Origin of the sequence: Synechococcus sp. UW106 (assembly GCF_900474015.1) — a bacterium.
Taxonomy (GTDB): Bacteria; Cyanobacteriota; Cyanobacteriia; order PCC-6307; family Cyanobiaceae; genus Parasynechococcus.
Genome location: NZ_UCNV01000009.1, coordinates 111,141 through 339,549, shown reverse-complemented (window position 1 = coordinate 339,549; position 228,409 = coordinate 111,141). Strand labels below are relative to the sequence as shown.

The following is a 228,409-nucleotide window of genomic DNA, read 5'->3' as shown; positions in this document are numbered from 1 at the left end:
GCGTTCCTACTCCGAACGTGTCGGCTGTTGACCTCACCTTTGGAACATCGAAGGGAGCTTCCGTTGAGCAAGTAAAAGCCGTGATGAAGGAGGCTTCTGAGAACGGCATGAAGGGGATCATCAAGTACAGCGACTTGCCCCTGGTCTCCACCGACTACGCCGGCACCAACGAGTCCACCATTTTCGATGCCGACCTCACCTATGCCATGGGTGACAAGGCTGTGAAGATCCTGGCCTGGTACGACAACGAGTGGGGCTACAGCCAGCGTGTTGTTGACCTCGCCGAGGTGGTGGCCAAGAACTGGAAGTGATCGGCATCTGACCGCTCATCTCTCTTGCAATCCCTCCAGCAATGGGGGGATTTTTGTTCAGGTGCCTCCGCTTAGGGCAGGTCGTTCAGGGCTGGCTGAAGTGATCAAATCCGCCTTCGTCCACTCGCTCATGGTTGTGGGCCCAGCGGATGATGCCCGCTTCTTCATTGATCTGGCCGAAGCGTCGGCTGTTGGGGATGCATTGCTCCCAGACGTCGGCCCAGGCCTCGGGAAGGCTCAGCACCAGCTCAAAATCCTCCCCTCCGGAGAGGCACCAATCCGTCCATGGAGGCCCCTCAGGCCAGCCTTCGGCCATGGGCAGCCGGTCGTTCCACAGGACTGCCCCACAGCCGCTGCTGCAGCAGAGTCCTGCGACGGCTGACAGAAGTCCATCGCTGCTGTCGGTGCCCCCGGCCCGCCAGGGCAGATGCTCCGGTTTGCAGGCCAGCAGCTGGTGGACGTCGTCCAGCCGAGGTGCCGGTCGCCGGTGTCTTGCGATCGCTGTGTCCTGCAAGGTCGCTGTCAGAGCGATGTCACGGACGCTGGGGTCGTTTTGCAGCAGGGCGAGACCCAGCCGGCTCAGACCATGGGGACCACTGCTGACGAGCACATCACCGGGGCGGGCGGCGTTGCGATGCAGACGCAGTGGTCCGAGACGGCCCAGGGCTGTGATGGAGAGCAGCCTTTGCTCCCCCCTAGAGCAGTCACCGCCCAGCAGGATGCCGCCGTACTGCCCCAATGCGGCACTGATGCCCTCGTACACCCCGTCCACCCAGTCCCAGCGGGTGCGACCTGGGGCAACAAGAGCCACCGTGATTCCCTCGACTTCGACGGCACCACTTGCTGCCAGGTCGGACAGATTGGCGGCAACGGCCCGCCAACCAACGTCCATTGCGCTCGTGGTCGCATCGCTGAAATGGATGCCGTCCACAAGAACGTCGGTGTTGATCAACAGGGGCCTGGCGTCGGAGGCCAGGGCCGCCGTGTCGTCACTGAGCTGATCGGGCGGAGCGAAGCGTGCCAGCCGCCTGAGCAGCTCCGCCTCACTCAGCTCCGCCAGGGTTGGGCTCATGCGTGGGCTTTGAGCTGCTCCGCTCCCTCGATCACCTTCACGGAAGTGATCGTGTCATCGGTGCCCAATTCCTCGAGAACATCGAATCCATCCACCACATAGCCAAAGGCTGCATTGCGGCCATCCACGAGGTTCAGACCAGCAGGGGTGAGCTCCGCCTCGTAGAGAAACATGAAGAACTGCGAGGATCCGTCGTCGAGGGCCTGGTCTGAATGGGCCCAGCCAAGGGTGCCCAGGGTTGCGAACGGGAGGGTCGGCGTCGCCTTGAACAGGCCCACGTCCTCAAAGGTTTCGTTGTAGATCGTGTCGTCTTCACCGGGCACCCGGATCTCCAGGGGCACATGCCGTTCCTGCTTTGTCTTCGGATCTACGTAGCCGATCTCCGGCCCTTCCGGATCACCACTCTGGAGCACGTAGAAATCCTCGGCCCGGATGAAGGGCAGTCCGTCGTAGAAGCCCTTGAGGGCGAGATCGACGAAAGCACCTGCCGTGAGAGGGGCGTTGAAGCCATCCACCACAGTGGTCAGCTCGCCTTGGGTGGTGCTCACGCTGAGGGTGGCCCTCCCTTGCAGCCGCGGCAGGGCATCGAATTCTGCGGGGATGTCCCGTTCAAACCCGTCGGGCACGAGCAATGCCTCTACATCACCGATGAAGCGCAGCGTTTGACGTCGATCGGCGATGAAGCCCGGTTTATCGCTCGCTTTGACCTTCTCTTTGAGGTTTTCCAGACCCTGATCCACACTCTGAAAAAGTGTTTCGGCTTTGCCGCGCTTGGCGTCCGGGATCGCGCTCAGGATGGTGTCGCGACGGGTGTTGAGCAGCGCTTCACTGCGGGACACCGTCTTGCCGAGGGCCGACCAGCGTTTGGCCCGCAGATCGTCACTGGTGAGTTCCAGTCGATGCTGCAGTTCGCGAATGTCGTCCTGATCGAACGGAAGCGCGTCCCGGAGAATTGCGGCAGGGTCTTTCACGGCATTGCCCTGGGGCAATGAGGCCCAGCAGGCAGGGGCAGCAATGCTGATCAGAGCGAAGCTGATCAGGGCAGCAAGGACGGCGTTCAAACGCTGATGGACCAAGGGGGAACCCCAGTGCTGACGCGACTTTGGCACAGCCGTATAGTCCGATGAACCGTTCGGTGGGAATGATCTCCAGTAACGACTTCCGCACCGGCACCACGATTGAGATCGATGGGGCCGTCTGGCGCGTGGTCGAGTTCTTGCACGTCAAGCCCGGTAAGGGATCTGCCTTTGTGCGCACCAAGCTCAAGGCGGTGAAGTCCGGCAACGTGGTGGAGAAAACCTTCCGCGCTGGGGAAATGCTTCCCCAGGCAATGTTGGAGAAATCGTCTCTTCAGCACACCTATATGGAAGGTGAGGACTACGTCTTCATGGACATGGCCACCTATGAGGAGACCCGCCTCAGTGCCAATCAGATCGGGGAAAGCCGCAAATATCTCAAGGAGGGCATGGAGGTGAACGTGGTGTCCTGGAACGACACCCCCCTCGAGGTTGAACTCCCCAACTCCGTTGTCCTTGAGATCAAAGAAACTGATCCTGGGGTCAAAGGCGATACCGCCACAGGTGGCACCAAGCCCGCCATCCTTGAGACGGGTGCTCAAGTGATGGTTCCGCTCTTTCTTTCTGTGGGAGAAAAGATCAAAGTGGACACCCGCAACGACAGTTACCTCGGCCGCGAAAACGGATGACCATGCAGCTGGATCACGAACAACTGCACCGCCTGCTGGAGGCGCTCGGCGAGAGCGATATCCAGGAATTCCGGTTGGAGGGCGATGATTTCCGTCTGGAAATTCGTCGCAACCTGCCAGCCCAAACCGTGATGGCACCAGTGATGCCCGCTCCCGTCGCGGCAGCGGCGCCCGTTGCTGCCTCAGCAGAGCCTGCGTCCGCGCCGCCTGCGTCCACCGCAACTCGGAGTGACCTGCTCGAGGTGACGGCCCCAATGGTGGGCACCTTCTACCGAGCGCCCGCACCAGGAGAGCCTCCCTTCGTCGAAGTGGGAACTCGCATCAACGTCGGTCAGGCCGTTTGCATCCTTGAAGCGATGAAGCTGATGAACGAGCTGGAGTCGGAGGTCGGCGGTGAAGTTGTCGAGATCCTGGTCGACAACGGCACCCCTGTTGAATTCGGGCAGGTCCTGATGAGGGTCAAGCCGGTCTGAGTTCAGCTCAGATCCCAGGCGGCCCTGATCGCTGCGATTGTGCTGTCAGGGCTCGCGACTCCTTCGGCTGCGATGTCGAAGGCGGTGCCATGGTCCGGAGAGGTGCGCAGGAAGGGCAGTTCCAAGGTGGTATTCACCGCTGCATCGAAAGCCAGCAGTTTCACTGGAATGAGTCCCTGGTCGTGATACAGAGCCAGGATCCCGTCAGGTCCAGGTTGGTTCGGGTTTTGCCAGGCGTGAGCTGCACTGATCCAGCAGGTGTCAGGAGGCACGGGACCCTCTAGGTGCACCTGAGGATGCTCGGCTCGCCATTGATCCAGCAGTGGCGTTAGCCAGTCGGCTTCTTCGTGGCCCAGCTGACCTGCTTCGCCGGCATGGGGATTCAGCCCGGCAATGCGCAGATGTGGTGTGGTTGTGAAGCGTCGACAGAAGCCATGCAGCACATTCAGTTTGTGGTGAACAAGGTCTGGTGTCAGCGCCTGAGGAATTTGGCTGAGGGGGATGTGGGTGGTGGCTAGCAACGTGTTCAGGCGCCAGCCGCTGTTCGGTGAGACGGCGGTGAACAGCATCGAGGAGCGTTGGCATCCCGCCAGCTCCGCCAAGCGTTCGGTTTGCCCGGGATAGCGATGGCCGGCCGCGTGCCAGAGGTGCTTGGCGATGGGGGCGGTGACCAGGGCGCGGGACCCCCGCGCCTGAAGCAGTTCAACGGCACGGGTGAGCCAATGAAATCCAGTATCGGCTCCGCTGGTGGTGGGTTGTCCGGGATGGACGATGTCCACCAAAGGTTGGTCGTCGATCCTGAGCGTTGCGGGGTCGGCGAGGGGTCGGCTCGATTGCTGTATCAATCGCGCATGGGTTTGGATCAGACTGCGTCTGCAACCGACCAATAGTGGTTGGAGCTCTTGGGGGACCTCAGGTGACGCGAGGGCCTTGAGCACCACTTCCATGCCGATCCCAGCGGGATCGCCGAGAGCGATCACCAGCTCGTGCCTAGGGTTTCTCGAATCGTGCGGGCCCATCGCTGTGCTGCGTTTGCTGCTGCTTGGGTGTTTGTTGGTGGGATTGGCCTCCGGCCTGCGCAATGGCTGGGTCGAACTTCACCTGTCCCGTTTCCTTGAGGATGTCGGGTTTCCCATGCGCGAGCAGGGCAAGGGCTTCGATTTCAACCGTTGGTTGATTGAGGGGGAGAACGCAGGACAGACGGATTGAGTTTGTCCTGGTTCAGGCAATCCTGCAGCCCAACGCGGTAGTTCGGATGCAACAACGGATAACCGAGTTCTTGGCAGAGCCTGTGATTGCTGACGCGGCGGTTCTCGCTCCAGAATGACTGCGCCATCGGGCTCATGCTGTCCACGATCTGATCGAACTGCTCCAGCGGTGGCAACTCACAGCCCAACAGTGAGGCGGCATGCCGTAGGAGATCGGATGTGGCGGCGGGGAGGTCATCCACCACATTCACCACGGTCCCAGGGCCCAGGGTTGGCAGAGGTCCCTGCTCGGCGCGATGCATCAGATGCCAGCAAGCCCCCGCGATGTCTTCCACATGGATGCGGCAGAACACTTGTCCGGGCTTTTCGATCAGGCGCGCGCGTGCTTGCTGCAATCCGTTGAGAACTGACCGGCCCGGGCCGTAGATGCCCGGCAGCCGCAGAATTTGTATCGGTAGACCGGAGCGCTGCCAGGCGGCTTCGCAATTCAGGCGGCGGATGCTGCGGTCGAGCGCTGGAGCTGGGGCGTCCTCCTCCGACACCCAGCCGCCCTGGCGATCGCCGTAGACCCCTGTGGTGGAGAGATACCCCGCCCATCGCAGTGGCAGGCTCCTCAGCGTTGCAAGCAGTTTGGACAACGCCGGATCGTTTCCTTCGCGATCCGGTGGGATGGTGCACAGCAGATGGGTGACGCCCTCCAAGGCACCGGGGTCGAGATGGTCCTGACCGTTGCTGTCGAAGAGCAAATCAGCCTGTTCGGAGTCGAGCGAGCGGCGGGTGCAGAGCACCTGCGTCCCCATGGAGCGGGCGAGCCGGGCCAGACAACGTCCGCTGTACCCACCGCCAAGCACCAGCAGCTTGGCGTCAGCTGCCAGTGGTTGCGATTGCTTGACAAGATCGGCCAGCATCAGTACACCTGTATTAGATCAAATGTACTGTTGTGACGTCGTCGTCCTTGCATCGCTCGCGCTCCAGGGGCATTGTCCTCCGGGCCATCCTGACGGCAGCCCTTCTTGCCAGTGCGGTGGCTCTGGCCCCTGAAGACCCGAGTGTTCAGGCCTCCATCTGCGAGCGGCATCACTCCTCTGATGTCTGCCGTGTCTGGTGAGCCTCAGGCGGCTTGGGCAGCGATGGGGAGGTCGTCAGGCTCGCTGACAGGCTGATCCGGTTGGGCCCATTGGAGCAGGCGCAGGGCCAGCCTGAGGTCGCCATCCATCCAGGCGCGAATCGCCATGGCGCGGCGTGGGTCATAGAAGCGTTGTCGCCTGTACCAGTCGAAAACATCTGCGTCAGACTTGCGTCCATTGCAGGACAAGCAGGCAGGTACACAGTTTTCGGTGACACTCAATCCACCCTTGGCTCGTGGATGAATGTGATCAATTGATTCAGAAGGTTTGCCGCAATAAATGCAACTTTTACCGGTAAAAGTGTGAAGCGACTGTCGCCATCTTCGGACGCGTAATTTGGGACAGAGTTCATCGAGAAAAACCGCGTCCCTGTTATGCATCCGAATGCATCGGTTGTCGTGATTCTGCCGTGAACGAAAAGCCAGTCAATGTGTCGAGCGCTGCACTTTCGAAGGTTTCTTCGCCTGTGATGTGAATCTTGATTTCAAGGCTTGCACGCCGATCTGACTTCACTAAAGTGATTGTTTGTGGGGGCCTGTTGGTGCCACCAAAACCCACATCGACGTGTTATCTGGATCTCTCTCCAGCAGGTCTGATCCGCGTGATCAGTCCGTTCGATGCGGTGACCCAGTCTCAGTTGCGCCGGATCAAGCCCCGGGGGCGATGGAACGGTCCAGGCCTTGGCTGGGACTTCCCCTTGGCATCTGCCGATGCGCTTCAACAGGCCTTGGGACGGCGTTTTCCCATTACCTCTGCACTGCAGGAGTGGCTCGACTGGTGTCAGCACCCCCTGCCACCCCTGCCACCGCACCGGACGTTGGTGGCTTCAGCGGATCTCAACGAAGCCCTTCAGGATGGTCGTCGCCCCCTGCGCCATCAACGCTCCGGAGCCCGTTGGCTCCTGGCCCGTCGCGGTGCCGTTCTGGCGGATGAAATGGGTCTGGGGAAAACTCTCACAGCCCTTCTGGCGGCCCGTGCCTTGATGCGCTGTGCCGAGGTGCGCTTGCTTGTGGTAGCTCCCGTCGGGCTGCATCCCCACTGGCGCCGGGAATCAGAGGCCCTTGGGGTTGGTCTTGAGTTGGTGAGTTGGGCTCGGCTTCCCGACAATCTGCCGCCGGCGGGAACGCTCTTGGTGGTGGATGAAGCGCATTACGCCCAGTCTCTTCAGGCGCAGCGCACGGCTGCTTTGCTGCGTTTAGCGCGTCATCCCCGTCTTCGGGCGATCTGGATGCTCACGGGAACCCCGATGAAGAACGGTCGCCCTTCCCAGTTGTATCCCTTGCTCGCTGCCATGGACCATCCGATAGCGCGGGATCAGCGACGGTTCGAGGAGCGTTATTGCCAGGGTCACTGGAGGGAGAGTCGATCCGGGAAACGCTGGCAGGCGTCCGGTGCCAGTCAATTGGAGGAGCTGCGGCGTCTGAGTCGCCCGCTGATCTTGCATCGCCGCAAGCAGCAGGTCGTGGACCTCCCTCCCAAGCAGCGACGTCTTCACCCTGTGGATCTGTCGGAGGGTGAGCGCAAGGGCTTTGATCATCGTGTCGGTCTGGTGCTGGATGACTACCGGCATCGGGCCCGTCTCGGGGAGGTTCGACGGGATGCGGAGCCCCTGGCTTTGCTGACCTCCATGCGCCAAATCGCAGCGGAATTCAAATTGCCGGCGGCCCAGCACCTGGTGGAGTCATTGCGTCAGCAAGGGGAGGCGGTGGTGTTGTTCAGTGGCTTTGTGGCCCCGTTGCAGCTGTTGCAGCAAACCATCGGGGGGGAGTTATTGACCGGTCGCCAACGGCCTGCCGAACGCCAGGTGAGTGTGGATCGGTTTCAGCAGGGTCAAAACGATTGTTTGCTGGCCACCTTCGGCACCGGTGCCCTTGGCTTCACCCTGCACCGGGCCCGACATGTGGTGTTGTTGGAACGCCCCTGGACGCCAGGGGACCTCGAACAAGCGGAAGACCGCTGTCATCGTCTTGGCATGGGGGATGGCCTCACCTGCCATTGGCTACAGCTCGGCGCAGCGGATCAGCTGGTGGATGGTTTGCTGGCCAGCAAGGCGGAACGGATTGAGGTGTTGTTGGGGCCTCGCCGGTTGACGCTGCAACGTCAATCACTCCCAGCCATGGTGCGTGACTGTTTACAGGTGGTCTGACGCACCTGGAGTTCGTGCAGCAACATCGGATCGACTGGTTGACTGGAGCGGTTTAGCAGCGACAGCGCCACGTCGACGTCATTGCAAGCTCTGGCTTGATCGCCAAGCAGGGTCAAGACAAGGGCGCGGTCCCGATGCAAATCGGCTTGATCTGGCGTCTGGACGATGGCCTCATCGCAGCGTTCGACCATCAGTTTCAGGTCATCCATCTGGAAGTCCCCCAGGCAACTGGTCACCAGTGGTGTGGGGGCATTAACAGGCTTCGATGGTTGTTTTGCTTGGCATCCACCAAGCAGCACTCCAGTTAGCAGAGTCAGAACCAGGACCACTGAGGGATCAGTAGCTGTAGCGCGTGGTGTCGTCGGTGCTTTCGGTGACGGAAGAGGAGTTTCCAAGGGTGGCTGCGGTGGCTGGTTGTGTGTTCCCGCCGAACAGATCACCAAGGAACTGGCCACAGTCGGGGAAATTGCCGGGGTCCTTGACGACGGCTTCCGTAATCATTACCGAGGCGTGCTCTGGAGATGTCTTGAAAACGCTGCTGCCCTGGCGTTTGATCAAGGCATAGGCGGCATTCCAGCTGACCTTGTGGTCGTTGCCGCTGGAACGCATGTAGCAATAAATCTTGGCGCCCTTCTCTTCTGTGGCTTCTGCTGCTTGCAAGGCGGGGCTGACGCTGCCAAACGCACCGATCAGGGCCGCGGTGCACAGAACCAGCGATGACCTGATGGGAGCCATTACAACGGTTATGAGTTGCCTCAAGGTATCGATCAGCCTCCTGTTGTCGAGGGCACGATCAGTCGCACCACTAAGGGCAGCACCAGCAGCACCGTGATCAGCCGAACAGCGTGGAGAGCGGCCACTGCGGCACCGACGCCGAATTCCGCACCGACAAGGCTCATGCCACTGATGCCCCCCGGCGCTGCTCCGAGCAAGGCCACGATTGGATCAATGCCAAGCAAGCGGCTGGTCCAGAGTCCCACCACGATTCCCGTCATCACCAGCGCCAGGGTGATCAGAACCGCTGGTTTCCATAGGAGTTGCAGTTGACTCAAGGATGCCCGCGTCAGGCCAGTACCGATCACAGTGCCGATGCCGATCTCAAGAACCGTGCGCGTTCCCGTTGGCCAGGTCGCTGTCTCCAGTTGACCGCTCATGCTGACGATGCCAGCACCCAGCAGGGCTCCCGCCAGGGGTGCAGCGGGAATGCCGCTGAGTAGAGCCAGCAGTCCGATGGCGGTTCCAGCCAGTAAATACAGCGCCAGCGTTGCCAATGGTGGCATCGGTCTCGATCGCGTCATGTCTGCTTGATCTTGAGACAGCGGCGCTCCTGTGTTGTTATCAGCGCAACCGCCAGGTTTCGAAGATGACGTCCTCCGTGTCCTTTCGGATCACCCGCACAGCGGAAGATCTCGCTCAAACCATCACTGCCTTGTCGCAGCGTTTGGTGAAATTGGAACAGCGTCAGGAAGCGCTTGAGCTTCAGCTGCGCCAGCAGCAGAAGGAGCTGAATGCTGTCCCTGACGAAGAGATTTCCACTCTGGAGGGTGTGGAAGCCCTGTTGCGTGAAACGCGTGAGCTGTTGGACAGCACCGCTCCTGTGGCGGAAGGCTCCATGCCGGAAGAGTCATTCCAGAACGACTCCTGGGGTCATGAGGACGGCTCAGATGTGACCCGCGATGTCGCATAGGGGTGGCACCCGGTGCCAAAATAAAAAGAAAGGCAACTATGGCGATCACCATCCCTGCCTCCAATGCTTGCGCTTCTCGCACCTTGCACGGCATGACCATTTGGACCCGGTCAGGCTTCGTTGAAGGTGGCCATCAGCTCGAGAAGCTGGAATTTGCTCTGGCTCTTGCTGAAGCGCGAGGCGATCAACACCGCTGTCGTCAACTTCGGGATCGGATTGCCGATCTTGGGGGCAACGCTGAAGAACCTGGTACTTGACTCTGAGGCCAACGGCACCAGTGGGTTTTAGTCGGCAATGATGCTGATCGACGATGGAATGGTCTGAATAACAATCAGAGCTAATATTTTGTTGATAAGGGAACTCGAACGTTGACCCTGACACTCACGAAAACAAAACATTCCGAGACGACTCAACAACGTCAAAATCACGAATCAGCTGCTCAAGCTTTGTTTGTTAAAGCACGCGAGTGCGCTGAAGGTGGCCGAATGAATGAAGCAGGTTCTTTCATCCTGCAAGCCTTGGGCCACGAACGTCGCGCTGGATGTGCTGGACCCCAAGTCCTTCAATTAATCAAGCCTCGTTCTTGAGATTTACTTGGAATTCGTTGAAGCGGATGACCGGATTCGAACCGGCGACGTTCAGCTTGGGAAGCTGACATTCTACCACTGAATTACATCCGCAATGGGGCGAGATCGCTCTCGCCACCTGTGTTCTAGCCAAGCGCAGTCGAAGCTGCAGCGACACCTGCACCCATGCTGCCTTTGTGCAGCCCTAGCGATTGAAGGGTGGCTTCAATCGCAGCGACGGCCGTCAGCACATCCCTATCGCAGACATAGCCGAGATGCCCGATTCGGAACACCTTCCCTTTCAGGTGGTCTTGCCCACCAGCCAAAAGAATGTCGAATTTTTCCTTCACGGCTTTGCGCAACTGTTCGGCGTCAATGCCTTCGGGGGCCACCGCGGTGATGGCCGGGCTGCCGCAACCCTCAGCAGCAAAGAGGGGCAGCCCCATTGCCTTCATGCCGGCTTGGGCGGCGGCGCGATGGCGGGCGTGCCGGGCAAAGATCTCCTCCAGCCCCTCCTTCTGCATCATCTCCAGGGCTGCTTCCAGGCCGAAATAGAGATTCACCGCGGGGGTGAAGGGGTTGCTGTCTTTCGCCGCTGTTTTCCGGTAGGGGCCCAGGTCCAGATAGAACTTGGGCAGATCGGAGCGCTCGTAGGCCTCCCAGGCCCGTGCGCTCATGGCCACAAAACTCAGGCCAGGCGGGAGCATGTAACCCTTCTGTGCGCCTGAGGCCACCACATCCAGCCCCCAGTCGTCCATGGGGACGTTGGTGGCACCAAGGCTGGTGACGCAGTCCGCCAGGGTCAGGGCCGTGCCGTGGGCCTTCACGTGACGGGCAATGCTTTCCAGATCGTTGATCACCCCCGTTGAGGTTTCCGAGTGGGTGAGGATCACGGCCTTGATCGCTTTGGCGCTGTCGGCTTCCAAAGCCGAGCGGAAGGCCTCCGGGTCGAGGGGCTGGCCCCATTCCGCTTTGATCACCTCCACGTCCAGTCCGTAGGCGCGGGCCACCTTGACCCAGCGTTCCCCAAACTTGCCGTTGTCGCCGCAGAGCACCTTGTCTCCGCGGCTGAGGGTGTTGATGATTCCCGCTTCCATGGCAGCTGTTCCACTGCCGGTGATCACCAGCACATCGCTGGTGGTCTGATGCAGCCACTTCAGCTGTTCAGTCGTGCGCCGCACGATGGCCTGGAATTCCCCGCTGCGGTGGCCAATGGGGTGTCGACCCATGGCCTTCAGCACCGTTTCCGGCACCGGCGTGGGGCCCGGAATCATCAGGGTGAGCTTGTCCTGCATGGCGCGGGGGATGCCAATCGGCGACTCTAGAAAACAGCTTGTCCAGTCCCATCGCCCCCTCCAGCCCAGGATTGACCTTGCCGGTGTGGGTGGCAGGGGCGGCCAAGGCAGCCCTGAAGGTGTTGCTTGGCGAGGCGTTTGATCCTGAACAGCAGTTGTGCCAGGGGCCAGATCAACCGTCTCTGCAGGTGCCTGTCTGCTCTGCGGCTCCCTTGGCGACTGATCAAGCCTTGGGGATCAGTCGCTGTGATCCTGGGCCTGGTCTGGATCTGACGCGGGATCTTGAGATCTGGGTGCGGGTGGCCTGGATCAGCGCATCTCAGCCGATGCTTGACCTGCAGGCAGGAGAAGGTGTTGGCCGCGTCGGTCCTGCTGGAGAGGCTTGTTTGTCAGGCTTCGCCCGTGAGCTGTTGGAGCGGAATCTGCTGCCCCTGTTGCCGCCCGGTCGGGGCCTGATGGTGCAGCCGATTCTTCCGCTGGGTCGTGCCCTGGCCCAACGCACCAGCAATGCCGCGTTTGGGGTGGTGGATGGCTTGGCGTTGATCGGTACGCAAGCGGAGGTGCAGCGCAGCGCGGCTCCGGATCAGCTGCAGCAGGTGCTTGCTGATCTGGGGACGCTCGCTTCGGATCCGTCCTTTCAGGGACGCATCGTGTTGGTGATTGGTGAGAACGGCTTGGACCTCGCCCGCCAGCGGGGTCTAGGGCCCTTGCTCAAGGTGGGGAACTGGCTGGGACCGGTGCTGGTGGCTGCGGCGGAAGCCGGTGTTCGCGATCTGCTGCTGCTCGGTTACCACGGCAAGTTGATCAAGTTGGCTGGCGGCATCTTTCACACCCATCACCATCTGGCGGATGGCCGTCTGGAAGTGTTGGTGTCGCTGGGGCTGGATATCGGCCTGTCTGGAGACCAGTTGTTGCAACTGCGTGGTGCCGCCTCCGTTGAGGAGGCCTTCCACGCTCTGGGTGCTGAGCAATCCAGAGCGCTCGGGCGTCATCTGGCCGCGATGGTGGAGCGGCGCAGTCAGTCCTATGTCGCTCGCTACGGCGACTGGTCAATGCGGATCGGTGCTGCTCTGTTCGACCGGAGCCGTACCCTGCGCTGGTGGGGACCGGAGGGGGAGAAGCGCTTCTTTACGCTGAGGGATTGACGCTCGTCTGAGAGCGGTACTTATCAGGATCGATGTCCCAGCCCTCGTCCGACGGTCAGCGTCAGCCGGCCATCGTCATCCTTGATTTCGGCTCCCAGTATTCGGAGTTGATTGCCCGGCGCGTGCGCGAGACCGAGGTGTTTTCGGTGGTGCTGGGCTACAGCACCTCGGCGGAGGAACTGCGCCGGATGCAACCGAAGGGGATCATCCTCAGCGGTGGCCCCAGTTCCGTGTATGCCGAACACGCGCCGCTCTGTGATCCCGGCATCTGGGATCTGGGCATTCCTGTGATGGGGGTTTGCTATGGGATGCAGCTGATGGTGCAGCAGCTCGGTGGCGTTGTGGAGGCCGCCACGGGTAAGGCTGAATACGGCAAGGCGCCCCTTGAGGTGGATGACCCGACGGATCTGCTCACCAATGTCGACAACGGATCGACGATGTGGATGAGTCATGGCGACTCGGTGAAAGCCCTCCCAGAGGGGTTTGTGCGTTTGGCGCACACGGCCAACACCCCTGAAGCGGCGGTGGCGCATTTGCAACGCAAGCTCTATGGCGTGCAATTCCATCCCGAGGTGGTGCATTCCACCTGCGGCATGGCCCTGATCCGCAATTTCGTTTATCACGTTTGCGGCTGTGATCCGGATTGGACCACGGCGGCCTTCATCGATGAGGCCGTTGGCCTGGTGCGGGAGCAGGTGGGCGATAAGCGCGTGCTGCTGGCGCTCTCCGGCGGGGTCGATTCATCAACCCTCGCCTTTCTGCTCAAGAAGGCGATCGGTGATCAGCTCACCTGCATGTTCATCGATCAGGGATTCATGCGCAAAGGCGAGCCGGAATTTCTGATGGACTTTTTCGACCGCAAGTTCAATATCCATGTGGAGTACATCAATGCCCGACAGCGGTTCATCAGCAAGCTCAACGGCATCACCGATCCGGAGGAGAAACGCAAAATCATCGGCACCGAGTTCATCCGGGTGTTCGAAGAGGAGAGCAAGCGGCTCGGACCCTTTGATTACCTGGCCCAGGGAACGCTGTATCCCGATGTGATCGAAAGCGCAGGCACCAACGTCGATCCCAAGACTGGCGAGCGGGTGGCCGTGAAGATCAAGAGCCACCACAACGTGGGCGGTCTTCCCAAGGATCTTCGGTTCAAGCTGGTTGAGCCTTTGCGCAAACTTTTCAAAGATGAAGTGCGCAAGGTGGGGCGCAGCCTCGGCCTGCCTGAAGAGATCGTGCGCCGCCATCCTTTCCCTGGCCCTGGACTGGCGATTCGCATCCTCGGTGAAGTCACCGACGAGAAGCTCAACTGTCTGCGTGATGCGGATCTGATCGTGCGCGAGGAAATTAAGGAAGCGGGTCTGTATCACGACATCTGGCAGGCCTTTGCAGTACTGCTGCCGGTGCGGTCTGTCGGAGTGATGGGCGACAAACGCACCTACGCCTGGCCCATCGTTCTGCGCTGTGTGTCGAGCGAAGACGGTATGACCGCTGATTGGTCACGCCTTCCCTACGACTTGATGGAGACCATCTCCAATCGGATTGTGAATGAGGTGAAGGGGGTGAACCGGGTGGTGCTCGACATCACCAGCAAGCCCCCCGGCACGATTGAGTGGGAGTGATGGCGTGGGATTGGTTGCGGCCCAAGCCGGGTCGCATTTTTTTGATTGGTCACAACAAATGCGGTACGCGCTCGTTCCACAAGCTTTTGCGCAAGAACGGCTACAGCTCGATCCACTACGACAAGGGGCGCCTGGCGCGTCGGATCCAGGCCAACTTCACCTTTTCCAAGCCGCTGCTGGATGGCGTGGATGGCTACTGCGGGTACACCGATATGGAGCTCTGTGGTGAGTTCTACGCCTACCGCCTGTTCCCCCTGTTGGACCTGCAGTACCCAGGCTCCTGCTTCGTTTACAACACGCGTGATGTGAGCCGCTGGGTGGACTCACGCATGAACCACCGCAAGGGCAAGTACGCCCGTGCTTATCTGGATCGGATGCGTCGGGCCTTCGACGATCCCTCCTTGACGCTGGAGGACTTGCGCCAGCACTGGGAAGAGGCTTGGCAGCGCCATGATCTCGACCTGAAGCGTTATTTCGCCCGACGCAGCAACTTCTTTGCCTTCAATATCAGCGTGCCCTCGGAGCAGGCTGATCTTTGCCGTTTTCTGCGGCGTCGTGGCTATCGGATCCGCGGCAAGGTGTTGCCCCATGCCGGGGCGAGATCCGCTTCGGACGCAGGTTGATCCACGGCTGGCGACGGCCCTGCATCGCCGATACCTTGGGCCACCGGCCTTTGGGACATGACGGCGACACAACAGCAGGATGTTCAATTGCAGCGCCGGTTGCAGCAGGACAGCATTCAGCTGGGTGGCCGCACGATTTATCTGAACCCTTTTCTCTATTGGCGGCGGTTCGACAGCAACACCGATCGCTGGCTGCGGGAACCCGGTCAGCTGACCGAGGATCAGATCACGACCAACCGCAGTCGTTTTTACCCCGAACTCGACTGGGGTCAGCTGGATGATCACGGCACCGATGTCCACGATGGCGCCGTTGAGATGTTCCTCAAGAGTCTGGAGTTGATCAGCACCTTCCATCCCGAGCTGGGTTCCGGGCAGATGCTCGAGGTGGAACGCAAGATGACGATCACCAAAAAGCGGGCCTTCGAGCGCTGGGTGGATAAGGCGATCCGGCGGCGTCAGCGGGATCAGACCCGAGAGCATCGGCGCTTTGAGCGCAGCCGCTTCTGGCGCGCCTGGCGCGAGTGGATCCTGCTGGACACCACCCAGAAAGCACTGGTGCCTCTGGTGATGCTGATGGTGCTGAGTGGGGTGTTGGGCTGGTCTCTGGCGGCGAACCGTTCCGCTTGTCCGACATTGGCCCTTCCTTCGGGACAGACTGGGGTCCGTTGATCTGGCCCCATGGCCGCTGATTCCACCTCCGAAAACCCGCTCGATCAGTTGCGTCTGTCGCTGATGCAGGACGTGCTTCCCGTGGGGCTGGCCGTGCTGGAACGGGCCCGGCAGGGCGGCCCCGGCAAGGTGGTGGAGGTGTTCACTGCAGGGTCGGATGACCCCATCGCCGAGCTGCGCCAGGAGGGTGAGCCCGTGGCGCGTGATGTTCGAGAGCAGCTGGATGCTGTGAGCCCGGGGCTGGGCAACCCGGTGATGCCTGTCTCGGTTTCCGTCGATGAACCGGAAACGGTCGATGAACGCCAGGATGACCCCGACGACTTGATGCCGACCCTGCTGCGGATTGAAGAGCGTCTTGGGGAGTTGCGCCGTCGCTTGCCAGCGCAGCAGGGATGACCCGTTCCGCACAGCAGCGGCAGACCGGTCTGCGTCAGCAACCCCTCGTGCTGCTGACGCTGGTGCTGTTGTTCTGCAGCGCCATGGTCGGTCGCTTGGTGTGGATGCAGCTGCTGGAGGGGTCGCGCTTCCGCGAATTGGCGGATGAAAACCGGATCCGTCTCGTGCCCCGCTCGCCCATCCGCGGTCGCTTGCTCGATCGCAAAGGGCGGGTGCTGGCCACAAGCAAGCTCACCTATTCCCTGTACCTCGAGCCGCGTCTAGTCAGCGATGCCGATTGGCCTGATCTGCGTGATCGCCTGGCACGGTTGCTCAATTTGAAGCCTGATCTGCTGGATCAGCGCCGTCAGAAGGGTCTGGATCGGGATGGTTACCGCACCACCCTGGCCCTGGATCTCAAGCCGGAACAGGTGCTGCGGTTCCGGGAACAGGCCTTGGGACTGCGGGGCGCCCAGGTGGATGTCGACATCCTGCGGGCCTATCCCAATGGAACCCTGGCGGCCCACGCCCTCGGTTACACCCAGCCGATCACGGAAAACGAATTCGAGATCTTGGCGGAGAAGGGCTACAAGATCCGCGACCGCATTGGTCGTACCGGAGTTGAAGCGGCCTACGAGAGCCATCTGCGTGGCAAGTGGGGCGGTCAGATGTTGGAGGTCAATGCCATGGGAGAGGTGCAGCGCAACCTGGGCGATCGACCCTCCGAAGCGGGAGAGGATCTGGTGCTCACCCTTGACCTGGATCTGCAGCGCGTGGCGGAGCAGGCTTTGGCGGATAAGCCCGGTGGCGCTGTGGTGGCGCTTGAGGCCGCGACGGGTGCGGTGCTGGCCCTGGCTAGTCGTCCCAGTTTTGATCCGAATTTTTTCTCCAAGCTGATTACCACCCAGAGGGAGTACGACGCCCTCTTCTTCAATCAGAAGAAACCGTTGCTGTCCCGGGCCATGAACCCCTATGACCCCGGCAGCACCTGGAAGCCGGTGACGGCGATGGCTGGTATGGAGTCCGGCAAATTCCCGCCCGACACCAAGTTGCACACCACGGCCTGCATCACCTACGGCGGCCACTGTTTCCCGGAGCACAACGAAGCTGGGTTCGGCCACATCGGTTATGCCGATGCCCTGCGCTTTTCCAGCAATACCTTCTTCTACCAAGTAGGGGTTGGGGTTGGCTCCAAGGCCCTGAAACAAGCGGCTGATCAGCTCGGCTTTCAGCAGAAGACCGGCATTGAGATCGGTTGGGAAGAGAGCGTCGGGCTGGTTGGGGATGAAGACTGGGCGGCTCGAGGCCGCGGCTGGACTGATCCCGGCACCAGCCCCTGGATCCCTGAGGACATGGCCAGCGCCTCCATCGGTCAGTCAGTGGTGCAGATCACACCCCTGCAACTGGCCCGTGCTTACGCCGTGTTCGCTAACGGCGGCTGGCTCGTGACACCGCACCTTGCGGCCGGTGACATCGACTGGATGAGCCCCGAGCATCGCTCCAAGGTGGTGATTCATCCGTCCACGTTGCAGACGATCCGTGAGGGGTTGCGCAAAGTGGTTGATGCCGGAACCGGTGCCGGCCTCAATGGTCCTGGCATTCCTCCGGCGGCCGGCAAAACCGGAACGGCCGAGGACAGCACTGGAGGCCCTGATCACGCCTGGTTCGGCTGCTTTGCCCCCTATCCGGACGGCAAGATTGTGGTGGTGGCCTTTGCCCAGAACACCCCTGGCGGTGGATCCGTTCACGCCCTGCCAATGGCCAAGAAGGTGCTAGCTGAGTGGGAGAGGACCCGTCAGCGTTAGGCAGCGGTGAGTTGGGCTGTTGACAGCACACTGCGGTAGTAAGTCCGCAGTTGCTCGGTGGCACTAGCCCACCCCCAGCGCTCCGCTTCTTCACGGGCTGCATTGCGCAGGGCCTGGCGTTCCAGATCGTTGCCCAGCAGGCGGCGGGTGGCTTCGATCAGGCTGGCCGCGCCGCCATCCGCTCCGTCGGGCTCATACAGACAGCCGTTGACGCCGTCGGTAATGATGTCGGGGATTCCGCCACGGTTGGCGCCGACCACGGGACAACCGGCTGCCATGGCTTCCAGCAGCACCAGGCCCAATGTCTCCGTGCTGGAGGGGAACAGAAACGCATCGCCGCTGGCGTAGGCCCCGGCCAGTTCTTCCCCGGCGAGGTAACCGACGAAGGTGGTGGCGGTTCCTTCGAAGTGTTTTTCGAGTTGCTGGCGGTGGGGACCATCCCCAACCAGGGCGAGGCGTGCCTCGGGAAGGGCTTCCAGCACCGGTCGGATCCGTTCGATCTGCTTTTCCGCTGACAAGCGGCCCACATAGAGCAGCAGTGCACCGCGATCGTCATGGCCACCCAGAAGCCGTTGGCGCAGTCCCGAACTGCGCAGTTCGGGACGGAACAGCTCTGTGTCCACACCCCGTTGCCAGAGATCGGTGTGCTGAATGCCCTTGTCACTCAGTTCCTTCACCATGGCGGTGGAGGTGCATAGGTTCAGCAGGGCCTGGTTGTGGGCGGCCTTGAGCATTTCCCACAGGAGCGGCTCCAGCATCCCTAAGCCGTAATACTCCAGATATTTGGGCAGGTGGGTGTGATAGCTGGCGACTAGGGGAATGTTCTTGTTCTTGGCGAGCCAGATGCCACCGAGGCCCAGCACTGCTGGGTTCACCACATGGATCAGATCGGGTTGAAATTCATCGATCGCTTCCGACACCGCTGGGCGAGGTAACGCCAGTTTGAGCTCGGGATATAGAGGAAGCGGCATCGCCGGAACGCCGATCAGCCGCGCTCCCATGTACTCATCCGGACAACCTTCAGGGCAGAAGACCACCACCTCATCGCCGGCTTCCACCAGATGCTTCACCGTCTTGGTGAGGCGGGTAACGATTCCATCGACCTTCGGCAGGAAGGTTTCGGTGAAGAAGGCGACTTTCAAGGATGAAGCGTGTTCAGGATGCGGAGCCGATGGCCTGGGCTTGAGTTTTGGTCCAGGCGGAGGTGCAGAGGATGCGGTTGCGGTCGCAACGGTCGGCGTAGCGGGTTGCGATCTCCACCACTTCCTTCAGCAACCCGTCGTCGAGGGTGGTGGGGTTGAGGCCCAGCTCGATGAAACAGCGGTTGTCAACGATCAGATCGTTCTCCACAGCCTCGTTGCGGGGGTTGGGCAGGTTGTTCACCTGAGCACCAGTGAGAGCAGCCACCTTTTTGGCCAACTCGCCCACCTGATGGCTTTCGGTCATCTGGTTGAAGATCTTCACCCGCTCGCCATGTTCCGGAGGGTTCTCCAGCGCCAGCTGGACGCAGCGCACGGAATCGCGGATGTGGATGAAAGCGCGCGTCTGGCCTCCGGTGCCGTGAACGGTGAGCGGGTAGCCGATGGCGGCTTGCATCAGGAAGCGGTTCAGCACGGTGCCGTAGTCACCGTCGTAATCGAAGCGATTGGTCAGCCGCGGGTCGCGGTCGGTGGCGTCGGTGTTAGTCCCCCAGACGATGCCCTGGTGCAGGTCGGTGATGCGGACCTTGTCGTTTTTGTTGTAGTAGAGGAACAGCAGCTGATCGAGCGTCTTGGTCATGTGATAGACGCTGCCGGGGCTTGCCGGGTGGAGGATCTCCTCCTCGAAGCGGCTGCCGTCGGGCTGGGGCACTTCCACTTTCAGGTAGCCCTCAGGGATGGTGGCGCCGCGGTGGGAGCCATAGCCATAGACGCCCATGGTGCCGAGGTGCACCACATGAATTTCTTGACCGCTTTCAACGATGGCGGCCAGCAGGTTATGGGTGCCGTTGACGTTGTTATCAACCGTGTAGCGCTTGGTGGCGCTGCTCTTCATGGAGTAAGGCGCGGCCCGCTGTTCCGCGAAGTGGACCACAGAATCTGGTCGTTCTTCCAGCAGTAGATCCAGTAGGCGTTGGTACTCATGGGCGATGTCCATGTGGACAAAGCGCATCGGCTTGCCGCCGGTTTCTTCCCAGGCTTTAAGGCGCTCACCGATGCTCACGATTGGCGTCAGCGACTCAACTTCAAGGTCGATATCGATCTTGCGACGGCTGAGGTTGTCGACGATCAGAACCTCGTGGCCCTGATCCGCCAGGTTCACCGCACAGGGCCAGCCGCAGAAGCCGTCACCGCCGAGAACGAGAACTTTCACCCCAAACTCCTTCTGGAACGAGCGTGACGCTCAATCCTGGCAAGCTACTACAGGGATTTCAGCGTGGACCGTCTCAGCTGATGGCGACGGTCACTGCCACCATGCCGGCCACGAGCAATCCACCGGTCACCAGCATCATCATCGAGCTGCGGTTGCGGCTCTGGCTGGTGGCAACATCCATCACCTCCATGCGTGGCTCCTTGGCGAATGCATTGAGACGACCGCCGTCTTCCGTGGTGACCGACATGGGTCTTATGTGACTGGTCGGACCTTATGAGTCCAATTGCTTATTACCTGGCTTTGTGAAGCAGGCTTCACCTCACTTCACGTCTCTTCATCTCATGGTGCCGACTGCACGATGCCGGTGGTCGGTGAGCTGGCGGAGGCCTGGTCCCGCCGCGGCAAGCGTCCGGAGCGGTGGGCGGTCCGCCCGGCGAGCACTGCCTGACCCATGGCCTCGGCCATCGCTGGGGGGTCGCCGGCCATGGCGATAGCGCTGTTGACCAGGACGGCATCGGCTCCCATCTCCAGGGCCTGCGCCGCTTCGCTGGGCACGCCAATGCCTGCGTCAACCACCACTGGAACACAGGCGTTTTCGATGATCAATCCGATGTTTGCGGCGTTGTTGAGGCCCTGGCCCGAGCCGATCGGAGAGCCCAGGGGCATCACCGTGGCGCACCCGACCTCCTCCAGGCGTTTGGCCAGCAAGGGATCCGCATTGATGTAAGGCAGCACCGTGAAGCCTTCCTTCACCAGACGTTCTGCGGCTTGCAAGGTGCCGATCGGATCGGGCAGAAGATGCCGGGTGTCGGGAATGACCTCCAGCTTGATGAAGGTGTTCTCGTCCTGCCCCGCCAGCTTGGCCAGTTCCCGTCCAAGCCTGGCGACACGCACCGCTTCCTCCGCATCGGTGCAGCCCGCGGTGTTGGGCAGCATCCAGATTCGGTTCCAATCAATGGCTTCCATCAGGCCCTCATGGCCTGCGGCTACAGCCTGGACCCGTCGAACAGCCACCGTGACCATGTCGCAGCCGGATCGCTCGATGCTCTGCTTCATCAAGGCCATTGATGGATATTTGCCGGTGCCCGTGAACAGACGGCTGTTGAACTGACGCCCGCCAATGGTTAGGGGGTCGGATGTGGGGGAGGGCAAATCCATGACACGCGTGAGCAAAAGGGCCTACCGTGCCCTCATCATCCATCGTCTTCCATGCCGTTCCTGCTTGCCATGGATCTCCCGGTTGGCAGCCAGGTGCCGTTTGAGACCAATCCTCAGCTGCCTCTGGATCCGATTCAGCTTGCGGTTCCTCTGGAAATCGATGAGGGAGACGTGGAGAGCTTCGATCCGGTGGCACGTGCTGTAGATCTGGCTGCATCGTTGCCCCGCCAGTGGTGCGGCACGTTTGAACCCTTTGATGGCAATTCCACCGTTGATGTCACCTTGGACATCACCCAACTGACGGCGTTGGGCCAGATGGTTGATATACGGGGAACGATGACCTTTGGTTCCGTCACCACACCGGTTCAGGGCAATTTGCATGCCAAGTCGGATCAGCTTGATCTCATTCCCTTGGCGGATCCCTTAATCGCTGGCCTCGAGCCTGGAGGTGTATTCCTAGGCCTGCAAGGTTTTAGTCCCACCGGTTGGCAGGCTCCTCGCCTGGTGAATGTGGCCAACCCCAGCACCGGTGTTGGTGGACGTCTTGCGATGACCAGCAGCTGCCAGGACGAGATTCCCGTTCAGCCTCTTTGGTGATCACATCGCGGTGATGACACCAAGGTGATTCCATCACCCTTCAGCTCATCCGACGCTTGAGTTTCTTCAGCCCTTTCTTCGCTGTGGCGTTCTCAGGTTCGATGCTGAGTGTCTGCTCATAAAGCGAGATCGCCTCAGAGTCTTTCAACAACTTTTCCTGGGCAAAGGCCAAGTTGTTCAGGGCTACGGGATAGTCCTTTTTGGCCTTCAGCGCCAGCTTGTAGTGCTTGGTGGCACCGGAATAGTCCTTTTGCGCAGCCAGAGCAAAGCCAAGAGCATTTTCAATCAGCGCGCGAGCCTCATCGGGTTCCCCACTCAGTCGTTTCAGTGCCTGCTTGAGGGTGGCCGCAGCTTGGGGGTAAAGCCGTTTGCGCAGTTGCACGGATCCGAGCTCATAAAGATCCGATGCCTGCCGAGATGAGGCCGTGTCAGATTTTTCGAGTTCGATCAATCGTGCTTCGTCACGTCGCACACGAAAAAATTGTCGGCCCACCACCACCGCAACGATGGCAAGCAGGCCGACCAGGCCCAGCAGGTAGGTCTGGGGCAGCAGGTTCACAGTTGGAGATCAGCTCTTGGCTGCAGCCACCACGTTGGTGAAGCTGCTGGGGTCAACGACCGCTAGCTGAGCCAGCATCTTGCGGTTCAGGCGCACATCCGCCTTCTTGAGTCCGCCCATCAGCCGGCTGTAGCTCACGCCATTCAACCGAGCGGCAGCATTGATACGTGCAATCCAGAGGCGACGGAAATCGCGCTTGCGACGACGACGATCGCGATAGGCATTGCAGAGGGCTTTCATCACCCGCTGGTTTGCTGTGCGGAACAGAGTTCCGTTGCCACCACGGAAGCCACGGGCCAGCCGCAGAATCTTGTTGCGGCGTTTACGGGCGACGTTGCCTCTCTTGACGCGGGCCATGAGGTTGGAAGGGTTGGATCAGGTCTTTTTGAACGGACTCGTCTGAGCAGCTGTGCTCAGGCGTAGGGCATCATCAGTGTCACGCGCTCTTCATCGGTGCGATCCACCACAGCCTTGGTGGCCAGATGACGCTTCTGCTTAGGGGTTTTGTGGTCCAGCAGGTGGTTCCGGAAAGCGCGACGACGCAGAAATTTGCCAGTGCCGGTTGCTTTGAACCGCTTCGCGGCAGCTTTGCGGGTCTTCAGCTTGGGCATTGGTCTGCTCGTTCGTGCACAAACGACAACAATACGTCCCGATGTGCCCCCCGCGGAATGATTCGGTTCCTGACGCTCACATTGCTTCTTTGTATGGGTCTGGGCTGCAAGGCCCGTGAAGACGTTGCAACTCAGTCACCCGCCGCGGTCGAGCCTGCTGCCGTTGAACCGATTCAGCTCCCCACCCACCGCTCCATCGCTGACCCACCGCCGATTGAGGGCCCTGAACCGGTGCTCTGGGTGGCGTTGGAGGACCACCTGGGTGCCGCTGCAACAGCAGCGCCGCTGAATCTCCGTGCCTTCTCAGGATCGCTCACCCTTCGGGATGCAACGGGGGAGCAACGCAGCGGATCGGATTTTGCGATCACCTGGCGAAGCGTGCCCTTGGGCACTCCGTTTTCATTGGCCCGCCGGATTGCTGGCCCCTACGCCAGCTTTGAAACGGCGGATCGTGTCGCCTCCCGTTGGCGTGCTTTGGGAGTTGAAGCGGAGGTCGCCCATCCCGGGGAATGGGAGGTCTGGGCGCCAGAAGGGGCCCCGGTTCCAGAGGGTCTCGCTGTGCGCGATTGGCAAGGCACGCTCACCAGCACCGTCGAACCGGTATTGCAAACGCCGGAGGGGGAACGCACATTGCGGGGTCCTGTTTCGATTGAGGCGTCCGATGGACTTCTCTGGGCAGGTGGACGCTTTCAGGGTCCCTTTCGCTTGCAACGGGATGCCTACGGCAGTTGGTCCCTGGTGGAGCAAGTGCCGGTGGAGCGTTATCTGGAGGGGGTGGTTCCCCATGAGATCGGTGCCGGTTCACCGATGGCTGCGTTGCAGGCCCAGACCGTTTTGGCGCGCACCTGGGCCTTGGCGAATAGCCATCGCTTCAGCATCGATGGCTATCACCTCTGCAGTGACACCCAGTGCCAGGTTTATAGCGATCCCCGCCATGCGGGAGGTGCTGTGCGCGAAGCGATTGCGGCCACCCAGGGAAAGTTGCTCAGCCTGAATAACCAACCGATCAGTGCGGTGTACCACGCCACCAATGGCGGGATGATGGCCGCAGGCCCGGAAGCCTGGGCCATGCAGCCCACCACCTACCTGCGTCCGAAACCCGATGGGGATGAGGGCTGGAGCAGTCGTCATCCCTTGCCGCTGCAGCAGCGCCAGGCGGTGCAGGCGTTGCTGGCGGATCGCTCCGGGGCCTATGGCCAGCAGCACCCCCGCTTCCGCTGGACCCGAACCCTCTCTGGTCAGAGTCTGCGTCAGGCCCTCGGAGCAGCGGCAGAACCGCTGGCTTCTCCCTTGCAGCTGCAGGTTCTGGAGCGGGGTGCCAGCGGCCGTGTGCTGGCGTTGCAGATTTCCGGCAGCGGCGATGCCGCACCGGTCACCCTCAGGTTGGATGCCATCCGTCGCACCCTCCGGACACTTCCCAGCACCCTGTTTGTGCTGGAGCCTCAGGGCGCTGAACGCTGGCTGGTGCTGGGCGGTGGCTTCGGCCATGGGGCCGGTTTGTCGCAGGCGGGAGCGATCGATCTGGCCTGGCGGGGCTGGTCTGTGGAGCGGATCCTGCGCCATTACTACCCAGGGACTGTCTACGGTCCGCTCTCAACAGTTGTGCAGTCCCCTTAAAGTCCTGCCACCTGGGCATCTGGATGAGCTCGAACGCCACCTCTGGTGATCACCGACGGGTGAAGTCGGCCGCGTTCCTGTTCGCTTGTGGATGCGCTGGTGCAGCTCCCCATTGGCTTGACCCAGCCCGCTCGCTCTGGCCTGCAATCAGTCTTGCTCTGATGCTTGGTGGGTATGGCTTGCGTTCCGTGATGCGTGGGCAGCTGACACGTGGTGCAGCGGATGCCATGCCGGCAATGGATCCGGGGCAGCTTCCCAGCCTGGATGTGGTGGTGGCCGCCCGAGACGAAGAATCTGTGGTGCAGCGTTTGGTGGAACGCCTCACATCGCTCCGCTATCCATCCGGACAACTCACCACCTGGGTGATCGACGACGGCAGTGTGGATCGCACGCCTGAGTTGCTGGACAACCTGGCTGCCGAGCACCCGGGACTCAATGTCATCCATCGCCAGCGCAATGCCGGTGGTGGCAAGTCGGGTGCTCTCAACACCGCCTTGGATCGCCTGAGTGGCGATTGGCTGCTGGTGCTTGATGCGGATGCCCAATTGCAGGAGGACCTGCTCGAGCGCCTGGTGCCCTACGCGCTCGATGGTGGCTGGTCAGCGGTGCAGCTGCGCAAGGCCGTGATTGATGCAGATCGCAACTGGCTGACCCGATCCCAGGCGATGGAGATGGCCCTGGATGCGGTCATCCAGTCGGGGCGTCTGGCCAATGGAGGTGTGGCAGAGCTGCGGGGGAACGGCCAGCTGATCAAGCGCTCGGTGCTGGAGGCCAGCGGCGGTTTCAACGAAGACACCGTGACCGATGACCTTGATCTCAGCTTCCGCCTTTTGACCCATGGGGCCTTGGTAGGACTGCTGTGGGACCCTCCGGTTCAGGAAGAGGCAGTCCCCGGTCTCCAGGCCTTGTGGAAGCAACGGCAACGCTGGGCGGAAGGAGGATTGCAGCGTTTCTTCGATTACTGGCCTGTGCTGACGTCGGCCCAGCTCAGTGTTCGCCAGCGCTGGGACCTGACGGCGTTTTTCCTGCTCCAATACGCCCTGCCGGTGGTGTCGTTCGCTGACCTGTGCGCGGGTTTGATCACCCGAAGCGTTCCGGTGTACTGGCCCTTGTCGGTGGTGGCGTTCAGCGTTTCGGGTCTGGCGTTTTGGCGTGGTTGTCGCAGCGGGAGCGCGGGGCCGGCGATTCCAACCGCGGGCCCGGTGAATCTCCTGGTGGCCATTGCCTACCTGGGCCACTGGTTTGTGGTGATTCCCTGGGTCACGTTGCGGATGTCGCTGCTCCCCAAACGTTTGGTTTGGGCCAAAACCAGCCACGGCCATGACCATCCGGTACAGGCCTGACGCAGCCCCTTTTTCACGCGTGCCTTAGGTGGGAGCCCGATCACCCGCCTTCACTTCAGCTGATTTCATCAACGTCGAGAACTTGACCATTGAAGAAGTCCGCCAGATTGCGGGCCTGACGATCCAGGCCTGAAGGTGGGCTGGGTTGAGGGTTGGTTTCCGTTGGAGCAGGTGCCGGCTTTGCTTCCACCGGCTCGGGTTGCGTGCGCGGCAGTTCCGGTGCAACCGCCGGAGCTGATGTTAAAGCAGCTGCCGGTGCCGGTTGTGTTGGTGCTGGAGGCTCGACTGCTGCTGGCGGTGTTGAGATAGGCGGTGTTGCGATCGGTGGAGTCGCAATCGGCGGTGTTGTGATCGGTGGTGGCATGGCGCTGTTGCTGGCTTCCAGGATCAGCTGCCTCGAGCCACCGAGAGCTGTGGCCACCGCCTGTTCCAGCAGTGACGCCCGGCTCTGCACCATCCCCATCCAGTTGCCAGCCACCTGCACAACTGCGCGGTTGGCATCCAGTCGCACCAGTTGCGCTTGCTGCGAGAGCAACATCCGGGTGGAGGGTAGTTCGAGGCTGCCCAGGATCTGTTGCCACAGTTCGGGCAGGTTGGTGCTGGGCGACGGCGCAGGGTTGGAGACCGTTGGCAGTTCCGGTGATGCCGCAGGTGCCGGTTTTGGACTGGCGGTAGGTGTCTCGGTTGGGGTTGGTGCGGCGGCGGGAGCTGGCACTGGAGCTGCGATCGGAGTCACAGCTATCGGTGGTGTCGTCGCTGGTTGTGTTTTGGGTGGGGCTGCGGTGATGGGCTGAGCAGCCACCGGTTCCGCCAGCAACCCCAGCAACAGCACTTCCAGCCAAAGCCGAGGTTGCACGCTTTGGCGCAGTTGTTGCTCGCTGCCCCGTAGTTGGGCTTGCCATTGCAGCAAGCGGGCTCTGCCCATGGTCTTTGCGAGGGCGGGTAGCTGATCGCGGAACTGGGGCGAAACGCTGGTGAGCTCCAGCCGATCTGGAGCAGCAGCCATCAGCACCAGATCCCGCAGCATCCCGGCCAGACCTTGCAACACGGCCCCAGGATCCCGGCCCCGGTCCAGCAGGTTGCGGGTCGCCTCCAGCAGTTGCACCGGTTCGGCGCTGCTCATGGCCCCCACCAGCTCCAGCAGTTCCTGTTCGGGCACCGCGCCCAGTAGATCCCACACCGCAGCGGCTTCGATGGGTGGCGGCAGCAGACTCAGTTGGTCCAGAAGGCTTTCGGCATCCCGCAGCCCCCCTTGGGACCGCTGGGCCACCACGTGAATGGCTTCGGGTTGGATGTCGATCGCTTCCTGTTCGGCGATCCAGCTCAGATGTTTGTTGAGGCCATCGAGCGGGATCCGCCGGAAATCAAAGCGTTGGCAGCGGCTGAGGATCGTTGGCAGCACCCGTTGCGGATCGGTGGTGGCGAGCACGAACACCACCTGTGGAGGTGGTTCCTCCAGAGTTTTCAGCAGGGCGTTGAAGGCTGCGGTGGAGAGCATGTGGCACTCGTCCACCACATACACCTTCCAGCGGGCCTGGACCGGTGCGAATCGGGAGCGTTCGATCAGTTCACGGATGTTGTCGACACCGGTGTTGGAGGCGGCGTCGATCTCGATCACATCCAGGGCTGTGCCGGCGGCAATCGTTTTGCAAAGCTCGCAGGTGCCGCAGGGTTCGGGCGTTGGCCCGTCGCTGTTCAGGCAATTGAGCGAGCGGGCCAGGATGCGGGCGCTGGAGGTTTTGCCGGTGCCGCGGGGGCCACTGAACAGGTAGGCCGGGGCAATCCGATTGCTGGTAAGGGCGTGGCCCAGGGTGGCGGCGATCGCCTCCTGACCCACCAGCTGATCAAAGCGCTGGGGCCGGTATTTGTGATGCAGCGGCTGGTAGGCCGAACTCATGCGCCGCGAGCGTTGAAAGGAGATTACTCAGAGGATTCGGAGCCTGGCAGCGCGGGGCGCTGTTCTAACAGGGCGTCAATTCGTTGTTTGAGGTCTTCCACGGCCGCTAGCTCATCCGCAAGGCTCTGACCCGTGAGCAGCAGCCGGCGGTCCGTCCCATCTCCTGCCCGTTCCAGGAGGCCCTCCAATTTGCCCAGCAGCGACAGGCGCAGGCGTTCCAGTTTCTCCACACCCCGACTGGCCATCGCGCGGGCATCGTCATCGAGCAGGCCCCGTTGCACCAGGAGTTCCAGCCCACGCATCAGGGCGGAAGACATCAGACCGCTCCAGTGACGTCCCTGCTCCAGCACCGAGTCCACCTGGCCGCTGCGATGGCGCCCGGTTTTGCACCAGGTGGCGAAGTGCTCGCAGTTGTTGAACAGCAGGTTGTAATCCTGTTCACCCAGGCGACCTATGGCCCGCCGCAGGGTTACCCCCACCGGCGAAGCATCGGGATGGCTGATCACCCGCAGTGGTTGGCCTCGACTGAACTCCTCCAACGGGCTGCGCAGGATTTCACGCCCCTCCAGGTAGTGGGCGACGGTTCCGTCGCCGAGGTCGATGCCGTGATGGTTGAACAGGCCGTGCTGACGCGGCACCTCCAGGTGGTCAGCGGCAGCCAAGGGCTTAGGCGGTCTTCTGTTGTTCAGTGCCAGGCAGGGGGAGCACCTTGCCGCCGGTGTGTTCCTCCACCATCGCCCTGGTCACGGTGAACTCCTTCACGGATGTCTGAGAAGGAAGGTCGTACATCAAATCGAGCATCAGCTCTTCGACGATGCCGCGCAGAGCGCGGGCGCCGGTCTTGCGCCGGTGGGCCTCTTGGGCGATCGCCTCGATGGCGTCATCGGCGAACTGGAGTTGCACGTTGTCCATGCTCAGCAGGGTGCGGAACTGCTTCACCAGGGCATCGCGGGGCTCGGTCAGGATCGATTGCAAGGCGCTTTCGTCCAGGGGTTCGAGCACGGCACTCACCGGCATCCGGCCGATGAATTCCGGGATCAAGCCGTAGCGCACCAGATCATCCGGCTCCAGGTGACGCAGCACATGGGCGGCTTGCAGGTCGCGATTGGCCCGACTGCGTCCGCGGCCATCGCTGGGCATGAAGCCGATGGCGTTGCGGCCCATCCGTTTTTGCACCACGTCCTCGAGGCCGACGAAGGCACCGCCGCAGATGAACAGGATCTGGCTGGTGTCTATCTGGATGCAGTCCTGGTAGGGGTGCTTGCGGCCACCCTGGGGCGGCACGTTGGCCACGGTGCCCTCCAGCATTTTCAACAGGGCCTGTTGAACACCTTCGCCGGAGACATCCCGAGTGATCGAGGGGTTCTCGCTCTTGCGGGCGATTTTGTCGATCTCATCTATGTAGATGATGCCCCGCTGGGCCTGGTCCACATCCATGTCGGCCTTTTGCAGTAGCCGCAGCAGGATGTTTTCCACGTCCTCACCCACATAGCCCGCTTCGGTAAGGGTGGTGGCATCGGCCACGGCGAAGGGCACATCCAGCATTTCGGCCAGGGTCTGGGCTAACAGCGTTTTGCCGCAGCCGGTGGGTCCGATCAGCAGGATGTTGCTCTTGTGCAGGCGGGTGGCGGTTTCCTCGGTTTCGCCGTTGCCATCGCCTTGCCAGGCCAGGCGCTTGTAATGGTTGTAAACCGCTACAGACATCACCTTCTTCGCGGCGTCCTGGCCGACCACCTGTTCATCCAGGAAGCTTTTGATGTCCTGAGGCCGGGGAATGGAGGCCAGCGTTGGGGCAGGTTTACTGCTCTTGCGCGCAGCAGGTGCTGCCTTGCGGTTCTGCTCGTGGCTGTGGCGTGGATTGCCTTGGCCATCCACCAGCTCCTCATCCAGGATCTCGTTGCAGAGATCGATGCATTCATCGCAGATGTAGACGCCGGGTCCGGCGATCAGCTTGCGCACCTGATCCTGGGATTTCCCACAGAACGAGCACTTCAGATGGGCGTCGAACTTGGCCATCGAACGCTGGGCACCACACAGGAGAACAACACAGGAATCAACCGATGGCGTCTCCCTGAACACACAGGATCGAGAACGGAAGCGCTTCTGTCAGCTCTCCGTAATGATTCCTCCGTCCCCGGAACTGTCCACCACGCGATCGATCAGGCCGTATTCAACCGCTTCTGCGGGAGAAAGGAAGTAGTCGCGGTCGGTGTCTTCTGAGATCTTGTCGAGGGGCTGGCCGGTGTGGTCGGCCATCAGTCCGTTCAAGGTCTCCTTTAGATACAGAATTTCCTTCGCCTGAATTTCAATGTCCACCGCCTGCCCCTGGGCGCCACCAAGGGGTTGGTGGATCATGATCCGGGCATTGGGCAAGGCGAGACGCTTGCCTTTGGTGCCTCCGGAAAGGAGAAACGCTCCCATGCTGGCGGCAAGGCCATAGCAGATGGTCACCACGTCCGGGGCCACCTGCTGCATCGTGTCGTAGATCGCCAGTCCTGCTGTGACTGAGCCGCCTGGCGAGTTGATGTAGATCTGAATGTCCTTCTCTGGGTCCTCAGCTTCGAGGAACAGCATCTGCGCGACTAGAGCATCGGCGACGGCGTCATCCACACCGGTGCCGAGGAAGATGATCCGCTCCCGCAGCAGGCGGGAATAGATGTCGAAGGCCCGGTCGCCGCGACCGGACTGTTCCACAACCGTGGGTAGAGGCCCCGGTGCCGAGACGGGCATGGCGGCCCGCCAGCGGTTCTGGATGGGGTGGTGACTGCGGGCGTCGATCACGCGATCGGTGTGCGGTGAAGTTGGGTCAATCTATGGGCGTTGCTCAGTCCTTGGCGTCCGCCTTGGACTTGGTTTTGGCGGGGGCCTTTTTGCCGGCAGCCTTTTTCTCGGCTGCTGGCGTGCCGTCATCCGCCGCCGGGGCCTTTTCGGTGAGCGTGCTGTTCTCCTCGAGCCAACCCATCAGACGGTCCTGCATTAGGTCATCCATTACGGCCTGCCGCAGGCGTTCCGGATCGATTTTGGCCTCGGCGGAGAGTTCTTTTTTCACCTCTTTGATCTTGGCGTCAACGTCCTTGTCGTCGAGCTTGATCTCCTCCGCTTCAGCCAGGGCGGTGAGGGCAAAACTGCGGCGCAGTCGTTCCTCGGCCTCTGGGCGGGAGTTCTGCATCAGGTTGCGCACCAGATCGGGCGTGAACAGAGACTTCACATCCATGCCCTGCTGGGCGAACTGGGCTGCCGTCTGCTCCAGCAGGTTGCGGCTTTCCTGCTGAATCAGGGCTTCGGGCAAGTCCACTTCGAGCTGCTCAACCAATGCGGCGACGAGCGCATCGCGGCGGTTGCTGGTCTGGCGCCGTTCGGCGTCGTCTTTGAGCCGCTGCTCGAGATCTTTGCGCAGATCTGCAAGGGTTTCCTGCTCGCTGGCCTGCTTGGCGAAGGCGTCATCCAGGTCGGGCAGTTCGCGGGTCTTGAGGTCCTTGAGCTCGATCTCGAAGGCGGCCTTGCGTCCGCGCGCGTCCTCCTTGGGATAGTCCTCGGGGAATTGGCAATCCACGGTTTTGTTGTCGCCGACTTTCATGCCGATGACCCCCTCGATGAAGCCCGGGATCATCCGGCCGTTTTCCAGGTCGACATCCATGGAATCGGCACTGCCCCCCTCGATTTCGCTGCCGTCATCGCTGTAGGTCCCTTTGAACCCAAGCACCGCGATGTCACCGTTCTGCGCGGCACGATCTTCCACGGGAACGACCGTGGCCATCTGCTTGCGGGAGTCTTCGATCATCTCGTCGACACGGGAGGCGTCGTAGGCGACGGTTTCGAATTCCGCCTTCAGCCCCTTGGTGCTCTTCAGTTTCGGCGTCGGAGCGACGTCGGCTTCAAGGGTGAAGGTGAGTTCCTTGCCGGGCTCAAAGCTTTCCAGCAGCCCATCGAAGCCACTGCTCAGATCGGGCTGGCTGATCGGCTCCAGGGATTCCTGCTGAATGGCGTCCCGCCAGGCGCCATCAATTAGCTGTTCCAACGCTGTGGCTTTGATTCGCACACCTCCCAGCTGCTGAACCAGCACCGTCCGCGGCACCTTGCCCTTTCGGAAGCCCGGCAGGTTGATGCTGCGGCTGAGACTGGTGATCGCGTCTTCGTAACTGGTTTTGCAGCGCTCCCCAGGAACGGTGACCGTCACCGCCAGACGGCTGCTTGGGCGGGCTTCGGTGGTCACCTTCAGGGCTGCAGCGCTCATGGGGGAAGGGAAAGGGCAGCCAAGCACTGTATGCAACGGTTGATCTGGGCCTGGATCGGTAAGCTGAGCCCGTCGCACCATCGGCATCACGTTCTCTACATAGTGATGTCGGTTCCGAAAGTCGACGGGTTTTCGTTCAGATCGTTCTATCCACCGCTTGTCTTCGACCCTTCCCAACCGTCCTCTCAATGTTGCTGTTCTTGGTGCCAGCGGTGCTGTTGGCCAGGAGCTGCTGCTGCTGCTTGAAGAACGCCGTTTCCCTGTTGGCGAGCTGAAGCTGCTGGCGTCGGCCCGCTCTGCCGGTCAGACCCAAGCCTGGAATGGCCGTGTTCTCACGGTGGAAGAGGTGTCGTCTAAGTCGTTCGAAGGGGTTGATCTGGTGCTCGCCTCAGCTGGTGGCTCCGTTTCAAAGCAGTGGCGCGATGCGATCACGGCTGCAGGTGCGGTGATGGTCGACAACTCCAGCGCCTTCCGCATGGAGCAGGGGGTTCCCCTGGTGGTGCCGGAGGTCAATCCCGATGCGGCCTTCGCCCACAAGGGGGTGATCGCCAATCCGAATTGCACCACGATCCTGCTCACCTTGGCCCTGGCCCCTCTGGCCGCGAAGCGAGCGCTGCGCAGGGTTGTCGTGAGCACGTATCAGTCCGCCAGTGGCGCCGGCGCCAGGGCGATGGAGGAGCTCAAAAATTTGTCCCAGATCGTGTTGGACGGGGGTACCCCCAAGGGTGAAGTGCTGCCTTACTCCCTGGCCTTCAATCTCTTTCTGCACAACTCACCGCTCCAGGCGAACAGCTACTGCGAGGAGGAGATGAAGATGGTCAACGAGACCCGCAAGATCATGGGTCTGCCGGATTTGCGTTTCACAGCGACCTGTGTGCGGGTGCCTGTGCTGCGGGCCCATTCCGAAGCAGTGAACATTGAGTTCGAGTCTCCTTTCCCTATTGAGGAGGCACGCGAGCTGCTGGCCGCTGCCCCCGGTGTTGAGTTGATTGACGACCCGGCGGCGAACCGCTTTCCCATGCCGACAGACGTCACCGGTCGCGATCCGGTGGCGATCGGCCGAATCCGTCAGGACATCAGTGATGCAAACGCACTGGAGCTCTGGTTGTGCGGTGATCAAATCCGCAAGGGAGCGGCGCTCAACGCCGTTCAGATCGCTGAACTGTTGATCCAGAAGTCATGACACGTACCGCCACCCTCTCCCCAACTCCCTTCGGTCGTGTTGTCACCGCCATGGTGACCCCCTTTGATGCCAGCGGTGCTGTGGATCTGACCTTGGCGGGTCAGTTAGCACGCCATCTCGTGGAGCAGGGTTCCGATGGATTGTTGGTGTGCGGCACCACCGGCGAGTCGCCGACCCTCAGCTGGCAGGAGCAGCTGCAACTGCTGCAGGCGGTTCGCGACGCCGTCGGCAACGACGTCAAGGTGTTGGCGGGCACTGGCAGCAACTCCACAGCGGAGGCGGTGGAGGCCACCCAGCACGCAGCGGCAGCCGGCGCCGATGGTGCTCTCGTGGTCGTTCCGTACTACAACAAGCCTCCCCAAGAGGGCCTAGAGGCCCATTTCCGTACCATCGCGGAGGCGGCTCCTGAGTTGCCGCTGATGCTTTACAACATTCCAGGTCGTACCGGTTGCAGCATTGCTCCGGCCACGGTGGCGCGGCTGATGGACTGCCCCAACGTGGTGAGTCTCAAGGCCGCCAGCGGCACCACTGAAGAGGTCACCGCGCTGCGCCTGGCCTGCGGCCCGCAGTTGGCGATTTACAGCGGTGATGACGGCCTCACACTGCCCATGCTCGCCGTGGGTGCTGTTGGTGTGGTGAGTGTGGGTAGCCATGTGGCGGGCCCCGAGATACGCGCCATGATCGAGGCCTATCTGAATGGCGACGGTGCCTCCGCACTCGCCCTGCACGACGCTCTCATTCCTCTGTTTAAGGCCCTGTTCGCTACCACCAATCCGATTCCCGTCAAGGCCGCTCTCGAACTCAATGGCTGGTCTGTCGGTGCTCCCCGTCCACCTTTGTGCCCCCTCTCTGACGACATGAAACGTTCCCTCTCCATCGCCATGGCCGCCCTTCGTCAGACCTAGCCCGGTCCGGCTTATCGGCTTACGCAATCCGTTTTCTTCAACTCTTTCTATGGCCAACAACGCGCGATCCAGCAAGGGGCAGGAGCCTTGTCTTCGGGTGATCCCCCTGGGTGGACTGCATGAGATCGGTAAGAACACCTGTGTGTTCGAGTACGGCGATGACCTGATGCTGGTGGATGCAGGTCTGGCTTTCCCCAGCGATGGCATGCACGGGGTGAATGTGGTGCTGCCCGACACCAGCTTCCTTCGCGAGAACCAGAAGCGGATCCGCGGCATGATCGTGACCCATGGTCATGAAGACCACATCGGTGGCATTGCTCACCACCTCAAGCACTTCAACATTCCGGTGATCTATGGGCCGCGGCTGGCCCTATCGATGCTGACCGGGAAGATGGACGAAGCGGGGGTAAGAGACCGCACCACCCTGCAGACCGTCGGTCCTCGTGATGTGGTGAAGGTGGGTCAGCACTTCTCGGTGGAGTTCATCCGCAACACCCACTCGATGGCCGACAGCTTCACGCTGGCCATTTCCACACCGGTGGGAACTGTGATCTTCACGGGTGATTTCAAGTTCGACCACACCCCGGTAGATGGTGAAAACTTCGACATGGCACGGCTCGCCCATCACGGTGAAAAGGGAGTCTTGTGTCTATTCAGTGATTCCACCAACTCGGAAGTTCCTGGCTTTTGCCCTCCTGAGCGCTCCGTGTTCCCCAACTTGGACCGCCACATCGCCAATGCCGAGGGTCGGGTCATCGTGACCACCTTCGCCAGCTCGATCCATCGCGTGTCGATGATTCTGGAGTTGGCCCTGAAGAACGGCCGCAAGGTGGGGCTTCTGGGCCGCTCCATGCTCAATGTGATCGCCAAAGCCCGGGAACTGGGCTACATGCGCGCGCCGGATGAGCTGTTTGTGCCGATCAAGCAGATCAATGATGTGCCCGATCGTGAAACGCTGCTGCTGATGACTGGTAGTCAGGGCGAGCCGCTGGCAGCCCTGAGCCGCATCTCCCGCGGTGAACATCCCCAGGTGAGGGTAAAGACCACCGACACGATCATTTTCTCAGCCAGCCCGATCCCCGGGAACACGATTTCCGTGGTCAACACGATCGACAAGCTGATGATGCTGGGCGCCAAGGTCGTGTACGGGAAAGGCGAAGGCATTCATGTCTCCGGCCATGGCTTCCAGGAAGACCAGAAATTGATGCTGGCCCTCACCCGGCCCAAGTTCTTCGTGCCGGTGCACGGTGAGCACCGGATGCTTGTGCAGCACTCCAAAACCGGGCACTCCATGGGGGTTCCGGTCGACAACACCTTGATCATCGACAACGGTGACGTGGTGGAGCTCACTCCGGATTCGCTCCGCAAGGGCAATGCTGTGAAGGCAGGCATTGAGCTGCTGGATCAATCCCGCAACGGCATCGTTGACGCCCGTGTTCTGAAGGAGCGCCAACAGTTGGCGGAAGACGGCGTGGTGACGATCCTGGCGGCGATCAGCACCGATGGCGCCATGGTGGCTCCGCCGCGGGTGAACCTGCGGGGTGTGGTCACCACGGCGGATGCCCGCAAGATGTCCTTGTGGACCGAGCGGGAAGTCACCTGGGTGCTCGAAAATCGCTGGAAGCAGCTCTGCCGCAACACCGGTGAGAAGGCACCGGAAGTGGATTGGATGGGTGTGCAGCGTGAGGTGGAGGTGGGCCTCGGCCGGCGGATGCGCCGTGAACTGCAGGTGGAGCCACTGATCCTGTGTCTGGTGCAGCCAGCTCCTGGTGGCACGCCCGTTTACAAGGGTCGTGCCGATGCTGAGCCCGATGATCGTCCGGCGCCGCGCGGTCGCGGTGGTCGTGGAGGTGGTTCCCCCTATGGCCGTCGTAACGGTGGTGGTGGAACACCCGCTCCTGTGCGCACCAATCAGGGCAATGGCAACGGCCGTTCTGGCTCACCAACGCCGGCCCCCGTCCGTGCGGCGGCAGTAACAGCAACCGCTGTGGTGGAGAAAGTGACTCCCCAACCGGTTGTCGAGAAAGCTGCTGCTGCGCAACAGCCGGTCGAAGCGGAGATGCCTGCAGGGCGCACCCGTCGTCGTCGTTCAGCGGCCAGCTGAGCGGGCGAAGGCCCCTTTGATCCTGTTCATCAGCCCCATCGGCTCAGTGGAGTCGGTGGGGCTTTTGATTGCAGGTTGAAATTGTCTGCGGAGCCACGATTTCTCCAGGAGATCCTTGGCTGCAGGCTCCTGGGTTGTGGGCTCGATCTCGTCGCTCGGTGGCTGATCCGCTGGCTCGGTTGTGATCTCTGGTTCCAGGGTGACCGTTGGCTCTGGGGGTGTGGGCTCGACCACGTCGCTCGGTGGCTGCTCAGTTGGCTCGGTTGTGATCTCTGGTTCCAGGGTGACCGCAGGCTCTGGGGTTGGGGCCGGAGCCGCAGTGGTCCGGGGTTCCTCGTCACTGGGCAACCACGGCATCGCCGTGACCACATGGGGCTGTGCTGGCCTGGCTTGATCGGGATCCGTGGTCAGGAAGGGATCCTTTAGCAGGTCTGAGAGGACGACATCGGTTGCAGGTGTCGTCGTTGCTGCGCTGACGCTGTTCTGCGACCGGCAGAGCTCCAGCCCTTGTTCCGCCAGGGCCGCCAGGGTGGCCTCCGGTTCACTGTCCAGCACCCGTTGGTAAGAGAGGGCGGCTTGCTCCGGTTGCTGGAGTCCATGCAGCTGGATGTGACCCAGGAGCAACGCCACCACAGCCCTCCATCCCAAGACGAGGCTTTGGTCTTGCTCGTCTGATGCGCTTTGGAGTTGTTCCCACAACGCCGAGGCCAGGGCATGAGCCTCGGTGTACTCCCCGAGGCCGTAGGCCCGTTCTGCTGCTTGGTAGTGCTGCTTGAAATCGGCGTCCACGCTTGGGGTTCCGGTATCCCCGTTGTAGACCTTCAGCCGGCGTCGTGAGGTGATGGGGTGCCTTGGGCGGAGTGACGTTCATCACCACCCAGTCCGAACCCGGCGTGCACCACTTGGAGGGCCTCGACGCCAGCCTCTTCTGCCACCACGCAGCTGGTTCTGATTTCACTGGTGGCGATCAGGCCGATGTTGATGCCTGCATCCGCCAGAGCACGGAACATGCGCCCCGCTGTTCCTGGCGTTGCAGGCATCCCAGCACCGACGGCACTCACCCGTGCAATGGCCTCGCCGTCTTCCAGGGCGGCACCCGGCCACTGGGCCAGCAGGGGGGCTAGGGCTACATCGGCACGGGCGCGGTCGTCCTTGCGCAGGATGAAGGTGATGTCCCGTGATCCGTCGCTGTGTTGTCGTTCCGATTGAACGATGGCATCCAGGCTGATGCTGTTGTCGGCCAGGGCTGAACACAGCGACGCTGCGGTGCCGGGTCGATCGGGCACGTGGCGAACACTCAGTTGCACCTGGTCGCGGTCGAGGGCGACGCCGCGCACTTCCGGTTCTCCACGGCCGTTGTTGGTGGGATTGATGCGGATTTGCGATTCCTCAAGGTCGAAGGCGTCCCGCACCGCTTGAACAGCTTTGCTGCCAGCACTGGATTCGATCACGCAGCTCACCTTCACTTCACTGGTGGCGATCAGGCGGAGGTTGATGCCCTGCTGACACAGGCAGTTGAACAGGTTGGCGGCAATGCCCGGTCGCCCCATGATTCCGGCCCCGCTGATGCTGAGCTTCGTCAGCCCTCCTTCTGCTGCCAGATCGCCGCCCAGTTGATCCAGAACTTTCTGGCTTATGCCGCGGGCCAGCTCGAGATCCGCCTCGGCCACCGTGAAGGTGATGTCATTGCTGCTGCCCTCATGGGTGGCCTGAATGATCAGGTCCACATTGATTCCCCCGTCGGAGAGGGTTTCGAACAGTCGTGCGGCAATGCCGGGCTGATCGGGGATATGGGAGAGGGCGAGCACGGCCTGTCCGTCGACTTCCTCCATCCCATCCACGGGACTGCCGAGCTCCAGGCCGTTGGTGCTGATCGGACGGGCTGGTCGGCTGGTGAGCCGGGTGCCTGCGGCATCGCTCCAACTGGATCGCACCACAAGATTCACGCCGTAGTTGCGGGCGATTTCAACTGCTCTGGGATGCAGCACGGAGGCCCCAAGGCTCGCGAGTTCCAGCATTTCGTCGCAGCTGATCGTGTCCATCAACTGGGCATCCGGCACTTTGCGCGGGTCGGTGCTCAGCACACCCGGAACGTCGGTGTAGATCTCGCAGGCATCGGCACCCAGGGCTGCCGCCAGGGCCACTGCGGAGGTGTCGGAGCCCCCGCGTCCCAGGGTGGTGATTTCGTTGAGGCCATCACTGCTGGTGCTGGTGCCCTGGAATCCGGCGACCACCACCACCTGGCCAGCAGCGAGGCGGTTGCGGATTCGGTCGGTGCGAATCCCGAGGATCCGGGCCCGGCCGTGGGTGGATTCCGTGGCGATGCCCACCTGCGGGCCGGTCATCGACGTTGCACTGACCCCTTGGGCGTTTAGGGCCATCGCCAGCAAGGCGATCGACACCTGCTCACCACTGGCCAGCAGCATGTCCATCTCCCGCTGGGTGGGGCTGGAGGTGATGGCGTTGGCCAGACCCGTCAGTTCGTCGGTGGTGTGGCCCATGGCGGAGACCACCACGACCACGTCGTGCCCCTCCTCACGGCAACGTCCGATGCGATCGGCCACCGCCTTGATGCGTTCCACGCTGCCGACGGAAGTGCCCCCGAATTTCTGCACCAGGAGGGCCATGGGCTGGGCTTCAGCAACGCTGGATTTTCTCACCTGGCGGGCAGCGATCAGCCCAGCAGTCCGTCGCGGAAGGCATCGCCAGGCTGGGCGCCGCGTTTCAGCCGTGCCTCCACCTCCAGCAGGCGGCCGAGCAGGGAGAGGAAGCGTTTGGCCGGGCGACCTTGCAGCTGCTTGCGCATTACATAGATGCGTTTGGGGTTGCCGATCCCGGCGGCTTTCGCAATCACCGCTACATCTCTTTCACCCTGCTGTTCCAGCAGGCTCACCCAGAGCCAACCCCGGATCTGACCGGTGAGGGTGGCCACAATGCGCAGAGCTGGTTCCCCGGCTTCGATGAGGGCATCCCAGCGGGCAATGGCCTCGCCGGGGTTGCCCTCCAGCAGCGCATCGCCAACGGCCAGAGCATTGGTGGAGCGACCCCCCACCAGCTCCTGCACCCGTGCAGCGGAAATGGTGGTGCCGCGCAGGGAAAGCTTGCGTAGTTCCGATTCGAGTCGGGCGCTGTCGGTGCCGATGGCCTCCACCAGGGCATCGATGGCATCGGGGTCGACCTGCAGACCCAAGGCCTCGGCAGTGCGTTGCACTAATTGGCGCTGACCATTGCCATCCCAGGCGGCTGGCAGCGGGAAGCTCTGTTCCTGATCGAGCCCGCTTTTGATCCGCTTCTGCAGGGTTTTGGTGGTTCGCAGGCGACCATCCGGTTTGGAAGGGTTCACCAGCACCAGGTGGCTGGTGTCGGGGATGAGTTCAAGGGCGGCTTCAAACCGGTCCGCCAGTTCACTGGGACAGCCATTGCAGAACGGACTGCGCTGCAGCAGCACCAGCCGTTCGCCAGTGGCGAAGGGAGGGGTGCGTGCCTCCTCGAGGGCCTGCAGGGCTTGACCAGCGTCTGCCCCATCAAGGCGGCTGAGGTTGAGGCTGCTCCAGCTGGGGTCCACCACCTGGCCGATCAGAGCCTCGATGGCCCGGTCCCGCGCGGCGGCGTCATCACCCCAGAGCAGATGGATCGGCATGGGTTGATGATGGCGTGGATGGCCCAGGACCACCCGATCTTCACCGAAAGCATCCGGCGGATCCGGATGGCGCTGGGGGATACGGGCCTGCCGCCGCTCCAGCAGCAGGTGCTGGAACGGCTGGTACACAGCAGCGGTGATCTGTCGATTGGTGCAGGCTTGGCGTTCTCTGCGGGCGCCTGCGAGCAGGGGATCGTGGCACTACGGGCAGGCTCTCTCGTCTTGACCGACACCGAAATGGCTGCGGCTGCTGTTCGCCCGATGGCCAAGAGAACTTTGGGGGTCCCGGTGCGTTGTCTCCTGGACTATGCGCCTGCTCAGGCACCATTGGGATCAACGCGGACCGCAGCGGGCATGCGTGCCGCCTGGAACGAGCTTTCAGTGATGACACCAGCCCCCGTGCTCCTGATTGGAAGTGCGCCAACGGCTTTGGAGGAGCTGTTGCGCTTGGTGGCAGGGGGAGCACCTGGCCCAAGTTTGGTGATCGGGATGCCGGTGGGATTTGTGGGGGTTGCTGAAAGTAAAAACAACTTGGCCGACAGTGATCTGACTCAGATCCGCTTGGATGGCAGTCGGGGTGGCGCAGGTTTGGTGGCAGCCACGGTGAATGCGTTGCTGAGAGCAAGCATTTCTGTAAATTAAAACTTTCATTGTCTCAAAATACTTTTGAGTCCTTATAAAACCTGTTGAAAGTTGAAAATTGTTTGAATTAACTACTATCACTCATGCCATTCCGGGATATTTCAAGCTCCTGGCTGGACTCTTTTTGACCAATGAAAAAGCATGAATTCATATCGGTCGATCTGATGACCGTACCTGCCCAATATTTTGATAATTCTTGAGAGAGATGGCTTTTCAATTCAAGCGGCACTTTTAATTGCTAGCACTTAAGAAGCCGTGGTAAGATTGTTTTTTATAAATTATGCTGGTAACCAACCGCTGTATATATTAACCCCTTGAAAAAACCGGTTGTACATTCCTCAAGGGGAAACTTAAAAAGATATGCAGTAGGGCCAAGTTTGAAAAGGGCAAAAATACCAGCACTCTCCTGCCAAAGATATTGACAATACGCGATCCAATTCTTTCGTATTTTTCGCTTTGGTCTTATGGTCTTGACGGAAAAGGAAAATTTGCAAAGAGCTTGCATAAATATTGCCAAGCGTTGCTGCAGTAGCACATTAAGGAAAGAACAAGAAAAGTTTTTCGTATTTTCTGGATTTTTCTTTATCAAGTAACTCGATAAATCCTCAAATCAACCTTGATTTAGTAGTACCATTTTCTTGTGACACTTACACTTCAAGGATTTTGCAGATGATTGTTCCTTAAGATCAGTTGAATGTATTCCTGGCTTCTTTGAATGCTGATTTTTCTAAAAAGTCTTTTGAAAATTTGATTGCTAGCTTTATCCCTGAAATTATCCTGAGAAGGTCAAGCTTGAATCAGGATTTCTATGATTATTCTTTGGCTGGAAAATTAGACTTTTTGGGATTGTCTCCCAATTGGAAAGACATCTTTCCTGTTGACACTGATGCCAAGAATAAATCTACTCTTTCATCCGCAAACTAATCGGCTGAACTTGTTGAAAAATGTCTTTCAAGTTACCATGAAAGTCTCTTTCAATGCAAATCAGTCTTGGCTTATTATCTCATCCATTGTGCAGCCAAAAAACTTAAGAATTTCATTTCTTAATTCCAGTGATCAACTTATTGTATATTAATCTGGAATTGAAAGATCGTATTGAGGTACGTCTTTGATTTTCTTGATTTGGACTGTTGGATAGTTGGTTTTTGAGAACTTAAAATCGCTTCCAAGAAAATCAATCAGTCCTTGAGCATCAATTTTCTCGAGGGGGAGTATGTAGAAGTTGTTACTGTCTTTGAAGTAACGCGTTACGTCCAGATGATATTGATAAAACTGCTCTCTCCACCGATGAATTAATTCATTCAATTCGGTGATGCCATGGTTGCGCATGGCTCGTCGTGCGTATCGACCAGCATTATGGTTAAGCCTGGACTCAATCCATTTTTCACAACTTCTTGTGGTTAAAATGAATTTTGTTTCCGGGTGAGACTGATCAATTTCCTTGTAGTAGTCCTGAATATAGAGATTGTTTTTATGATCTTCTAGATCCTGCGCGACATCAAAATCAAGGCCTTGAAATGGTGGTTGGTCTTGATGAATATTGTTGATAATTTTGTTGGCATAGCGAGAATGCCCCACAACCTTAAAGCCATTGTTGCTAAAGAATCTTGCGAGAGACGACGTGCCAGTTTTATTGAATCCAATTTGTATAATCTTGCCCCGCATTGTATTTTATTATTTAGAACTTATTTTAACATGCTATGAGCTGTGTTTCGCAATAAATCAGATATGATAAGTAAAACCGGCAGTTTTTTAGGTCGGATTAATCATGCCGTAGCCAAATCGAATGAAATCATTCTTATGGTAGTCGTTGATAATTTTGATTTGCTCATGCGTGGCAACTTCTTTGAATAAATCGTTGCTTGACTGAAGCCCTTTCTTTGTAAAAGGAAGTTCGACGTCTGCTTTGACACCAATCCTAGTGAGAGCGTAATTCAACTCGTCTTTTAGATTTTCAAAGCGTATAAATTGAACATGAATGGACTCATCAAAGGATGAATCGTAAATTTGGAAATTCTTGCTGCGATACGTTTCAAGATTGCGTTGTCGTAGTTTTGCTATGTAGTTGTCAAGTTCTTGTCTTAGCCTACCCTGGCTTGCATGCATTGTTTCCCCTGAGGTTTTGTAGCCTTTGAAATTCACCTTATGGTTGACTCGGGATAATATTTGCTCATACGGAGATCGTATGACAGCAAAAATGTTTGCTTGCTTGATTTCCGGATGCAATTCATCAAGTTTTTTATAGATCCTTTTTAGTGGCATATGGTTGTTCACGATCCCTTTCGGCGCTTGTCGACTTGTAATTTGCTCCGTTGGAACCTGTAGAAGCCATTGTATAAAGTCCTTGATGTCGGATTTCTTAGGGCCATAATTCTGTGCATGCCTTATGTTTGCTTGAACTCTGGTTCGTTCATCAATATTGGCTATTGGCGTAATAATATCTTTATTTCCGCAGATCTTGGAAAGTGTAATTTCAACACTCGTTCCTGCAACTTTGACGCCTTTCAGAAATAAAAAATTATGCTTTTTTGAATAAATCATCGCTTCAACGCACCTTTACAAATTGTACTATGGCTTCGAATATTTTGTTTTCTGCTCTCTTTGGCCTCAGGCGATGGGTGTCTGGTTAGCCGTAATTGGCCATATCTCTCAGCCATGCCTCGGGCAGTTTCTTGGAGATGAGTGAAGATAAATTTTTGTACTCAGCCTCAAATTTTGTGTAAATGCTTTTCATTTCATCGTTATTGGGTGGCCTAACGTCTGTTCTTGATGTTGTGTTGTTGATGACTTTGCTCATGGAAAGGTTGATTTGTTCAGGAGTGATGGTTGAAATATTTAAATGATTGCATAATTCGAATAATGTATCGTTCTTACCGTTAAAAAGATCCTCGTAAAAGAAAAAATATACTTTCTCTTTTGGTACAACAGAGAGTAAGTTTTTAAGATTGAGGGTGTAGTGGGTGTAATGGCAAAATAGTTTTTTGTTAAGCCCTTTTAAATAATGTTCCTCAATATTGAATTCTGGGCGTATTCGTCCGTAGTAAGTCAGGGCTGAGAGATAGCGTCCTACGGGGCGTCGCAAAGAGACAAAGATACGTAATTTGTTATGACTTTCTCCGATGATTTTGAGAAATTCATGATTCAGCAGTGAGTATTCAGGTGTGATTTCTCCAAAAGCCCTGTGCGATTCTTCTAATCTCTCTTCAAAAAAATCAAAATATCCCTTTTTGCCCTGACTGATCTTGACAAGATCTATTTGATCTTGATCCAATCCGAGTCCTTTGGTATTGCTCACTTTTCGTAGAAGTGGATGGTCTTTTTCTCGTCTAATCGTGTCAAAGATATGCATTTCTTTGGTCGTGCAAATATAAAACTCGGGATGATTATTTAAGTACTTGCCAATCCATGTTGAACCGCAGCGTTGAGCACCTAAACCCAATCCAAAAATTTTGTCTTTCGCCCTTCCTTTTGCTGGCTCAAGAATTGTTTGAAGTAGTGTAATTTTTTTCACGAATGTCTTTTGTTAGTTTTTACATTAGCATTGAGGGCATCTGGGATGCAGCTTTGCTATTGATCTCCATGATAAGGTGATGATTGATAATAATCTCGGATTTCTTTTTGAATCAATCCGTGTTCATGGAGCAGTTGAATCGCTTGGTAGTCAGTATCGCGATACCAGTGCCGCAGATTTTCTATGGCCGCCGAGCTCAATTGTCTTTGGTCGCTGCCTAATCCTGTTCTTTTTCTGGTCAGTTGCTCTGGATTGGCATCTAACTTGAATAATGTGCAGGCTGTTTGGAGGTCTTTGCCAATGGTTTCCACGCAACCAACGAATTTAATGTTCTGAGCAAACCTTTTGATCAGTTCGCCGTTGTGTAAATACCAGCCGATGCCTTTAAAGAGGTGTTCTTTAGGAAGGCTCATCAGCTTTTGTGCTTTACTACGTTGTTGAATGTCCTCGCAATATAGTGATTCGGCAAGGTCATTCGCGCTTTTAAAATGCCTTGTCAATTGATCATATTTTTTGCTAAAGGCGACTCCTCCATGCAGCATTTTTCTTTTAATTCTTTTTGGCGCATAGCTGTTGTCATGATTTAGATGATTTATGTTGAGCTTGCTCATGTCAAATTCTACGATCCTTTTGCTGTGGTTAAAGGCTGAAACAAACCTGCTGATCGGATGCCTGATGAAAAAAATAAATTCGTAATCCTCTGCTTCACTAATCTCGATGCGCTTCATATGTAAATAGGTGATATCGGTATCTTTGTTGTTTTTGAAGTATTCATAGAGTGTCGTGCCTGCACATTTGCCGATGTGGAGGTAGGCGATTTTTTTAGGCTTGCTGTTCTGAGCTGGTGCGAGTGAAATCAGTCTTTGGTGGATGGCTTTGCTCTTGGCTTGCAGCATTGGTGTTAAGTCACCTTTGCATTGCGCGACTCTGTTGAGGCAACGAATGGCTTCATCTGCCATTGGTCTTGGAATGACGTGAAAATCGCTTGTGTTCTGTAGATTTTCAATCTGCTTGATCGCATTTATAATTTTTTTTACCGGTGCATTTTGATTAATGCATGGGAAGAGGGCCAGGCTGATGGGTGAGGGCTTTTTAACCATCAGTGTTGGTTGATCATGTTGTTCAACTTGATCTTCTTTTAGCGAGCTCATATTTTTTCGTCCCAGCACAAGTGCTGATTCTGCAGGTAGTACTTTCATGCTCTCGATCGATGCTCGAAATTGTTCGTCCGTATCGATTAAGTCGCAGTAGGCTTGATGCATTTCGAAGTAGCGCCATTTCTGCACGGAAAGGAAGCGTTTTTTGTATTCGTTAGTTAGGGTTTGAATGACATATTGGTTTGGTTTTGTGGCAATTATGAACCAATTTGCGATGAGTCGATCTCCTTTCTGAGCACTAATCCTTTTGCTTGAAAAGCTATAGAAGAAAACGCTGTTTGTTGAGGTTGTTGCCCTGATGATGTCGTCAGCAGTGGCCAGGGGGTATACGGAGGTGTCTGCCCAGATTCCACCAAATTTTTCAAGCAGAAGCAGTCTGAGTAGATCGGCTTTGTGCTGAAAGGAGCGATCATATGGACAGCTTCTAATAATTTCGTTGTATTCCGGCAGGATTTCTGCAATCTTGTCGTGATTGAGGACAACAACTTTGTGCTGGCCTGCTATGGCTCTCCAGCGCTTGATGCATTCTTTGTCCCTGCCGGTGAGCGATGAATCTTGCTCACCTTGAAACCAGCAGAGCCAGATGTTCATCCCGCGAAATATTTTATTTATCTTACCATGCGCTTCTTTTGTTGAACGGAAATCGTCCTATCGGTTCTGTCCTTTTAAGTCTGGTGTGTCGTTTGTATTGGTGATTGCAAATTCAAAGTGTGTTTTGTCCAGCTGACTTTCTAGCCTTTGGGGAGGTGGTATTCGCCCGGTCGCTGGTGTGGCCCTAGGCGACGGCACAGGCGATCCAGTTCAATGGCCCTTAACGGTGGAACCCCCTGTTGTGTTATCCATCGATGTATCAGCAGCCGACGTACATCGATAGAACTGCCTTTCATTAGTTCACGGGTTGTGTGATCGTACGTGTTTTTTTTTGAGCCGCTGGTTGATCAGCTCCTGTTGGATTTCCTCAATTTTTGACAGCCGCTCGTTCAGATTGGAGATTCGCCCCCCGCATCCGCGATAGAGCTCCTCAAGAACGGGCATGACTTCGTGCCTGATCCGATTTCTGGCAAACAGCGGTGATGCGTTGGTCGGGTCGCTCCACTGCGGCAGCTTGAGTTCACGACAGATCGAGTCGGTTTGTTTGCGTTCAAAAATCAGCATAGGACGACTGAGTTGGATTCCCCCTGGCGCATGCTTCCGGATCGGTCGCTGCTCCCTGAGGCTGCAGAGCCCCCGTAGGTCTGTACCTCGTGCCAGTTGCAGGAGCAGCGTTTCTTTTCTGTCGGTGGCTGTATGGGCTGTGGCGACAACGGCTTGAAGACGAGTGCCCGTTGTCTCCAGGCAGTGGTACGTCCATGCTCGGGCTTTGGCTTCGCACTCAACGGTTGTTGGATCGGCGGTCTCGCCAAAGAATTCCAGGCTCTGCTCCTGGCAACAAAGCTCCAATGCATCGCAACAGCGCTGGGCTTCGTTGTGCCAACCGTGGTTGCCGTGCCAGACGTGCAGTTTCCATTGATGTTGTTTGTACAGGTCTTTTGCGAGCCCAAGCAGGGCCATGGAATCCTGCCCGTTGGAAACGTCCATAAGAATCGTCTGCCCTTGGGGAAGTAACCCAGGACGTTGCAGCAGATGCTGATGCAGCCGCTCGTGCCACGGGCTCTAAGTCACGTTTCATTCGTTTCCATCCCCCCGTTAGAATTTGGGTATTGCTGTCCAGTCCTGATACCCCGTCTTCAGGAGCTGCCCTCTTCTGTGCAGAGCAGCGCTCTGCGCTCAAGGCGATCGGCTGGCCTGATGAATCTCGATTCCGCCTTGTTTGCACCTCCACGCCAGTCGGGTGTAACTACGGCCGATATCGATGCCGACCGTGTGGATCAACTGGTTGCCGAGTTGGGCAAGCTCATCGTCTGAGCGACTCCTTTATTGCTGTCAGGTCAACAAGGCTCTCTGGCTTGTATCGCTTGCACGAGGGTCTTGGTCAACGCCAGCCTTCAACCGTGCGCCATTGACATGGCCATTTGTGGCATCCCTGCAGAGGCGATGGCGGAGCTCTTCGAGCCTTGCGCGGGGCTCCTTGCAGGTGCTCCGAGGCTGTCCAGCGAGGTCACCAGAAGCAGCCGTGGGCTGGCGGGATCAAGTGGGATAGCTTGCGCCGATCGAGCCCTTCTGGTTAAAGCTTGCTGACCCCATGCCAGGGCCTTAGTTTATTCTAAAATGCCTGAGCTGAATTTATTTATTGTAGATTAGTAGTACTGTAGTTTTTAGAAAAGTGTTTTTTGTTGAGAGAAAATCGTATCCGCTGAATTCATGGTTTGCGGATTAAAAGTTGTAGAACCATCGATCAAATTCTGAAAAATCATCTTCAATTTTTTTTTGAATATATTTAGGCAGTTTGGTCATGAATTGCATGCATGAGTTGATATTAATAGAAGATCCAGATGTGTGCTTATATCTCTGATTATGAAAATCAAGGTATTCTAACTTAAACTCGAGTTCGATAAATTCGAACATCGATTCTATGGTTTCTCTCGCATTGAAGCAAATTTCTTCAAGCCGAACAACAGTGCATTGGTTATTTCCCCATGCATGCTTATAGCCTTGATAAGCAGAACGCATGTAATCGCGTTTAGGGCCCATCCAGCTACTGTACCAATTGTCAATCTCTTCAAGCTTTTTCCCTGATCTCTTAAAGTCTGAAAGTGCTAATGATCGCGGATCTTTAATTAGAGCAATGGTACGAACACCTATTTTCGATTGAATTGTTTTCAGTTGAGTTATATAACGAGGTGTTTTGTCAAAAATAATTTTCGGGCTGCTTTTTTTAATAATACTTGACCGCTCGAATAGTACTTTGTAAAAGCCTTCAAAGGTTTTTTCTCTGCAAGCATGGGTTAAGTCGTTCTTACTGATATCCCAGCCACGTTCCATGTTGTTAATATATGGCTTAAAGGTTAAAAAATCCTCAGGTTTACTGCATAAAAGTACGCCACATTCAAATCCAGATTCAATCTCAGGATGTTCCCTGAACAAATCCGAGGCTAGCGTTGTACCACTATGCTCGAGGCCGCAAATTAAGAATGATGGAGTTGATATGGTCATCACTTCATGATGATATGTACAATCAGCATTATAGGTTGTTATGTACTTATGGATGGCATTTTATTAAAGCCTGAATCAGATCGTCAACATTATTGGGACGTATTATTTGACCAATCTTTGTTTTACTTTCTAGGAGTGGTTCTGCAAGAGCCCCTGTATCGCTTGCGATCACCCATAGACCTGCACTAAGTGCTTCACGTGTTACCAAGCCAAAGCTTTCGGGCCAAATTGATGGTGCTACAAGTACATCTTGGCTTGAGTAAAATTGTTCCATTTTCCCCATCGGGATCGGGGCGATAAAATTAATCTTATAGTTGTTCCATTCGACTTCGTATTCATCTGAACTTGATGCTAATCGATGGTCGACGATTGTAATCTCAAAATTCAATTGAGTCGGTAGCTTGTGAACTGCCTCCCGAAACACTTGATAACCTTTATGTAGACTCATACCGCCAATGTGGCAAATTCTTTTTGCTACATTCTGCGTTGAACGCTTTTGACCTTTGGCAGTATTTTTATTCATAAGCGTGAATTTATTTTCTCTTACTTCTATATCCTGAATTCCAGCCGCTTCGCACACTTTTTTAAACGCTCCTGAAACGGTTATTCGTCGTCTTGCTCCTTCAAGGATGTTGTAAAGAAATTCACGTCGAGCCAATGCCCATTCTTTCTCATCGGGTCTGGGTTCTTTATCAAAATGTCCGAATGGATCTGACGGATCGATTATCTGCCCAGTTGGTGAAACAAGAAATTGGTGCTCACTTATCCACCAGGCATCGTGAATGACAACTTCGTACGGGATACCTAGTTTTTGAGCAGCAACTAATGGTGAAACAGTAAGTATTTGGCAGCAGTGGCATTGAATGAGATCAAACCTTTCATCCTCAAAAAATTGCTTACAAAAATTTTCGATATTCTTGTCCTGATACTCCTTCCATGGTTTCGAGTCCATGTTTAGTCGAATTACTTTCGCCCCATTCCAATTTGAATAATCGATCGAGATCTGTGTACGATAGTCGTGCTTTTCATTTTCAATTGTTTGATCAAGTCTTTGCCATCTATCGTTGTCTACACACAAGATTGTTATGTCATAATTTATTTCTGGGTCCGAAAGCATTTGCTTGACGTAATCCTGCGCAACTCGTGTTGCACCGCCGATGCTTTGAGGAGCAAAAAATACATTAATTAAAAGAACTTTTTTTTGTTTCTTTTTGGCATAGAATTTTATTCCTGTTTGCATTAGCTTTGTCCATGCTTCATTGCCTATTGTCTTCTTGAACAGTTTCTTGGCTTTCAATCGGCTCTGTTTTGATATTGAATTTCTGATTTCTGGATTCTCAATTAGAATACGTAGCTTTTCGTGCCATTCATCTTTGGTTGATGCGAACATCACGTCGACTTGATCTGTTGTGATGTCTCTGAGGCCTTGTACAGGAGAGCAGATGCAAGCTGCTCCACATAGGCTAGCTTCCATCCATTTAATCGCGCTTTTAGCGTGTGTGGTTGGATGTATTTCGAGGGGTACAAGAGCTATAGAGGCCTGAGACAGTAATGATATATACTCTGAGTAATTTGTATAAGGTATGCAATTAATTCTGTGCAGGTACTTTTTAAATGATGAGGTCAATACTATACGTCCAATGACAACTAGCTCAAGATTTTCATGGCTCTTTAAGGCGTCGATGAGTAAAGGAAAGATCCAATCTGAAAGTATTTTTTTATGAGACAGTGTTCCGCTGGTGACAGCAATCTTTAAGGTGTATTGCTTGCTTTTTAACCTGTTTTTATGCGGCATTACTGATGAAGTCAATTCAAGTTCTTCTAGAGGTAAATTTGGGAGAATATGGATGAGCTTTGTTTTGTCGTCTAGTGCGTCTTTGCAATAGTCTGCTAGTACATTTGTCGAAACAATTACTTCATCGGCTGCATTTAGTATCCCAAGCCTTAATGGAAAATCAGCACACAAGTTCTTATAAAGATCTAGCGAGATTGACCCTCCGTATGTATCATATTCTGAAGGGTAGTCTGATGTAAAAATCAGGTCATCTATTTCTGCATATGTCCTTTTGCCGCAATGTTTAGCAAATGATACTGCTCTTAAATATGGATATTGTGCTGGTAGTCGGCAGAAAATTATTGCATCTGCCCAGATAATGTTATGAGTAAATGACCAAGATCGCAGTTCTTCTTTGTCAACACAGCGAACTTCGCATCCCAGGCCCTCGAGATAAGTCTTTTTTTGCTTGACACGGTACATCCAGCATTGATCTAGGCTTTTTTCTCCAATAATTAACCATTTTTTGTACTTACACTCCATTTCTTTTGACTTGATTATTTTACTATCTAAGTGAGAGTTGCACCATAGAATATTGACCAGGTCTTTTTGAATCTTGATCATATATTGCTGCACATCTATTATACTTTTTCTGGAAAATCCTTGAGTCAGCATTTTTTGTACTAGTATTTGCGAGGCTGTATCTGTGCTTAATCCGAGTTTTTCGGCCCAAAAGCTATGCTTTTTCCCTCCTGGATTTTCTTCTAGATAATTATATGCTGTCTCTTGAAGCTTATCTGTAATATTGCGATGAATGGCTGGACAAAGTGTTGCAAACTCTATTGTTGCTGCATAATAAATATAACTTTTAGGAGACCTACTTCGCCCTGTATCTTGAAAGCTCTGATTGAGCAGATATGCAAAATTATCTCCGTATTTATAAGCTGATTTGCCGAACGAGTGATCGTCATAATTTATATTCGCTGCTTTGAGTATTGCATGAATTTTGTAAGCATATGCTTTCGCTTGGTATATCTCTCCTAGCGAACTTGCGACGACATCTAGTAGATTTTTTGTTCGATTATCAAGCTTAATTCTATCATTTTGTGTTAAAATAATATAAATAAGTGTGTCCATAAGCTGTAGTATGTTTTCGTTGAGGAGCTGGAATTCCCATGTTTTGAGCGTGACATAAGATCGTTCTTTGATTCCCCATTCAATCTTTTCAAGTTCATTGTTGTTCGTTTTTTTATTTTCACTTGGGTTTTGGGTAAAGTGTCCAAAAATGTTATCTTTGTCCAGTATTTGTATCAGCTTGATGCAGGCTACTAGTATATATTCTATTCTGCTTGCTGATTCTTGCTCTGTCCCGTGGTTAAGTCCTGCATTTTCATCGTGGTACTTGATGACATCGAGTACTGGCAATTCCGTCCATAAGCCTATGAGGCATTGTGTTGCACTGAATTTGATTATATGCTGGCGTATTATTAGCAAATAGCTTTGGTTGTTTTGGTTTTTTATGTAGTCTTTTAGCTCTTTTTTCCTTTTGTCTGTTAGCTCGTGCGATAGTAAGTCTTTTAAGATCTCCTCTTTTGTGTGAACATCCAGGATCCATGGATCTAGATTAACAGTTTGTTTTCGATTGCTCTCGATAACCTTTAAGCTGATCGTCTTATTTAGTATTTGTTCTAAAGAGACTTTTTTCAGCCCCTTGAGTTCAATTTCGAATCCTCTCCGTTCTCTGATCTCATCTATTTCTAGATCTTCTCGTACTATATTGGCTTCGCCTTGTCCAACAATTAAATTTTTCTCTTCCCAGATTACCGTCACATTTATTGGTTCATTACCGCTGCCAGAGGCTTCTAACCACCCTCGAAGGTTCCAGTTGCTCCGAAGTTCATCAATGTGTCCTTGAATCTTACTTCTTAAGTCTGTAATAGCTTGATGCTTTAGGCGCATTACTTGCTGTACCAGACGCAAATGCTTTGTTTTGATTCCCGCTTTCCTGAATGCTGCAAAGTTTATGACTTCTACAGCTTCTTGGATCTTTGGGTCCAGGAATTGCTCTGAGATACTCGGAGTTGAAAGTGGCTCAATCCCACGCACTGACCCAACCTTTTTCCAAGTCATTGCACCTCTCTTGACTTGTTCGAAGCGGTATTTTTTGAGGTAGTTGTCTATCTCTTCTTTCCATATAAGTCCCAAAGGGTGCAGTGATAGGTCAATCGATAGGCAGTTTCTGAGGGTTTCTTTAGAGCGCCTTAGAGTGAGATATGGGTCTCCTTGTGCAATGATTAAGTGGAAATTGTCTTTGGCATAACTGGTTTCTTTTAGGATCTCTAAAAGTTTTTTGTTTTTAACTTCGTGCCATCCAATATATTCGTATTCTTTTTCTGAATTATACCATTCTACCAAATCATGCCTGCTGATTCCGTTCAAGCTTGATTGCTTGAATTTGTGCCATGTCTTTTTGGTTTTAGTTCTTCCTATTGTGTATTGTTTGATTGTGATATTACTTGCTTTTGTGCTCCTATTGATTCGCTTCTGTGTTAGAGAACTTGTTGCTTCGTCTTGGTCGCCAGTAATCACTAAGAATGGTCGATTTTTCTCTGGCTTTGGGCATAACGACACCGGACCAATATATACCCATAATTCGTATTCAACCTCACTATTCATGAGCGCTATACGTGACTATTTTATTGTGCCATATCCATGGCGTTTTGACTTTGTCTCGTGCCGCCATGGTTTCTAGGCGACTTGGCCTACTTAGCTTCGGAATTGTGGGCTAGTTAATCTAATGCTGATTCGTTCCTGTATGTCGTTGTTACCTATTTTTCTTCCAGGCATCGTCTGTGTGCCCGATCTTGAGTTTTTATTCGTGTTTGATCTTGCAGGTTTATGCTTTCTTATTTTATCCCTTAGAGAATATTGCTTTGGATGGTTTGCGACGTTTGTTGGCGACTTCCAAAAAACTGCTTCGTGATGCTGTCATCTCTAGATCCACAGCAGAGCATTAAGAGTTGAGTTGATTAGCTTTAGTTGCGTTGGTTGCTACGAACTTGCTTCGTGCTGCTGCAGCACCAGCTCCCCCCCTTTCCAGCTGAGTTGCCAGCCCCCGGCAAGATCGGCTGCACCGCCGGGGCCACCGTTTTCAAGTCGCCGACTGAGCTCGTCCAGTTGGCTGGCCGGCAGGGCTGGAACCCCGTGCTTTTGCAGCCACTGCGCCAGCAACAGCCGGCGGGTTGCTGAGCTCAACTCCCCCAGGTTGCGACGGTCCAGGCCAGCTTGGGTGTGAAGAACCTCCAGGGCCATATGGCTGAGTTCCCTCTGACTGTCCCGCACCTGGGACATACGTTCCGCCAGATCGCTCATCCGCTGCGTGCTGCCTGGATGCAACTCCTCCAGCACCGGCAGAACCTCCTTTCGGATCCGGTTGCGGGAGAAATCAACGGATTGGTTGCTTGGGTCGTCCCAGATGGGTAGGGCCAGGTCTTGGCAGATCTGCAGGGTGTCGTTGCGTTGCAGGTGCAGCAGCGGTCGGCGTAGCTGGGGCCCTTCCGGGCTGAGAGGGCGGACGCTGGGCAGTGCCGCCAGGCCGGCGAGATCGCACCCACGGGCCAGTTGCAGCAGCATCGTTTCGGCCCGATCGCTGGCGGTGTGACCGGTTACCACATCGGCGCCTGCTTCGTGGGCCCGCTGCGTTAGCCGTTTGTATCGCCACTGCCGGGCGCTTGCTTCGCTGGGCACTTGCCCAGGCGCCGCCTGATCCACCTGCAGGGGCAGCTGGCGCTGTTGGCACCAGGCCCTCAGTTCGGCGGCGATCCGGCTGGAGCCGTCGTGCCAGCGGTGATCGCCATGCCAAAGGCTCAGGCTCCAGCCATGCAAGTGCGCCAGATCCTGTAGCAGAGCCAGAAGGGCGATGGAGTCCTGCCCGCCGGATACTGCCAGAAGCAGGGCGCTCTCCTGCGGAAGCAGCTGCGGCTGCTGAAGCAGGCGCCGGTGTAGGCGGTCATGCCAGGACGTCCAGCCCAAGGAAGAGGGTGCGTTTCCCCCACGGTGTGAGAATTGGGGCATTGCTGTCCAGTCCCCCATGACCCGTCTTCAGCAGCTGCCCGCTTCTCTGCAGTGCAGCCTCGAGCAGCGCTCTGCGCTCAAGGTGATCGCTGGCCTGATGAATTTTGATGCCGCCAGCGTGGAGCGGGTTGCCCGTGCAGCAGGCCGTGGTGGTGCTGACCTTATCGATGTGGCCTGCGACCCCGCCCTGGTGCGCTTGGCGATCGAAGCCTCCGGTGGCGTGCCGGTGTGTGTGTCGTCGGTGGAGCCCGAGCAGTTCCCGGCGGCCGTGGCGGCAGGTGCGTTGATGGTGGAGATCGGCAATTACGACGCTTTTTATCCCCAAGGTCGGATTTTTGATGCCGCTGAGGTGCTGGAGCTCACCCGCCGCACTCGCCAACTGCTGCCCAACATTGTGTTGAGCGTCACGGTGCCCCATGTGTTGCCGATGGATGAGCAGGAACAGCTGGCCATCGATCTGGTGGCGGCCGGTTCCGATCTGATTCAGACCGAGGGCGGCACCAGTGCCAAGCCCTTCAGCGCCGGTCACCTCGGCCTGATCGAGAAGGCTGCTCCCACCCTGGCGGCGGCCCACAGCATCAGCCGTGCTGTCGACGTGCCCGTGCTTTGTGCCTCGGGTCTCTCGGCGGTGACGCTGCCGATGGCGATTGCCGCCGGTGCCGCCGGCGTGGGTGTCGGTTCAGCGGTGAACCGCCTCCAGGATGAACTGGCGATGCTGGCTGTGGTGCGCGGTCTGCGCGACGCCTTGGGCAACGCCGTCGCGACCCGCGTTTGAGGCTTCGTTCGCCTCAGGTCCACTCCCAGTGGATGCCGTAGCGGCTTTGGACGCCGGCTACGGTCTCAGTCAGTTGGTGCCTGAGCTGTTGGCGAAGGGCTGGGTCGACACGTTCACCCAGCCCGTCTCCGGCATTGGCGCGTGGTAACGCCCCGGGCCAAGCGATGGACCTGAGCTGGAGAAAGTTGAGCAGCTCAAGCCAGATGCGCTGCGGAGTTGTGAACAGGTCCTCACTCCGGATGATTAACAGCTGCTCCCTGGGGAAGAGGGCTTCGTAGCGGTCCAGCTGATCGAGGTAGCGGCTGCGACTCAGGTAGCTGTGTTTTTGGAAGCTGTAAGGGTCACCGGACGAGAGGCGGGCTTGTTCAGCCGCCAATGCTTCTTCCACCGAGAGTGGTTCAAAGCCGAGTCTTTGGGCATGAAACACCTGCGAGATGGTGCGTTCGACAGGATCGCGCAGCAGCACGATCAAGCGGGAGTTGGGGAGGTGTTGATGAATCCGCCCAGGCACATCGGGGTGGAATAGATAAAAGGGCGTGATGTCTCCGCAGCGTTGAGACGGTTGGGCTCCTTGAAAGTGTTCCCGGTACCAGCCTTCACCGGCGCCATAGTTCTGATCAAAGAAATGAACCTCCTTGCAGGCAGGTAAATAAACGTCCGGGTGCTCTCCCAGTAAGCGATGCAGCGTTGTTGTTCCGCCTTTCTGGGTGCCGAGGCCCAGGAAGTCAGGTAAGGGAGCTGCCATTCAGCGGGTGTGGCCGATTGGAAGCATTTTGATGGGGGTGCAGTGGCTGAACGCCTTCATGGTGTGAAGAGTGGCTCGCATCTCCCCGAAGCCATCCGTTCACATGTGAAAATCGAACCCTGACTTCCAGTTCCATGCAGTTCATCAACACGCTGACCGTTCTGGCCTTGGTGGTGGCGTCTTTTGCCTTGATCGTTGCGGTGCCGGTGCTGTACGCCTCCAGTGAGGACAGCGGCCGCTCCAACCGTCTGATCCTGTTGGGCAGTGCTGTTTGGGTCGCCCTGGTGTTGCTGAACTGGGGTGTGAGCTTCTTCGTCGTCTGATTTCGTCTATCAGCCGCAACCGGCGGGTGCCACGATGGCTGAGATTCAGTCGGCACCTTCCCAATGGCCACGTTCGAAGGACGTTTTTCTGACGCATCTGGGCTGCGCGTCGGCATCGTCGTGGCTCGTTTCAATGATCTCGTCACCGCCAAGCTGCTGAGCGGCTGTCTCGACTGCCTCAAGCGCCATGGGGTGGATGTGTCGGAGACGAGCTCACAGCTCGATGTGGCCTGGGTGCCAGGTTCATTTGAACTGCCGATCGTGGCCCAGCAGATGGCCCGCTCCGGTCAGTACCAGGTGCTGATCACTCTGGGTGCCGTGATTCGTGGCGACACGCCCCATTTCGATGTGGTGGTTGCAGAAGCCAGCAAGGGCATTGCGGCGGTGGCCCGCGACACGTCCGTGCCGGTGATCTTTGGTGTGTTGACCACCGACACGATGCAGCAGGCGCTGGAGCGGGCTGGCATCAAGAGCAACCTGGGCTGGAGCTATGGGCTGGAGGCCCTGGAGATGGGCAGCCTGATGCGCGCGTTGCCTTCGGCTTGATGCTTCAGGCCGCCAGCTGATCGAGCACCTGGCGCGCCCGTTGCACCACCGGCTTGGGCACGCCGGCTAACCGCGCCGCTTCGATGCCGTAGCTGCGGCTGGCGCCGCCGGATTGCACCTGGTGGAGGAACACCAGGTCGTCGCCGGTTTCCTCCACCAGCACCTGGAAGTTGGCCACGTTCTCGCGCTCGGAGGCCAGGTTGTTGAGCTCGTGATAGTGGGTGGCAAACACGGTGCGGCTGCCAAGATCGCCGGCCAGGTGCTCACTCACGGCCCAGGCGATCGAGAGGCCATCGAAGGTGGCGGTGCCCCGCCCGATTTCATCGAGGAGCACCAGGGAACGATCGCTGGCGTGGTGCAGGATGTTGGCGGTTTCGGCCATTTCCACCATGAAGGTGGACTGGCCGGCGGCCAGATCATCCACGGCACCCACCCGGGTGAAGATCCGATCGGCGATGCCCACGCTGGCGGATCGGGCCGGCACCCAGCTGCCGATCTGGGCCATCAATTGGATCAGGCCGATCTGGCGCAAATAGCAGCTCTTGCCACTGGCGTTGGGGCCCGTGAGCACCACCAGGTCGGTGCCATCACCGAGTTGCACATCATTGGGGGTGAAGGCGGTTTCCACCAGCCGTTGCTCCACCACCGGATGGCGGCTGGCCTCCAGCTGCAGCCCACGGCTGTCGGTGATGCTGGGGGCGCAGTAGCCACCACTGGCGGCCACATCGGCCAGGCCGGTAAGGGCATCAAGGGCGGCAACGGCGCGGGCCGCCTGGCGGATCGGGGCGGCCATGGCGCCCACCTGCTCCCGCAATTGGCAGAACAGCTCGTATTCCCGCTGGCAGGCGCGGGCCCGCAGCTGGAAGATGCGGCCCTCTCGTTCCTTGAGGTCGGGGGTGATGAAGCGTTCCTCGTTGGCCAGGGTTTGGCGCCGGATCCAGTGGTCCGGCACCGAGGTGGCCTTGGCTTTGCTCACCGCCAGGAAGTAGCCAAAGGTTCGGTGGTGCTGCAGCTTGAGGGTGCTGATGCCACTGCGCTGGCGCTCCTGTTGCTCCTGATGGTTGAGCCAGGCATCCTGATCATCCAGCTGGTTGCGTAGCCCATCCAGGAGAAGGTCGACCCCGTCATGGATCAGCTCGCCTTCTGAGAGCGATAGGGGTGGTGCCTCCACCAAGTTGTGGCGAATGGTCTGGGCCAGTTCGGCCAGGGCTGGATCGGGGGTCAGTAGGTGCTGCAACCAGTCGGGTCCCGCGCTGATGGCAGCCTCCAGCCGTGCTGTGAGTTGGGGCAACCGCTCCAGACCATCGGCGATGGCCACCAGATCGCGGGCACCGGCATGGCCCGCGCCGGCCCGGCCGGCCAGCCGTTCCAGGTCTCCCATGGGGCGCAGCAGCTGGCGGATCGCCAGCCGCAGGCTGCGTTCACCTACCAGGCTGCTGACTAGATCCTGGCGCTGCTGAATGGCCAGGCGGTCCATCAAGGGTGCTTCCAGCCAGCGGCGCAGGCAACGGCCGCCCATGGCGGTGAGGGTGCGATCGATGGCCCAGAGCAACGATCCTTGCAGTTGGTTGTCGCGCTGGGTGGCGGTGAGCTCCAGGTTGCGGCGGGTCTGGGCATCCAGCACCAGGGCATCGCCGCGGTGCACGATCGCCGGCACATCTAGGGGAATGCGGCTGTCGTCCTCCAGGGGCTGGGTGTTTTGCAGGTAGCGCAGCAGGCCGCCAAGGGCCTGTAGTGCCAGGGGATGCTCCGGCAGACCCAGGCCATCGAGGCTGCTGAGGCGGTAGTGCTGCTGCAGGGTGCGCTCTGCTTCAGCGGGGCTGAAGGGGGTGCTGGCCATCGGCGTCAGCCGCAGCCGTTCCGGGCACCAGGCCGGCCTGTCCGCGTCGTGGCCGGCGGCCCAGAGCAGTTCGGAGGCCTCCTGCTGGGCCAATTGCTGGTGCAGGGCGCTGCTTTCCTCCCGCTGCATCACCTGCACCTCGCCGGTGCTCACATCGGCGCTGGCCAGGCCCCAGCGCAGCGGTTGTTTGCCCTGGGCCGACTCCACCACCACCGCCGCCAGCCAGTTGTTGCGGCGGGCGCTGAGCATGCCCTCCTCAAGCACGGTGCCGGGGGTCAGTACCCGGGTGATGTCCCGCTTGAGCAGGGCGCCCTTGGTGGGGGTGGTTTCGAGTTGATCGCACAGGGCAACGCTGTAGCCCTGCTTAATCAGTTCGGCGCAGTAGCGCTCAGCGGCATGGTGGGGGATGCCCGCCATCGGCACCCGGCCGATCGCCTTGCCCCCCTCTTTCCCAGTGAGGGTGAGTTCGAGCACCCGGGAGAGTTCGATCGCGTCTTCGAAGAAGCATTCGAAGAAGTCGCCTAATCGATAGAGCAGTACCCGCTCGGGATGTGCGGCCTTGAGCTCCACGTAGTGGCGCAGCATCGGCGTGAGCTGCTGCGGATCCAGTTGGCTGTGGTGGGCCCAGGCCGGTTCGTCGTTGCTGGGTTCGGGATCGCTGGCCCCTGGGCTGTCAGCACTAGTGTCGCTGGCGTTGGCCTGGCGTTGGCGGGGCCGGGCTGCGGCATCGGCCCCAAGTTCGTCGTCGCTGAGATCGTGGCTGGCCGTCTCAGGTTCGCTGGCGGGCGCAGCCGGTGCGGCCGGTTCGGGAGCCCCAAACAGATTGCCCTGCAGGGCGTCGTCAGGGGGCTGGGACGCGGACCGGGGCATCGGCTGATCTGACGAATCCGGATCGTACCGGGCCTGACAGGATTGAGATGCCTCAGCGGCGCAGCACCATCAGTTGTTGAGGGTTCGCATCCTGGAAGCCCAGTTGCCGGTAAAAGCCGGCACTTTTAGTAGTCATTAGATACACCCGCTCCACGCCCACCACCGGCGGGGTGTGGAGGAGTTCTTCGATCACCCGGCGGCCCAGGCCATGGCCTTGGAGATCACCGGCCACCACGATGTCCCAGAGCACGGCACGGCTGAAGCCATCGGAGGTGGCCCGGCCAAAGCCCACCAGCCGCTTGCCGCGCCAAAGGCTCACCACGGCATCGCTACCGGCTAGCAGCCGCCGCAACTGGGAAAAGCTGCGGCCGCGCGCCCAGAAGGCATGGCGGTCGAACAGCCGTTGCAGCTTGATCAGCGCTCGGCTGGGGCGAAGATCCGGCCCAAGGCCGATCCAGCGCAGGCCAGGGGCTCCGGGCGCATGGTGAACCAGCCGGATCGGGGTCACGGGTCGGGGAGCCGCAGCACTTCATCTTGCTCCCCGGTGATAATTGACGGCCGCCGTTTGGCACAGCACCCATGCCCGCCTACGACCTCACGGCGCCCTATACCCCTAAAGGCGACCAGCCGACGGCGATCAAGCAGCTGGTGAAGGGGGTAAACGGTGGTGAGCGCTATCAGACCCTGCTGGGGGCGACGGGCACGGGCAAGACGTTCACGATGGCCAATGTCATCGCCCAGACCGGCCGGCCGGCCTTGGTGTTGGCCCACAACAAAACTCTGGCGGCCCAGCTCTGCAATGAGCTGCGGGAGTTCTTCCCCGAGAACGCCGTTGAGTACTTCATCTCCTATTACGACTACTACCAGCCGGAGGCCTACGTACCGGTCAGCGACACCTACATCGCCAAGACGGCGTCGATCAACGAAGAGATCGACATGCTGCGCCACTCGGCGACGCGGTCGTTGTTTGAGCGCCGCGATGTGATCGTGGTGGCCTCGATCAGCTGCATCTACGGCTTGGGGATTCCCAGCGAATACCTCAAGGCGGCGGTGAAGTTCGAGGTGGGGGAGACGTTGAACATCCGCGGCCAGCTGCGGGAGCTGGTGAACAACCAGTACAGCCGAAACGACACCGAAATCGCCCGCGGTCGTTTTCGGATGAAAGGGGATGTGTTGGAGATCGGCCCCGCCTACGAAGATCGGCTGGTGCGGATCGAGCTGTTCGGCGACGAGGTGGAGGCAATTCGCTACGTCGACCCCACCACCGGCGAGATCCTGCAGAGCATGGATGCAGTGAACATCTACCCGGCCAAGCACTTCGTCACCCCCAAAGATCGGCTCGACACCGCCATCCGTGAGATCCGCCAGGAACTGCGGGATCGGTTGGATGTGCTCAACGGCGAAGGCAAGTTGCTGGAGGCCCAGCGGCTAGAGCAGCGCACCAAGTACGACCTGGAGATGCTGGGTCAGGTGGGCTACTGCAACGGGGTGGAGAACTATGCCCGCCACCTGGCTGGTCGCGAGGAGGGTACGCCGCCGGAGTGCCTGATCGATTACTTCCCCGACGACTGGCTGCTGATCGTGGATGAGAGCCACGTCACCTGCTCGCAATTGCAGGCGATGTACAACGGTGACCAGGCCCGCAAGAAGGTGCTGATCGAGCACGGTTTCCGCCTGCCCAGTGCCGCCGATAACCGGCCCCTCAAAGGCGAAGAGTTCTGGGAGAAGGCGCGGCAGACGGTGTTCGTCTCAGCCACGCCTGGCAACTGGGAGATGGAGGTGAGCGGCGGCGAGGTGGCTGAGCAGGTGATCCGCCCCACCGGGGTGCTGGACCCGGTGGTGGAGGTGCGGCCCACAGCCGGTCAGGTGGACGATCTCTTGGGGGAGATCCGCGATCGGGCCAGCAAGAATCAGCGGGTGCTGGTCACCACGCTGACCAAGCGCATGGCGGAAGACCTCACCGATTACATGGCGGAGAACGAGGTGCGGGTGCGGTATCTGCATTCGGAGATTCACTCGATCGAGCGGATCGAGATCATCCAAGATTTACGCCTGGGGGCATACGACGTGTTGGTGGGGGTGAACCTGCTGCGGGAGGGTCTGGACCTGCCTGAGGTGAGCCTGGTGGCAATCCTCGATGCCGACAAGGAGGGTTTCCTGCGGGCTGAGCGCTCCCTGATCCAGACCATTGGTCGGGCGGCCCGGCACGTGGAGGGGGTGGCGCTGCTCTACGCCGACAACATGACCGACTCGATGGCCAAGGCCATCTCCGAAACCGAGCGTCGCCGGGCGATCCAGCAGGCCCACAACGAGAAAAACGGCATCGTGCCCACGGCGGCGGGTAAGAAGGCCAGTAACTCGATCCTCAGCTTCCTGGAGCTGAGCCGAAAGCTGAAGCAGGACGGGCCCGATGCCGATTTGGTGGAGGTGGTGGGCAAAGCAGCCCAGGCCTTAGAGAACGATCCCGATGCCGGGCTGGCGCTTGAGGCGCTGCCGGAGTTGATTGATCAGCTGGAGGGAAAGATGAAGGAGGCGGCTAAGAAGCTTGATTTCGAGAAGGCGGCGACCCTGCGGGATCGGGTCAAGCAGCTGCGGCAGAAAATGACGGGTTAGGCCGTGTAGCCCAGGCTTTCCAGCAGCTCCCTGTCTTCAGGATTGAATTGTTCCGCAACCGCTGGGCTGAACTCATCCTTCCAACTGCCGGCCTGGCCGCGGCGCAGGTTGGAGTTCTCGTTGATGGTCCCGGCCGCCCGGCCGCCACTGAGCACCTGGAAGCTGTTCGCATCAATGGCCGCCAGGATCTGCTGATCACTGATGCTGTTTTGAGGCAGGAGGTGATTCACGCAGCCTCGGAGGCTCGCTGCGCTGTTGTCCAGCATCGCTTCGTAGCGCATGGTGTGAATCGGGATCCCGGCCATCTCTGCCTTGCGGATGGCCCGGGTGCATCCAGCCCAGGTCGCCAACAGCTGTGGTGCTGCATCATCAAGCGAAGTTCCAGTTTGGCCCGTTTCTGCTTGGATTCGGTTGCGATGGCGATAGGCAGAGACGGCAACATCTCTGCCGTCCCTCAGCAGGTGGATGAAGCGGCAGCGGGGAAACAGCTTCTTCAGGGTGGGGATGTGGAAGCTGTTGGCCGGAGTCTTGTCGCCGATAGCAAGGATGCTGTTCTGGGGCACCTTTGCATTGCGCACCATCATGCTGAGAATCCAGTTCCGCATGGTCATCATGAATTCCTGATCCGGAACGGGGCCATAAAACCCTTTTCCTTCGTAGACCCTTTGTTCCACAACCTGCATCATCTTGTTGTATTCATGCAGGCTTTGGGCCATGGGCATCAGCAGCTTGTCGATGAAGTGACCTTCACCGAGACAGTGGATCCCTTCGATACTGTTCAGGCTCTTCTGCAGCCAGGAGCTACCGGATTTCTGGGCGCCGACGATGAAGAAGACCTGCATGTTGAGCTGGAACGACGAAACCATCCTGACGTGGTTTGGCGCATTATCGGAAGGTCAGTTGATCAAGCACCAGGTTTCGACGTTTTGGTTAGGTTTTATGCCAGAGGTGGATTGACCACGGGCCCCTTGGTGGTGCATGATCCATTGGTCCTCAGGACAACGTTCTGAGGTCAACTTGCGGATGTAGCTCAGTGGTAGAGCATCTCCTTGCCAAGGAGAGGGTCGAGAGTTCGAATCTCTTCATCCGCTTTTGATTTTTACATTAAAGCTGCCCATTTGTTGCAGTTCATTAAGGCTTAGGTAAAAGTGTTTCCAGGATGTATAGGGTTTTAGTCCCTCAACTAGACCTGGAGCAGCCAAGAACATTCGGCGTATGAGCCCTAAAATGTTCTTGGCTGTTGACTTTTGAGCTTCAGGAGGATTGTTCGCCCGGCTCGTAGAACTCAACAACAGACGTGTCAAGTGCCTCGATCATAGGTTGTAAAAGTTCCTCGTAATTGCGCCACTTTTGTGCTGATGTCTTATACATCTTGTTGCGGACTTGGCCGACGGAGGCGGTTTTGACGCGCCTTTTAAGTTTGTGGAAGTCCAGAACGTTGTCTTCCCACCCCAGGCCACAGTATTGAATTAGTGCTTTGGAAATCACTTCCTGTTCAGCTACAAGATCCTCGTACCAGAATTCAATCATGGGTATCCCGATCTTTCGCCAGTGTTTCATCAAGCGCCAGTAGTTGTTGATTTCGTTGGCGAGATGTTCGAGGTCAAAAGCAAATCCCATGCCACCGTACTTAGCCCCAAAATTTTGCTGGAAGTTGGAGAGTCCGTTGTCGCGTGGATCCCTCATCACGTGAATAATCGGTGCATCAGGGAAAATCCGATGAATCAAACCCACATTCACGAAGTTGTGAGGAAGTTTGTCAGCTGTGTAGGTCGCACCTTCTCCTTCCTCCGGTAGGTTGCGGATGTAGGTCTCAGCCATGGCAGACAGCATGTTGGGTGTCAGTGCATCGATACATTCCGGGTAGGGCTTCAATTTCTTGTAGTTCTGGTTTATGAAGCGTGAAATTTTGGGAATACTCGAGAGTTCGCCGCAAGGAGCTACCAGAGAGTGCGAGCCGATGATTGTTTCCGTGAGTGTGGTACCTGAGCGGGGCATGCCCACAATGAAGATTGGGTTGGGGGTAGCTTCTGCTAGTGGCTTGGCGCGTTGGGGCCCCTGTGCAGTTTGATAGAAGCGAATATGGCGGTTGCAGCGCTGGGTGAATTCTTCTGGGTTGTATTTGATCTTCTTTCGGTTCAGGCTATTTGCTTCGCGGAGGAATTCAGCAGCATCCGCGAACTCCTTGCGTTTGTCGCAGGCGAGGCCCAGAGCAAAACAGAGGTTCTCGCGTTGCTGTTCTGCAGTGAACGGATTCCGGGCAATCAGCTTGAGCTTTTCAAGAATCGAATCATCGGGCTTGTAGTTCTTGGAATTGATTAGCTGAACGGCCACCATGATGTTTGTGTCCAGCAGTTCAAGCAGATCGTCGTGACTGTCTTCAATGCGTCCAAGGGTCAGTTTGATGTCTGCCTTTTTATGCAGGATTTGACGGTAAAAGCGACTGCCTTTATCAAAACTTTCGAACAGTTCAAGAGCTTCGGTTTCCTTTCCTTGCTCACAGAGCAATAAGGCTCGAGCCAGTTTGATCCGTTCTTTATCGTTTACTTTGTCATCGAGTTCATCGATGATTTTGGAGGCGGCGTCGTACTGACCAATTTCAGATAATATGTCGGCCTTGCTGAACAATAAGTTATAGGGGGCTTCCTCAAACATCTTCAGAAGCTGATTGGTCACAACTAGCGCCTTGTTCCACATCTGTCGGCTTTCAAACAGTTGACATAGCGCTGTACGCAGGTTGATTTGTGCTTGCTCCAGTTTGTAATCCTCAGGGTCATTCTGTAGTGGGATGGTTTTCAGTTCGTCGACAGGCTTGAGCTGCGTCTGGATCACTTTGATTGCTTCACCGTATTGGGTGAACTGAACCAAGGCATTGAAATAGGCCAGGCGTTTCTCGAGCGATTCGGGATCGTCGTCGAGTTTCTGTTTGAGATCCTCCAGCAGATCTTCTGACTGATTCATCTTGATCAGCAGCTTCTGCCGTGCCTCCTTGGCAGTGCTGTGTTTAGGATCAAGCTCGAGGCATTCGTCGTAGACATCAAGCGCTAGATCGAAGCGTTGCAATCGTGCGAGTGCGCCACCTTTGTTGTTGCGGTGACTGGGCTCATCCGGCTCCAGTTCAATGGCGCGGTCGTAGTAGGCGAGTGCCTGATTAAAATCGCTGATCAAGAGATGGGCGGTCCCGAGTCGATTTAGATCAATACCGGTGAGCTCTGCTTGATCGATTTCCTTGTACAACCGAATGGCTGGGGCCCCTTCATTGTTCAGAAGAGCGAGAAAGGCACGCTCTCGTAGCAGCAGTTCCGGATGCTCAAAGGACCAGCCGGCGGATTCATTGAGGTAGTGCTGAACCATCGGGCTGGATTGGTCTGTTTTGACCCGCGCAACCAGTTCCAGAAGTTTGAAATCGTCTGTTTTGTTCTGTTCCGGCACGGACTGCGCTGCCGTCAAAACTGCATTGAAGTTGTTTTGCTTGAGCTGTTGGGTTAGCCGGCTGATATCGACGACCATATTCGCGATTCGAAATTTAATCGTTGATACCTTACGGGAGTCGTCCATCCACGTCCAGCACTGGTCGGTCAGGCTCTAAACAGACACAAAAAAGCCCCGGGGGAGTACCCCGGGGCCTTGAACACTGGAAGGATCGTCGATCAGACCAGGTTGATGTCCGTCAGAGAGATGGGTTGACCTTTGCCATCATCCACTTTGACGATGGTGTGCTTACCACCGATTGCCGAGGAGGCAGTTGGGTTGGTGTTAATGGCAGTCAGCTCGCCTGACTTGTAGTCGGCGACACCGGAGTAAACGTACAGACCGTTGTCAGTTGCATCGTTGTCGAAGAACAGGACACGGAATGGAACGTAACCAGCGGTGACATCGGAGGTTGCGATGCTCTCAATATCGGCGATCTTGCGTACCGCACCTTGACCGAACCCTTCAGCAGCAAGGTTTGTGGTGTTGAAGGAGCTAGCTGAGAAGAAACCATTATTGGTATTACCTTCAGAGGTAGTACCGAAGTTCAGGACGGTCAGCGCAGAAGCATTATGGGTGTCGTAGTTGCTCGTGATGATCGTCTTCTCGAAGATCGGCACATAGAACTGTGTCGAGCCAGACCCTGAATACCAGAAGCTGGAATTAGTGGCTTTTAAGCCAGTGCGTCCATCAGGTGTTTCTGCTCGGAAGGTATGGCTCTCTGCCCAGTATCCGAATTCACCGTAGGGAGCATAAATAGCTCCGATCTGCTCTGTGTAACCGTAACCAATCCCCAACCTGCTCTGGAGGTTGTTGTTAGAACCAGTCCAGACGTACTTCTGATTGACATCACCGGTGATGGTGTCACCAATGCCATCAATAACTTCCCCTGTACCCGGGAAGGGAAGAAGCTTGCTGATGTCGAACGTCGTGCCAGTGATGGTCGTGCGCGCAACAATGCTGCTAATGGCTTCAGTTGCCTTAACAGTTTCTGTTTCAGAAACAGCAATCTTGATGCCGAGTTTACCGGAACCAGTGTCAAACAAGTTGACGGTGCGGTTAGTGTTATCTACACCGCGAATGAGGGTGTACGTAGCACCGTCAGAGTTGTTATTAGACCCGTATGGACCGGCTTCGGATGTTCCTGCTGAAGCGGGAAGGATAGCCGTTGTGGTCAGAGTGAACAGACCACGTGCCATAACAGTGCTCCAGAGCAGTTCCTGAGCTGTCAGGAGTGTGCCAGAGGTGCTCGTGGAGGAGAGGAAGGAGGAGCTGTAGCCGTACCAGCTGCTGCCGCTGACCGTAAAGTAACCAGTGGTGCTGTTGCTACCGAGCGTAACAATAGCGGAGTAATACGACTGGCCCAAGCTGGTTGAGGTGAGTCCAGTGAACCAAGCAGCCTTACCGTTTGATGTCTGGAATCGGTTTGATGCTGAGAAAGAGGTAGTACCTCCTTCAGAAGTGGTCTTGACTACAGGGGCGAAGAGTTTCGCACCTGAATCGATGCTGATCTTGGTGTATTCGCCACTCTCGGAGGTGAAGGTTTCGTTCTGGGTTTCACCGGTGACGGTTCCAGTTTCGTTGTAATTAACCTTCCAAGCTTTGAAGGTGTGCTTCAGGTCAACAGAAACCGTGGTTGTTGCACCAACAGCAGCTGTGCCGAGGGTTTCTGTCTTGTAGGTCTTGTCTTCGAGATCTTGAACGATCTGGTAGACCTTACCGGTGGTAATGGTGTCAAACGCTGCGGTACCAAAGTTCTGGTCATACAGGTTGGCATCCGCTGAAGACTTGACCTTGTTGTAGGAAGCCCAGTGGTTTTTGATAGTGGCTTGGGTGATGTCGTTGTAGACAAGCACCTGTTTGGAGGTGACGCCAACTTTCGCGGTATCCGTCAGACCCAGGAAGCTGAAATCACCTTTCTGGAATGCAGTGTTGGTCTGAGCAATGATCGTACGAACCTGGCCTTGGATCTGGCGAGCCAATCCAGACGATATGGTTTGATTGCTTGTCCAATAACCAGTGGCTTTTGCATAACCTTGACCTTCACCCCTGCCAAGCATGGCATCGCCAGGGGTAGCGTAGGTGTTGTTGTTAGACGAACCGGTGAGATTTCTCAGGCCGTTGAGGAACGTAGATCCATCCTCAGTTACACCAGTTTGCGCATACTGAACCTCAGGAAGGGTGAAGAATCCTGTTTCGGTTTGCGAGATGTAGATGTTGGCCACAGCCATCGCTGTGATCGTTTGTGTCTTGGTGTCAATGATCGAAGCAGTTGCTGTGCCTGCATCGAGTGCAGTTTGATCAAGAACAGCCTTTACTTTGACATCACCGGTCCAGCTGCTGGCGCTGGTGTATTTATCGACACTTACACCGTAGTTGTAGGTGGTGTGGAAGATCTTGTGACCATCAATCTGGATCTGGTCATCACAGAAACCGTCTTCGCCCTTGGTGCCATTCCATTCGCCGTATTCGCCGTAATACTCTCCGGTTGGCTTGAACTCTTCATAGGTCAGATCCAGGCGGTCGTAATCCATGATGGTGACGCCACCAGCAGCTTCGATGCTGAAGGTGTCGGCGCCCTTTCCGCCATAGACAACTTGACCGTTACCAACTCGAAGTGTGTCATCGCCACTTCCGCCGCGAATCGTTGCACCGCCCTCAATGTCAGCAACGTTCAGGGTGTCATCACCGGCGTTGCCTTCGATGGCAACAGAACCGCTGGCAATAGCTCCAGCTTCAGCAGTGATCGTGTCATCGCCTTCATTGCCGCGGACGGTGCTGTCGGTCAGCGCAACATCAGAAGTGATGTTGATGGTGTCATCACCACCAGAACCGTTGATTGATGCGTTATTGATGGATGCAGCAGCACGAGATCCGGCTGCAGTGCCGAAACCATCGCCGAAACCGAGGGTGATGGTGTCATCACCGGAGTTGCCCTGAACAAAACCACCATCTGCATTTGCAAGGGTGATGGTGTCGTCGTCTTCGTTGCCTTTGATTGTGCCGGTCAGAACAGCGAGGCCATCGCCCATGGAGATGGTGTCATCACCAGGGCCGCCAATCAAGCTGCCACTGATGTTCTGAGGCGTAACCAATCAAGCTGCCACTGATGTTCTGAGGCGTAACAAATTCAATTACATCGGGTCCATCGGCGCTGACATTGATTACGTCATCACCTTCGCCCCCACGCAGGGTTGCGTTGGAGTCTTCGCCATTGGCTTCGACTTCAATCAGGTCGTCGGCACCGAGAAGACGAGCTTCCAGGCCGTCCACGCCGCCTCTGACGGTCAGTTTGTCGGCGAGATCTGTACCGGTCAGTGTTGTGGCGTCGGTCTCGACGCCATTGAGCAGGATGGTAGCCAAGGGTCGTTAATAAGGCTTCCTTGGAAGATTAATCGTTTCAGAATGCTTGGTCAAGCTGGCTATGCACTGATGGTGACAGAACCATCAATGGCACAGGTTTGGTGTCGGTAATGGTGGTCTAGCAACTTATGCAGTTAACGCAAGAGCTGCGAATTTTCTGTTCGCTGGGCTTCTTAATGCAGGAAGTCTTGCTAATCAAATTTCCCTAGAACTCCCTGAGTGACTCGCTTTTGTCTCTTAGCCCTCCTATCAGCAATTGCAGGTAGCTCACTTTGCGGAGTTTGATATTCGCAGTGAGGGTCATGCCAACCTGGAGAGGGAGAGACTGTCCATCTTTCAGCACAAGCGATTGACTTTTCAGCTTTATGTCCACCGGAAATCGATAGCCGGGGATCCCTTTTGAGGGGTCGGGTTCCAGTGCGTCGGATCCGATTTTGCGTACAACTCCTTCTAAAACGCCAAAATCAGTTGCGCGATACGAGTCAATGCTCAGGTCTGTCGACTGGCCGTTATGAATAAAACCGATCTTGTTACTTGGAACTTCTACTCTTGCTTCTAAAATGTCGATCGGGACGATCGTCATGACTGGTTCAGTGCCATTGGCAACGAATCCCTTGGATGTGGGCTTCATGTCAAAAACAAGACCATTAACTGGTGAGCGAATTTCTTTATACCGTAATTTAACTATTTGGCTTATGTGGTCGGTTCTAAGTCGAGACAGCTCACTTTTTAAGGTTTGTAGCTGTTGGTCGATTAGTGCAAGTTGTCTCTCCCGTTCAACTTCGATTTTCTCCAACTGGCCTTCCACTTGCTGAACTCGGTCAACCTGTTGCAGTAATTGAATTTCTGATGATGCCCCCTGTTCGGATAGTTTTCTGTATCGAGCCATCAGATTCTTTTGCAGAACTAGGTTCTCCCTCAGAACCTCCTGCTCAGTGCTGTTCAAATCGAGGTATTGCTTGCGTTCTTCTTGCTTCAAGCTTAGTTCTTTTCGCTTGAGTTCGATGGTTTCTTCAAGACTTACGCGTCGGTCGAGATCTGCCTCTGTGTCCAGCTCCAGAAGTACCTCACCAGCTTTCACCTCTTGTCCTTCCGTCACAAGGATATTCTTCACTACACCACCGGCGGGCATTTGAATATCCTTGACTGACGCCAGTGGTTCCAGTTTTCCTGTGGCCACAACAACTTCATCTGTCTTGGCAATGGCAAGCCAAGCGATGCCAAATACTCCAGTCGCCAACATTGTCCAGATGGTTGCCTGTAACCATGATCTGGATGGTTTTAGCAATTCAGTTGTCGTCGGAGTTGTGTCACGCCCCAGTGGTTTGAAGCTTTGGTTGTTTTCAGAGCTGGTTGGTGTGATGTTTTTCATTCCGATTCTTGTTGGCGATACAGGGCGTAGTAACGACCTTTTGCTTCCATCAATTGTTTGTGTGTTCCCTGCTCTACAACAGCACCTTGGTGCATCATCACGATTTGATCAGCACGTTTTACGGTGCTGAGGCGGTGTGTGATGTACATGACTGTGCAGTCCTGCAGGCTCATTCTGAGGTTTTCGCTGATGCGTCGTTCGTTCTCGTAATCCAGTGCACTTGTAGCTTCGTCCATTATCACCAACTTTGGGCGGCTCAATAAGGTGCGTGCAATGGCTACGCGTTGACGTTGGCCACCACTTAAACCTGCCCCTCGTTCACCCACGTCACTGCTGTAGCCATCAGGCATTTCCATAATGAATTCGTGAGCGCAGGCCACTTCAGCAGCTGATATCACATCCTCACTGCGTGCATCAGGTGATGTCAGTGCGATGTTGTCTTGAACGCTTCCGGAGAAGAGCAATGGATCCTGAGGCACGATTCCGATTTGACGGCGGAGCGAATAAAGTTCCACCTTGTCGATGTCATAGCCGTCGATCAGTACACGACCTTCGCGGGGGCTATACAGGCGGGAAAGTAGCTTCATCAATGTGCTTTTACCGCTGCCGCTTTGACCCACAATTGCTACAAAGCTGCCCGGCTGAATCTCTAGATTCACGTGGCTGAGTACGTCAGGTTTGCTCGGCCCAAAGCAAAAACTCACATTTTCGAATTTGATCCGTCCCTTAACAGAAGGCAAAGCCACCTTGCTTTGATCCACACCATCTGATTCCATCGGTGTGTCCACTACATCGCCAAGTCGTTCAAAACTCACCCTTAGTTCCTGGATTCGTTGCCAGATCCCTGAGAGCCGCAGCAGTGGCTGGGTGACGTACCCAGAAATGATCCTGAAGGCGATCAACTGTCCCAAACTGAGTTCACCGCCAAGCACCATTGAGGCCCCGATCCAGAGAACTAGCAGCTGTGAAATCTTCTGCAGCACCGTGCTGATCTGATTCAGCGTGGTTCCGGTAATGGTTTTTTCGAAGCTCCTTGCGATGTAGCGGTTGTAGTACTCCTGCCATTTCCATCGACTCACCATTTCAACGTTCTGGGCTTTCACCGTTTGGATCCCGGTGAGAACTTCGACAAGGTGACTTTGTGTTTTAGCGTTTTCTTTGGCTGCATTTCTGAATTGTTTGCGGAAAAGAGGCGCTCCAAGAATCGTGAATGTGATCTGGATCGGCACCACCAGCAATGCCACTATTGTTAATTGCCAGCTGTAAAGGCACATCACCCCGATGTAGATCACTGAGAAGGCGCCGTCAAGAACAGTCGTGAGAGCCTGTCCGGTGAGGAAGTTCCGGATTTTTTCCAGCTCACCTATGCGTGTGGAAAGTTCTCCGACGGGTCTGCGATCGAAGTAGCCCAGCGGCAGGCGCAGCAGGTGGTCGATCACTTCTGAGCCCAGTCGCATATCGATGCGGTTGGTGGTCTGCTGGAACAGGAAGGTCTTGAGGGAATTGAGCACCCCTTCAAACAGGGTCACGGCGATTAGGGCCATGCCCAGAACCTGAAGGGTGTCGAGGCTGCGCTGGCTGATCACCTTGTCGATGATCACTTGGATCAGCAATGGGTTGGCCAGAGTGAAAAGCTGCACGACAAACGATGCCGCGAGTACTTGAATCAGTGCACTGCGGTGGCGCTTAATCGCCGGCAAGAACCAACTCGGACCGAATCGTTGTTCCTGGGTGGCGCTAGTGCGTTCTACAAGAGCTACATCAAATCCCTCTGGCGCCAGTTCAGCTAGCTCTTCCACGCTCACTTCACGCCAGCCTTGGCTTGGTGAAGCCAGCAGCAGTCCGGCTTCATTGCTCGCGATAGCCAGAGCGGTGCTGGTTCCAATCCGCACAATTGAGGGTGTCTGCAGCTGCTGGGCCTGATCTGGCTGCATGCGGCCACCGACGGCATGCAGACCCAACATCGTGGACAGCTGGCCAATCAGTTGGAGATTGATGCCCTGGCCGCGAGTGACGGCATCATTCAGCACCCTTTCAATCGCATCGCGCCTCAGCTTCAGCCCCATCAGCTGGGCCAGCATCTGCATGCAGGCCATCAACTCCTCGGCTTCTCCCTCAGCGCGTATCAGCTGCAGACCAGCACGGGGATCTTTCTGGCCGAAGCCGGCGGTTGTGGCGAGGGGTAGGCCCGCTTGCGCTGGTTCTATGACCGCCAGAGCTGATGACTCCGGGATGTGGCTTTTGGCTGTACCGAGGGAGGTGCTCTTAGACGACTCGAGATGTGCAGCCGGGGTGAGTAGTGCATCAACCGCCGCCGCTGGCAAAGCGATCAACCGAAGCGGCAAGGGAGGTCGGATCTCAAGGCTGATCTGGTTGCCGTCTGTGATCTCCTGGCCCAGCGGCAAATCGCTGTTGGCGGAGGCCACAAACACTCGTTGATTCTCTTCTAGAGCCTGCTGAACAGTCACAGGGTCCTGTGAGAGCAGCCTGGCCTGATCGCGTACGGAATCGAGTTGGCTTGCCAGCGTGGGCAAATCTTCGGCAGAGCTGTCTCGAAGTGGCTTGAGCAACCGGGCCAGTTCGGCATCCCAGAGTTGGTTCAGGCTCCATTCCAAGAATTCAGGTGTGTTATCAAGCAACTTCACCAGTTCCTGGTCAGGCAGAATTGCGGCCTTGAGGTTGGTGCTGGCATGCACCGTTTCACAGGGTGCAGCCGAAATGAGAGAGGCCAGGCCCACCACGTCGCCGGTGCTGAGTTTGCGCAATGTGGCCGGCTGATCGCGTTCCCGAGTCAGCAGACGCGCTTGGCCCTCAAGAATTAACAGCACCTGGTTTGGTAGAGCCGTGTCGGTAGTCAGAGGCTGCCCGGGCTTGAAGCGGCGATGCCGTGATGGGTCTCCTTTGAGGGAGATCAGAACGGATGGAAGAGAATTTGAAGAATCTGTCATGGCTGTGCTGCTGGTCATGTTGGGTCGGGCTGTCCGCTGCTTTCCGTCAATGCCGTCTTGAGGGATGCCAATCGCTTGTCCACAATGCGATCCACTTCCTGCTGAAACAGTTCGGAGCACATTCGCTGTTCCATTGCGTCATCAAATTTGGTGGGCTGAAACTTCTCCAAACGCGCAATCAACCAGCTGTTATCTACCTGCACGGGTTCGAGCAGTGTTCCGGGGGAACAACTGCGGAGTGGTTTAGCCAAAGCGGCAGGCACCCTAGAGATAGGAATAGGTCCGAAGCGTCCTTGCACTTTTTCTGTTCCACCCTTTTTCAACTGAGCGGCCAACTCAGCAAAGGTTGATTCCGCCTCTTTGAGGCGGAGGAAGAGCTCCTGGGCCAAGAATGAATTTGGGACACTCAATTGGCTGTAGGTGACCTGATCGAACTGCTCCTTCCGGGTGAGGTAGTGCATTTCAGCTTTTGACTGGTACCGCTGCCGGCTGCTGCGACGAATCTTTTCGGGAAGGCTGGCGTACCAGTGCAGGTCTGCTTGGCACCAGTTTTGTCGACGCAAGTGCGTCTTCAGCTGATCGGGAGTTACAAGGTTGTTGCGCTTGCGGTAATTCCCAACAGCTGCTTTGAGGGTATCGGGATCCAAGGGGTCAGGATCGACCAATGATTCCTTGACTTCGGCGCTGATCAGGTTGCGAAGTAGTGCGTGCCGACGCAGTAGCGAGAGCGTTGTTTCGTCAATCGCGCTCAGAATCTGTGAGGAGGTTGCAGTCTCGGGCACAGATCGGTAGGTCCGTGGGCTTGAAGGCACACCAACTTACTTGCAGAGCTGAGATTGGTAAGGGCGGGTTCCCGATAATTAGTGGGCCGCCGGCAACGGATTCGCACATGGTCAGCACTCCGATGGGTTGTGATTCAGTGCTGTTCATCAGCTTGGATTCCTGTAGGTATGACACGTTTGCTGCGGCTAGCTCGGCGGACGTTATCCCCAATCTCCAGGCTGTGGCTCCCTTGCACCGGGCTCAAGCTCCCAGTCACTTCACCTACGGCAGCCATGCGGCGTTTTGGATGGGGTTCACGCCTGGTGTGGCTGAGAGTGATCAGCCTCTGATCAATCCGAAGGCAGGCAAGCTCTTCCGCATGGCGTTCGCCGGGCATGGAGGATCTGATCGGAATGGATTTGAGCTGCAAGGCGCCAATTTGATCGAGGGCTTTCGCCACCGTGGATATCGCACCATCGGCAGTGGGGCTGTGGAATGGTTCAACCCAGCCACCCCCACCGGTGCCGTGTTGGGGCAGCCTTTCGACAGGTTCCAATTTGCTGGTAACACTTGGAGCCTTGCTCGCCAGCTTGCGTGGATCGAAGCAGAGTTGTCGCGCACACCCACCGGGCAGCCGGTCTTTCTTTTTCTCAATGTGGGAGAGACCCACGTTCCGTACTGGTACGAAGGTGCGCCCTGGCCCCAACGGCCCAGTCCCTGCGTTGCATTCGGTGGGGAGGCTTGTGATGCTGTTGAAAGCGCCAGGCGACAGCTGGCTTGTTTGGAGTGGGTGGATCAACAATTGGCGGGGCTTTTGGCCCGTTTCAGCAGAAGTACGATTTTGATTTGCGCAGACCATGGCGACTGCTGGGGTGAAGATGGGCTCTGGGAGCACGGCATCAGTCATGCCGCGACCCTCACCGTTCCTCTGCTGCTGAGGGTGCGGGGGCAGCCCGTGGTTAGGGACAATTCCATCTAAAGCCGTGTGTTCGCGCACGCTCGAAGCAGTTGTGCAAGGCACTTGCCGACCGGAGAGCGAAGGACCGGATTCATTCTGCTGGCGTCGGATAACAGCTCTTCCCTTGGATGCCGAGTTTCATGCGATCCAGTCGTCGTTTAGGCATCGATAGCCTCAGTGGACCAGCGCATCCTCAGTAGGCTTCTGTCAGTAAATTGGTAGTCGCTGTCACCATGCTCAAGCTCCTGCTGGGTGATCCCAATGCCCGCAAGCTGAAGCGCTACCAGCCGATCGTGTCCGACATCAATCTTTTGGAAGAGGAGATTGCTCCTCTCTCAGACGATGAGCTGCGGGGCAAAACAGCCGGATTTCAGGAGCGTTTGGCCAACGCTGGAAGCCTCGAGAACCAGCGTCCGATCCTCGATGAGATCCTGCCCGAGGCCTTTGCTGTAGTTCGGGAAGCCGGCAAACGGGTGCTCGGCATGCGCCACTTCGATGTGCAGCTGATTGGTGGAATGGTGCTGCACGAGGGTCAGATCGCTGAGATGAAGACCGGCGAGGGCAAGACGCTTGTGGCCACCCTGCCTAGTTACCTCAATGCCCTCACCGGCCGGGGGGTACACGTGGTGACAGTGAACGATTACCTGGCGCGCCGCGATGCCGAGTGGATGGGCCAGGTGCATCGCTTTCTGGGCTTGTCGGTGGGCTTGATCCAGCAGGACATGCGTCCCGAGGAGCGCAGCCGCAACTACAACTGCGATATCACCTACGCCACCAACTCGGAGCTGGGCTTCGATTATTTGCGCGACAACATGGCCGCCGACATCTCGGAGGTGGTGCAGCGGCAGTTTCAGTACTGCGTGATCGATGAGGTGGATTCGATCCTGATCGATGAGGCCCGCACCCCCCTGATTATTTCCGGCCAGGTCGAACGGCCCCAAGAGAAGTACCAACAGGCCGCTGAGATGGTCAATGCCCTGGCCCGTGCTGCGGAGCTGGGCAAGGACGGCATCGACCCTGAAGGCGACTACGAGGTGGATGAAAAGCAGCGCAGCTGCACCCTCACAGATGAAGGCTTCGCCAAGGCCGAGAAGATGCTTGGCGTGGCGGACCTGTTCAACCCCCAGGACCCCTGGGCTCACTACATCACCAACGCCCTTAAGGCGAAGGAGCTGTTCGTCAAGGATGTGAACTACATCGTTCGCGACGGTGAAGCGGTGATCGTTGATGAATTCACCGGCCGGGTGATGCCGGGGCGTCGTTGGAGCGACGGTCAGCACCAGGCGATCGAGGCCAAGGAATCTCTGGCGATCCAGCCGGAAACCCAGACCCTTGCTTCGATCACCTATCAGAATTTTTTCTTGCTGTATCCCCGTTTGGCCGGCATGACCGGCACAGCCAAAACGGAAGAGGTGGAATTCGAGAAGACCTACAAACTCGAAACCACGATTGTTCCCACCAATCGGGTGCGGGCACGGCAGGACTGGGCCGATCAGGTTTACAAAACCGAAACCGCCAAGTGGCGGGCTGTGGCCAACGAAACCGCCGACATCCACAAGAACGGACGACCGGTGCTGGTGGGCACCACCTCAGTGGAGAAGAGCGAATTGCTGAGTTCCCTGCTGGCCGAACAGGAGATCCCCCACAACCTGTTGAATGCCAAGCCGGAGAATGTTGAGCGGGAATCGGAAATCGTGGCCCAGGCCGGCCGCGCCGGTGCCGTGACCATCGCCACCAACATGGCGGGCCGGGGCACCGACATCATCCTCGGCGGCAACAGCGATTACATGGCCCGTTTGAAGTTGCGGGAAGTGCTGCTGGGCCGTCTGGTGAAACCGGAGGACGACCACAAATCACCGGTGCCCTTGCAACGCACGAACGCGGATGGGTTCGCCGATGCCGCAGCACCGACGCCGCCCCGCAGCGGTGAAAGCCTCTACCCCTGCCCGCTCACCGACGACACCGATCAGGCCCTCGGCCAGCTGGCCCGTGATCTGGTCAAGGCCTGGGGCGACCGCGCCCTCAGCGTGATTGAGCTCGAGGAGCGCATTGCCACTGCCGCCGAGAAAGCTCCCACCGACGATCCGCAGATCCAGGCCCTGCGGGAGGCGATCGCGCAGGTGAAGGGGGAATACGACGCGGTGGTAAAGCAGGAGGAGGCCAGGGTGCGGGAAGCCGGCGGCCTGCACGTGATCGGCACGGAACGCCATGAATCCCGCCGGGTCGACAACCAGCTGCGCGGCCGGGCTGGCCGTCAGGGCGACCCCGGTTCCACCCGCTTTTTCCTCTCCCTGGGAGACAACCTGCTGCGGATCTTCGGGGGTGACCGTGTCGCTGGCTTGATGAATGCCTTCCGCGTGGAGGAAGACATGCCGATCGAATCGGGCATGCTCACCCGCTCGCTGGAGGGGGCGCAGAAGAAGGTCGAGACCTACTACTACGACATCCGCAAGCAGGTGTTCGAGTACGACGAGGTGATGAACAACCAACGCCGGGCCGTGTATTCCGAACGCCGGCGGGTGCTCGATGGCCGCGCCCTCAAGAAGCAGGTGATTGGCTACGGCGAACGCACCATGGGCGAAATCGTGGAGGCCTATGTGAATCCCGACCTGCCGCCGGAGGAATGGGATCTTGACCAGCTGGTGGGCAAGGTGAAGGAATTCATCTACCTCCTGGAGGATCTCACCCCCGATCAGGTGCAGGGCCTCGGAATGGAGGAACTCAAGGCCTTCCTGCAGGAGCAATTGCGCAACGCCTACGACCTAAAGGAGGGCCAGATCGAACAGCAACGCCCGGGGCTGATGCGGGAGGCCGAGCGTTTCTTCATCCTTCAGCAGATCGACACCCTTTGGCGGGAGCACCTCCAGGCGATGGATGCCCTGCGCGAATCGGTGGGCCTGCGCGGTTACGGCCAGAAGGATCCCCTGATCGAATACAAGAACGAGGGCTACGACATGTTCCTGGAGATGATGACCAACATGCGCCGTAATGTGATCTATTCGATGTTTATGTTCCAGCCCGCAGCTCCACAGCAGTGATTCCTGTTTAATGACCCGGTTGCTGTTAGTTCATATTGCTAAAACAGGCGGTACGAGCCTGCGCCGATTGTTCAAGGCGACGCAAGCCCTCTCGACCTTTGATTGCGTGCACAACGGCACCCTGCTGCGCTTCTGCGATGGCCAGCGGGTGGAGCTGCGTCCGCTGGAACCAGGCTGCCTTGGCCATTACGACCAAGCGCTGGTGATGATGCGCCACCCCCTGAGGCGCCTAAGCAGCTGCTATCGCTACTTTCTCGGTGGTGGCCTGAATCAGCGCCGCAAGGGGGTGTTTCCGCATGACGCGGCGCACCAGCGGTATTTGCAGCAGCAGGCGCCGACCCTGGCTGAGTGCTGCCAGCGGCTGCCGCAGATCGCCGAACGCATTCCCCATTTTCAGCCGGCTTGCCATTGGCTCGATCAGTTGCCCAATCCTTTGGCTGATCTGGTGTTCTGTGGCCGGCAGGAAAGGTTTCAGCAGGATCTCCAGCGTTGGATGCAGCTGTTGAAGCTCGATCCAACTGGCGTGGTGGCGGAGCAGCACAACGCCAGCACGCCTCTGGCGGATGGGCCCTGGGATCTGCAGTCGATCCAGCTGGCGGAGCAGTTTTACGCCGCGGACTTCCAGCGTTTTGGCTACGAGCTCACGCCCAGGACTGAGCCCCAGTTGATCCAGTACTGGGATCAGCCTGTTCCGCCTGCTGTGCTCCTGGAGCGGATGGAGCGCTGGAAGCAGTTGCACCCCAGCTGGCGTTATCAGCGTTACGACCGCATCTCGGCCTCCCGCTTCATCGGTTCCACCTACGGCCCGGCGCTGGAGGAGGCCTTTCTGGACATCCGCTTACCGGCGATGCAGGCCGATGTGTTCCGCATTGCGATGCTGAATGCGCGCGGTGGCGTTTGGATCGATGCCGCCACCACCTGCCGGCAACCACTAGATGCTTGGTTAAACCAGCGTCAGCCCCTGGTGTTGCTGCGCCGTGCCCACCAGCAGCATCCAAAGGTGTGGAACGGTTTCATCCATGCCGCCGCTCCAGGCCATCCCCTGCTGGCGGCGGCCTGGAATCGCATGGCGTCAGCCTTGCTGTCCCGGCGGGGTGAACGGGTGTACCGCGACTTCGGCCCTGGTCTGCTGCGCGATCTGCTGGCGGCCGGTGCGCCGGAGGCCGGCTTGCAGGTGCTGCAGGAACAGGATGTGCAGGCTCAACTGCAGATCGGCTCCAGCAGTGAGGTTCTGCCCGGTGACCGGCACTGGTCCAGGCGGCAGCAGACCGAATCGCTCTATCTCAGTGGGGGCTGACCATCCGCCTCCCATTGGCGGAAGGAGGCCTCGTAATCCGGCCGCGGTTGGACGCCTTCGGGGATCGCTTCTCCCATCTGGCGGTAGAGCCCCGCTTTGGCACAGCGGTAGAACACCGACGGCAGATCCAGGTGATGGTGGCGCAGGCCGGACTGGCGCACGTGGTGCAGCATCACCCGATCACCGATCAGGTGGCCGTAGGGAGGCATCAGCACCCAATGGTGCAGTAGTGGGAAGGCGTTTCGGCCAACAAGCATGGCGTTGGTATCGATAAAGCGATCTGGGTTTGTCAGCGGGCAGGGTCCCATCACCGATCCGTCCAGGCGGCAGAGGGTCCGGCTGGATGAAATGAAGTCAGCCCGGTGCTCGTCCATCGCTTTCAGCAGGCTGGAGATGTGGTCGGGCCCGTACCAGTTGTCGGCATCGAGGAAGGCCACGGCATCCACTCCCAGGCCGATCGCGTGATAACTGCCGATCAAGCGCGGTGTCGATCCGATGTCGCCATGGCTGCGCGGTAGGCGTACGTGTTCGGCACGCCAATGGTTGATTCGTCGGCGAGGGTGTCCATCGGCTACGAGCACGTGCAGGCAGGGCTCGCTCTGGGCCAGCACGCTGTCATGGCATTGGCGCAGCTGGGCCAGCGGCTCCTTGTAATAAGGCGTGATTACTGCCACCCGGGGCAAAGAATTGCCGAGTGCTTTCTGCAGCCGCCGGTCGTCGATCAGCTCACCGCGAACAACTTGCGCTGCGATTGCGGCAGGGTTGGGCCGGAGGCTGTCGTAATAGCTCGGCAGGCTCCCCTGGCTGAGGTGATTGGCGTAGATCTTTCGCCAGCTGTCACCGACGCCTGGATCAACCCGTTTGTTGCGTTGTAAGGCTTCCGTTCCCTGACGGATTTTGAGTTCGAGTTGTGTGTAGCTGCGGATGGGAACGTGAAGGATCTCGATTGAGGCGTCTTTGACCGCTGCGATGGGCTTTCCATCCACGCTAGCCCCATGGTTTCCGTCCGTGATCTCCACGCCCGGATGGGCGCGATGAATCAACTTGGGGGGTAAGGCCGCGCCAAGGCTGTTGCGTGAGACCCGTTCGCGCAGGGTCTGTCGCTGATAAAAGGGGCGCTGATCGTTGCTCTTTCGCGGTGGCGGCAGAAAGTTGGTGCGTTCCACCAAGATGCCTTCAACGCTTTCGGAGAGCTGGGTCAGGCTGGATTTCAGATTTCCCTGCTGCGGCCACCAGAACTCATCCGCATCGCTGTTGATCACCCAGTCCGCCCCCATGGCTGTCGCCATGCGCGCCATCCGGGTCACCCATACGGCTTGATCATGGGTCTGTTCTGCTTCCTGCAGCAGCGTCAGCTGACCGCGACGTTCGAATAGCTGCAGAATCTCTAGGCTGCCGTCCACCGAGCCGTTGTCGGTGGCGATGATCCGGTCCACCCCCTGGGCCAGATGGAAGCTCAACATGCTCTCAAGGATGTCGGCTTCATCCCGGCAGAGCAGTGTGAGCACCAGCATCATTTTGCGGCCCTCTTTGTTCGTTTGGGCTGGAGCCGAAGCTCCGGCCGTTGGCTGACACGTCCGTAATACCAGTGCATTTCCGGCGTGAGGTTGGTCAGCGGCAGGTCATGGGAGGGGCCGATGCAGAGACAGGTTTCGATCAGTTGTTTCAGTTCCGGGTCGCAGAACTCTGCTTTGTTCTGCTCATACTCAAAGCAAGGGAAGTCCTCGCGGTGCAGCTGATTGGCAAGGGCTTGCAGATCGGGATGGTTGCGGATCGTTGTCATGTCCGCTGCCTCCCGGCGCCCTGCACCTTCTCCCACGGCAATCAGGCGATCCCGCAGGCTCTTGGGTAATTCGAGGGTCTCCCCCATCTGCTCGAGATCGCTGCTGAACTTTTCGCAGCGGATCAGTTGATCCACCATCGGGCGTTTGCCGAAGTGGGTGAACCAGTGGATCGGAAAGCCATGCACCCAGCGCAGGTCATGGGCATCCATCGCAGCCGGCAGTCGCCGCAGATAATCCAGAAGTTGTTCATCATTGGGTGGCTGGTTGCGGACCTGCACTTCGGTTGAGCGGCTTTTCTGTCGCAGGTGTTCCCGACAGGCGGAGGCCAGGCGGTCGTAGGGATGACGGATGCAGGCAATCACCTGGTATCGGCGCAGCCAGCGCCACAGTCGGGTGTGGCGCAGATCCATCAAGGGGCGATGGGCTAGGTCCACTTGGCGTTTCAGCACCGGGTCGTAGCTGAAGTCGAACCAGCTCTCCATTCGCCGGTCAACGCCGTCCTCGAGAAAGGCCCTCCGAAGTGCGGTGCCGGCACACTTGGGAATGTGCAGAACCACCAGCTTCAGATCGTGGTCAACGATCACTGGTCTCTTCTCCGAGGAATTCAAGGATTTCCCGGTCTTTGAGATTCTGAGCGGCACCGGTGCATTCATCCAGCAGCTGGCGCCCAGCAGCCACCTCCTGCAGGCAGCGTTTGAGATTGCTGACCGTGCTTTCGAGCTGATCGATCCGCTCCATCAGGTTGCGTATCACGTTGGCTTCGGCGTCCGGCAGCGCCGAGTGGGCTAGGGGGTTGATCCGCACGCCGCTCTGATGGATCACCCGGCCGGGGATGCCCACAACGGTGCAGTTCTCATCCACATCACGCACCACTACTGAGCCGGCGCCGATGCGGGTGTTGGTGCCGATTGTGATCGCGCCCAGCACTTTCGCTCCGGCTCCCACTACAACGTTTTCCGCCAGGGTGGGGTGGCGCTTGCCGTGTTCCTTGCCTGTTCCCCCCAGGGTGACGCCTTGATAAAGCAGACAACGGTTGCCGATTTCCGCGGTTTCGCCGATCACTACTCCCATGCCATGGTCGATGAACACGCTGTGGCCGATGCGTGCGCCGGGGTGGATCTCGATGCCGGTGAGGGCACGACCGATCTGGCTGAGGCAGCGGGCCGCCAGCTTCAGGGGCAGGCGGCAGGTCCAAAGGCGATGGCTGATCCGGTGCAGGCTGATCGCCTGAAAGCCGGGGTAGCAGCACACAATTTCCAGCCAGCCTCGGGCAGCAGGATCGCGCTCGCGGATGATCGCGAGGTCGGCACGGATGTGATCAAACATCGCAGGGGGGTCAGCTGGCGGCCGCCGGGGTCTGCAGGCCAATCTCCTTGCGGAGCAAATCGATCGTATCGGTGCTGAGGTAACTCTCGGCGCAATGCACCTGGGGCATGCGCATGAGCTGGGAGCGGTTCTGGCGCAGGCTCTGCTCCACCAGGGGCAGGCTGGGCCGATCGCAGAGCACATGGCTGGAGGCCCGCAGCAGTGCCAGCAGGCGGCTGCCCACATCCGGCGTGGCGGTCATTAGCAGCAACTCGTTGCCGCGCATCGAGTGGAGGATGACCTCAGCCGCCCTCAGGATGCCGGGGCTGATGCTGACCAGGCCCACACAGCTGCCGGGGCGCAGCTCCTTGAGCATGGCCAGCTCCTGGCGGAAGTCATTGAGGTCAACGGCCACTGCCCGAACGCTGTGATTCTTGGCTATTTCCTCCAACGGTTGGAGGAAATAGCGGCTGGTCACCACCGTGCCGTTGCTGGAGTTCTCCAGCACGCTCTCCAGCTCCTCCATCGGCACCACCTCCACAGGCACATCGAGGCAGGGTTCCAGCTCCTCGGCGATCAGCATCGAGGCGCCGATGTCTTCCCTGGGGGTGCTCACCAGCACACGGGCGCCGCAGCGCAGGCGCCAGTCGATCTCCCGGGTCAGCAGTTCCCGGGTCTGCTGAAGAGTGCAGCCTGCATTCAGCAGGCCATCCACGCATTTGCGCACTTCACGGTCGAGGTCGGTGACGCCCCGATTGCGGATGTGCGGTGGCGTTTTGATTTCCCGTGGTTTCTGCTGGTCGCGTACGTAGATGCCGGAGCCGGCCATGGCTTCCACGACGCCATCGGTTTCCAGCTGGCGATAAACCTTGCTGATTGTGTTGCGATGCAATCCGGTCTGCATCGCCAGCTGGCGGGTGCTCGGGAGGCGATGCCCCGGCGGGTAATGCCGCGCTGCGATAGCGAAACAGATCTGGTTGTAGAGCTGCGTCGATGCCGGAATGTCGCTTTCCTGTTGGATATGGAATCGCACGCCGGTGGGACAGGTCGGAATGCGGCCACCATACGGAGCGATTCCCCTGGTGACAATTACTTCTGTGTCCTATGCAGTTATGGCAAGTTTTGAGCCGGCCGGCGGAATGTGGGTTGAAGTCCTGAACAGTCCCGCTTGTTTGCGTTGCTGGTGGGTGGAGCCGCAGGGGAGCGAGAGCGATATCGAGATGGATTCGTCTATTAATCGTGTCTATATCGTGCTGCCTGAGGTGTTCGGTGTGAATGCCTGGGTGCGCAGCGTGGCCGATCGGCTGGCCGCCCATGGTTATCCGGCCCTTGCGGTGCCCTTGTTTGCCCGAACGGCCCCCGATCTGGAGTTGGCCTATGAAACGTCCGATCTGGCCCAAGGTCGTCGCCACAAGGACGCCACCACCAGCGATCAGATCCTCGGTGATGTCGCTACAGCCCTCTCTTGGCTGCGGGCCCGTTACCCGCAAGCAGCCGTTCATGTGGTGGGCTTCTGCTTCGGGGGGCATGCAGCCTTCCTGGCGGCCACTCTGCCTGGCGTGGCGGCCGCCTTTGATTTCTATGGCGCCGGCGTCAGCCGGATGCGGCCCGGGGGTGGGCCGCCTTCTCTTGAGCTGTTGCCGCAGGTGGCGGGGCGGCTCACGTGTCTGTGTGGAACTGCTGATCCGTTGATTCCGGCTGAAGATCAAGCGGCCATCGAGGCTGCGCTGAAGGCCTGCGATTCCTCCACTAAGCGGCTCCGCTACTTGGAGATCGATGGAGCTGATCATGGCTTCATGTGTGAGGCCCGCAGTAGCTATAACCCCCAAGCTTCCGCTCTGGGATGGAGGTTGCTATTGGAGGACTGATCAGGGTTTGACGAGGCCCTGCTTCAGCCACCAGCCCCGTCTGCGGGGGCTTTCGCTTCTCAGTAAGTCCTTGTCCCAGGTCTGAAAAGGGTTTTGTAGCCGTTCCTTTTCAAGTGCCTCTGGTGGTGGAATGGGCTCCCAGTTTCTGTCGAGAACTTCGCTGGCATAGCAGCCAAATGCCGTACTGGTATTTGGTCTCCAGGGAGGCAGTTGAGGCTTAAGTGTCCAACCTTTTTCAACGGCCTGCAACCGTCGTTGGGTGAGCTCCAGCACTAGCTCGCGCCAGGTCTCGATCAAGATTTTCCAGTCGTAATAGCGGAGAACCCGTTCTCGCCCTGCTGCACCCATGGCCTCACGCCGGGCGGGTGCATGAATCAGTTCCTTAAGGGTTTGTCGCAGCGCTTCAGGGTCAACTGCGATGCCTTGAGACACTCGACCCTGCGCCATGCGCTCACCAATGACTTCATTCAGGCTTGCCAGTGCTTCCTGTGTACCGAGGCCTTCTTGCATCCGCGTGGGAATCCGAACACCGGTTGGTTCTTCCGCTTCTCCGGGATTGACCACGGTGTCTCGATAGCCGTCCCAATCACTTACAACACAGGTTAAGCCAGCAGCCATGGCCTCTAAAGGCGTGATGCCAAAGGTTTCCTGTGGGTTGTCAGGCAGGCTTACAAAGAGATCTGAGGCCCAGCGCACCGGAGCTGCAAGGTCGGATTTGCGGCCTGGTATCCAGTGAATGGGCAGGTTAGGTGCCAATTGTTGTGCGCCATTTTTCCAACGCTGCAGTTCAGCTTCATCAAACGCTTCTCCGTACACCACAAGTTCCAGCTGATTGTTTCCGTCGTTGCGTAGGTGCTCCAGCACTCGTAAAAGTGAATCTGGCTGAAATTTGGTCATGTTGTCGAGACGGCCAGCTACTAGCACCAAAGTGGCGTCTTGAGGCAGGCAGAGTTGATGGCGTGCCTCGCGGCGGATCTCCGAACGGTTCAGTCCATTCCGTGGCTGCCATTGCGCCGGATGGATTCCCAGGGGAATCACCGGGAGCAGCGGTCGTTCAAAGCGTTGGGCGCCGTGGCGCCAGCGCAGGTAAGCCTCCTGTCGATCAAGAAACCCTTGAACCACCTGTTGGCTGGCCTGTGAGGTGCAGATCAGTGCATCCCAGGCTCGTACTGGCGCTGAGCAAAACTCAGTCAATCCCTGTTGAACGGCAGTGGTGTTTAGGGTGTGGACGATTCCCATCAGCGAGAAGATCCCATCGCCAAGGGGCATGCGCTTCCAAGCCCAACGCCCCAGCCTCGGGTCGGGCAAGTGAAAGGTGCCAGTGTCGCGAGCTGCTCTTGCCCACTGTCGGAAATCCACCGCTCGGATATCGGTGTGCGGGTCAGCGGTTCGTGCCAGCTTCTCGAAGTAGGCGCCCCCCTGACGGTTGGGCAGTACTAAATGGTGGGTTCGATTACCACTATGGAGGAGGTAGGCATGCAGAAACGATTCTCCTGCTGATCGTCTGCCAAGCGGTTGATTCGAATCGTTCTGGAACCCGTCCTCTGACATCAAAAGTGTCACGGGGAAAGGACACCCAGTGACGAAATCAGGTGGCATGCCGCAATTCTGATCAGCTCGATTGGCTGGAGACTTTGGCGGCAGTAGGCCGCGGCGGTGCCGGAATCGTGCGCACGGCCTTGTTGGCGGCTTGCTCTTTTTCCTCCTTCTTCACCAGCGGCGTTTTGCGCGGGGTGAGAAACATGATCATGTTGCGGCCCTCCCGTTTGGGTGCTTGCTGGATCTCGGCCTTCTCCTCGAGGTCTTTAGCCATCCGCCGCAACAAGGTCTCCGCCAGGGCAGTGTGCTGAATTTCCCTGCCGCGGAAGATCACTGTGCACTTCACCTTGTCGCCAGCCTTGAGGAAACGCTGAGCCTGACCAATCCGCACGTCGTAGTCGTGCTGGTCGATCTTGTAGCGCATCTTGACCTCTTTAACTTCGGTCTGGTGCGACTTTTTCTTGGCCTCTTTGGCTTTCTTTTCTTGTTCGAACTTGAACTTGCCGTAGTCCATGATTCGGCAGACCGGCGGGTCGGCCTTCTCGCTCACCAGCACCAGATCCAGTTCCCGGTCACGGGCCACGTCGAGGGCTTCTTCCCTGCTGATCACGCCCAGCTGAGCGCCGTCTGAGTCGACCACCCGCAATTGGGGGTAGTTGATCCGATCGTTGATGTTGGGCAGCTCCCGAACCGGGGCACGACGGTCAAAACGGGGACGTGGGGGCATTCAGGCGGTGACGGGGACAGGTGCAGACAATTTCGAGGGATATAACGTCTGCATCCTTCACATTAGTTGCTGCTGGATCAACGTCATCGCATCCGTCAACGTTGCCTGGTCGGGCAGCCAGTGGGGGTTGTGCTGACGCCGGAACCAGGTGCGTTGTCGTTTGGCGAACTGGCGAGTGCGTTGGCTGGTGATCCGCACCGCGTCTGCGTTGGTCAGCCTGCCGCTGATCACCTGCAGCGCCTCGCCGTAGCCGATGGTCTGCAGCAGCGGAAGATCCGCGCCGTAGCGCTCGCTAAGGCGCCGGGTCTCCTCCACGAGCCCGTCCTGGTACAGCTGCTCGGTGCGTTGCTGGATCCGCTGGCGCAGATTGGCGGGATTGAGGCCCAGTTCCAGGACGTTCCAGGGGGGCGGTGTGGCGGTGGCTTGGCGGCTCATCGGTTGTCCGGACGCGTAGAGCACTTCAAGGGCGCGCTGGGTGCGCACGGCATCGGCTGGAGCGATTTTGGCGGCGGCGTCTGGGTCTGCGGCTTGCAGCAGGGGGTGGCAGATGCCCTGGCCCAATGCCGTCAGTTGTTGGCGCAGCTTCTGCTGTGGGGCGACGGCAGGAGGTTGCAGTCCGGAGGTGAGGGCTTTGAGATACAGGCCGCTGCCGCCCACGAGGAGGGCCACGCCACGTCGCTCCAGCTCATGGTTGATGCAGGGATTGGCTTCTGTTTGAAACTCCTGCAAGGTGATCGGATGGTCCGGTCCGCGCAGGTCCAATAAATGGTGCTGTACTCGTTTTTGCTGCTCCGCCGTCGGCTTGGCAGTGCCGACATTCATCCCCCGGTAGAGCTGGCGGGAATCCACGTTGATCACCGGCAGATCCAGCCGTTCGGCGATGTCCAACGCCAGGGCGGTCTTGCCGCTGGCAGTGGGCCCGAGCAGGGCGATCACCAGGGGATTGGAGCTATTCAAAAGCGTTAGGGGGTGCAGCCCGGCTTGGAACGACCTCTGAGAGGCCTCTGCAAGCCTCTATAGACAGCCGGTGGTAGATTGGCATTGTCAGGTCGAGGTTTAGAGCCGTTGCGCCCGCCCATGACCCGGTTTCCTGGCTCGAGACTTACTGAATGAGCGACGCTTCCAAGGTCCAGAACGCCTACGGCGCTGAGCAAATTCAGGTGCTGGAGGGGCTTGAGCCCGTTCGCAAGCGCCCGGGCATGTACATCGGCACCACGGGGCCGCGGGGCTTGCACCACCTGGTGTACGAGGTGGTTGACAACTCGGTCGATGAGGCTCTGGCAGGTCATTGCGACCAAATTGTTGTCGTCTTGGGGGACGACGGTTCTGCCTCGGTGAGCGACAACGGCCGTGGCATTCCCACCGATGTCCATCCACGCACTGGCAAGAGTGCCCTGGAGACGGTGCTCACGGTGTTGCATGCCGGCGGCAAATTCGGCGCCGGTGGTTACAAGGTGTCCGGCGGTTTGCACGGCGTCGGCATCTCGGTGGTGAATGCCCTGAGTGAATGGGTACAGGTAACGGTGCGCCGCCAGGGCCAGATTCATCGCCAGCGCTTTGAGCGGGGCACTGCCATTGGGGCGCTTGCCTCAGAGTCGCAACCCTCGGCGGAGTCCGGCGAGACCGGCACCACCGTCTGCTTCAAGCCAGATCTTGAAATCTTCACCGGCGGCATCGTCTTCGATTACGCCACCCTCTCGGCCCGATTGCGGGAACTCGCCTATCTCAACGGCGGTGTGCGGATTGTTTTCCGTGATGAGCGGGAGTCGGCCCGGGATGAGGAGGGTCAGCCCCATGAGGAGACCTATTTCTATGAAGGCGGCATCAAGGAATACGTCGCCTACATGAACAAGGAGAAGGATGCCCTTCACCCCGAAATCATCTACGTGAATTCGGAGAAAGATGGCGTTCAGGTGGAGGCGGCACTCCAGTGGTGCTCTGATGCCTACTCCGACAGCATCCTTGGCTTTGCCAACAACATCCGCACCGTGGATGGGGGCACCCACATCGAAGGTCTGAAGACGGTGCTCACCCGCACCCTCAACGCCTTCGCCAAGAAGCTGGGCAAACGCAAGGAAGCGGATTCCAACCTGGCGGGGGAGAACATCCGTGAAGGCCTCACCGCTGTTCTTTCGGTGAAGGTGCCGGAACCGGAATTTGAAGGTCAGACCAAAACCAAGCTCGGCAATACCGAAGTGAGGGGCATCGTCGACAACCTGGTGGGCGAGTCGCTGGGGCAGTTCCTCGAGTTCAATCCTTCCGTGATCGGTCTGATCCTGGAGAAGGCGATTCAGGCGTTCAATGCCGCTGAAGCCGCCCGCCGTGCCCGCGAACTGGTGCGCCGCAAGAGCGTTCTGGAGAGCTCAACCCTGCCCGGAAAACTGGCCGACTGCAGCTCCCGCGACCCCGGCGAATCCGAGATCTACATCGTGGAGGGCGACTCCGCTGGAGGCTCCGCCAAGCAGGGCCGCGACCGTCGCTTCCAGGCGATCCTGCCGCTGCGGGGCAAGATCCTCAACATTGAGAAAACCGACGACGCTAAGATCTACAAAAACACCGAGATCCAGGCGCTGATCACCGCTTTGGGCTTGGGGATCAAGGGCGAGGACTTCGACGTGAAGAACCTGCGCTATCACCGGGTCGTGATCATGACCGACGCCGACGTGGACGGTGCCCACATCCGCACCCTGCTCCTCACCTTCTTCTACCGCTACCAGAAAGAGCTCGTGGAGGGCGGCTACATCTACATCGCTTGCCCGCCGCTTTACAAAGTTGAGCGAGGTAAGAACCACACCTATTGCTACAACGAGGGCGATCTGCAGAAGACCCTGGCCGGCTTTGGCGAGAAGGCCAACTACACGATTCAGCGCTTTAAGGGCCTTGGCGAAATGATGCCCAAGCAGCTCTGGGAAACCACCATGGATCCCACCACCCGCACGATGAAACGGGTGGAGATCGAAGACGCCCTCGAGGCCGATCGCATCTTCACGATCCTGATGGGTGACAAGGTGGCTCCTCGCCGGGAATTCATCGAAACCCACAGCGCCGAGCTGGACATGGCAGCCCTCGACATTTGATGGTGCCTGTTCGGATGGGTGGTGTTCTGCGGTGGAGTTGGTTGCTGGGGGTGGCGCTGATGGCCCCGGCGGCCTTGCCCGCCGGTGGTGCTGATCGGCGTCAACCGCAGCACCGTCGCCGCGAGGCGTCTGGGCCGTTGCACACGTCGACCGACCAGCCCCTGCACCTCAGCCCGCTGGAGGTTGCTCCACGGCTGCGCACCCTCAAGGCGGGATCCTCCCTGCGCCTGCTGCGCCGTTGGTCTGCCGCCGATGGCCAGGATTGGCTGCACGTGCAAACCGTCTCAGGAGAGCAACGCCGTGGCTGGCTCCGCGCCTGAGGCTCTGTTGGTTGGTCTTGGGGCGATCCCCGGGGCCTGGCTGCGCTTGAAGGTGGTGAACCACTTTCAGCCCATGGTGCCGAAGAAGCACTGGGGCACCTTTCTTGTGAATGTGGTGGCCTGTTTCGCCCTGGGGCTGGTGCTGGCCCTCAATGAAACCTGCACCTCCAGCACCGGCATCGCGCTGCTGATGGGTGTCGGTTTTTTCGGCAGCCTCAGCACCTTTTCCACCTTTGCGGTGGAGTTGCTGAACGAGCTCCGTGCCGGCCAGGCTCTAACGGCGTTGGTGCTTGCGCTCGCTTCGATCGGGGCGGGTTTGCTGGCCTCGGCCGTTGGTTACGGACTGGGGACCCATGCCTGAGACCAAACCCAGCCTTCAACTGGAACTGCAAGAGCTGCTGCTCGTGGGTCTGGGTGCTGTGCCCGGAGCTCTGCTGCGCTGGCAGCTGGCCCTGCATCTGGGGGATCAGAACCTGCTGGTGAACGTCCTGGGGGCCGCGCTGTTGGGCATGCTGGCCGGGCTTCCCGCCGCCCCGCGTCGACAGTTGCTGCTGGGCATTGGCTTCTGCGGCTCGCTCACCACCTTCAGCAGTTGGATGTTGGCGGCCATGAAGCACCTGAGCTCCGGAGATTGGGCCGCCGCGTTGGGTTTGATCGGGCTGACCCTTGGGCTGGGGCTTGGCGCCGCGGCCCTTGGTTTCAGCCTGGGGCGCCGAATCAAGCCGCCAGAGCCGCCTCAATTGCCGACTTGAGGTCTTCGGGGGTGACGCCGCTCTTGAAACGGGAGATCACTGTGCCGTCCTTGCCAACCAGGAACTTCTCGAAGTTCCACTCCACATCACCGGCGGGATCCATCTCATTGAGGGTGGTGTAGGGCTCTGTGGTGCTGCCCTTGGCGTGCACCTTCTCAAACAGCTCGAAGTCGGCGCCGTAGGTGGTGGAGCAGAAGCTCTTGATCTCGTCGAGGCTGCCGGGCTCCTGGGCGCCGAAGTCGTTGCAGGGGAAACCCAGAACGGCCAGACCCTTGGCGGCGTAGGCCTCGTTCAGGGCCTGCAGCCCGGCGTATTGCTTAGTGAAGCCACAGCGGCTGGCCACGTTCACGATCAGCAGCACCTTGCCGGCGTAATCGCCAAGGGATTTGCTGCTGCCGTCGGGGGTGGTGACGGAAACGGAGCTGACGCTGATCGCCATGGTTGGACACTGAGGGAGAGCTGACGTTAACCGGATGTAACGGCCATAGACTGAGCTCCCGGCCGGAGGAGCATGACGGAGGCATCGGGGTTGAGCAGCGGCGTGACGGTAGAGCACGAGATGCTGGCCGAAGCAGTCACCCATGAGCTCGCCGCCATGCTTCAGGCGGGGAACTACGACGCGGTGAAACTGCTGCTGGAACCGGTTCAGCCGGTCGATATCGCTGAAGCGATCGGAGCGCTGCCAGCCAACCTGCAGGCGATTGCCTTTCGTCTGCTCAGCAAAGACGAAGCCATCAGTGTTTATGAGTACCTCGACACCGCCACCCAGCAGAGTCTGCTGAGCCTGCTGCGTTCCGGTGAGATGCGGGAGGTGGTGGAGGAGATGTCGCCGGATGATCGTGCCCGCTTGTTTGAGGAACTGCCGGCCAAGGTGGTGCGCCAGCTGCTCAGCGAGCTCAGCCCCGATGAGCGCAAGGTGACCGCTGAATTGCTGGGTTACCGCTCTGAGACGGCCGGTCGCTTGATGACGACCGAGTACATCGCCCTGAAGGAAAACCAGACGGCGGCTTTGGCGTTGGAAATCGTGCGCCGCCGCGCCCGCGACACCGAAACGATTTATTCCCTCTATGTGACGGATGCCGAGCGCCGCCTCACCGGCATCCTGTCGCTCAGGGATCTGGTGACGGCAGACCCCCAGGCTCGCATCGGCGATGTGATGACGGAGGAAGTGCTCAGCGTCAGCACTGACACGGATCAGGAGAAGGTGGCTCGCACGATCCAGCGCTATGACTTCCTCGCCGTTCCTGTGGTTGATCTGGAACAGCGTCTGGTCGGCATTGTCACGGTGGATGACGTGATCGATGTGATCGAGCAGGAGGCCACCCGCGATCTGTACGCCGCCGGTGCGGTTCAGGCCGGTGATGATGACGACTACTTCAGCAGCAACCTGTTCACCGTCGCCCGTCGCCGGGTGGTTTGGTTGGCGGTGCTGGTGCTCGCCAGCTTCTTCACCTCGGAAGTGATTGCCGCCAACGAAGACGTGCTGCAGCGGGTCGTGCTGCTTGCGGCGTTCATTCCGTTGTTGGGTGGCACCGGCGGCAATGTGGGGGCCCAGAGCTCCACGGTGGTGATCCGTGGCTTGAGCACCCAGAGCATCTCCAGCCTCGGACCCTTGAGGGCGATTACCCGCGAAGCGATGGCAGGGGCGTTGCTGGGCATTTTGATGATGCTGTTAGTAGTGCCCTTTGCCTGGTGGAGAGGGGAAAGCGCGTTGGTGGGCCTCTCAGTAGGGATGAGTCTTTTGGCGATCACCACCTTGGCGGCCACCGCCGGTGCAGCGTTTCCGCTGCTGTTCGACCGCATGGGTCTGGATCCGGCCTTGATGTCCACGCCCTTCATCACCACCTGTACAGACGTGGCGGGCACGTTGATCTACCTGAAGACGGCGGGGTGGCTGTTGGTCCACCTGCCGCAGCTGGTTCACGCCACAGGTATTTCTACCCAATTCTTTGCCTTGGGCGTTTTCTGAGAGTCTGTTTACGTTTCTTAGGAGTACTCTTTACATAACTCAAAGAAGCGACATGGCTCCGGCAGCGACCGCTATTCCCAAGCCGAAAACTGCCGCGAAAACCGTCACGGCAGACGTCGACCTGGTTCGCTCCTATTTACGTGACATCGGCCGTGTCCCCCTTCTCACCCATGAGCAGGAGATCACTCTCGGGCGTCAAGTCCAAGAGTTAATGGACATTGAGACCATCGAGTCTGAGCTGGAGAGCAAGGAAGGTGAGAAGCCCAGCCGAGATCAGCTGGCTAAGGCCTCGGGGCTTTCCTCAGTGCAGCTCAAGCGCAAGCTTCAGCACGGCCGTCGCGCTAAAGAGCGCATGGTGGCCGCCAACCTAAGGCTGGTGGTCAGCGTCGCTAAGAAATACACCAAGCGGAACATGGAGCTCCTGGATCTAATTCAGGAAGGAACCATCGGCCTGGTGCGTGGGGTTGAAAAGTTTGATCCCACCAGGGGCTATAAATTCTCCACCTATGCCTACTGGTGGATCCGTCAGGGCATCACGCGTGCCATTGCTGAAAAGAGCCGCACGATCCGGCTACCGATTCACATCACTGAGATGCTGAACAAGCTCAAGAAGGGCCAGCGGGAGCTAAGCCAAGAGCTGGGTCGCACCCCCACCGTCATCGAGCTCGCTGAGTACGTCGAGCTGCCGGAAGATGACGTCAAGGATCTGATGTGTCGCGCCCGCCAGCCCGTGAGCTTGGAGATGAAAGTGGGTGATGGCGATGACACCGAGCTGTTGGAGCTGCTCTCCGGCGATGGTGATCTGCCCAGCGATCAGGTCGAAGAGGATTGCTTGAAAGGTGATCTGCGCAGCTTGTTGGGGCAGTTGCCTCACCTTCAGGAACAGGTGCTGCGGATGCGTTATGGCATGGATGGGGAAGACCCGATGAGCCTTACCGGTATCGGCCGCATCCTGGGTATGAGCCGAGATCGTGTCCGCAATCTAGAGCGAGATGGTTTAGCCGGTCTGCGCCGAGTGAGTGATCAGGTTGAAGCATACATAGCTAGTTAAAATCACATGTTAATTGACCTAAATTAGGCTTGCAAGTTGAAATAATTATGTTCTTTTCTGCACTCGCCAGCATTTTTTAAGGCCAGTTATATTTCGTTTGTTTGATGCCTTGTCGCTAGTATTTTTTATTATCGAAATTAATTTTAATCATTACTTTCAAAGAAAGTAATTTTTCTTATGGTGGAGTGATTGCAGCTTAAATCTCGCCTAATTCCGTTTTTGCAATGTTAAGGCTTGGCAAGCAAGAAGTTCTCAATTATTTTGACCAAATATTCTATGTGGATGATAGCTTTAGTTATAATTTTGTTTTTTGCACTCTATTTAGTGTTCTAGGCGTCACATTCCTTGATGGCAGGATTTAAGCTGAGGTCGATATGCTTTTGTTCGGGGAGAGGGGCTGGCGTCTTTATTCTTTGTGACGCGAACTTTCATTTACTAACGGTTTTGTTCTGCATCGATAGCTGCTGTTGCAAATCGTCTATGGGAAAGATGTAGGCGGGCTAAAAAGTAGGTCTTTCTGAGGAGTTTCATCATTTGGTTCACGCGGTTAGGGAGAGTCCGGGTCGAATGCTGTTGGCGTTTCCCATGCTTCAAGTACCTTTTGAAGGCACAGATGCAAGTTCCCTTAACGCTTGATTTAAAGTCCTTTAGGTAAAGGATAACGCTTTCTTCAGTTCGATTCGGATTCGTGATGAAAAGGTATTCCACCAGCGTAGGTTTGTTTAATTAAGAGTAGATCTCTTTGTTGCCATCCCTGATGGCATTCTTCAATAGTGGTGATTTATTCGTTGCTTGTCTTGTGTCGGTTCTTGCGAAGTGGCATTGTCTTTTGAGTTTCGCTGTGGTGGACGACGTTTTAGTAGGTTATACAGTGGCCGAGGTGATGGGAGCCTTGGAAGGTGATCTTCATTCGATCGATATGTTGGATCGAAATCTAGGGTGTATTGCGGGATTTGTGCAGTTTTTTAGAGGATTGTAGGAGTGGCCAAAGATGTCATCATATGCATTCATATTGATGGCTGCCGCGCTTTGACCCCAGCTCTTCTTGGTTTGTCGGGATAGTGTTAACTGCACTCAATGATGCTGTCGTGGAATTGATTGCGTATGCACCCGAGTTAGCGATGATGACCCCTGCCTCCTCATGTGCTCGAGCTCGCCGATTTTCAGTAATCTTTGATTCAAGGCCTGTAGTATCACCACAACAGCAAAAGTTTTAGTCCCATTACACACTGCTTCGCCTGAACAGGCTGCAGGAGTAAAACTGTTGTGGATTCTGTCACTCATCCAGTCACGTGAGAACTTGCCGATGAGGGTTGGCTCAACTTAATCAACTGGTTGACCAAGTCAGGGCGACAAGTTGATCCAGGCAGGTCTGTTTGAGTTCTGGTATAAGTGGTTGCTTGATGCTGTCGATTGCGGTGAGCAGATTGAGAATTTGCTTGCGATTAATGTGGACAATCTGTTCAAAAAGTTCATTTGGCTCCACTCCTTCAACACCTGAGAGTGCCTCCAGGAACAGGCGTTTCGGTGCTTTGACCGAAGGTTTGCAGCCCAAGAGCGGACGATCAATCATCACCTGTTTGGCGTTGATCGACACCTTCAAGGGGTGCATCGGTCGATGATTAATACCGCCTTTGACGATGATCAATCTTTCGTGGTGCTTGACGCGCATATCCATACTGAAGGCTGTGGGCTCTACGCAGCCGAAACCATATTGAAGGAAGCGATGCAAAGGATCGGCAAATGAATACCGCACAAGGATTTCGTTGGCGAAGCTACCGCTTACGCGGATGGCATCTTCCTCAACCTTCCATGAGGCTTGCTGAGCCGAGTGATTGACCAGCTCAATCATTGGCATCAGAACCGTTTGATCTTTCCAGCTAATCCGTCGAGTGCGCAGAAAGCGTTGGAGAATCGTCCCATCATCTTCAGAGGGAAGCCGTTCTGCGATGGGAACGGAACAGAATGGATTTAATCGCTGTTGAATAACTTTTGGAAGAGATCGAAGTTCCCTTTCGAAAGAAAGAATGGAATTGCGTCCATCTGCACCCCAGGAGAAATCGCGCTGAAAGGTTTCGAACCATTCATCGTATCCAGCTGGAAAGTTGGCTGGGTCCGCAAGGCTTAGGTCTCCGTTGACCAGTTTGATCTGATTGGTTGGCACCAGCAACTCCGCCGGTGCCCTTAGTTCTATCGGCTGGGTTGGATCAATGGGGAATAGCCCAAGACCAAAAGCTCCTTGCTTCTGAATAATGTTCTCAACGGTGCCGCCGAGATCTCTGAAGCCCTCAATAAGGTGTTGCCATTTCTGACTGACATTGTGGACATTCTGGTTCGACGGCATTGTCAAGCTTCAGGCAGCCTCAGGAGTAGGAGCAGCTTGATCGAGCAAGTCATCCCGTTGGCCGATGCGATGACTGAGAGCCAAGAGTTGATCAAGGCAGGCTGTGCGGAGATTCTCTGATGTATCGCCTTCCACAGTGTTTAGTAGTCGGATGAGCTGAATGAATACCCGTGAGTTGCGCTGATGAATCTGATCGAATAATTCATTTGCATCCACACCGTTGAACTTCTGGAAGGCCTTGACGAACAAGGTGCGAGGAATCTTGGGGGAATTAGTTGATGCCAGAAGTGGCTGTTCGACGACCATGGTGTCGCCCTTGATCTGAACATTAAGGTCTCGCGTGGGACTACCGGCGGAACCCCCACCGCGTACAAAGATCTTTTGATCGCGATGTTGTAATCTAAAGCTAAGACTATATCCGAAGGGTTCTTGGGCATTAAATCCGTAGCCGAAGAAGCGACGAATCGGATCGGAGATTGAATACTTCACTAGAACTTCTCCTTCGAACAGCCCTCCAACAGCGATGCCATCACCGCTCATGTCGTAGGGGTTAGCAGATGTCCCATGATTGAGTAGCTCGATCATTGGCATAATCACTCGCTTACCTTTGAAGTTTATGCAGCGTGTTTGGATGAATCGACGGAGTAACTCCTGGTCTTTATCTTGCTCGGGATACCTATTATCAGAATTGTAAAGGCCGGATCGCTTGAGAATTTGTTGGACCTCATCGGGTAGAGATTTCAACCCTTCTTCGATGGCGAGAGTGTTTTCGCGGCCTTCCGCACCCCAGGAATAGTTGCTTTGGTAGCGGCGGAACCAGTCGGCATAACCATCGGGGAATGTGTTGGTATCCTTGATGATAATTTCGCCATCTTTCAATTCAATATTGTCGATTGCAACCAGAAGTCGATTGGGAACTTGAAGCTCAATCGGTTTTGAAGAGTCAATTGGAAACAATCCCATTCCGAACAAGCCTTTTCGCTGCATGACATTCTCGGCTTTGCCACCAAAAGCTCGGAACTCGTCGAGAAATGCATGCCAATCAGCTGCGGAACCCATCGCGATTCAGGAAAAACCAATTTAGTTTCTCACGAGTCCCCGCAGTTGAGGCGGCCGGCTTCGGTGCGGATTCCTCCTCAATGTGGTCGGATAGCCCCATTTCGTCCTTGACCTATCTGCTGTGAGAGGGCATCCAGCTGGTCTAGGCAGCCCTGCATCAGTTGATTGGCGACTGGATCCGCTTGGTGCTTCAGCACACGTAGAAGATCGATAATGGCTGCGGTATTGGCATGGCGAATTTGGTCAAAGAGTTCAGCTCCATGAATGTGGTATTCAGCTTCACACGCCTTTAAAAACAGGGTTTTGGGCAGTTTTGGCATTCTCTGATACCCCAGTAGAGGTTTGTTGATCACCAATTTGCTGTTCTTTAGCTTCATTTTTGGAGGACTGAACCACTTTCCCCCACCTCTCCCTGAGATAATCACCTCTTTTCCTCGGTGTACTACACGCAACGGCAGACTGAAGGCCATGGGTTCCGCACTATTGAAACCGTATGTCATCAGTCGTCGCAGTGGGTCCGTGTACGAATAACGCACAAGAACTTCCGTGGTGTATGCGCCCTTCACACCAATGCTGCCGTCCCTGCCGTCAGTCCATCCATTTGCGTTGGAGTAGTGATTGATCAGTTCAACGATCGGCATCACCAGTAAGCGGCCGCGTCGTCCGACGCATCTACTTTTTAGGAACTGTTGCAGCATGCTCAGCTGAAAACTCGTTCCTGTGAGTCGTTCAGCCTGGTTGTAAAGACCGTGCTGTTGCAGGGCTTTGAGTACTGTCTCTGGAAGGTCGAGAAGTCCTTGCTCGAAGCGAGTGACAGAAGCCTCTCCATCAGCACCCCAGGAGTAAAGGGCTTGGTAGCGCTGAAACCAGTCGGGATATCCCATAGGGAACCGGCTGTGGTCTTTGATTACGACTGCTCCATCTCGTAGATCGACGTTGTCGGCGGGTACAAGCAGGTGCTCTGGAACTTTGATTTCGAGTGGTTCTTGCGGATCGATGGGAAAGATGCCAAGTCCAATCTCTCCATGGCGTTGAATTATGTTCTCTGCCACTCCTCCGAAGCTACGAAATTCATCTAGGAACTGCTGCCAATCCATATGTGCGACGCTGCTTTTACTCAACATTCCGAAGCGTCAATTGCAACCTCTTAATCCTTTCGAGTAGCAGTGTATTCACAGGCTCAGGCGTTTCGTCATGGGGACAGTGACCTGCGCCAGAAATCACCTCGAGCGTTTTCACGCAGGGAATTGTTTTGAGCCAACGCCTGGCTTCCTCCACAGGTTCCCATGGATCTTGTTCGCCCCAGATCAGATCCACGGGAGTGGTGAGATTTTGCATCAGATCTGGTGCTAGGTGGTCATCAAACAGGTTGATAAAGCCGCGGAAGGCTTCGGCTGATCCCTGCCTGCGGCTGGGTTGGTAGAGAAGATCTACCAGCTGATTGTCTAGGTTTTTCCCGCTGGGGTATGCCTGTTTCAACACATTGCGAATCACCGTGGGTCGTGCAGCGTTGCGGAATAGCGCTGAGCTCAACCATCGCTGTTGTACCAGTACTTTGAGTGCTGGACGCAACCAGCTCATCCATGCCGGTTGACGGACCAGTTGCTTGTCATCCATCAGTCGTTGTGCGCAGTCGATAAGCACGATTCCTTTGCAAGGACTGGCTCCTGCTCTCAGCTCGAGTAATTGTGCACTCCTTAAGGCAACGACTCCACCGATCGAATTGCCCACTAGCAGGACCGGCTTGCTGATTACCTCCCTGCAGAAGTCCGCTACTTGCTCTGCCCAGAGGTCGAAACTGTATTTGGTACCTGTATCTGATGATTCACCTGCTAAAACAGCACGGGGTTGATCACTGCTGCCGAAGCCCAGCAGGTCGATAGCAAAGGCAGCTGTTGTGCCACCTAGCAGTGGTTGATTGAAACGCCAGTGGAGGGTATTGGCTCCGAAACCATGAATTAACAGCACACAGAGCTCAGAATTGTCTTGGTTGCCCGCTACACTCCACCTTATCCGATGTGAGCGCCACGTCCAAAACTCTGAGGCTGATTCAGACATGGCCGAAAAGGAAATGGCAAGAGCTAGGTTAGATGCGATTGTGACTTACGAAGACTCTGCAGTTTGATTGGATCAGTCCGAATAGAGTCTTCCTGGCTTGACGAGTTATGATTGAAGGATGGCTGATTATCAATCTCGTGTTCAATTGCTGTTCGGTACTCCTTTTTGGAGATTGAAATGGCCTGACGCGTTGTCAGCATCACTGCAGAGAATTGCAGCTCAGGTTGAGACAGATGTGTCGAGTGGTGAAATCAATCCGGGCTTTAACAGATCTAATTTTCTGGGTTCGCAGAGTCGTCGTTGCATGCTTCGAGAGAGTCCTTATTTACATGACTCTGAACGTAGAGCCCTTATTGGAATGCTCAGTTCGGCGCTGCCATTGGAAAGTGCTTTTAGGGTCAATTGCTGGATGAATTGCAGTCTCGCTGCATCTCATAACAGCGCACATGTTCATCCGGGTGCAGAGATTAGTGGTGTTCTCTACATTTCAGTTCCGCCTGAGTCTGGAAGAATTGTGTTTCGTGACCCTCGGCCTCAGGCTGAAATGTCACAGCTTCAATCCAGTCTTGGGAACGTTTTTGATTCGTTGGTCCCAAGATTTCCTGTGTCACCTGAGCCGGGAGATTTGCTCTTATTCCCCTCATGGTTAATGCATCAAGTGGAGACTGGTCGTAATCAGAATGGCTTGCGAATATCTATGGCGCTCAACATCAATGGCCTGAAAAAAGCTTAGTAAGTTGTCGCTATTCTCTGATAGTTTTGCTTTGTACTGAAGGTGATAGCTGCATTTTGAGGTGTTTTAGGTGTTAGTCGGCTTAGTTGAATGCCTATTTTTTGAGCTGGCACTATGTCCGCTGCATCGTCTTCTTGGTGATGCTCGATGTAATTGGTAAATCCCATTTGCCTTTTGACATAAAAAGCTTTAGTGATTAATCACAGCCTTGTAAGGGCGGAGAATCGCCGATTTCAGTGTTCAAAAACTTTAAGTATTTCATCGGGTGTTACCTGTTCATCGTTCTGGTTAGCCCGGGGTTCATCACTGCACCGGAAGTTCAATAGATCGATGGCATACGTGGGCGCCTGTTCGGCCGGCGCCGGCAGGGTGAAGCGTCAGTAGTTGGTGTTGGCCTCGAAGCCGTGGATCAGCCGCACCGCTGCAGCAGCATGGGGGTCGCCCATCAGGCTCCAGCCAATGGATCGTTGGTTCCAGCTCCAGAGATTGTTGCTCGGGCTCACGCCTTGCCTTGCTGTGCCGGTGCATCTTGGCGACTGAACAACCGCTGTTCGAGGTTTTTCACCAGCACATACACCGGCGGCACAACTCCAAGCGACAGCACGGTGGCCACCACCAGACCACCGAAGATCACGGTGCCCAAGGATTGCTGGCTGTGGGCGCCGGCGCCATTGGCCACCACCAGAGGCAGGAAGCCCGCCAGGGCGGCAATGGCCGTCATCAGGATGGGTCGCAGCCTTGATTCCGCGGATTGCACCGCTGCTTCGGTGATGCTCAGGCCCTGCTCCAGCTTCTGTTCGGCCACCTCCACGATCAGGATGCCGTTTTTGGCGGCCAGGCCGATCAGGGTCACCAGTCCCACCTGGGCATAGATGTTGAGGTCGATCGAGCGCATCGCCAAGAAGGTCAAGGCACCGAGCATGGCCAGGGGCACCGTGGCCAGGATGATCACGGGCGTGATGTAGCTCTCGTATTGGGCGGAGAGCACCAGGTACACAATCAGCACGCCCAGGCCGAATACCAGAACGCTGGCGTTACCGGCGGAGAGTTGCAGCTCAGCCAGTCCGGTGAAGGCGGAGCCGATGTTGGTGAAGTCGGCAGCATTGAACAGCGCTTGAATCTTGGTCAGGGCCTGACCACTGCTCTTGCCGATCGCTTCTGCTCCTTGGATCAGCACGGTGCGGTAGAGGTTGTAATGGCTGATCACCGGTGGCGCACTGCTCAGTTCAGCCGAGGCGAACTGCGACACCTGCACCAGCTCGCCATCGCGATCACGCACGTAATAACTCAGCACGTCGTCGATGGTCTGGCGTTGATCTGGTGTGCCCTGCACGTAGATGCTGCGCACCTGACCGCTCTCATACGTGAGCCCGGAGTAGTTGCCGCCAGTGAGAGCGGCGATGCTGTCCATCGCCTCCTGATAGTCGACGTTCAAAGCCCCCATTACATCGCGGTTCACCGACAGGCCGACGGCAGGAGAGCTGGGGTTGAACTGGGTGTAAAGCGTGGAGAAATCACCGCTGGCATTCCCCTCCTTGATCAGTTGATCCGCCAGATCCGACAGTTCATTGAGGCTGTACTGGCCGTTGCTCAGGTCGTTGAACTGGAAGTAAAAACCGCCTTGAGATGAGAAACCCGGCACCGCTGGCGGCCCTGATGCCGCCGCCAGCCCTTCGCTTAGCTGAATCAACTTGGTGTTTAAGCGCTTGATGATCGCGTCCGAGCTGTGGCTGGCTCCTTTGCGGTCCTCCAGGGGCCTCAATCCGAAGAAGAAGAAGCCTTGATCAGGGCTGGAGCCGTTGAAGCCGGAGCCGCTGATAATTCCGGCATTGGCCACGTCGTCTTCCTCGCTAAGCACCTTGGCGATCTGCATGCCGAGCTTTTTGGTTTCCACCAGGGAGGCGCCGTTCTGGAGTTGGAAGATGCCCAGGCCATAGCCCTGGTCTTCATCGGGGATGAAGGCGGTGGGCAGGGCTGTGAAGGCGAAGCCGGTCAGCACGATGCCCACGGCCAAGCCGCCGAGGATCAGCTGGCGCAGGGCGATCACCCGGGTGAGCAGGGCGGCGTAGGCCCGCTGTAGCCGGTCAAAGCCGGCATTGAACGCCTTGAAGATGCGCGGCAGGTTGGCTCCGGTTAGGGCGCCGATGCCCACGCCGGCCATGTAAGTCCAGCTGCCGAAGGCTGCGGCACTGAATCGCCCGAAGGCCAGACCCACGATCACACCCACAACAATCCAGGCGCGACCGCGCGGTTCGGGGGGTTTCTCCCGGGGCAGGATCAAACCCGAGAGCATCGGCGAGAAGCTGAGGGCGTTGAAGGCCGAAATGGCGATCGAGAAGGCGATCGTTAGGGCGAACTGCTTGTAGATGATGCCGATGCCGCCGGGGTAGAAGGCCACGGGAACAAACACCGCCATCAGCACCAGAGCTGTCGCTAACAGGGCACCGAACAACTCGCCCATGCAGGCCAGGGCTGCCTCGCGGGGCTTCATCCCCTGCTCGATGTTGGTGGACACGGCCTCGATCACCACGATGGCGTCGTCCACCACCAGACCCGTCGCCAGCACCAACCCCAGCAGTGTGAGTTGGTTGATTGAGAAGCCGAACACTTTCAGGAAGGCAAAGGTGCCGATCAGCGAGATCGGGATGGCCAGGCTGGGTACCACCGTGGCGCGCCAGTTCTGCAGGAACAGAAACAGGATCACCAGCACCAGCACGATGGCAAGACCCAGGGCATCAATTACCCCATCCACCGACGCCTCGATGAACTGACCGATGTCATAGATCTGATTCACCGTCACCCCGGGGGGAACAAGGCTGCGGAACTGATCGAGTTGTGCCATCACCGCATTGGACACATCCAGGGCATTGCTGGCCGGGGTTTGATAGATCGCCAGGGTCAGCGCCTCATGGCCGTTCTTGTCGATGCCCTGTACGGCGAAACTGTTGGTGCCGTAGCGCACCTCGCCCACGTCCTCGAGTTTGAGCAGGTTGCCTGAGGGGGAGCGGTTGACAATCAGGTTGTTGAAGTCTTCTAGGGAGGTGAGGTTGCCGTTGTTCTCCACCACGATCGGGTAGGTGTAGGCCTGATCCCCGGATGCCGGAGGCCCTCCCACCAGCCCCCCCACCGCCAAGCTGTTCTGGGATCCCACAGCATTGAGAACCTCCTCTGCGGTGAGCTGGTTGGCGGCGAGTTTGTCGGGATCGACGAACAGCCAGAAGGCGGGGTTGGCTCCACCAATCACGCTCACCGTGGCCACGCCTTCAACGCGCGATAGGGGGTAATAGAGCTGTTCGTAGACCAGGCCGTTGAGGTAGGCCGCGTCGTACTGGCCCTCAGATGAACTGATCTCGTAGGCCAGCAGAATCGAAGGGTTGCTCTGCTTCACCGAGACCCCGGTGGCCGAGACCTGCTCCGGCAGTTGCGGCGATGCCAGGGAGACCCGGTTCTGCACGTTCACCTGGTCGATATCGATATCGGTCGTCTGATCGAAGTAGACGTTGATCGAGCTGGAGCCCGTCATGTCGCTGGTGGAGGCGATGTAAGCCACCCCGGGCACTCCATTGATCTGTTGCTCGATCGGGTTGGTCACCGCTTGCTCGGTGACTTCGGCGTTAGCACCGGCATACGTCGCGCTCACTTGGATCAGCGGATCGGCGATGTTGGGCAGGTTGGCGATCGGCAGCGTGGGGATCGCAATCAGCCCCACCAGCACGATCAGGATGCTGCAGACCGTGGTGAGAACCGGCTTCTTGATGAAGTTGTCGGAGAAAGACATCGCTTCAGTTGGCTCCGCTCTTCACCTGCACCGGCATGCCACTGCGCAGGCGGCTGGTGTTGCTGATGGCCACCTGATCACCAGCGTTCAGGCCGGCCTTCACGGGGTAGGCGTTGTTCTGTAGATCGCCGAGCTGCACCTTGGTCTGCACCACGATCGGGGTGTCCGCTGGTAGCCGTTCCAGCTTTTTCACCACTTGCTCCGAGGCATTGGCTGAGGCTTTGATCTTGGGGAGTGCCTTGTTCAGGGGAACAACCTTGTAGACGAAGGGTTGCTGGGCCTGCATCATCACGGCCTGCACCGGCACCGCCAGGCTGGATTGGTTCCCAGTGATGATTTCGGAGGCTACGAACTGGCCGGTTTTGAGCTGTCCGGTGAGGTTGGGGAACTCCGCTTTCACCATCAGGGTGTTCGGGGCGTTGTTGCTGCCGCTGATGCCGTAGTAAGGAGACACGAAGGTGACCTCGCCTTCACCGCTCACCGCTGGTGTGGTCTGGGAGACCAGCTTGACCGTTTGGCCCACCTTCACTGCTGAAGCCTCGGAGGCGGGAATCTCCATCAGCGTCCACAGGGTGGAGTTGTCGACGATGCCGGTAATCGTCTCCCCGGTTTTGACGTAATCGCCGAGCTTCACCGAATCCAGATCGCCGATCACACCGTCGATTGGTGCGCGGACGAACTTGTAGCCCAGTTCCGCAGCATCCGAGCGGGCTTCGTCCTCAGCCTTCACCGCTTCGTTGGCGTAGCGATCCCGCTCCTTCGCTGAAACGGCACCTTGCTTGTAGAGATACTCGTAGCGTTCAGCATTGAGGACGTCCTTGCGGGCTTCGCTGCGGGCCGCATCCAGCGCGGCACTTTGCTGAACGTTGTCGAGCACCAGGATCACCTGGCCCGCTTTGACGGGTTGGCCAGCGGTGGCAAGGATCTGCACCACGGTGCCATCAATTTGAGGCTTTACCTCCACATTGCTCGTGGATTCCAGCGGGCTGATCGCTTCGATCGCGGGGAAGAATGTCGCTTGCTCGATCCGGCTGGTCTGGATCGAGAGAAACTGCTTGGCTGGCTTTGTCCCGCATCCGCTGAGGCTCAGCACCACACCGCTGGCGACGAGCAGCGCTGCCTTCGTGGCTGATCGCATGGCCATGGTGGGCAGTGGACAGCTGGTATCTGCTGAACGTAGGAATGTCGGCGATAGATGTCGGCGTTTTGACGCGAATCGCGAACTCATGGGCGCTCTGACTGAGGCCGATGCGGCAGTTTTATCGACAGCCTTGCTGGCTTGGTGGGAGCGTCATGGCCGCGGCGGTATTCCCTGGAAGCTGTTGCACGGTGGTGTGCGTCCTGCTCAGCAGCAGAACCTGGACCCCTACGGCATCTGGATCGCTGAGGTGATGCTGCAGCAGACCCAGTTGGCGGTGGTGCTCCCCTACTGGACGCGTTGGATGGCGGCGTTCCCCACAGTTGAAGCCCTGGCCGCGGCGTCGCTGGATGAGGTGCGGCTGCAGTGGCAGGGCCTCGGCTATTACTCGCGGGCCCGCCGGCTACATGAGGCGGCGCAGCTGCTGGTGGGCGGGCCTTGGCCCCGCACCTTGGAGGGCTGGATGGCGTTGCCGGGCATCGGTCGCACCACTGCCGGCAGCATCCTCTCCAGTGCCTTTAATGCTCCGCTGCCGATCTTGGATGGCAACGTAAAACGGGTGCTGGCGCGGTTGACGGCCCATTCGCGACCGCCGGCCCGCGATGACGCCCTGTTTTGGGGTTGGAGTGAGGCGGTGCTCGATCCGGTGCGGCCACGGGATGTAAACCAGGCGTTGATGGATCTGGGGGCCACGGTTTGCACGCCGCGCTCTCCATCTTGTGATCGATGCCCCTGGCGGGTGCACTGTGCTGCCTACGCTGCCGGCGATCCTCGTCGCTGGCCCGTGACCGACGCCCCCAAGCCCCTGCCCTTCCAGGTGATCGGTGTGGGTGTTGTTCTCAACGTGGCAGGGGATGTGTTGATTGACCAGCGGCTGGAGGAAGGCTTGCTGGGAGGGATGTGGGAGTTCCCCGGTGGCAAAAAGGAAGAGGGCGAAACGATTGAAACTTGCATCGCCCGCGAGTTGGAGGAGGAACTCGGCATTGCCGTGACGGTTGGCGATGAATTGATCACTGTTGATCACGCCTACAGCCACAAGAAGCTGAGGTTCGTTGTGCATCTCTGCGCCTGGGTCTCGGGGGAGCCGCAGCCCCTCGCCAGCCAGCAGGTGCGTTGGGTGCGGCCAATTGATCTAGGGACTTACGCCTTTCCGGCGGCCAACGCTCGGATTATTGAGGCCTTGCTTGGCAGGTTGGACTGCTCTGCCCACTCTTAGGGAAGGTCCTTGTGAGGTCGGATGGCACCTGATCCTGTTGTCGTCTGTCTTGGTGAAGCCCTGATCGATCGGCTCGGTCCTCCCGGCGGTGACCCGGCTGTGGATGTGCCGGTGGACGATCGTCTGGGCGGTGCGCCAGCGAACGTGGCCTGTGGCTTGGCCCGCTTGGGCACACCAGTGGCCTTTGCCGGTCGATTGGGGCAGGACGCCATTGGTGAGGCGTTTGTCAGTTTGTTTGCCGAGCGTGGCTTGGACACTGCACTGCTGCAGCGGGATGCGGAGCGTCCCAGTCGCATCGTGCTGGTGCGCCGTTCGCGCGATGGTGAAAGGCAGTTTCAGGGCTTTGCCGGGGATGAAGGGGCTGGTTTCGCCGACCAGGCTCTTGATCCCGTTCCAGTGCCCCAGGCCCAATGGTTGTTGATTGGCACGCTTTCGCTTGCTGCACCATGCTCGGCATCTGCTTTGCTTGCGGCCGTGAGCCAGGCTCGAAGCCAGGGCACGGCGATTGCCCTCGATGTGAACTGGCGCCCCACTTTCTGGCACGCAACGGCCGATCCCGGGGCGGGGCCGTCCGCAGCGGCGAAGGCGGAGATTGAATCCCTCCTGGATCAAGCGGCTCTGATCAAGCTGGCGCGGGAGGAAGCTCTTTGGTTTTTCAACACTGATGATCCCGGCGCGATTCAGCAGGCCCTGCCCCAGCGGCCGGATGTGGTGGTCACTGATGGTGCGGCCCCGGTGCGTTGGCAATTGGGGGACGACTCAGGCCGGCAGTCCGCCTTTCAGCCCCCCACCGTCGTGGATACCACTGGTGCCGGCGATGCCTTCACAGCCGGGCTGTTGCACCGGTGGGCTGCTCCGCCCCATGAGCGCATTCGATTTGCGGCCGCCTGTGGCGCGTTGGTTTGTGGTGGTGCTGGAGGTATTGATCCGCAGCCCACGCAAGCTCAGGTGGAGGCTTTTCTGGGGAGGGTGAGCTGAGCGAGTCGGCCTTTGTCGTGGTGACGCAGATTGAGGCACCAGGCTTCCGGTAGGTCGAGGCCAAGCCGTTCCGGCCACTCAACCGCCATTAATGCCCCTGCCGCGCGCGCCTCTTCTTCCTCTTGCAGAAACAGTTCATCGGCGGAAGCCGGTTGCTCCAGGCGATAAAGATCGAGGTGCACCAGCTGCGGTGTTCCCTGGGGGTAGTGCTGTGCCAGGGCAAAGGTGGGGCTGGTGATCGGTTCGGTGATCCCAAGGCCCTCCGCGAGACCTTGAACAAAAGATGTTTTGCCGGCTCCCAGGGGGCCGCTCAGCAGCAGAATCGCTCCGTTTGGAAGCTGCTTCGCAAGCATTCGGCCAAGGGCTCTTGTCATCTCAAGGGTCTCAAGGGGCCAGACATGCCCTGTAGAGTCCGGCTCAAGCGAGCCCGAAGCCTCGGCGCCTCTGCAGAGATTCAACTCCACGTTTGTTTTAGGGAGCATTAAAACCATGGTGGCAGCGCCCACGTCCCCGGCTGAGCTGAAGCTCGGCGTCGATTGCGTCATCGCCGACATCAATCAGGCTGATTTTGGCCGCAAGGAACTCGACATCGCCGAGACCGAGATGCCTGGTCTGATGGCGTTGCGGGAGAAGTATGGCAGCGAGAAGCCTCTCAAGGGTGCCCGCATCGCCGGCTCTCTGCACATGACGATTCAGACCGCCGTTCTGATCGAAACCCTGGTGGAGCTTGGGGCTGAGGTTCGCTGGGCCTCCTGCAATATTTTCTCCACTCAGGATCACGCTGCTGCGGCAATTGCTGCTAGCGGAATTCCTGTCTTCGCTGTTAAAGGCGAGACCCTTGAGGAGTACTGGGACTACACCCACCGCATCCTCGAGTGGAGCGACGGCGGTTCTCCCAACATGATCTTGGACGACGGCGGCGATGCCACCGGTCTGGTGATGTTGGGCAGCAAGGCAGAGCAGGACATCACTGTTCTGGACAATCCCGGGAACGAAGAGGAGACTTTCCTGTTCGCTTCCATCAAAAAGAAGCTGGCGCAAGATTCCAGCTTCTATTCCCGCACCAAGGCCCAAATCCAGGGTGTGACCGAGGAGACCACAACGGGTGTGGCGCGTCTTTACAAGATGCAGAAAAGCGGTGAACTTCCTTTCCCCGCAATCAACGTCAACGACTCGGTCACCAAGAGCAAGTTCGACAATCTCTATGGCTGCCGCGAGTCACTGGTGGACAGCATCAAGCGTGCCACCGACGTGATGGTGGCGGGCAAGCAGGCCCTGGTGGTTGGCTACGGAGATGTGGGCAAGGGTTCGGCCCAGTCCCTGCGTGGCCTTGGTGCCACCGTCTGCATTGCGGAAGTGGATCCGATCTGTGCCCTGCAGGCCGCCATGGAGGGCTACCGCGTTGTCCGTCTGGAAGACGTTGTCGAGGAGATGGACATCTTCGTCACCGCCACCGGCAACTACCAGGTGATCCGCAACGAGCACCTGGTGAAGATGAAGGACGAGGCCATCGTCTGCAACATCGGCCACTTCGACAATGAGATCGATGTCGCTTCCCTCAAAGCGTACGACTGGGAGAACATCAAGCCGCAGGTCGACCACATCACCTTGCCCAGCGGTAACAAGATCATCCTGTTGGCTGAAGGCCGCTTGGTGAACCTGGGTTGCGCCACCGGTCACCCCAGCTTTGTGATGAGCAACTCGTTCACCAACCAGGTGCTGGCTCAGATCGAACTGTTCACCAAGGGCAACGAGTACGGCAAAGAGGTGTATGTGCTGCCCAAGCACCTCGATGAGATGGTGGCCCGTCTTCACCTCGGCCGCATCGGCGCCAAGCTCACCGAGCTCAGCAAGGATCAGGCCGACTACATCAACGTGCCGGTGGAAGGTCCTTACAAGCCCGACCACTACCGCTACTGATCACCATCACGCTGATCGTCATGGCCCCATGGAAGACTTGCGCCATACAGCGCAGTCTCCATGGGGCTTTCTGATCTGATCACACAACTGCCCGAGTTGATCGGCCAGGCGGTGGAGGCGAACCAGTGGCTGGGTTACATCGCGATCTTCGCGGCGATGTTTCTCGAGAATCTTTTCCCGCCGATTCCGTCCGAACTGATCATGCCCCTCGGGGGCTTTTATGTGCAGCAGGGTCAGCTGGATCTGGTGCCGGTGGTGCTCGCTGGTTTATTGGGCACGGTTCTCGGTGCCCTGCCCTGGTATGGGATCGGACGCTTGATCAACGAGGAACGCATCGAAGCCTGGTTGCAGCGCCACGGACGTTGGATTGGTATCAGTGCTGATGAGCTCGCCCGTAGTCGCCGCTGGTTCAGCCGTTACGGCACAGCCCTGGTGTTTTGGGGACGTCTTGTGCCGGGGATTCGCACACTGATCTCGGTGCCAGCGGGCATTGAAATGATGCCGATGGCGCCGTTCCTGCTCTGGACCACGGCCGGCAGCTTGATCTGGACGGCCTTGCTCACCGTAGCCGGAATGGTGTTGGGAGAGGGCTATAGCAATGTCGAGCTATGGATTGACCCGGTCTCAAAGGCGGTGAAGGTGCTGCTGGTGGTGGCTGTTTTGGCGGGCTCGATCTGGTTGGGACTGCGCATCTGGCGCCGGCGTCAGTCGCCTGACTGAGCACCGGCGCTGGGCGCTTTCTCAGAAGGCTCAGAAGGGAATGTCCTCATCGGAGGCCTGGCCACCAAAGCTGCCGCTTGCTTCCTGGTTGTCGCGTTTGGAGCCCAGTAGTTCCAGTCGATCCACACGGACCACAGGCTTGCTGCGCTCTTCCCCGCTGGCACGGTCGGTCCAGCGATCCAGCTTGAAGCTGCCGATGATGCCGAGTAAGGATCCCTTCTTCACGTAATCCGCGGCGACCTGGGCCTGCTTGCCCCAGATCTCAAGGTTGAACCAGTCGGGTTCGTCGTCGCGGCTGCGACGGTTCACCGCCATGGTGAGGTTGGCCACCATGCTTCCGGATTCGAAGTAGCGCACTTCGGGATCGCGGCCGGCACGGCCGACGAGAGTGACGGAATTGACGCCCATAGACAAATAATCTCCTGAATTTGGATTCATGATGCGGCACCGGTTGGGTGACTGCTTTTAAGGAGTTCCACCAAGGCCGCCGGGTGTAACAGGCAACTGTGAAGAACGCCCCTATGATCCGGCGGTCTTGACTGCGGTGTCTGTGTTCTTTCGTCGTTTCCAGCTGTCGCGTGACATCGGCATCGACCTCGGCACTGCCAACACCCTTATTTATGTTTCTGGTCGCGGCATTGTGCTGCAGGAGCCTTCCGTGGTGGCTCTAGATCTGGAGCGTGGCGCCACCCTGGCGGTGGGCGATGAAGCCAAGTTGATGCTTGGGCGTACCCCCGGAAACATCAGGGCAGTCCGTCCGCTGCGCGACGGGGTGATTGCGGATTTCGATGCCGCTGAGCAGATGCTCAAAACCTTCATCACCAAAGGCAACGAGGGCCGCGGCATCTTGGCCCCACGTCTGGTGGTGGGCATTCCCAGTGGAGTGACAGGCGTTGAGCGTCGTGCCGTGCGGGAAGCAGGTATGGCCGGTGCCCGTGAGGTGCACTTAATTGATGAGCCTGTGGCGGCGGCGATTGGTGCGGGCCTTCCGGTCACCGAGCCTGTCGGCACGATGATCGTCGACATCGGGGGCGGCACCACCGAGGTGGCGGTGTTGAGCCTTGGCGGAACAGTGTTGAGTGAATCCGTGCGCGTCGCGGGCGATGAGATCAGCGACGCGATCGGCGTCTATCTGAAAAAAGTGCACAACATGGTGGTGGGTGAACGCACGGCCGAGGACATCAAGATCCGCATCGGCTCTGCTTTCCCTGACGATGAATTCGATCAGCAGTCCATGGATGTGAGGGGCCTGCACTTGCTCTCAGGGCTGCCCCGCACGATAAACCTCAAGGCTGGTGATCTGCGTGAAGCGATTGCAGAACCTCTCAACGTGATCGTTGAAGCGGTGAAGCGCACGCTGGAGCGCACCCCTCCCGAGCTCGCGGCCGACATCGTGGATCGCGGCATCATGCTTGCCGGAGGCGGTGCGTTGGTGCGGGGCATCAGCGATCTGATCAGCCACGAGACCGGCATCTTTGTCCATATCGCCGAAGACCCGCTGCTTTGTGTGGTGAACGGTTGCGGCCAGGTGCTGGAGGACTGGAAGCGCCTTCAGCGGGTGGTCGATACCCCGGAATTCGTCCGCTCCGCCGCAGGCGCCTGAAGCTATGGCCCCAACGCTCCGTCCCGGCAAGAGCCGCTGGCGTGGATTGGGGCAACTCACCCCCTGGTTTCTCCTGGTGGTGGCCTTGTTGCTGGTGCGTCTGAGCAAGGGCGCTGGTTTCAGCGACGCCTATGCCTTGGTTAGCCGTCCCTTTTGGCCTGGGTCTGCCCAGCGGGAATGGGTCACTGCTGCTGCGGATCTGGAGGACCGCTCCCGCCTGCAGCTTTTAGAAGACGACAACCGTCGCTTGCGGGGTCTGCTGGAGCTTCAGCAACAGGGAGCGGCAGAGGGAGAGGTGCCTGCCGCCGTCATCTCCCGTTCGCCGCGGGGATGGTGGCAGCAACTGGAGCTGGGCAAAGGTTCGCTCCAGGGCCTGGGCCAGGGCGACGCTGTTCTGGGGCCTGGAGGCTTGGTGGGACGCATCGCCAGCGTCACCCCCGCCACGGCGCGGGTGAAGTTGCTCACCGCGCCAGGCCACGAGATCGGTGTCTGGCTGCCCCGCAGCCGTCGCCATGGGCTGCTGGTGGGCCGCGGCAGCAGCCGCCTGTCGCTCCGCTTCATCGACAAGGACCCGGATGTGCGGCCTGGGGATTTGGTGGCTACCTCGCCAGCCAGCACCCTGTTGCCCCCCAATGTGCCTGTGGGGGTGATTCAGTCGGTGGATGAGCAGGCTGTTCCAGCACCCACAGCGGTTGTTCAGTTGATCGCAGCGCCGGAGGCGATCGACTGGGTGCAGGTGCAGACCCGTTGAGATGAGCTGTTGAGATGAGTCGTCTGCACCGCCAACCGATCTGTGTGGCTTCGGCTCTGCTGGTGCCGTTGCTGGCCTTGGCATCGCCGGCCTGGTTGGCCATCGATGGTGTTGGTCCTGCCTGGGCTGTGCTTTGGCTGTTGCCTTGGGCTCTCGTGGACGGTCCTGTATCGGGGGCGTTGGCTGGTGTGGCTCTGGGGCTGGTGCTGGATGGTCTCAACCACAGCGGTTTGAGTCAGGTGCCGGCTCTGCTGCTGTTGGGCTGGTGGTGGGGACGTCTGGGGCGGCGTGCGGCACCGATTCAACGCAGCCTGAATCTGGGGTTGTTGGCCTGGCTTGGTTCGGTGGGTCTCGGTCTGTCGTTGATCCTGCAGCTCTGGCTGCGTCAGGGTGGAGTCTTGGATCCCCTCACCCAGAGCTGGGGTCTGCAGACCTTGTGGTGTCAGGCCTTGGTAACGGGTTTGCTGGCGCCAGTGTTGGTGTCGTTGCAGTTGCTGCTCTGGCGCAGGAGGGTCCCCTCATGAGGCTGACGCGTCGGGATTTACTGCTGGGGGCGGCGGCCCTAGGGCTCGCTGCCTGTGGGCGAAGCAAGCCGCAGGCCAGGGAACTGGAGTTGTGGACCCTGCAGTTGGCACCGAAGTTCAATCCCTACTTCGCGGATCTTCTCGGGGCATGGACCCGTCTTCATCCCGACGCCCCTGTGCGTTGGACCGATCTGCCCTGGGGGTCGGTGGAACGCAAGTTGCTGGCGGCTGTGTTTGCACGAACGGCTCCGGATGTGGTGAACCTCAATCCGCCGTTCGCGGCCAATCTGGCCAGCAAGGGGGGGCTGGCGGACTTGACCCCCCTTCTGCCGGCTGACGCTGCTGGTCGTTATCTGCCGGCGGTATGGGAGGCCTGCCGCGATCCCGATGCCGGGCAGATCGCGGTGCCTTGGTACCTGACCGTGCGGTTGAGTCTGGTGAACCGTGCGTTGTTGGATCAAGCCGGGATTGCTGCACCGCCAACCCGGTGGGATCAGGTGCCGGCTTTTGCGCGTCGCATCCGGCAGCGCACGGGCCGTTACGGCCTTTTCCTCACTACGGTTCCGGATGACTCGGCGGAGCTCCTGGAAACCCTTGTGCAGATGGGGGTGACCCTGCTCGATTCCAAACGCCGGGCCGCCTTTGACAGCCCAGCGGGTCGCCGGGCCTTCCGCTTCTGGAGTGATTTGTATAAGGAGGGGCTGTTGCCGCGGGAGGTGGTGAGTCAAGGCCAGCGTCGGGCGATCGAGTTGTTCCAGAGCGGCGATCTGGCGCTTGCGGCCACGGGGGCGGAGTTTTTGCGCAGCATCCAGACCAACGCCCCACGGGTGGCGGCGGTGACAGAACCCCATCCCCCGGTGACCGGTGTTGATGGCACCGCCAATGTGGCCTTGATGACGTTGGCTGTCCCGCGTCAGAGCCAGCGTGCTCAGGACGCCGTGGACTTGGCGTTGTTTCTGACCAATGCAGATCAACAGGCGCGCTTTGCGGCCGAGGCCCGGGTGTTGCCGTCGTCGCTTGAGGCTTTGGCCCTGGTGCGTGCGGAGTTGGAGCAGGAGGTGCCGGCTTCAGCTTTGGAACGTCAGATTCGACAGGCCCGCCTGTTATCCGCCAGCACCCTGGATCGAGCCCGGGTTTTGGTGCCGGCGTTGCCGGGCATCAAGCGCCTGCAGAAGATCATCTACACCCAGATGCAGCGGGCGATGTTGGCCCAGGTCAGCCCTGATCAGGCCATAACAGATGCCGCGTCGGAATGGAACAGTTACGCCCGTTCACGCTGGCCAGAGACTGACTCCAATTCTTAAGACAATCAGTAAACCACCTGCGCGCCAGGCTGTTTGCGTCGATCTTCAACCCCTGACCGGTATGGTTGCAGCTCGTTAAGGGTTTGATTCGGATGATGGGCAACCTGCCCTCACAACCGAAAGCGACCATTCTCGTCGTCGATGACGAGGCTGCTGTTCGGCGCGTTTTGGTTATGCGCCTTCAGTTGTCTGGGTACCGCGTCATCTGCGCCGAGGACGGTGAGCAGGCCCTGGAAATGTTCCACAACGAGTCTCCTGACTTGGTGGTGCTCGACGTGATGCTGCCGAAGCTGGATGGCTTTGCAGTGTGTCGCCGCCTTCGGGCTGAATCGTGTGTGCCGATCATCTTCCTTTCGGCTGTTGAGGCGATCTCAGAGAGGGTCGCTGGTCTTGATTTAGGCGCCGATGATTATTTGCCCAAACCCTTCAGTCCTAAGGAATTAGAAGCGCGTATTTCTACAATTCTGCGCCGGGTGGGCCGGGGCAACGCTGTCGTTGAAAGCCGCGAAATACCCACAGGTCAGGGTGTGCTTCGCCTCGGCGATCTGGTCGTCGACACCAATCGACGTCAAGTCACCCGTGGTTCGGAGCGCATCAACCTCACATATACAGAGTTCAGCTTGCTTGAGTTGTTGTTCCGTGAGCCAGGCCATGTGGTTCCTCGGGCGGAGATCCTCGAACAACTTTGGGGCTATCCCCCACGTCGCGCTGCTGACCTTCGGGTGGTCGATGTTTATGTCGCTCGGCTGCGAGGAAAACTGGAGCCTGACCCCCGTAATCCGGAGCTGATTCTCACGGTCCGCGGCATCGGTTATGCCTCCCAGCGGATGGGCGAGGCCTCCGCAGCGGTTTGACCAACCCGCGGCCGGGCAGGATGGCGCCCGACTGATCTGCTGCTGTGTCTGAGCTGCGCGATACCCGTCTGGAAAAGGCGAGGGCATTAAAGGAGCTGGGGCAAGGGCCCTATGCCCTGACCTTCAACCCCAGCCACCGCATGGCTGAGCTGCAGGAGACCCATGCCGATCTGCCTAAGGGCGAAGAACGGGACGTCAGCGTTTCCGTGGCAGGACGGGTGATGACGCGCCGGGTGATGGGAAAACTGGCCTTTTTCACCCTTGCGGATGAGACGGGATCCATCCAGTTGTTTTTGGAGAAGGCGGGTCTTGAGGCACAGCAGGAGGGTTGGTTCAAACAGATCACCTCTCTTGTGGACAGTGGCGACTGGCTGGGGGTGACCGGCACCCTCCGTCGTACCGACCGTGGAGAACTGTCGGTGAAGGTGAGCGACTGGCGCATGCTCACGAAGGCGCTGCAACCGCTGCCGGATAAGTGGCATGGTCTGGCCGATGTGGAGAAGCGCTACCGCCAGCGCTACCTCGACCTGGTCGTCTCCCCTGACAGCCGTGAGACCTTCCGGCGCCGTGCCCGCTTGGTGAGTGGCATCCGTCGTTGGCTCGATCAGCGGGATTTTCTTGAGATCGAGACCCCCGTCTTGCAGAGCGAGCCCGGTGGTGCCGACGCACGGCCGTTCGAGACCCATCACAACGCGCTCGACCTCCCCCTCACCCTGAGGATTGCGACGGAGTTGCACCTGAAGCGCTTGGTGGTGGGCGGTTTTGAGCGGGTGTACGAGCTGGGCCGGATCTTCCGCAATGAGGGGGTCAGCACCCGCCACAATCCTGAGTTCACCTCGGTGGAGGTCTATCAGGCCTACAGCGATTACATCGGGATGATGGAGCTCACCGAGCAGATGGTCAGCGCGGTGTGTCAGGAGGTCTGCGGGACAACCACCATCACGTATCAGGGCACCGAGATCGATCTCGCGCCTCCGTGGCGCAGAGCCACGATGCACGACCTTGTGCAGGAGGCGACGGGGCTTGATTTCACGAGTTTCAGCAGTCGGGCGGCGGCTGCCGCGGCGATGACTGCTCAGGGCTTGCATGCGCCTGAACTGGCCGATTCGGTGGGCCGTCTACTCAACGAGGCCTTCGAGCAAGCGGTGGAGACGACCCTGATTCAGCCGACCTTCGTGACCGATTATCCAGTGGAGATTTCGCCCTTGGCCCGGCCACATCGCAGCAAGCCCGGACTGGTGGAACGCTTCGAGTTGTTCATCGTCGGGCGCGAGCACGCCAATGCCTTTAGTGAACTCACTGATCCTGTGGATCAACGTCAGCGACTGGAGGCCCAGCAGGAGCGCAAGGCGGCCGGCGACCTTGAAGCTCAGGGCCTGGATGAGGATTTCGTCACGGCCCTGGAGGTGGGCATGCCCCCCACGGGAGGTTTGGGCATTGGTATTGACCGACTGGTGATGCTCCTTACAGACAGTCCCTCGATCCGCGATGTGATCGCATTCCCACTTTTGAAACCGGAGGTTCGCAAGCAGGACACACCCTCAGTGGAATAATGAAGGGAGTGGCATAGTCCAATCCTCATGAGTGGAGAACGCGTCGGGTTTCGCTTCAAGCACGCTGATGCAGTGGTCAAGCGGAATCCCCAGGGCCGTTCCCGCAGGGGATGGGTGATGGAGCCGGTCGAGCAGACCACCAGCCGCGGCACCAAGATGCCCGCCTATCGCATCCGCTGGCGCGACAGTGAGCGACCGGAGATCGTGCTGCAGCACATGTTGATCGCTGATCCCGACCCCACACCTCCGCCCGAGGGTGTCAGCCTTGAGCCTCCCGCTCCCAAGGCCTGAGTTAAGTCAGTCCAGAGTCGCGGCGTAGCTGGTCCAACTCTTGCTCCGCTTCAAACAACGCCCAGTCCTTCTCCAATGTTGAGGGGCTGGGCGTTTGCCGTTGCTGGACAAGCTCACCCAGCTGCCGTTCCACTTCATTGAAGCGGCGTCCCAGGTCTTCCAGGTCGGCCCAGAGGGCTCGTCCCTGGTTCATCAGGCTGCTGAGGTGCTGTTCGGCCCGCTTGGCTAGCTCGTCTGCTCCAGCTGCCCTGGCGCGGTCAACCCGGCTGCGCCAACCCCGCACGTCGTCGGCAAGCCGGAGCAGCTGCTGGCGTTGCTGCTTCGCTTCGCTTTGCAGTTGCTGGCGTTGCCGTTGCAGGGCTCCGGCTCGATCCCTCAGGTGCTGTTCGCTGAACAGGTTGTCTTGGACGGGGTTGTTGCGCAGAAAGGCGGAGAGCCTTGCGTCCAGCTCCCGCTCCAACTGCTCCAGCCAGCTGCTCATGCTTCGCCGGGTGTAGTGATCACCGGTTTTTCGATCTCTTTTTCCAGGGGCTCGATTGCGGCTGTTTTGGAGTTGAGAATCATCATGGTGAGTTGAGCCGCTTTGACCTCGCCCACTTCACCTTCCAATTCCCCCAGGCGATCAAAGGCCGCCATGTACACCGCCTCCAGCTCCTTGATCAGCTGCTCGCGCTGCTGCTTGATCGCCTGACGCCGTTCGTCTTTTTTCATGCCGCCGTGAGCTCTTGAGCTCAGTTTGCCGGCAAAAGCAGATGCAGAGCGATCTGCTGGTGTGGATCCTCCCAGCGGCGCTCAATCCGCCAGCCAGCCCGTGCCACAAGGGCGGCTGCGGCCCCCGGCGAATACTTGACGCTGTGTTCGGTGATCCAGGCCTCGCCGTCCCGGAAGGACCAGGCGTTGCCGGCCAGGTGCACGGTCTGATCCCGTCTGCTGATAAGGGCCATTTCGATCCGCTGCTGCTGCGGTTGCCAGCTGGCCTGGTAACGGAACTGCGCGGGATCGGCATCGCCCTGGAGGTCGCGATTGAGTCGCTGCAGCAGATTGTGGGCGAAGCTGGCGGACACGCCGGCTGCATCGTCGTAGGCCGCTTCCATCAGTGCTGGCTCTCGCGGTTGATCCAACCCCAGCAGCAGCGGGCCTCCAGCCAACAGCTGCCGGGCATTGCGGAGGAAGTGCACGGCGTCCTCCGGGGTGAAGTTGCCCAGGGAGCTGCCAGGGAAGAAGCCGATGCGCCGTTGTTTCTCTAGAGCGGGGTGTGGCGGCAGCTGTGGAAGGCGGGTGTGATCACAGCAGATGCCCACCATGGCGGTCTTCGGGTGCCGGGCGGCGAGACCGGAAAGGGCCTCCTCCAGGGCGCTGAGGCTGATGTCCAAGGCGGCGAAGACGCTGCTGCCGAGGGCCGTGAGCAACGGATCCACTTTGCGAGCGTTGCCGATGCCGAACTCCACCACCAGCCCGGGTCCCGTTGCGGCGGCGATAGCGGGCGCATGGTCTTCCAACAGGGTGATTTCCCGTTGGGTGAGGGTGTATTCCGGCTGCCGGCAGATCTCGGCGAACAGCCGTGATCCTTCGGCGTCGTAGAGCATCCAGGCTGGTAACTGGCGGGGGCTGCGCCGCAGACCCTCGTCGACCAGGCGCACCAGATCCGCCGGGGGTGGGTGGAGGTTGAGCAGGGTGATGTTCATCGGGCTAAACGGATGCCCGCGGCCATCCAGCGGCTCGCCGGCTGGAAGAAATTGCGGTAGGTGTCGCGCTCGTGGCCTGGAGGGGTGAGCCAGCTGCTGCCCCGCAGCACCATCTGTGAACTCATGAATTTGCCGTTGTATTCGCCGATGGGCCCCTCTACCGGGAGGAAGCCGGGATAGGGGCTGTAGGCACTGGAGGTCCACTGCCACAGCACCCGGTGGGCCTGCTTCATGGCGCTGCCGTGTACGCCACAAGCGTGCTCCCATTCCGCTTCTGTAGGGAGACGGGTACCGCTCCAGCGGGCATAGGCATCCGCTTCGAACCAGCTCAGATGCCGCACGGGTGCCTGGGGGTCGCGGCGGCGGCGTCCCGCCAGGGTGAACTCGTCGTTGTCTCCGCCCCAGTAGCGCGGAGCCTGCCACTGGTGCTGCTGGATCAAGGTCCATCCTTCACTCATCCACAGTTCGGCGCGCTGATAGCCCCCGTCAGCGATGAAGGCTGCGTAAGCGCCGTTGCTCACCAGGGTGCTGCTCAGCTCAAACGGCTCCAGCCACACCCGGTGCCGCGGTGTCTCGTTGTCGAAGTGAAAGCCGTCGCCCTGGTGGCCGATCTCCACCAGGCCGCCAGGGCAGGGGAGCCATTGGTCTGGCTCCATCTGCAGGGTCAGCTCGGCGTCTGGGTTGTAGGTGGGTTCCAGAGGCTGGCGGTGGAAGCCATCCAATAGGTCCATCAGCAGCAGTTCCTGGTGCTGCTGTTCGTGGTGCAGCCCAAGCTCCACCAGGGCTATTAAGTCTTCGGGTGGCTTCTGCAGCAGCTCTTCCAGTCCGGCATCCACCCGTTGGCGCCAGGCCAGCACCGCGCCGATGGCCGGGCGGCTGAGCAAGCCTCGTTGTGGTCGGGGATGGCGGTCTCCGACGGCCTCGTAATAGGAGTTGAATTGATAGTTCCAGAGCGCGTCGCAGGCCTTGTGCCCAGGTGCGTGGGGTTGAAGCACAAAGGTGTCGAAGAACCAGGTGGTGTGGCCCAGATGCCATTTGGGTGGGCTGGCATCCGCCATCCCTTGAATCATCAGGTCTTCCGGTTCCAGGGGTGCGATCAGTGCTTCGCTGCGGCGCCGCACCGCCAGCAGGGTGTCCAGCAGCACGGGTCCGGCCAATCTTCTGCGGACCCTAGGGGCTGCTGCAGACCATCGGTACCATCAGCCCATTGAATTGGCTGATTTACTTGAGCGGTTCCGGCACTCTGCTGGTGGAGCGTTACCGCCTGGAGGAGCGGCTCAGTGGGCCCGATCCGGTGCAGGGATCCCTTTGGCGTGCCGTGGATGTGATGGCTGGTGATGTGCCAGTGGCCATCCGCCAACTGGAGACCACGGCAGCCCAGCAGCGACTGCAGGGGATCTGGCCCCAGTTGCAGTCGTTAACGCATCCCCAGTTGCCCCGCTGCGGAGAGCTGTTCGAGTTGGATGGGGCGATTTGGCTCGTTCGCGACTGGCAGGACGGCGTCGCTTACGACGTGCTGCGACGGCAAACGCGCTTCGGTGCCGGCGATGTGCTGTTGCTGCTGCGCCAGATCCTGCCTTTGCTGGAGATGTTCCATGGCTGCGGGCTTGTTCACGGTGATGTGAATCCCCGCCATCTGTTGCGTCGCGGCAGTGATGGCCTGCCTGTACTGCTGGATGGTGGTCGGATGCAGCGGGAGGGCGCCACCTCGAAGGAGTCTGCCTGTAGGGATCTGCATGACCTGGGGGTCACCGCTCTGGAGTTGCTCAGCGGCAAGGAGTCATCAGCCCTGATGGCCACAAATGGCGAGGACGGGTCCTGGCCGGAGGGTCTTTCGCTTGAGCCGGGATTTCGCCAGGTGTTGGAGCGCCTTCTCTCTGAAGCACCGGAGCGCCGTTTCAGCGAAGCATCCGATGTCCTCAAGGCTTTGGGTTCGGTTGTGTTGCCCGCATCAGTGACTGATCCCAGCGTCCCGGAGCTCACCGTGTCGCCGCGAACCAGCCGGGCCATGGCCCGCGAGCAGGGAGCGGAGGGTCGTCTCTGGCCCGTGGTTATTGCTCTGGCCCTGTCGGCCCTGGTGGGTTCCGCTATCGGCTGGTTGCTGCTCCCACGCACTTCCCCGATAGAAAAGGGCCCCCGCATAGGCCGAGATAGGGCGATTCAGCAGCCTGCTCTCAGCCTGCCGCCGGCGGAGCTGGATCAGCGCCAGCAGCTGTTCAGCCGGTTGCGGGCCCTTCAGGTGGATCGCGATTGGTTCCTCAAGTTGGTGGATGCCAGCCTGACCAGCCGTTTCCCTGCGGGGGGCGACAGCCTCCGTTCGGAATCGCTAGATGATGCGGCGCTGCGACAGGTCTGGAGCGAGCTGGCGGAGGGATGGTTGGCCCGGATCGAGCAGCTGCCGCCGGCGATCCGGGCCCGGTTGGGGCGTCTGCGGGATGTGGACTGGGAGCAGCCGCGTCTGGCGCTGCAGCAACAGAGTGTTCATCCAAGGGTGGTGGAGCATCTGGTGAGTGCCGCGGCTCAGGATCTGCTGCCGGGCACGATGCAGGGCCGCAAACCAGCGGAACCCTTCCGTCAGCTTTGGATTGCAGCGGCGATGGAGAGTCTTGATGACGTCGAAATCGTGCGACTTAAGGCGCGTCCTCTGGAACCCACCAACACGTCTTTGCGCATTCCTGCCGGTGGCGCTCGCCTCGTGCTGGTGCAGGTTCCGGACGGTGATGCCCTGGCCCTTGGCATCAACGGCACTCCGCTGATGCAGATGGTGGTGTTCGGTGCGAATGGGCAGGTGGTGGAGGAGCGCGGCCCGCTGCGGGTGGCCAGGATTGCCGCTGAGGCGGGTTCACCCCTGCAGGTGCTGATCACCAACGAGGGGGTCTCCTCCGGTCTGTTCACCTTGTCCTGTAGAGCAGACCGTCCTCGTCCTCCCCTGCCGGCAGTGGACCTGGATCCGCTGCCCGACTCGGCCACGGGGGAATTGGTGAGGCCACCGGGGCTGGATTCGAACGATCAGTAGCGAGCTATCGCCGCCTTCACCTCTTTCTTGGATTGCTTCTCCTTTTCGGCGGCCCGCTTGTCGTGCAACTTGCGACCTTTGACCAGCCCGATGGTGAGCTTGATCCAGGACCCCTTGAGGTGAAGGTTGAGGGGAATCAGCGTGAGACCTTTCTGATCCACCAAACCGCGCAGCTTGTCGATCTCGCGGCGATGGGCCAGAAGTTTGCGGGTGCGCAGCGGGTCGTGGTTGAAGTAGTTGCTGGCATGGGTGTGGGGTGAGATGTGCACGTTGTGCAATTGCAGTTCCCCACTGCGGATCAGGCAGAAGCCATCGCGCAGGTTGGCCTTGCCGTTCCGGATTGACTTCACTTCGGTGCCCACTAGCTCGATGCCGGTTTCCAGGGTCTCGAGGATCTCGTATTGATGTCGGGCCTGACGGTTGTCGGCCAGCATCCGATTGGCAGCGGCCCGTGCTGCGGCTGCTGCTGCTTTTTTCGCTCCTCCCTTGGCCATGGCTCTGGCTGTGTCTTCCGACCCTATCCAGGTCTGGGTACCCTGCCCGCATGGCGATTGTCTCCTCCAGTTCCGGTCGCAAGCCAGCACGCCGTCCCGAAGCGCTGGTGGACCCCCAGCCGGCCCCTGAAGAGGCGGTGAGTCGGCCGGAAGACAAGCTTCGGCCCCAGCGCTTGGCCGATTACATCGGTCAGAGCGAGCTGAAGCAGGTGCTGGGCATTGCGGTGCAAGCGGCACTCGGCCGCGGCGATGCCCTCGATCATGTGCTGCTCTACGGCCCGCCGGGTTTGGGCAAAACCACCATGGCCATGGTGTTGGCCGAGGAGATGGGGGTTCAGTGCAAGGTCACCAGTGCGCCGGCCCTGGAACGCCCGCGCGACATCGTTGGTCTGTTGGTCAACTTGCAGCCCCGCGATCTGCTGTTCATTGACGAGATTCACCGTCTCAGCCGGGTTGCGGAGGAGTTGCTGTATCCGGCGATGGAAGACCGTCGCTTGGATCTCACCGTGGGCAAGGGCAGCACGGCGCGCACCCGCTCCCTTGACCTGCCGCCGTTCACCCTGGTGGGGGCCACCACCCGCGCCGGATCGCTGAGCTCCCCGCTGCGGGACCGCTTCGGCCTGATTCAGCGGTTGGAGTTCTACGGCCAGTCGGATTTGGAGGCGATTGTGTCACGCACCGCAGGGTTGATCGGGTTGACCCTGACGCCTGAGGCTCGCAGCAGCATTGCGGCCTCCTGTCGCGGCACTCCGCGGATCGCTAATCGTTTGCTGCGCCGGGTGCGGGATGTGGCCAGCGTCCGCGGTGGTGGCATGAGCGGTAGCGATGGCACCATTGATCAGGCTCTGGTGGGAGAGGCCCTCAGCCTCCACCGGGTCGACCATCGCGGCCTTGATGCCAGTGACCGTCGGCTATTGCAGCTGCTGATTGACCACCATGGAGGTGGCCCGGTGGGCCTGGAGACCCTGGCGGCGGCCCTCGGAGATGACCCCGTCACCTTGGAAACGGTGGTGGAACCGTTTTTGTTGCAGCAGGGGCTGTTGATGCGCACCCCCCGCGGCCGGATGGTCACGGATGCGGCCCGCAGCCATCTGGCGGAGGCGGCATGAACCGGCTTCTGGTGCTGTTGCTGAGCCTGGTGCTGGTGCTGGTGCTGCCGGTGCAGGCCCTGGATCTTCAGGGGCTCTATGAGCAGGCGCTGACGGCGAGCCGTCAGGGAGATTTTGCTGAGGCGTTGCCCCTCTGGGACCGCTTCCTGGAGCAGGCCCCAGAGGATGCAGCCGCACTGAGCAACCGCGGCAATGTTCGTCTTGCCCTTGGGGATGCTTCAGGGGCCATCGAAGACCAGAGCGCCTCGATCGTTTTGGCGCCGGAGGAAAGCGACCCACGCCTCAACCGGGGCACGGCGGAGGAGGCGCTTCAGGAGTGGTCCGCAGCGGCAGACGACTATCTCTGGATCCTGGAGCGGTATCCAGACGATGCCTCAGCCCTTTACAACCTGGCCAATGTGCGCGGCTCGCAGGGGGATTGGCCTCAGGCCCGTTCGCTCTACGGCCAGGCTGCCCTTGCCCGTCCTGGTTTTGCGATGGCCCGTTCCAGCGAGGCCCTGGCGGCTTGGCAGTCGGGAGATCTCGATTGGGCGGAGGCGGAATTGCGCAAGCTGATCCGTCGCTATCCCTTGTTTGCCGATGCTCGGGCAGCCCTCAGTGGCCTGCTCTGGCGTGAGGGATCTAGCGGTGAAGCCGAAAGCCACTGGGCTGCGGCAGCGGGTTTGGACCAGCGCTACCGCCAGGCGGATTGGCTGCAACAAGTGCGCCGTTGGCCGCCGCAGCCGACGGCGGATCTGATGGCATTCCTGGCCTTGGAGGCCTCCTGAGATGAGCCAGCCTGAGATGACCGAGGCATCGGCTCTTTCCGACCGACTCAGCCGTGAGCTGCCTGAGTTGCTGGAGCTGCGCCGGCATCTGCATGCTCACCCTGAACTCAGTGGTGAGGAACACCAGACGGCTGCCCTGGTGGCGGGGGAGTTGCGCCAGTTGGGCTGGTGCGTGCGCGAGGGGGTCGGTCGCACGGGGGTGGTGGCCGAACTGGGGCCAGAGCAAGGGCCCACGGTGGGGCTGCGAGTCGATATGGATGCACTTCCGGTGGAGGAACGCACCGGTCTGCCCTATGCCTCCACCCGCCAGGGGCTGATGCATGCCTGTGGCCACGACCTGCACACCTGCACGGGGCTGGGGGTGGCGCGGTTGTTGGCCCAGGAGCCGAAGTTGGGCGGCCGGGTGCGGCTGCTGTTTCAACCCGCTGAAGAGTTGGCCCAGGGGGCGGTGTGGATGCGGGATGCGGGGGCTGTAGATGGCCTCGGTGCCTTGTATGGGCTCCATGTGGTGCCGAATCTGCCGGTGGGCACGGTCGGGATCAGACGGGGCTGTCTCACCGCGGCGGCCGGCGAGCTGGAGGTCGTGGTGCAGGGGGAAGGGGGGCATGGTGCCCGCCCCCATCAGTCGGTGGATGCTGTTTGGCTTGCCGCCCGCGTGATCACGGAGTTGCAGCAGACGATCGCTCGCCGCTTGGATGCTCTGCAGCCGGTGGTCATTAGTTTCGGCAAGGTGGACGGCGGTCGCGCCTTCAACGTGATTGCCGATCAAGTGCGCTTGCTGGGCACGGTGCGCTGCCTGGATCTGCAGCAGCACGCCCAGTTGCCAGCTTGGATCGAAGAGACGGTGCAGGGGATTTGCGCTAGCGGAGGCGGCACGGCTGTGGTGAACTACCGCTGCATTGCGCCGCCGGTGCACAACGATCCGCAGCTCACGGATCTCCTCGAGCGCTGTGCGGTGGATTGTTTGGGCCGCGACAAGGTGCTGCAGGTGGAGCAACCCTCCTTGGGGGCGGAAGACTTTGCTGAGTTGCTTCGGGATGTGCCGGGAATGATGGTGCGGCTGGGGGTTGCTGGGCCTGAAGGGTGTGCCCCGTTGCATAACGGGGCCTTTGCCCTGGAGGAGGATGCCCTCGGTGTTGGTATTGCCGTGCTCACTGCCACCTTGCTGGCTTGGATCGCGGAGAACGCTTCGTCATGAACCAACGCCGCGCTGTGATTTGGGTTTCCCTTGGGGCACCACTGCTGATCCTGCTGGCCCTGCTGGCCTCACAGCAGCGTCAGGGGAAAGATCAAGTGCAGGTGCTTCCGGCGGTGCTGGTTGGTTCGGGCCTGATGATCAGCAGCGCTCTCGGTCGGCAGCGTCGCCGCGCCAGGCTGTTGGCCGATCTTCAGCGGGCGCGCACCCCCGGCAGCAACCCATGAGTGAGACCGACCCCCAGAAGCCTGATCTCGACACTGTGCGCCTGGCCATTGCTAGCGGAGACCCTGTGAAGGCGATGCCAGCGATCACCCAGCTTCGCCATTGCTCGGATGCGGAGGCGGTGCCGTTGCTGGTGCTGGGCACACAGCAAAAACCCTTTTTGGTGCGCTCGTTGAGTTGCAGCGGCCTGGGCTACAAGCGCACTGAGCAGGGCTGGGCCGTGCTCAGTGAGTTGATCACTGCGGATGAGGACCCCAACGTCCGGGCCGAAGCAGCTAACTCTCTGGCCAGTTATGGGGTCGAGCGGGCCTGGCCTCTGCTGTTCTCGGCTTTCGAGGCGGACAACGCCTGGTTGGTGCGCTGCAGCATCTTGTCCGCCTTGGCGGAGCAGCCCGGCATTGATCTGGGTTGGTTGCTTGAATTGGCGACTCTCGCCGTTGCCGATGCCGATGGCATTGTGCGGGTCAGTGGAGCTGAAATCCTGAGTCGGATCGTCCGGGAAGGGGGCAACGATCCCATTGCCCTGCAGGCCAGAAGCTTGTTGCAATCTCTGCAGCAGGACAGTGATCACCGTGTCGTGGCAGCAGTTCTAAACGGCCTGCAATCAAGCTGAACCTTGCTTTCAGGAACGTTGCTAGCTTTTAGACATCACTAGGGGTGTCTGAGTTCAAAACGCGCTCAGACTGAGATCACACCCTCCGAACCTGATCCCGGGTTATGCCGGCGCAGGGAAGTGTTTGAGCGTGATCTACGGCCAAAAAGTCGACCCCTGGGCAATCCGTCGCACTTCAGATCATGCGCGCTTCCTGGGTTGAGTCCCGCAAGGGCCAGGCCAACGTCTCTCAGATGCACTACGCCCGTCAGGGGCTAGTGACTGAAGAAATGGCCCATGTGGCCAAACGGGAGAACCTGCCCGAGTCGCTGGTGATGGAGGAAGTGGCTCGGGGGCGAATGATCATCCCGGCCAACGTCAATCACGCCAACCTGGAGCCGATGGCGATCGGCATCGCCAGCAAGTGCAAGGTGAACGCCAATATCGGCGCTTCACCCAATGCGTCGGATGCTGCCGAGGAGGTGAACAAGCTCAAGTTGGCGGTGAAGTACGGCGCCGACACGGTGATGGATCTTTCCACTGGCGGAGTGAATCTTGATGAGGTGCGCACCGCGATTATCAACGCGTCTCCGGTGCCCATCGGCACAGTGCCGGTGTATCAGGCGCTGGAAAGCGTGCATGGCTCAATCGAGAAGCTCGATGAGGATGACTTCCTCCACATCATTGAGAAGCACTGCCAGCAGGGAGTTGATTACCAGACCATCCACGCCGGTCTGTTGATCGAGCACCTGCCCAAGGTGAAGGGACGCATTACGGGCATCGTCAGCCGTGGTGGCGGCATCCTGGCCCAATGGATGCTCTATCACCATCGCCAGAACCCTCTCTACACACGGTTCGACGACATCTGCGAGATTTTCAAGCGCTACGACTGCACCTTCTCGCTGGGTGATTCTCTGCGCCCTGGTTGCCAGCACGATGCGTCGGACGCCGCTCAACTGGCCGAACTGCACACCTTGGGCGAACTGACCCGTCGGGCTTGGAAGCACGACGTCCAGGTGATGGTGGAAGGTCCTGGTCACGTGCCCCTCGACCAGATCGAGTTCAACGTGAAAAAGCAGATGGAGGAGTGCAGCGAAGCGCCCTTCTATGTGCTCGGCCCCCTGGTGACTGACATCGCTCCTGGGTATGACCACATCACCTCGGCAATCGGTGCGGCCATGGCCGGTTGGCATGGCACAGCGATGCTCTGTTATGTGACTCCGAAGGAACACCTCGGTCTCCCCAATGCTGAGGATGTACGGGAAGGCTTGATTGCCTACAAGATCGCTGCCCATGCGGCAGACATCGCCCGTCACCGCCCGGGTGCTCGGGATCGTGATGATGAGTTGAGCCGGGCCCGTTACGCCTTTGATTGGAACAAGCAGTTCGAGCTATCGCTTGATCCTGAGCGCGCCAAGGAGTATCACGATGAGACCCTGCCGGCTGATATCTACAAGCAGGCTGAGTTTTGCTCCATGTGTGGACCGAAGCACTGCCCGATGCAGACCAAGATCACCGACGAGGACCTTGAAGGTCTTCAAAAGGTCCTCGAAACCAAAGCAGGCGCTGCAGAGCTCACTCCGGTCAAGCTCGACAAAGCTGATTGATCACGTCGTTTGTATCCAGTCATTTGCCCGGCGTCCTTTCGGACGTCGGGCTTTTTTGTAGAAGCCACTAAAAAGCCCCCCTGCTTAGGCAGCGGGGCTTCGCATTGAAGGGTTCTCTGGGGATCAGCCGAGCAGAGCTTTGGCTTTGGCGACCACGTTCTCCACGGTGAAACCGAATTCCTTGAGGCAGGTGCCGCCGGGGGCGGAAGCACCGAAACGGTTCATGGTCACGCTGTCGCCATCCAGGCCGATGAAACGGTGCCAGCCAAAGGATTCAGCGGCCTCAACCACGATGCGCTTGCGCACGGCGTTGGGGAGCACCTCTTCCTTGTAGGCATCGGTCTGCTCGTCGAACAGTTCGACGCAGGGCATGGACACCACGCGCACCTTCTTGCCTTCAGCGGTGAGTTGCTTGGCTGCCTGAACGCAGAGGTCGAGCTCGGTGCCGGTACCGATCAAAATCAGATCGGGAGTGCCCGCGCAGTCTTCGAGCACATAGCCACCAAGTGCCACCTTGTCGATGGAGGAATTGGCCTGGTTGGCCATTCCCTGACGGCTGAGGCAGAGGGAGCTGGGGCGATTGCGGTTTTGGATCGCCACCTTGTAAGCACCACTGGTCTCGTTGCCGTCGCCAGGGCGGAACACCAACATCCCTGGCATCGCGCGGAGCGATGGGATGGTTTCGATCGGCTGGTGGGTGGGGCCGTCTTCGCCGACGCCGATGGAGTCGTGGGTGAGCACGTAGATCACACCCAGCATGCTCAGGGCAGATAGGCGCATGGAGCCGCGCATGTAGTCGGCGAACACCAGGAAGGTGCCGCCGTACGGGATCAGACCACTGTTGTGATATGCGATGCCGTTGAGGATGGCGGCCATGGCGTGCTCGCGCACACCGAAGTGCAGGTAGCGCTTCTCAGGGCTGCTGGCCTGGTAGGAGCCGGTTTCACCCTTGATGTCCGTGTAATTGGAGTGGGTGAGGTCAGCGGAGCCGCCAATGAGCTCGGGCAGGTTGGGTCCCAGAGCACCCAGGCAGATCTGGGAGTGCTTCCGGGTGGCCAATCCACCATCTTCGGGGGTGTAGGTGGGCAGATCCTTGTCCCAACCCTCGGGTAGCTCTCCTCGCAGCATCCGCTCGAACTCGGCGGCTTCCGTGGGGTACTTGGTGCGGTAGGTCGCCAGGGTCTGGTTCCACTCGGCCTCGAGGCTGGCGCCACGGTCGATGGCTTGGCGGAACTGGTCGTAGGCGTCCTGGGGAATTTCGAAGGGGGCGTAGTCCCAACCCAGCTGCTGACGGGTCAGGGCCGCTTCCTCTTCACCCAGAGCAGCACCATGCACGCCGGCGGTGTCTGCCTTGTTGGGGGAGCCGTAGCCAATGATGGTGGTCACCTTGATGATCGACGGCTTGTCGGTCACTGCCTTGGCGGCTTCGATCGCTTTGGCGATGGCATCCACATCGGTGTTGCCCTCGGCCACGTGCTGCACGTGCCAGCCGTAGGCCTCGTAGCGCTTCAGCACGTCCTCGGTGAAGGACACATCGGTGCGGCCGTCGATGGTGATGCTGTTGTCGTCGTACAGGGCGATCAGCTTGCCCAGCTTGAGGTGACCAGCCAGCGATGCAGCTTCGGAAGAGACGCCTTCTTGGTTACAGCCGTCACCCATCACCACATAGGTGTAGTGATCCACCACGGTGGCGTCAGCCTTGTTGAACTTGGCCGCCAGGTGGGATTCAGCGATGGCCAGACCCACTGCGTTGGAAATGCCGGCACCCAGAGGGCCGGTGGTCACTTCAACGCCCGGGGTTTCAAAGGTTTCGGGGTGACCGGGAGTTTTGGAGCCCCACTGACGGAACTGCTTGATGTCGTCGATCGTCACCGAGTCGTAGCCGGTGAGGTGCAGCAGCGCGTAAAGCAGCATGCAGCCGTGGCCAGCAGACAGCACGAAGCGGTCGCGGTTGAACCACTTGGGGTTCTTTGGGTTGTGCTTGAGGAACTTGTCCCAGAGGGCATAACCCATGGGTGCGCAGCCCATCGGCAGACCGGGGTGGCCGCTGTTGGACTTGTTGATGGCGTCGACAGCCAGCATCCGAATGCTGTTGATGCAGAGCGTGTCGAGTGACGCGGGCGCAGCGACCATGGTGTTAGTAGGAAAAGTTGGAGCGATTTTGACGCACGGCGTGAGCGGTAAGGCTCAGCTGGCGCGTTTGAAAGCCAGGCAGACGTTGTGGCCGCCGAAGCCGAAGGAGTTGGACAAGACGGTTCCCAGTGTCTGATCCCGCGCCGTATTCGGCACGACATCCAGATCACAGTCGGGATCCGGGGTGGTGTGGTTGATCGTGGGGGGCACGACGCCGTGTTGCAGCGCCAGCACGCAGGCCACGGCTTCGATGCCGCCGGAGCCACCCAGCAGGTGACCGGTCATCGATTTGGTGGAGCTCACGGGAATCTGCAGCGCACGGTCGCCCAGTGCGCTCTTGATCGCGGAGGTCTCGTTCTTATCGTTCGCCGGGGTGCTGGTGCCATGGGCGTTGACATAGTCGATTTCCGAAGCATCGATCCCGCCATCGGCCAGGGCCAGGCGCATCGCTTCAGCTCCCCCGACGCCGCCGGGCGTGGGTGAGGTGATGTGGTGGGCATCGCAGGTCATGCCGTAGCCCACCACTTCGCCGAGGATCGTGGCGCCACGGGCTTGGGCATGCTCGAGTGTTTCGAGCACCAGCACGCCAGCACCTTCACCGATCACAAAGCCATCCCGTTCCTTGTCGAACGGACGACTGGCAGTGGCCGGATCGTCATTGCGGAACGACAAGGCCTTGGCGCTGGCGAAGCCGGCAACCCCTAGGGGAGTGATCGCCGATTCGGCGCCACCGCAAACCATCGCGTCAGCCTTGCCCAGCTGCAGCAACCGGAAGGCATCACCAACAGCATTGGAGCCTGCGGCGCAGGCGGTGGCCACGGCAGAGCTGGGGCCTTTGGTGCCCAGGGCAATCGCCGCTAAACCTGTGGCCATATTGGGGATCATCATCGGCACCGTGAACGGGCTCACCCGTCCCGGACCGCGGCCCTCGAGCACGTGGGCTTGGGTTTCCATCGTGAGCAGTCCGCCGACGCCGGAGCCGATGATCGTGCCGATCCGATCCGCATTCGCGTCGTTGATGTCAAGGCCGGCATGGGCCACAGCCTGCTTGGCTGCCACCACGCCGAACTTGCAGAACCGATCCCAGCGCTTGGCTTCCTTCGGTTCGATGAAACCTGTCGGATCGAAATCCTTCACCTCCGCCGCAAAGCGACAGGCGTGCTCAGATGCATCGAACAGGGTGATGGCCTCTACTCCGTTGCTGCCGGAGGTGAGGCCGTTCCAGTAATCCTGAACCGTGTTGCCGATCGGTGTGACCGCGCCGAGGCCGGTAATGACGACGCGATGGAGACCATCCACCATTGCGTTGTTCAGGCTTGCTTGTCTTCGATGTATTTGACGGCGTCGCCAACAGTGGTGATGCCTTCAGCAGCTTCGTCGGGAATCTCGATGTCGAAGGCCTCTTCCAGGGCCATCACGAGTTCCACGGTGTCCAGAGAATCAGCACCCAGATCGTTCTGGAAGTTGGATTCCGGCTTCACTTCGCCGGAGTCAACACTCAGTTGCTCCGCAACGATCGAACGGACCTTCTCGAGGATCGCTTCCTGGGACATAGCCGTGGCAACGGGACGCTGCATCTTACGGGCACGCCCTCAGGGATCACCTCGCGAAGTGCCCCCGCCGTTAACAACGGTGACGGCATGGCCAAGGACATCTCAGGGAGGGGTACGTTTGCTTCAAGCCTTCGTATGAATCGGGCACATGTCCCACGCCGTCAAGATCTACGACACCTGCATCGGTTGCACCCAGTGCGTGCGTGCCTGCCCTCTCGACGTGCTTGAGATGGTGCCCTGGGACGGCTGTAAGGCCGGCCAGATCGCATCATCTCCGCGCACCGAAGACTGTGTGGGTTGCAAGCGCTGTGAAACCGCCTGCCCTACCGACTTCCTGAGCATCCGCGTCTATCTCGGAGATGAGACGACCCGCTCCATGGGCCTGGCTTACTGATTTGAACCGTTTCACCTCATAAGCTCTGCCCGGCTTCAGCCGGGCTTTTTTTGTATGTGCGGAATCGTTGCCCTGGTGGGCTCCCGTGAAGCGGCACCCCAGCTTCTGGAGGGACTTCGTCAGCTGGAGTACCGCGGTTACGACTCCGCCGGGATTGCGACGGTTGACGCTCCAGGGGTGCTGACCTGTCTGCGGGCCAAGGGCAAGCTGCGCAACCTCACCGCCCTTGTGGAAGCTCAAGGGGCTCCCGGGCAATGCGGCATTGGCCATACCCGCTGGGCCACCCACGGCAAACCGGAGGAGCGCAATGCCCATCCGCACCGCAGCAGTGATGGGGCTGTGGCCGTGGTGCAGAACGGAATTATTGAAAATCACCGTTCCCTGCGGGAGCAGCTGCAGGCTTCAGGGGTGGTGTTTCAGTCGGAGACGGACACCGAGGTGATACCCCATCTTCTTGCTGTGGAGCTTCAGCAGCTGCAAGCAGGGGGCGGAGCCCCAGGCGGTGGTCTTTTGCTGGAGGCTCTGCAGCGGGTGCTGCCCAAGTTGCAAGGGGCCTATGCCCTGGCGGTGATCTGGAATCAGGCGCCGGGTGCACTTGTGGTGGCTCGTAAGGCGGCACCCCTCTTGATCGGGTTGGGTGAAGGGGAATTCCTCTGTGCCAGCGACACACCGGCTTTAGCAGGTTTCACCCGCACGATCTTGCCGATGGAAGACGGCGAGGTGGCCTTGCTCTCACCCCTTGGCGTTGAGCTTTACGACGCAGCAGGGGTGCGCCAGCAACGCATGCCCACCCAGCTCAGCGGCGTGGATCATGTGGCGGACAAACGCGAGTTCCGCCACTTCATGCTCAAGGAAATCCATGAGCAACCGGAGACCGCTGAGCTGTGGGTGGCCCGTCATCTGCCCCAGGGGCTGGCAACTGAGCAGCCGGTGGCGCTGCCGATGGATGAGGCCTTCTACGCAGGAATCGAGCGGATTCAGATCCTGGCCTGCGGCACCAGCCGCCACGCCGCGATGGTGGGGGCCTACCTGCTGGAGCAGTTCGCAGGAATACCCACATCGGTGCATTACGCCAGTGAATTCCGTTATGCCCCGCCGCCGCTGGCTCCCCACACCCTTACCATTGGCGTCACCCAATCCGGTGAAACAGCAGACACCCTGGCCGCCCTGGCCATGGAGGCGGAGCGGCGTCTGGCCCATGGGGATCCAGCCTTTGCCCCCCGCCAACTGGGGGTGACCAACCGTCCGGAAAGCTCCCTGTCGCGTCAGGTGCCGCACATTCTCGATATCGGGGCCGGTATCGAGGTCGGCGTGGCCGCCACCAAGACCTTCCTCGGCCAGCTCTTGGCTTTCTATGGCTTGGCCATGGCGTTTGCTGCCCGTCGTGGCGCACGCTCCGCGGCTGAGATCAAAGCCCTGGCGGATGAATTGCGGACCTTGCCTCAGCAGCTGCGTCAGTTGGTTGATCTGCATGATCAGCGCTCGGAGGCCCTGGCCCACCGCTTTGCAGACACTCAGGATGTGATTTTCCTGGGCCGGGGCATCAACTACCCGATTGCTCTTGAAGGAGCGTTGAAACTGAAGGAAATCAGCTACATCCATGCCGAGGGTTACCCGGCGGGTGAGATGAAGCATGGACCGATCGCCCTGCTGGATTCCCGGGTGCCAGTGGTGTCGATCGCCGTGCCCGGTGTGGTGTTCGAAAAGGTGCTCAGCAACGCTCAGGAAGCGAAGGCCCGCGATGCACAGCTGATCGGTGTTGCGCCCCAAGGGCCCGATACCGATTTGTTTGATGAACTGCTGCCGGTGCCTTCTGTAAGCGAGTGGCTTAGCCCTTTGCTCACCGTGGTGCCGATGCAGTTGCTGAGTTATCACATCGCCGCCCATCGCGGCCTGGATGTGGATCAACCCCGCAATTTGGCCAAGAGCGTCACGGTGGAATAAGCCTCAGCTGGTACTGATGCTGAGGTCGCTTCGGCCGTAGCGGTCCTGGAAGCGCACGATGTCGTCTTCACCGAGATACTCCCCGCTTTGCACCTCAATCAGCTCCACCGGGATCCGACCGGGGTTGGACAGGCGGTGTTTGCAGCCCATGGGGATGTAGGTGCTCTGGTTTTCTCCCACCAGCTGTTCGGTGCCGTCGCGCTCAACCAGGGCAGTGCCTTTGACCACAACCCAGTGTTCGGCACGGTGGTGGTGCATCTGGAGCGAGAGGCTGGCGCCGGGTTTCACTGAGATCCGTTTCACCTGCCAACGGGTCCCTTCGGTGACGCCCGTGTAGTGGCCCCAGGGGCGATAGATCTTGCGGTGGGCTTTGCCCTCCGGGCTGCCCTCGGCCTCCAGCTGCTTCACCACGGTCTTGATCTCCTGGGCCTTGGAACGATCAGCAATCAAAACGGCGTCGTCGGTTTCCACCACCACCAGGTTCTCGATCCCTAGCCCCACCACTAGGCGGTGTTCGCTGCGCAGGTAACAGTCCCGGCTGTCTTCAGAGATCACGTGGCCCTGCAGCACATTCCCTTGGGAATCACGTTGTTCTGAGGTTTCCCAAAGGGCACTCCAGCTGCCGACATCGCTCCAGCCCGCATCCAGCGGCAGCACACTGCCCAGTTCCGTTTTTTCCATCACGGCCACATCAATGGCCACGTTGGGGCACTTGGCAAAGGCCTCCCTTTCCAGCCGATGGAATTCCAGGTCAGCAGTGTCCTGCTCAAGAGCCGCCCGGCAGCAGCTCACCACCTCCGGGGCCAGCCGCTCCAGTTCCGCCAGTATGGCGCTGGCCCGGAACAAGAACATGCCGCTGTTCCAGGTGAAGCGGCCGGTGGCCAGGAATTGTTCTGCCGTTGCTTGGTCGGGCTTCTCCACAAACCGCTTGATCGGCACATGCTCGGGTCCATTGAGCGAGAACGGTTCGCTGGCCTCGATGTAGCCATAGCCGGTTTCTGGTGCTGTCGGCACGATGCCGAAGGTCACAAGGCGCCCCTCCTCGGCCGGTTTGCGTCCTGCGTCGATGGCCCGGCGGAATTGGACGGCATCGCGGATCAGGTGATCCGCCGCTAGCACCAGCAGTAGGGGGTCGTCGCCGTTGGCCGTGGCCTGCAGGGCAGCCACCGTCACGGCGGGGGCGGTGTTGCGGCCCATCGGCTCCAGAAGGATCGCGTTCGGCTCGACCCCGATCTGCCGCATTTGTTCGGCCACGATGAAGCGGTGATCTTCGTTGCAGAGCAACAGCGGAGAAGCGAGGGCCTCCAGACCATTGAGGCGTTGCTGGGTCTGTTGCAGCAGCGTCGCTTCGCCGTCACCACTTAACGGCCAGTACTGCTTGGGATAACTCGCTCGCGACAGCGGCCACAGGCGCGTGCCGGTTCCTCCGCAGAGGATCACAGGAATCAGCGGTGTGGCGGCCATCTCGTCCTGAAGGCGGTGACCCAGATTCGCTTGCCTCAGGGGTTTCTGTCGATGCCCTGGAGGTGATGGATTCGCGTTAAAGCTCCAGCAGGCCCGGCGGCGGGGTAATGAGCAGCCAGCCGTCCTCGAGCTGCACTTCCGGAACGATCGCTTCTACGAATGGAATCAGAAGCTTGCGTCCATCGGCGGTTTTGATTTCGAGCAGATCGTTGCCGCCGCTGATGAGGTCGGTCACCGTGCCGATGGCTGGGCCATCAGCTGTGAGTCGTACCTCCAGCCCGACTAGATCGAGCAGGTGAAATTCCCCCTCCGCCAGCTCAGGCCGATCGTCTCCCGCCACCAGCAGCTCCTGCCCCACTAGGGCCTGGGCGGCACTGCGATTATCGATTCCTTCCAACCGCACCACGAATAGCGACTTGCCCGGCAGTTGCCGGCCTTTTTTGAGCTGGATTTGCGTGGGCTCACCCCCTTGGCTGCTGCGCAGCCACCGGGGACCCGGTGCCGTGAAGCGCTCTGGGAAATCACTGGCGGGGTTGACCCGCAGTTCCCCCTGCAGCCCTTGGACCCCCACGATCTTGCCGACGTTCAGCCAGTCGTCGCTTTCTGCCATGCCATCCGCAGCACATACTGCCGATAATGGCGCCAGATCCGTCCGCGACCGAGCCATGGCGTCTGCACCTGCTCCGATCCTTCCTGGCTCCACGGTGACCGTGGCTGATGCCACCTCGATTTACAACGGCTACACCGGCTTCGTGCAGCGGATCAGCGGTGACCGTGCAGCCGTTTTGTTTGAGGGCGGTAACTGGGACAAGTTGGTGACCTTGCGTTTGAAAGACCTCCAGCCGGCCTAGGGCGATGAACGCAGACCGCAGCCTGCGACAACGCCTGCGGGCCACGGTGCTGGAAGCCAGTACCCCAGCGGGCAAGGCCTACAACGCCGTCATTTTCGGGGCAATTCTGTTAAGCGTTCTGGCGTTGCTGCTGGAGCCCGACCCCTTGGGCAACTCAGCCCTGCGCCAGACGAATGTGCCTTGGATCGATCTGGTTCAAAACGTTTGTCTTGCGGTGTTTGCGGCGGATTTTGTGCTGCATCTGGCCTTGGTGGAGAAGCCCTGGCGCTATTTGTTCAGCTTCACCGGATTGATTGACGCCTCAGCGGTGCTGTTCTTCTTCGTGCCACAGGTGCGCAGCGAGCTGTTGCTGTGGGTGTTCAAGTTCGGCCGCATCCTGCGGGTGTTCAAGCTGCTCAAGTTCATTGATGAGGCCCGCGTGCTGGGTCAGGCGCTGCGGGGCAGTGCCCGCACCATTGGCGTCTTCCTGTTCTTTGTCTTTCTGCTGCAAGTGGTGCTCGGCTACAGCATCTTTGTGATCGAGAGCGCCCGGCCGGATTCCCAGTTCCAGACGGTGGCGAGCGGCGTTTATTGGGCGATCGTGACCATGACCACCGTGGGCTACGGCGATGTCGTCCCTCAGACCGAGCTGGGGCGGCTGCTGGCCTCAGCGGTGATGATGCTGGGTTTCGGAATCATTGCCATCCCCACTGGGATCTTGACCGTGTCGGGGGTGCGGCATCACCAGCAGCGAGGTGTGGATCTGACCTGTGGCAATTGCGGACGGCAGGGGCACCGCAAGGATGCCCGTCATTGCGATGCCTGTGGTGCGTCCCTGCCCTCCAGACTCTGAAGGGCGGCGGCTGCCGCCTTCTGCTCGGCCTCCTTCCGGGAACGCCCTTTGGCTTGCGCCAGCTCTTTTTTGCTGACGCTCACCCGGCAGCGGAAGCGTTCGGGGTCGCCGTGCTGGCGGCTGCATTCCTCGGTGATGTAGTGGGGTAGTCCCAGGCCCAGGCCCTGGCTCCACTCCTGCAGGGCTGTTTTGCCGTTGTATTGATGGGGGGTGGCCAGTACCCCTTCGGCTGTGACACGCCAGTGGGGAGTGAGCCAGCGGTGAATCGCCTGCAGGTCGCCAAGGGCGGTATACAAGGCTCCGATCAGCGCCTCGGTGGCATCGGCTCGCAGCCTGGCCTGAGCGGAACGATCCCCTTCGGCATGTCGCCCCAGCAGCAGATGTGTCTCGATGGAAAGCGTTGCACCCACCTCCGCTAGCCAGCGGTCGCTGACGAGCTGGGCCCGCAGGTTGGAGCAGGCCCCCACCGCGAGATGGGGGTGGTTGCGGTCAATGAATTCGGTGGCGGCAAGCCGCAGCACCGCATCCCCGAGAAACTCCAGCCGTTCGAGGTTGCGGGCGCGACCGGTCGACACGTGGGTGAGAGCTTGATCCACCTGGACCAGTAACTCCGCTTCGATCGGGATCTCAGCGTGCATGCGCTGGATCAGGCCAGTGAGCTCTGCGATTCGGGTCTCATCCACAGAAGAGGCATCCGGCAAGGCGTCTCCCAAACCGTAGGGAAGCCTCCTGCTTCGCATTGATTCAGTGGCCTGGCTTTATTGCTGAGAGCAATGCCCCTCCCAACTTCGCGCCTCGATGAGGACACTAACGATGAGCTTCAAAGACCTCGTTTCCACGATCTCCTCCAACAACGACATCCCTGCAGGAACCGTTCGCAAGGTGGCCAAAGCCCTAGTGGAGAGCATCAAAGCCTCTGTTGAGTCTGGTGAGGATTTGAAACTCCCAGGTCTCAAGATCAAGACGAAAGTCATTCCAGCGCGTGAAGCCACTGAAACGTTCAAGGCCCGTCCGGAGATGAAGCGCACGGTTGTGAAGCTGTATCAGGCCAACGACAGAGACGCTGATTGAACCAGACTGTTCCGCCTTTGCTTTTGCTGAGGGGGACATCAATATGGATAGATCTGTCGGCTTCTCCGTGCTGGAAAACTTTTCAACGACCGCGGTATTGCGAGTTTAATCTGCAAGGTTTATTTCTTTGTCAGGTAGAGACATTCATGGAATGCTCATTTTTGAGGTGTTTTCTATCGTTTCAATATAAGGAGAATCGATTATTGGCTTCAGTGGTTGTTGGCAGAATCATGAGTGGGCTTTAAGAAAATCTTGCCTGATTGATTCAGAGAAAATGTGAGCGATTGGCATGCCCCGGTGCCGTTGGTGAGTAATCGACACGCCGAAAGCTTAATGAAGTGCCTAGGACCTAACCGCATCCGAATAATGCAGGCAGCTTAAGCATTATTATAATGAATATGACTGATAGGTAGTCCTCAGTTGCTTAACAGCAGTGGCATAAGGGTTTGTATTTTTGAATTAAGTCCACCTGGTCCGATCTCTCTGGTTAACTAAGCCACGACTGCTTTTGTTGAGTAGCAACCATGCAGTCGACTAGTGCCTGCGGCATTCGATGTTGTTGGTTTTTGTATTGGTGGCTAAGCACGATTTAATAGTGCATCATGCTGTAATCACTGGTGACTGCCAGTCCAAGAAAATCGAAGCTCCTGCACACAAGCGGCGTTGCCTTAGTCTTACAACTGCTGACAGGAATCTAATTGGTTGGTAGTCTGTTATTTGCATGCATCTAGAATAGTAGTGGATAGTATTTCGTCAATGGTGGATGGTGTCTGGATTTGAGGATAGCTATTTTGGTATATTAGCAATATAGTTATTGATTTAGTGGCCAATGGACCATGTTTCTAAACTAGAAGGTCTTCCAGGAATTTATTATATCAATTTGCAACGTAGCAATCAGAGAAGGGAGTATATGGAGCTTCAGTTCAAGGGGTTAGGGATTGTTAATTATGAACGAATTGATGGGGTTGATGGAAGAGATGAGGAGTATGTGAGGGAAGCTCTTGTTGGTGATTTTCCTCTAAAAATGGACTTCAAGGAAGTCGCATGCGTCATGTCGCATCTAAAAGTAATGAAGAGTTGGATTGAAAAATGTGATGAAGATGTGCTTATGGTAATGGAAGATGATTGCGATATGTCGACTGTAAATTTCTGGGGATTCTGCTGGCATGATTTTGTAAGAAGACTTCCATTTCATTGGGATGTCGTGCAGCTGTGTCTAATCAACCCTACTGATTTAACGATGGGATTGCATGCACATTTTGTTAATGATTTTAGTTGTACTTGCTATATGATTCGACGAAGTCATGCTCAGAAACTCGTAAATGCTCATTGCTGGGGTGATCGCTACAGGCTTGATCAAAATATAAGGCCTAGTGCAGTTGCTGACGACCTCATATATAAGTCTGGATTTGCTCTGGCAATTTCAATCTTTGGATACAAGATTGATATGGAGTCAACTATACATCCAAGTCATCATGCTCTTCACAAGGAGAATTATGATGCTATGTGGAGGTTTTGGAGGCAAAAAGCAGGCGCAATTCAAGATTGGAGCGATTTTTTATCTTATAATCCGTATTATGGGAATTTGCCTCCCCGTACGGTCGCTAAGTTTGCACTAATGGCTGCCAAGAAGGCAGCGTCATCTTCTTCAACTCCATAGGTTTAAATGATTTCCCCAAGATGAAATAAAATATTCTCTTCCAGAATTGCCTTAGTTCCGCCAGTCAGCGGTCGCTTAACGGTTGCGCCCGCGGATTTGAGCACGCCCCCACCTTCAACATTGGGCGCTGACGATTGATGAATCGGTGGCGGCGAGACGCAGCACAGCATCGTCTAGATATTCGAGCCGTTTGTGGTTGTGATCCAGCCCAGGTCTAATGTGTGTCAGAGTCCGCTTGATTTGGGTCAGGGTGATTCACGCCTTTGTAGCAACTTGAGCAGCGAGCTCCTGCGAGAAGGAGTCACTTTATTAGATCTATTGTATTTTAAATATTTACTCGATGTGGGTGCATGTTCCTTTGCAAAATTTGTTTGTTTAATGTCAGCAATGCAAGAGGCTTTATTAAGATATTGGCTTGTCATCCGTAGCGCTTTTAATATTTTTTGGCGTTCAGGTCTGGCCTCTTTGATGTAGAGTCTCTGTTGATATTCGTGTGAGTAATGAAGGCAAGGCTTCTTGCCCACTATCTTCCGCAATACCATCCAATTCCTGAAAATAATGATTGGTGGGGGCCAGGCTTTACTGAATGGACAAATGTCGCTAAGGCAAGGCCTCTATTCCCTGGGCATGTTCAACCAATAGTTCCTGCGGATCTTGGCTTTTATGATTTGCGATTGCCAGAATTGCGTGAGCAGCAAGCTTCCTTGGCCCGCAATTATGGAATCGAGGGTTTTGTGTATTGGCACTATTGGTTTGGCGGGGGGAAGCGGCTTTTGGAGAGGCCTTTTCAGGAAGTTGTGAAGTCGAAGGCTCCTGATTTCCCGTTCTGTTTGGCGTGGGCTAATCAAAGCTGGACAGGTGTATGGCATGGTTGTCCTGATCGACTACTGATAGAACAGACTTATCCCGGAATGGATGATGTGGATGAACATTTTTATGCTCTTTTAGAGGCATTCCAAGATAGGCGCTATATTAAAATCAAAGGAAAGAATTTGTTTGCTATTTTTTGTCCTGCTGATCTGCCTAGCGCAAACCAGTTTATGGATCGATGGAGAGAGCTTGCTCGTAAAGAGTCTGCGCCAGATTTTTACTTTTTAGCAATCCAGAATTATCCCTGGTCTCGTCAGCCTTATTCTTATGATGGATTCACTACAAATCCGCCTTGTGATTTTTGGAGACGACAAACAAGAATCAAATTAATTCGCATGAATGGTAAAAATTATTCATTGGGGCCGCAAGGGCCTTGTGTTCTTTCGTATAGAGAATACATTGAGAAAGTCTCCCCAGCTCCTTTTGATGGTGACAATGCTTTTCCGTGCGTTGTCCCAAATTGGGATAATACGCCAAGGTCTAAGCGGAATGGATATGTTTATTTAGGATCTAAGCCTGAATTGTACAAAAGGCATTTGCTGGATGCGATTGACTTTGTGAAGCAAAGAGAAAAAGGAATGAGGATCGTGTTCGTTAAGTCCTGGAATGAATGGGCTGAAGGAAATTATTTAGAACCGGATCTGTGTTATGGCCATGAGTATCTTGAGGCTACATTGAAAGCGGTCAATCCATAGCTAGTACGACAATTTTTCCCGGTTTCAGTAAATAAAGCATTGATATGCGCGAGGCTGGCATCTATTATTTATATATATTGTCAATTTTTATTTATATTCTTTCTGAGCTATTTGAGTTATTCGCGCTTCTTTTTATAGGAGTGAAAGCAGGACATAATCTGGGTGCTGTTCACGCCTCCGCAGAGGGTGGGTGGCTATCTATCTGGGACCGACGTTACCGACGGCCTCCAGCGGCGCGTTCAAGCGGAACGGGGCCAATGGCCAGACGTTGTTCCTTGGCCTTGCTCCAAGCGGGGTTTACCGAGCCAGCACCTTTCGATGCTGCTGGTGCGCTTCCTGCAGTGCTGTTTTACGGTTGAACTGGTGAGGTGTAGCCAGAACAGCCTGGACTGTCGAGTGCCAGTGCGGGCTTATTCAGCGGGGAATGACTTCAAGGTCGCCCAGGGCCAATGCCACCGATGTACTCATCGGTGGCATTGGCCCGCAGCCTGGTTTTGGCCGACCGATATCCCTGGGCGTTCCGCCCCAGTAGAAGATGCTTACGATGGCTAGCTAGGCACCTACATCTGCCAGCCAGCGGTCGCTGACTGGCTGGGCCCGTAGGTTGAAGCAGGCACCTACCGAGAGATCTCCGTCGTGGAGGTCAATGAACTCGATTGCGGCCGGTCGACACGTGGGTCAGGGCTTAATCCACAAGGGCCAGCAGCCTCGAATCGACCGCGATTTCAGCGTCGAGGAGCTTGATTAGGTCTGTTAAGTTTTTTTGTTCTTATTTCATCAAGGGATGGTGGCATGTATTCAGATACCCCAATGCAATTGCGCAAAGTATTTTTAAGATAGGTTTCTAATTTGCTTTGCTTCTGGCATGTGATGCTTTGGCAATACCCACTGTTGAAAATGCGCTGATTGACTCCAGGAGATTCACTTATATTCCAGATTCGGCGTGTTAAACTGAAAGTCACACGGTATAGCTATACTTTAGAGTATGCTCGTATAAATAGCCATGTCGCCAAAGGGAAATATTGAACTAGCATATAGACTTTTCAAAGAAAGAAATTATTTAGAAGCTTTTTATTGTTTTCGTCAATATTTGCAAGATAACCCTCCAGAACGTGGTGCCGTTAGACATGTTCTTGAATGTTGTTTTCATCTTAAGTATTTTGCTGATGCGGAAACATATTTTTCTCTTCTTAAAAGTCATTATCCTGACTGGTCACTCATTCCATTTTACGAAGCCAGAATAGAAGATCAGAGATTAAATTTCAATTCTGCCTATCAGCTATATGAAATTGCACTTGACAAAAATAGCCAAGATGAATATATAAGTAATGCTTGCATCCGATATATGGCAGGCAAGTTAATTCGAGATGCTCAGCAGTTTGAGCAAGATTTAAAATTTGACGAAGCAAATAAAATTTATAAGTCAGCTCTTCAACTCTTTCCCAACTATCAACCATTACTGAATGCTCATGATAGATATTTGAAAGCATTGAAAGAGATTATTAATATTAGTGGAAATAAAAAAACTACATTTCACTATTGGGGCTTGAAAGAGCCCCTTGAATCATATGGATCCCCAAATGAACGGGTATTAGTTGCCTGTTGGGATCTTTGTCATAATTGTATTGGTCGTGGGGTGACCATGGCAGAAGCAATAAGTGATAGAAAAGATGTTCTAATTGCTGGGCCTATGTTTGCCCAATATGGGCAAAAACTTTGGTCTCCGTTGCAAAATTCTGTTCTATCTGTTCCTATTTGTGGTTGGCATTCAGAGAACGTTTGTGATCTTTTTAATGGTGCTTTGTTACTTGCAAAAATATGGCCTGCGGATTGTGTCTGGGTCTCTAAATCCCGTTTCCCTAGTGTTTTTATTGGTTTAATATATCGCGCAATACATGGTTCAAAAATAATTTGTGATATAGATGACAATGAGCTTGCATTTGTTAATGCTCCCGCTCTTGAGAACTTTGATCAATTCCTCCATAGTTTTTCATACGAAGACTGGAATAAACCTTTTAGTGCTTCATGGACGCAACTGGCCCAGCTATTAATTAAAGAATTTGACCTTGTAACGGCGTGTAATGATCTGTTAGTCAACAAATTCAATGCAATTTTGATTCCTCATTGCCGATCAGCAGCTGCGGCTTTAAATGCATCTTGTTTGCGCGAAACAACGAGATCTAGTCTTGGCTTTAATAATAGTGATCATATTATACTATTTAACGGTACTATCAGAAGGCATAAAGGTGTTCTTGAAATTGCAAAAGCACTTGCTTCTCTAAAGCAACCAAATATAATTTTTGCAGTCGCAGGTATTTTTGAAGATGTCGCTCTTCAAAAAGAGTTATTATCGATTGATAGTGTCCGCATTAAATTAATTGATTCACATCCTTATTCAGAAAATTTAAATATAACCGCAATTGCCGATGATATTATCCTGCTACAAGATCCAACAAGTCCAGCCGCACTATTTCAAACCCCTGCAAAATTGACGGATGCTTTATCACAAGGATGTCGCGTGTATGTAAGTGATATTGGGCCTTTTTCTTCATTTATTGAAGCTGGAGCTGCTATCAAAATCCCTCTTGATACCCCATTATCAGAATATTTAATCGATCAATTTTCAGTAAAAAAAAGAAATCAAGATGCTTTTGAGTTCTTCAATAATCATTTGTCTTACGGTTCTATCCAGTCCAGATTAGATGATGTATTGAATATAGAGTTGTCTCGTCGTAAATCATGCTCTTTTAGTGCATTGACAAAACGATTATTTACTTTTCTTGAAAAGTACATGCCTGGCCACTTAGAGGATACAAATACTAATTTAATCCCTAGCACGATATATAATTATTCACGAATTAGTCCAATAATTACAGTAAATAAACCATTTAATATTATATTTTTTTGGAAGCAAAATGATACTGGTTTATTTGGTCGTCGTCAAGACATGTTATTGAATGAAATAGCGTCTCATGCGGATATTTCGAATGTTTTACATATTGATTCTCCTGTTTGTTCTGCAAGTCTGCAGTTTGAGTCATCTTCAATTTATCACCCTGGTATATCTTTATCTGTCGCTAACTATCGAGCTTCCTCTGCGATAGCTCGCGCCAATGGATTTCTCGATAAAGATAATATTTTCTACCGTACATTTATTTATTCTGAATTTGATAAAAAATCTTCGCAGTTTTCTTTTCCTGATCTTTCAAGCTATCCAAATACTGTTGCTTCATGGATTGAGGAGCTTGGTATGAATGAAAATTTGGTTGCCTGGGTTTGTCCTAGCGTGTTTGGATTTGAATCAGTTTATAATCGCCTTAAATTTCCATTTGTCGTTTCTGATTTTATTGATGATCAGTCATTATTTACATCTAATTTAAAACAAAAATTTCTTATCAAGCGTGATTATAAATTCATGGCTTCTATCTCTGATGTATCTATTTGTAATTGCGCTCCTATGATTGATCAAATTTCAGAACTTGGTGTTGCTCCTATTCTTGTGCCAAATGGTATTGATGATCGGCCGATAAAAAATGTATCCATAATTCCCAAAGACATTACTGATTCTGGGGTTGTTATTGGCTATTGTGGTAATATGAATTATCGATTCGACTTCTCTTTAATTGAGTTTCTTGCCAGATCTAGACCTCAATGGAATATTGTTCTGATAGGCTCACTTTCGAAAACCACTGCTATTGAATTGATTAATAAATTGCCAAATGTAACTTGGTATGGCGCACTTCAGTATGAAATTTCCCGACAATACATTTCGAAGTTTGATGTTGGAATTGTTCCCCATTTAGATTCTGATCTATCTGGTTTTATGAATCCACTTAAGATCTTTGTTTATCGCGCACTTAATATTCCTGTGGTCTCCACCAATGTCAAGAATATTTCAGATATTAAAAATGGCGTCTACGTGGAAACTACTTACGATGACTTCTTATCACGCATAGATAGGATTTTGGATTCAGTTGATATCTATCATTTGGATAAATCTATTGTAGAATCATCTTCTTGGAAAGCTCGTTTCGCTCAAATTTGGGGAGAGATTGTCGCTAAAATAGAGAATAAATAAACTGTGCCTGGCCTTGGCTTTTAATGTAATTTCAATCTGCAATTCAATTTTATAGGCCTTTTATTAGTTATTTGTTTGACTTGTATTGCTCTTTGAATTTATTATACTCCTTAGTTTTGTCTTATTCCTGCTTTTGCTCCTTAACAAAGACTCGCGGCCCCCTCCCTTTACAGGCGAAACTTCTTAGCAGGCTCAAATAGAGACTATCTGGCAACAGCGTAATTCAGTAAAGGCATGTATCTGATTTTGCCTTTTTATTATTTTATTTGCGCTAAAGTATGTTCTTTAGAATGAAAGTCATTTACTTAATGCTAGGTATGGCATTGTCGATCGTCACTACACCATCGTCTTACTCAAAAACAACTATTCAACAACAAGCAAATAAGTATTGCACTGATCATCCTGAAGTTTGCCACTTTCTGTCCGCTTCTTCAGTCCTAACATCGAATTGCCAAGCTTATAAAGCCGAGCTTATTTCACGTGAATTAATGATCAAAGCTATCAAAATCTATATGAGAAGCTCGCTTAATTCGGAGGCTTTGAAAAAAGAAGTAGTGTCATATAGTATCAAGGAGTGCAAGGATAAATTCGATGTTAATATTAACTATTAAACTCTTTAGAGTTTTTGCCCTTGGCCTTGTTGTTGCCAATTAAGACTAATGCTCTTTTATTTAAATTGTGAAATTTAAGTACAGCCTTTGCATGCCTCTCAAGGATGAAGAATTGTTGTAAACATAATTTAGTGGATAACCTTCACCTGATGGATTGATCTGGGAACAGCTTATTAAAAAAGCATCCAAAACAACATGTAAAAATCGATTTGTTATGTTATTCCCTGTGCAACAAAGCATTCCATACCCAAACGAGGCTGGCTTGATATACTTTCTTCCAAGATTTAAATTAGTAGGATTGTCCCAGCGACTAGGATCACGATTTGCTGCAACTAGATCTAAAAGTAAATTGCTCCCATTTGGAATTCTTTTTTTACCAATAATAATATCCCCTTTAGTTACTTGCCGGAATATATAGCGGAATGAATTCATCATCCGTTCAACCTCTTGAATGTAACAGATGCGTAAGTGCTTGCTTGATTGAAGTTCCCTCAGGATCTCTCTATTTTCTGAAAGATGCCTAAACATGAGAGATGATGTATAGGCAAGTGGCCGGAGTGCCAAGAAAGCTGGATTAACCCAATCCTCAATTTTAATTCTTTGCCCATCTATTAAAGGGAATTTTATAAGAGCTGCTAGCTCATATATTTCCCTGGATATATGTTCAATTTTCGATAATTGCCTAAGGTTTGCTTTTTCTGAAGCAAGAAAAAAATCCCAGATTTTCTCATCTAACTTGAGACATTTATTTTGTGATGTCTTCAAAACAATGCATCTCCATTGGTTTATGATTGGCCAGATAATTTCACTCATCACTTCAATAGATTCTTTGTTTTCATCAAGGGCATGAAAAACAAATTCATTTATGAAAGCTGGATTCAAGGCATTCGATAAACTTTTCGATATGCTTATGTGTGCAAGGCGTGATTGATCGCTCTGCACTCTATTCCCTCTGCCAATTGCCTCATAAAGTAGCATTGTCTTCTCAATCGAATCATCGCAGTCCTGGATTCGCCTTAGTATGTCTTTCGAAAGCAAATCTGTTATCGATACTTGGGGATTTAATAATGTTGTTTTTACATCATTGAGCTTTGAAATTTTCCATATTGTTGGAGCAATATTGACTGGTTCTGCTACTTTTATTGGATCATTGTCTGGAGATAAGTCAATCATAATGGCGCCTCTAGAATCATTCATTATTATATTTATGGTAGTATAATTTGTTTAAGGTTAATGCAGGTTGTCTGTTTATGTTCCCTCACCTTAGTATAGCTGTTGTTTCTTGGGAGATGAGCCGTGAATTGCCAAGAACTCTTTATTCACTTTCTAGAGATTTTCAACTCAATTCTGGTCATATTTCCTGGGAGATAATTGTTGTTGATAACGGCTCGATTCATCAACCAAATATACCAAAGATCGAACCTGTCCCTAAATTCATACAGTTGACGAATCCTAGTCCTTCTCCTGTCTTGGCTATGAATACAGCCATTTCGGCTGCACGTTCAAGCTTAATTGGAGCTTGGATTGATGGTGCAAGATTGGCTTCTGCAAATCTCGTCTCTTCCGTCTATCAAGCCCAGACCTTTCATCCCTCACCAGTAATTGCGGTCCCAAATCGACAATTTGGGAGCATGCGACAGTCATCAGCTGCTGAGCATGGATATTGTCAGGAACTCGAAGATAAGCTCTTATTCTCATCTGGTTGGCCCTCCCCTCACGCTGATCTTGACGCAATTTCTTGGTCCGAAGAGCCAACCATTTCATCCCCCATGTTGGAGACGAATGCTCTCTTTCTACGCAAGCAAACTTGGGAGAAACTTGGTGGATATGATCCTCAATTTAGTGAGGCTGGTGGTGGTATGTGTAATCCTGACGTTTTTCAAAGAGCAATTAATCTTCAGGAAACGCAATTAATTCGGATCTCTAATTGCGCAACTTATCATCAATACCATGATGGCACAACTACCCAAAATCCTACTAAAACACTCAAGGCAGTTAAGGATGCAACAAGAAACTATTTTAAAATTAGAGGCCAAATGCCCCGTAAGCAAAAGCAAATCGGCTGGCTTTATGATGCTAAAAAAAATTGTCTTGTTACTAGTGAATCCGCTTCATAAGCCTATCTGACTCTGCTCGCACAATCTTTTCAGAACTTGATATTATACTCGAATGTCTTCTTAGTGCTTGGGCATCAAGATCATACTTGGGTTTTTTCTCATGGATAAAGTTTCCGAAATCATGCCCTTTTATCAAAGTAGCATGGCTATTTAAGCCATTTGTATTTTTCATTGATCCATCTATATAGCGTATCGCAAATCCTATTCGCCTTGCACTACTCTCGTTTCGTTTTGATCCATGAATAGCATACATATGATGGATAGATATCTCTCCCGGATTCAAAATGCAATCAACTGTATTTATTTTGCTATGGGAATGATTTACTTCTTCTTTTAATGGAAGCATTGAGTTCGGGTTTTCATTGATTATGTGCTCATATTTCCTTGTGTGGGTACAAGGTCGTACACGCAAGCACCCATTATCTTCCTTACTTGGTGTCAATGCAAGCCAAACTGTTAGTCCATTTGTTCCATTTAGTCCCCAACATGTTCCGTCCTGATGCCATGGTACGAAGTCACTTGTTCCGACATCTTTTACAAAAAAACTCGATCCCCAACAGACAATATTTGGCCCTATAAGCGTCTCTACGATCTCAATTATTTTCAACTCATGAACAATTTCCCACAAGAATGGAAAAATTAGATGGCCTTTAAGTTGAAAATTCGAAAATATGTCTTTTCCTAGCTTCCTTTCATAGTACTCTAGCTGCTGACGCACGAGATCAGTCTCGACCGCATCAAATATTCTGACTGGAGACACGAAACCGTCTTTATTGAAATTGTAATGATGATCATTCATTGTGATACCCATTATTCTCTTTTAAATGTATATATTTTGCTCTTTTTATTACGTCTGCATTTTGTTTCATTGCTCGACCGTGTTCAATTAGCATTTGATATGAAGCATTGGTTTTTGGCCGCGATAGCAATTTCATCTTAGATAAATTAGCGCCGCGCACTAAAGTAACTAATGCATTATCCTGCTTCACCGAAGAAGGTATATATCTAATAACGAAGGCTAATCTACTCTCTGAACTTAAATTATTAGGAGATCCATGCAAGACTAAAGGATGGTGAATAGATATTTGCCCTGGTTTTAGATCACTGTAAGTCTTCTCCGACTCTGCCGGTAGTTTAATGACTGATTCCCTTGCACCAAGCATGTTGTGCTCGTTTTTGGTATCAAAGTGAGGAAGTTGATTTAAGTGTGAGTGTTTGACGAAGTACATACCTCCGTTTTGTTTATTAGCAGCAGTCAGCGCAATCCAAACCGTTGCTCCTATTGGTTTACTCAGACCCCAGAAGGTGGCATCTTGGTGACAAGCAACGAATGATTGAGAGTCAGGAAGCTTATCTATGATACTTGAACCTATACAATAAATATTTGAACCTATTAGTTTTTCCACTATGTCTAGAATTCTGTTGTCGTGAACTAGGTCCCAGAATATATGGCTTAATAGATGAGTGTTGATTCTACTGATAGATGATAACTTTCCCGTTTTAGTGGCAGATAATCGTTTGATTTCATTATTAATTTTTTCGATTTCTATTGTTGAGAATAAGTCAATCGGACTAACGAATCCATCGCGCATGAAATCGATATACATTGAGCTAGATAAATTTCCGTTTTCTTTGTGCATAAAGGCTTAAAAAGGTTGAGGGTTTTCATTAAACACTGCTGCCGCCTTTCTATCTTTTTCAGTTGTGAATGATGTTGTAATCCAATCAGTTCCTTTTTGCTCTATTCCTTCTTTTAGCACCAGTGATAAAAATGCCAATCTTTCTTTCCTTTTGTTTTCAGGGTTCGAGATAATTGCTTTGGTTATTTCATCCCAATGATAATTGATATTTTCTTTGACGTCTTCGGGCAGAGCTTTAGGGTTTCTTATCCGTGCACCAATATTGTTCCAAACTTTATCCCAACTGTCGAACAATTCATCTTTGCTTTTTAATTGTGAGGTTAGGCCGTCGAATTTGTTGTAGGAAGGGAATCCAACAATTATTGCTGGTTTTTCGTATGACTTCGCAGAAATATATCCGTGAAGTGATGATCCAATATACATTTCTGAGTTTGCGATTGATGCCGTAATTAGTTTAAGGCTTGTTGGAGGCACAATCTCTTGGCAATCAATTTCCTGTTCTTTCAACAAATATTTTAGAGTTTTTGCTATATTATTGTCATTGTGTGCGCTACCAAGCCCTAAAAGTAAAGGATATACTTCCAAATTTTTGCATATTTTTGATAGGTTATTAGCGTAGCTTTTAATGGTTTGACCCCTAAGAGATCTTTTCCTTAGGTGGACTGCGATAAATCTCTTATTTCTGCTTATATTGTGTAATTTTAAGAATGAGTCAAATATATCTTTTAGATCTTTTTGTGGCCACATACTTGATATATTGATTATTGGGTCAGGCAAGATATTACATTGAAGGTTCTCTTCTTCTATCGCAAGCTTTCGTGAGGCTCTATCCCTAAACGAAAGGTAATCAGCTGCTCTGAATGCAGCTATTGAAAGCTCCTGTAGATTTTTTTTGATTGGATGTGGCACTCCTGGTGCATTCCATGCCACTGGTACGTCTCTCGAGGCTGCAATCATTGTTGCGCCTAGCCATGTAGACGGCCCTACTGAAGCTCCCACACCAGCTTCACTATATTCTTTGAGAAAATTCATTCTATGCGAATGTACGATGTATCCACCACCGATCAACATTCCATCACATTTCCTTGATTCATCTAGAAATTGCCAAATACCACTTGAGGGTAGTGCATCTTTATAATCAGTTGTCTTACCAGTTGGAGATAACGCACGTACTTCAAAGCCCCTTTTGCCAAGCTCGTACTTGGCTATTAAAGGAAATAAAAGATCTCCATAATTATTCATATCAAACATCCCTGATATGCATATAGTTTTACTCATCTACGCTATTTTCCGCTAGCTTTGATGCAATAAATTTTGCAAGTAATTCTGTGTTTTGATTTTCAATGATATCTGCCAAATTTATTTCAATATTATATTGCTCCTCTATCATGCCTGCCATAATGGTTATTTCTACGGAATCCATTCCGCACTCAATAAATTGATCTTCGGTTGAGAAAGAGCCTCGTGGGACAGATAGCACATCTGTGATGTAGCTGACTATCCATTCCATTATTTCGCTGGAATTCTTCTCCATTTGCTCAATTTTCTTTTTATCCTAACCATGCTAACATGTTTTCATGGAACATGACAATCTTTTAAAACTAGATCCATACGATTACGATAAAACCATCTTCAATGAACGCGTTAGGCGTTTATACGGAACTAGTGATCTATATAATTATGGTTATTGGTTTGGTTTAGATACTGGAACTTCTTTGGAGCAGGCTTCTTATAAACTTGTTGAATTACATATTGATGCTACTTCCATGCATAGCAATAAGAGCTCTATAGTTGATGTAGGTTGCGGCTTAGGTGAATCCACTTATTTAATTTCTAAAAACTTCCCTTTTTCCAAAACGATAGGCATCAACTATTCAAAACGTCAGATTTATTACGCACAATCTAAATATCGATCGGCTTCTAATCTAACTTTCATTTGTGCAGATGCTATCAATATGCCAATTCCTTCTACCAGCATAAATGTTGTTAATGCCATTGAATCAGCTATGCACTTTCGTTCTAGAGCTTCTTTTTTAGCCGAGGCCCATCGAATTCTGGTAAAAGACGGACTCTTGATTCTGACCGATATTATTGGCCATTCACCGTCATCATTTATTCCTAGAGAGAATTTAATTCATGACTATCACGAGTATGCCAATCAATTTCAATTATTTGGCTTTAACATAGTCAGTGACTATAGTATTTATGAATCAACTGTCCTACCTTTTGTTAGTTTTTTGGAGAATAATAGTTTTAAGCCTTATGCTAGAGAAATAAGCAAGGTAGTTGCCGACTATAGATTTACTGTGCTTTCTAAGCTGTAAGAAACTCCTTTTTTAGCGCCTATGTAAGATCCATGTTTGCCTTTCGGCTTCAATCTCAAAATTATATTTAGATGCAAATACCTTTACAATCTTCTGCATACCAAATTCACCATTTGCATCCTTCCACTGCCAATCATCCCCGCACAGAACTGAATTTGGGAATAACGCATATGCTACCTCTAGATCAATTTTTCGTTTAAATGCGTCTATGTATATCAGCTGAGGCTCAATGCCATGTTTTTTTAAATAGACAAGTGACCTGGGAGAATATTGTCTTATTGGTATAAATCTTTCTTTATATCTTAGTAGGTTGTTAAGTGCGATCTTGTAATTACCATGTCTGTCCAATGACTTGACAATACTTTTTAGTTCTTCAATGCTAAATTGATTGACGTGAGTTGACATATTATGGCACCCAATCATATTGTATATGTACCCGCCCCAACTATCTGACCATGGATCAATACCAATGACCTGTAGATTATTTTTACTCTCAAGCCACTGAATTGTCGATCCCCCCAGAAATACTCCTATTTCTATCATTAACTTGATATCAGCTTCTCGAATTTTATTTATTATGAGATGTCGCCCTGCATCCTGTCCTAACCCTAAAGCCAGCACGAACGGAGCCTGCTTGACATCACTAATATCGGGCCATGGATTGTCACGTTTAATTTTATCGAGAGCATTCATATGTTGAATAATTTCTCTTCCAAAATAATTGTAAGTATTCATGTTAATTCTCTTTAAAGTGTATTTGTCAGCGTTTACACTTCCAGTTGAATATATTTTCCTCAATTTATTATGTTTTTTGGCACAGAATACTTTAGGTCGTCCGCCATTACCTGAAAACCAAGTCTTGTTAGATATACCTGAAAGTCTAAGTTTTTCTCTATCAATCTCATGGTATGGTTCAATAAGACAGGATTTATTGTTAAATTGAGCTTTAAGCTTGCTTTCCATGTCGTTTAACCCAATTATTCGTACATGATCTCTGTGTCCAAATAATTTTAAACATTGATCCTCATTGATCGTTTCAGATTTCTCTAACTCGGCATGCATTTCTCTTGCGGGTGCAGTAAATATATGTAGTCCGTCAGGTTTTAATAGTCTAAAACTATGTTTAATGAAGCTATTAAGATCTATTGCTACTTTTTGAATTATATGGCTATGAATGATCAAGTCAAAACTACATTCTTCTAATTTCCCCAGACTATCATTAATTGTATTGTACTTATCTTCAATTTGTTTGATGGAGCAATCTATATCCATGACCATTAGATTCTCGCACCCATTTTTTCTGATTGCTTTTTCTATTATATCTTCTTTTTTGCCGATCAGTAGTATATTTGCCCCCTTATCTATTTTCATTCTGGATGTAATTACTAAATATAATAACCTTTGCCTTTCAACAGATCTGCAACCCAAGCACCTTAAACTTAGCTCATCAAATGCAACACTTTTGCATATTGGACATTCAAATTCCGTCGTTTCTACCTTTTCAGTATTCATTCCCTTAATAATAAAGTGACGCCTTTCTCATTGTATAGGTTATATTAATTATAGTGGCAGGATGCATTAAGTTTCTTCGTACTGCGTTGAGTTTCCCCCCCATTTTCTCCACAATATTCTTTAAGTCTGCACCGAAATCAGTATAAACCAAGCATTTTGATCCATCTCCTCCAATATGATATCTTTTGTCCTTAAAATTCTCAATTCGGCCTTCTATTCTTCTGGCTCGTGTTTCTGTTTTTTCTGGAAATGGATATCCAATTGGTATAGTAAAGATATAAACCCCATCATCTTTTAATACTCTTAATATTTCTTTAAATGCTCTTTTGTAGTCTTCAACATGTTCCATTACATCACTGGATATTATAAGATCGAATGATTTATCATCAAACGATAAATTTTGAATGTCTTCATTCCTTATTCCTAATTCATTTATTTCTCCACTCTCCATATTTTCTTGGAAGTATGATTGTGTATATCTTTCCAGTTTATTCAATCTTTTTACGAATGGGCCCCTATTGGCTATTTCATATATATCTAAACCGTCCATATAACCTAACTCTACCATCGCTTCGAGATTGCTAATTCTTCCATCACTAAAGTTGTCGACAATCAACGATGCTTGATCCCTCCATCGTAGAGCACAGTGACATTTTTCACACTGGTATGATTCTCTAAAGGATTTTCCATCTCCCCTTTGCCAAAAACCAAAATGTCCGCATATTGAGCAATATCCGACCAAATCTTCTTCTTTCCAATTCTTTAATCTATCTTCAATGTGTTCGCTAAATTTGCTATTCATAATTTATTTCGTTGGTTTCTAATGCTCTATCTAACTCCCGCATCAGCAGTCCAGAAGTAACAGCCCGCATAATAACATTATGACTTGCCACGTTTTCTATTTTTACGACATTACAGTTCGGACTTTTTAAGCTTTCTGCCCTTTCTATATCCGGCCTAAAGCTATCACCAATAAAATGTACAACCTTTGGGGATGACTTAGATACTACTTGTTCATAGACTTCTTCGTATTCTATAGGTTCACCAAATAATCCTTTGTGCTGTCTTTTAATTCTTTTTTGACCCCCTATTCTTATGCTATCGGGCTTGTATAGTCCAGCTAACGAAAAATGATGTGTTGCTTGATGTTTTATCGCAAATTTTAATCCTACATACGCTGATGCAGATACTCCTAAGGTGATTAATTTTGTTGCCTCTAACGTATTACATACTTTCCCAATTGCCTCTATAAAATCTTCTATATTTTTCCCATAGCCTGGTATCCCTTTTCTATAGTTAAGGGAATATGGGTCTCTTAGATATATCGTATTTATTTGTCTGCCTTGAAGCAATCTTTTCGATAAGTAGAATGGAAGATATCCTGCTGCTCCAAGAAAGTTGCCAAATACTATTAACGTAGCCTTTGCATCCTCGCACTTATTTATACTTATGTTTTGGTTTCCCTCAAGTATTCTGTCCTCGATGTCTTCATGGCTTATATAGTCAATCATCTCTATTATTTCTCTGGCTGATCCTTTTTCGGAGTCCACATTAAGTAATGACTTTAGTTTGTTTTTTGCATATTCTACTTTGCCCATTTTGAGGCTGAATAGTGCAAGTTGTAGTGTCCATGATGGTTGAGTTGTATTGTTTTTTTCATGTTCAACTGCCATCGTCAATATTTCGCTTTCATCCTTCTTTGACATGAATATCCTATTTGCTATGTATAGTCCCTGCATTTCTCCAGGTCTTCTCATTATTGCACTTTTTATTCTTGTGATTGCTTGTTTAAAGTTGCCCTCCATTGCATTAAATCTTGAGAGTCTGCATTCATCTGTGAAAGTTAATTCTTCCTTTCTTGCTTTTAATTTTTCTTTGGCTTCTACTGCTTCCCTTTCGATGCTCATTGCTTCTACATACTCTATTTTCCTTAACACTCTTATTGCAAAATCCGGTAGTTTCTCTTTCTTTCTTGCTTTCTCAAACAACTCGAATGCGAATTCATGATCATGAGCTTGATATGCTCTCATAGCTAGTGCTATTTCAAATGTCCATACGTTTTCGTGTTTTTGATTCAGATCTTTCAGAAGTTTGTATTGATCATCGACACTTCTTTTCCTCATTACTTCTCTTATCACTGCATATAGTTCTTTTGATTCCCATCTTCCATTATCATAATACTCCTCAAACTCATTAAAGGCCTCTTCTGGTCGCCCTGCTTCATTCAAGCATTCAAATCTTAATTTACATATCCAAGGATTTTTATTTAATCTTTTTAATATCTTTTTGCTTTCAATTAATGCCAGCTCTAGCTTGTTTTGCCTTATCAAAATCTTCAATTTAGACATATTTGCTTTGCTTGAATCTTTATCTTTCTTCAGTTCAATCTCTGTTTCTTCCATTGCTTCATCAAGCCTGTTTTCATTCAGTAGTTGATCTATTCGAATTCTATATTCCACGTTTGCATCCCCTGTTGGGTCGATCTGTTCCTTGTGTTCGGTCTTTTTTTCTATTTCCACGTTCGAATCCCTATCCCTTTTGTTTAGATGCATAGATCCCTCCTCTATTATGTCAATTATTTTCTTCCAGTGTTGCTCCAGTATTTTCTTCATATTTGGATTTGCCTCGGGGGTTTTGCTTTGCAATAGCCAAGGTATGCTTTCAATTGCTTCTTCCCAGTTATTTACAATATTGACGTTATTGTTCAAAAATATCGTTTGTCCCTCGTATTTGTGGAGTCCGTTATTGGCAACTAGTCTTGATGGTGTTCCGTAGTTACAGGCTGTTATTTCACCATGTAGCGAAGACCCAATATATGCCTTACTGCATGCAATGATTGTCGCAATTTGTTTTAGAGATGTTAATTCACTTAGGTCTATGCTGTTGTCGGGTATTTTTTCTTTGATTTGCTGATTTACTATATGATCGTCATGGCACCTTCCTAGGGCCAACAGCAATGCTTTGCTGTTCGTCTCTTCAAGTTTTCTTTTTAGTAACGCTGTGAATTTGTCTTCACCCATCTCCTGAATACTTCTTCGTTTGCAATGAACCGATATAAGTATTTGGCCTTCATTTGTCCGGATATTATTCTTTATCTTCTCATATTCTTGCTCCAGTTCTTTTTTGCTCCACAAGTTTTCAATTTCATTGGCTGTATCAGGTACCACATATGCATCTTTTCCCGTCCATTCTTTGATGACTCTTGCGCTATATCCATCTCGAAGAGAGATGTACTCGCATGACTTTATGCTATGTATGGCTCTTTCTATGTATTTTTTTCGATCTCTCGGATTCATGGCGCCTGGTGCATTCCATAAAACTGGTATGCTGTTTCTCTTTGCAATCTCCGACGTATTTATCCATATGTTTCTATAGGTGTCTTCGTTGTATCCATCGATATCTTTTCCCCAGTCATTCCAATGAATTAGATTTCCTCCGCCTATGATTAATGCATGATAATCGTTAATATTTTTGGCCCACTCCTCAATGCTGATTCCCTTTTTGCAGTCTGAGTAAGAAACTTCGTTTCCCGTTGGCGTAACTATTGTCAGATCCCATCCTTGCTCTCTCAATTTCTTTTCTGCAATAATTGGAAAAAGTAAGTCACCATAATTTTCCACATCAAATGTTCCCACAATTGCTATCCTTTTGTTTTTTGACTTCTCGTTGCGTTGAGAAACCATTTTTTTATTGAGTTTGGGTGTCGTTTTGACTTTCGGATAGCTTATTTTTCGTACTCGCTTACTTGTGCAATTTGATATTTTACTTTTTATATTCAACTCTCCCGCCCCAGTCGACAAGGCCTCCTTCCGCTTGAGTCTGACTTCTCATCTTGATTTTATCTTCAATCTTTAATGGTTGAAAGCAGGGCATAAGCCGGGTTCTGTTCACTCCTCCGCAGAGGTTGGTCTGTAGAGGGTGGGCGGTTATCTATCTGGGACCGCCGTTACCGACGGCCTCAAGCGGCGCGTTCAAGCGGAACGGGGCCAATGGCCAGCCGTCGTTCCTTGGCCTTGCTCCCAGCCGGGGTTTACCGAGCCAGCACCTCTCGATGCTGCTGGTGCGCTCTTACCGCACCTTTGCACCCTTGCCTGTGCCGGCGAACCGGCCATCGGCGGTGTGTTTCTGTGGCACTCTCCTCACGGTCACCCGCACTGGGCGTTACCCAGCAAGCCTGGCCATCAGGGAGCCCGGACTTTCCTCAGCCGACACTCAAAGAGATCGGCCGCAACCACCTCGCCTACTTTCAGATCTCATCATGCCTCGTGGGCATAATTCAGAGGTCTGGGGCTGTAGCTCAGCTGGATAGAGCGACGGTTTCCTAAACCGTAGGTCGTGGGTTCGAGTCCCGCCAGCCCCGTGAGGATCGCTGAAGAAGTAGTTAACGCTACATCTGGTGGGGTGGGCAGATCGCTCACCACCGCTAGGGTTGCTTCAACCGTGTGGGTGCCATGACCCAGCTTCACGATCTACGTCTGCGTCTGTTGGTGCAGCAGGAAAGCGAGCGGATTGCGGAGACCCAGCCCACGGATTTGGAACTATCGGTGGTTCAGGCCCGTTGCCTCTGCTGGCTGGCTCTGTTGGCTGAAGCTCATGAGGACCAAGCCAGTGATGCCGAACGTCGGTGTGACACCGAACAGGCCATGGGATGGTTTGCCGATTCGATGCGGCTCCGGGATGTGATCGGTGTGGTCTCCTCCATTGAGATCCCACTGCCTGACACGGCTGGAGAGGATGGCCCTCAACCTGAGGAAGATCTGGGACAGCAGGCTGCTTGATCGGTGGCATAGTGGGAGATGACCGCGAGGGACTGCATTGCCGGAAGAGCCCTGCCAGTGCCCGGATTGCCAACGGTTTTACCGGGAGCATGACCGGCTGATCCGTGAATCGCCCACGCTTCGTCAGCAGCAGGAGCTCAACTGGGCAGCCCTCCAATCGTTTCGAACTCTTTCGGGCCGGGTGCTGGAAGATCTCCAGAGACAGCACAGCTCCCGCCAGACCGCTGATGCAGCTGCCAAGCCGGCAGCACCGAGTTCCCCACTGCCCGAGGAATCGGGAGATTCACTTCAGCAGGCCATTGCTGATCTGGAGAACATCAACGCCCATCTGTTCTCGATCGAGGCCTTGATGGAACGTGTGTTTGATGTTCGCGTCCCTGAGGAGATCGAACAGAAGTTCCGCGAACTGGCCGGTGAGTTGGCTCCAGACCCGTTGAATGTTGACCGCCTGCGGCTGAACCGCCTGCTGCATCAGACGCCGGACCTGCCCGATCGCAGCTGATCCAGCTGTGCATTTAGAGGAGTTGTTAGGTGTGCTGTGGCGCCGGCATAACCGAGCAATCATTCCTGCTTCATCGGCGGGAACCACAATCACGTCAAAGTCTCCCCACCAGCTCAAGACCTGTCGCAGTTCCTCTTGAAGCTGCAGGTCATGTGTTCTGATCCTGTCCCTCATTCCAGACGAAAGCCCCGGTGGAGTCCACCAGGGCCGTCTTGAGGCTTGAACTGCCCAGATTGATCACCAGGCAGAGCTCGCCTATTAGCGCACGTCGCAGGTGATCTCCACGTTGAGTGGATCCACGGCCCAGATGTTGTTGCAGTACTCACTGATGGATCGGTCGGAGGAGAAGAACCCTGTGCGAGCCGTGTTCAGCAGCGACATTCGATTCCAGTGCATCCTGTCGCTCCAGGCGTGGCTGACTGCTTCCTGGGCCCGGAGGTAGTCGGCGTAGTCGGCCATCACATAGAAGGGGTCATTGCCGGTGAGGTTGTCGAGCAGAGGGCGGAACAGTTCGCCATCGCCGTTGCTGAAGTGGCCCATCTCGATCAGCCGCAGGGCCTCTTGCAGTTCAGGCAGCGCGGCGACCACGTCGCTTGGGCGGTAGCCGCTCTGCTTCAAAGCTGTGATCTCCTCCACGGTCTTCCCGAACAGGAAGAAGTTCTCGGCACCGACGAGGTCTCGGATTTCCACATTGGCGCCATCGAGGGTGCCAATGGTGAGGGCACCATTCATGGCGAACTTCATGTTGCCGGTGCCGGAGGCTTCCTTGCCGGCAGTGGAAATCTGTTCAGACAGGTCGGAGGCGGGGTAGACCTGCTCGCCCAACTTCACGTTGTAATCGGGCAGGAACACCACCCGCAGCAGGCCATCCATGTCGGGATCGGCATTGATGGTGTCGGCGATGCCGTTGAGGAAGCGGATGATCAGCTTCGCCATGTAGTAACCGGGAGCGGCCTTGCCGCCGAAGATCACAGTGCGAGGTGCCATGCCATCGGTCTGGCCGTTCTTGATCCGCAGGTACTGGGTAATCACCTGCAGGGCATTGAGGTGCTGCCGCTTGTATTCGTGGATGCGCTTCACCTGCACGTCGAACAGGCTGGCGGGATCCACGAGCACGCCTGTATTCCGGTGGATGTAGGTGGCCAGCTTGCGCTTCACTGACAGCTTGGTGTTGCCCCAGAGCTCGAGGAAGCCGTGGTCGTTCTGCCGCTCCTCCAGCTTGCGCAGATTCTCCATGTTGGAGACCCAGTCTGGTCCCACGTGCTCATCCAGCAGGGCAGACATCTCGGGGTTGGCCAAGGCGACCCAGCGCCGCGGGGTGACGCCATTGGTGACGTTGGTGAACTTCTCAGGCCATAGCGCTGCGAACTCTGGCAGCAGGTCGGTTTTCACCAGATCGGAGTGGAGAGCTGCTACACCGTTGACGTGGTGTGCGCCGATTGTGGCCAGGTGAGCCATGCGTACCGCTTTGCTGCCCTCTTCATCAATGATCGAGAGCTTGCGCTGGATCGCGTCGTTGCCGGGATAGCGCAGTCGCACCTGCTGCAGGAAGCGCCTGTTGATCTCGTAGATCAGCTCGAGATGGCGGGGAAGCAGGCTGCTGAACAGGTTGAGATCCCACTTCTCCAGAGCTTCTGGCAGCAGGGTGTGGTTGGTGTAGGCGACGGAGCGTGAGGTGATATCCCAGGCTTTGTCCCACTCCAGATGCCGGTCATCGATCAGCAGGCGCATGAGCTCTGCCACGGCGATGGCCGGATGGGTGTCATTGAGCTGAACCGTCCAGTATTTGGCGAAGTCTTCGACGGCCAGTCCTCGGTTATCGAGGCTGCGCAGCATGTCCTGCAGTGAGCAGCTGACGAAGAAGTGCTGCTGCTTCAGGCGCAGCCGCCGACCTTCGTCGGTGCCGTCGTTGGGATACAGAACCTTGGAGAGCGTCTCGCTGCCCACCTTTTCCTCTACGGCGCCGTAGTAGTCGCCGATGTTGAAGGCATAGAAGTCGAAGCTTTCTGTGGCATCGGCACGCCAGAGTCGCAGCCGATCGCAGATGTTGACCCGGTAGCCCAGCACCGGCACGTCATGGGGGATGCCAATCGCGTGCTCCGCTGGGATCCAGCGCGAGCGGTAGTTGCCCTTGTCATCGATATAGCTCTCAGTGCGGCCACCGAAGCCGACGAAGCAGGCTTCATCGGGCTGCGGCAGTTCCCAGGGCCAGCCACCCTTGAGCCATTTGTCGGTGATCTCCACCTGCCAGCCATCGCGGATCAGCTGGTCGAAGATGCCGAACTCGTAGCGGATGCCGTAACCGGTGGCCGGGATCTTCAGGCTCGCCAGCGACTCCATGTAGCAAGCCGCCAGGCGACCGAGACCGCCGTTGCCCAGACCCGGTTCCTCCTCTACATCAAGGATTTGCTGCAACGACTCGATGCCGAAATTCTTGAGTGCCTCCTCGGCCTCCTTCTGGATCCCCAGGTTCAGCAGGTTGCTGTGGAGCTGCGGGCCGATCAGGAATTCCGCCGACAGGTAGGCCACCGATTTCTGCGGGCGGGCCCGCATCGCTTCGGTGGTGGCCAGATATCGCATCATCAAGCGGTCGCGCACCGCGTAACTAAGGGCCATGTAGAGGTCATGGCGGCTGGCGGTGGGCGCGAGTTTGCCGAGCGTGAAGAACAGGTGCTCCGTCATGCCGTCGAACACGCTCTTGGCATCGAGGCCGGCGCGTTCGGGGTCGTTGTGACAGCCGGGGGTCGGCAGACGCAGATCGAACGGTTGGGACGTGGTCATGGGGGGGGCAGCGAGCCAAGGAGCGTGGAATCACCGACAGGCCAGGGGTGCTCGGAGCCCAACTCGATGAATTACCCGGACCGTAGCGATCACAACTGGGGCTGCCTGCAAAAAAGCGTGCTTCTACAGCATTCCCGGTCAATTGGGATCGTCCAGCGAACAGTTCGTCGGCGGAATCACCACTAAGGTTCGGCGTGAGAGATGCCCGGCGTGATGCTGCTGCCCACCCTGCTGAGCGAAATCAGCAGCCATGACCTCGAATTGGCGGAAACGCTGATCGGCGTCCTTCGCTTCATGCTGATCTTTGTGGCGGCCCGTTCCCTCGCGGAAGTGTTGGTGCGCTTCGAGCTGCCGACCATTCTTGGTGAACTGCTGGCTGGGGTGCTGATTGGTGCCTCGGGCCTGCATCTTTTGGTGCCGCCGGAGACTCAGGTGCAACTCTCAGGAGCCTTCTCAGAGGTGGTCTCCAGCCTGTCGCATGTGCCTGTAGACGAAATCCCTGCCCTCTACAACGAGAGCTTCGGAGCCCTCCAGGCGGTGGCCACGTTGGGTCTCTACTCCCTGCTTTTCCTCACCGGTCTGGAGAGTGAGCTGGAGGAACTGATGGCGGTGGGGGCCCAGGCCTTCAGCGTCGCTGTGGTGGGTGTGGTGCTGCCCTTCGCCCTCGGCACCCTTGGTCTGATGGCGATCTTCCATGTGGATGCGATCCCAGCGATTTTTGCCGGTGCCTCGATGACGGCCACCAGCATCGGCATCACCGCAAGCGTTTTCGGTGAACTGGGTTATCTGCGCACCCGGGAGGGCCAGATTGTGATTGGAGCTGCCGTGCTCGATGACATCCTCGGCATCGTCATCTTGGCCATCGTGGTGTCCCTGGCGGCCGGCGGCAGCCTGGAGGTCGGCCCCATCGTTCAGCTGGTGGTGGCAGCAGTGCTGTTTGTGGTGGTGGCCCTGTTGTTGAGCCAGAAGGCTGCCCCCGCATTCGACTGGGTGATTGATCAACTCAAGGCCCCCGGCGCCAAACTGATTGGTTCCTATCTGCTGCTCGCCGCTAGCTGCTTTGTGGCGTCTGCCATCGGTCTGGAAGCGGCGCTCGGGGCTTTCGCTGCTGGTCTCATTGCCAGCACCTCTAAGCACCGCCACGAGATTCAGGCGGCGGTGACCCCCATCGTTGGGCTTTTCGCCACCGTCTTCTTTGTGCTGGTGGGTGCCGGCATGGATCTGTCAGTCATCAATCCCTCTGAACCCGGTGCCCGTTCCGCCCTGGTGGTGGCGGCCTTCCTGTTCGTGGTGGCGATCATCGGCAAGGTGGCCGCCGGCTGGGCCATCTTTGGCAAGGAAAAGACCAACCATCTGGTGGTGGGTCTGGGAATGATGCCCCGAGGCGAAGTCGGCTTGATTTTCTTGGGCTTGGGAACCGCCTCCGGTCTGCTCAGCCCCAGCCTTGAAGCGGCGATTCTTTTAATGGTGATCGGCACCACCTTCCTGGCGCCGGTGCTGCTGCGCATCGTTCTGAAAGGCAAGCCCCCCGAGGATGGCAATCAGGTGCCTGAAGAATTTGCTGCTGATCCACTGGCTGGCAACTAAGCGTTAATCCTCGCGATTGACGGCAACCAACAGCAGGCTCCAGCCAATGGCGATGGCCGCCAGGCTGGAAGCCCAGCCTGGGCCTAGAGCCCAGCTGGCAAGCAGTTGGGTGATCAATCCCACCACCAGCGCCAGCAGGAGACTGCTGGTCACCAGCACAATCTGGCGCCACAGCTGCGGCAGGGGGCCATCCGCCAGGCTGGTTTCGAACGCTGCCAGAGGTGCACTCAAGGGGATGTAAAGGGCAATGGCCCAGAGCAGGGCACCCCGCCACACCCCCCCATCGGCGAGTGGGCTGATGAATACACCGGTCTCCTGCATCCAGTTCCCCGAAACTGCTGCCTAGCATCGCGGCTCTTGCGCGACGTTGTGGAGTCCACGCCCTGGAACCATCTCGGCCACACCGTTCATGCGGTGCAGCAACAGCCTGACGCCTCTGGAGATCGCCCGGCTCTTCTGTTGGTCCATGGGTTCGGGGCCTCCACAGATCACTGGCGGCACAACATTCCCGTGTTGGCCCAGACCCATGTCGTGCACGCCATCGATCTGCTGGGCTTCGGCAGGAGTGCCAAGCCGGCGGAGCTGAACTATGGCGGCGCCCTGTGGCGCGATCAGCTGGTGGCCTACGTGCGTGAGCGGATTGGTAAGCCGACCGTGATTGCCGGTAATTCCTTGGGGGGATTCGCCGCCCTCGCCGCCGGGGCCGCATTGGGATCGGATTGTGCGGGGGTCGTGCTGCTCAATGCCGCCGGTCCGTTCAGTGATGAGCAGAAACCTCCGCAAGGTTGGGGGGCGATCGCCCGTCAGAGCATCGGCACGGCGCTGCTGAAGAGCCCGGTGCTGCAGCGGCTGATGTTCGAGAACCTTCGACGTCCGGCCACGATCCGCCGCACGCTTAACCAGGTGTATGTGGACAAGACCAACGTCGATGACTGGCTGGTGGAGTCGATCCGCCGCCCGTCACTGGATCCCGGTGCATTTGGTGTGTTCCGCACGGTGTTCGACATTCCCCGCGGCCAGCCCCTCGATGAGTTGTTCGCTGAACTCACGGCGCCATTGCTGCTGTTGTGGGGGATTCGTGATCCCTGGATCAATGCGCCCGGGCGGCGTTCCACCTTCCAGCGCCATGCGCCGGCTGCCACCACTGAGGTGGTGTTGGAGGCGGGTCACTGCCCCCACGATGAGGTGCCTGAGCAGGTGAATGCAGCTCTGTTGGAGTGGCTGGCGGGCTTGACGTCGGCCACAGCACCGACATATCCGGAGCACTCCGCTACTTGATTAGGCCAGACTTTCCGCACCGTGGCGGATGCCGATGACCCTCACCCAGCAAGCCGCTCCCTATGCCCACTGGGAGTATGTGCACCCCACCAGCGGTGACCGGCTGCGGATCATCCCTGAGCGGGGAGGAATCGTCAGCGAGTGGCGTTGCGGTGAGCGCGAGGTGCTTTATTTCGATCAGGAGCGTTATGCCGATCCTGCGAACAGCATCCGCGGCGGTATTCCGGTGTTGTTTCCGATCTGCGGCAATCTCCCCGGCGACGTGTTCACGGTCGATGGGGTCGACCACACGCTCCAGCAGCACGGCTTTGCCCGGAATCTTCCCTGGGCATTGCAGCTGCTAGACGACCAGAGCGGGGTTCGTCTCAGCTTCTCCAGCACCGATGAAACCCTCAAGGCTTATCCCTTCGCCTTTCTGGTGGAGATGGACGTGCGGCCAATTGACAGTGCTCTGGAGATCAGCACCACCATCCACAACCGCAGCGCTGCGGCGATGCCCTTCAGCTTCGGGCTGCATCCCTATTTCAACGTGAGTGACCTGGCTCAGACCCGGCTCACCGGTTTGGCGGAGCGCTGCCTCAATCATCTGGAGATGGCTGATGCCGCCACGGCTGATCAGCTCACCCGTCTGCCGGAAGGGGTGGATTTTCTCTGCCGCCCAGCCGGTTCAGTCACGCTGATCGATGACACCAATGGCGCCCAGCTGCAGCTCCAGCACCAGGATCCGATGGATCTCACCGTGGTCTGGACCGAGCCGCCTCGCCCGATGGTTTGCTTGGAACCCTGGACGGGGCCGCGCCAATCCCTGATCAGCGGTGATCGAAAATTGGTGCTGGAGCCTGGTGCTGAGCAGACCCTCGCCTGTCGCTACAGCGTCTCCTGATGCACCCCGGGCAGACGGCCGCGGCTGAGTTGCAGCTTGGGATCGAATTGGCGTTTCACCGCTTCGATCAGTGGTCGGGAGGGACGATCAACCCACGCTGGCAGGGTTGATCCGGCGTTGCGTTTCAACAGCGTCATTTCGCCGCCGAGGCGGCTCACGCTGCGGCGCAGCGCCTCCAGCTGGTGATCCGGTGTGGCGATGTCGCACCAGCCATCACCACAGCCGGCTCCGGCGGCCAGTTCCCAGCACCATGGCTTGAGGGTTGTCATGGCGTCATCCCGCAGCAACAACTGCAACTGGGCTGGCGGCAGCACCAGCCGCACCAGCTGGGCTGATTGGCTGGCATGGAGGGGTGTGGTCAGCGGATCGGTGCAAGGCTGGCGTTCTGCACTGAGCTGTTGTTGCAGCGCCAAGCTTTCCAGCCGGTTCAGCTGGTCTTCCACCGCCTGGTTCGACACGCTGCTCACCACCAGCCGGAGCTGCCAGGAGCCATCGCCGCTGTTGATCCAGTCACAGCGTTCTGGCGTCAGGCTGGAGCGCAGAAGTTCAGTCCGGAAGTTGTCTTGGGCTGCAAGGTCGCCATCCACGAGCAGGCTGCTGCGGGCGGGGCGCTGCGGTTGGAGCCGCAGGGTGAGTTCCGTGATCAGCGCCAGGCTGCCCCAGCTGCCGCAGAGCAGACGCATCAGGTCGTAGCCCGCCACGTTCTTCACCACCCGTCCACCGGCCCGGGCTTCGACGCCATCAGCCCGCAACAGGCCGATCCCGATGATCTGATCGCGCACCCCCAGATGGCGTTGACGCAGTCCCCCCGCCAGCCCCCGGGCCACCAGTCCGCCAATGGTTCCGGGCGCGCCGGCCCGGGGCCAGTCAATCGGTAGCCATTGCCCCTGTTCCGCCAGTAGATCCTGCAGGTCTTGCAGTGGCAGGCCGGCTTCCACCGTGATGGTTAGATCGTCCATCGCATGGTCGATCACCCGATTGAGCTGACGACACGAGAGCACCTCGTGGCTGGGATTGAGCGGCGGGCCCCAGTCCAGGCGTGTTTCCAGGCCACTGGGCGTCCAGGGTGTGGCGCTCTGATGCCACTGGCGAACCAGGTCGATCAGATCGCTGCGGGTAGCGGGGGAATGGCTCACGGCACGATGGTGCCATGAAGGTTGTGGTCATTGACGACGATCCCACCGGCTCGCAGACGGTGCACAGCTGTCCTCTGCTGCTGCGCTGGGATGTCGAAACCCTGCGCCGGGGGTTGCGCCAGCCCTCGTCGTTGTTGTTTTTGCTGGCGGACACCCGGGCGCTGACGCCAACGGATGCGGCTGAACGCAACCGCAGCATTGCCGCAGCGCTGGATCAGGCGTTGCTGCGGGAGGGTTTGGCGCGCGATCAGGTGCTGTTGGTGAGTCGCGGGGATTCGACTCTGCGCGGCCATGGGGTACGAGAGCCTGAGGCCTTGCAGGCGTCCTTCGGCCCCTTTGATGCCACCTTGCATGTGCCGGCTTTTCTGGAAGGAGGCCGTACCACCGTGAACGGGGTACATCTCCTCCACGGCGAACCGGTGCACACCACGCCGTTTGCCAAAGACCGGCTGTTTGGTTTCAGCAGTAGTGATCTGGCCGGCTGGCTGGAGGAGAAAAGCGATGGAACCATTGCCGCGGCTTCGGTGCTGCGGATGTCTGGCCGTGAGCTCGATGCCGCCTGTGGTGCTGGCCTGCCGCAGTTGATTGATCGCCTCCGCTGTTTCCAGGCCAATGTGTCGGTGGTGGTGGATGCCGAGCGTCAGGAGCAGCTCAATGCTTTAGCCGCAGCGGTGCGTGCCCTTCAGGGAGAGAAACGTTTTCTGTTCCGCTCTGCCGCCAGCATGGTGAAGGCCCTGGCGGATCCCGGCCCACCGCCGTTGGATGCAAAAGGCCTTGTGGCGCTGCGGCGACGGGCTGCCCACGGAACGGCTCTGCCGGGATTGGTGATGGTGGGCTCGCACGTGCCCTTGGCGGATCGGCAACTCGACCGGCTCCTGGCTGCCCCCGGTTGTGCTGGCCTAGAGCTGCCGGTGCATCGCATCGCCAGGGTGCTGGAGGGACCAACACCCGATCTGTTGTTGGCAGACCTGGAGCGGGTCTGGTTGCAGCAGTTGCGAGCGCTGCTCGACGCTGGCGCCACACCGGTGCTGTTCACCAGCCGCGGTGAGCTGCGCTGTGCTTCAGAGCACGAGGGCCGGCGCTTGTCCTGCGCACTGGCTGCGTTGATGGGGAGACTTGCGGCCGCCTTCGCCCCTGATTTGGGCTATCTGATCAGCAAAGGGGGCATCACCACCCAGACCCTGCTGGCCGGTGGTTTGTCACTTGAGTCGGTGCAGCTGGAAGGGCAGCTGTTGCCGGGACTATCGCTCGTGCGCCCGTCAGGGGGACCCTGCAGCGATCTGCCAATTCTCACCTTCCCGGGCAATCTTGGTGGTGCCGACACCCTGCGGGACGCCTGGCAGCGCATGGAGGCCGGCTGAGGCAGCCAGCAGTTCCATCGGGTGCAGTACCTGGGCTCGATCGCCTAGGTGCCGCCGCAACTGCAGGGTGCAACCGATGTTGGCGCTGGCCACCAGTTCAGCTCCGGTGCCGCTGAGGTCATCGGCCTTGATCCGCCCCAGTTCAGCGGCCTCCTCCGGTTGCACAAGGTTGTAGATGCCTGCACTGCCGCAGCACACCCCCGCTTCGGTCGCTTCCTTCAGCTGAATGTCGGGGATGGCTCGCAAGAGTTGGCGAGGTTGGGCCTGGATGCCCTGGCCGTGAATCATGTGGCAGGCGTCATGAATGGCCACAACCACGGGGAGAGGTTGCAGTTGCGTGCGGAACGTCTCCAGCAGGCCACGATCCGCCAGGAACTCCTGCACATCCAGTACCGGAGCACGGAATTGGATGTCGCCGTTCAGCAGCTCGCCGTAGGCCTTCATCGTGTGGCCGCAGCCGGAGGCGGCCACGATCACCGCATCCAACTCTCCTTCGATGGCATTCATGCTCTGAATGAGATTCGACGCGAGCTGGCGGGTGAGCTCCAGCTCACCCTGGTGATGACTCACGGCACCGCAGCAGCCTTGGTCAGGCGGAATCACCACCTCAAAACCGTTGGCCTGCAGCACCTTCACCGTTGCGGTGCTGACGCTGGGATCGAAGCAGCGCTGTACGCAGCCCAGCAACAGCGCCACGCGGCCGCGGCGTTCGCCGGTGGCGGGATTGATCTGAAGCAGTTGGTCGCTGAAGCTTTCCGGCACCAGGGGGGGCAGCAGTTGCTCCATCGCTTCGATCTCCGGCCCGAACAGACGGGTGAGCCCGGAGCGGCGGGCCAGGTGTTGCAGTGGTGTGCCGGCATAGGCCCTCAGGGGTTGCAGCAGGGCTCGCAGGCGCTTGGGGTAGGGCAGCACCTGCAGCAACAGCTGGCGGAAGGCCACCTGCCATGGGCTTCGCTGGCCCGCATCGATCAGCTTTGGCCGGGTTGCTTCGATCAGCTGGTCGTAGCGCACCCCCGAAGGACAGGCGCTCACGCAGGCGAAGCAGCCAAGGCAGGTGTCGAAATGGCTGGCGACCGTGGCATCCAGTTCCAGCTCGCCGGCTTCAATTGCCCGCAGTGCATGGATGCGGCCGCGGGGGGAGTCCATCTCACTGGCCAGCACCCGATAGCTGGCACAGGTGGGCAAGCAGAAGCCGCAGTGCACGCAGGGGTCAGCGGCACCGGCGGGAAGTCCGGGGAGTTGGGTGCGAGATGAAGAGCCGGATTCGAGTCCCATCAATCAAGTCTGACTGCTTGACGATTTCATTGCCTGGAAGGCTTTAAAACTGATACTTTCCCCATTCCACTTCTTGGTAAAAGATGCGCTCAATTGCGTCTTTTTGATTTGAATTGAGTATTTCTTTGTAGGGCCTTTTGTCGGTGCGTAAGGTGGATTTGGCTTTCGGAAGTTGTGGATTTCCGGCTAGATTGAGATCGTTAAATAGATTTTCAATGGCTTCCTGAAGTTGTTCGTAGTGATATAAGTGGTTCACGAGGATTGTTCCTTTGTGGCTATAAATTGATCGGCAAGAAGTTGCGAAATTTTCTAGAAGACCGTCGTTGATAAAAGTGTCTAGATCGAGGTCTTTGTGCCTCTTCTGGTCTTTTTTGAGTTCAAAAAACTGGGAAAGAGCATGGTCCCATGGGTTTCGAATGAAGCAGAAGCTGTAATAGCTCTCGAATGTCGATGCACTGATGTAATTTTTGCTAAGGGCAGTTGTTGCCTCAATGTGTGTGTGCAACCCAATTGATTTGAGATAGCGGCTGACGCCTTTTTTTTGTAGTTTGCACTTTGCTTTAATTGCAAAGTAGTTGATTTTGTTCCACCAGGGAATATAATTTGTGGGTCCCTGGTAGCCAAGCTCCCGGCGAATCTTTTCGTCTCGACCTAATGGCGTAATGACGTCTTTGCGATTGCAGCTGCTGGACAGTGCAATCGCTGTTGATGTCGATGCTGTCTTCCGGTTGGCAAAAAATATGAATTTATTTGAGTGATTAATAATCACGAATCTCAAGCAGTTGATTGTTCAGAAGCGGTCAATGATCGCCTCGGCAAAGCCGCTGCAGCTCACGGGGTCCACTTGGGGTTCCATCAGTCGGGCCAGGTCGTAGGTGACCTGCTTGTCGGCGATGGCGGCACTGAGACCCTTGGTCACCAGATCAGCAGCCTCCTGCCAGCCGAGGAACTCCAGCATCATCACGCCGCTGAGGATCACTGAACCGGGGTTGATCCGGTCGAGGCCGGCGTGTTTCGGGGCGGTGCCGTGGGTCGCTTCGAAGATGGCAGCGTTCTCGCCGATGTTGGCGCCAGGGGCCATGCCCAGGCCTCCCACCATCGCGGCCGCGGCATCGGAGATGTAGTCGCCGTTGAGGTTGAGCGTGGCGAGGATCGAATACTCCTGGGGGCGGGTCTGGATCTGCTGGAAGATGCTGTCGGCGATGCGGTCATCCACCAGCACCATTTCTTTCCATTTGCCGTCACCATGGCTGCTGCCGATGGCGTCGATCACCGCCTGCACTTCCGCATCGATGTCGACTTTCTTCTCTGGTGTGAGGCTGTCGTAGCCCGGTTCGATCATCCGTGCGTTGGCCTGCACGCTCAGGTTGGGGTCCTTCTCGAGGTTGCCGAGGATCCAGCTCTCCCGCTCGGTGATGCACACATCGCGGAATTCGGTGGTGGCCAGCTCATAGCCCCAGTCGCGGAAGGCCCCTTCCGTGAATTTCATGATGTTGCCCTTGTGCACCAGGGTCACGTGGCGCTTGTTGCCCTCAAGGCGAAGGGCGTGCTGAATCGCCTTGCGGATGTGGCGTTGGCTGCCGTTTTTGCTCACCGGCTTGATGCCGATGCCTGATCCCTCGGGGATTTGGCGCTTTCCGAGCTTGCCGTTGGCGGGGATCACCACTTCGTTGAGGTGCTTGCGCAGCTCTTGGCCGACGGCGTCATCGGCTTCCCACTCCACCCCCATGTAGATGTCTTCGGTGTTCTCCCGGTAGACGATCACGTCCAGATCCTGGGGACGCTTGTGGGGGCTTGGGGTGCCTTCGTAGTAGCGGCACGGGCGCACGCAGGAATACAGATCAAAGATCTGGCGCAGGGCCACATTCAGCGAACGGATGCCGCCGCCCACTGGTGTGGTGAGGGGGCCTTTGATGGCCACGCCGTAGCTGCGGATCGCTTCGAGGGTGTCCTCGGGCAGGTACTGGTAGGTGCCGTAGAGGTCGCAGGCTTCATCGCCGGCATACACCTTGAACCACTCAATGCTCTTGCTGCCGCTGTAGGCCTTGGCCACGGCAGCATCCAAAACCTTTTGCGTGGCGGGCCAGATGTCAACGCCGGTGCCATCGCCCCGGATGAAGGGGATGATCGGGTTGTTGGCCACCACGGGTTGACCGTTCTCGAAGCGGATCGGTGTGCCCTGGCTGGGGGCGGTGAGCTTCTCGAACTGGGCCATGGCGGTTGGTCGGGCGTCAGCAGGCCGAGCCTATGACTGAGCCGGTAGCCCTACGGTTCCCGATAGTGCAAACCGCGCATTCATGGCCAGCGAGCAGGTGTGGGTGGTGGCGGCCTGCTTCAACGAAGCCGAGGTGATCAGCGCCTTCATCGAGAGGGTTATGGCCTTGCCGGATGTTGACCGTCTTCTGCTCATTGACGACGGATCGTCCGATGCCACGGTGGCGGTGATCCAAGCCTGGCAGCAGAGGCATGCCGACCAGGGCGTCACGCTGCTGGAGCTCACCCGTAACTTCGGCAAGGAGGCGGCGATGCTGGCGGGGCTGGACTACGCCAACGGACGCTGTGCCGCGGCGGTGTTGATCGATTCCGATCTTCAGCACCCTCCCGAACGGATTCCGGCGATGGTGGAGGCCTGGCGCAATGGCGCCGAGGTGGTCACCGCCGTGCGGGATGACCGCGATGCCGAAGGGCTGGTGAAGGTCGCCACGGCATCCTGGTTCTACCGGGTGTTCAACCGCCTGGTGGATTCGATCCAGCTTCAGGAGGGGGCCGGTGATTTCCGTCTGCTGAGTGCACCCGTGGTTGAGGCGGTGACCCAGTTGCGTGAGGCCACGCGTTTTTCCAAGGGGTTAATGCCCTGGACCGGTTATCGCAGCGAGGAGATCGCCTACAGCCGTGTGGCTCGCGCCGCTGGTGCCACATCCTGGAGCTCTCTCAAGCTCTGGCGCTATGCCCTGGACGGCATCTTTTCGTTCACGGTGAAGCCGTTGAAGGTTTGGGGCGTGATCGGTGTTTTCATTTCGTTCCTGAGCTTCATCTATGCCGCACTGATCGTTCTGCGCACCCTGGTCTTTGGTGTGGATCTGCCGGGCTATGCCTCACTGATCGTGGCTGTTCTGTTCCTCGGGGGGATTCAGTTGATTGGCATCGGTGTGCTGGGCGAATACATCGGCCGGATCTACATCGATGTCAAACGGCGGCCGCACTATTTCGTCAGAGCCGTGCATCAGGGCTCAGAGCTGTTGCGCTGAAGTCCACTCTTTTTGGCGGTGGGAGGAGTTGAAAAAGGCCACGGACTGCTGAAAGGTCTCCTGATCCATGCCCGATGCGGCATGGCGGCGGGCCGGGTGGATGAGCACAACGGGCCTTGATTCGCGAGGGATCGTGCTGGGGCTGTGGGCCGTGAGCCAGCTGCGACGCAACGCATTTCCGAACATCGATCCACTGAACAACACACCGGCGAAGCGCTGGTTGGTTGGAATCCCGGCCCGGCGTAGCCGGGGGATGGCCAGCCCGCTCAGCAGCTGCAGTACCAGCCACTTGATCAGCCCTCCTGTTTGCAGGCTGCGCCACCAGAGTTTCAGGGACAAGCCTTCCGGCAGTGGTTCCCGCGTCGTGCGCACCCAGGTAATCGATTCGGAACGGGCCAGATCCAGCACGGCATCCAGCACCAGGGGCACGAGATGGATGTGCTGGTGGCCATCGAGTCGGATCCGCTGAAGCCCGGTGAGTTGGCGGTAGCGGCTGATCTGCTGCAGCAGAACGGTGCGTAGCTGGGGTGCGATGCGTTGGTGTTGCCACGGCAGGATCGAGGCCAGCAGCAAGGTGCCGAATCCGGTTGGCAGATCCGGAGAGTTGGGCAGGCGATGCCCTTCGGTCAGGCAGAGGTGAAGCGTGAGTGGTGGTGGATCAGCAAGGTCGCGCCAGGCTTCGACGGCGGCAGCTGCACTTGGACCATTCACCAGAAGACTGGCTCCCTGGATCTGTCCCCTTCGGGCGAGATCGATGATCGCCGCATCAACCCCCTCAGCCAACCCGAGGTCGTCGGCATGGAGCAGCGGTGGTTGGCCGTTTTGTTGGTGGCGGGACTTGGCACTGAAGCGGGCCGCTCGACTCCAGATCAGTGCATTCAGCACCGTGGGTGTGAACACCAGCACCAAGATCGGGGCTTTGAGAAGCGGCAGCAGAGCGCAGACACTGATGTTGACGACGTACTGCAGCAGCAGCCAGCGACGGGCGAACTGGCGACCACCGGTCTCTTCCCGGAAGGTCAGTAAGGCGTGGCCGAGATACCCCGCTACTGAGGCGGCCAGGAAGGCGATGGGGTTGGCCAGGCTCAGGGTCATCCACTGGCCCAGCAGCAGCAGCACGCCAATGTGAACCGCGGCGGCCGTGCCCCCCACGACGCCGTACCGCAGCAAGCGGTTCAGCAGAGGCATCATGCGCATCGCTGGGGCGTGTCGTTGCAGCGTTGCAGCAGGGCCTCAATCAGCCGCCATGCTTTCTCCTCGTAGCGTTTGACGAAGTCTTCAAAGCTCTGGGCTGCCGCCTCATCGGCACCATCGGAAATCACCCGCAGCACAAGCCAGGGGACGCCCTCCTGCTCGGCCACCTGCGCGACGGCGGCGCCTTCCATCTCAACAGCCAGCAGATTGGGAAGGGCGTCCCGCAGCGTTTGCAGCACCGCGGGATCGCCGATGAAGCGATCCCCCGTTGCGATCAGACCGCTGCGTGGACATGCGAATCCGTCCAGTTCGCTGGCGCCGTGAGCCTCCTGAAGAGCGGTCTCGGCCCAGTGAAACCAGGCCGGCTGTGGTCGGAGCTGGTCCTGATTGAGCGCTGGCAGCGTGAACCGTGGGAACAGGGGTCGGGCATCCATGTCGTGCTGCACCACTGCATCGGCCAACACCACATCCCATTGACGCAGGGCTGGATCCGCAGCGCCGGCGACACCGGTGAACAACAGCAGATCGATGCTGGGATCGCTGGCGAGCAGACGTGTGGCTGCCCGCGCAGCGCTCACCTTGCCCCAGCCACTCCAGGCCAGGCTGAGGCGCACGTTGTCACCCCAGGATCCCCGATGGATTTTGAGATCTCCATGTTCGCTGCAGCTCAGGTCCTTGAGGTGGCTCAGATCGGAGCCGATCTCCTCCGGCATCGCGCCAAGCAGGGCAATGTGCAGCGGTTGCGTCATGGTTTCTTAAACCTCGGGCAACCGTAACGGCGACCTCTTGCATCTCCCTGCACACTGTGCGGAAGTCGGAGGGTCCAGTGAACGCGGGTGAGTCGGTACACAGCGTGGCCCGGATGCGAGCACTGGCCTCCACGATCACGCTGGTGCGTCAACAGTTTCCTGCTGCACAGGCCAACCTCAGCCCCTGGCGGGATGACCCGCAGACCCGGCAGTGGAGTGAGGAGGAATCGTTGGATCTTTCATTCCACTTTCCTGGTTGGAGTCCACGGCTGGAATGCCGCAGTTTGCTGATGCAATTGCGCATCAGCGAAGAGAGAGACGATGAACAGCTGCGTCTGCTGGGGGTGTTGATGCGGGGCATGACCTACGACGGCGAACGCTGGCGCCTGGCCACGGTCGGTGAGTGGCTGCCGGAAGGCCGCCATTTGCCCCAGCAGCAGCAGGTGAAGCAGCTTCAGCAGATCTGTCGCCAGTTGTTTGAACTGTTCGACGGACATGCTGTATCTGATACAGCGGCGTAACCCTTCGCAACGCTCAAGGCCACCCTTACGTGGACTGCTTATAGGGTCCTTCTATCGGTCCAATCACAAGCATTCATGTCCGTTGCACTGGCTGCCCAGATCCGTGAAGGCACGAAAAAGTCTCACACCATGGCCGAAAACACCGGCTTTGTGAGTTGCTTCTTAAAAGGCGTCGTCGACAAATCCAGCTATCGCAAGCTTGTTGCAGACCTTTACTTCGTCTATGAGGCGATGGAAGAGGAGATCGACAAGCTGGGTGATCATCCTGTTGTTGGACCGATTGGCAAGAAAGAGCTCAATCGTCGTGAATCTCTCGAGCAAGACCTCACCTACTACTTCGGTGAGGGTTGGAAAGAGCAGATTCAGCCGTCTCCGTCGGCAGTGGCTTATGTCGAACGGATTCATGCTGTTGCGAAGGAGTCCCCTGAGCTCTTGGTGGGTCACCACTACACCCGTTACCTCGGTGATCTCTCCGGTGGTCAGATTCTCAAGAACATCGCTCAGAAGGCAATGAATATGGATGGAGACGATGGTCTTCGTTTCTATGTCTTTGATGACATTGCCGACGAGAAGGCGTTCAAGACCCAGTACCGGGCTGCCATGGATAGTCTCCCGATCGATCAGGCCACGGCTGATCGCATTGTTGAGGAAGCCAACCATGCCTTCCACCTGAACATGAACATGTTCAAGGAGCTTGAGGGCAATCTCGTTGCCGCCATTGGCAAGGTTCTGTTCGGTTTTCTGACTCGACGTCAGCGGGCTGGCAGCACCGAGGCCGCCGCCGCTTGAGTTTTCGCTGGTGCCCACCGAACTGATTCGTTTTCTGGTCCCCGGGACCGGTCGCCGCTTTCGTTGTGGTGGGCTCAGCGTCGAACAGCAGACCGCCCGACTTGTAGCGAATCTGTGCCCGACCGAATTGGTCACTTACCGCGAGCGTTCACCCGATCATCCGTACCTGGATGATTGTCTTCGTCATGAGCCCCCTGATGCCCAAGTTGTCTGGGTGGTCAGCTGGGGTTTTGACGTTCCTGGTTTGATCCGTCGGTTGAACGGCCGTCGGGTTGTTTATCACGCCCACAGCAGCCAATACGGCTTTGGATTGCCGCCTGGAGTCCCGGTATTGGCCGTCAGCCGCAACACCCTGGGCTATTGGGGTGACAAGGCTCCCCGCAATCCCTTGTTCTTGGTTCCGAATGCCCTGGGCCAGGCTTGGCTTGACCGTGGCGACCGTTCGGCACGCCAAAGTCGATCCATCGATGTGCTGGTGCAAGCCCGCAAGAGCAGCCCCTATGTACTGAATCAGTTGGTGCCGGCGTTGCGGCAGGCCGGTCTTGTGGTGGAGGTGCAGGCCGGCTGGGTGGATGACTTGGTCGAACTGTTCAATCGCTCCACGGTGTACCTCTACGACTCAGCGGAGTACTGGCGCGGGCGCGGCGTGACCGAGGGTTTCGGGTTGCCGCCGCTGGAAGCGCTGGCTTGCGGCTGCGTTGTGTTCAGCAGCCTGAATCATGCCCTGGCCGACTACGGCGATCCCAGTCACACAGTGCATCAGGTCGGTTGTGGACGTCTGAGTTTCGATCTCGAGCGGATCAAGGGCGCTGTTGCTGCTCCCCAGAGCTGGCGCCCTTCATTCGACCGTTTGGAGGCTTTGCTGCAGGAATGTTCAGAAGCTGAGCTGCTGAAGCGCTGGCGAGACGCCTTCACTCTTCTGGATGCCCTGGAAGCTGCATCCGGGCCAGATCTGAGTAGTGCCCCCACGTGGCGGTTGCAGCTGCAGCAGCTGCTCTCACGGCTTCAGCGAGTGGTCAATCGGTTGCCCGTCTGGCCTTCCCGTTAGGGCAGCATGATCCCTGGCGCGTACGGTCACTGAAGAGGTTGATGCGTCGGTTCTGGCTTGGGAAAGATGAGCCGTCAGTTTCCGAGATTTTCCCTGCAGAGTCAGACTTGGAAAGATATTTCGGCGTTGCTGGGCAAGTTGCCGGCAAGGCGGAAACGGTTGGTCGGTTTTGTCCTTCTTGCATCGTTTTTTCAGGGCATCCTTGATCTTCTTCTGATTGCATTTTTAGCCCGATTTGTTGGCCTTTTTTCAGGCGCAAAGCTTGCAGATCGCTTGCCAGGAATTTGGGTTTTTGGTGGCGGAATTTTAGATCAAACGGGTTGGCTTTTGGCCTTATTGATTGCTTCATTCTGGCTTACATCTTTCGTGCGTTTTCTTGTGTCTTTGATGCAAAGTCTCCTGAGTGCGGAGATATGGAATGACCTCGTCAATCAGGTTTACCAAAATGTTCTCCAGCAGCGGTATGAATTTTTTATTGAAAACCGCACGGCCAATCTCTCTGAAAAATTCAATCGAATTCTCAATAGTGTTTCAACCAAGGTTGTGATTCCTTTGATTGCGATTGCCGGCAATGCTTTGTCGGTCACGTCTCTGTTGGTTGGTGTTGTTTTTGTCCTTGGCTATCAGGCCTTGGCCATCTTCTTGCTGATGTTGATTGCCTACGCAGTGGCTTCGGTGCTTATTACTCCTTATTTAAGGTTGGCGACCAAGCAGCGTGTTCGTTACGGCCGACGGATCAATCTTTTGCTGATGGAGTCGTTGCGATCCATACGGGATGTTCATCTGTACTCGGCTGATAAATATTTTGTGACTCGCTTTTCTTCGGATGGAGTCATCGCAAAAAGGTACGATCGACTGACGCGCTTGCTGCCTGATGTTCCGCGCTTTTTGATCGAGCCTGCTGGTGTTTCGATTCTGTTTTTGGTCGGTTTGGCCCCAGCTGTTTTGAATGGGGATTCCAGTGATGTGCGTAATGCGATTCCCGATTTGTTCGCAATCATGTTCACGTTGTTGAAGATTTCTGGGCCGCTGCAGAACACATTCCGTAGTCTGAACCGTTTGCGTGGTGGCCTACCTGAAATAAAAGATGCGCTGGACTTGTTGGATCTGAAGCCTGAGCGACTTCTTTTGTCTTCTCCTGGTGTACCAACCCCAGAAGGGTTAATGCCCCGCCGGCTGATTCAGTTGAATAATGTCAGTTTTTTATATCGGCGCAGCGAAAAATTAATTGTTGATGCAGTCAATCTCTCGATTCCGATTGGCTCCCGTTTTGCCTTGGTTGGACGCACGGGAAGTGGAAAAACCACAATTGCCCATCTGTTGCTGGGTTTGCTCCAGCCATCATCGGGTCAGCTCATGTTGGACGGCATTCCTGTGAGTGCGCAAGACTTGCCTGCGTGGCAGGCCAATTGCGCCTTGGTGCCTCAAGATATTCGTCTTTTTGATGGAAGTATTCGCGACAATGTGGCGTTTGGATTGGACAATGATTCGATCGACGATGAGGATATTTGGGCTGCGTTGAAGACTGCTCAGTTTGATGATGTTGTGGCTCAAATGCCCTATGGCCTCTACACCATGATTGGAGAAAATGGCGTCAAGTTGTCTGGGGGGCAACGTCAGCGTCTCGCGCTGGCACGAGCCTTTTATCGTGGTGCCAAGATTCTTGTCTTGGATGAAGCGACAAGTGCTCTTGACAACAGAACAGAGCATGATCTTCTTCAGGCCTTGGATCTGGTGGGGCGTCGCTGCACAACCATCGTGATCGCCCATCGGCTGTCAACAGTCAAAAAGTGCGATCGAATTGTCGAGATTGAAAATGGCAAGATCCACGCTCAGGGCGATTTTGTCTCTCTCTGCGAGAATTCGGAAACGTTCAGGGATATGTATCGCATTGAAAACACTTGATGGCAGATATCGTTCTGCTATCCACCGCTGACTGGGATCATCCCCTTTGGACGAACAAGCAGCACGTTGCCTGTGCACTCGCCGCTGAAGGTGAGCGAGTTTTGTACGTTGAATCCCTTGGTCTTCGCTCGGTTCAAACCAAAACACAGGATTTCAGAAGGATCCTACGGAGGCTGTTTCTTGGGCTGCGTTTCCTGCGGGCGGTGCGACCGGGGATCTGGGTGTTGTCTCCCTTGGTTGTGCCCGGTGGATCCCGTGGGATTGCGCTAAGCCTGAACCGCTTGATGATTCGTTTCAGCGTGTCACTGGCTTGTTGGTTGTTGCGCTTCCGTTCCCCTTGGCTTTGGACATACAACCCGCTGACGTTGCTCTATTTGCCGTTGAAAGGGTTCGAACTGTCGATCTATCACGCGGTTGATGCGATTCAGGAGCAGCCCTGTATGCCCAGGAGTTTGATTGAATCTGAAGAAGCCCGCTTATGTCGCTCCGTCGACCAGGTATTCACAACGTCGCCGTATCTCACTGAACGGCTGACAACGTATACAGAACGAATCTGTTACGAGCCCAATGTTGCTGACCGGGATCATTTTTCCGCATCACTTGAACTTCGTCATGACCCCACGTTCGTCTGTCCGCCGGAGTTGGTAGGAATTTCAGAGCCCAAAATTGGTTTCGTTGGTGCGATCAGCAGCTACAAACTTGATTTTGCGCTGATTCGTGCGGTCGCCGTTCGTCGCCCTGAGTGGCAATTCGTCTTCATCGGGCCACAGTCAGAGGGTGAGCCCAGCACGGATCTCTCGCAGTTGTGTGGTCTCAGCAATGTGCATTGGCTTGGCCCGAAGCCCTACAGCCAACTCCCACAGTTTTTGGCTGCTTTTCAGTGCGCCTGGTTGCCATTGCAGTGCAATCCATACACCCGCGCGATGTTTCCGATGAAATTTTTCGAGTATCTCTTCGCTGGGTTGCCTGTGGTCTCCACGCGGATTCATGCCCTTCATGCCTTTGAGGCTATTTGTTGTCTCTGCCCACCGGATCCGTTGGAGTTCAGCGAGCAGCTCCAACGTGTTTTGTCAGGAGAGGGTCCACGTCTCGATGAGCGATTGAGCGGAATTGAGGGTTACACCTATCAAAGTCGAACCCGTCGCATGCTGAAGCTGCTGCGTTCTCAAGGGGAATGCGTTGGATGAAGGAGCAGCTCTCGCTCCAGCTGGTTGCTGTCAAGAGATGGCTTAATCGCGTTGCCCCGCCGATTTTTGCGTTGCTGAAATCTTTCAACCAGCGGCGTGAACAGCTTTGGACCAGTCCGTTGGCGTATGTCTGTCGAAACAGCCGCCTGGGTCACGCGTTAGGAGTTGCTGTGTTTCGGCTCACGCAAGGGAGGCTGACGTCAGCTTCAACGAGCTATCTAATTTTCGATGGCAGCCTTCGCCTTCATCAGTATCAACAGGCTTCTTGGATTGCTGATGCGGCGTGGCGCCGGTGGCCGAATGCGATCGATGTTGTCTCGATGCAGTGCACCCTGGCGTTAAGGGCTGGTGCATTGCCTGAGGCCTTTGCTCTGATTGAGCGATCCCTGATTGCGTCGGACTATCGGGCTGTCGATCGGGTTCTTTTTCGCACCGGATCTCGCCCCCGTGATCTCCACCAAAGCGATGAGGTTTTTCGTTGGCTTTCGCATCGTGCCGACCTTGACCTCACCCGGCGCTCCTATGCGCTCGTCGCTGAGGCTTATCTGATTCTTCGCCTAGACAATTCGGCGCGCGCTCAGGAGTTGGTAGCCGCTTTGGAGGGCATCGCAGAGAAGCTGCGCAGCGACGAAGCAACAACCTGTTGTCCGCAGTCAAATCGGCAGAATCTTGGGAAGCTGTATGTGTCGATCAGCAGTGCTCTCTATCACCTCGCTCTTCTTCAGGGGGACATGCTTTTGCTGGCGCGGTGTTGGCAACGCTTGGCTGAATTCAGTCGTGCGATCGACAGGGATCAGATGAATGCTGATGCGTTGTTCCGCATGTCCAGCAACCTCGGGCGCGGTCTTGCCCTTGGCTTTCTGCTCGATCCGCGTGAATACGGAAGGGTTCGCAGTGATGCGTTGACCTTGTTGAACGCTTGGACGACCGCCAACGCTGCAGGGCTCGCCCCGAGGCGACGTGTCAGGGGAAGGACGCCTCAGGAAAACCATCTCCTATTCCTTGAGGCTTTGCAGCAGAGTTGTATGGAGCTTCACCGGGCGGGTGGTTCCGTTACCCCGCAGGCGTGCCGTCAGTGGGCGCGTCTGCTGAATCACTCCTCTGAAGGAAGTCTGAACGACACGATCGCGGCGTTGGTTCAGAGGCAACTCACCGAGCCCGAGCCATGACGGCTGCAGCACATCCGCCCAGGTCGGCACTTCTTTTCATTGATTCGCTCAAAATCGGTGGTGCAGAGCGCGTCACCCTTCAATGGGCCGAATGGCTGTCGGAGGGAGGTTGGAGTGTCACGTTGTTGACCTCAAAGTCTGCCAGCCACGACTTCTATCCAGTCCCCGCTGGTCTCCGCCGCGTGCAGGAGCCTGCCCTGCCAGGTTTGCTGGATCGTGCCTTGTTTTGGCCGTTGAAGCTCTTGCGCTTGCGCAAGCTGCTTCAGCGAGAAGAACCAGATCTCTTGATCGGGATGACGACGTTGCCATCGATCAAGTTGGCGTTGGCTTCGGTCGGTCTGTCGTCATGCCTGGTACTTTCAGAGCGCAACTACCCTCCGGCTCGGCCGCTGGCTTGGCGTTGGCGCCTGTTGCGTCGTTTGGCCTATCCCAGAGCTCATTTGCATTTGGTGCAAACGCAGGGCATTGCTCAGTGGCTCCATCAACGCGGTTTGGCCCGCCGCACAGCGGTTTTACCCAACGCGATTGTTTGGCCGATACCGCGTCTGGCTCCCAGGCTGAATCCGGAGAGTTGCGTTCCGCCGGGCCAGAAGTTGATCCTGGCGGTTGGAACCAAGCTTCATCAGAAAGGCTTTGATCGCTTGGTGGCCGCGTTCGCTGGCTTGCAGGCTGACTTCCCCGATTGGTCGCTGGTGATTCTTGGCATCGACGACGCGCCATATCGCGGCGTCAATCAGGCGGCCCGGCTGCGCGCTCTGATGGGTACCGAGTCCTCACGTTTGATCCTTCCGGGGAACGTCGGCAATGTGGGGGATTGGTACAAGGCCAGTGCCTTGTTTGTTCTCTCATCTCGCTTTGAGGGGTATCCCAATGTGTTGCTCGAGGCGATGGCCTCCGGTCTTCCTTGTCTGGCGGTGGACTGTCCCACCGGCCCTTCGGACCTGATTGATCCAGGATTGAACGGTTGGCTTGTGTCCGAGCAAGTCGCCTCAACCGACATGGAACAACCCTTGCGCCAGGCCTTGGAGGACACAGCTTCGCGCGTGGCCTTTGCGACCAAGGCTCAAGTGGTCCGCCAGCGCAATGCCCCTGAGAGCTTGCGACCTGTGTTTCTCGATTGGATGGGGGCTCTTTGATGCAACAGCCTCTGCTGACGGATTCAGGTCGTGATGATCTGTGGCTGGTGCTGCCGCATCTCGGAGCCGGGGGTGCTCAAAAAGTTGCCTTGATAGCCGCTCGCCATTTCGCTGCTCAGGGTTTGAAGGTGAAGCTGGTAACGCTCATCCCAGGGCATCCTGTGGCCCATGCCCTTCCTGACGGCATCCCTCTGCTTGAACTGGGGGCACCGACCCATCGCTCCTGGTGGGCCCGCGCTGGTCGTTTCAGCCAGGCGCAGCTCGACAAGCTGATCCGCTGGTTGTTTCAGCTGCAGCTGCGATGGCTCGAACGCTGGTTCGCAGCCCGTGTCTGTCCAGGGGGTCGGGGCCTTGCCATGCAGCTTTTTCGTGTGGGATCAGAGGCGACGGCTGGTTTTCGTCTCCGGCAGCTGCGCCGGCAGTTCCGCAGTCAGCTGCCCCATCGGGTTCTGGCCCTGCTCACCCGCACCAACATCACGTGCTGTTGTGCTGCCTGGGACCTTCCCATCCACCTCGTGGTGTCAGAGCGCAACGATCCCTCACTTCAGCTGCTCCCGGAGGTGTGGCAGCGCTTGCGCCCCTTTGCCTATCGCCGCGCGGATGTGGTGACAGCCAACACAGCCGGTGTTCTTTCGGCTCTGGAATCCATGGGGCCCTGGAATCGGCTGGCCTTGCTGCCTAATCCCTTGCCGGGTGCCCCCAGGGCTGGGGCACGTGGAGATCAAGCGAGCGCTGTTGGCTTTATCAGTGTTGCCAGGTTGGTGCCGCAGAAGGGACTGGACGTGTTGATCAATGCCTTGCCAAGGCTGAGCGGAGCCGCAGCGGAATGGCCCGTCACCTTGGTGGGTGATGGGCCCGAGCGCGAGATGTTGCAGCAGCAGGCGCAGGATCTCGGGGTTTCGGGTCGGTTGCGATGCATGGGGTTCCGCTCTGATCCGGAGCGGTTCCTGGCGGAGGCTGCTGTGTTCGTATTGCCCTCCCGTTTTGAAGGCATGCCCAATGCACTCCTGGAGGCCATGGCTGCCGGTCTGGCGGTGATCGTGACGGATGCTTCCCCTGGCCCCTTGGAGGTGGTTGAGCCGGGTGTGAGCGGTTTGGTCGTGCCCAGTGATGATCCGATTGCTCTCGCCGCCGCGATGATGAAGCTGGCCTCGGATCCAGTGAGTTGTCGGCGCATGGGTGCGGCGGCCAGGGAACGCATCGCTTCGTTGGATTGGCCCCAGTTGGAACCGCTTTGGCGGTCGATCCTGGCGTTGTCATGACCGCTCGTGTTCTGGTGTTGGCGCCGACCCGGCGCGCGAGGACGGAAACCTTCGTGCGCGCGAATCTGGCCCGCTTGCCGTTTGCAGTGGAGGCTTGTTTCGGGGATGAGATTCCTTGCCGCGAGCCCCTTAAAGCGCTCTATGGGCTTGCGGTACTGATCAGCAAGGTCTGCACCCGGTTGGGCTGGCTGCGACTGGCCACGCTGCCCGCTTCCATCGTGGCTGTGCTTTTGGTTCGACGTCACCGGCCGGATGTGGTGATGGTGGAGTTCGGCTTTCATGCCGTTCGGGTGATGGAGCTGGCTCGCACGGGAGTCCCCCTGGCGGTTCACTTCCGCGGTGCCGATGCCTCAGCTGAGCGCTATCTGAAGCGTCTCGAGCAGCGCTATCGCCGTTTGTTTCAGCTCACCTCTGCTGTGATCGTCAAGAACCAAATCATGCGGAGCCGTTTGATCGCCCTTGGCGCTCCGCCGGCACAGCTCGTGATTAGTCCATCCGGTGCCGATGAGCAGCGGTTTCAGGGGGCCACTCCTGCTTCCATGCCACCGCGGTTTCTGGCGGTCGGCCGCTTTGTATCCAAAAAAGGTCCGTTGGACACCCTGGAAGCCTTTGCCGTCTTGCGCGGCCTGACTGACCAGGCCGATTCGTGCCGCCTGGTGATGGTGGGTGATGGACCGTTGCTTCCTGTCGTGCAGGAACGGGTGCGCCAGCTCGGCCTTGAGCAGCTGGTTCAGTTCCCTGGCGTGCTTCCACCCGATGCGGTGGTGGAGGAGATGCGGCGCGCGCGGGCGTTTGTGCAGCATTCACGTACAGCGGAGGATGGTGATGAGGAGGGATGCCCGGTCTCCGTGATGGAAGCTCAACTTTGTGGTCTGCCCGTTGTGGCAACCCGCCATGGTGGGATTCCTGACGTGGTTGTGGATCATCAAACCGGTCGGCTGGTGGAGGAAGGCGATCGCCTGGCCATGGCGGAGGCCATGGCCTTGCTGGTGGATCGCCCGGATCTCGCGGCTGCTTGGGGTGCTGCGGGGCACCGTCGGGCTCAGGCTCAATTCACCGTGGCGCATCACGTGGATCAGATCACAATGCTCCTCAACGATTTGATGGGCCACAGCCGATGAGCAGCACGCGTTTGAAGTTGCTGCTGATCCGTGGTCTCGGCCACAGCGGCACGACGATGCTTGATTTGGCCCTGGGGGCGCATCCGCAGATCATTGGCCTGGGTGAGGCGGCGCGAATTTTGGCGACGCCACAGCCTGGTGACGAACATCGCGGGCCCAGTCAACTTCGTGGTGCCCATCGGTTTGAGCGGCGTTGCACCTGTGGTGCCATTGCCGCGGAGTGCCCACTCTGGGGACCTCAGCTCGAGTGGCTGCGCCTGCATGACCAAACGTCGATGCAGAAGAAAGTGCAGCGGCTGCTGACGGGTTCACCCCACGCCGGTGAGGCGGTGTGGCATGTGGACTCGTATCAGGACGATCTGGAGATGACGCGGCTGCCCGAGGCGATGTTTGACATCCGGATCATTCATCTCGTGCGTGATGTGCGCTCCTGGGTTCATTCCCGGGCCCAGGCAGGTCGTAAGGCAGGCCAACGCTTGCCGGCAGCGCGTCAGCTGGCCCGATGGTGGCGTGTCAATGCCAAGTTTGAAAGGGCTTTTCGCCAGTCTCCGTACCCGGTTTTTCGTCTGGGTTATGAGGAATTTGCGCTTCAGCCCCAGCGCAGTTTGCAGTTTCTCTGCGCCTGGTTGTCGATCGATTTCCAGGAGACGATGCTGGCTCCTGGTCTCAACAGCAGCAGCCACATCCTCGCGGGGAACCGGGTGCGTTTCGATGCGGATCGCAGCCGCACGATTGCTTACGACGGTGTCTGGTTGGGGGCGCAAGAACCAACGGCTGCGCATCTCGGCTTGCTCCTGCCTGGCGTTGCCCGGATGAACCGCCGCCTGGTCTATTCCAACAACTTGCTTTGCCGCTGATGGCCTTAGCCCCCCCGCCAGGTCATGGCGGTGGCCCAGTGCTGCTCAACTGCTAGATCCGGACAGCGTTCCTGCACAGCCGTCACCAAAGGGGCGAAGTGCCGGCCCAGGCGCTGCAACAGCTCCGGCGGAACCGAGGTGGTGGCTTGGCTGGCGTTTACCCGGTGGCTCAAATCGGGGATCTGCTCTGGGATGCCGAGATACCGGCATAAATCCTGATGTGCTGCTGGCGTGAACAGGGTTTCGTACAAGCCGATGAAGACCTTCGATTCAGCGAGTCCCCCCCGCAGTGCATCGAGGGTGGCGGGGTAATCGTTCCGAGGAGATTCACGCTTGAACAGCTTGATGCTGGCCTTATCCAGGTGCTCGATTTCATGCGCGGGTGTGAGTAAGCCACGCTTGCGCAGTTGCATGCGCTGCTGCGACAAAAACCGTTCCACTGGGTCGCGCATGATGAACACCGCCCGCGTTTGCACGCCGCGTTGCGCGAAGGCCTGCTGGATGCGCTGATAGCTCTCCGCTTTCAACCCGGCATACGAGGGGGTGATGTCTCCCGTCAGGCAGATCTGGGGTGGCTTGAGCAGTGATGCGAAGTAGTCGAAGTAGCGCTCGGGACGTTCGATGAACCGTGCCCGACGCCAGGTGCGCCACTTCAGCGGTGTGGGGTGCTTGGGCCGGAAGCAAGCAAAGCGTTCCAGCTCGAGAGCATCGAAAACGTGGTACTCCTTCAGAAAGCCGAAATCGGCGTCGCCTCGGCGTTGCAGTTGATCGTGCAGCCAGGAGGTTCCTGCTTTCTGGGCACCAACGCCGAGCAAGAAGGTTGCGTCAGAGGCCAAGACGTTCTGCCGATACAACGTGCATCAGTTGATGTTCAGGGTTGGCATGCCCTTTACCAGATCGTCGATGGCTTTGACCTGAGAGAGAAACGGTTCCAGCTGATCGAGAGGTAAGGCGCTGGGACCATCGCAACGGGCCTGCGCCGGGTCTGGATGAGCTTCCAGGAACAAGCCAGCCAGACCAACCGCCATGCCTGAACGGGCCAGGTCCACCACCTGGGTGCGGCGTCCTCCTGAGGCAGCACCACCTGGATCCCTGCACTGCAATGCATGGGTGACATCAAAGATCAGCGGCAGGTCATCGCAGGTTCGCTTCATCACGCCGAACCCCAGCATGTCCACCACGAGGTTGTCGTAACCGAAGTTGCTTCCTCGCTCGCACAGCAGCAGCTTCTCGTTCCCGCATTCGTAGAATTTGTCCACGATGTTGCGCATCTGTTCTGGGCTGAGGAACTGTGGCTTCTTGATGTTGATCACCGCACCGGTTTCCGCCATGGCGCGGACCAGATCGGTCTGCCTGGCCAGGAAGGCCGGAAGCTGGATGATGTCCGCGACCTTGGCGGCGGCTACGGCTTCCTCCGGACTGTGCACATCAGTGATCACTGGAATGCCATGGGTGTCCTTCACCGCCTGCAGGATTTGCAGCCCTTCCTCGAGGCCGGGGCCGCGGAATGAATGAATGGAAGAGCGGTTGGCTTTGTCGTAAGAGGCCTTGAACACCAGCGGAATGTTCAGCCTCCCGCAGACGTCTTTGTAGTGGCCGGCGCAACGCAGGGCAAAGTCGAGATCCTCGAGAACGTTCACACCACCCAGCAGGACGAAGGGGCGATCGTTCCCGAACGTGATGTCGCCCAACTTGATCTGATGCGCCACAGTTTCAAGCACGTCCATTGATCGGGGAGCCTACCCGCCTTCAATCAATTCGCTTCAGGGCTCCTGGTTGCAAGCCAGCTGGGCTGGCTTACTGGCTCGGAATCTGCTCGCCGTTGATCAACGATGGCGAAAGATCCGTGCGTACTGACGGTTTGGATCCTCTTGATACAGCACGTTGTAGTTGGAGAGATCAATGCCGTATTTGGTTAGTTTCTTGCCCGTGTCGATGTCGACTAAATAATCTCCGGACTGAGGTGTATAAAATTTTCCTTTTCCGATTCCGGCTTTGATGATGTAGCGCCTGGTGTCGATGTCGTAATACACAAGACGGTCGTAGGTGAGGGCTCTCATCTGGTCGGAATGTTTGAACCATCCTTTTGAGTAGATGAGGTTGACTGTTTCTCCATTCTCTTTGGCGCGTTTTGTGATGGCTCTGGCTTCGTTCAAGGTTGTACGCCATGAACGTTGTTTCCAGCTGATCAGTTCTGCGCGTTGTCGAAACGTGGCGGCTTGTCGATCTTCAATGTTTAAAAGCAACAACGTGGTGCCGAGGGCCAAGGCCTGAGCTTGGCGGCTGCTCATGCGCTGTTTCAGTTTCGGTGCTACAAGGCTTTCCCAGATCATCAAAATGTCGAGAACAGCGACAAACTGAATGGGCAGGCTCATGTAGTTGCTGCCTTCCAGGCCTACCAAGGCGTACAGGGCAATTCCATAGGCCAGCGCCGCAAAGTTGAGTCCGTCGAGTGCGGTGACGTTTGTTTGTTTGCGGCCGATTAGCCACAGGCGTGATGCGATGAAGCCCAGGAAGACGATCAGGCGAATGTCGAGTGCCAGCACTGAAAAGCCCAGATGTGCGTCGTAGCGCGGCACATCAGCGGCAAGGCTGGGAAGCGCACTGAGAATCGCAAACGAAGCCAGGAAGAAGAGCGCCAGGCTGGCAATTGCGATTTCCAAGGCATAAGCGTTTATCCATTGGGAGGTTTTGGTCGATCCCCATGTCGGCCGGCTCGGCATGACGCCGAAGCTGCCCGCAACGATCGTGGTGGCTGCAGGGATCACGGCCAGCAGCACTGCGGTGTCTTTGAAGAAAGGAATGAACAGTGCGAACAGCAGCGCGAGTCGGCCGTTGTACAGCCGGCCTGAGCTCAGGTAAACGCTGTAGTGATAGGCGTATAGCGCGAGTAAAAATGTAAGAAATCTCTCGCTGTAAATGAATTGAAAATAGTTGTAAGCGGATGCGCTGGTGAAGAGGAACAGCAGTGTTCCCATCAGGATGAGTGAAGTGCTGGTTCGGTTTTTGCTAACCCGTTCAATCAGCTTGCAGCCCAGGATGATGGTGGCGATGAGTTCAAGAGCGCTCACCAGTGACCAGATCTTGATGTAGGGCGTCACCCAGCTGAGCGCATGAAGATCTTGATGGGAGAGTGGATAGAAGCGAAAGTCGTTTCTCCCCATCGTTTCATTGATCAACTTTTCTCTGAGGCTGAAATTGTTCAGAAGCTGATCGCTGAAGATGTCGTCGTACCAGGTGAGAATCTCCTTGTAGAACCAGCTGCTTTCCTGCACCATCAGCACCACATAGATCGAGAGAACGATCGTGACAACTGGATGTTGTTTGACGAAATCTGTGACTGCGAATGGCCAGGATTTGTGTGGTCTTGGTTTTGTTTCCTGTGCGCTTGCGTTGACAATTGAACGAATCAGTAGTCCGGCGAGAACAGCCAAAACAGCGACAAATCCACCATGGGCGATGGCGTTGTATTGGCTCAGCAGAGACTCCTTTGTCGTGTCTGGAAGCGTGCTGAATCCGTTTGCGCCGTACTGCAGCCAGAGCGCCAGGACCGCGCTGACGATCAATGCGGTGCCAGACAGCGTTGACAGCCAGAAGCTCCAGCGTCGTTCAAAGACAGTTGTTGTCTTTCGCATTGCCTAGCGAATGTCTTTATTGGGTATGGACTTGACCAGCTCGACGACCTTGGTGTGGCGTCCGCCTGAAGTGGCTCCGCTGGGATCTCTGAACTGCAGAGCCTGGGGCAAGTCGAAGATCAGGGGAAGGTCATCGCAGCTGCGTTGGAGGCATCTAAGCACCACTAATCTCCATCCATGAGCTTTTTGGCCGGCCTCAACGACGCCCAACGACGGGCGGTGGACCATCACGAGGGGCCCCTGCTCGTGGTGGCAGGCGCTGGCAGTGGCAAGACGCGCGCCCTCACCCATCGGATCGCTCACTTGATCGGTGAGCACGGTGCCGATCCAGCTCAAATCCTGGCGGTGACGTTTACCAACAAAGCCGCCCGCGAGATGAAGGAGCGGCTTGAGCTGCTCCTGGCGCAGCGTCTGGCCCAGAACCAGTACGGCCAGCCCTGGAGCACATTGCCACCGGTGGATCAGCGCCAGTTGCGTTCACGCATCTACAGGGAGGTGACCAAGGAGTTGTGGATTGGCACCTTTCATGCCCTGTTTGCGCGGATGCTCCGCTACGACATCGACAAGTTCAAGGATGCGGAGGGACTGACCTGGACCAAGCAGTTTTCGATCTACGACGAAGCTGATGCCCAGAGCCTGGTCAAGGAGATCGTCACCCAGGAACTGCAGTTGGATCCCAAGCGGTTCGAGCCGAAAAAGACCCGCTGGGCCATCAGCAATGCCAAGAACCAGGGTTGGCTGCCGGACCAGCTCGAGGCCAATGCCGAAGGCCAGCGGGGCAAGCTCACGGCCGATGTTTATCGGCGTTACCGCAAAGCCTTGGCGGCTAACAACGCTCTTGATTTCGACGATTTGTTGTTGCTGCCGGTTCAGTTGCTCCAGCAGAACGAGCAGGTGCGCAGTTACTGGCATCGTCGCTTTCGCCACGTGCTCGTGGATGAATACCAGGACACCAACCGCACCCAGTACGACCTGATCAAGCTGTTGGTCACCGATGGCAAGGAGCCTCAGGATGTTGAGGACTGGTCCGGTCGTTCTGTCTTCGTGGTCGGTGACGCCGACCAGAGCATTTACAGCTTCCGTGCGGCTGACTTCACGATCCTGATGGGGTTTCAGGACGACTTCGGTGATCAGGCGCCGGATGACAGCACCCAAACGATGGTGAAGCTGGAGGAGAACTATCGCTCCACCGCCACGATCCTCGAGGCAGCCAATGCCCTGATTGCCAACAACAGCGAACGGATCGACAAGGTGCTTCGTCCCACCCGTGGGGAAGGTGAGCTGATCACGCTGACTCGGTGTGACGATGAGATTGCTGAGGCGGAAGCCGTGGTGCATCGCCTGCGCACCATGGAAGCCGCCAACCCAGAGCTGAGTTGGGGCGACATGGCGGTGCTGTACCGCACCAATGCGCAGTCCCGTTCAATCGAGGAATCGCTGGTGCGTTGGGGCATTCCCTACATCGTGGTGGGGGGACTGCGCTTCTACGACCGGCGCGAAATCAAGGATCTACTGGCCTATCTGCGGCTGCTGGTGAATCCGGCCGACACCGTCAGCTTGCTGCGGGTGATCAACGTGCCGAAACGGGGCATCGGCAAGACCACGATTCAGCGCCTCACCGATGCTGCTAATCAACTGGGGATCCCGCTCTGGGATGTGGTGAGTGATCCCGAAGCGGTGCGCTCCCTTGGCGGCCGTTCGTCCAAGGGTCTTCTGCAGTTCTGTGACCTGGTCAATGATCTGAAAGGCCGCAGCCGTGATGTGGCGCCGTCAGAACTGATTCAGCAGGTGATGGAGAAGAGCGGCTACGTCAGCGAGTTGATTGCCGATGGCACCGATGAGGCTGATGAGCGTCGCCGCAATCTTCAGGAACTCGTGAATGCCGCTCTGCAATACCAGGAGGAAAACGATGAGGGCGACCTGGAAGGATTCCTGGCCACGGCGGCCTTGTCCAGTGATGCCGATAGCAAAGACTCCGCTGCCGATCGCGTCACCTTGATGACGCTGCACAGCAGCAAAGGGCTCGAGTTCCCTGTGGTGTGTCTGGTGGGTCTTGAACAGGGTCTGTTCCCCAGTTATCGCTCCCTGGATGACCCGGCCTCGCTGGAGGAGGAGCGCCGGCTTTGTTATGTCGGCATCACCCGCGCCAAGGAACGCCTGTTCCTCTCCCATGCGAGTGAGCGACGTCTCTGGGGTGGCATGCGGGAAGCGGCCGTGCCCTCGGTGTTCCTCTCTGAGCTGCCGGAGGCTTTGATTCAAGGAGACATCCCGCAGACCGGTGGTGCGGCGCTTCGGCGTGAACGCCGCCTCGACCGGCTCACGCGCGTGGACCGTGACAAGCCCTCATCGGCCCCCGCCAATGCCGTGCGTCGCCGTCAGGCTGGCCCCGCCCCCGGCCGCAGTTGGCAGATCGGCGATCAGGTCATCCACGCCAGCTTCGGGGTTGGTGAAATCACCCACACCTTCGGCAGCGGTGAGAAGGTGTCGATCGCGGTCAAGTTTGCGGGGATGGGACCCAAGATCCTGGATCCGCGCCTAGCGCCGATTGAACCCGTGACCACCGCTTAACCTCCTCCCCAGCCATCAACGGACTGTGTCGACCTCCAGCCAGCCGATTCCTATTTTTATCGGCTACGACCCAAGAGAGCGGGCGGCGACCAATGTTCTGATCGATAGCCTTTACCAGAACAGCAGCCTCCCGCTGGCGATCACCCCGCTGGTGACACCCCAGCTGGAGGCCCAGGGGTTGTTCCGGCGCGAAAGGGATCCCAAGCAGAGCACGGCGTTTTCCTTCACCCGATTTCTTGTACCCCATCTGATGGGCTATCAGGGCTGGGCCCTATTTATGGATTGCGACATGCTGTGCCGGGCTGATATCAAGTCGCTCTGGGATCAGCGCGATGATGCTTACGGCGCCATGTGTGTTCAGCACGAGCATGTGCCAGGCGAGACCGTGAAATTTCTCGGTGAGGTGCAGAGCGCCTACCCGAAGAAGAACTGGAGTTCCCTGATGCTGCTCAACTGCAGCCGCTGCACCAAACTCACGCCCGACTACGTGAACACGGCAACAGGGCTTGAGTTGCACCGCTTCCACTGGCTGGAAGGTGACCACGAGATCGGTGCCATCCAAGGCGGTTGGAATCATTTGGTGGATGTGCAGGCTCCGCCGGAGTCCGAGCAGGTCTCCCCGATGCTGCACTGGACCTTGGGCGGTCCCTGGTTTCGCGAACAGCGCACCATGGGTGGGCCACTGGCCGCTGAATGGTTCAGTGCCCGCGACGATGCAATGAAACTCTGGGATTGATGGCGATTCGTAAGTGTGTGGTGGCCGTTCCGGCACGGCTTCAGTCGTCGCGACTGCCCAACAAGGTGTTGGCTGATATCGGCGGCCAACCGATGATCCAGAGGGTTTTGGAACGCTGCCGTCAGGCCCGCAGCGTTGAGGCAGTGGTGCTCTGCACTGATAGCGCCGAGTTGCAGGCCCGCGCTGAGGCGTGGGGGTTTCCGGTGCTGATGACTGCGGAATCCTGTAGTTCCGGCAGCGAGCGCATCGCATCGGTGGCCCACCCCCTCATGGCCCTGGCCTGGGGGGAAGCGGATCCCGTTGCAGCAGAGACGGCCGTGATCAACGTTCAGGGCGATCAACCATTCATTGATCCCGCCGTGATCGACTCGATTGTCGAGGAATTTCGGCGTCAGGATCCGGTGCCCGCGGTGGTAACCCCTGTTTACGGGCTGAAGCCTGAATCGGTTCACAACCCCAATGTCGTCAAGACCCTCTTGGCCCACGACGGCCGCGCCCTTTATTTCTCTCGGTCCGCCATCCCCCACGTGCGCGATGTGGCCGAGGCGGATTGGCATCAGCACACCACCTACTGGGGGCATGTGGGGATGTATGGCTTCCGGGGAGACGTGCTCGCCGCCTGGGATCAGTTGCCTGCCTCCCCGTTGGAGGATCTGGAACGGCTTGAGCAGCTGCGGCTGATCGAGGCCGGCCTCACGATTGCCACCTTCCCGGTGGAGGGCACATCGCTGTCGGTGGACACCGCCGAACAGTTGGAACAGGCCCGGGCCATGGTCTGACTTCAATCGTTGCGGTCTTTCCAGCCGTCGCGGCGCAGGCGTCCCCAGCGGCCACGCCCCTGAAGGATGCGTTCCGCCAGCTCCCGTACGGCCCCATGGCCCCCCCGGCGATCAAGCACCGCGTCGGCACCCTGGCGGACGGGCCGACAGGCGTCGGCAGGGGCGAACAACAGGCTCACCACCGGCCGAACGGCCAGATCGTTGAGGTCATCTCCCACGAAAGCCGTTTGCTCGGTGCTCACTCCCAGTTGGTTCTGTAGGGCGGTGAGGGCGGCAGGCTTGTCCTTGATGCCCACCAGGCAATGCTTGATGCCCAGCTGCCGGGCCCGTACCTCTGTCGCTCCTCCCTGGCCACCACTGAGAAAGGCGATGTGCAGCCCCGCCTGTTGCAGCAGGCGGATTCCCAGGCCATCGCGCACATCAAAGCGTTTGCTCAGCTGCCCCTCGGCGTCGAACCAAAGGCCCCCATCGGTGAGTACACCATCCACATCCAGCACGAGCAGCTGAATTGTTTTCAAGCGGCGCCGCAGCAACCACCACCTCAGCCCGTTCATGCGAGACCGGCCTGCACCAGATCATGCAGGCGCAGCAGGCCTATCAGTTGTTTCTCTTGATTGACGACCGGGAGCACAGAGATGGGTTTGCGTCGGTTGCGCTCCATCTGCTCTAAGGCTTTCACCACCAACACATCTGCCTTGACCGTGATCGGATCGGCGGTCATCAGATCCTTGGCTCTCAGATGGGTCCAGGTTTCAGGGCTGTGATCCTGCAGGGCACGACGCAGATCGCCATCCGTGAGGATGCCGAGCAGGCCTCCGGGGCTGTCGGGATTTTCGACCCAACCACTGCCGATGCCATCGCGCGTCAGGCCGCCGATCACATCGGGTAAGGGGGTCTGGGGCTGGAGGGGGTGCAGTTGATTGGCGGGCACCATCAGGTCGGCTGCCGTGAGGGTCAGCTGCTTGCCCAGGGATCCGGCGGGGTGATTGAGGGCGAAATCTGCCGGTGAAATGCCGCGCCGCTCCATCCAGACCGCCGCCAGGGCATCACCGATGGCCATGGCCACGGCTGTGCTGGCGGTGGGGGCCAGATTCAGGGGGCACACCTCACGGTCCACGCCGGCTTCCAGCACCACGTCACTGCCGCGGGCCAAGGATGAGTCAGCTCGCCCGACGATGGCGATCCGTCCCGTTCCTCGTCGGGTCAGGTGCGGTAGCACCTCTAATAACTCAGTGGTTTCCCCGCTGTTGGAGAGAAGCAGGCAGACGTCCTCGGCTGCCACTACGCCCAGATCGCCGTGGAGCGCGTCTGTGGGATTGAGGAACAGGGCCATGAGCCCAATTGAAGAGAACGTGGCCGCGATTTTGCGGGCCACGATGCCGCTTTTGCCTACACCGGTGATGACTAGCTTGGCCTTGCGATCTGCACAGCGCTCCAGCAGGGCGAGGGCCGCTTCCACTTGGTCGCTGCTCAACCGTTCGGCAGCGGTGGCGATCGCTGAGGCTTCCTCCTGAAGGCAGCGGGTGAGAGCGGACAAGGACGTAATCCGTGATGATCAACCCATTCTCCTGCACGCCACGCAATGGATCTTCCAGGTGTGCCGTCTTCGGTTCTGGAGGCATTGCAGGGCGCTGCGCGATCCCTCGGCATTCCGCGTCTGGCACTGGTTGGTGGGGTCGTGCGGGATCAGTTGCTGCATCAGCGCTGCGGTCGCGCCTGGTCAGGTGTTCCTGATCTGGACTGGGTGGTGGAGGGAGATGCCGCTGCGCTCTTGGAGGAACTGGTCCGCCAGTGCGGTCCTCGTCGCATCACCGATGTTCAAGAGCATGGGGCCTTCGGCACGGTGGCGTTTCAGCTGGATGGGATCCCCCTGGATCTGGCCATGGCGCGACAAGAGCATTACCCAGGCCCCGCGGAGAATCCCGTGGTGCGAGCAGGCACCCTGCAAGCTGACCTCGCGCGCCGGGATTTCACGATCAATGCGATGGCCCGCGATCTGGTGGCCGGTGAGCTGATCGATCTTCACCATGGCCAGGAGGATCTGGCCTCAGGTCAGCTGCGTTTTCTGCATGGGAGCAGCGTGCACGACGATCCCACCCGGGTGATTCGCGCCGCCCGCTACGCAGCGCGGCTGGGTTTCCAGCTTGCTGAGGAGAGCCGTGCGCAGATTTGCAGCACCGTTGCGCAGTGGCCCTGGCCCTGGGCTTCGGGCGATGCGGTGTTGTCGGCACCGCCGGCCTTGGCCAGTCGACTGCGGATGGAGCTGGAGCGGCTGCTGGAGCGGGAACCCTGGGCGGCTGCTCTTGATCTGCTGGCGGAGTGGCAGGCACTGCCGCTGTTGGATCCGCAACTTCAGCAGGATCCACACCGCATCGAGCGGCTGCGCTGGGCTCGACGTCTGGGCCTCCCCTTGATGCCGGCGTTGCTCTTGGGAGCAGCGGACCCAGTCGCGGTGGCGCAAAGGCTGCAAATTCCTGGCAAGCAACAGCAATGGCTGCAGCAGTGTGGGGCTATTAGCGACTGGCTGGCCGACACCCCCCCGGCTTTGCAGGCCAGCCCGTCGATCTGGTCGACGGCCCTTGAAGATCAGGGTTGGCAGCCGGAGGCGGTGGCGCTGGCTGTGACCCTCCGGCCAAGGCAATGGAAACCGCTGCTGCGCTGGTGGGGCCGCTGGCGCAGGATTCAGGCGCGGCAGACGGCGCGCGACCTGATCGCCGCTGGTTGGCAGCCGGGCCCGGCGATCGGTGCAGAGTTGCGTAGGCAGCGCAGCGCAGCCCAGGACAGCAGCCGATGAAACGCAGCTGGCTTCTGCTGGTGGTGGCTGTTTGCCTGGCCTTTGGCCTGCGGGCCTTGTTGTTGATCGATGCCACGGCGCTCTGGAGCGATGAGCTCTACAGCGTTGGCAAGAGCTTTCAGCCCAGCTTCAGCAGCCTGCTGGCGATGCTGCGGGAGGACACCCATCCCCCGGCCTACTACGGCCTGCTTTGGCTGTGGGGGCATCTGGTTGGCCAGAGCCCGGTCAGCCTTCGCCTGCTGTCCTGGTTGGCTTATCTGGCGGGTGGCCTGGTCATGGTCCGTCAGGCGATGGCCCTTGGCCGGGAGGACATCAGGTCCAGGGTGGCGGCGGTGGCAGCGCTGCTGGTCTTCTGCAGCCCCTATCCGATCCGGTTCGCGATCGAGGGCAAGAGTTATGCCGTGCTGGTGCTGCTGGTGGCGCTTGCCTGGTGGTGGCGCCGTTCGGCTCGGCCGTTTGCCTATGGCGCTGTGGCTGGGCTGGCCGGACTAACCCATTTTTATGGGTTGTTTCTGGTGTTGTCGGCCGCGGCTTGGGATGGCTGGCAGCGTCGCTGGACCGTTGCCGCTGCCGCCTTGATTGGCGCCCTCCCAGGCTTGGCTTGGATGGCCTACGCCGCGGACTACCTGTTCAGCTCCCGGGCCGGCAGCTGGATCGGTGCACCGGATTACGCGTTGCTTGAAGAGACCTTGGCTCGCGGCCTCGGCCTCTGGCCGCTGCCCAAGTTGGCCTTGATTCTGCTGTTGCTGGTTGCTCTGCGGAGCTGGGGAGGGCTGCGCCGTTTGCCGTGGCCAGAGTCGGCTTTGCTCGATCAAAGCGGTCTGATGCCGTCATTGCTGATGGTGCTCGGAGTTGTTGCTGTGTCGTTTGTGAAACCGATGGCCTTCAGCCGTTACTTCGTCGTGCTGCTGCCGGCTGTGGTGCCCGTCCTGGCGGCGCAGATCGGTGGTTTGGAGCTCAATCGCTTTGGCCGTGGCTGTGGTCTTGTTGTGCTGGGGCTGATGTTGGCCAGCTGGTGGGGGCCGGGGTTCAGCGAGCTCGATGCCGGCGTCGGCGGTGTGCGGGAACAGGACCAGTTCCGTCTGATCAGCCAGCGCACTAGTGGGCTGGCTGATCGCTACAGCCCCCGCGAGCGTCTGTTCAACCTCAGCGACCGGATGGAGGCGGCGATGGGTCGGATCCCTTCGCCTTCAGCGCCATGGGGGGGAAAGGCGGATCTCAAGCAACGGCTGCAGGAGCAGGATCAGCCGCAGCAGATCTGGTTGGCTAGCAGCGGGCCGCCACCGGCCATGGCGCGCAAGCTCAAACCCCTGGAATCGCAGCTTGAGCAGGCGGGGTTTCACTGTGAACCGCAAGCCATTGACCTCACCCATGCGCGGCTGCTGCGCTGCCGATCTGAAGCCATGGGCCGTTCTGAGTGAGCTGTGCTGCGGCTTCGCTGCTGCAGGCCAGCAGCAGGGGGCCACAGGTTTGGGGGTCCACCAGCAGCTCCAGCAGGGCCGCTGAAGGGTGCTGCTCCAGCTGAACGGGGCCCTCCAACCACCGCCAGGCGGTCCGGTTGGAAGGAGCCAGTGTGCTGGAAACGCCGCGTTCGAACAGCTCCAGGGCTCCGGCGTAGGCAGGGATCGCAGGGCCGTCCAGATGGATCGTGAGTCCTGGTTTGTTCTGGAGCATCTCGCCCAGATGCCCGAGCAGGCCGAAACCGGTGATGTCGGTGCAGGCGTGAATGTCCTTCCGGACCGGCTCCACCTGCTGAAGCAGCGTGTGCTGGCTGCACGCCATGCCCCGCAGCGCAGCATCCAGATCAGGAGCTTTCGTGGCGCCGCTCATGGCCCCTGCAAACAGCACACCGGTCCCCAGGGGGCGACTGATTAGCAGGGCATCACCTGGCCGCAGCCCTGATTTCAGCCAGGGCGGTTTGCTGCTGCTGCCGTTCACCGTGAGGGTGACCTGTACCCCGAGGCTTGCCGGCAAGGGTGCGGCGCTGCGCGACTCCATCGTGTGTCCACCGATCAGCTCGGCGCCCTGTTCATCCAGAACCGAGCGGATGCCGGCGAGGGTCTGCACCAGCAGCTCCTGCTGATCGTTGGCCGGGATCATCGGCAGCGTGATCGTTGCCATAGCGCTAGAGACCTCAGCACCGCAAGCCCATAGATCAGAGCAGGCATGCAGGGCCGTCAGACGGCCGTTAAGCCAGGGGTCACTCACTAGGGCCGGAAAGCCATCCATGCTTTGCAGCAGCTCTTGATTGCCAGGGAGAAGAGCGGCGTCTTCCGGCTGCCCCCCCAGCCCTACCCGTTCCAGGGCTGCGCCTAGGGGTTGTGCGGGCAACTTGGCTGCGCAACCCCGGCAGGCCATCGGAGCCGCATCGGGCATCGTCGGCGGTCGCTGAAAGCCGGCCATGAAGGCGCGGTCGATGCGTTGCTTCAGGCGCCAAATCAGGGGGGATGGCCCCAGCCGCCAGCTCCCCCATCGCGCCCAAGCGGCATCCTCATGACTGCCGATCAGCTGCAGCGCTTCACGTTGTGGCTGCCAGGGACGAAGTGGTTGGCCCTGGCAAGCTGCTTCCAAATTGGTGGCCAAGGGGCGCCCGGCTCGCACTGCCCACACCCCCGATGCCGGGCGGGGCGCTGCGCTGATGACGGCACAGTCCCCGCTGGCGAACAGTGATGGATGTCCTTCCACCCTCAAGCAGCGATCCGTGCGGATACGGCTATCGGGATCCACGGGCAGACCGGACGTCGCGAGCCATGCCGGTCCCTGACTTCCCGTGCAGATCAGGCTGGGTCCGCTGTGGTGGCTGTCGTCGTTCACCAAGGCGATGCGTGCTTGTTGCAGCACCTGTTGGAGGGCTGGATCCAGTTGTCCGCTGCGCTGTTGCAGCTGAAGTGCCCTCTGCGGCCAGCGGCGTCGCAGCGCCAGAACGACTTCCAGGCCGGCGGCTCCCGCCCCGATCACCCGCAGGGGCCGAGGGTCGTTCGCCTCTTCGCTCTTCAGAAAGGCGAGTGAGGCTTCTAATGGCTTGATCGGAATCCCCATAGCGCTCGGTCGGCTTACGGCGCCCACATCCAGGCTGAGCCAATCGAAGTGGAGTTCGGGCCGGTCACGAAGCCTCAGACAGTTCTGTTGAGGCGTTAGTCCGGTGATTTCCGCTCTCAAGAAAGCCACTCCGGCCCGATCGCAGAGCTGGCGCAGGTCAATGGCGAGTTCGTTGGGGCTGTAGATCCCAGCAATCAGGCCCGGCACCATCCCCGAGTACAGCGCTGTGCTGGTGCGGTTCACCAGCACGATGTTTTGCTTTGGCCGCTGTTCCGGCTGCATGGCCCAGCGTTTCAGCACAAGGGCATGGCTGTGCCCTCCGCCGGCCAAGACCAGCAGGCCGCCTGTGCTCATGTGGGGCCTCGGTATCCGGATGGATTGGCCTGTTGCCAGGCCCAGCCATCGCGGCACATCTCCTCCAGTGTTCGTCGGGCACTCCAGCCGAGCACGTCCTGGGCCTTCTTGGGGCAGGCCTCCAGGCGGGGCACATCGCCGGCGCGACGCTCCACAACCTCGTACGGAATGGTGAGCCCAGTGGCGGCCTCAAACCCTTGCACCACCTCCAAAACGCTGAGCCCACGGCCCGTGCCGATATTGAGGGTCAGGGAGTAAGGGGTTGGCTGCTGAAGCAGGTGCTCGAGTGCCTTTCCATGGGCCTCGGCCAAGTCCATCACGTGTAAATAGTCGCGGATCCCCGTCCCGTCGGGTGTTGGGTAGTCCTGGCCAAAGATGCGCAGCTGTTCACGGCGGCCGGCGGCCACCTGGGTGATGAAGGGGAACAGGTTGTTGGGAATGCCCATGGGGTCCTCCCCGATCTGGCCGCTCGGATGAGCTCCTACAGGATTGAAGTAGCGCAAGGAAGCCACCCGCCATGGTCTAGAGCGGCAGAGGGCGCTGAGCATCTGTTCCACGGCCACTTTGGTCTGGGCATAGGGATGCACTGGAGCGGTTGGCATGTCTTCCCGCAGCGGGAAGGTGTCTGGCTCTCCGTACGAGGTTGAGGTGCTGCTGAAAACTAGGGTTCGGCAGCCGTGAGTTTGCATAGCTGCCGCAAGAATCCGGCTGCCATTGACGTTCACATCCCAGTAGCGCAGCGGATCTTGCACGGATTCGCCCACGGCCTTGAGTCCGGCGAAATGAATCACGCCATCCACAGCCCCGGCAGCGCGGAAGGCCTGATCCACAGCGCTGGGGTCGCGCACATCTCCCTTCACCAGAGTCAGCTGGCTCGACCCCGCCAGTTCCTGCACACGACGCAGTGCTTCAGGACTGCTGTTGTCGAAGTTGTCTAGGACCACAAGCTCGTGGCCCTGCTCCAGCAGCACAACGGAGGTGTGACTTCCAATGAAGCCTGCACCGCCGGTAATGAGGAAGCGCCGGCCCATATCTTCAGTCCCTTTGATCAGCTGATTCTGAATCAGCTTGATTGCAAAAACCTGCCTTCCTAAGCGAAACAACCTAGTTTTCGCTTATTGCACTGGACTTGTGAACACCGGAAAGGTGGTTCCGAAATTGCAACAAGCAATTGGCGCCGAGGGCCAGGCCTTACTCGACCGGTTCAACCTGCTCAAGCCCTTGGTGGAGCAGATGGTGATCAGCGAGGCGATCGCCGATGTTGTGGTCTCCGCAGAACAGTTGGAGCGGGCTCGGCTTGGCTTCCTCCACCAGCGTGGGTTTGACGGCATGGAGCAGTGGGCGGAGCTGCTGGCGCAGCTAGGGCGCAGTGAGGAGGAGGTTTTGGAGCGTTTGCGCCACGGGATCCGTCGCCGCAGCTTGATGCGGGAGCATTTCGCGGCCAAGGCGGAGGCACGCTTCCTGGAACGCAAGAGCGAATTGGATCAGGTGGTGTACAGCCTGCTGCGAATCGAGAACAGCTTCCTAGCGCGAGAGCTTTACTTACAGATTGAATCCGGTGAATCCAACTTCGCTGATTTGGCCAAGCGCTACGCCGAGGGACCGGAACGCAACACCAACGGAATCGTGGGCCCCGTTTCCCTTACTCAGGCGCATCCGATCTTGGTCGAGAAATTACGGGTGTCTCAGCCTGGCGTCCTGTTGGAACCTTTTCGTATCTCGGACTGGTGGCTGGTCGTTCGGTTGGAGCGTTACTCGCCGGCAACGTTCACCGATGAGGTTTCCGACCAAATGTGCCAAGAAATGTTCGACGCCTGGGTCGATGAGGAAACCGCCAAGAGCTTGAGCAAGTTGGCGTCCGAGACATCAGAACCACTGCCCATCAGCGATTTCAGCGACTTCAGTATTTCCCGATGACCCAGTCACGCTATTTCCCGTTGCTGGAGCATCCGGCGTTCTGTGACTTGTCCGATGCCTCGGCTTCCTCCTTGAAAAGTGGCTGCAATTTGCTCCGTTTCGAACTCGGGGGGCAGCTGTGTGACTCCAATGACATCGCAGCCCGGATACTGGTCATCCTCCAAGGTCAGGCCAGGCTTGTCGGCCGTCATAACGGCCGCCTCACCACCGTGGGCAAGTTCGGCCCTGGCAGTGTGATCGGGGCCGCCAGCCTGCTTTGCGGTGCCCCGTGCGAGAACGTGATCGCCGCTGAGGAGGTGATTGCCTGCGCCATCTCGGATGAACTCTGGCGTGAGCTTTATTCCAACGAAGCTTCTTTTCGTCAGTGGTGTGATCAGCAGCTCTGGCCACAGGAGCTGCTCAAGTTGTTGGAAGTTCTTGAGAAGAACACCCCGGAGACCGACAGCTCCGCCCTTGAAAAGCTCGAGGATGCCCTTCAATACTCCGAGCGTTGTTTCCCGGAACCAGCTGCGGTGGATGCTGCTTTAGCTGCAGGGAAGCTGCTGTATGTCACCAGTGCATGGGGCGACCTGATGGTCGGTCAGCCGGTCCGGTCATCAGTGGATCTACCGGTCTGCGAGCCGTTTTCGCTTCGGCTGGTGTCTCTGCCCGCCTCTGGTATCTCAGATCAAGCCGGAGAGGAGAAGGGAAACAGCGGTTCGCTCGCCCCCGTTGCATCGATCCAGGACGCTGAGGTTCTGCCTCCCGTGAGCAGCTACAGCCCGGAGCGGAATTTGGTCGACAGCCTGAGGCTGATCCGTGCAGATGGTCCGCTTCAGGAAACTCTGGCTTGTTTCCAAATGCTGGCGCAGCTGATGAAGCTGCCGTTTCGCCGTGATTCGATCGAGAAGGTGCTTCAGGACTATCTTCAGCGCGGTTTTATCCCCAATCTCAAGCTTTGCGGACAGCTGGCGGCAAGTCTGGGTCTGCACGTGATGGCAGCACGGGTGCCGGCGGGAGCGGGGACCCGGCTGCAGGTGCCCTCCATGCTGCCCTGGCAGGGTGGATTCGCTTTGGTGATCGCCAGCAACGAGCGGGGTCTGAAGCTGGCTTCGCCCAAGCAGGGCATGGTGACTCTGGATCCGGATGATCTGACTGAGCAGTTCCCTGAAGGGATCGAGCTTTTGCTCATGGAGCGGTCCAACGCCACCCCCGATCAGAAGTTCGGGCCCGGTTGGTTCTGGCCAGCTTTGAAGCGCTATCGCGGCGTGCTGATTCAGGTGCTGGCCGCCAGTTTTGTGGTTCAGCTGTTCACCCTCGCTAACCCGTTGCTGATCCAGGTGATCATCGACAAGGTGATTACCCAGCGCAGCCTGGACACCTTGCAGGTGCTGGGAATTGCCCTTGTGGTCGTCACCATTTTGGAGGGTGTGCTTAGCAGTCTCAAGACCTTCCTGTTCGCGGAAACCACCAACCGGATCGACCAGCGCCTCGGCGCAGAGGTGATCGACCATCTCCTGCGTCTCCCCCTCGGCTACTTCGACAGTCGCCCTGTGGGTGAACTGGGAACCCGGGTGGCTGAATTGGAGAAGATCCGCAATTTCCTCACCGGTCAGGCCCTCACAACCATCCTGGATGCTGCTTTTTCCGTGATCTACATCGCGGTGATGGTGCTCTACAGCTGGCTACTCACCTTGCTTGCCCTCTCCGTTCTGCCGATTCAAATTGGTCTGACCTTGCTTGGGGCGCCCCTATTTCGCCGTCAGTTCCGGGCTGCTGCCGAAGAAAACGCCAAGACTCAGAGCCATTTGGTGGAGGTGCTGACCGGCATCCAAACGGTGAAAGCCCAGAACGTTGAGATGGTCAGCCGCTGGCGCTGGCAAGAGTTCTACTCCAAGTACATCGCCCGTACCTTTGAGAAAACGATCACCGGCACGGCCCTGAACCAGACGAGTCAGGTGCTCCAGAAGATCTCTCAGCTGATGGTGCTCTGGATCGGTGCCTCCATGGTCTTGAGTGGTGATCTCAGCCTCGGCCAGTTGATCGCGTTCCGGATCATCTCCGGTTATGTCACCCAACCTTTGCTGCGGCTCTCAACGATTTGGCAGAACATCCAGGAGTTGCGCGTCAGCTTTGAACGGCTTGCTGATGTGATCGATACACCGGAGGAATCCGATGAGGTCGACAAGTCCAAGGTGATGCTCCCTCCGCTGGAGGGAGAGGTGCGGTTTGAGAACTTGTCGTTCCGCTTCCGCCCCGGTCAGCCCCAGGTGCTCAAGGACGTGAATCTCGAGATTCCCTCCGGCACTTTTGTGGGGATCGTCGGTCAGAGCGGCAGCGGCAAGAGCACGTTGATGAAGCTGCTACCCCGGCTTTACGACCCCGAGAAAGGTCGGATCCTGATCGATGGCTACGACATCGGAAAGGTCGAGCTCTATTCCCTGCGCCGACAGATCGGCATCGTTCCCCAGGATCCCCTGCTGTTCAGCGGAACCGTGAGCGAAAACATCGCGCTTACCAATCTGGAGGCCTCCAGTGAAGAGATTGTTCGAGCCGCGCGTCTCGCCAACGCCCATGACTTCATCATGGATCTGCCCAGTGGTTACAGCACCCCCGTGGGCGAACGTGGGGCAGCACTCAGCGGGGGACAGCGACAGCGGGTTGCCATCGCCCGCACCCTGCTGAGCAACCCCAAGCTGCTGGTGATGGACGAGGCCACCAGCGCCCTCGATTACGAAACCGAACGGAAGGTCTGCGACAACCTTCTGGACAATCTTGATGATCAAACGGTCTTCTTCATCACCCACCGTCTGTCGACCATTCGTCAGGCCGACATGATCGTGATGCTTCATCAGGGAGCCGTCGTTGAAGTCGGCACGCACGATGAATTGATGACGCATCGCGGTCGCTACTACGCCCTTTACCGCCAGCAGGAGAGCACCTGACCATGAAGCTCAATCCGCAAAACGTGACAACTTTGGTCAAGCAGGGCTCTAGCAATCTCTTCGCGACGTCCCGAGACTTTTTTCGACGTTTCGATCCTGGCGCAACACAAGACGTCAGTCATGTCGAGACCTACGACGAGTCGATTCTCCAGCAGGGGCGCTTCTGGATGGGCACCGTCACCTGGACCTTGATTGGCACCACCGTGTTCGGTGTGGGTTGGCTGGCCTTGGCACGGACCGAGGAGATCGTTGTGGCGCCAGGCCAGTTGAAGCCGATCGGTTCCGTGCAGGACATTCAGATGCCTGTGGGTGGTGTGGCCGATCAGATCCTCGTGAAGGAAGGGGATCAGGTGAAGGCTGGCCAGGTGCTGATGAAGCTGGATACCGAATCCAGCGAGGAACAGCGGAACAGCCTGGAAAAGACGATCAAGCTCAAGAAGGAGCAGTTAATTCTGAAGGAGGAGGAAAAACACAATTATTTGCAGGTCAACCAGGAACAGTTGTTGATGCTGGAGAACAACCTTGAGCTTCACGCTGAAATTCTGGAACGCTTTGACCAGTTGGAGGCAGTGGGTGCTACTTCGGAATTGCAATACCTCAATCAGCAGAATGTCGTTGAGGAAACTCGTGGCAAGTTGATGCAGAGCAAGGCCGACCGCCTGCGTCAAATAGCCGTTTTGGATCAACAGACCGCCCAGTTGAAGTCGGAGCTCGCCGATCTCAATGGTCGCTTGGTGCAGACCAAGGTCACCCTTCGCTATCAGCAGCTCAAGTCGCCTGTGGATGGGGTGGTCTTTGATCTCAAGCCCACTTCCCGTGGTTTCACGGCGCAGTCCACCCAGACGGTGATGAAGGTCGTGCCCGTGGGTTCGCTCGAAGCCAAGGTGGAGGTGCCAAGTAACAAGATCGGTTTTGTGCAGGTTCCCCCAGGTTGCCCTGAGAAGCGCGAGGCCTGTATGAATGCCGATATCAGTATCGACTCTTTCCCATCCAGTGATTTTGGTGTTCTCAAGGGAAAGGTGATCCACATCGGTTCTGATGCTCTGGAGCCGGATCCCCAGGAGCAGCGCCAGGAATTCAGTTTCCCGGTCACGATTCAGCTGGATGATCAACAGCTGAAGCTCCAGTCTGGTGCCTCGCTGCCTTTACAAGTGGGCATGAGCCTGACAGCCAATATCAAGTTGCGCAAGGTCTCCTACCTGCAGCTTCTGCTTGGTGAGTTTCAGGACAAAGCGAAATCACTGCAGCGTCTCTGACCGGTGCGGATTCTCTTCGTTCATCAGAATTTTCCAGGCCAGTACGTCCATATCATTAAGCGCCTGGCCCAACACGGTCAGCATCGGCTGGTGGCCTTGGGCCTCAATGCCTTGGACCACGGCCGTGGCATCCCCGAGAGCCTTAACCATCTCCGCTACCGCCTTGATCGCGGCAACACAGAGGGGGTTCATCCTCTGGTGATGGAAACGGAAACCAAGGTGATCCGTGCCGAAGGCTGTGCCAGAGCTGCTCAACAACTTAAAGACAAGGGATTTGTTCCGGATCTGATTTGTGCGCACCCTGGCTGGGGTGAACCACTGTTCCTCAAGGCGATCTGGCCGGATTCACCGCTTCTTTGTTACCAGGAGTTCTTTTACAACGAGCAGGGATTCGATTCCAATTTCGATCCGGAATTCCAGGAGGATCGCGACTGGCATGGTCAGGCGAAACTCACGATGAAGAATGCCTACCTCCATCTAACCCTCGAGCAGGCGGATTGGAACATTTCACCCACCCATTTCCAGGCCAGCAGCTTCCCTGAGCACTGTCGTCGCCGGATCAGTGTCATTCATGACGGAGTCGACACTCGCAAGGCGGTCCCTAATCCATCGCCCACACCGCTCACCCTGCCCGACGGCACTTTGCTGGAGAAGGGGCAGCCCATCGTCACGTTCGTGAACCGATGCCTTGAGCCCTATCGGGGCTGCCACACCTTCATTCGTGCCATTCCCGAGCTGCAGCGTCTGCATCCTGAGGCCCGCTTGGTGGTGGTCGGTAAAACCGAGGGGGTCAGCTATGGAGCGGCCTGCCCTGATGGGGAATGGCGAGACCAGTTTCTGGCGGAGATCGATGGCCAGTACGACCCCACTCGGGTTCATTTCACCGGCACCCTCCCTTACGAGCAGTTCATCCCGTTGTTGCAGCTCAGTGCTTGCCACGTCTATCTCACCTACCCCTTTGTGATGAGCTGGAGCCTGCTGGAGGCCATGGCCTGTGGTTGCCCCGTGGTTGGTTCGGACACGGGACCGGTGCGGGAGGTCATCCGCCATGGCCAGAACGGCCTGCTGGTGAATTTCTTTTCTCCAGGTGATCTGGCAGCCGCAGTGGCAGAGCTGCTGCAGGACCGTGAACGCGCCGCAGCGTTTGGCCAGGCAGCACGCCGCACGGTTGAACGCACCTATGACCTGAATGCCTGCGTTACCCGACAGCTGGCCTTGATGGATCTGGTGGCCAGCGGCAGCATCGGCGTTTGAGGCCACCCGGCAGACTTAGGCGCTGTACCTGCATCCTGCACGTGAGTCAGCTCCAGAGCCTCAGGGGCATGGTGGATCTGCTGCCGGAGGCGCTTCACCGCTGGCAGGCGGTGGAGGCCATGGCTCGGGAGCATTTCCAGCGTTCAGGGTTTGGCGAGATTCGGACGCCGCTTCTGGAGACGACCGATCTGTTCTGCCGTGGCATCGGTGAGGGCACCGATGTGGTGGGCAAAGAGATGTACAGCTTTCAAGACCGGGGCGATCGCTCCTGCACCCTGCGGCCGGAAGGTACAGCATCGGTGGTGCGTGCTGCCATACAGCACGGCTTGCTCAGCCAGGGTGCACAGAAGCTCTGGTATGCGGGGCCGATGTTTCGCTACGAGCGCCCCCAGGCCGGCCGGCAGCGTCAGTTCCACCAGATCGGTGTGGAGTGGCTGGGTGCTGATACTGCCCGCAGCGATGTTGAGGTGATCGCTCTGGCTTGGGACCTCCTGGCCAGCCTTGGGGTTGGGGGATTGGAGCTGGAATTGAATAGCCTTGGCACTGCGGAGGACCGCCAGGCCTACCGCAATGCACTGGTGGCCTGGCTCGAACAGCGGTCTGACGCTTTAGATCCCGATTCCCAGGCCCGGCTGAGCACCAATCCGCTGCGCATCCTGGATTCCAAAAACAAAACCACTCAGGCGCTGCTGGAGGACGCGCCAACCTTGGCGGATGCCCTTTGTGATGCCAGCCGCGAGCGTTTTGAAGGTGTGCAGCGCGGGCTGACCGCCTTGGGAATTCCCTTCCAGCTCAATCCGCTTTTGGTGCGGGGTTTGGATTACTACAGCCACACAGCCTTTGAGATCACCAGTGATCAACTCGGGGCTCAGGCCACCGTGTGCGGTGGTGGTCGTTATGACGGCTTAATCGGCCAGTTGGGAGGAGCCCCGACCCCCGCCATCGGTTGGGCTCTTGGGATGGAACGGTTGATGCTGGTGCTGGAAGCTGCCGCGCAGGCTGATCCTCAGGGTGTTGCTGCCCAGCTGACAGCACGGGTATTCCCCGATGTCTATGTGGTGAATCGTGGTGGAGACGCTGAGCCTGCTGCTCTGGCCTTGGCACGTCACTTGCGAGCAGCTGGGTTGTGGGTGGAGTTGGATGCATCCGGCTCCGCCTTTGGCAAGCAGTTCAAACGGGCGGATCGCAGCGGGGCGCGCTGGGCCGTGGTGCTCGGCGATGAGGAAGCCAAGCGTGGTGAGGTGCGCCTTAAGCCGCTGAAACAGAAGGCTGAGGAATTCACCGTTGCGCTTGCGCCAGTTGCCGCGATTGTGGAGAGACTGCTCAGCCCTTGAGGATGCAGATCCACCTCGTTACTGGCGGTGCCGGCTTTCTCGGCTCGCACTTGGTCGACCGGCTGATGGAAGCCGGTGAAGAGGTGATCTGTCTGGACAACTACTTCACCGGGCGCAAGGCCAATATCGCGCGCTGGATTGGCCATCCCCGGTTCGAACTCATTCGTCACGACGTCACCGAACCGATCAAACTGGAGGTGGATCGGATTTGGCATTTGGCTTGCCCTGCCTCGCCGATTCACTATCAGTTCAATCCCGTCAAGACCGCCAAGACCAGCTTTCTCGGCACGTACAACATGCTGGGGTTGGCCCGGCGGGTAGGCGCGCGGCTGCTGCTGGCCAGCACGAGTGAGATCTATGGAGATCCTGAGGTTCATCCTCAGCCTGAGAGTTACTGGGGCTCCGTCAATCCCATCGGTGTGCGCAGTTGCTACGACGAGGGCAAGCGCATCGCCGAAACGCTCTGTTTTGACTACCAGCGTATGAATGGTGTTGAGGTGCGGGTGGCGCGCATCTTCAACACCTATGGCCCGCGCATGCTCCCTGATGACGGCCGGGTGGTGAGCAATTTCATTGTCCAGGCCCTGCGGGGCGAGCCGCTGACGCTGTATGGCGATGGCAGCCAGACTCGTTCTTTTTGTTATGTCACCGATCTGATTGAGGGCTTGATCCGCCTGATGAACGGCGACCACACCGGCCCGATCAACCTCGGCAATCCCGATGAATTCACGATCCGAGAGCTGGCTGTGCTTGTGCGGCAGCAGATCAAGCCGGATCTGCCGTTGCTGGAAAAACCTTTGCCGCTGGATGACCCTCGCCAGCGGCAGCCGGCTATTGACCTTGCCCGTCAGGAGCTGAATTGGCAGCCGACTGTGCCACTGGAGCAGGGTCTTGCTCCCACTATCGACTCCTTCCGTAATCTCCTCGAAATCGCCAAAGGCTGCGGGACGTGACGATTCAACGGATCTGCTGCATCGGTGCGGGGTATGTGGGCGGTCCGACCATGGCGGTGATCGCCGATCGCTGCCCGCAGATTCAAGTGCAAGTGGTGGACATCAACCAGGCGCGCATCGATGCTTGGAACGACGCCGACCTCAGCAAGTTGCCGGTGTATGAACCCGGGCTGGACTGCGTGGTGGAACGGGCGCGGGGGCGGAACCTGCATTTCTCTACCGATGTGGCGGCTTCGATTGCGGCTGCAGACATGGTGTTCATTTCGGTGAATACGCCCACCAAAACCAAGGGGCTGGGAGCCGGTCAGGCCAGTGATCTCCGCTGGGTGGAAGCATGTGCCCGTGAGGTAGCTCAGGCGGCCACCGGTCACACGATCGTGGTGGAGAAGAGCACCCTGCCCGTGCGCACGGCTGCCGCAATCAAAACCATCCTGGAGGCAGCCAGTGAGGGAGAGGATCAGCGCACGTTCTCGGTGCTCTCTAATCCCGAGTTTTTGGCGGAGGGAACGGCCATCCGCGATCTGGAGGCCCCTGATCGGGTGTTGATTGGTGGTGATGATTCGGCATCGATCGATGCCCTTGCCGCGATCTACGCCCACTGGGTTCCCGAGGAGCAGATTCTGCGCACCAATCTCTGGAGCAGTGAGCTTTCCAAGCTAACGGCCAATGCCTTTTTGGCGCAGCGGATCAGTTCGATTAACTCCATTGCTGCCTTCTGCGAGGCAAGTGGAGCCGATGTTCGCGAGGTGGCCCGGGCGATTGGCACCGACAGCCGGATCGGCCCGAAATTCCTCAATGCTGGGCCGGGGTTCGGTGGTAGCTGTTTCCAGAAGGACATCCTCAACCTGGTGTATCTCTGTCGGCATTTCGGCCTGCCGGAGGTGGCGGATTACTGGGAGAGCGTGGTGGCTCTGAACACGTGGCAACAGCACCGCATTGCTCGGCTAGTGGTGGAGAAGCTGTTTGGCACCGTGACCGGCAAGCGGTTGGCGATTCTTGGTTTTGCTTTCAAAGCCGACACCAACGACACCCGCGAAGCGCCGGCGATTCGCATCTGCCGCGACCTGTTGGAGGAAGGTGCTCAGCTGGCCATTCACGATCCCAAGGTGGCTGCTCACCAGATGGTCCAGGACCTTCAACAGGATGCAGCGCCCAAGCTGGACGCTCTCAGTGGAACTGGCAATTGGGTGGAGGCCGGCAGCGTTGAAGATGCTGTGATGGGGGCTGATGCCGTGCTGGTGCTCACCGAATGGCAGCAGTACTGCGATCTCAATTGGATGGTTCTGGCTGGCCAGATGCGTAAACCGGCATGGGTTTTTGATGCCAGGGCTGTTACTGATCCCGGACAGGTCAGAGCGGCGGGCCTCACCCTCTGGCGTGTGGGGGATGGAGAAGGTTGATGGCTAAGACTGTTCTTGTAACTGGTGCGGCCGGTTTCATCGGTGCGGCACTGTCGCAGCGGCTGTTGCAACGCGGTGATCGGGTCGTCGGCCTCGACAACCTGAACGACTATTACGACCCAATTCTCAAACAAGCTCGTCTGGGTCAGATCGAATCTGTTGCGCCTAAGGGAGCCTGGCGCTTCGAGCGAATGGCTTTGGAAGAAGGTGAAGCTCTAATGGGACTCTTCGCTGAAGAGAAGCCTTCTGTTGTGGTCAACCTGGCGGCTCAGGCTGGTGTTCGCTACTCCCTGGAAAATCCTGCGGCTTACATCCAGAGCAATTTGGTGGGCTTTGGTCACATTTTGGAAGGCTGCCGCCATCACGGTGTAGGCCACTTGGTGTATGCCTCCAGTAGCTCGGTCTATGGCGGCAATCGCAACCTGCCGTTTGATGAGCGGCAGCCGGTGAACCATCCGGTGAGCCTGTACGCGGCCAGCAAGAAGGCCAACGAGTTGATGGCTCACACCTACAGCCATCTCTATGGAGTGCCGGCCACTGGTCTGCGCTTTTTCACGGTGTATGGCCCCTGGGGTAGGCCAGACATGGCTCCGATGCTATTTGCCAGGGCGATCCTGGCCGGTGAGCCGATCAAGGTGTTCAACCACGGCAAGATGCAACGCGACTTCACCTACATCGATGACATCGTTGAGGGCGTGATGCGATGTTGCGATAAGCCAGCAACTGCCAATTCTGAGTTCGATCCGCTTGAGCCCGATCCAGCTACCGCGGCGGCACCGCATCGGGTGTTCAACATCGGTAACAGCCAGCCCATCGAACTGTTGCGTTTCATTGAGGTTATGGAGGAAGCCCTGGGTCGAGAAGCGATTAAGGATTTTCAGCCAATGCAGCCTGGGGATGTGGTTGCGACTGCCGCTGATACATCCGCTCTTGAAGAGTGGATCGATTTCAAGCCTTCCACGTCAATTGTCTATGGGATTAGTGAATTTGCAAATTGGTTTGTCGATTATGTTTGATAGTGTGTTGCGGTGATTTCCTACTTCTTTCGTGTTTTTTTGATCTTGTTGCTTCTTTTTATATATTATTCACGGATTTGTTTTTTTATTTTGAAAAATGATTAGATAAGTATTTGATGCTTACGTTGCTGAGTGCAAGAAGACTCCTGCTGTAATGGCGCCGACTTCACGCTGGTAAGCCAGCTGATGAGCACCGCATTCAAGCGACGGTGAATCATCCTTCCTGCCGGTAGCGGTACGCGCTTGTATCCGATCACCCAGGACGTCAGCAAACAGCTGTTATCAGTTACGACAAACCGATGATCTACTACCTTCAGCACCCTGATGCTCTGGCCAACATCTGCGAGCTAACTATCATCACGACACCTCACGACACCTCACGACACACAGGATTCAGTGATTGCTAGGAGATGGCAGCCTCCGTAGCATAACGGTCGATTACGCCGTGCTATCAAGCTCGGACGGATCGGCCCAGGCTTTTCTGATTGGTGCTGACTTCCTGGCGGCACCCCGCTGCTCTGGTGTTGGGGGTGCGCAACTGCGCGAATGGCTGCAGTTATTGTGTGGGAGGACATTGTGAAAAACAATCGCTAGGTGGTGGAAACCATTTGCCGTCAACTCGATCAACTCCTTAAGTGGGAGCAATACTCTCTTGACTCGATTAGACAGGTCACCGATCGGCCTAGTAACGATCTTCATTGTGCAATGAAGCCAACTTGCATCAGTAGAGAATTAAGATGGCAACATCGCTACAGCGTTCATAACGATTTATCTGCCAACTTACTCTTGTCCCTCGACCATCCAAAACGATGCACTAATGGCTGGCGGATTGCCAAGTACGATGTTCAATGCTTTGATCTATCGGGATCCACCCAGAGCAATACTTCGAACCACTAGCTCTTAAAACGTCTTTTTTAAAAATTTAAACCCAACGATGACTAATTCACTTTTTACCACTGATAATCTGAATAACGACGATCCAAGGTCTACACTAAAAATAGCGACTACCTTTTTTAAGGCATCTCAAATATCTAACGAAATAACGATTAATTTGGCTGGCCTAAAGTCATGCAAAATCTCAAAATTTTCTATTATTTACGAATCAAATAATATTGTAAAGAACCAAGCTGTTTTTGCGACTAGTGAATATAAAGAATCTGAATTAAATATTCCATATCCTCCCCTTTTGGCTCCTAATGAAGCTGTAGCTGCATGTGTCTTTCTCCAAGACAATACTAGTTTTAAGTTTAATATTCCTTGTAAGGCTTGGGCTATAGAAATAGAAAATACCCTGCCTGGACGACTATCTGGGTGGATTGTCGTGGAAGGTTCTTGTTTTGTACTGCGTCCATTTTATCTTCGTATCAATCAACAAGAAGTATCTTGGACAATGAAAATTATTTGCGAAAGGCCTGATGTGACCGAAACTTTTAAGGCGAAAGGCATGAAGGGTTATGCAATTAATATCTTTCATTCTCTATCACATCTAGATGTAGATTCGATGAATCTTGTACTTGAGTATGTTGATTATAAACACCAATTCATGGCAAAAATACTGCCTCTTGATAAGTGGAAATCGTTAGCAAAAATAACTAATAATGCCAACATACTAGCACCAAAGTCAGAGTTACATTCAAGCAAAGGAAATCCTCCGAAAATAGCTATTCTAATGCCTATTTATAATGGCATCAATGAAACTATTAATGCCTTAGATTCATTCAAGAATTACTTTAATGATAGCAAAATTAATAAATCTAATGTGCGTTTTATTCTTGGCCTTGATAATCCCAATAACCACGAGATGAAAGAAAGAATACTTGAACTATATGGGTCTAATGAGCAATTTACTGTTATTGACAATCCAGTAAATCTTGGTTTTATAGGTAATTGCAACAATATGTTTGAGTATGTAGAAAATGACGAGGAAATACTTCTTGTTAATTCTGATATTATTTGCCCAAAAACATTATGGATAGAAAAAATGTATGAATACGCAAAAGCTGACGAAATAGTTGCTACAGTGACACCCTTAAGTAATCAAGCATCTATATTTTCGTTTCCTATTCCTAATACCAAGATTCAAGCATTGCTTCCACATATCAATATTGAAGAAACGAATAATCTACTTCTCAAGTCATCAGAGCTTGAATTAGTGGATGTTCCTAGCTGCCATGGCTTTTGTGTTCTCATAATGAACACTAGGCTCTCACTCAATCAACTTTTTGACCCTGTTTTTGGTAAGGGATATGGAGAAGAAAACGATCTTTCAAGGCGAATCGCGAAAGAAGGTTTTAGAAATATTTGTTGCCCAGAAGTATATATTTATCATAGTGAATCAGTTTCATTTGGCCCGAATAAGAATGACTTAGTGCAAAAAAATCTAGCAAAATTAAATATCATGCATGAAAAGTATGATGAAATGATTTATATGTATTGCCTCAATGATCCCTTGCAAAAGTATAAAAATATAGGTATTTTTAATTATCTTAAGTATATCAAAAGCAAGCAAAGCAAAAAGATTATTCTTCATATATGTCATAATAGAGGTGGTGGGACGCATAAATTTATAATCGACTATGCGCAAAAGTATGCAGATGCGATTCATTGTCTTTTGATTCCCATAAAGGATTCAGGGCTTATTAGTCTGCGACTCATTCAACCAGAGAAAAGCAAAGATACACACATTCAGACAATTGAATTATCTATTATGTCCGAAGATGAGATCATAAATTTATCGAGTCTTGAAATACTTGACTATACACTACTTCATTCGCTTATAGATTTCCCTGACAATGGCTCTTGGAAGTGGGCAAAGGATTTACTTACTAAGTCTTACTCATTCCTCTTCATTCATGACTATCATTGGATTTCAATATTTGAAAATTTACTTAACTCTAGATTTCAATATACAGGAGAACATCGCTTATGTAATTTAGTGGCAGATTTGAACTTAGTTAAATCAACAAAAGGAGCTATTGCGATAAACAAAGATACTGTATTCTACCAAGAAACAATGCAGAACATTATTAATCATGCAAACGAATTAATATTCCCCTCACAAGCAGCTATGGATATTTTCACAAATTTTTATCAGATTGAAAATATATCTCATGTTATACCCCATGATGACAGCACTCATAATGCTGAAAATAATCCTAAATTCAAAATCAGTCACTATGATCAATTCAATCGTATAAAAATTGCAGTTATAGGTGCGATTGGCCCTAATAAAGGCATATATACACTTTTAGATATTTGTAGATATATTCATGCGCATGAACTACCCATTGATATATATATTATTGGCTTTACTTGTAAAAATACGGAACTCAGAAACTTCTCTTTTGTTTATATTCATGGAGCTTATGAAGAAAATGATTTTCCCAATCTTATTAAAACATACAAAGTTCAATTTTCGTTGTTCTTGTCACCTTGGCCAGAAACATTTTCATATACGCTTAGCTTAGCATTTGATAATAAACTATGGCCATTTGTAGTTAATCTCGGTGCACCAGCTGAACGTGTCACTCAGTCAGGCTTTGGAACTATTCTGCGTTCTCACATGGCAAGTAAAATTTGCCAGCAAATATTAGAAGTTACTAAATATTGATCTCAAAGCATCATTTATTTACTAGATAATCGCTGTCTTGCAACTTTACTGTTAAGCATAACAGCAGCTAGCAGCATCATGACTAACTTCAATTATTATAGAGTCATTCAATGTAAAAGTCGTTTCAATATATTTGCACTAATAATATATTGAGATTTTGACTAGTCAATACGCTGATGATCAAATATTTCTAAGATTATTTGCCATACTCAGTAATTGACTTGAAATCTTAATTACCTTGAAGAATATAAGTTACTTAGCAAGCCTTGCTGTCTACCATTAATGCAAGCTAATGATATAGCTAAGTTGTTGACATAATGCTCGTTAATCAAAATAGACGTCGTGCGTTCATCAGAATTTTTATCAATCAATATCTTCTAGCATTAAGAACCTAATTTACATGCTAGTTATTATGGAATTTAGATATGCCTCCTGTTAAATTATGGCGGAAACTTTTCTTATGGAATACATACTAATAGTTTATTTGTTGTTAAAGAATTTAACCTGTTGCTCTTAGCCTATTTAAAAGTTGATAATCTAATTTCGATAGTTCACTAAATTTTGCTTTCCAATTCCAGCCTTGAGCTAGGAGATCTAATTCTTTGCTCCTACTATTTGGGGTTGACAATAAATTTTTATTTATTTCCTGTAATTCAGGAAGCGTCACGGAAAATTTACTCTCTATTTCATTTTTAATGTTCTCTAATTCGCTTATATCATAAATTTTGCTTAAACTTTTGCAATTGATAAGGGCTAGACGTAAAATATCATCTCCAGATAAATTATTTACTAGTAGACGATTCCCTGAATAGGTTCCAGATGCAAAATAATACGAATAAAAATTATCGTAGTGATCTAGTATGAATTGCCGCATATTGTTGTCTTTGGCATTAAAATATTCTTCTAGACTGCTATCGTGGCAAAATATCATTCCTGGTGGTAATTTTGATCCTGCCTTTAAAAATCTTTTTGCTTCTTTTGCAATGTAAAAGTAAAAAGAAATAATTCTATCTATGGGATCCCTTGTAACCGTAAAAGTGTAATCAAATGGTCCAGCTAATTTGATGATTGACCAGTCTAAGTGCCCTGAAAAAAAATTATATTTTTTTATATCAGATATATTCATCTTATATAATTGATCATTTGTTCTTGCTGGGCAGATTTCGTCACTATCATACATAGTAGAAATTTGGTGATGAATAGATTGGCCTGCTGTTTTTGGTATATGGAGAAAGGCAATGCGAGGGGATGCTTTCATTGGAAGTACGATAAATAAACTTTTTGTGGGGCGTAAGTCTTTGTGTGAGCATTGCGCAACACTTTTACTTCTTCAATAAATGAATCCGGCTTATCTATTTCGACCTTCGCTAGTTGTTTAGGGGAAAAATCCCACCATCTTGACTCTAATAGTTTGTTGGCAATTGTTTCTGAAAATCTACTTTTACGAATTGTTGCTGGTGAACCCGCTACTATTGCATAATCGGGCACATCTTTTGTTACTACAGATCTAGCACCGATCACTGCTCCATTGCCTATTTTTAATCCAGGCATGATTAAAGCTTCATGTCCTATATAAACATCGTTGCCAATAAATGTTTCTTTAAATTTAGTTGGCGGCTCCGAGAAAGAGAATTTATCATAAAGATGATTGGATTTAAATGCATTCCCAAAAATAGCACTTTGTTCATTGTAAAATATTGGGGAAGTGCTTCCAAAGCTTAGAGGATGAGAGTGCCTTCCAATTTGTACACCCTCTCCAAATGAGCAATAGCGGCCAATATTAGCGCCAAAAAAATAGCCGCTTACGCAATAGCTAAATGCTCCGATTGTCAGCTTTGCTTCACTTGCAATTCTTTTTAAGTTGCAAGGGCCTTCAAAGCAACTATCTAAAGGCAATTGAAAGCCATGCGGCCTCTCAAAAAGAATTCCTGTCGCGATTAATTTCTCATAAATAGACTTGGTGATATAAATTGATTTCATCTTGGCTGGATTTACCAATTATTTATTTTAGCATGGCACAAGCATTATGGATCGCTCCAAGGAGATATTTTCCCTTAGTAGCAACTTGATTGCTCCTTTAAGTTACCTGATTAAGCCGTTTTTAATTATTAGGGATTGCATAGTATCTGATTTCCGCGAACACCTTGTCCCTACTTTTTACTCAATGAGTATACCTTAATCTACTAGTAAGTCTATTTGCGGTAAAATACTACTTGGCAAACAATGGTATTGGTCGTATCATCCGCTCTTATTTTGCAGCTTTGATGGATCCGATTATTCTCAATGACTTCCATTAATATTCTATTGATTTAATAAATCTTGTTTCTTCTAATACGAAAAATTTTACTTTGGTAATTTATATTATATAAATGCTCTGAAATACCCTCTTTTCGGCTTGATAGCTGCTTGAGGTCTTGCCTATAAGTGTTTCAGCATTGTCAAGACTTAGCAGCTATTGAACCATCGTTATTCAATGTGTCACAAGTTTATTTATCCATGGCTCTAATTCTTTTGCGCCATTATTTAATTTCTTTGCGTAGAGTAAAATATCATTAAAATATATTGCGCCCATTTTTTTTGTCATTTCATTGGTGTACATGTTTATGGGAATTGGCTTTTCTCCTTTCTTTAGATGGTTGTTGATTTCTCTCACTGTGTTTTTATGGTTTATCGCGTCAGAAGTTTTTAGTCCTTTGCTAGTATGAACTGTATTAAAGTCACGTACATCAATGATTTGTAGACCTAACTTCTTTTCCAGGCTTGAATTAAGCTCAGCGTACATTTCAAATTGAAAATAGTCATCATAGTCTTTGTATACTAAGAAGTCACATTGAGGTATTAAGTGTATATCTTTTTCAATCAGCTCTGGCTGATTCCATATTGCTGATACGATTTGTTCAAATGTAGTTTCATCGGTGACATTGAATAGTTCTTGCGCTCCCATGTAGCTCTTATCATTTTCTGAAGCAGACTTCTTGTGGCATAATTTGTCGAGAAAATAGGAAAGTAGTCTCTTGAATGGATTTCTCAGTATGACAAAGCAATATTCTGCTTTTAATAGCTCTTTATTGGATGCGTAAAAGGTCTCGGTGTTATTGTGAATCCACCCTATGTCATTTTTTGATGATATAAATCCATTTTCAAGTGCTATCGAAAATCTTAAATTTGAGCAAGCATTTTTTGGGATCCAAGTGCATATGCTGTTACTTCTAAGGTGGGCTAATGTCTTTTTTTGTGCAAATATATGGGCCTCGTTCTCGTCTAAGCTGCGATAGTCTCCCAGTGTTTTGCTAAATATAAGATTTCGCTGGGTGCTATTTTTTCTTTTTTCATCCTCTTCATTTAAACTATCGTATACATCTCTGAAGTGCTTGACTACTATTTCTAGTTTTCTATTCGATAACATTTTCTTCTCGTACTCAATCACCTCTCTTATGTTTAGCTCTTTGTGGCCATAAGTAATAAAATGATCGATTATTTTGCTTTTGTCATTCTTGGCCCATTCAGCAACATCGGGTCGTGTGCTTGTATAGGCATGAAAGGGAAATAAGTCCATGCATGCTTCCCTGAATAGCTGGTTTGCCTTTTGCTCTTCTTCCAGCTCGGCTGAGAGCATCTTCAGCGCAATCTTTAGTGTTTCAAAGTTTTCCAAATCTTGCACCAGATTAATTATTATTTTACTCTATATTCAAATAAAGATCAACCTTGTGCTATAATGGCATTTGGGTATAGTTTGTTTTTTGGAGATTCGTAGCATAATCGATGCTGTCGATGCCCTTATAGCATCGGAGCAAACTTTAAATGAGCTCAAATTACAGCTTTCTGAGTCGACCACTAAGCTAGAAGCTGCTAATCAAAGTCTTTCTGTTGAAACAACAGAGAAGCGTGAAGTTCAGCATGAGTTGGCTGCACTGAAGGAGCAGCATGACGTTCTTATTAATGAAAAGGTCGATCTTCACCATAAGTTAGCTGAGTTGAAGAGGCAGCATGATGCTCTTACCAATGAGAAGGCTGAGGTTAATCAGGAGTTAGCTCAATTAAAGCAGCAACTTGAGGGTGCTCAAGCTGCTGCCATCGATACCAACAAAGAGGCTGAATTATTTCAGCTCCAAGCTAAGCAAGTCAAAGAAGAATTGGAGCATTTCTTCTTGCTTAGCCGTACTCAGTCTGAGGTTTTGTCCGCTTCAGACAGGCTTAATGGTCGGATGATATCATTGCTTAGGCAATTTGCTGAAGAAAGCAATTGAAGCTTTGAGCTATGCAATCAATATGTGAATTTGCATTTAAATCTATTTAATAAATGCCATTAAGTCTTTTGTGCATTGACTTGATAAGTGTTCGTAAAGTATTCATGCTGAGCCGACGCCTGTGTAAGAGCCATAAAAGAAGAGCCCCACAACAAATAAAACTGCCATGCCACCTGCTGTGGCAACTAGCCATAGAGGTAGTACGCCTTCGGTCCAGCGTGACTTCCAGGGCACTGCTGGACGACCATCAGGAAGACGATCGGGAATCCTTCCGTCGGGAAACTGGGATTTTTTGCTGCTCATGAAATAAACCTCAATTGAAGAAGTAGCTGGACATGAGCACGCCTGTCACGAAGACAAAAAGCAGGCCCAAGTAGAGGCTGGTGCGGTTGAGTTCGACCGGAAGGTTGTTGGGGTTGGGATTGCGTTCCATGAATCGGAATCAGCGGCGGATGAACTGCATCGCGGCGAGAGCGCCAAGGAAAAACACCGTCGGGATGCCGAGGGTGTGAAGTGCCAGCCATCGCACCGTAAAAATCGGATAATTGCGTGGCGTCGTGGAGACGGGGGGAGCTTGTGTCATGGCTTATTTCAAACGAATGTCGAGGTCGGATTTGCTCTCGTAACGCTGGCTAACCACGGGAGCCTTGCTTTCGGATGCCTGGAAGTAGGCGTCGGGGCGTGGGGTGCCAAAGGCGTCGTAGGCCAGGCCGGTGGACACGAACAGGAACCCAGCCAAAAAGATGGAAGGGAGTGTCACGGCGTGAATCACCCAGTAACGGATGCTCGTGATGATTTCGAAGAACGGACGTTCTCCTGTTGAGCCGGCGGCCATGGCGCTTGGCGTGTCAGGACGATGATCTTAGGAGGTGGCGCTGGTCAGGTGAGGCTGAGGCTGCACCTCAGTTACACAGCGTTGCCGACCCAGCGCAGCAAATTGCCGCGCTCTCCGAGCACAAAAGCGTGCTCGCCGTCGAAGATCATGCGCGTGAAGTTGCTTGGTTGACGGTCGCCAACGGGATCGTTCTGCCAGCTGTTGCCCCCGTCTTGGCTCACGAGAAGCGTGCCGTTACCGCCACCGGCCCAGATGGCGCCGTCGTCATCCCAGGCCAGATCCATGTAGCCGTAGCCATTGGTGATGGGAATGATGGCTTTGCTCCAGCTGTCGAAATCCCCGGGCTCGTCGTTGAGGCGTATTTGGGCGCCGCGAGCGACCATCCATAGATTGCCGTCGGGTTGAAAGCCGATGCTTTGTAGGCGCTGACTGCTCACGCGCTGGTGGACTTGCCAGACAGAATCGCCCGGTTCCCAAGTGGCATAGAAGTTGCCTAGGCCACTCACACTCACATAGCTTCCGTCAATGCTGCGTCGCAGATCTCGTACGGCTCCCGCTGCATCGGTCACCTTCGCTTCCCAGCTCGACCCATCGTTGTGGGTCTCGTAGACAGCACCCACGTTGGTGGCTAGCTCCGCTGAGTGACGATCCAAAGCTGTAATCAAGTAAGGCTCGCCGGGTAGTTTTGTGTCGAGGAAAAGTCGTGTCCAGTTCTGGCCGCTGTCCTCGCTGTGCATCAGCAATCCGGGCTGTCCGGCAATCCAGCCTTCATCACCATTGAAATCGATACTGATCAGACGGAAGTTCTCTTCGTCGGGAAGATCAAGGCTGCGTTCGTTCCAGTGAGCTCCGCCGTCGTTGGTTTCTCGGATCATGCGATTGCTGCCCACCAGATAGCCGTGGCGGCTGTCGGTGAAGGCCACATCCAATGGATTCGCTTGAGTGTCGAGGTCCAAGGCTTGCCATGGACTCGATGTCGCTATCGGAACATGAGTGGTGACGCACCCACTGAGGCTGATGCCGAGCACCATCGTCAGTAGCAATTGGGTTACGGAGTTGAGTAGACGTTTCATGACGGGACCTCAGCGCAGGGAATAGAGAGATAGGAAGAAGGCGACGCCGAGGGCGAGGCTGCCGAAGATCAGAACATTTTTCTGGCCTGGGGTCAGACGGTTGACGCCAAGACCGAAGTCGAGATTTTCGTCGAAACCACTGGCTTTGCTGCGGGGGCCAATGTCGCGGAAGGCGGCCACCCTGCTGCGGCATACCGGACAACGAAACGACATCGGGTCGAGATCAACGAAGGCCGTGCCTGGTTCGATTCCGATCTTTTTCACCCCTTCATCCGGGTCGTAGACGTAGCCGCAGCTGCGACATTCGAAACGGTGGGTTCGTGGGTCGCTCTTTGGAGCGGTTTCAACCGGGGTTCCCACCGCTTCGGTGGTTTCTGCCGGCTGGACGGACTGTTGTTCGTCGCTCACCGCTGTCTTGCTTGGCGGAATGACTCTATCGACGACAACTCCCGGCAGTGAATGCCAGACTGCATCGGACTACGGGGACCTCCATGTTTGCCCTGCCCGGCTACGACGCCTTCCTGGGGTTTCTGCTGATCGCTGCAGCAGTGCCTGTGTTGGCTCTCGTTACCAACAAATTGGTTGCACCCAAGAGCCGCGCTGGTGAGCGTCAGCTCACCTACGAATCCGGTATGGAGCCTATTGGTGGGGCCTGGATTCAGTTCAATATCCGCTATTACATGTTTGCGCTGGTCTTCGTCATCTTTGACGTCGAGACCGTGTTTCTTTACCCCTGGGCCGTGGCCTTCAACCGCCTCGGCTTGTTGGCCTTCATCGAAGCCCTGATCTTTATCGCCATCCTTTTGGTCGCCTTGGCCTATGCCTGGCGTAAAGGCGCCCTTGAGTGGAGCTAGCCATGTCTGAGAACACCTCCCCCTCCATTGCGGCGGTTCGCGACCTGCGGGAAGCGAGCTGCGGTCCGATCGGTGCTCCGACCGTGACCAACGACCTCAGCGAGAACGTCATCCTCACCAGCCTGGATGACCTGCATAACTGGGCACGTCTGAGCAGCCTGTGGCCTCTCTTGTATGGAACCGCTTGCTGCTTCATTGAATTTGCAGCGCTGCTTGGTTCCCGCTTCGACTTTGATCGGTTTGGTCTGGTGCCCCGAAGCTCACCGCGTCAAGCAGACCTTCTGATTGTGGCCGGCACGGTCACCATGAAGATGGCTCCGGCGTTGGTGCGGCTCTACGAGCAGATGCCAGAGCCGAAGTATGTGATTGCCATGGGCGCATGCACCATCACAGGTGGCATGTTCAGCGCTGATTCCACAACCGCCGTGCGCGGAGTTGACAAACTGATTCCCGTTGATCTTTACCTGCCGGGTTGCCCTCCCCGGCCTGAAGCGATTTTTGACGCGGTGATCAAGCTGCGTAAGAAAGTTGGTGATGAGTCTCTGGCTGAGCGCCGCAAGCATCAACAGACCCATCGCTACATGACGGTGACCCACCAGATGAAGCGCGTTGAACCTGTGGTCACGGGCTCATATCTGCGTGCCGAATCCCAAAAAGCTGCCCTTGCTGCTGCTCCAGCCGGTCAGACCTTGGCCACAGATGCCGCCGTGCTCACCCCTGCTGCTGAACCCGTCGAGTCATGAGCGAAACCCCCTCCAACAAACCTGCCGCTTCCGATGAAGCTGGTGCTGTCGTTGCGCCCGAGCCTGGTCCGGTAAGCCAATGGCTGAACAAGCAAGGCTTCGATCACAACAGCCTTGAGCCCGATCATCTTGGCGTTGAGCAGATCGGTGTGGAAGCTCCCGTTCTCCCGATGATTGCTGCGGCTCTCAAGAGCAATGGCTTCGATTATCTGCAGTGCCAGGGCGGGTATGACGAAGGGCCTGGCGAGCAGTTGGTTTGTTTTTACCACCTGTTGGCAATGGCGGAACAGGTTGAAGCCATGGCGGCTGATCCCTCCGCAAAGCTGCGGGAAGTGCGGATCAAAGTGTTCCTCAGCCGTGAGGGCACCCCGTCGCTTCCATCGATCTACGGCCTATTTCGTGGAGCTGATTGGCAGGAGCGTGAAACGTTCGACATGTACGGCATTCAATTCGAGGGTCATCCCCATCCCAAGCGTCTTTTGATGCCGGAGGACTGGAAAGGTTGGCCGTTGCGCAAGGACTACGTCCAGCCAGATTTCTACGAAATGCAGGACGCTTATTGATCGCGTCTCAGGATGCGTGTTGTGAGCGGTGGCTGCGGTAAAACCTGATGACTGCTAAAGCCAGGCTGCGGGAATCGTGACGCAAGGTTGCTGTAGGACGGACTCCCTGCAGAGGTGCTTGGGTGACGTCATACCCATCCGATCGAAGCCCTTCGGCATCACAGCGAACCGGATCCGCACCCCGGCTTTGGTAGTGGCGCACCAGGTCTGAAGGTGGAAGGTCGTCTTGGGCAAGAACGGCATTGAACAGCCTGGGTTCAATGCCGAGGCTGGCCAGCTGCGCTTCGATCGCACGGATGTGACCGCGCACATCCAGATCGTCGGTCTCGCCGGGCTGTGTCATCAGGTTGCAGATGTAGAGCCGTGGTGCTCGGCTGCGTTTGATGGCACTCACAAGCTCCGGCACCAGCAGATTTGGGAGCAGAGACGTGTAGAGGCTGCCCGGCCCGAGCACGATCAGGTCGGCGTTGGCGATCGCTTCGAGCGCTCTGGGTAGGGCAGGAGGGCGTTCTGGAATGCAGCCCAGACGAACGATGGGGCTGGGGGCGTTTCCGATGTTGCTCTCTCCTTCGATCCGTTGACCGTTTTCGAGCTCTGCCCAGAGCCGCACATCCACATTGGTGGCAGGCACCACTTGTCCTTGAACTGCCAGAACACGACTGGAGGCGGTGATGGCTGTTTCCAGATTGCCCGTGATGGCCGTCAGGGCTGAAAGAAAAAGATTGCCGAAGCTGTGACCTTCCAGGCCGCTACCGGCCGAGAAGCGGTATTGGAAAAGGCGGGTGAGTAGAGGCTCTTCTGTCGAGAGTGCCGCCAGGCAGTTGCGGATGTCACCTGGGGGCAGCACCCCCAATTCCCGCCGGAGCACACCGCTGCTGCCGCCGTCATCAGCGACGGTGACGATGGCGGTGATGTGACTGCTGTAGCGCTTCAAACCACTCAGCAGGGTCGATAAGCCGGTGCCGCCGCCGATGGCCACGATGTTGGGGCCCCGGTTCAAGCGGCTCTTGGCCCGCAGGGCATCCACCAGCACGGTGTCTTTGTCGGGGGCGAGAGCCTGTTGAATCGAGCCGAAGCTGCGGCTTTGACCCCAGAGGAGCAGGCCACTGCCGATTAACACCACCAGTGGCCCCGTAAATTCTCGGGGCAACACGGTGGTGAGGGTGCCCAGCAGCCAGCTGAGGGTTTCCAAAATCCAGTAAATCGGTTTCAGATCGGCCCAGATGGCGGCACCCAACAGAGCCATCAACAGCCCCAACCCGGATGTGAGCAGCCAGCGCTTGACCACCAGGCCGGGTTGCAGCCAGCGCACTGCCCTTTGGGATCGGGTCATCAGATCCCGACGCCGCATGTCGCGCATCATCCGGGCCTGGCGTCTACTTTTCGGGGTCTTTGGCGCCAAGGAAAGACTTGGTCCGCAAGTTCACCAAACTGTACGGAGCTTGTTGAAAGGCGGCAGGATGTCTGTGTTTTTCGGCCCAGATCGTGCCGCAGTCTGAACCCGTCGTGGAGATGCGGGACCTCACGATGCAGTGGGGACCTAAGCCTGTGCTGGATCGGGTCAATCTGACCCTGCACCCGGGGGAGCGGTTGGCCGTGGTGGGCCCATCGGGTGCGGGAAAGTCAACGGTGCTGCGCCTGCTGGCTGGTCTGCAGTTGCCCACCAGCGGTGAACTGCGCGTGTTCGACCAACCACAGACTTATCTACGGCTAGACCAGACCGATCCGCCCGACGTTCGGCTGGTTTTCCAAAACCCCGCCTTGCTGGCCTCCCTCACGGTGGAGGAGAACGTTGGTTTCCTGCTGCGGGAACGGGCGCAGCTGTCGCAGAAGGAGATTCGTGATCGTGTGAATGCCTGCCTCGAAGCTGTTGGGCTCTATGACGTGGCCCACCTCTATGCCGGGGAATTGAGTGGTGGTATGCAGAAGCGGGTGAGCTTCGCCCGTGCGCTGATTGATGATCCCCAGAGGGGGGATCAGTCGATGCCCTTGCTGCTGTACGACGAGCCCACGGCAGGCCTCGATCCTGTGGCATGCACGCGGATTGAGGACTTGATTGTGAAAACCACCACCGTGGCGCAGGGGTGTTCGGTGGTGGTGAGTCATGTACGCAGCACGATCGAACGGTCTGCTGAAAGGGTGGTGATGCTTTACGACGGCCAGTTTCAGTGGGAAGGCTCAGTGGATGCGTTCCGCACCACAGACAACCCCTATGTCGTGCAGTTCAGGACGGGTAGCCTGCGCGGACCGATGCAACCGGCGGAGCACTGATCACCATGCGACGCAGCGTTCGTGATGCCATCGTCGGATTCACTGTGATCGGCGGCATCATCGGCTTTGCTTCCACGGCCTTGTGGTTGCGAGGTGTTCGTTTGGGCTCCAGCCACTGGACCCTGACCGCACGTTTCAACGAAGCGGCTGGGCTGGCGGAGCGCTCCCCTGTGACCTATCGGGGGATCCTGGTGGGTTCGGTGCGCTCGATTGCGGTGACGCCCGAAGCGGTAGTGGCTGAGCTCGAAATCGACAAAGGTGATCTGCTCCTGTCGCTGCCCGTCACGGCCACGGTGGCCTCCGGTTCCCTGCTGGGGGGAGATGCGCAGGTCTCTCTCGTCAGTCGCGGCACACCGTTGCCCAAAGGTGCCCCTCTTCCGCGTGCTGCTGACTGCCGGGCTGAACAGCAACTCTGTGATGGCAGCACTGTGGAAGGGCGTGAGGCGGCCAGCCTGTCGACAGTGACGGAAACCCTGCAAGAGCTGCTGGCCCAGGCTCAGCAGGAACGGGTCATCCCAAATGTGGCTGCATCACTGGAGCAGATTGAGGCCACCACAAAGGAATTCGAGCTGTTGACCGTGCAGCTTCAGGACGAGCTGGCCAAGGCTGTTCCCGTGATTCGCAATCTGGAGGCGGCGACGGCGCATATGAACAACATTGCGTCCTCTCTCGATAATCCCCAGACGTTGAGTGAGCTCAAGCAGACGGCCGCCAATGCCGCGCAGCTCACCGCCAAGATCGATGCGGTCGGCGGCGATGTGGCTCGACTCACAGGGGATCCTGAGTTCATGCAGGGCGTTCGCAATCTCACTATTGGCTTGGGTGAGTTGTTTGGTGAGATTTACCCGGCCCAGACCGCTCAGTAAGCACGATATTGTTCCAATTCATTCACGATTTGCAGTCGATATCGTTCGTTTTTAGATGTTGGTGATCGCATCCATTGCCACAGCTGCGATCGCCTGATCGCTTGCCTTGGGCAGCTGCACGTATTTGCCTCCGGCGGCTTCGGCGAGATCTTTCCCCATGCCGCTGCCGATGAACTTGCGCTCGGTGTCGATCACCAGCAGTTTGATCCCGAGCATCCGGTAGCGCGTTGCTACATCCAGCACCTCCTGCTTTAGGTCGGGTTTCTCCTCTCCCTCCAGCTCGGGTTGGCCCAGAGAGGTGCTGAGTGGCACGTTTCCGCGTCCGTCGGTGATCGCCACCACCACCACCTGGCCGAGATCGCCAGTGGCCAGTGCGTTCGCACCGACACGGGCGGCCTGGGTGAGGCCATGGGCTAGTGGTGAACCGCCGCCGCAGGGCATCGATTCCAGCCGGCGGCGGGCCGCCGTGATTGAGCGGGTGGGGGGCAGAAGCACTTCGGCCTGATCGCCTCGGAAGGGGATCAGGGCCACTTCATCGCGGTTTTCGTAGGCCTCGGTCAGCAGCCGGATCACGGCGCCCTTGGCGCTCTGCATCCGGTTCAGGGCCATCGAGCCGCTGGCATCGACCAGGAATACCACTAGGGCACCGGCTTTGCGCTGCAGAAGCTTTGCCCGGAGATCGCCCTCTTCCACGATCACGGTGCGACCGGGTTCCCGTTCCCGCCGGATCTTCTGGTACGGCGCGGCGGCCCGCAGGGTGGCGTCCACGGCGATCCGGCGGACCGGACCGCGCGGCAGCATCGGTTTCACATAGCGACCACGACTGTCGCTGAGCACCACCGAACGGCTTCCGCTGTTGCCGCTTTTTGCTTTGGCGGCGTTGAACAGCAGCAGGTCGGGGTCGACCTCGATCGCTTCCGGATCGAGCATGAACTCTTCGGGAACCGCCGGTGGAGCCTGATCCTCCTCGCCGTCACCCTCGTCGTCGTCGCTGCTGTCGTCCTCGGTGTTGTCCTCCGGTGGGTCGGCCTCCTCGTCGTCCGATCCCTCCGGTGGTGGGGGTGGGTTGTCCTGTTGCTGATCCCCCTGGTCCTGCGGCGGTGGCGGTGGCTCCTGGTCTTGCGGCGGCGGCGGTTCCATCTGCTGGTCCGGTTGCGGCATCTGGGAGGCCCGCGGTGCGATCACAAGGGCGACGGCCACCTGGAGGTCTTCGGCGTCCACCCGATCCCGGCCGCTGAGGGCCGCATGGGCCCGGGCCACCCGTACTGCGTAGAGCTCGGAGCGGTGGCCTTCCACGCCGCCGCGGATGGCTTCAGTCACCAGATATTCGATTTGTTCGCGGCTGATCTGCACATCCGGCAGCCACTGGCGTGCCAGTAGCAGCTGGGTGGCCAGGGCATCCGTTTCTTCCCCCCACTTTTCGGCAAAGCTGCGGCTGCATTGGCCATGACTGATGACCGCATTAGTGATTTCCACCCGCTGCTCGGTGCTCACCAACTGGTTGGCCGACAGCACAATGGCAAAGCGATCCAGCAGGTGATCGCGGATGTTGCCTTCCTCCGGGTTGTAGGTGGCGATCAGCAGGGGGCGGCAGGGGTGGCTGAGGCTGAGACCTTCCCGTTCGACACGGTTCTCGCCGCTGCCTACGGCCGCCAGCATCAGGTTGACGATGCCGTCGTCCAGCAAGTTGAGTTCATCGACGTAGAGCACGCCGCGATGGGCATCCGCCAGCAGGCCCGGCTGGAAAACGGCACTGCCGCTGGAGAGCGAGGCGGCCACATCCACGGCACCCACTAGACGGTCTTCGGTGATGCCGAGCGGGATCTGGACGAAGGGGGCGGGGATGACGGTGGAGGGGGCTTCACCTGAGATCCGCTTTCGAGTGGCCGAATCCCATTCCTCTGGGTTCTGTGGGTCGAGGTTGCGGCCCACGCCACCTTCTGCATCCAGAACGTCGATGGGTGGGAGCAGGGCGTGCAGCCCACGGGCCAAGACTGATTTGCCGGTGCCGCGTCCACCGGCAATCACCACACCGCCCAAGCCTGGGTCGACTGCCGCCAACAAAAGGGCGAGCTTGAGGGTTCCATGTCCGGTAATTGCAGCCAGAGGAAAGGCGCGGGTCGCTTGGTCGTTTTTGATTGCGACACCGCTTGCGGCCATGAACTCGTTCAACCAGCTTTCAGGTCAGTCTTGCCGATCGTGCCAGGCTTTTGATCTGTTGCACTGGCATTCAAACGACTTATTTTACTTAAGCGTGCCTCAAGGTAATCGATCACTAGAGTTTTGAACTGCAGCTGCAACTGGTGTTTCTGTAACTGGGGGTCTGACGAGAGAATGTCGTGTGTGTCTAATTGTTTAAGTATTTCGATTGCCTCGATGCTGAGGGTGGGCGTGAGATTGTTCTTGAAATGCTCGCAGATGAAATATGAAATAGCCGCTTTTGAGGATTCATTTGTGTTTATGAATATTGCTTTTTCGGCAATCACTTTGGAAATTAGCTCAGATGCTTTTTGAGCGATCTTCTTGGTTGTTGATTTGGCTAAATCTTTCCAGATTGCGATGGCTTCGTCGTATTGATTAAGTGCAGCAAGTGCTTCGCCTTTAAGTTGTAGAGGCGCTAGGTCGCCAGGGGCGTAGTCAAGAATTGCATTTATAAGGTCGAAAGAGGCTTTAGGGTTTTCATTTAAAGCTGCTCGCGCTTCTTGGAAGATCAACGATTTAAGTTTAACCTTGTCGTTGATTTGATTCGCTTCTGGTAAGAATTGAAT

207 protein-coding genes, 3 tRNA genes, 1 other RNA gene, 2 pseudogenes and 1 riboswitch (2 of these 214 only partly in view) are annotated in these 228,409 nt (G+C 56.5%); of the genes and pseudogenes, 106 read left to right on the top strand and 107 right to left on the bottom strand.

All coding sequences use genetic code 11. The features are described 5' to 3' along the window. Positions 1-311, top strand: partial view of a type I glyceraldehyde-3-phosphate dehydrogenase gene (gene gap / locus DXY30_RS09385; RefSeq protein ID WP_115024731.1) — the end only. The gene continues 715 nt to the left of window position 1, outside the view; only the last 311 of its 1,026 coding nucleotides appear in the window; the start codon falls outside the window, past its left edge; it ends in the stop codon at positions 309-311. Positions 312-396: 85 nt separating this feature from the next. Here the strand turns inward: gap and thiL are convergent, their stop codons facing one another. After that, positions 397-1,383 (bottom strand): thiamine-phosphate kinase, encoded by a 987-nt coding sequence (gene thiL, locus DXY30_RS09380; RefSeq protein WP_115094687.1) that lies wholly within the window; start codon positions 1,381-1,383, stop codon positions 397-399. Next, complete coding sequence (locus tag DXY30_RS09375; protein ID WP_244281350.1) at positions 1,380-2,492, bottom strand: peptidylprolyl isomerase; 1,113 nt, start codon at positions 2,490-2,492, stop codon at positions 1,380-1,382. Before DXY30_RS09375 ends, thiL begins: the two co-directional genes overlap by 4 nt. Before the next feature lie 32 nt (positions 2,493-2,524). Between DXY30_RS09375 and efp the strand changes: the two genes are divergently transcribed. Both efp and accB read left to right on the top strand, forming a co-directional pair. Then, complete coding sequence (gene efp, locus DXY30_RS09370; RefSeq protein WP_115024733.1) at positions 2,525-3,088, top strand: elongation factor P; 564 nt, start codon at positions 2,525-2,527, stop codon at positions 3,086-3,088. Then, positions 3,085-3,561 carry an acetyl-CoA carboxylase biotin carboxyl carrier protein gene (gene accB, locus DXY30_RS09365; protein ID WP_115024734.1) on the top strand — a complete coding sequence of 159 codons (477 nt, stop codon included), beginning with the start codon at positions 3,085-3,087 and terminating at the stop codon, positions 3,559-3,561. The genes efp and accB overlap by 4 nt, the downstream gene beginning before the upstream one ends. Positions 3,562-3,563: 2 nt before the next feature. On the opposite strand, the gene pdxA is transcribed toward accB, so the two are convergent. Together pdxA and DXY30_RS09350 are read right to left on the bottom strand one after the other, a co-directional pair. Further along, positions 3,564-4,580 carry a 4-hydroxythreonine-4-phosphate dehydrogenase PdxA gene (gene pdxA, locus DXY30_RS09360; protein ID WP_115094685.1) on the bottom strand — a complete coding sequence of 339 codons (1,017 nt, stop codon included), beginning with the start codon at positions 4,578-4,580 and terminating at the stop codon, positions 3,564-3,566. Positions 4,581-4,723: 143 nt separating this feature from the next. Beyond that, positions 4,724-5,677, bottom strand: coding sequence for an SDR family oxidoreductase (locus DXY30_RS09350; protein ID WP_115094684.1), 954 nt, complete (start codon positions 5,675-5,677; stop codon positions 4,724-4,726). A 32-nt stretch (positions 5,678-5,709) separates the two neighbouring features. Here DXY30_RS09350 and DXY30_RS09345 point away from each other — a divergent pair, with 32 nt between their 5' ends. After that, complete coding sequence (locus tag DXY30_RS09345; RefSeq protein WP_170951219.1) at positions 5,710-5,877, top strand: hypothetical protein; 168 nt, start codon at positions 5,710-5,712, stop codon at positions 5,875-5,877. A 3-nt stretch (positions 5,878-5,880) separates the two neighbouring features. On the opposite strand, the gene DXY30_RS09340 is transcribed toward DXY30_RS09345, so the two are convergent. After that, positions 5,881-6,276 carry an HNH endonuclease gene (locus DXY30_RS09340; RefSeq protein ID WP_115024739.1) on the bottom strand — a complete coding sequence of 132 codons (396 nt, stop codon included), beginning with the start codon at positions 6,274-6,276 and terminating at the stop codon, positions 5,881-5,883. A gap of 161 nt (positions 6,277-6,437) precedes the next feature. Between DXY30_RS09340 and DXY30_RS09335 the strand changes: the two genes are divergently transcribed. Next, entirely contained in the window at positions 6,438-8,042 is a 1,605-nt protein-coding gene (locus tag DXY30_RS09335) for a DEAD/DEAH box helicase (RefSeq protein ID WP_115094971.1), read from the top strand. Here DXY30_RS09335 and DXY30_RS09330 read toward each other — a convergent pair. From DXY30_RS09330 to DXY30_RS09320, 3 genes are all read right to left on the bottom strand, one after another. Further along, complete coding sequence (locus DXY30_RS09330) at positions 7,997-8,278, bottom strand: hypothetical protein (RefSeq protein WP_244281349.1); 282 nt, start codon at positions 8,276-8,278, stop codon at positions 7,997-7,999. The genes DXY30_RS09335 and DXY30_RS09330 overlap by 46 nt on opposite strands. Before the next feature lie 100 nt (positions 8,279-8,378). Then, positions 8,379-8,777, bottom strand: coding sequence for a DUF6554 family protein (locus DXY30_RS09325; RefSeq protein WP_115094682.1), 399 nt, complete (start codon positions 8,775-8,777; stop codon positions 8,379-8,381). 32 nt (positions 8,778-8,809) lie between these two features. Continuing rightward, complete coding sequence (locus DXY30_RS09320; protein WP_256359551.1) at positions 8,810-9,340, bottom strand: AbrB family transcriptional regulator; 531 nt, start codon at positions 9,338-9,340, stop codon at positions 8,810-8,812. Positions 9,341-9,405: 65 nt separating this feature from the next. Between DXY30_RS09320 and DXY30_RS09315 the strand changes: the two genes are divergently transcribed. Together DXY30_RS09315 and DXY30_RS14190 are read left to right on the top strand one after the other, a co-directional pair. After that, positions 9,406-9,729 (top strand): chemotaxis protein, encoded by a 324-nt coding sequence (locus tag DXY30_RS09315; protein WP_115094970.1) that lies wholly within the window; start codon positions 9,406-9,408, stop codon positions 9,727-9,729. Positions 9,730-9,767: 38 nt separating this feature from the next. Further along, complete coding sequence (locus DXY30_RS14190) at positions 9,768-9,986, top strand: hypothetical protein (protein ID WP_115094681.1); 219 nt, start codon at positions 9,768-9,770, stop codon at positions 9,984-9,986. Between the two features lie 351 nt (positions 9,987-10,337). Here the strand turns inward: DXY30_RS14190 and DXY30_RS09300 are convergent. Together DXY30_RS09300 and DXY30_RS09295 are read right to left on the bottom strand one after the other, a co-directional pair. Beyond that, positions 10,338-10,409, bottom strand: a tRNA-Gly gene (locus DXY30_RS09300). 32 nt (positions 10,410-10,441) lie between these two features. Continuing rightward, a complete protein-coding gene (locus DXY30_RS09295) occupies positions 10,442-11,590 on the bottom strand; it encodes an alanine--glyoxylate aminotransferase family protein (RefSeq protein ID WP_115094680.1) in 1,149 nt (382 codons plus the stop codon). Positions 11,591-11,628: 38 nt separating this feature from the next. Between DXY30_RS09295 and cbiD the strand changes: the two genes are divergently transcribed. From cbiD to mrdA, 6 genes are read left to right on the top strand one after another with little or no spacing between them, the layout of a single operon-like run. Next, complete coding sequence (cbiD, locus tag DXY30_RS09290) at positions 11,629-12,735, top strand: cobalt-precorrin-5B (C(1))-methyltransferase CbiD (RefSeq protein WP_115094679.1); 1,107 nt, start codon at positions 11,629-11,631, stop codon at positions 12,733-12,735. A gap of 32 nt (positions 12,736-12,767) precedes the next feature. Then, complete coding sequence (gene guaA, locus DXY30_RS09285; RefSeq protein ID WP_115094678.1) at positions 12,768-14,354, top strand: glutamine-hydrolyzing GMP synthase; 1,587 nt, start codon at positions 12,768-12,770, stop codon at positions 14,352-14,354. Further along, entirely contained in the window at positions 14,354-14,977 is a 624-nt protein-coding gene (locus tag DXY30_RS09280) for a sulfotransferase (protein WP_115094677.1), read from the top strand. The genes guaA and DXY30_RS09280 overlap by 1 nt, the downstream gene beginning before the upstream one ends. Before the next feature lie 57 nt (positions 14,978-15,034). Beyond that, positions 15,035-15,646, top strand: coding sequence for a hypothetical protein (locus DXY30_RS09275; RefSeq protein WP_115024749.1), 612 nt, complete (start codon positions 15,035-15,037; stop codon positions 15,644-15,646). A 9-nt stretch (positions 15,647-15,655) separates the two neighbouring features. Continuing rightward, complete coding sequence (locus tag DXY30_RS09270; protein WP_115094676.1) at positions 15,656-16,042, top strand: hypothetical protein; 387 nt, start codon at positions 15,656-15,658, stop codon at positions 16,040-16,042. Then, the gene (mrdA, locus tag DXY30_RS09265) at positions 16,039-17,826 is read left to right on the top strand and encodes a penicillin-binding protein 2 (RefSeq protein ID WP_115094675.1); all 1,788 of its coding nucleotides are present in this window, start codon (positions 16,039-16,041) and stop codon (positions 17,824-17,826) included. The genes DXY30_RS09270 and mrdA overlap by 4 nt, the downstream gene beginning before the upstream one ends. On the opposite strand, the gene DXY30_RS09260 is transcribed toward mrdA, so the two are convergent. From DXY30_RS09260 to DXY30_RS09245, 4 genes are all read right to left on the bottom strand, one after another. Beyond that, positions 17,823-18,968: a glycosyltransferase family 1 protein gene (locus tag DXY30_RS09260; RefSeq protein WP_115094674.1), complete on the bottom strand. Its 1,146-nt coding sequence runs from the start codon at positions 18,966-18,968 to the stop codon at positions 17,823-17,825. The two genes, mrdA and DXY30_RS09260, sit on opposite strands and share 4 nt — an antisense overlap. A gap of 13 nt (positions 18,969-18,981) precedes the next feature. Continuing rightward, entirely contained in the window at positions 18,982-20,178 is a 1,197-nt protein-coding gene (locus tag DXY30_RS09255) for an NAD-dependent epimerase/dehydratase family protein (protein ID WP_115094673.1), read from the bottom strand. A 73-nt stretch (positions 20,179-20,251) separates the two neighbouring features. Further along, positions 20,252-20,425 carry a photosystem II assembly protein Psb34 gene (psb34, locus tag DXY30_RS09250; protein ID WP_115094672.1) on the bottom strand — a complete coding sequence of 58 codons (174 nt, stop codon included), beginning with the start codon at positions 20,423-20,425 and terminating at the stop codon, positions 20,252-20,254. Positions 20,426-20,517: 92 nt separating this feature from the next. After that, positions 20,518-21,336, bottom strand: coding sequence for a thiazole synthase (locus DXY30_RS09245; protein ID WP_115094671.1), 819 nt, complete (start codon positions 21,334-21,336; stop codon positions 20,518-20,520). A gap of 51 nt (positions 21,337-21,387) precedes the next feature. Between DXY30_RS09245 and DXY30_RS09240 the strand changes: the two genes are divergently transcribed. Beyond that, positions 21,388-21,933, top strand: coding sequence for a hypothetical protein (locus DXY30_RS09240; protein WP_115094670.1), 546 nt, complete (start codon positions 21,388-21,390; stop codon positions 21,931-21,933). 40 nt (positions 21,934-21,973) lie between these two features. On the opposite strand, the gene DXY30_RS09235 is transcribed toward DXY30_RS09240, so the two are convergent. From DXY30_RS09235 to rpmI, 3 genes are read right to left on the bottom strand one after another with little or no spacing between them, the layout of a single operon-like run. Beyond that, a complete protein-coding gene (locus DXY30_RS09235) occupies positions 21,974-22,492 on the bottom strand; it encodes a hypothetical protein (protein ID WP_115094669.1) in 519 nt (172 codons plus the stop codon). A gap of 9 nt (positions 22,493-22,501) precedes the next feature. Continuing rightward, positions 22,502-22,849: a 50S ribosomal protein L20 gene (gene rplT, locus DXY30_RS09230; RefSeq protein WP_115094668.1), complete on the bottom strand. Its 348-nt coding sequence runs from the start codon at positions 22,847-22,849 to the stop codon at positions 22,502-22,504. Between the two features lie 56 nt (positions 22,850-22,905). Next, a complete protein-coding gene (gene rpmI, locus DXY30_RS09225; protein WP_006852081.1) occupies positions 22,906-23,103 on the bottom strand; it encodes a 50S ribosomal protein L35 in 198 nt (65 codons plus the stop codon). A 57-nt stretch (positions 23,104-23,160) separates the two neighbouring features. Here rpmI and DXY30_RS09220 point away from each other — a divergent pair, with 57 nt between their 5' ends. Together DXY30_RS09220 and DXY30_RS09215 are read left to right on the top strand one after the other, a co-directional pair. Further along, positions 23,161-24,720 carry a SpoIID/LytB domain-containing protein gene (locus DXY30_RS09220; protein ID WP_115094667.1) on the top strand — a complete coding sequence of 520 codons (1,560 nt, stop codon included), beginning with the start codon at positions 23,161-23,163 and terminating at the stop codon, positions 24,718-24,720. A gap of 23 nt (positions 24,721-24,743) precedes the next feature. Continuing rightward, the gene (locus tag DXY30_RS09215; protein ID WP_115094666.1) at positions 24,744-26,063 is read left to right on the top strand and encodes a glycosyltransferase family 2 protein; all 1,320 of its coding nucleotides are present in this window, start codon (positions 24,744-24,746) and stop codon (positions 26,061-26,063) included. 55 nt (positions 26,064-26,118) lie between these two features. Here DXY30_RS09215 and DXY30_RS09210 read toward each other — a convergent pair whose 3' ends face one another. From DXY30_RS09210 to tig, 5 genes are all read right to left on the bottom strand, one after another. Then, positions 26,119-27,960, bottom strand: coding sequence for a DNA polymerase III subunit gamma/tau (locus tag DXY30_RS09210; RefSeq protein ID WP_115094665.1), 1,842 nt, complete (start codon positions 27,958-27,960; stop codon positions 26,119-26,121). Positions 27,961-27,983: 23 nt separating this feature from the next. Further along, a complete protein-coding gene (locus tag DXY30_RS09205) occupies positions 27,984-28,622 on the bottom strand; it encodes a lecithin retinol acyltransferase family protein (RefSeq protein WP_115094664.1) in 639 nt (212 codons plus the stop codon). A 4-nt stretch (positions 28,623-28,626) separates the two neighbouring features. Continuing rightward, the gene (clpX, locus tag DXY30_RS09200; protein ID WP_115094663.1) at positions 28,627-29,976 is read right to left on the bottom strand and encodes an ATP-dependent protease ATP-binding subunit ClpX; all 1,350 of its coding nucleotides are present in this window, start codon (positions 29,974-29,976) and stop codon (positions 28,627-28,629) included. Between the two features lie 90 nt (positions 29,977-30,066). Further along, positions 30,067-30,741, bottom strand: a complete 675-nt coding sequence (gene clpP / locus DXY30_RS09195) for an ATP-dependent Clp endopeptidase proteolytic subunit ClpP (RefSeq protein ID WP_115024764.1) — start codon at positions 30,739-30,741, stop codon at positions 30,067-30,069. Between the two features lie 43 nt (positions 30,742-30,784). After that, the gene (gene tig / locus DXY30_RS09190; protein WP_115094968.1) at positions 30,785-32,194 is read right to left on the bottom strand and encodes a trigger factor; all 1,410 of its coding nucleotides are present in this window, start codon (positions 32,192-32,194) and stop codon (positions 30,785-30,787) included. 157 nt (positions 32,195-32,351) lie between these two features. On the opposite strand from tig, the gene DXY30_RS09185 reads away from it, so the two are divergent. From DXY30_RS09185 to DXY30_RS09175, 3 genes are read left to right on the top strand one after another with little or no spacing between them, the layout of a single operon-like run. After that, a complete protein-coding gene (locus DXY30_RS09185) occupies positions 32,352-33,377 on the top strand; it encodes an aspartate-semialdehyde dehydrogenase (RefSeq protein WP_115094662.1) in 1,026 nt (341 codons plus the stop codon). Then, complete coding sequence (dapA, locus tag DXY30_RS09180) at positions 33,374-34,282, top strand: 4-hydroxy-tetrahydrodipicolinate synthase (RefSeq protein ID WP_115094661.1); 909 nt, start codon at positions 33,374-33,376, stop codon at positions 34,280-34,282. Before DXY30_RS09185 ends, dapA begins: the two co-directional genes overlap by 4 nt. A gap of 49 nt (positions 34,283-34,331) precedes the next feature. Further along, positions 34,332-36,386 (top strand): ribonuclease J, encoded by a 2,055-nt coding sequence (locus DXY30_RS09175; RefSeq protein WP_115094660.1) that lies wholly within the window; start codon positions 34,332-34,334, stop codon positions 36,384-36,386. On the opposite strand, the gene DXY30_RS09170 is transcribed toward DXY30_RS09175, so the two are convergent. From DXY30_RS09170 to holA, 3 genes are read right to left on the bottom strand one after another with little or no spacing between them, the layout of a single operon-like run. Next, positions 36,372-37,175, bottom strand: a complete 804-nt coding sequence (locus DXY30_RS09170; protein WP_115094659.1) for a tol-pal system YbgF family protein — start codon at positions 37,173-37,175, stop codon at positions 36,372-36,374. The two genes, DXY30_RS09175 and DXY30_RS09170, sit on opposite strands and share 15 nt — an antisense overlap. Positions 37,176-37,207: 32 nt before the next feature. Continuing rightward, complete coding sequence (locus DXY30_RS09165) at positions 37,208-39,013, bottom strand: aspartate kinase (protein WP_115094658.1); 1,806 nt, start codon at positions 39,011-39,013, stop codon at positions 37,208-37,210. 47 nt (positions 39,014-39,060) lie between these two features. Further along, positions 39,061-40,026 carry a DNA polymerase III subunit delta gene (gene holA / locus DXY30_RS09160; protein ID WP_115094657.1) on the bottom strand — a complete coding sequence of 322 codons (966 nt, stop codon included), beginning with the start codon at positions 40,024-40,026 and terminating at the stop codon, positions 39,061-39,063. A gap of 9 nt (positions 40,027-40,035) precedes the next feature. Between holA and DXY30_RS09155 the strand changes: the two genes are divergently transcribed. Then, the gene (locus DXY30_RS09155) at positions 40,036-40,668 is read left to right on the top strand and encodes a precorrin-8X methylmutase (RefSeq protein WP_115094967.1); all 633 of its coding nucleotides are present in this window, start codon (positions 40,036-40,038) and stop codon (positions 40,666-40,668) included. Between the two features lie 711 nt (positions 40,669-41,379). Then, positions 41,380-41,592 carry a hypothetical protein gene (locus tag DXY30_RS13655; RefSeq protein ID WP_137006836.1) on the top strand — a complete coding sequence of 71 codons (213 nt, stop codon included), beginning with the start codon at positions 41,380-41,382 and terminating at the stop codon, positions 41,590-41,592. A gap of 147 nt (positions 41,593-41,739) precedes the next feature. On the opposite strand, the gene DXY30_RS09150 is transcribed toward DXY30_RS13655, so the two are convergent. The 8 genes and pseudogenes from DXY30_RS09150 to tilS (DXY30_RS09110) all read right to left on the bottom strand — a co-directional run bounded on the left by DXY30_RS09150 (position 41,740) and on the right by tilS (DXY30_RS09110) (position 54,277). Beyond that, positions 41,740-42,333 carry a sulfotransferase gene (locus DXY30_RS09150; RefSeq protein ID WP_115094656.1) on the bottom strand — a complete coding sequence of 198 codons (594 nt, stop codon included), beginning with the start codon at positions 42,331-42,333 and terminating at the stop codon, positions 41,740-41,742. Between the two features lie 87 nt (positions 42,334-42,420). Beyond that, positions 42,421-43,209: a sulfotransferase family 2 domain-containing protein gene (locus DXY30_RS09145; protein WP_115094653.1), complete on the bottom strand. Its 789-nt coding sequence runs from the start codon at positions 43,207-43,209 to the stop codon at positions 42,421-42,423. A gap of 85 nt (positions 43,210-43,294) precedes the next feature. Next, the gene (locus DXY30_RS09140; RefSeq protein ID WP_115094651.1) at positions 43,295-44,179 is read right to left on the bottom strand and encodes a sulfotransferase; all 885 of its coding nucleotides are present in this window, start codon (positions 44,177-44,179) and stop codon (positions 43,295-43,297) included. A 56-nt stretch (positions 44,180-44,235) separates the two neighbouring features. Next, positions 44,236-45,954: pseudogene (locus DXY30_RS14695) on the bottom strand (capsular polysaccharide synthesis protein); the annotation flags it as partial. Between the two features lie 273 nt (positions 45,955-46,227). Further along, positions 46,228-46,914 (bottom strand): tRNA lysidine(34) synthetase TilS, encoded by a 687-nt coding sequence (gene tilS, locus DXY30_RS09125; protein ID WP_115094648.1) that lies wholly within the window; start codon positions 46,912-46,914, stop codon positions 46,228-46,230. A 735-nt stretch (positions 46,915-47,649) separates the two neighbouring features. Next, positions 47,650-48,429 (bottom strand): sulfotransferase, encoded by a 780-nt coding sequence (locus DXY30_RS09120; RefSeq protein WP_115094647.1) that lies wholly within the window; start codon positions 48,427-48,429, stop codon positions 47,650-47,652. A gap of 46 nt (positions 48,430-48,475) precedes the next feature. Beyond that, positions 48,476-52,879, bottom strand: a complete 4,404-nt coding sequence (locus tag DXY30_RS09115) for a glycosyltransferase (RefSeq protein WP_115094642.1) — start codon at positions 52,877-52,879, stop codon at positions 48,476-48,478. Between the two features lie 375 nt (positions 52,880-53,254). Continuing rightward, positions 53,255-54,277: a tRNA lysidine(34) synthetase TilS gene (tilS, locus tag DXY30_RS09110; RefSeq protein WP_115094966.1), complete on the bottom strand. Its 1,023-nt coding sequence runs from the start codon at positions 54,275-54,277 to the stop codon at positions 53,255-53,257. 16 nt (positions 54,278-54,293) lie between these two features. Between tilS (DXY30_RS09110) and DXY30_RS09105 the strand changes: the two genes are divergently transcribed. Beyond that, positions 54,294-55,052: a DUF561 domain-containing protein gene (locus DXY30_RS09105; protein WP_115094640.1), complete on the top strand. Its 759-nt coding sequence runs from the start codon at positions 54,294-54,296 to the stop codon at positions 55,050-55,052. A 13-nt stretch (positions 55,053-55,065) separates the two neighbouring features. Here DXY30_RS09105 and DXY30_RS09100 read toward each other — a convergent pair whose 3' ends face one another. Continuing rightward, on the bottom strand, positions 55,066-55,797 hold the full coding sequence (locus DXY30_RS09100; RefSeq protein ID WP_115094638.1) for a sulfotransferase: 732 nt from the start codon (positions 55,795-55,797) through the stop codon (positions 55,066-55,068). A gap of 134 nt (positions 55,798-55,931) precedes the next feature. Between DXY30_RS09100 and psbZ the strand changes: the two genes are divergently transcribed. Together psbZ and ribH are read left to right on the top strand one after the other, a co-directional pair. Further along, positions 55,932-56,120, top strand: coding sequence for a photosystem II reaction center protein PsbZ (gene psbZ / locus DXY30_RS09095; RefSeq protein ID WP_006850156.1), 189 nt, complete (start codon positions 55,932-55,934; stop codon positions 56,118-56,120). Between the two features lie 63 nt (positions 56,121-56,183). After that, entirely contained in the window at positions 56,184-56,666 is a 483-nt protein-coding gene (gene ribH, locus DXY30_RS09090; protein WP_115094637.1) for a 6,7-dimethyl-8-ribityllumazine synthase, read from the top strand. 4 nt (positions 56,667-56,670) lie between these two features. Here ribH and mutS read toward each other — a convergent pair whose 3' ends face one another. Together mutS and DXY30_RS09080 are read right to left on the bottom strand one after the other, a co-directional pair. Next, complete coding sequence (gene mutS / locus DXY30_RS09085; protein WP_115094635.1) at positions 56,671-59,376, bottom strand: DNA mismatch repair protein MutS; 2,706 nt, start codon at positions 59,374-59,376, stop codon at positions 56,671-56,673. Between the two features lie 52 nt (positions 59,377-59,428). Further along, entirely contained in the window at positions 59,429-59,884 is a 456-nt protein-coding gene (locus DXY30_RS09080) for a GNAT family N-acetyltransferase (protein ID WP_115094633.1), read from the bottom strand. A 71-nt stretch (positions 59,885-59,955) separates the two neighbouring features. Between DXY30_RS09080 and uvrB the strand changes: the two genes are divergently transcribed. Beyond that, positions 59,956-61,989: an excinuclease ABC subunit UvrB gene (gene uvrB, locus DXY30_RS09075; RefSeq protein WP_115094631.1), complete on the top strand. Its 2,034-nt coding sequence runs from the start codon at positions 59,956-59,958 to the stop codon at positions 61,987-61,989. On the opposite strand, the gene DXY30_RS09070 is transcribed toward uvrB, so the two are convergent. Then, positions 61,986-62,831 carry a sulfotransferase gene (locus DXY30_RS09070; protein WP_206749529.1) on the bottom strand — a complete coding sequence of 282 codons (846 nt, stop codon included), beginning with the start codon at positions 62,829-62,831 and terminating at the stop codon, positions 61,986-61,988. The two genes, uvrB and DXY30_RS09070, sit on opposite strands and share 4 nt — an antisense overlap. Positions 62,832-63,008: 177 nt before the next feature. Here DXY30_RS09070 and DXY30_RS09065 point away from each other — a divergent pair. Further along, a tRNA-Gly gene (locus DXY30_RS09065) sits at positions 63,009-63,080 on the top strand. A gap of 163 nt (positions 63,081-63,243) precedes the next feature. Here DXY30_RS09065 and DXY30_RS09060 read toward each other — a convergent pair. From DXY30_RS09060 to DXY30_RS09035, 6 genes are all read right to left on the bottom strand, one after another. After that, entirely contained in the window at positions 63,244-65,547 is a 2,304-nt protein-coding gene (locus DXY30_RS09060) for a tetratricopeptide repeat-containing sulfotransferase family protein (RefSeq protein ID WP_115094627.1), read from the bottom strand. 92 nt (positions 65,548-65,639) lie between these two features. Continuing rightward, entirely contained in the window at positions 65,640-68,492 is a 2,853-nt protein-coding gene (locus DXY30_RS09055) for a hypothetical protein (RefSeq protein WP_206749528.1), read from the bottom strand. Between the two features lie 13 nt (positions 68,493-68,505). Beyond that, positions 68,506-68,823 carry a hypothetical protein gene (locus tag DXY30_RS09050; RefSeq protein WP_115094623.1) on the bottom strand — a complete coding sequence of 106 codons (318 nt, stop codon included), beginning with the start codon at positions 68,821-68,823 and terminating at the stop codon, positions 68,506-68,508. Between the two features lie 205 nt (positions 68,824-69,028). Then, positions 69,029-70,195, bottom strand: coding sequence for an HlyD family efflux transporter periplasmic adaptor subunit (locus DXY30_RS09045; protein WP_115094621.1), 1,167 nt, complete (start codon positions 70,193-70,195; stop codon positions 69,029-69,031). Next, complete coding sequence (locus DXY30_RS09040; protein ID WP_244281346.1) at positions 70,192-73,143, bottom strand: ABC transporter transmembrane domain-containing protein; 2,952 nt, start codon at positions 73,141-73,143, stop codon at positions 70,192-70,194. Before DXY30_RS09040 ends, DXY30_RS09045 begins: the two co-directional genes overlap by 4 nt. A gap of 14 nt (positions 73,144-73,157) precedes the next feature. Beyond that, the gene (locus DXY30_RS09035; RefSeq protein WP_170951217.1) at positions 73,158-73,790 is read right to left on the bottom strand and encodes a peptidyl-prolyl cis-trans isomerase; all 633 of its coding nucleotides are present in this window, start codon (positions 73,788-73,790) and stop codon (positions 73,158-73,160) included. 242 nt (positions 73,791-74,032) lie between these two features. Between DXY30_RS09035 and DXY30_RS09030 the strand changes: the two genes are divergently transcribed. The 3 genes from DXY30_RS09030 (at position 74,033) to DXY30_RS09020 (ending at position 79,198) form a co-directional block, all read left to right on the top strand. Continuing rightward, the gene (locus DXY30_RS09030; RefSeq protein ID WP_115094614.1) at positions 74,033-74,884 is read left to right on the top strand and encodes a sulfatase-like hydrolase/transferase; all 852 of its coding nucleotides are present in this window, start codon (positions 74,033-74,035) and stop codon (positions 74,882-74,884) included. A gap of 212 nt (positions 74,885-75,096) precedes the next feature. Continuing rightward, entirely contained in the window at positions 75,097-77,901 is a 2,805-nt protein-coding gene (secA, locus tag DXY30_RS09025) for a preprotein translocase subunit SecA (protein WP_115094612.1), read from the top strand. A gap of 10 nt (positions 77,902-77,911) precedes the next feature. Continuing rightward, the gene (locus DXY30_RS09020; RefSeq protein ID WP_115094610.1) at positions 77,912-79,198 is read left to right on the top strand and encodes a glycosyltransferase; all 1,287 of its coding nucleotides are present in this window, start codon (positions 77,912-77,914) and stop codon (positions 79,196-79,198) included. Here DXY30_RS09020 and DXY30_RS09015 read toward each other — a convergent pair. From DXY30_RS09015 to DXY30_RS09000, 4 genes are read right to left on the bottom strand one after another with little or no spacing between them, the layout of a single operon-like run. Further along, the gene (locus DXY30_RS09015; protein WP_170951215.1) at positions 79,180-80,712 is read right to left on the bottom strand and encodes a glycosyltransferase; all 1,533 of its coding nucleotides are present in this window, start codon (positions 80,710-80,712) and stop codon (positions 79,180-79,182) included. The two genes, DXY30_RS09020 and DXY30_RS09015, sit on opposite strands and share 19 nt — an antisense overlap. Next, a complete protein-coding gene (locus tag DXY30_RS09010; protein ID WP_206749527.1) occupies positions 80,712-81,590 on the bottom strand; it encodes a sulfotransferase family 2 domain-containing protein in 879 nt (292 codons plus the stop codon). The genes DXY30_RS09015 and DXY30_RS09010 overlap by 1 nt, the downstream gene beginning before the upstream one ends. Further along, a complete protein-coding gene (gene cysE / locus DXY30_RS09005) occupies positions 81,556-82,308 on the bottom strand; it encodes a serine O-acetyltransferase (protein ID WP_115094604.1) in 753 nt (250 codons plus the stop codon). The genes DXY30_RS09010 and cysE overlap by 35 nt, the downstream gene beginning before the upstream one ends. Positions 82,309-82,318: 10 nt before the next feature. Next, entirely contained in the window at positions 82,319-83,320 is a 1,002-nt protein-coding gene (locus tag DXY30_RS09000) for a GntR family transcriptional regulator (protein ID WP_115094603.1), read from the bottom strand. Positions 83,321-83,399: 79 nt separating this feature from the next. On the opposite strand from DXY30_RS09000, the gene DXY30_RS08995 reads away from it, so the two are divergent. Beyond that, on the top strand, positions 83,400-84,155 hold the full coding sequence (locus DXY30_RS08995; RefSeq protein WP_244281345.1) for a dienelactone hydrolase family protein: 756 nt from the start codon (positions 83,400-83,402) through the stop codon (positions 84,153-84,155). On the opposite strand, the gene DXY30_RS08990 is transcribed toward DXY30_RS08995, so the two are convergent. From DXY30_RS08990 to miaA, 3 genes are read right to left on the bottom strand one after another with little or no spacing between them, the layout of a single operon-like run. Next, positions 84,156-85,754, bottom strand: a complete 1,599-nt coding sequence (locus DXY30_RS08990) for a glycosyltransferase family 4 protein (RefSeq protein ID WP_115094599.1) — start codon at positions 85,752-85,754, stop codon at positions 84,156-84,158. It lies immediately after the preceding gene. A 13-nt stretch (positions 85,755-85,767) separates the two neighbouring features. Beyond that, positions 85,768-86,421, bottom strand: coding sequence for a translation initiation factor IF-3 (gene infC / locus DXY30_RS08985; protein ID WP_115094597.1), 654 nt, complete (start codon positions 86,419-86,421; stop codon positions 85,768-85,770). A gap of 57 nt (positions 86,422-86,478) precedes the next feature. After that, positions 86,479-87,378 carry a tRNA (adenosine(37)-N6)-dimethylallyltransferase MiaA gene (gene miaA / locus DXY30_RS08980; protein WP_115094595.1) on the bottom strand — a complete coding sequence of 300 codons (900 nt, stop codon included), beginning with the start codon at positions 87,376-87,378 and terminating at the stop codon, positions 86,479-86,481. A gap of 152 nt (positions 87,379-87,530) precedes the next feature. Here miaA and gyrB point away from each other — a divergent pair, with 152 nt between their 5' ends. From gyrB to DXY30_RS08960, 4 genes are read left to right on the top strand one after another with little or no spacing between them, the layout of a single operon-like run. Then, a complete protein-coding gene (gene gyrB, locus DXY30_RS08975) occupies positions 87,531-89,498 on the top strand; it encodes a DNA topoisomerase (ATP-hydrolyzing) subunit B (RefSeq protein WP_115094593.1) in 1,968 nt (655 codons plus the stop codon). A 14-nt stretch (positions 89,499-89,512) separates the two neighbouring features. Then, entirely contained in the window at positions 89,513-89,818 is a 306-nt protein-coding gene (locus DXY30_RS08970; RefSeq protein WP_115094965.1) for an SH3 domain-containing protein, read from the top strand. Next, entirely contained in the window at positions 89,799-90,179 is a 381-nt protein-coding gene (locus DXY30_RS08965) for a CrcB family protein (protein ID WP_115094591.1), read from the top strand. Before DXY30_RS08970 ends, DXY30_RS08965 begins: the two co-directional genes overlap by 20 nt. Further along, the gene (locus tag DXY30_RS08960; protein WP_115094589.1) at positions 90,172-90,570 is read left to right on the top strand and encodes a CrcB family protein; all 399 of its coding nucleotides are present in this window, start codon (positions 90,172-90,174) and stop codon (positions 90,568-90,570) included. The genes DXY30_RS08965 and DXY30_RS08960 overlap by 8 nt, the downstream gene beginning before the upstream one ends. On the opposite strand, the gene DXY30_RS08955 is transcribed toward DXY30_RS08960, so the two are convergent. Next, positions 90,536-91,009 carry a glutathione peroxidase gene (locus DXY30_RS08955; RefSeq protein ID WP_115094586.1) on the bottom strand — a complete coding sequence of 158 codons (474 nt, stop codon included), beginning with the start codon at positions 91,007-91,009 and terminating at the stop codon, positions 90,536-90,538. The two genes, DXY30_RS08960 and DXY30_RS08955, sit on opposite strands and share 35 nt — an antisense overlap. A 72-nt stretch (positions 91,010-91,081) precedes the next feature. Between DXY30_RS08955 and mgtE the strand changes: the two genes are divergently transcribed. Together mgtE and DXY30_RS08945 are read left to right on the top strand one after the other, a co-directional pair. Then, positions 91,082-92,539: a magnesium transporter gene (mgtE, locus tag DXY30_RS08950; RefSeq protein ID WP_115094584.1), complete on the top strand. Its 1,458-nt coding sequence runs from the start codon at positions 91,082-91,084 to the stop codon at positions 92,537-92,539. A 52-nt stretch (positions 92,540-92,591) separates the two neighbouring features. Next, a complete protein-coding gene (locus tag DXY30_RS08945) occupies positions 92,592-93,590 on the top strand; it encodes an RpoD/SigA family RNA polymerase sigma factor (RefSeq protein WP_115094581.1) in 999 nt (332 codons plus the stop codon). A gap of 1,327 nt (positions 93,591-94,917) precedes the next feature. Here the strand turns inward: DXY30_RS08945 and DXY30_RS08940 are convergent. From DXY30_RS08940 to DXY30_RS08925, 4 genes are all read right to left on the bottom strand, one after another. Continuing rightward, a complete protein-coding gene (locus DXY30_RS08940) occupies positions 94,918-95,934 on the bottom strand; it encodes a hypothetical protein (protein ID WP_115094579.1) in 1,017 nt (338 codons plus the stop codon). 9 nt (positions 95,935-95,943) lie between these two features. Next, entirely contained in the window at positions 95,944-96,993 is a 1,050-nt protein-coding gene (locus DXY30_RS08935) for a hypothetical protein (protein ID WP_115094577.1), read from the bottom strand. 77 nt (positions 96,994-97,070) lie between these two features. After that, the gene (locus DXY30_RS08930) at positions 97,071-98,090 is read right to left on the bottom strand and encodes a hypothetical protein (protein WP_115094575.1); all 1,020 of its coding nucleotides are present in this window, start codon (positions 98,088-98,090) and stop codon (positions 97,071-97,073) included. A gap of 16 nt (positions 98,091-98,106) precedes the next feature. After that, positions 98,107-99,051 carry an alpha/beta fold hydrolase gene (locus DXY30_RS08925; protein WP_115094573.1) on the bottom strand — a complete coding sequence of 315 codons (945 nt, stop codon included), beginning with the start codon at positions 99,049-99,051 and terminating at the stop codon, positions 98,107-98,109. Positions 99,052-99,169: 118 nt separating this feature from the next. Between DXY30_RS08925 and DXY30_RS08920 the strand changes: the two genes are divergently transcribed. Further along, positions 99,170-99,784, top strand: a complete 615-nt coding sequence (locus DXY30_RS08920) for a TIGR02466 family protein (RefSeq protein WP_115094571.1) — start codon at positions 99,170-99,172, stop codon at positions 99,782-99,784. Between the two features lie 377 nt (positions 99,785-100,161). On the opposite strand, the gene DXY30_RS14570 is transcribed toward DXY30_RS08920, so the two are convergent. The 3 genes from DXY30_RS14570 to DXY30_RS08910 are packed head-to-tail and all read right to left on the bottom strand — an operon-like array spanning position 100,162 to position 104,706. Further along, complete coding sequence (locus DXY30_RS14570; protein WP_256359550.1) at positions 100,162-100,287, bottom strand: hypothetical protein; 126 nt, start codon at positions 100,285-100,287, stop codon at positions 100,162-100,164. Beyond that, positions 100,284-103,562 carry an efflux RND transporter permease subunit gene (locus DXY30_RS08915; protein WP_115094569.1) on the bottom strand — a complete coding sequence of 1,093 codons (3,279 nt, stop codon included), beginning with the start codon at positions 103,560-103,562 and terminating at the stop codon, positions 100,284-100,286. Before DXY30_RS08915 ends, DXY30_RS14570 begins: the two co-directional genes overlap by 4 nt. A 4-nt stretch (positions 103,563-103,566) precedes the next feature. Further along, positions 103,567-104,706 (bottom strand): efflux RND transporter periplasmic adaptor subunit, encoded by a 1,140-nt coding sequence (locus DXY30_RS08910; RefSeq protein ID WP_115094568.1) that lies wholly within the window; start codon positions 104,704-104,706, stop codon positions 103,567-103,569. Positions 104,707-104,788: 82 nt separating this feature from the next. On the opposite strand from DXY30_RS08910, the gene mutT reads away from it, so the two are divergent. Together mutT and DXY30_RS08900 are read left to right on the top strand one after the other, a co-directional pair. Further along, entirely contained in the window at positions 104,789-105,916 is a 1,128-nt protein-coding gene (gene mutT, locus DXY30_RS08905) for an 8-oxo-dGTP diphosphatase MutT (protein WP_115094566.1), read from the top strand. 21 nt (positions 105,917-105,937) lie between these two features. Further along, complete coding sequence (locus tag DXY30_RS08900; RefSeq protein ID WP_115094564.1) at positions 105,938-106,894, top strand: carbohydrate kinase; 957 nt, start codon at positions 105,938-105,940, stop codon at positions 106,892-106,894. Here DXY30_RS08900 and tsaE read toward each other — a convergent pair. Further along, positions 106,861-107,376, bottom strand: a complete 516-nt coding sequence (gene tsaE, locus DXY30_RS08895) for a tRNA (adenosine(37)-N6)-threonylcarbamoyltransferase complex ATPase subunit type 1 TsaE (RefSeq protein WP_115094964.1) — start codon at positions 107,374-107,376, stop codon at positions 106,861-106,863. The two genes, DXY30_RS08900 and tsaE, sit on opposite strands and share 34 nt — an antisense overlap. A 7-nt stretch (positions 107,377-107,383) precedes the next feature. Between tsaE and ahcY the strand changes: the two genes are divergently transcribed. Continuing rightward, positions 107,384-108,814: an adenosylhomocysteinase gene (gene ahcY / locus DXY30_RS08890; RefSeq protein ID WP_115094562.1), complete on the top strand. Its 1,431-nt coding sequence runs from the start codon at positions 107,384-107,386 to the stop codon at positions 108,812-108,814. A 60-nt stretch (positions 108,815-108,874) separates the two neighbouring features. Continuing rightward, positions 108,875-109,534 (top strand): DedA family protein, encoded by a 660-nt coding sequence (locus DXY30_RS08885; protein WP_115094559.1) that lies wholly within the window; start codon positions 108,875-108,877, stop codon positions 109,532-109,534. A gap of 30 nt (positions 109,535-109,564) precedes the next feature. Here DXY30_RS08885 and DXY30_RS08880 read toward each other — a convergent pair whose 3' ends face one another. Further along, positions 109,565-109,942, bottom strand: coding sequence for a single-stranded DNA-binding protein (locus DXY30_RS08880; protein WP_115094557.1), 378 nt, complete (start codon positions 109,940-109,942; stop codon positions 109,565-109,567). Positions 109,943-110,084: 142 nt separating this feature from the next. Here DXY30_RS08880 and DXY30_RS08875 point away from each other — a divergent pair, with 142 nt between their 5' ends. The 7 genes from DXY30_RS08875 to DXY30_RS08845 all read left to right on the top strand — a co-directional run bounded on the left by DXY30_RS08875 (position 110,085) and on the right by DXY30_RS08845 (position 116,414). Beyond that, on the top strand, positions 110,085-111,137 hold the full coding sequence (locus DXY30_RS08875; protein ID WP_115024844.1) for a rod shape-determining protein: 1,053 nt from the start codon (positions 110,085-110,087) through the stop codon (positions 111,135-111,137). A 4-nt stretch (positions 111,138-111,141) separates the two neighbouring features. Then, complete coding sequence (mreC, locus tag DXY30_RS08870; protein WP_115024843.1) at positions 111,142-111,888, top strand: rod shape-determining protein MreC; 747 nt, start codon at positions 111,142-111,144, stop codon at positions 111,886-111,888. Between the two features lie 14 nt (positions 111,889-111,902). Continuing rightward, entirely contained in the window at positions 111,903-112,412 is a 510-nt protein-coding gene (locus DXY30_RS08865) for a rod shape-determining protein MreD (protein ID WP_115094555.1), read from the top strand. After that, positions 112,409-113,716, top strand: coding sequence for a sugar ABC transporter substrate-binding protein (locus tag DXY30_RS08860; protein WP_115094553.1), 1,308 nt, complete (start codon positions 112,409-112,411; stop codon positions 113,714-113,716). Before DXY30_RS08865 ends, DXY30_RS08860 begins: the two co-directional genes overlap by 4 nt. A gap of 92 nt (positions 113,717-113,808) precedes the next feature. Beyond that, positions 113,809-114,570, top strand: a complete 762-nt coding sequence (gene rpaB / locus DXY30_RS08855; RefSeq protein WP_170951232.1) for a response regulator transcription factor RpaB — start codon at positions 113,809-113,811, stop codon at positions 114,568-114,570. Between the two features lie 44 nt (positions 114,571-114,614). Beyond that, entirely contained in the window at positions 114,615-116,123 is a 1,509-nt protein-coding gene (gene lysS, locus DXY30_RS08850) for a lysine--tRNA ligase (protein WP_115094551.1), read from the top strand. A gap of 27 nt (positions 116,124-116,150) precedes the next feature. Beyond that, positions 116,151-116,414, top strand: coding sequence for a hypothetical protein (locus DXY30_RS08845; protein WP_006851112.1), 264 nt, complete (start codon positions 116,151-116,153; stop codon positions 116,412-116,414). Between the two features lies 1 nt (position 116,415). Here DXY30_RS08845 and DXY30_RS08840 read toward each other — a convergent pair whose 3' ends face one another. Genes DXY30_RS08840 through egtB form a run of 4 tightly spaced genes read right to left on the bottom strand, consistent with a single transcriptional unit; the run spans position 116,416 to position 119,256 of the window. Beyond that, the gene (locus DXY30_RS08840; protein ID WP_115094549.1) at positions 116,416-116,895 is read right to left on the bottom strand and encodes a hercynine metabolism protein; all 480 of its coding nucleotides are present in this window, start codon (positions 116,893-116,895) and stop codon (positions 116,416-116,418) included. Next, positions 116,892-117,125: a hercynine metabolism small protein gene (locus DXY30_RS08835; protein WP_115094548.1), complete on the bottom strand. Its 234-nt coding sequence runs from the start codon at positions 117,123-117,125 to the stop codon at positions 116,892-116,894. The genes DXY30_RS08840 and DXY30_RS08835 overlap by 4 nt, the downstream gene beginning before the upstream one ends. Before the next feature lie 20 nt (positions 117,126-117,145). Further along, a complete protein-coding gene (gene egtD / locus DXY30_RS08830; protein ID WP_115094546.1) occupies positions 117,146-118,099 on the bottom strand; it encodes an L-histidine N(alpha)-methyltransferase in 954 nt (317 codons plus the stop codon). Continuing rightward, entirely contained in the window at positions 118,096-119,256 is a 1,161-nt protein-coding gene (egtB, locus tag DXY30_RS08825; RefSeq protein ID WP_244281344.1) for an ergothioneine biosynthesis protein EgtB, read from the bottom strand. Before egtB ends, egtD begins: the two co-directional genes overlap by 4 nt. 68 nt (positions 119,257-119,324) lie before the next feature. Here egtB and DXY30_RS08820 point away from each other — a divergent pair, with 68 nt between their 5' ends. Further along, positions 119,325-121,115, top strand: coding sequence for a serine/threonine protein kinase (locus DXY30_RS08820; protein ID WP_115094961.1), 1,791 nt, complete (start codon positions 119,325-119,327; stop codon positions 121,113-121,115). Here DXY30_RS08820 and smpB read toward each other — a convergent pair. After that, entirely contained in the window at positions 121,109-121,609 is a 501-nt protein-coding gene (gene smpB / locus DXY30_RS08815) for an SsrA-binding protein SmpB (protein ID WP_115024835.1), read from the bottom strand. The genes DXY30_RS08820 and smpB overlap by 7 nt on opposite strands. A gap of 50 nt (positions 121,610-121,659) precedes the next feature. Here smpB and ruvB point away from each other — a divergent pair, with 50 nt between their 5' ends. The 6 genes from ruvB to thiC all read left to right on the top strand — a co-directional run bounded on the left by ruvB (position 121,660) and on the right by thiC (position 127,104). Beyond that, entirely contained in the window at positions 121,660-122,718 is a 1,059-nt protein-coding gene (ruvB, locus tag DXY30_RS08810) for a Holliday junction branch migration DNA helicase RuvB (protein WP_115094544.1), read from the top strand. Continuing rightward, the gene (locus DXY30_RS08805) at positions 122,715-123,485 is read left to right on the top strand and encodes a tetratricopeptide repeat protein (protein ID WP_115094542.1); all 771 of its coding nucleotides are present in this window, start codon (positions 122,715-122,717) and stop codon (positions 123,483-123,485) included. The genes ruvB and DXY30_RS08805 overlap by 4 nt, the downstream gene beginning before the upstream one ends. 1 nt (position 123,486) lies before the next feature. After that, positions 123,487-124,683 (top strand): amidohydrolase, encoded by a 1,197-nt coding sequence (locus tag DXY30_RS08800; RefSeq protein WP_371638800.1) that lies wholly within the window; start codon positions 123,487-123,489, stop codon positions 124,681-124,683. After that, the gene (locus tag DXY30_RS08795) at positions 124,680-124,907 is read left to right on the top strand and encodes a DUF3188 domain-containing protein (RefSeq protein ID WP_115094540.1); all 228 of its coding nucleotides are present in this window, start codon (positions 124,680-124,682) and stop codon (positions 124,905-124,907) included. Before DXY30_RS08800 ends, DXY30_RS08795 begins: the two co-directional genes overlap by 4 nt. Continuing rightward, on the top strand, positions 124,904-125,518 hold the full coding sequence (locus DXY30_RS08790) for a HEAT repeat domain-containing protein (RefSeq protein WP_115094538.1): 615 nt from the start codon (positions 124,904-124,906) through the stop codon (positions 125,516-125,518). The genes DXY30_RS08795 and DXY30_RS08790 overlap by 4 nt, the downstream gene beginning before the upstream one ends. Positions 125,519-125,548: 30 nt before the next feature. Continuing rightward, positions 125,549-125,654: riboswitch (TPP riboswitch) on the top strand. A gap of 46 nt (positions 125,655-125,700) precedes the next feature. Further along, entirely contained in the window at positions 125,701-127,104 is a 1,404-nt protein-coding gene (thiC, locus tag DXY30_RS08785) for a phosphomethylpyrimidine synthase ThiC (RefSeq protein ID WP_115094536.1), read from the top strand. A 123-nt stretch (positions 127,105-127,227) separates the two neighbouring features. Here the strand turns inward: thiC and tkt are convergent, their stop codons facing one another. The 3 genes from tkt to acpP are packed head-to-tail and all read right to left on the bottom strand — an operon-like array spanning position 127,228 to position 130,790. After that, complete coding sequence (gene tkt / locus DXY30_RS08780) at positions 127,228-129,237, bottom strand: transketolase (RefSeq protein WP_115094533.1); 2,010 nt, start codon at positions 129,235-129,237, stop codon at positions 127,228-127,230. 54 nt (positions 129,238-129,291) lie between these two features. Beyond that, positions 129,292-130,539: a beta-ketoacyl-ACP synthase II gene (gene fabF, locus DXY30_RS08775; protein ID WP_115024827.1), complete on the bottom strand. Its 1,248-nt coding sequence runs from the start codon at positions 130,537-130,539 to the stop codon at positions 129,292-129,294. Positions 130,540-130,547: 8 nt separating this feature from the next. Next, positions 130,548-130,790, bottom strand: a complete 243-nt coding sequence (gene acpP, locus DXY30_RS08770; RefSeq protein ID WP_011363161.1) for an acyl carrier protein — start codon at positions 130,788-130,790, stop codon at positions 130,548-130,550. A 148-nt stretch (positions 130,791-130,938) separates the two neighbouring features. Between acpP and psaC the strand changes: the two genes are divergently transcribed. Further along, positions 130,939-131,184, top strand: a complete 246-nt coding sequence (psaC, locus tag DXY30_RS08765; protein ID WP_006850103.1) for a photosystem I iron-sulfur center protein PsaC — start codon at positions 130,939-130,941, stop codon at positions 131,182-131,184. A 54-nt stretch (positions 131,185-131,238) separates the two neighbouring features. Continuing rightward, positions 131,239-133,128, top strand: coding sequence for a glutamine--fructose-6-phosphate transaminase (isomerizing) (gene glmS, locus DXY30_RS08760; RefSeq protein WP_115094531.1), 1,890 nt, complete (start codon positions 131,239-131,241; stop codon positions 133,126-133,128). Between the two features lie 3 nt (positions 133,129-133,131). Here glmS and DXY30_RS08755 read toward each other — a convergent pair whose 3' ends face one another. Next, positions 133,132-134,592, bottom strand: a complete 1,461-nt coding sequence (locus DXY30_RS08755; RefSeq protein ID WP_115094528.1) for a mannose-1-phosphate guanylyltransferase/mannose-6-phosphate isomerase — start codon at positions 134,590-134,592, stop codon at positions 133,132-133,134. A gap of 76 nt (positions 134,593-134,668) precedes the next feature. Next, positions 134,669-135,202 carry a ribosome maturation factor RimM gene (gene rimM, locus DXY30_RS08750; RefSeq protein ID WP_115094525.1) on the bottom strand — a complete coding sequence of 178 codons (534 nt, stop codon included), beginning with the start codon at positions 135,200-135,202 and terminating at the stop codon, positions 134,669-134,671. Positions 135,203-135,257: 55 nt separating this feature from the next. Between rimM and DXY30_RS08745 the strand changes: the two genes are divergently transcribed. Next, positions 135,258-135,443, top strand: coding sequence for an NAD(P)H dehydrogenase subunit NdhS (locus tag DXY30_RS08745; protein ID WP_115024823.1), 186 nt, complete (start codon positions 135,258-135,260; stop codon positions 135,441-135,443). Between the two features lie 4 nt (positions 135,444-135,447). Further along, the gene (locus tag DXY30_RS08740) at positions 135,448-136,275 is read left to right on the top strand and encodes an ion transporter (RefSeq protein ID WP_115094522.1); all 828 of its coding nucleotides are present in this window, start codon (positions 135,448-135,450) and stop codon (positions 136,273-136,275) included. Here the strand turns inward: DXY30_RS08740 and rnc are convergent. Beyond that, positions 136,233-136,958 carry a ribonuclease III gene (gene rnc / locus DXY30_RS08735; protein ID WP_115094959.1) on the bottom strand — a complete coding sequence of 242 codons (726 nt, stop codon included), beginning with the start codon at positions 136,956-136,958 and terminating at the stop codon, positions 136,233-136,235. The two genes, DXY30_RS08740 and rnc, sit on opposite strands and share 43 nt — an antisense overlap. Positions 136,959-137,088: 130 nt before the next feature. Here rnc and DXY30_RS08730 point away from each other — a divergent pair, with 130 nt between their 5' ends. The 5 genes from DXY30_RS08730 (at position 137,089) to DXY30_RS08715 (ending at position 144,649) form a co-directional block, all read left to right on the top strand. After that, positions 137,089-137,346: an HU family DNA-binding protein gene (locus DXY30_RS08730; protein WP_170951212.1), complete on the top strand. Its 258-nt coding sequence runs from the start codon at positions 137,089-137,091 to the stop codon at positions 137,344-137,346. 829 nt (positions 137,347-138,175) lie between these two features. After that, a complete protein-coding gene (locus DXY30_RS08725) occupies positions 138,176-139,006 on the top strand; it encodes a glycosyltransferase family 25 protein (protein ID WP_115094517.1) in 831 nt (276 codons plus the stop codon). A 273-nt stretch (positions 139,007-139,279) separates the two neighbouring features. After that, positions 139,280-139,480: a hypothetical protein gene (locus DXY30_RS13650; RefSeq protein WP_137006833.1), complete on the top strand. Its 201-nt coding sequence runs from the start codon at positions 139,280-139,282 to the stop codon at positions 139,478-139,480. Between the two features lie 26 nt (positions 139,481-139,506). Further along, on the top strand, positions 139,507-140,571 hold the full coding sequence (locus tag DXY30_RS08720) for a glycoside hydrolase family 99-like domain-containing protein (protein WP_115094515.1): 1,065 nt from the start codon (positions 139,507-139,509) through the stop codon (positions 140,569-140,571). A 1,003-nt stretch (positions 140,572-141,574) separates the two neighbouring features. Continuing rightward, entirely contained in the window at positions 141,575-144,649 is a 3,075-nt protein-coding gene (locus tag DXY30_RS08715; RefSeq protein WP_115094513.1) for a glycosyltransferase, read from the top strand. A gap of 671 nt (positions 144,650-145,320) precedes the next feature. On the opposite strand, the gene DXY30_RS13645 is transcribed toward DXY30_RS08715, so the two are convergent. Continuing rightward, positions 145,321-146,457 (bottom strand): hypothetical protein, encoded by a 1,137-nt coding sequence (locus DXY30_RS13645; RefSeq protein WP_137006832.1) that lies wholly within the window; start codon positions 146,455-146,457, stop codon positions 145,321-145,323. 92 nt (positions 146,458-146,549) lie between these two features. Here DXY30_RS13645 and DXY30_RS13640 point away from each other — a divergent pair, with 92 nt between their 5' ends. Then, positions 146,550-147,377: a glycosyltransferase family 2 protein gene (locus DXY30_RS13640; protein ID WP_137006831.1), complete on the top strand. Its 828-nt coding sequence runs from the start codon at positions 146,550-146,552 to the stop codon at positions 147,375-147,377. On the opposite strand, the gene DXY30_RS08705 is transcribed toward DXY30_RS13640, so the two are convergent. The 4 genes from DXY30_RS08705 to DXY30_RS08690 all read right to left on the bottom strand — a co-directional run bounded on the left by DXY30_RS08705 (position 147,358) and on the right by DXY30_RS08690 (position 150,551). Continuing rightward, positions 147,358-148,095, bottom strand: a complete 738-nt coding sequence (locus DXY30_RS08705; RefSeq protein WP_170951211.1) for a phytanoyl-CoA dioxygenase family protein — start codon at positions 148,093-148,095, stop codon at positions 147,358-147,360. The two genes, DXY30_RS13640 and DXY30_RS08705, sit on opposite strands and share 20 nt — an antisense overlap. Positions 148,096-148,168: 73 nt before the next feature. Then, positions 148,169-148,969 (bottom strand): phytanoyl-CoA dioxygenase family protein, encoded by an 801-nt coding sequence (locus DXY30_RS08700; RefSeq protein ID WP_170951210.1) that lies wholly within the window; start codon positions 148,967-148,969, stop codon positions 148,169-148,171. A gap of 54 nt (positions 148,970-149,023) precedes the next feature. Then, positions 149,024-150,268, bottom strand: a complete 1,245-nt coding sequence (locus DXY30_RS08695; protein WP_206749526.1) for a polysaccharide pyruvyl transferase family protein — start codon at positions 150,266-150,268, stop codon at positions 149,024-149,026. A gap of 19 nt (positions 150,269-150,287) precedes the next feature. Further along, on the bottom strand, positions 150,288-150,551 hold the full coding sequence (locus DXY30_RS08690) for an acyl carrier protein (protein WP_115094504.1): 264 nt from the start codon (positions 150,549-150,551) through the stop codon (positions 150,288-150,290). A gap of 43 nt (positions 150,552-150,594) precedes the next feature. Here DXY30_RS08690 and DXY30_RS08685 point away from each other — a divergent pair, with 43 nt between their 5' ends. After that, positions 150,595-151,341 carry a class I SAM-dependent methyltransferase gene (locus tag DXY30_RS08685; RefSeq protein ID WP_115094502.1) on the top strand — a complete coding sequence of 249 codons (747 nt, stop codon included), beginning with the start codon at positions 150,595-150,597 and terminating at the stop codon, positions 151,339-151,341. Positions 151,342-151,353: 12 nt separating this feature from the next. Here DXY30_RS08685 and DXY30_RS08680 read toward each other — a convergent pair whose 3' ends face one another. The 4 genes from DXY30_RS08680 to rnpB form a co-directional block, all read right to left on the bottom strand. Beyond that, a complete protein-coding gene (locus tag DXY30_RS08680) occupies positions 151,354-152,853 on the bottom strand; it encodes a class I SAM-dependent methyltransferase (RefSeq protein WP_137006830.1) in 1,500 nt (499 codons plus the stop codon). A gap of 4 nt (positions 152,854-152,857) precedes the next feature. Beyond that, positions 152,858-153,655, bottom strand: coding sequence for a class I SAM-dependent methyltransferase (locus DXY30_RS08675; RefSeq protein WP_115094497.1), 798 nt, complete (start codon positions 153,653-153,655; stop codon positions 152,858-152,860). Then, the gene (locus DXY30_RS08670; protein ID WP_115094495.1) at positions 153,648-156,536 is read right to left on the bottom strand and encodes a polysaccharide pyruvyl transferase family protein; all 2,889 of its coding nucleotides are present in this window, start codon (positions 156,534-156,536) and stop codon (positions 153,648-153,650) included. The genes DXY30_RS08675 and DXY30_RS08670 overlap by 8 nt, the downstream gene beginning before the upstream one ends. A gap of 174 nt (positions 156,537-156,710) precedes the next feature. Further along, positions 156,711-157,100: RNase P RNA component class A (gene rnpB / locus DXY30_RS08665), an RNA gene on the bottom strand. A 39-nt stretch (positions 157,101-157,139) separates the two neighbouring features. On the opposite strand from rnpB, the gene DXY30_RS08660 reads away from it, so the two are divergent. The 3 genes from DXY30_RS08660 (at position 157,140) to DXY30_RS08650 (ending at position 158,133) form a co-directional block, all read left to right on the top strand. Beyond that, positions 157,140-157,213 (top strand) — tRNA-Arg (locus DXY30_RS08660). Between the two features lie 91 nt (positions 157,214-157,304). Further along, positions 157,305-157,631: a hypothetical protein gene (locus DXY30_RS08655; RefSeq protein WP_115094492.1), complete on the top strand. Its 327-nt coding sequence runs from the start codon at positions 157,305-157,307 to the stop codon at positions 157,629-157,631. Between the two features lie 37 nt (positions 157,632-157,668). After that, positions 157,669-158,133 carry a hypothetical protein gene (locus tag DXY30_RS08650; RefSeq protein WP_115024820.1) on the top strand — a complete coding sequence of 155 codons (465 nt, stop codon included), beginning with the start codon at positions 157,669-157,671 and terminating at the stop codon, positions 158,131-158,133. A gap of 258 nt (positions 158,134-158,391) precedes the next feature. On the opposite strand, the gene DXY30_RS08645 is transcribed toward DXY30_RS08650, so the two are convergent. After that, positions 158,392-160,914 (bottom strand): glycogen/starch/alpha-glucan phosphorylase, encoded by a 2,523-nt coding sequence (locus tag DXY30_RS08645; protein ID WP_115094490.1) that lies wholly within the window; start codon positions 160,912-160,914, stop codon positions 158,392-158,394. Positions 160,915-161,127: 213 nt separating this feature from the next. On the opposite strand from DXY30_RS08645, the gene DXY30_RS08640 reads away from it, so the two are divergent. Then, a complete protein-coding gene (locus DXY30_RS08640) occupies positions 161,128-162,501 on the top strand; it encodes a cation:proton antiporter (RefSeq protein WP_115094958.1) in 1,374 nt (457 codons plus the stop codon). A 3-nt stretch (positions 162,502-162,504) separates the two neighbouring features. Here the strand turns inward: DXY30_RS08640 and DXY30_RS08635 are convergent, their stop codons facing one another. Beyond that, positions 162,505-162,822 (bottom strand): hypothetical protein, encoded by a 318-nt coding sequence (locus DXY30_RS08635; RefSeq protein ID WP_115094489.1) that lies wholly within the window; start codon positions 162,820-162,822, stop codon positions 162,505-162,507. 36 nt (positions 162,823-162,858) lie between these two features. Here DXY30_RS08635 and DXY30_RS08630 point away from each other — a divergent pair, with 36 nt between their 5' ends. Both DXY30_RS08630 and DXY30_RS08625 read left to right on the top strand, forming a co-directional pair. Beyond that, positions 162,859-163,779 (top strand): alpha/beta fold hydrolase, encoded by a 921-nt coding sequence (locus DXY30_RS08630; RefSeq protein ID WP_371638799.1) that lies wholly within the window; start codon positions 162,859-162,861, stop codon positions 163,777-163,779. A 28-nt stretch (positions 163,780-163,807) separates the two neighbouring features. Beyond that, the gene (locus DXY30_RS08625; RefSeq protein ID WP_244281343.1) at positions 163,808-164,662 is read left to right on the top strand and encodes a galactose mutarotase; all 855 of its coding nucleotides are present in this window, start codon (positions 163,808-163,810) and stop codon (positions 164,660-164,662) included. On the opposite strand, the gene DXY30_RS08620 is transcribed toward DXY30_RS08625, so the two are convergent. Further along, the gene (locus DXY30_RS08620; protein ID WP_115094488.1) at positions 164,647-165,798 is read right to left on the bottom strand and encodes an FAD-binding oxidoreductase; all 1,152 of its coding nucleotides are present in this window, start codon (positions 165,796-165,798) and stop codon (positions 164,647-164,649) included. The two genes, DXY30_RS08625 and DXY30_RS08620, sit on opposite strands and share 16 nt — an antisense overlap. 14 nt (positions 165,799-165,812) lie before the next feature. Here DXY30_RS08620 and DXY30_RS08615 point away from each other — a divergent pair, with 14 nt between their 5' ends. Beyond that, positions 165,813-167,159: a four-carbon acid sugar kinase family protein gene (locus tag DXY30_RS08615; RefSeq protein WP_115094487.1), complete on the top strand. Its 1,347-nt coding sequence runs from the start codon at positions 165,813-165,815 to the stop codon at positions 167,157-167,159. Here the strand turns inward: DXY30_RS08615 and DXY30_RS08610 are convergent. The 3 genes from DXY30_RS08610 to DXY30_RS08600 are packed head-to-tail and all read right to left on the bottom strand — an operon-like array spanning position 167,058 to position 170,649. Beyond that, positions 167,058-168,434, bottom strand: coding sequence for a (Fe-S)-binding protein (locus DXY30_RS08610; protein WP_115094486.1), 1,377 nt, complete (start codon positions 168,432-168,434; stop codon positions 167,058-167,060). The two genes, DXY30_RS08615 and DXY30_RS08610, sit on opposite strands and share 102 nt — an antisense overlap. Positions 168,435-168,477: 43 nt before the next feature. After that, a complete protein-coding gene (locus DXY30_RS08605; RefSeq protein WP_137006829.1) occupies positions 168,478-169,203 on the bottom strand; it encodes a sulfotransferase family 2 domain-containing protein in 726 nt (241 codons plus the stop codon). Positions 169,204-169,224: 21 nt separating this feature from the next. After that, positions 169,225-170,649 (bottom strand): NADP-dependent isocitrate dehydrogenase, encoded by a 1,425-nt coding sequence (locus DXY30_RS08600; RefSeq protein ID WP_115094484.1) that lies wholly within the window; start codon positions 170,647-170,649, stop codon positions 169,225-169,227. An 82-nt stretch (positions 170,650-170,731) separates the two neighbouring features. Here DXY30_RS08600 and DXY30_RS08595 point away from each other — a divergent pair, with 82 nt between their 5' ends. Continuing rightward, the gene (locus DXY30_RS08595) at positions 170,732-171,682 is read left to right on the top strand and encodes a glycosyltransferase family 2 protein (protein WP_115094483.1); all 951 of its coding nucleotides are present in this window, start codon (positions 170,732-170,734) and stop codon (positions 171,680-171,682) included. On the opposite strand, the gene DXY30_RS08590 is transcribed toward DXY30_RS08595, so the two are convergent. Both DXY30_RS08590 and DXY30_RS08585 read right to left on the bottom strand, forming a co-directional pair. After that, on the bottom strand, positions 171,665-172,870 hold the full coding sequence (locus DXY30_RS08590; protein ID WP_371638798.1) for a ChbG/HpnK family deacetylase: 1,206 nt from the start codon (positions 172,868-172,870) through the stop codon (positions 171,665-171,667). The two genes, DXY30_RS08595 and DXY30_RS08590, sit on opposite strands and share 18 nt — an antisense overlap. Further along, positions 172,870-173,625: a 5'-methylthioadenosine/adenosylhomocysteine nucleosidase gene (locus DXY30_RS08585; RefSeq protein WP_115094482.1), complete on the bottom strand. Its 756-nt coding sequence runs from the start codon at positions 173,623-173,625 to the stop codon at positions 172,870-172,872. The genes DXY30_RS08590 and DXY30_RS08585 overlap by 1 nt, the downstream gene beginning before the upstream one ends. A 113-nt stretch (positions 173,626-173,738) precedes the next feature. On the opposite strand from DXY30_RS08585, the gene DXY30_RS08580 reads away from it, so the two are divergent. From DXY30_RS08580 to DXY30_RS08535, 10 genes are all read left to right on the top strand, one after another. Beyond that, a complete protein-coding gene (locus tag DXY30_RS08580) occupies positions 173,739-174,146 on the top strand; it encodes a hypothetical protein (protein ID WP_115094481.1) in 408 nt (135 codons plus the stop codon). A 75-nt stretch (positions 174,147-174,221) separates the two neighbouring features. Beyond that, on the top strand, positions 174,222-174,935 hold the full coding sequence (locus tag DXY30_RS08575) for a heme oxygenase (biliverdin-producing) (RefSeq protein WP_115024809.1): 714 nt from the start codon (positions 174,222-174,224) through the stop codon (positions 174,933-174,935). Positions 174,936-174,945: 10 nt separating this feature from the next. Beyond that, entirely contained in the window at positions 174,946-175,983 is a 1,038-nt protein-coding gene (locus tag DXY30_RS08570) for a glycosyltransferase (protein ID WP_115094480.1), read from the top strand. Between the two features lie 66 nt (positions 175,984-176,049). Continuing rightward, positions 176,050-177,888 (top strand): ABC transporter ATP-binding protein, encoded by a 1,839-nt coding sequence (locus tag DXY30_RS08565; protein WP_115094479.1) that lies wholly within the window; start codon positions 176,050-176,052, stop codon positions 177,886-177,888. Beyond that, the gene (locus DXY30_RS08560) at positions 177,888-179,075 is read left to right on the top strand and encodes a glycosyltransferase (protein WP_115094478.1); all 1,188 of its coding nucleotides are present in this window, start codon (positions 177,888-177,890) and stop codon (positions 179,073-179,075) included. Before DXY30_RS08565 ends, DXY30_RS08560 begins: the two co-directional genes overlap by 1 nt. Before the next feature lie 320 nt (positions 179,076-179,395). Then, on the top strand, positions 179,396-180,244 hold the full coding sequence (locus DXY30_RS08555; protein ID WP_137006828.1) for a hypothetical protein: 849 nt from the start codon (positions 179,396-179,398) through the stop codon (positions 180,242-180,244). Then, positions 180,241-181,380, top strand: coding sequence for a glycosyltransferase (locus DXY30_RS08550; RefSeq protein ID WP_115094476.1), 1,140 nt, complete (start codon positions 180,241-180,243; stop codon positions 181,378-181,380). Before DXY30_RS08555 ends, DXY30_RS08550 begins: the two co-directional genes overlap by 4 nt. Continuing rightward, positions 181,380-182,642: a glycosyltransferase gene (locus tag DXY30_RS08545; RefSeq protein WP_115094954.1), complete on the top strand. Its 1,263-nt coding sequence runs from the start codon at positions 181,380-181,382 to the stop codon at positions 182,640-182,642. Before DXY30_RS08550 ends, DXY30_RS08545 begins: the two co-directional genes overlap by 1 nt. Continuing rightward, positions 182,639-183,763: a glycosyltransferase gene (locus DXY30_RS08540; RefSeq protein ID WP_115094475.1), complete on the top strand. Its 1,125-nt coding sequence runs from the start codon at positions 182,639-182,641 to the stop codon at positions 183,761-183,763. Before DXY30_RS08545 ends, DXY30_RS08540 begins: the two co-directional genes overlap by 4 nt. Beyond that, positions 183,760-184,620 carry a sulfotransferase gene (locus tag DXY30_RS08535; protein WP_115094474.1) on the top strand — a complete coding sequence of 287 codons (861 nt, stop codon included), beginning with the start codon at positions 183,760-183,762 and terminating at the stop codon, positions 184,618-184,620. The genes DXY30_RS08540 and DXY30_RS08535 overlap by 4 nt, the downstream gene beginning before the upstream one ends. 5 nt (positions 184,621-184,625) lie before the next feature. Here DXY30_RS08535 and DXY30_RS08530 read toward each other — a convergent pair whose 3' ends face one another. From DXY30_RS08530 to DXY30_RS08520, 3 genes are all read right to left on the bottom strand, one after another. Beyond that, positions 184,626-185,456 (bottom strand): sulfotransferase family protein, encoded by an 831-nt coding sequence (locus DXY30_RS08530; RefSeq protein WP_115094953.1) that lies wholly within the window; start codon positions 185,454-185,456, stop codon positions 184,626-184,628. Between the two features lie 24 nt (positions 185,457-185,480). Further along, entirely contained in the window at positions 185,481-186,347 is an 867-nt protein-coding gene (kdsA, locus tag DXY30_RS08525; RefSeq protein ID WP_115094473.1) for a 3-deoxy-8-phosphooctulonate synthase, read from the bottom strand. Between the two features lie 99 nt (positions 186,348-186,446). Continuing rightward, positions 186,447-187,691: a hypothetical protein gene (locus DXY30_RS08520; protein WP_137006827.1), complete on the bottom strand. Its 1,245-nt coding sequence runs from the start codon at positions 187,689-187,691 to the stop codon at positions 186,447-186,449. Positions 187,692-187,733: 42 nt separating this feature from the next. On the opposite strand from DXY30_RS08520, the gene DXY30_RS13635 reads away from it, so the two are divergent. The 4 genes from DXY30_RS13635 to kdsB all read left to right on the top strand — a co-directional run bounded on the left by DXY30_RS13635 (position 187,734) and on the right by kdsB (position 192,338). Then, positions 187,734-188,024, top strand: a complete 291-nt coding sequence (locus DXY30_RS13635; RefSeq protein ID WP_137006826.1) for a hypothetical protein — start codon at positions 187,734-187,736, stop codon at positions 188,022-188,024. Positions 188,025-188,432: 408 nt separating this feature from the next. Next, on the top strand, positions 188,433-190,823 hold the full coding sequence (locus tag DXY30_RS08515; protein WP_115094471.1) for a UvrD-helicase domain-containing protein: 2,391 nt from the start codon (positions 188,433-188,435) through the stop codon (positions 190,821-190,823). 25 nt (positions 190,824-190,848) lie between these two features. Continuing rightward, positions 190,849-191,559: a hypothetical protein gene (locus tag DXY30_RS08510; protein ID WP_115094470.1), complete on the top strand. Its 711-nt coding sequence runs from the start codon at positions 190,849-190,851 to the stop codon at positions 191,557-191,559. Next, positions 191,559-192,338 carry a 3-deoxy-manno-octulosonate cytidylyltransferase gene (gene kdsB, locus DXY30_RS08505; RefSeq protein ID WP_115094469.1) on the top strand — a complete coding sequence of 260 codons (780 nt, stop codon included), beginning with the start codon at positions 191,559-191,561 and terminating at the stop codon, positions 192,336-192,338. Before DXY30_RS08510 ends, kdsB begins: the two co-directional genes overlap by 1 nt. Positions 192,339-192,340: 2 nt before the next feature. On the opposite strand, the gene DXY30_RS08500 is transcribed toward kdsB, so the two are convergent. Then, on the bottom strand, positions 192,341-192,892 hold the full coding sequence (locus DXY30_RS08500; protein ID WP_115094468.1) for an HAD family hydrolase: 552 nt from the start codon (positions 192,890-192,892) through the stop codon (positions 192,341-192,343). Then, complete coding sequence (locus DXY30_RS08495) at positions 192,889-193,875, bottom strand: SIS domain-containing protein (RefSeq protein WP_115094467.1); 987 nt, start codon at positions 193,873-193,875, stop codon at positions 192,889-192,891. Before DXY30_RS08495 ends, DXY30_RS08500 begins: the two co-directional genes overlap by 4 nt. Before the next feature lie 45 nt (positions 193,876-193,920). Between DXY30_RS08495 and DXY30_RS08490 the strand changes: the two genes are divergently transcribed. Together DXY30_RS08490 and DXY30_RS08485 are read left to right on the top strand one after the other, a co-directional pair. Continuing rightward, complete coding sequence (locus DXY30_RS08490; protein WP_115094466.1) at positions 193,921-195,132, top strand: CCA tRNA nucleotidyltransferase; 1,212 nt, start codon at positions 193,921-193,923, stop codon at positions 195,130-195,132. Then, positions 195,129-196,553, top strand: a complete 1,425-nt coding sequence (locus DXY30_RS08485; protein ID WP_115094465.1) for a hypothetical protein — start codon at positions 195,129-195,131, stop codon at positions 196,551-196,553. The genes DXY30_RS08490 and DXY30_RS08485 overlap by 4 nt, the downstream gene beginning before the upstream one ends. On the opposite strand, the gene selD is transcribed toward DXY30_RS08485, so the two are convergent. Both selD and galE read right to left on the bottom strand, forming a co-directional pair. Then, positions 196,498-198,525, bottom strand: a complete 2,028-nt coding sequence (selD, locus tag DXY30_RS08480) for a selenide, water dikinase SelD (protein ID WP_115094464.1) — start codon at positions 198,523-198,525, stop codon at positions 196,498-196,500. The genes DXY30_RS08485 and selD overlap by 56 nt on opposite strands. Further along, complete coding sequence (galE, locus tag DXY30_RS08475; protein WP_115094952.1) at positions 198,522-199,556, bottom strand: UDP-glucose 4-epimerase GalE; 1,035 nt, start codon at positions 199,554-199,556, stop codon at positions 198,522-198,524. Before galE ends, selD begins: the two co-directional genes overlap by 4 nt. A gap of 100 nt (positions 199,557-199,656) precedes the next feature. Here galE and DXY30_RS08470 point away from each other — a divergent pair, with 100 nt between their 5' ends. The 10 genes and pseudogenes from DXY30_RS08470 to DXY30_RS08425 all read left to right on the top strand — a co-directional run bounded on the left by DXY30_RS08470 (position 199,657) and on the right by DXY30_RS08425 (position 214,189). Further along, on the top strand, positions 199,657-200,442 hold the full coding sequence (locus DXY30_RS08470) for a peptidylprolyl isomerase (protein WP_115094463.1): 786 nt from the start codon (positions 199,657-199,659) through the stop codon (positions 200,440-200,442). After that, positions 200,439-203,366, top strand: coding sequence for a type I secretion system permease/ATPase (locus DXY30_RS08465; protein ID WP_115094462.1), 2,928 nt, complete (start codon positions 200,439-200,441; stop codon positions 203,364-203,366). Before DXY30_RS08470 ends, DXY30_RS08465 begins: the two co-directional genes overlap by 4 nt. 2 nt (positions 203,367-203,368) lie before the next feature. Further along, positions 203,369-204,622 (top strand): HlyD family secretion protein, encoded by a 1,254-nt coding sequence (locus DXY30_RS08460; protein WP_115094461.1) that lies wholly within the window; start codon positions 203,369-203,371, stop codon positions 204,620-204,622. Between the two features lie 3 nt (positions 204,623-204,625). Beyond that, complete coding sequence (locus DXY30_RS08455; RefSeq protein ID WP_115094460.1) at positions 204,626-205,876, top strand: glycosyltransferase family 4 protein; 1,251 nt, start codon at positions 204,626-204,628, stop codon at positions 205,874-205,876. Positions 205,877-205,917: 41 nt separating this feature from the next. Further along, complete coding sequence (gene hisS, locus DXY30_RS08450; protein WP_115094459.1) at positions 205,918-207,210, top strand: histidine--tRNA ligase; 1,293 nt, start codon at positions 205,918-205,920, stop codon at positions 207,208-207,210. A gap of 2 nt (positions 207,211-207,212) precedes the next feature. Further along, entirely contained in the window at positions 207,213-208,163 is a 951-nt protein-coding gene (locus tag DXY30_RS08445) for a UDP-glucuronic acid decarboxylase family protein (protein WP_115094458.1), read from the top strand. Continuing rightward, positions 208,160-209,563 (top strand): nucleotide sugar dehydrogenase, encoded by a 1,404-nt coding sequence (locus DXY30_RS08440; protein WP_115094457.1) that lies wholly within the window; start codon positions 208,160-208,162, stop codon positions 209,561-209,563. Before DXY30_RS08445 ends, DXY30_RS08440 begins: the two co-directional genes overlap by 4 nt. After that, entirely contained in the window at positions 209,563-210,579 is a 1,017-nt protein-coding gene (locus DXY30_RS08435) for an NAD-dependent epimerase (protein WP_115094456.1), read from the top strand. Before DXY30_RS08440 ends, DXY30_RS08435 begins: the two co-directional genes overlap by 1 nt. A gap of 213 nt (positions 210,580-210,792) precedes the next feature. Continuing rightward, a pseudogene (locus DXY30_RS14180) lies at positions 210,793-211,109 on the top strand (sugar phosphate nucleotidyltransferase); the annotation flags it as partial. 404 nt (positions 211,110-211,513) lie between these two features. Beyond that, positions 211,514-214,189 carry a glycosyltransferase gene (locus DXY30_RS08425; protein WP_115094455.1) on the top strand — a complete coding sequence of 892 codons (2,676 nt, stop codon included), beginning with the start codon at positions 211,514-211,516 and terminating at the stop codon, positions 214,187-214,189. Between the two features lie 499 nt (positions 214,190-214,688). On the opposite strand, the gene DXY30_RS08420 is transcribed toward DXY30_RS08425, so the two are convergent. The 3 genes from DXY30_RS08420 to DXY30_RS08410 form a co-directional block, all read right to left on the bottom strand. After that, complete coding sequence (locus tag DXY30_RS08420; RefSeq protein WP_115094454.1) at positions 214,689-215,447, bottom strand: sulfotransferase family 2 domain-containing protein; 759 nt, start codon at positions 215,445-215,447, stop codon at positions 214,689-214,691. After that, positions 215,444-216,187, bottom strand: a complete 744-nt coding sequence (locus DXY30_RS08415) for a CatB-related O-acetyltransferase (RefSeq protein WP_137006825.1) — start codon at positions 216,185-216,187, stop codon at positions 215,444-215,446. The genes DXY30_RS08420 and DXY30_RS08415 overlap by 4 nt, the downstream gene beginning before the upstream one ends. 472 nt (positions 216,188-216,659) lie before the next feature. Next, complete coding sequence (locus DXY30_RS08410; protein ID WP_206749525.1) at positions 216,660-217,841, bottom strand: sulfotransferase family 2 domain-containing protein; 1,182 nt, start codon at positions 217,839-217,841, stop codon at positions 216,660-216,662. An 88-nt stretch (positions 217,842-217,929) separates the two neighbouring features. Between DXY30_RS08410 and DXY30_RS08405 the strand changes: the two genes are divergently transcribed. Then, positions 217,930-218,436 carry a hypothetical protein gene (locus DXY30_RS08405; protein ID WP_137006824.1) on the top strand — a complete coding sequence of 169 codons (507 nt, stop codon included), beginning with the start codon at positions 217,930-217,932 and terminating at the stop codon, positions 218,434-218,436. A 102-nt stretch (positions 218,437-218,538) separates the two neighbouring features. On the opposite strand, the gene DXY30_RS08400 is transcribed toward DXY30_RS08405, so the two are convergent. From DXY30_RS08400 to DXY30_RS08375, 6 genes are all read right to left on the bottom strand, one after another. Then, positions 218,539-218,739, bottom strand: coding sequence for a photosystem II reaction center protein J (locus DXY30_RS08400; RefSeq protein WP_115094450.1), 201 nt, complete (start codon positions 218,737-218,739; stop codon positions 218,539-218,541). 10 nt (positions 218,740-218,749) lie between these two features. Beyond that, on the bottom strand, positions 218,750-218,869 hold the full coding sequence (locus tag DXY30_RS08395) for a photosystem II reaction center protein L (protein WP_006852026.1): 120 nt from the start codon (positions 218,867-218,869) through the stop codon (positions 218,750-218,752). A gap of 9 nt (positions 218,870-218,878) precedes the next feature. Continuing rightward, positions 218,879-219,019, bottom strand: a complete 141-nt coding sequence (gene psbF, locus DXY30_RS08390) for a cytochrome b559 subunit beta (protein ID WP_115024892.1) — start codon at positions 219,017-219,019, stop codon at positions 218,879-218,881. Positions 219,020-219,022: 3 nt separating this feature from the next. Further along, the gene (gene psbE / locus DXY30_RS08385; RefSeq protein ID WP_115094449.1) at positions 219,023-219,271 is read right to left on the bottom strand and encodes a cytochrome b559 subunit alpha; all 249 of its coding nucleotides are present in this window, start codon (positions 219,269-219,271) and stop codon (positions 219,023-219,025) included. Positions 219,272-219,342: 71 nt separating this feature from the next. Next, a complete protein-coding gene (locus DXY30_RS08380) occupies positions 219,343-220,344 on the bottom strand; it encodes a photosynthesis system II assembly factor Ycf48 (RefSeq protein WP_115094448.1) in 1,002 nt (333 codons plus the stop codon). 9 nt (positions 220,345-220,353) lie between these two features. Continuing rightward, complete coding sequence (locus DXY30_RS08375) at positions 220,354-220,752, bottom strand: rubredoxin (protein ID WP_115094447.1); 399 nt, start codon at positions 220,750-220,752, stop codon at positions 220,354-220,356. A gap of 83 nt (positions 220,753-220,835) precedes the next feature. Between DXY30_RS08375 and DXY30_RS08370 the strand changes: the two genes are divergently transcribed. The 3 genes from DXY30_RS08370 to DXY30_RS08360 are packed head-to-tail and all read left to right on the top strand — an operon-like array spanning position 220,836 to position 222,504. Continuing rightward, entirely contained in the window at positions 220,836-221,198 is a 363-nt protein-coding gene (locus DXY30_RS08370) for an NAD(P)H-quinone oxidoreductase subunit 3 (RefSeq protein WP_011363234.1), read from the top strand. A gap of 2 nt (positions 221,199-221,200) precedes the next feature. After that, complete coding sequence (locus tag DXY30_RS08365; RefSeq protein ID WP_115094446.1) at positions 221,201-221,941, top strand: NADH dehydrogenase subunit K; 741 nt, start codon at positions 221,201-221,203, stop codon at positions 221,939-221,941. Next, on the top strand, positions 221,938-222,504 hold the full coding sequence (locus DXY30_RS08360) for an NAD(P)H-quinone oxidoreductase subunit J (protein WP_115094445.1): 567 nt from the start codon (positions 221,938-221,940) through the stop codon (positions 222,502-222,504). The genes DXY30_RS08365 and DXY30_RS08360 overlap by 4 nt, the downstream gene beginning before the upstream one ends. 7 nt (positions 222,505-222,511) lie before the next feature. Here DXY30_RS08360 and yvcK read toward each other — a convergent pair whose 3' ends face one another. After that, positions 222,512-223,867 (bottom strand): gluconeogenesis factor YvcK family protein, encoded by a 1,356-nt coding sequence (gene yvcK / locus DXY30_RS08355; RefSeq protein ID WP_115094444.1) that lies wholly within the window; start codon positions 223,865-223,867, stop codon positions 222,512-222,514. A gap of 149 nt (positions 223,868-224,016) precedes the next feature. On the opposite strand from yvcK, the gene DXY30_RS08350 reads away from it, so the two are divergent. Both DXY30_RS08350 and DXY30_RS08345 read left to right on the top strand, forming a co-directional pair. Beyond that, positions 224,017-224,775, top strand: a complete 759-nt coding sequence (locus tag DXY30_RS08350; protein WP_170951231.1) for an ABC transporter ATP-binding protein — start codon at positions 224,017-224,019, stop codon at positions 224,773-224,775. Positions 224,776-224,780: 5 nt separating this feature from the next. Then, positions 224,781-225,641, top strand: coding sequence for an MlaD family protein (locus DXY30_RS08345; RefSeq protein ID WP_115094442.1), 861 nt, complete (start codon positions 224,781-224,783; stop codon positions 225,639-225,641). Positions 225,642-225,692: 51 nt separating this feature from the next. Here DXY30_RS08345 and DXY30_RS08340 read toward each other — a convergent pair whose 3' ends face one another. Together DXY30_RS08340 and DXY30_RS08335 are read right to left on the bottom strand one after the other, a co-directional pair. Continuing rightward, a complete protein-coding gene (locus DXY30_RS08340) occupies positions 225,693-227,801 on the bottom strand; it encodes a putative cobaltochelatase (RefSeq protein WP_115094951.1) in 2,109 nt (702 codons plus the stop codon). Positions 227,802-227,809: 8 nt separating this feature from the next. Next, positions 227,810-228,409: the 3' end of a hypothetical protein gene (locus DXY30_RS08335; protein WP_115094441.1), read on the bottom strand. 816 nt of this gene lie beyond the right edge of the window; 600 of the gene's 1,416 nt are visible here — the last part of the coding sequence; its start codon lies beyond the right edge, outside the window; the stop codon is at positions 227,810-227,812.

Coding starts and splice junctions, on each gene's coding strand:
- acpP (WP_011363161.1), bottom strand. CDS start 130,790: ATGTCCCAGGAAGCGATCCTCGAGAAGGTCCGTTCGATCGTTGCGGAG.
- DXY30_RS09100 (WP_115094638.1), bottom strand. CDS start 55,797: ATGGCAGCTCCCTTACCTGACTTCCTGGGCCTCGGCACCCAGAAAGGC.
- DXY30_RS08755 (WP_115094528.1), bottom strand. CDS start 134,592: ATGGCCGCCACACCGCTGATTCCTGTGATCCTCTGCGGAGGAACCGGC.
- uvrB (WP_115094631.1), top strand. CDS start 59,956: ATGCCCGCCTACGACCTCACGGCGCCCTATACCCCTAAAGGCGACCAG.
- DXY30_RS08490 (WP_115094466.1), top strand. CDS start 193,921: ATGGATCTTCCAGGTGTGCCGTCTTCGGTTCTGGAGGCATTGCAGGGC.
- DXY30_RS09280 (WP_115094677.1), top strand. CDS start 14,354: ATGGCGTGGGATTGGTTGCGGCCCAAGCCGGGTCGCATTTTTTTGATT.
- DXY30_RS08995 (WP_244281345.1), top strand. CDS start 83,400: ATGGCAAGTTTTGAGCCGGCCGGCGGAATGTGGGTTGAAGTCCTGAAC.
- dapA (WP_115094661.1), top strand. CDS start 33,374: ATGACACGTACCGCCACCCTCTCCCCAACTCCCTTCGGTCGTGTTGTC.
- DXY30_RS08925 (WP_115094573.1), bottom strand. CDS start 99,051: ATGTCTGAATCAGCCTCAGAGTTTTGGACGTGGCGCTCACATCGGATA.
- DXY30_RS09215 (WP_115094666.1), top strand. CDS start 24,744: ATGAGCTCGAACGCCACCTCTGGTGATCACCGACGGGTGAAGTCGGCC.
- fabF (WP_115024827.1), bottom strand. CDS start 130,539: ATGGTGGATGGTCTCCATCGCGTCGTCATTACCGGCCTCGGCGCGGTC.
- DXY30_RS09240 (WP_115094670.1), top strand. CDS start 21,388: ATGCCGTTCCTGCTTGCCATGGATCTCCCGGTTGGCAGCCAGGTGCCG.
- DXY30_RS08700 (WP_170951210.1), bottom strand. CDS start 148,969: ATGCGCGATGGATTCGTTAGTCCGATTGACTTATTCTCAACAATAGAA.
- DXY30_RS08360 (WP_115094445.1), top strand. CDS start 221,938: ATGAGCGAAACCCCCTCCAACAAACCTGCCGCTTCCGATGAAGCTGGT.
- DXY30_RS09325 (WP_115094682.1), bottom strand. CDS start 8,777: ATGGCTCCCATCAGGTCATCGCTGGTTCTGTGCACCGCGGCCCTGATC.
- egtD (WP_115094546.1), bottom strand. CDS start 118,099: ATGAACATCACCCTGCTCAACCTCCACCCACCCCCGGCGGATCTGGTG.
- DXY30_RS08345 (WP_115094442.1), top strand. CDS start 224,781: ATGCGACGCAGCGTTCGTGATGCCATCGTCGGATTCACTGTGATCGGC.
- DXY30_RS08395 (WP_006852026.1), bottom strand. CDS start 218,869: ATGGAACGCAATCCCAACCCCAACAACCTTCCGGTCGAACTCAACCGC.
- DXY30_RS08555 (WP_137006828.1), top strand. CDS start 179,396: ATGCAGTGCACCCTGGCGTTAAGGGCTGGTGCATTGCCTGAGGCCTTT.
- kdsB (WP_115094469.1), top strand. CDS start 191,559: ATGGCGATTCGTAAGTGTGTGGTGGCCGTTCCGGCACGGCTTCAGTCG.
- DXY30_RS08680 (WP_137006830.1), bottom strand. CDS start 152,853: ATGAATACTGAAAAGGTAGAAACGACGGAATTTGAATGTCCAATATGC.
- DXY30_RS08635 (WP_115094489.1), bottom strand. CDS start 162,822: ATGCAGGAGACCGGTGTATTCATCAGCCCACTCGCCGATGGGGGGGTG.
- DXY30_RS08745 (WP_115024823.1), top strand. CDS start 135,258: ATGGCGTCTGCACCTGCTCCGATCCTTCCTGGCTCCACGGTGACCGTG.
- DXY30_RS08730 (WP_170951212.1), top strand. CDS start 137,089: ATGAGCTTCAAAGACCTCGTTTCCACGATCTCCTCCAACAACGACATC.
- tkt (WP_115094533.1), bottom strand. CDS start 129,237: ATGGTCGCTGCGCCCGCGTCACTCGACACGCTCTGCATCAACAGCATT.
- DXY30_RS08835 (WP_115094548.1), bottom strand. CDS start 117,125: ATGAAAAAAGACGAACGGCGTCAGGCGATCAAGCAGCAGCGCGAGCAG.
- DXY30_RS08690 (WP_115094504.1), bottom strand. CDS start 150,551: ATGGAGAAGAATTCCAGCGAAATAATGGAATGGATAGTCAGCTACATC.
- thiL (WP_115094687.1), bottom strand. CDS start 1,383: ATGAGCCCAACCCTGGCGGAGCTGAGTGAGGCGGAGCTGCTCAGGCGG.
- psbE (WP_115094449.1), bottom strand. CDS start 219,271: ATGGCCGCCGGCTCAACAGGAGAACGTCCGTTCTTCGAAATCATCACG.
- mutS (WP_115094635.1), bottom strand. CDS start 59,376: ATGCCCCGGTCCGCGTCCCAGCCCCCTGACGACGCCCTGCAGGGCAAT.
- DXY30_RS09040 (WP_244281346.1), bottom strand. CDS start 73,143: ATGACAGATTCTTCAAATTCTCTTCCATCCGTTCTGATCTCCCTCAAA.
- DXY30_RS09340 (WP_115024739.1), bottom strand. CDS start 6,276: ATGCATAACAGGGACGCGGTTTTTCTCGATGAACTCTGTCCCAAATTA.
- DXY30_RS08400 (WP_115094450.1), bottom strand. CDS start 218,739: ATGAGCAGCAAAAAATCCCAGTTTCCCGACGGAAGGATTCCCGATCGT.
- yvcK (WP_115094444.1), bottom strand. CDS start 223,867: ATGATGCGCGACATGCGGCGTCGGGATCTGATGACCCGATCCCAAAGG.
- cysE (WP_115094604.1), bottom strand. CDS start 82,308: ATGTTTGATCACATCCGTGCCGACCTCGCGATCATCCGCGAGCGCGAT.
- DXY30_RS08435 (WP_115094456.1), top strand. CDS start 209,563: ATGGCTAAGACTGTTCTTGTAACTGGTGCGGCCGGTTTCATCGGTGCG.
- pdxA (WP_115094685.1), bottom strand. CDS start 4,580: ATGGGCCCGCACGATTCGAGAAACCCTAGGCACGAGCTGGTGATCGCT.
- DXY30_RS08535 (WP_115094474.1), top strand. CDS start 183,760: ATGAGCAGCACGCGTTTGAAGTTGCTGCTGATCCGTGGTCTCGGCCAC.
- guaA (WP_115094678.1), top strand. CDS start 12,768: ATGTCCCAGCCCTCGTCCGACGGTCAGCGTCAGCCGGCCATCGTCATC.
- DXY30_RS08990 (WP_115094599.1), bottom strand. CDS start 85,754: ATGCCACCTGATTTCGTCACTGGGTGTCCTTTCCCCGTGACACTTTTG.
- DXY30_RS09105 (WP_115094640.1), top strand. CDS start 54,294: ATGACCCGTCTTCAGCAGCTGCCCGCTTCTCTGCAGTGCAGCCTCGAG.
- DXY30_RS09020 (WP_115094610.1), top strand. CDS start 77,912: ATGACCCGGTTGCTGTTAGTTCATATTGCTAAAACAGGCGGTACGAGC.
- DXY30_RS13645 (WP_137006832.1), bottom strand. CDS start 146,457: ATGAATGATTCTAGAGGCGCCATTATGATTGACTTATCTCCAGACAAT.
- DXY30_RS08365 (WP_115094446.1), top strand. CDS start 221,201: ATGTCTGAGAACACCTCCCCCTCCATTGCGGCGGTTCGCGACCTGCGG.
- infC (WP_115094597.1), bottom strand. CDS start 86,421: ATGCCCCCACGTCCCCGTTTTGACCGTCGTGCCCCGGTTCGGGAGCTG.
- tilS (WP_115094966.1), bottom strand. CDS start 54,277: ATGCCCCAATTCTCACACCGTGGGGGAAACGCACCCTCTTCCTTGGGC.
- DXY30_RS13640 (WP_137006831.1), top strand. CDS start 146,550: ATGAGCCGTGAATTGCCAAGAACTCTTTATTCACTTTCTAGAGATTTT.
- DXY30_RS08350 (WP_170951231.1), top strand. CDS start 224,017: ATGCGGGACCTCACGATGCAGTGGGGACCTAAGCCTGTGCTGGATCGG.
- DXY30_RS09120 (WP_115094647.1), bottom strand. CDS start 48,429: ATGACCATATCAACTCCATCATTCTTAATTTGCGGCCTCGAGCATAGT.
- DXY30_RS09275 (WP_115024749.1), top strand. CDS start 15,035: ATGACGGCGACACAACAGCAGGATGTTCAATTGCAGCGCCGGTTGCAG.
- DXY30_RS08955 (WP_115094586.1), bottom strand. CDS start 91,009: ATGGCGATCAGCGTCAGCTCCGTTTCCGTCACCACCCCCGACGGCAGC.
- mrdA (WP_115094675.1), top strand. CDS start 16,039: ATGACCCGTTCCGCACAGCAGCGGCAGACCGGTCTGCGTCAGCAACCC.
- mreC (WP_115024843.1), top strand. CDS start 111,142: ATGGCCCCAACGCTCCGTCCCGGCAAGAGCCGCTGGCGTGGATTGGGG.
- DXY30_RS08610 (WP_115094486.1), bottom strand. CDS start 168,434: ATGGGACTCGAATCCGGCTCTTCATCTCGCACCCAACTCCCCGGACTT.
- DXY30_RS08645 (WP_115094490.1), bottom strand. CDS start 160,914: ATGACCACGTCCCAACCGTTCGATCTGCGTCTGCCGACCCCCGGCTGT.
- mutT (WP_115094566.1), top strand. CDS start 104,789: ATGGGCGCTCTGACTGAGGCCGATGCGGCAGTTTTATCGACAGCCTTG.
- DXY30_RS09210 (WP_115094665.1), bottom strand. CDS start 27,960: ATGAGTTCGGCCTACCAGCCGCTGCATCACAAATACCGGCCCCAGCGC.
- smpB (WP_115024835.1), bottom strand. CDS start 121,609: ATGGCCAAGGGAGGAGCGAAAAAAGCAGCAGCAGCCGCAGCACGGGCC.
- tsaE (WP_115094964.1), bottom strand. CDS start 107,376: ATGCTCCCTAAAACAAACGTGGAGTTGAATCTCTGCAGAGGCGCCGAG.
- DXY30_RS09175 (WP_115094660.1), top strand. CDS start 34,332: ATGGCCAACAACGCGCGATCCAGCAAGGGGCAGGAGCCTTGTCTTCGG.
- DXY30_RS08485 (WP_115094465.1), top strand. CDS start 195,129: ATGAAACGCAGCTGGCTTCTGCTGGTGGTGGCTGTTTGCCTGGCCTTT.
- DXY30_RS08580 (WP_115094481.1), top strand. CDS start 173,739: ATGCGAGCACTGGCCTCCACGATCACGCTGGTGCGTCAACAGTTTCCT.
- DXY30_RS09155 (WP_115094967.1), top strand. CDS start 40,036: ATGGCGTGGATGGCCCAGGACCACCCGATCTTCACCGAAAGCATCCGG.
- DXY30_RS08715 (WP_115094513.1), top strand. CDS start 141,575: ATGTCGCCAAAGGGAAATATTGAACTAGCATATAGACTTTTCAAAGAA.
- DXY30_RS08800 (WP_371638800.1), top strand. CDS start 123,487: ATGAGCCAGCCTGAGATGACCGAGGCATCGGCTCTTTCCGACCGACTC.
- DXY30_RS08860 (WP_115094553.1), top strand. CDS start 112,409: ATGAGGCTGACGCGTCGGGATTTACTGCTGGGGGCGGCGGCCCTAGGG.
- DXY30_RS08790 (WP_115094538.1), top strand. CDS start 124,904: ATGAGTGAGACCGACCCCCAGAAGCCTGATCTCGACACTGTGCGCCTG.
- DXY30_RS09220 (WP_115094667.1), top strand. CDS start 23,161: ATGATTCGGTTCCTGACGCTCACATTGCTTCTTTGTATGGGTCTGGGC.
- rplT (WP_115094668.1), bottom strand. CDS start 22,849: ATGGCCCGCGTCAAGAGAGGCAACGTCGCCCGTAAACGCCGCAACAAG.
- DXY30_RS09165 (WP_115094658.1), bottom strand. CDS start 39,013: ATGGCCCTCCTGGTGCAGAAATTCGGGGGCACTTCCGTCGGCAGCGTG.
- DXY30_RS08600 (WP_115094484.1), bottom strand. CDS start 170,649: ATGGCCCAGTTCGAGAAGCTCACCGCCCCCAGCCAGGGCACACCGATC.
- DXY30_RS08970 (WP_115094965.1), top strand. CDS start 89,513: ATGGGTGGTGTTCTGCGGTGGAGTTGGTTGCTGGGGGTGGCGCTGATG.
- DXY30_RS08920 (WP_115094571.1), top strand. CDS start 99,170: ATGGCTGATTATCAATCTCGTGTTCAATTGCTGTTCGGTACTCCTTTT.
- DXY30_RS08795 (WP_115094540.1), top strand. CDS start 124,680: ATGAACCAACGCCGCGCTGTGATTTGGGTTTCCCTTGGGGCACCACTG.
- psbF (WP_115024892.1), bottom strand. CDS start 219,019: ATGACACAAGCTCCCCCCGTCTCCACGACGCCACGCAATTATCCGATT.
- DXY30_RS08590 (WP_371638798.1), bottom strand. CDS start 172,870: ATGCCTCTGCTGAACCGCTTGCTGCGGTACGGCGTCGTGGGGGGCACG.
- secA (WP_115094612.1), top strand. CDS start 75,097: ATGCTCAAGCTCCTGCTGGGTGATCCCAATGCCCGCAAGCTGAAGCGC.
- DXY30_RS08885 (WP_115094559.1), top strand. CDS start 108,875: ATGGGGCTTTCTGATCTGATCACACAACTGCCCGAGTTGATCGGCCAG.
- DXY30_RS08675 (WP_115094497.1), bottom strand. CDS start 153,655: ATGAATAGCAAATTTAGCGAACACATTGAAGATAGATTAAAGAATTGG.
- psbZ (WP_006850156.1), top strand. CDS start 55,932: ATGCAGTTCATCAACACGCTGACCGTTCTGGCCTTGGTGGTGGCGTCT.
- DXY30_RS08540 (WP_115094475.1), top strand. CDS start 182,639: ATGACCGCTCGTGTTCTGGTGTTGGCGCCGACCCGGCGCGCGAGGACG.
- DXY30_RS08560 (WP_115094478.1), top strand. CDS start 177,888: ATGGCAGATATCGTTCTGCTATCCACCGCTGACTGGGATCATCCCCTT.
- DXY30_RS08720 (WP_115094515.1), top strand. CDS start 139,507: ATGAAGGCAAGGCTTCTTGCCCACTATCTTCCGCAATACCATCCAATT.
- clpX (WP_115094663.1), bottom strand. CDS start 29,976: ATGGCCAAGTTCGACGCCCATCTGAAGTGCTCGTTCTGTGGGAAATCC.
- DXY30_RS08370 (WP_011363234.1), top strand. CDS start 220,836: ATGTTTGCCCTGCCCGGCTACGACGCCTTCCTGGGGTTTCTGCTGATC.
- thiC (WP_115094536.1), top strand. CDS start 125,701: ATGCGCGCTTCCTGGGTTGAGTCCCGCAAGGGCCAGGCCAACGTCTCT.
- DXY30_RS08695 (WP_206749526.1), bottom strand. CDS start 150,268: ATGTTTGATATGAATAATTATGGAGATCTTTTATTTCCTTTAATAGCC.
- DXY30_RS08575 (WP_115024809.1), top strand. CDS start 174,222: ATGTCCGTTGCACTGGCTGCCCAGATCCGTGAAGGCACGAAAAAGTCT.
- DXY30_RS13635 (WP_137006826.1), top strand. CDS start 187,734: ATGAAGATCTTGATGGGAGAGTGGATAGAAGCGAAAGTCGTTTCTCCC.
- efp (WP_115024733.1), top strand. CDS start 2,525: ATGATCTCCAGTAACGACTTCCGCACCGGCACCACGATTGAGATCGAT.
- gyrB (WP_115094593.1), top strand. CDS start 87,531: ATGAGCGACGCTTCCAAGGTCCAGAACGCCTACGGCGCTGAGCAAATT.
- DXY30_RS14190 (WP_115094681.1), top strand. CDS start 9,768: ATGGCGATCACCATCCCTGCCTCCAATGCTTGCGCTTCTCGCACCTTG.
- DXY30_RS09270 (WP_115094676.1), top strand. CDS start 15,656: ATGGCCGCTGATTCCACCTCCGAAAACCCGCTCGATCAGTTGCGTCTG.
- rpmI (WP_006852081.1), bottom strand. CDS start 23,103: ATGCCCAAGCTGAAGACCCGCAAAGCTGCCGCGAAGCGGTTCAAAGCA.
- DXY30_RS08880 (WP_115094557.1), bottom strand. CDS start 109,942: ATGGGCGTCAATTCCGTCACTCTCGTCGGCCGTGCCGGCCGCGATCCC.
- DXY30_RS08550 (WP_115094476.1), top strand. CDS start 180,241: ATGACGGCTGCAGCACATCCGCCCAGGTCGGCACTTCTTTTCATTGAT.
- DXY30_RS08960 (WP_115094589.1), top strand. CDS start 90,172: ATGCCTGAGACCAAACCCAGCCTTCAACTGGAACTGCAAGAGCTGCTG.
- DXY30_RS08465 (WP_115094462.1), top strand. CDS start 200,439: ATGACCCAGTCACGCTATTTCCCGTTGCTGGAGCATCCGGCGTTCTGT.
- DXY30_RS08595 (WP_115094483.1), top strand. CDS start 170,732: ATGGCCAGCGAGCAGGTGTGGGTGGTGGCGGCCTGCTTCAACGAAGCC.
- DXY30_RS08740 (WP_115094522.1), top strand. CDS start 135,448: ATGAACGCAGACCGCAGCCTGCGACAACGCCTGCGGGCCACGGTGCTG.
- DXY30_RS08865 (WP_115094555.1), top strand. CDS start 111,903: ATGAGTCGTCTGCACCGCCAACCGATCTGTGTGGCTTCGGCTCTGCTG.
- DXY30_RS08900 (WP_115094564.1), top strand. CDS start 105,938: ATGGCACCTGATCCTGTTGTCGTCTGTCTTGGTGAAGCCCTGATCGAT.
- tilS (WP_115094648.1), bottom strand. CDS start 46,914: ATGGACGTTTCCAACGGGCAGGATTCCATGGCCCTGCTTGGGCTCGCA.
- psb34 (WP_115094672.1), bottom strand. CDS start 20,425: ATGTCGGTCACCACGGAAGACGGCGGTCGTCTCAATGCATTCGCCAAG.
- DXY30_RS08565 (WP_115094479.1), top strand. CDS start 176,050: ATGAGCCGTCAGTTTCCGAGATTTTCCCTGCAGAGTCAGACTTGGAAA.
- DXY30_RS09245 (WP_115094671.1), bottom strand. CDS start 21,336: ATGGATTTGCCCTCCCCCACATCCGACCCCCTAACCATTGGCGGGCGT.
- DXY30_RS09295 (WP_115094680.1), bottom strand. CDS start 11,590: ATGCAGGACAAGCTCACCCTGATGATTCCGGGCCCCACGCCGGTGCCG.
- rimM (WP_115094525.1), bottom strand. CDS start 135,202: ATGGCAGAAAGCGACGACTGGCTGAACGTCGGCAAGATCGTGGGGGTC.
- DXY30_RS08425 (WP_115094455.1), top strand. CDS start 211,514: ATGACTAATTCACTTTTTACCACTGATAATCTGAATAACGACGATCCA.
- holA (WP_115094657.1), bottom strand. CDS start 40,026: ATGCCGATCCATCTGCTCTGGGGTGATGACGCCGCCGCGCGGGACCGG.
- DXY30_RS09315 (WP_115094970.1), top strand. CDS start 9,406: ATGACGTCCTCCGTGTCCTTTCGGATCACCCGCACAGCGGAAGATCTC.
- DXY30_RS08725 (WP_115094517.1), top strand. CDS start 138,176: ATGGACCATGTTTCTAAACTAGAAGGTCTTCCAGGAATTTATTATATC.
- DXY30_RS08545 (WP_115094954.1), top strand. CDS start 181,380: ATGCAACAGCCTCTGCTGACGGATTCAGGTCGTGATGATCTGTGGCTG.
- galE (WP_115094952.1), bottom strand. CDS start 199,556: ATGGGCCGGCGCTTCCTCATTACCGGCGGTGCAGGCTTCATTGGAAGT.
- mgtE (WP_115094584.1), top strand. CDS start 91,082: ATGACGGAGGCATCGGGGTTGAGCAGCGGCGTGACGGTAGAGCACGAG.
- DXY30_RS09015 (WP_170951215.1), bottom strand. CDS start 80,712: ATGCTGGTGCTCACACTGCTCTGCCGGGATGAAGCCGACATCCTTGAG.
- DXY30_RS09320 (WP_256359551.1), bottom strand. CDS start 9,340: ATGACGCGATCGAGACCGATGCCACCATTGGCAACGCTGGCGCTGTAT.
- DXY30_RS08655 (WP_115094492.1), top strand. CDS start 157,305: ATGACCCAGCTTCACGATCTACGTCTGCGTCTGTTGGTGCAGCAGGAA.
- kdsA (WP_115094473.1), bottom strand. CDS start 186,347: ATGGACGTGCTTGAAACTGTGGCGCATCAGATCAAGTTGGGCGACATC.
- accB (WP_115024734.1), top strand. CDS start 3,085: ATGACCATGCAGCTGGATCACGAACAACTGCACCGCCTGCTGGAGGCG.
- DXY30_RS08940 (WP_115094579.1), bottom strand. CDS start 95,934: ATGCCGTCGAACCAGAATGTCCACAATGTCAGTCAGAAATGGCAACAC.
- DXY30_RS09350 (WP_115094684.1), bottom strand. CDS start 5,677: ATGCTGGCCGATCTTGTCAAGCAATCGCAACCACTGGCAGCTGACGCC.
- DXY30_RS08685 (WP_115094502.1), top strand. CDS start 150,595: ATGGAACATGACAATCTTTTAAAACTAGATCCATACGATTACGATAAA.
- DXY30_RS08670 (WP_115094495.1), bottom strand. CDS start 156,536: ATGGTTTCTCAACGCAACGAGAAGTCAAAAAACAAAAGGATAGCAATT.
- DXY30_RS09150 (WP_115094656.1), bottom strand. CDS start 42,333: ATGCGGGGCAAGATTATACAAATTGGATTCAATAAAACTGGCACGTCG.
- DXY30_RS08640 (WP_115094958.1), top strand. CDS start 161,128: ATGCTGCTGCCCACCCTGCTGAGCGAAATCAGCAGCCATGACCTCGAA.
- selD (WP_115094464.1), bottom strand. CDS start 198,525: ATGAGCACAGGCGGCCTGCTGGTCTTGGCCGGCGGAGGGCACAGCCAT.
- ribH (WP_115094637.1), top strand. CDS start 56,184: ATGGCCACGTTCGAAGGACGTTTTTCTGACGCATCTGGGCTGCGCGTC.
- psaC (WP_006850103.1), top strand. CDS start 130,939: ATGTCCCACGCCGTCAAGATCTACGACACCTGCATCGGTTGCACCCAG.
- DXY30_RS08910 (WP_115094568.1), bottom strand. CDS start 104,706: ATGGCCATGCGATCAGCCACGAAGGCAGCGCTGCTCGTCGCCAGCGGT.
- DXY30_RS08840 (WP_115094549.1), bottom strand. CDS start 116,895: ATGAGCAGCTGGCTGGAGCAGTTGGAGCGGGAGCTGGACGCAAGGCTC.
- rpaB (WP_170951232.1), top strand. CDS start 113,809: ATGATGGGCAACCTGCCCTCACAACCGAAAGCGACCATTCTCGTCGTC.
- tig (WP_115094968.1), bottom strand. CDS start 32,194: ATGAGCGCTGCAGCCCTGAAGGTGACCACCGAAGCCCGCCCAAGCAGC.
- DXY30_RS09045 (WP_115094621.1), bottom strand. CDS start 70,195: ATGAAAAACATCACACCAACCAGCTCTGAAAACAACCAAAGCTTCAAA.
- ruvB (WP_115094544.1), top strand. CDS start 121,660: ATGGCGATTGTCTCCTCCAGTTCCGGTCGCAAGCCAGCACGCCGTCCC.
- DXY30_RS08930 (WP_115094575.1), bottom strand. CDS start 98,090: ATGGATTGGCAGCAGTTCCTAGATGAATTTCGTAGCTTCGGAGGAGTG.
- DXY30_RS08445 (WP_115094458.1), top strand. CDS start 207,213: ATGCAGATCCACCTCGTTACTGGCGGTGCCGGCTTTCTCGGCTCGCAC.
- DXY30_RS08625 (WP_244281343.1), top strand. CDS start 163,808: ATGCCGATGACCCTCACCCAGCAAGCCGCTCCCTATGCCCACTGGGAG.
- DXY30_RS09070 (WP_206749529.1), bottom strand. CDS start 62,831: ATGCAGGTCTTCTTCATCGTCGGCGCCCAGAAATCCGGTAGCTCCTGG.
- DXY30_RS08615 (WP_115094487.1), top strand. CDS start 165,813: ATGAAGGTTGTGGTCATTGACGACGATCCCACCGGCTCGCAGACGGTG.
- DXY30_RS09145 (WP_115094653.1), bottom strand. CDS start 43,209: ATGATTTATTCAAAAAAGCATAATTTTTTATTTCTGAAAGGCGTCAAA.
- DXY30_RS09055 (WP_206749528.1), bottom strand. CDS start 68,492: ATGGGCGATGGCCTCGCTGTTCTGACCGGCACAATCAAAGGCAACGAA.
- DXY30_RS08945 (WP_115094581.1), top strand. CDS start 92,592: ATGGCTCCGGCAGCGACCGCTATTCCCAAGCCGAAAACTGCCGCGAAA.
- DXY30_RS08460 (WP_115094461.1), top strand. CDS start 203,369: ATGAAGCTCAATCCGCAAAACGTGACAACTTTGGTCAAGCAGGGCTCT.
- DXY30_RS08935 (WP_115094577.1), bottom strand. CDS start 96,993: ATGGGTTCCGCAGCTGATTGGCATGCATTTCTCGACGAGTTCCGAGCT.
- DXY30_RS09060 (WP_115094627.1), bottom strand. CDS start 65,547: ATGGACGACTCCCGTAAGGTATCAACGATTAAATTTCGAATCGCGAAT.
- DXY30_RS08915 (WP_115094569.1), bottom strand. CDS start 103,562: ATGTCTTTCTCCGACAACTTCATCAAGAAGCCGGTTCTCACCACGGTC.
- DXY30_RS08500 (WP_115094468.1), bottom strand. CDS start 192,892: ATGAACGGGCTGAGGTGGTGGTTGCTGCGGCGCCGCTTGAAAACAATT.
- DXY30_RS08585 (WP_115094482.1), bottom strand. CDS start 173,625: ATGACGCAACCGCTGCACATTGCCCTGCTTGGCGCGATGCCGGAGGAG.
- DXY30_RS08420 (WP_115094454.1), bottom strand. CDS start 215,447: ATGAAAGCATCCCCTCGCATTGCCTTTCTCCATATACCAAAAACAGCA.
- DXY30_RS08340 (WP_115094951.1), bottom strand. CDS start 227,801: ATGGCCGCAAGCGGTGTCGCAATCAAAAACGACCAAGCGACCCGCGCC.
- DXY30_RS08515 (WP_115094471.1), top strand. CDS start 188,433: ATGAGCTTTTTGGCCGGCCTCAACGACGCCCAACGACGGGCGGTGGAC.
- ahcY (WP_115094562.1), top strand. CDS start 107,384: ATGGTGGCAGCGCCCACGTCCCCGGCTGAGCTGAAGCTCGGCGTCGAT.
- DXY30_RS09030 (WP_115094614.1), top strand. CDS start 74,033: ATGGTCAGCACTCCGATGGGTTGTGATTCAGTGCTGTTCATCAGCTTG.
- DXY30_RS08805 (WP_115094542.1), top strand. CDS start 122,715: ATGAACCGGCTTCTGGTGCTGTTGCTGAGCCTGGTGCTGGTGCTGGTG.
- DXY30_RS08845 (WP_006851112.1), top strand. CDS start 116,151: ATGAGTGGAGAACGCGTCGGGTTTCGCTTCAAGCACGCTGATGCAGTG.
- DXY30_RS08380 (WP_115094448.1), bottom strand. CDS start 220,344: ATGAAACGTCTACTCAACTCCGTAACCCAATTGCTACTGACGATGGTG.
- DXY30_RS09115 (WP_115094642.1), bottom strand. CDS start 52,879: ATGAATAGTGAGGTTGAATACGAATTATGGGTATATATTGGTCCGGTG.
- glmS (WP_115094531.1), top strand. CDS start 131,239: ATGTGCGGAATCGTTGCCCTGGTGGGCTCCCGTGAAGCGGCACCCCAG.